General features: G+C 40.4%; 203 protein-coding genes, 2 tRNA genes, 1 pseudogene and 1 riboswitch. Of the genes and pseudogenes, 104 read left to right on the top strand and 102 right to left on the bottom strand.

Translation table 11 applies throughout. From position 1 onward, the window contains the following. Positions 1–60 precede the first annotated feature (60 nt). The 4 genes from FW757_RS07040 to FW757_RS07025 all read right to left on the bottom strand — a co-directional run bounded on the left by FW757_RS07040 (position 61) and on the right by FW757_RS07025 (position 1,754). A complete protein-coding gene (locus FW757_RS07040; RefSeq protein WP_182784910.1) occupies positions 61–291 on the bottom strand; it encodes an ATP-binding protein in 231 nt (76 codons plus the stop codon). Positions 292–306: 15 nt separating this feature from the next. Continuing rightward, on the bottom strand, positions 307–546 hold the full coding sequence (locus FW757_RS07035) for an HTH-like domain-containing protein (protein ID WP_446441042.1): 240 nt from the start codon (positions 544–546) through the stop codon (positions 307–309). 186 nt (positions 547–732) lie between these two features. Beyond that, positions 733–1,302: a PIN domain-containing protein gene (locus FW757_RS07030; protein WP_446441041.1), complete on the bottom strand. Its 570-nt coding sequence runs from the start codon at positions 1,300–1,302 to the stop codon at positions 733–735. After that, positions 1,302–1,754, bottom strand: a complete 453-nt coding sequence (locus FW757_RS07025; protein ID WP_182718833.1) for an excisionase family DNA-binding protein — start codon at positions 1,752–1,754, stop codon at positions 1,302–1,304. The genes FW757_RS07030 and FW757_RS07025 overlap by 1 nt, the downstream gene beginning before the upstream one ends. 186 nt (positions 1,755–1,940) lie before the next feature. On the opposite strand from FW757_RS07025, the gene FW757_RS07020 reads away from it, so the two are divergent. Beyond that, positions 1,941–3,131 (top strand): alpha/beta hydrolase-fold protein, encoded by a 1,191-nt coding sequence (locus FW757_RS07020; protein WP_446441040.1) that lies wholly within the window; start codon positions 1,941–1,943, stop codon positions 3,129–3,131. A 77-nt stretch (positions 3,132–3,208) separates the two neighbouring features. Here the strand turns inward: FW757_RS07020 and FW757_RS07015 are convergent, their stop codons facing one another. Continuing rightward, positions 3,209–4,003 (bottom strand): helix-turn-helix domain-containing protein, encoded by a 795-nt coding sequence (locus tag FW757_RS07015; protein ID WP_446441039.1) that lies wholly within the window; start codon positions 4,001–4,003, stop codon positions 3,209–3,211. Positions 4,004–4,100: 97 nt separating this feature from the next. Between FW757_RS07015 and FW757_RS07010 the strand changes: the two genes are divergently transcribed. From FW757_RS07010 to FW757_RS06935, 16 genes are all read left to right on the top strand, one after another. Next, on the top strand, positions 4,101–4,805 hold the full coding sequence (locus FW757_RS07010) for a type 1 glutamine amidotransferase (RefSeq protein ID WP_064435637.1): 705 nt from the start codon (positions 4,101–4,103) through the stop codon (positions 4,803–4,805). Positions 4,806–5,166: 361 nt separating this feature from the next. Next, positions 5,167–5,769: a hypothetical protein gene (locus FW757_RS07005; protein ID WP_446441038.1), complete on the top strand. Its 603-nt coding sequence runs from the start codon at positions 5,167–5,169 to the stop codon at positions 5,767–5,769. A 432-nt stretch (positions 5,770–6,201) separates the two neighbouring features. Then, the gene (locus FW757_RS07000; RefSeq protein ID WP_259398521.1) at positions 6,202–7,806 is read left to right on the top strand and encodes an ABC-F family ATP-binding cassette domain-containing protein; all 1,605 of its coding nucleotides are present in this window, start codon (positions 6,202–6,204) and stop codon (positions 7,804–7,806) included. A gap of 5 nt (positions 7,807–7,811) precedes the next feature. After that, positions 7,812–8,963 carry an MFS transporter gene (locus FW757_RS06995; protein WP_182718827.1) on the top strand — a complete coding sequence of 384 codons (1,152 nt, stop codon included), beginning with the start codon at positions 7,812–7,814 and terminating at the stop codon, positions 8,961–8,963. Positions 8,964–9,300: 337 nt separating this feature from the next. Further along, positions 9,301–10,608: a DEAD/DEAH box helicase gene (locus tag FW757_RS06990; protein WP_446441037.1), complete on the top strand. Its 1,308-nt coding sequence runs from the start codon at positions 9,301–9,303 to the stop codon at positions 10,606–10,608. Positions 10,609–10,760: 152 nt separating this feature from the next. Next, on the top strand, positions 10,761–11,297 hold the full coding sequence (locus tag FW757_RS06985; protein ID WP_182718829.1) for an RNA polymerase sigma factor: 537 nt from the start codon (positions 10,761–10,763) through the stop codon (positions 11,295–11,297). A 144-nt stretch (positions 11,298–11,441) separates the two neighbouring features. After that, positions 11,442–12,437 (top strand): FecR family protein, encoded by a 996-nt coding sequence (locus tag FW757_RS06980; protein WP_182718830.1) that lies wholly within the window; start codon positions 11,442–11,444, stop codon positions 12,435–12,437. 284 nt (positions 12,438–12,721) lie between these two features. Continuing rightward, complete coding sequence (locus FW757_RS06975; RefSeq protein WP_446441036.1) at positions 12,722–15,112, top strand: TonB-dependent receptor domain-containing protein; 2,391 nt, start codon at positions 12,722–12,724, stop codon at positions 15,110–15,112. A gap of 144 nt (positions 15,113–15,256) precedes the next feature. Next, positions 15,257–16,876, top strand: coding sequence for a PepSY-associated TM helix domain-containing protein (locus tag FW757_RS06970; protein WP_182740150.1), 1,620 nt, complete (start codon positions 15,257–15,259; stop codon positions 16,874–16,876). An 8-nt stretch (positions 16,877–16,884) separates the two neighbouring features. Continuing rightward, complete coding sequence (locus FW757_RS06965) at positions 16,885–17,238, top strand: DUF3325 family protein (protein ID WP_182719659.1); 354 nt, start codon at positions 16,885–16,887, stop codon at positions 17,236–17,238. A 27-nt stretch (positions 17,239–17,265) separates the two neighbouring features. Then, positions 17,266–17,616 (top strand): hypothetical protein, encoded by a 351-nt coding sequence (locus FW757_RS06960; RefSeq protein WP_182719658.1) that lies wholly within the window; start codon positions 17,266–17,268, stop codon positions 17,614–17,616. After that, complete coding sequence (locus tag FW757_RS06955) at positions 17,613–19,289, top strand: PepSY-associated TM helix domain-containing protein (protein WP_182740149.1); 1,677 nt, start codon at positions 17,613–17,615, stop codon at positions 19,287–19,289. Before FW757_RS06960 ends, FW757_RS06955 begins: the two co-directional genes overlap by 4 nt. Before the next feature lie 74 nt (positions 19,290–19,363). Then, positions 19,364–20,311, top strand: a complete 948-nt coding sequence (locus FW757_RS06950) for a MotA/TolQ/ExbB proton channel family protein (RefSeq protein WP_182740148.1) — start codon at positions 19,364–19,366, stop codon at positions 20,309–20,311. Then, positions 20,295–20,765, top strand: coding sequence for an ExbD/TolR family protein (locus tag FW757_RS06945; RefSeq protein ID WP_182719655.1), 471 nt, complete (start codon positions 20,295–20,297; stop codon positions 20,763–20,765). Before FW757_RS06950 ends, FW757_RS06945 begins: the two co-directional genes overlap by 17 nt. Continuing rightward, positions 20,765–21,169, top strand: coding sequence for an ExbD/TolR family protein (locus FW757_RS06940; RefSeq protein WP_182719654.1), 405 nt, complete (start codon positions 20,765–20,767; stop codon positions 21,167–21,169). The genes FW757_RS06945 and FW757_RS06940 overlap by 1 nt, the downstream gene beginning before the upstream one ends. Continuing rightward, positions 21,166–22,017, top strand: coding sequence for an energy transducer TonB (locus tag FW757_RS06935; protein ID WP_446441035.1), 852 nt, complete (start codon positions 21,166–21,168; stop codon positions 22,015–22,017). Before FW757_RS06940 ends, FW757_RS06935 begins: the two co-directional genes overlap by 4 nt. A gap of 146 nt (positions 22,018–22,163) precedes the next feature. Here FW757_RS06935 and FW757_RS06930 read toward each other — a convergent pair whose 3' ends face one another. Continuing rightward, complete coding sequence (locus FW757_RS06930) at positions 22,164–22,409, bottom strand: DUF3297 family protein (RefSeq protein WP_149982278.1); 246 nt, start codon at positions 22,407–22,409, stop codon at positions 22,164–22,166. Between the two features lie 79 nt (positions 22,410–22,488). Beyond that, positions 22,489–22,650: a hypothetical protein gene (locus FW757_RS06925; RefSeq protein WP_182717542.1), complete on the bottom strand. Its 162-nt coding sequence runs from the start codon at positions 22,648–22,650 to the stop codon at positions 22,489–22,491. A gap of 111 nt (positions 22,651–22,761) precedes the next feature. Here FW757_RS06925 and FW757_RS06920 point away from each other — a divergent pair, with 111 nt between their 5' ends. After that, entirely contained in the window at positions 22,762–24,834 is a 2,073-nt protein-coding gene (locus tag FW757_RS06920) for a TonB-dependent siderophore receptor (protein ID WP_182717541.1), read from the top strand. After that, positions 24,824–25,969 carry a DUF1624 domain-containing protein gene (locus tag FW757_RS06915; protein WP_182767425.1) on the top strand — a complete coding sequence of 382 codons (1,146 nt, stop codon included), beginning with the start codon at positions 24,824–24,826 and terminating at the stop codon, positions 25,967–25,969. The genes FW757_RS06920 and FW757_RS06915 overlap by 11 nt, the downstream gene beginning before the upstream one ends. 72 nt (positions 25,970–26,041) lie before the next feature. Here the strand turns inward: FW757_RS06915 and FW757_RS06910 are convergent, their stop codons facing one another. Further along, positions 26,042–27,352 (bottom strand): mechanosensitive ion channel family protein, encoded by a 1,311-nt coding sequence (locus FW757_RS06910; RefSeq protein WP_149982276.1) that lies wholly within the window; start codon positions 27,350–27,352, stop codon positions 26,042–26,044. Positions 27,353–27,903: 551 nt separating this feature from the next. On the opposite strand from FW757_RS06910, the gene FW757_RS06905 reads away from it, so the two are divergent. Genes FW757_RS06905 through FW757_RS06895 form a run of 3 tightly spaced genes read left to right on the top strand, consistent with a single transcriptional unit; the run spans position 27,904 to position 32,007 of the window. Beyond that, on the top strand, positions 27,904–30,177 hold the full coding sequence (locus FW757_RS06905) for a ferritin-like protein (protein ID WP_259398452.1): 2,274 nt from the start codon (positions 27,904–27,906) through the stop codon (positions 30,175–30,177). Between the two features lie 13 nt (positions 30,178–30,190). Next, a complete protein-coding gene (bufB, locus tag FW757_RS06900; protein ID WP_182717538.1) occupies positions 30,191–31,132 on the top strand; it encodes an MNIO family bufferin maturase in 942 nt (313 codons plus the stop codon). Further along, on the top strand, positions 31,129–32,007 hold the full coding sequence (locus tag FW757_RS06895) for an HvfC/BufC N-terminal domain-containing protein (protein WP_149982273.1): 879 nt from the start codon (positions 31,129–31,131) through the stop codon (positions 32,005–32,007). Before bufB ends, FW757_RS06895 begins: the two co-directional genes overlap by 4 nt. Before the next feature lie 45 nt (positions 32,008–32,052). Here the strand turns inward: FW757_RS06895 and nudB are convergent, their stop codons facing one another. The 14 genes from nudB to FW757_RS06825 form a co-directional block, all read right to left on the bottom strand. Continuing rightward, positions 32,053–32,496: a dihydroneopterin triphosphate diphosphatase gene (nudB, locus tag FW757_RS06890; RefSeq protein ID WP_182717536.1), complete on the bottom strand. Its 444-nt coding sequence runs from the start codon at positions 32,494–32,496 to the stop codon at positions 32,053–32,055. A gap of 65 nt (positions 32,497–32,561) precedes the next feature. Next, entirely contained in the window at positions 32,562–33,290 is a 729-nt protein-coding gene (locus FW757_RS06885) for a sulfite exporter TauE/SafE family protein (protein WP_149982271.1), read from the bottom strand. Positions 33,291–33,318: 28 nt separating this feature from the next. Beyond that, positions 33,319–34,008 carry a pirin family protein gene (locus tag FW757_RS06880; protein ID WP_446441034.1) on the bottom strand — a complete coding sequence of 230 codons (690 nt, stop codon included), beginning with the start codon at positions 34,006–34,008 and terminating at the stop codon, positions 33,319–33,321. Positions 34,009–34,124: 116 nt separating this feature from the next. Continuing rightward, entirely contained in the window at positions 34,125–35,021 is an 897-nt protein-coding gene (locus FW757_RS06875; protein ID WP_149982269.1) for a LysR family transcriptional regulator, read from the bottom strand. Further along, complete coding sequence (locus FW757_RS06870; RefSeq protein WP_145240191.1) at positions 35,014–36,867, bottom strand: monovalent cation:proton antiporter-2 (CPA2) family protein; 1,854 nt, start codon at positions 36,865–36,867, stop codon at positions 35,014–35,016. Before FW757_RS06870 ends, FW757_RS06875 begins: the two co-directional genes overlap by 8 nt. A 52-nt stretch (positions 36,868–36,919) precedes the next feature. After that, complete coding sequence (locus FW757_RS06865) at positions 36,920–37,771, bottom strand: pirin family protein (protein WP_446441033.1); 852 nt, start codon at positions 37,769–37,771, stop codon at positions 36,920–36,922. A gap of 446 nt (positions 37,772–38,217) precedes the next feature. Next, entirely contained in the window at positions 38,218–39,108 is an 891-nt protein-coding gene (locus FW757_RS06860; RefSeq protein WP_182717532.1) for a DUF4097 family beta strand repeat-containing protein, read from the bottom strand. A 227-nt stretch (positions 39,109–39,335) separates the two neighbouring features. Further along, entirely contained in the window at positions 39,336–41,732 is a 2,397-nt protein-coding gene (locus FW757_RS06855) for a PKD domain-containing protein (RefSeq protein WP_446441032.1), read from the bottom strand. A gap of 317 nt (positions 41,733–42,049) precedes the next feature. Further along, positions 42,050–42,892 carry a DUF4198 domain-containing protein gene (locus FW757_RS06850; RefSeq protein WP_182717530.1) on the bottom strand — a complete coding sequence of 281 codons (843 nt, stop codon included), beginning with the start codon at positions 42,890–42,892 and terminating at the stop codon, positions 42,050–42,052. Between the two features lie 36 nt (positions 42,893–42,928). Next, a complete protein-coding gene (locus FW757_RS06845; RefSeq protein ID WP_182735003.1) occupies positions 42,929–43,432 on the bottom strand; it encodes a DUF2271 domain-containing protein in 504 nt (167 codons plus the stop codon). Next, positions 43,432–44,064 carry a PepSY-associated TM helix domain-containing protein gene (locus FW757_RS06840; RefSeq protein WP_149982265.1) on the bottom strand — a complete coding sequence of 211 codons (633 nt, stop codon included), beginning with the start codon at positions 44,062–44,064 and terminating at the stop codon, positions 43,432–43,434. Before FW757_RS06840 ends, FW757_RS06845 begins: the two co-directional genes overlap by 1 nt. A 76-nt stretch (positions 44,065–44,140) precedes the next feature. Then, positions 44,141–44,536, bottom strand: coding sequence for a YbaN family protein (locus FW757_RS06835; RefSeq protein ID WP_446441031.1), 396 nt, complete (start codon positions 44,534–44,536; stop codon positions 44,141–44,143). Positions 44,537–44,834: 298 nt separating this feature from the next. Next, positions 44,835–46,133 carry a porin gene (locus tag FW757_RS06830; RefSeq protein ID WP_145240207.1) on the bottom strand — a complete coding sequence of 433 codons (1,299 nt, stop codon included), beginning with the start codon at positions 46,131–46,133 and terminating at the stop codon, positions 44,835–44,837. Between the two features lie 118 nt (positions 46,134–46,251). Beyond that, positions 46,252–46,746 carry a MarR family winged helix-turn-helix transcriptional regulator gene (locus FW757_RS06825; RefSeq protein ID WP_145240209.1) on the bottom strand — a complete coding sequence of 165 codons (495 nt, stop codon included), beginning with the start codon at positions 46,744–46,746 and terminating at the stop codon, positions 46,252–46,254. A 335-nt stretch (positions 46,747–47,081) separates the two neighbouring features. Between FW757_RS06825 and FW757_RS06820 the strand changes: the two genes are divergently transcribed. From FW757_RS06820 to FW757_RS06805, 4 genes are all read left to right on the top strand, one after another. After that, positions 47,082–47,933 carry a D-hexose-6-phosphate mutarotase gene (locus tag FW757_RS06820; protein WP_182739467.1) on the top strand — a complete coding sequence of 284 codons (852 nt, stop codon included), beginning with the start codon at positions 47,082–47,084 and terminating at the stop codon, positions 47,931–47,933. Positions 47,934–48,001: 68 nt separating this feature from the next. Next, entirely contained in the window at positions 48,002–48,574 is a 573-nt protein-coding gene (locus tag FW757_RS06815; protein ID WP_182739466.1) for a PH domain-containing protein, read from the top strand. Beyond that, on the top strand, positions 48,567–50,102 hold the full coding sequence (locus FW757_RS06810) for a PH domain-containing protein (protein WP_446441030.1): 1,536 nt from the start codon (positions 48,567–48,569) through the stop codon (positions 50,100–50,102). Before FW757_RS06815 ends, FW757_RS06810 begins: the two co-directional genes overlap by 8 nt. A gap of 145 nt (positions 50,103–50,247) precedes the next feature. Next, positions 50,248–53,088, top strand: coding sequence for a TolB family protein (locus FW757_RS06805; RefSeq protein WP_446441044.1), 2,841 nt, complete (start codon positions 50,248–50,250; stop codon positions 53,086–53,088). Positions 53,089–53,122: 34 nt separating this feature from the next. On the opposite strand, the gene FW757_RS06800 is transcribed toward FW757_RS06805, so the two are convergent. Both FW757_RS06800 and FW757_RS06795 read right to left on the bottom strand, forming a co-directional pair. Continuing rightward, positions 53,123–54,268: a tetratricopeptide repeat protein gene (locus FW757_RS06800; RefSeq protein ID WP_182730693.1), complete on the bottom strand. Its 1,146-nt coding sequence runs from the start codon at positions 54,266–54,268 to the stop codon at positions 53,123–53,125. Positions 54,269–54,314: 46 nt separating this feature from the next. Further along, a complete protein-coding gene (locus FW757_RS06795; protein WP_182767417.1) occupies positions 54,315–55,454 on the bottom strand; it encodes a PepSY-associated TM helix domain-containing protein in 1,140 nt (379 codons plus the stop codon). A 300-nt stretch (positions 55,455–55,754) separates the two neighbouring features. Between FW757_RS06795 and FW757_RS06790 the strand changes: the two genes are divergently transcribed. The 4 genes from FW757_RS06790 (at position 55,755) to FW757_RS06775 (ending at position 58,567) form a co-directional block, all read left to right on the top strand. Continuing rightward, the gene (locus FW757_RS06790; RefSeq protein ID WP_149982258.1) at positions 55,755–56,369 is read left to right on the top strand and encodes a PQ-loop repeat-containing protein; all 615 of its coding nucleotides are present in this window, start codon (positions 55,755–55,757) and stop codon (positions 56,367–56,369) included. An 81-nt stretch (positions 56,370–56,450) separates the two neighbouring features. Beyond that, the gene (locus FW757_RS06785; RefSeq protein ID WP_149982257.1) at positions 56,451–57,278 is read left to right on the top strand and encodes a hypothetical protein; all 828 of its coding nucleotides are present in this window, start codon (positions 56,451–56,453) and stop codon (positions 57,276–57,278) included. Beyond that, positions 57,275–57,760 (top strand): pilin, encoded by a 486-nt coding sequence (locus tag FW757_RS06780; RefSeq protein ID WP_182717523.1) that lies wholly within the window; start codon positions 57,275–57,277, stop codon positions 57,758–57,760. The genes FW757_RS06785 and FW757_RS06780 overlap by 4 nt, the downstream gene beginning before the upstream one ends. Before the next feature lie 18 nt (positions 57,761–57,778). After that, the gene (locus tag FW757_RS06775; RefSeq protein ID WP_446441029.1) at positions 57,779–58,567 is read left to right on the top strand and encodes a PhzF family phenazine biosynthesis protein; all 789 of its coding nucleotides are present in this window, start codon (positions 57,779–57,781) and stop codon (positions 58,565–58,567) included. 59 nt (positions 58,568–58,626) lie between these two features. On the opposite strand, the gene FW757_RS06770 is transcribed toward FW757_RS06775, so the two are convergent. Continuing rightward, entirely contained in the window at positions 58,627–58,869 is a 243-nt protein-coding gene (locus FW757_RS06770) for a hypothetical protein (protein WP_182717521.1), read from the bottom strand. Between the two features lie 325 nt (positions 58,870–59,194). Here FW757_RS06770 and FW757_RS06765 point away from each other — a divergent pair, with 325 nt between their 5' ends. From FW757_RS06765 to FW757_RS06740, 6 genes are all read left to right on the top strand, one after another. Next, entirely contained in the window at positions 59,195–60,373 is a 1,179-nt protein-coding gene (locus FW757_RS06765) for an efflux RND transporter periplasmic adaptor subunit (RefSeq protein ID WP_149982253.1), read from the top strand. 15 nt (positions 60,374–60,388) lie between these two features. Beyond that, complete coding sequence (locus tag FW757_RS06760) at positions 60,389–63,559, top strand: efflux RND transporter permease subunit (protein ID WP_149982252.1); 3,171 nt, start codon at positions 60,389–60,391, stop codon at positions 63,557–63,559. 135 nt (positions 63,560–63,694) lie between these two features. After that, a riboswitch (cyclic di-GMP riboswitch) is annotated at positions 63,695–63,787 on the top strand. 119 nt (positions 63,788–63,906) lie between these two features. Then, complete coding sequence (locus FW757_RS06755; RefSeq protein ID WP_182761804.1) at positions 63,907–64,473, top strand: chitin-binding protein; 567 nt, start codon at positions 63,907–63,909, stop codon at positions 64,471–64,473. A gap of 102 nt (positions 64,474–64,575) precedes the next feature. Next, positions 64,576–66,651 carry a S9 family peptidase gene (locus FW757_RS06750; protein ID WP_182739461.1) on the top strand — a complete coding sequence of 692 codons (2,076 nt, stop codon included), beginning with the start codon at positions 64,576–64,578 and terminating at the stop codon, positions 66,649–66,651. Positions 66,652–66,699: 48 nt separating this feature from the next. Beyond that, a complete protein-coding gene (locus FW757_RS06745; protein ID WP_182717519.1) occupies positions 66,700–66,873 on the top strand; it encodes a hypothetical protein in 174 nt (57 codons plus the stop codon). A 24-nt stretch (positions 66,874–66,897) separates the two neighbouring features. Further along, positions 66,898–67,098, top strand: a complete 201-nt coding sequence (locus FW757_RS06740) for a hypothetical protein (protein ID WP_182717518.1) — start codon at positions 66,898–66,900, stop codon at positions 67,096–67,098. Here the strand turns inward: FW757_RS06740 and FW757_RS06735 are convergent, their stop codons facing one another. Continuing rightward, positions 67,099–67,572: a Dps family protein gene (locus FW757_RS06735; protein WP_182717517.1), complete on the bottom strand. Its 474-nt coding sequence runs from the start codon at positions 67,570–67,572 to the stop codon at positions 67,099–67,101. A gap of 349 nt (positions 67,573–67,921) precedes the next feature. Between FW757_RS06735 and FW757_RS06730 the strand changes: the two genes are divergently transcribed. Continuing rightward, positions 67,922–68,131: a hypothetical protein gene (locus FW757_RS06730; protein WP_149982248.1), complete on the top strand. Its 210-nt coding sequence runs from the start codon at positions 67,922–67,924 to the stop codon at positions 68,129–68,131. Here FW757_RS06730 and FW757_RS06725 read toward each other — a convergent pair. After that, positions 68,128–68,724: a PGAP1-like alpha/beta domain-containing protein gene (locus FW757_RS06725; protein ID WP_145240252.1), complete on the bottom strand. Its 597-nt coding sequence runs from the start codon at positions 68,722–68,724 to the stop codon at positions 68,128–68,130. The genes FW757_RS06730 and FW757_RS06725 overlap by 4 nt on opposite strands. Before the next feature lie 28 nt (positions 68,725–68,752). Beyond that, entirely contained in the window at positions 68,753–69,289 is a 537-nt protein-coding gene (locus tag FW757_RS06720; protein WP_145240254.1) for a YaeQ family protein, read from the bottom strand. Between the two features lie 303 nt (positions 69,290–69,592). On the opposite strand from FW757_RS06720, the gene FW757_RS06715 reads away from it, so the two are divergent. Next, positions 69,593–70,798 carry a tyrosine-type recombinase/integrase gene (locus FW757_RS06715; protein WP_446441028.1) on the top strand — a complete coding sequence of 402 codons (1,206 nt, stop codon included), beginning with the start codon at positions 69,593–69,595 and terminating at the stop codon, positions 70,796–70,798. A 6-nt stretch (positions 70,799–70,804) separates the two neighbouring features. Here the strand turns inward: FW757_RS06715 and FW757_RS06710 are convergent, their stop codons facing one another. Then, the gene (locus tag FW757_RS06710) at positions 70,805–72,013 is read right to left on the bottom strand and encodes a hypothetical protein (protein WP_446441027.1); all 1,209 of its coding nucleotides are present in this window, start codon (positions 72,011–72,013) and stop codon (positions 70,805–70,807) included. A gap of 460 nt (positions 72,014–72,473) precedes the next feature. Here FW757_RS06710 and FW757_RS06705 point away from each other — a divergent pair, with 460 nt between their 5' ends. From FW757_RS06705 to tnpB, 3 genes are all read left to right on the top strand, one after another. Next, on the top strand, positions 72,474–73,145 hold the full coding sequence (locus FW757_RS06705) for an inovirus Gp2 family protein (RefSeq protein WP_446441026.1): 672 nt from the start codon (positions 72,474–72,476) through the stop codon (positions 73,143–73,145). A gap of 215 nt (positions 73,146–73,360) precedes the next feature. Then, positions 73,361–73,519, top strand: a complete 159-nt coding sequence (locus FW757_RS06700; RefSeq protein ID WP_446441025.1) for a hypothetical protein — start codon at positions 73,361–73,363, stop codon at positions 73,517–73,519. A gap of 80 nt (positions 73,520–73,599) precedes the next feature. Continuing rightward, positions 73,600–73,908 carry an IS66 family insertion sequence element accessory protein TnpB gene (tnpB, locus tag FW757_RS06695; protein ID WP_446441043.1) on the top strand — a complete coding sequence of 103 codons (309 nt, stop codon included), beginning with the start codon at positions 73,600–73,602 and terminating at the stop codon, positions 73,906–73,908. A gap of 323 nt (positions 73,909–74,231) precedes the next feature. On the opposite strand, the gene FW757_RS06690 is transcribed toward tnpB, so the two are convergent. From FW757_RS06690 to FW757_RS06680, 3 genes are read right to left on the bottom strand one after another with little or no spacing between them, the layout of a single operon-like run. Next, positions 74,232–74,804 carry a TetR/AcrR family transcriptional regulator gene (locus FW757_RS06690; protein WP_446441024.1) on the bottom strand — a complete coding sequence of 191 codons (573 nt, stop codon included), beginning with the start codon at positions 74,802–74,804 and terminating at the stop codon, positions 74,232–74,234. Between the two features lie 20 nt (positions 74,805–74,824). Beyond that, positions 74,825–75,364 carry a carboxymuconolactone decarboxylase family protein gene (locus FW757_RS06685; RefSeq protein ID WP_446441023.1) on the bottom strand — a complete coding sequence of 180 codons (540 nt, stop codon included), beginning with the start codon at positions 75,362–75,364 and terminating at the stop codon, positions 74,825–74,827. A gap of 13 nt (positions 75,365–75,377) precedes the next feature. Continuing rightward, positions 75,378–75,797 carry a PACE efflux transporter gene (locus FW757_RS06680; protein WP_446441022.1) on the bottom strand — a complete coding sequence of 140 codons (420 nt, stop codon included), beginning with the start codon at positions 75,795–75,797 and terminating at the stop codon, positions 75,378–75,380. 258 nt (positions 75,798–76,055) lie between these two features. Between FW757_RS06680 and FW757_RS06675 the strand changes: the two genes are divergently transcribed. After that, positions 76,056–76,457 (top strand): disulfide bond formation protein B, encoded by a 402-nt coding sequence (locus tag FW757_RS06675; protein WP_446441021.1) that lies wholly within the window; start codon positions 76,056–76,058, stop codon positions 76,455–76,457. A gap of 286 nt (positions 76,458–76,743) precedes the next feature. Here the strand turns inward: FW757_RS06675 and FW757_RS06670 are convergent, their stop codons facing one another. From FW757_RS06670 to radC, 4 genes are read right to left on the bottom strand one after another with little or no spacing between them, the layout of a single operon-like run. Further along, positions 76,744–76,983 carry a hypothetical protein gene (locus tag FW757_RS06670; RefSeq protein WP_446441020.1) on the bottom strand — a complete coding sequence of 80 codons (240 nt, stop codon included), beginning with the start codon at positions 76,981–76,983 and terminating at the stop codon, positions 76,744–76,746. Positions 76,984–77,032: 49 nt separating this feature from the next. After that, positions 77,033–77,593, bottom strand: a complete 561-nt coding sequence (locus tag FW757_RS06665) for a tyrosine-type recombinase/integrase (RefSeq protein WP_446441019.1) — start codon at positions 77,591–77,593, stop codon at positions 77,033–77,035. 12 nt (positions 77,594–77,605) lie between these two features. Then, positions 77,606–78,025, bottom strand: coding sequence for a DUF2787 domain-containing protein (locus tag FW757_RS06660; RefSeq protein WP_446441018.1), 420 nt, complete (start codon positions 78,023–78,025; stop codon positions 77,606–77,608). A gap of 12 nt (positions 78,026–78,037) precedes the next feature. Next, positions 78,038–78,511, bottom strand: a complete 474-nt coding sequence (gene radC, locus FW757_RS06655; RefSeq protein ID WP_446441017.1) for a RadC family protein — start codon at positions 78,509–78,511, stop codon at positions 78,038–78,040. 125 nt (positions 78,512–78,636) lie between these two features. Here radC and FW757_RS06650 point away from each other — a divergent pair, with 125 nt between their 5' ends. After that, a complete protein-coding gene (locus FW757_RS06650; protein ID WP_446441016.1) occupies positions 78,637–78,828 on the top strand; it encodes an AlpA family transcriptional regulator in 192 nt (63 codons plus the stop codon). A 15-nt stretch (positions 78,829–78,843) separates the two neighbouring features. On the opposite strand, the gene FW757_RS06645 is transcribed toward FW757_RS06650, so the two are convergent. After that, a complete protein-coding gene (locus FW757_RS06645; RefSeq protein ID WP_446441015.1) occupies positions 78,844–78,969 on the bottom strand; it encodes a hypothetical protein in 126 nt (41 codons plus the stop codon). A gap of 357 nt (positions 78,970–79,326) precedes the next feature. Here FW757_RS06645 and FW757_RS06640 point away from each other — a divergent pair, with 357 nt between their 5' ends. The 10 genes from FW757_RS06640 to ylqF all read left to right on the top strand — a co-directional run bounded on the left by FW757_RS06640 (position 79,327) and on the right by ylqF (position 91,633). Beyond that, positions 79,327–82,086 (top strand): type I restriction endonuclease subunit R, encoded by a 2,760-nt coding sequence (locus FW757_RS06640; protein WP_446441014.1) that lies wholly within the window; start codon positions 79,327–79,329, stop codon positions 82,084–82,086. A 24-nt stretch (positions 82,087–82,110) separates the two neighbouring features. Then, positions 82,111–83,883, top strand: coding sequence for a restriction endonuclease subunit S (locus FW757_RS06635; protein ID WP_446441013.1), 1,773 nt, complete (start codon positions 82,111–82,113; stop codon positions 83,881–83,883). Further along, on the top strand, positions 83,870–85,531 hold the full coding sequence (locus FW757_RS06630; protein ID WP_446441012.1) for an AAA family ATPase: 1,662 nt from the start codon (positions 83,870–83,872) through the stop codon (positions 85,529–85,531). The genes FW757_RS06635 and FW757_RS06630 overlap by 14 nt, the downstream gene beginning before the upstream one ends. Continuing rightward, positions 85,531–86,448, top strand: a complete 918-nt coding sequence (locus FW757_RS06625; protein WP_446441011.1) for a hypothetical protein — start codon at positions 85,531–85,533, stop codon at positions 86,446–86,448. Before FW757_RS06630 ends, FW757_RS06625 begins: the two co-directional genes overlap by 1 nt. A 2-nt stretch (positions 86,449–86,450) precedes the next feature. Beyond that, positions 86,451–87,986 carry an N-6 DNA methylase gene (locus tag FW757_RS06620; protein WP_446441010.1) on the top strand — a complete coding sequence of 512 codons (1,536 nt, stop codon included), beginning with the start codon at positions 86,451–86,453 and terminating at the stop codon, positions 87,984–87,986. Between the two features lie 20 nt (positions 87,987–88,006). Beyond that, positions 88,007–88,615: a type II toxin-antitoxin system toxin DNA ADP-ribosyl transferase DarT gene (gene darT, locus FW757_RS06615; protein WP_446441009.1), complete on the top strand. Its 609-nt coding sequence runs from the start codon at positions 88,007–88,009 to the stop codon at positions 88,613–88,615. 7 nt (positions 88,616–88,622) lie between these two features. Next, the gene (locus tag FW757_RS06610) at positions 88,623–88,928 is read left to right on the top strand and encodes a macro domain-containing protein (protein ID WP_446441008.1); all 306 of its coding nucleotides are present in this window, start codon (positions 88,623–88,625) and stop codon (positions 88,926–88,928) included. A gap of 192 nt (positions 88,929–89,120) precedes the next feature. Then, on the top strand, positions 89,121–89,690 hold the full coding sequence (locus FW757_RS06605) for a hypothetical protein (protein ID WP_446441007.1): 570 nt from the start codon (positions 89,121–89,123) through the stop codon (positions 89,688–89,690). 154 nt (positions 89,691–89,844) lie between these two features. Continuing rightward, positions 89,845–90,405, top strand: a complete 561-nt coding sequence (locus tag FW757_RS06600) for a hypothetical protein (RefSeq protein ID WP_446441006.1) — start codon at positions 89,845–89,847, stop codon at positions 90,403–90,405. A 274-nt stretch (positions 90,406–90,679) separates the two neighbouring features. Then, a complete protein-coding gene (gene ylqF, locus FW757_RS06595) occupies positions 90,680–91,633 on the top strand; it encodes a ribosome biogenesis GTPase YlqF (protein ID WP_145240293.1) in 954 nt (317 codons plus the stop codon). Positions 91,634–92,052: 419 nt separating this feature from the next. On the opposite strand, the gene FW757_RS06590 is transcribed toward ylqF, so the two are convergent. Both FW757_RS06590 and FW757_RS06585 read right to left on the bottom strand, forming a co-directional pair. Beyond that, positions 92,053–95,001, bottom strand: a complete 2,949-nt coding sequence (locus FW757_RS06590; protein WP_446441005.1) for a DUF3857 domain-containing transglutaminase family protein — start codon at positions 94,999–95,001, stop codon at positions 92,053–92,055. A gap of 88 nt (positions 95,002–95,089) precedes the next feature. Further along, entirely contained in the window at positions 95,090–95,674 is a 585-nt protein-coding gene (locus tag FW757_RS06585; protein WP_182783464.1) for an ATP-binding protein, read from the bottom strand. A gap of 303 nt (positions 95,675–95,977) precedes the next feature. Here FW757_RS06585 and FW757_RS06580 point away from each other — a divergent pair, with 303 nt between their 5' ends. The 7 genes from FW757_RS06580 (at position 95,978) to FW757_RS06550 (ending at position 104,616) form a co-directional block, all read left to right on the top strand. Continuing rightward, on the top strand, positions 95,978–97,624 hold the full coding sequence (locus FW757_RS06580) for a methyl-accepting chemotaxis protein (RefSeq protein ID WP_182717510.1): 1,647 nt from the start codon (positions 95,978–95,980) through the stop codon (positions 97,622–97,624). Between the two features lie 279 nt (positions 97,625–97,903). After that, a complete protein-coding gene (locus tag FW757_RS06575) occupies positions 97,904–99,145 on the top strand; it encodes an OprO/OprP family phosphate-selective porin (protein ID WP_145240101.1) in 1,242 nt (413 codons plus the stop codon). 12 nt (positions 99,146–99,157) lie between these two features. Next, positions 99,158–100,141, top strand: a complete 984-nt coding sequence (locus FW757_RS06570) for a Bug family tripartite tricarboxylate transporter substrate binding protein (RefSeq protein ID WP_145240099.1) — start codon at positions 99,158–99,160, stop codon at positions 100,139–100,141. Between the two features lie 11 nt (positions 100,142–100,152). Beyond that, positions 100,153–100,620: a tripartite tricarboxylate transporter TctB family protein gene (locus FW757_RS06565; protein ID WP_145240097.1), complete on the top strand. Its 468-nt coding sequence runs from the start codon at positions 100,153–100,155 to the stop codon at positions 100,618–100,620. Between the two features lie 3 nt (positions 100,621–100,623). After that, the gene (locus FW757_RS06560) at positions 100,624–102,165 is read left to right on the top strand and encodes a tripartite tricarboxylate transporter permease (RefSeq protein WP_145240095.1); all 1,542 of its coding nucleotides are present in this window, start codon (positions 100,624–100,626) and stop codon (positions 102,163–102,165) included. Between the two features lie 12 nt (positions 102,166–102,177). Then, positions 102,178–103,800 carry an ATP-binding protein gene (locus FW757_RS06555; RefSeq protein WP_182717509.1) on the top strand — a complete coding sequence of 541 codons (1,623 nt, stop codon included), beginning with the start codon at positions 102,178–102,180 and terminating at the stop codon, positions 103,798–103,800. A 93-nt stretch (positions 103,801–103,893) separates the two neighbouring features. After that, entirely contained in the window at positions 103,894–104,616 is a 723-nt protein-coding gene (locus FW757_RS06550; RefSeq protein ID WP_446441004.1) for a response regulator, read from the top strand. Here the strand turns inward: FW757_RS06550 and FW757_RS06545 are convergent. The 3 genes from FW757_RS06545 to FW757_RS06535 all read right to left on the bottom strand — a co-directional run bounded on the left by FW757_RS06545 (position 104,613) and on the right by FW757_RS06535 (position 110,302). Further along, positions 104,613–105,905 carry a DUF3472 domain-containing protein gene (locus FW757_RS06545; protein WP_182783460.1) on the bottom strand — a complete coding sequence of 431 codons (1,293 nt, stop codon included), beginning with the start codon at positions 105,903–105,905 and terminating at the stop codon, positions 104,613–104,615. The two genes, FW757_RS06550 and FW757_RS06545, sit on opposite strands and share 4 nt — an antisense overlap. 105 nt (positions 105,906–106,010) lie before the next feature. Further along, a complete protein-coding gene (locus FW757_RS06540) occupies positions 106,011–108,833 on the bottom strand; it encodes a TonB-dependent receptor (protein ID WP_182783458.1) in 2,823 nt (940 codons plus the stop codon). A gap of 95 nt (positions 108,834–108,928) precedes the next feature. Continuing rightward, positions 108,929–110,302, bottom strand: a complete 1,374-nt coding sequence (locus FW757_RS06535; RefSeq protein ID WP_149982229.1) for a Gfo/Idh/MocA family protein — start codon at positions 110,300–110,302, stop codon at positions 108,929–108,931. A 262-nt stretch (positions 110,303–110,564) separates the two neighbouring features. Between FW757_RS06535 and agaR the strand changes: the two genes are divergently transcribed. The 7 genes from agaR (at position 110,565) to FW757_RS06500 (ending at position 118,979) form a co-directional block, all read left to right on the top strand. Continuing rightward, the gene (agaR, locus tag FW757_RS06530) at positions 110,565–111,335 is read left to right on the top strand and encodes a transcriptional repressor AgaR (RefSeq protein ID WP_182797503.1); all 771 of its coding nucleotides are present in this window, start codon (positions 110,565–110,567) and stop codon (positions 111,333–111,335) included. A gap of 42 nt (positions 111,336–111,377) precedes the next feature. Beyond that, a complete protein-coding gene (locus FW757_RS06525) occupies positions 111,378–112,661 on the top strand; it encodes a D-tagatose-bisphosphate aldolase, class II, non-catalytic subunit (RefSeq protein WP_182797504.1) in 1,284 nt (427 codons plus the stop codon). Between the two features lie 17 nt (positions 112,662–112,678). Beyond that, on the top strand, positions 112,679–113,815 hold the full coding sequence (locus tag FW757_RS06520) for an SIS domain-containing protein (protein ID WP_145240078.1): 1,137 nt from the start codon (positions 112,679–112,681) through the stop codon (positions 113,813–113,815). Continuing rightward, entirely contained in the window at positions 113,808–114,737 is a 930-nt protein-coding gene (locus tag FW757_RS06515; protein WP_145240076.1) for an ROK family protein, read from the top strand. The genes FW757_RS06520 and FW757_RS06515 overlap by 8 nt, the downstream gene beginning before the upstream one ends. Next, the gene (gene nagA / locus FW757_RS06510) at positions 114,734–115,897 is read left to right on the top strand and encodes an N-acetylglucosamine-6-phosphate deacetylase (RefSeq protein ID WP_182717505.1); all 1,164 of its coding nucleotides are present in this window, start codon (positions 114,734–114,736) and stop codon (positions 115,895–115,897) included. The genes FW757_RS06515 and nagA overlap by 4 nt, the downstream gene beginning before the upstream one ends. A gap of 165 nt (positions 115,898–116,062) precedes the next feature. Continuing rightward, positions 116,063–118,147 carry an elongation factor G gene (gene fusA, locus FW757_RS06505; protein ID WP_182717504.1) on the top strand — a complete coding sequence of 695 codons (2,085 nt, stop codon included), beginning with the start codon at positions 116,063–116,065 and terminating at the stop codon, positions 118,145–118,147. 400 nt (positions 118,148–118,547) lie between these two features. Continuing rightward, a complete protein-coding gene (locus FW757_RS06500; RefSeq protein WP_182794333.1) occupies positions 118,548–118,979 on the top strand; it encodes a hypothetical protein in 432 nt (143 codons plus the stop codon). Positions 118,980–119,057: 78 nt separating this feature from the next. Here the strand turns inward: FW757_RS06500 and FW757_RS06495 are convergent, their stop codons facing one another. From FW757_RS06495 to FW757_RS06440, 12 genes are all read right to left on the bottom strand, one after another. After that, positions 119,058–121,793 (bottom strand): ExeM/NucH family extracellular endonuclease, encoded by a 2,736-nt coding sequence (locus FW757_RS06495; protein WP_446441003.1) that lies wholly within the window; start codon positions 121,791–121,793, stop codon positions 119,058–119,060. Between the two features lie 142 nt (positions 121,794–121,935). Further along, positions 121,936–122,943 (bottom strand): porphobilinogen synthase, encoded by a 1,008-nt coding sequence (gene hemB, locus FW757_RS06490; protein ID WP_182717501.1) that lies wholly within the window; start codon positions 122,941–122,943, stop codon positions 121,936–121,938. Between the two features lie 9 nt (positions 122,944–122,952). After that, complete coding sequence (locus FW757_RS06485; protein ID WP_446441002.1) at positions 122,953–124,803, bottom strand: sensor domain-containing diguanylate cyclase; 1,851 nt, start codon at positions 124,801–124,803, stop codon at positions 122,953–122,955. Between the two features lie 2 nt (positions 124,804–124,805). After that, the gene (locus FW757_RS06480; protein WP_446441001.1) at positions 124,806–125,588 is read right to left on the bottom strand and encodes a TatD family hydrolase; all 783 of its coding nucleotides are present in this window, start codon (positions 125,586–125,588) and stop codon (positions 124,806–124,808) included. Continuing rightward, positions 125,588–126,118: a hypothetical protein gene (locus FW757_RS06475; RefSeq protein WP_182717498.1), complete on the bottom strand. Its 531-nt coding sequence runs from the start codon at positions 126,116–126,118 to the stop codon at positions 125,588–125,590. The genes FW757_RS06480 and FW757_RS06475 overlap by 1 nt, the downstream gene beginning before the upstream one ends. After that, positions 126,119–126,862, bottom strand: coding sequence for a twin-arginine translocase subunit TatC (tatC, locus tag FW757_RS06470; RefSeq protein WP_149982219.1), 744 nt, complete (start codon positions 126,860–126,862; stop codon positions 126,119–126,121). It lies immediately after the preceding gene. Positions 126,863–126,909: 47 nt separating this feature from the next. Next, positions 126,910–127,242 (bottom strand): Sec-independent protein translocase protein TatB, encoded by a 333-nt coding sequence (gene tatB, locus FW757_RS06465; RefSeq protein WP_149982218.1) that lies wholly within the window; start codon positions 127,240–127,242, stop codon positions 126,910–126,912. A gap of 5 nt (positions 127,243–127,247) precedes the next feature. After that, a complete protein-coding gene (gene tatA / locus FW757_RS06460) occupies positions 127,248–127,487 on the bottom strand; it encodes a twin-arginine translocase TatA/TatE family subunit (RefSeq protein WP_446441000.1) in 240 nt (79 codons plus the stop codon). 80 nt (positions 127,488–127,567) lie between these two features. After that, the gene (gene ubiB / locus FW757_RS06455) at positions 127,568–129,172 is read right to left on the bottom strand and encodes a ubiquinone biosynthesis regulatory protein kinase UbiB (RefSeq protein ID WP_446440999.1); all 1,605 of its coding nucleotides are present in this window, start codon (positions 129,170–129,172) and stop codon (positions 127,568–127,570) included. A 17-nt stretch (positions 129,173–129,189) separates the two neighbouring features. Next, complete coding sequence (locus FW757_RS06450) at positions 129,190–129,795, bottom strand: ubiquinone biosynthesis accessory factor UbiJ (RefSeq protein WP_149982215.1); 606 nt, start codon at positions 129,793–129,795, stop codon at positions 129,190–129,192. A 40-nt stretch (positions 129,796–129,835) separates the two neighbouring features. Next, entirely contained in the window at positions 129,836–130,591 is a 756-nt protein-coding gene (gene ubiE / locus FW757_RS06445) for a bifunctional demethylmenaquinone methyltransferase/2-methoxy-6-polyprenyl-1,4-benzoquinol methylase UbiE (RefSeq protein WP_145240051.1), read from the bottom strand. Positions 130,592–130,706: 115 nt separating this feature from the next. Further along, on the bottom strand, positions 130,707–131,693 hold the full coding sequence (locus FW757_RS06440) for a GGDEF domain-containing protein (protein ID WP_149982319.1): 987 nt from the start codon (positions 131,691–131,693) through the stop codon (positions 130,707–130,709). A 355-nt stretch (positions 131,694–132,048) separates the two neighbouring features. Between FW757_RS06440 and FW757_RS06435 the strand changes: the two genes are divergently transcribed. Together FW757_RS06435 and FW757_RS06430 are read left to right on the top strand one after the other, a co-directional pair. Beyond that, on the top strand, positions 132,049–133,827 hold the full coding sequence (locus tag FW757_RS06435; RefSeq protein ID WP_182717496.1) for a DUF885 domain-containing protein: 1,779 nt from the start codon (positions 132,049–132,051) through the stop codon (positions 133,825–133,827). 180 nt (positions 133,828–134,007) lie between these two features. Then, positions 134,008–135,489: an FMN-binding glutamate synthase family protein gene (locus tag FW757_RS06430; RefSeq protein WP_182717495.1), complete on the top strand. Its 1,482-nt coding sequence runs from the start codon at positions 134,008–134,010 to the stop codon at positions 135,487–135,489. A gap of 89 nt (positions 135,490–135,578) precedes the next feature. Here the strand turns inward: FW757_RS06430 and mtnK are convergent, their stop codons facing one another. Continuing rightward, positions 135,579–136,796: an S-methyl-5-thioribose kinase gene (gene mtnK / locus FW757_RS06425; RefSeq protein ID WP_182783448.1), complete on the bottom strand. Its 1,218-nt coding sequence runs from the start codon at positions 136,794–136,796 to the stop codon at positions 135,579–135,581. A gap of 132 nt (positions 136,797–136,928) precedes the next feature. Here mtnK and mtnA point away from each other — a divergent pair, with 132 nt between their 5' ends. Beyond that, positions 136,929–137,954, top strand: a complete 1,026-nt coding sequence (gene mtnA / locus FW757_RS06420) for an S-methyl-5-thioribose-1-phosphate isomerase (protein WP_182783446.1) — start codon at positions 136,929–136,931, stop codon at positions 137,952–137,954. On the opposite strand, the gene FW757_RS06415 is transcribed toward mtnA, so the two are convergent. The 4 genes from FW757_RS06415 to FW757_RS06400 form a co-directional block, all read right to left on the bottom strand. Continuing rightward, a complete protein-coding gene (locus FW757_RS06415) occupies positions 137,951–138,223 on the bottom strand; it encodes a gamma-glutamylcyclotransferase family protein (RefSeq protein WP_446440998.1) in 273 nt (90 codons plus the stop codon). The genes mtnA and FW757_RS06415 overlap by 4 nt on opposite strands. A gap of 71 nt (positions 138,224–138,294) precedes the next feature. Beyond that, on the bottom strand, positions 138,295–138,837 hold the full coding sequence (locus FW757_RS06410) for a 1,2-dihydroxy-3-keto-5-methylthiopentene dioxygenase (protein ID WP_145240039.1): 543 nt from the start codon (positions 138,835–138,837) through the stop codon (positions 138,295–138,297). Beyond that, positions 138,834–139,520, bottom strand: a complete 687-nt coding sequence (mtnC, locus tag FW757_RS06405) for an acireductone synthase (RefSeq protein WP_145240037.1) — start codon at positions 139,518–139,520, stop codon at positions 138,834–138,836. Before mtnC ends, FW757_RS06410 begins: the two co-directional genes overlap by 4 nt. Continuing rightward, entirely contained in the window at positions 139,517–140,134 is a 618-nt protein-coding gene (locus FW757_RS06400; protein ID WP_149982209.1) for a methylthioribulose 1-phosphate dehydratase, read from the bottom strand. Before FW757_RS06400 ends, mtnC begins: the two co-directional genes overlap by 4 nt. A 90-nt stretch (positions 140,135–140,224) precedes the next feature. Here FW757_RS06400 and FW757_RS06395 point away from each other — a divergent pair, with 90 nt between their 5' ends. Beyond that, the gene (locus tag FW757_RS06395) at positions 140,225–141,367 is read left to right on the top strand and encodes a methionine aminotransferase (protein ID WP_145240033.1); all 1,143 of its coding nucleotides are present in this window, start codon (positions 140,225–140,227) and stop codon (positions 141,365–141,367) included. After that, a complete protein-coding gene (locus FW757_RS06390; protein WP_182717490.1) occupies positions 141,355–142,143 on the top strand; it encodes an amidohydrolase in 789 nt (262 codons plus the stop codon). Before FW757_RS06395 ends, FW757_RS06390 begins: the two co-directional genes overlap by 13 nt. A 238-nt stretch (positions 142,144–142,381) precedes the next feature. Here the strand turns inward: FW757_RS06390 and FW757_RS06385 are convergent, their stop codons facing one another. The 4 genes from FW757_RS06385 to FW757_RS06370 form a co-directional block, all read right to left on the bottom strand. Next, positions 142,382–142,858, bottom strand: coding sequence for a hypothetical protein (locus tag FW757_RS06385; RefSeq protein ID WP_182717489.1), 477 nt, complete (start codon positions 142,856–142,858; stop codon positions 142,382–142,384). 453 nt (positions 142,859–143,311) lie between these two features. Then, positions 143,312–143,404, bottom strand: a tRNA-Ser gene (locus tag FW757_RS06380). Positions 143,405–143,455: 51 nt separating this feature from the next. After that, positions 143,456–143,546: transfer RNA gene (locus FW757_RS06375), tRNA-Ser, on the bottom strand. A 211-nt stretch (positions 143,547–143,757) separates the two neighbouring features. After that, a complete protein-coding gene (locus tag FW757_RS06370) occupies positions 143,758–143,898 on the bottom strand; it encodes a hypothetical protein (RefSeq protein WP_169019719.1) in 141 nt (46 codons plus the stop codon). A 323-nt stretch (positions 143,899–144,221) separates the two neighbouring features. On the opposite strand from FW757_RS06370, the gene FW757_RS06365 reads away from it, so the two are divergent. Further along, positions 144,222–145,076, top strand: coding sequence for a diacylglycerol/lipid kinase family protein (locus FW757_RS06365; RefSeq protein ID WP_220493363.1), 855 nt, complete (start codon positions 144,222–144,224; stop codon positions 145,074–145,076). A gap of 77 nt (positions 145,077–145,153) precedes the next feature. On the opposite strand, the gene FW757_RS06360 is transcribed toward FW757_RS06365, so the two are convergent. Further along, positions 145,154–146,089 carry a DMT family transporter gene (locus tag FW757_RS06360; RefSeq protein WP_145240025.1) on the bottom strand — a complete coding sequence of 312 codons (936 nt, stop codon included), beginning with the start codon at positions 146,087–146,089 and terminating at the stop codon, positions 145,154–145,156. A gap of 116 nt (positions 146,090–146,205) precedes the next feature. Between FW757_RS06360 and FW757_RS06355 the strand changes: the two genes are divergently transcribed. After that, complete coding sequence (locus FW757_RS06355; protein ID WP_446440997.1) at positions 146,206–147,648, top strand: aminotransferase-like domain-containing protein; 1,443 nt, start codon at positions 146,206–146,208, stop codon at positions 147,646–147,648. 83 nt (positions 147,649–147,731) lie between these two features. Here the strand turns inward: FW757_RS06355 and FW757_RS06350 are convergent, their stop codons facing one another. Next, positions 147,732–148,529, bottom strand: coding sequence for a YggN family protein (locus tag FW757_RS06350; protein WP_145240021.1), 798 nt, complete (start codon positions 148,527–148,529; stop codon positions 147,732–147,734). A 407-nt stretch (positions 148,530–148,936) separates the two neighbouring features. Between FW757_RS06350 and FW757_RS06345 the strand changes: the two genes are divergently transcribed. Continuing rightward, on the top strand, positions 148,937–149,125 hold the full coding sequence (locus FW757_RS06345; protein ID WP_145240019.1) for a PA3496 family putative envelope integrity protein: 189 nt from the start codon (positions 148,937–148,939) through the stop codon (positions 149,123–149,125). A gap of 49 nt (positions 149,126–149,174) precedes the next feature. On the opposite strand, the gene FW757_RS06340 is transcribed toward FW757_RS06345, so the two are convergent. Next, positions 149,175–149,666 carry a glutathione peroxidase gene (locus FW757_RS06340; RefSeq protein WP_446440996.1) on the bottom strand — a complete coding sequence of 164 codons (492 nt, stop codon included), beginning with the start codon at positions 149,664–149,666 and terminating at the stop codon, positions 149,175–149,177. Between the two features lie 95 nt (positions 149,667–149,761). Next, positions 149,762–150,634, bottom strand: coding sequence for a LysR family transcriptional regulator (locus FW757_RS06335; RefSeq protein WP_149982204.1), 873 nt, complete (start codon positions 150,632–150,634; stop codon positions 149,762–149,764). A 173-nt stretch (positions 150,635–150,807) separates the two neighbouring features. On the opposite strand from FW757_RS06335, the gene FW757_RS06330 reads away from it, so the two are divergent. Further along, positions 150,808–151,962: an iron-containing alcohol dehydrogenase gene (locus FW757_RS06330; protein WP_149982203.1), complete on the top strand. Its 1,155-nt coding sequence runs from the start codon at positions 150,808–150,810 to the stop codon at positions 151,960–151,962. A 27-nt stretch (positions 151,963–151,989) separates the two neighbouring features. On the opposite strand, the gene FW757_RS06325 is transcribed toward FW757_RS06330, so the two are convergent. Next, entirely contained in the window at positions 151,990–152,289 is a 300-nt protein-coding gene (locus FW757_RS06325) for an AzlD domain-containing protein (protein WP_149982202.1), read from the bottom strand. Then, on the bottom strand, positions 152,289–152,993 hold the full coding sequence (locus tag FW757_RS06320; protein ID WP_446440995.1) for an AzlC family ABC transporter permease: 705 nt from the start codon (positions 152,991–152,993) through the stop codon (positions 152,289–152,291). The genes FW757_RS06325 and FW757_RS06320 overlap by 1 nt, the downstream gene beginning before the upstream one ends. A gap of 123 nt (positions 152,994–153,116) precedes the next feature. Here FW757_RS06320 and FW757_RS06315 point away from each other — a divergent pair, with 123 nt between their 5' ends. Then, positions 153,117–153,773 carry a cytochrome b/b6 domain-containing protein gene (locus tag FW757_RS06315; protein WP_182717488.1) on the top strand — a complete coding sequence of 219 codons (657 nt, stop codon included), beginning with the start codon at positions 153,117–153,119 and terminating at the stop codon, positions 153,771–153,773. Between the two features lie 68 nt (positions 153,774–153,841). On the opposite strand, the gene FW757_RS06310 is transcribed toward FW757_RS06315, so the two are convergent. Next, entirely contained in the window at positions 153,842–154,294 is a 453-nt protein-coding gene (locus FW757_RS06310; RefSeq protein WP_149982199.1) for a c-type cytochrome, read from the bottom strand. A 125-nt stretch (positions 154,295–154,419) separates the two neighbouring features. Continuing rightward, positions 154,420–154,890 carry a DUF2721 domain-containing protein gene (locus tag FW757_RS06305; RefSeq protein ID WP_145240002.1) on the bottom strand — a complete coding sequence of 157 codons (471 nt, stop codon included), beginning with the start codon at positions 154,888–154,890 and terminating at the stop codon, positions 154,420–154,422. Positions 154,891–155,138: 248 nt separating this feature from the next. Between FW757_RS06305 and FW757_RS06300 the strand changes: the two genes are divergently transcribed. The 5 genes from FW757_RS06300 (at position 155,139) to FW757_RS06280 (ending at position 167,199) form a co-directional block, all read left to right on the top strand. Beyond that, positions 155,139–159,194, top strand: coding sequence for a S8 family serine peptidase (locus tag FW757_RS06300; protein ID WP_182717487.1), 4,056 nt, complete (start codon positions 155,139–155,141; stop codon positions 159,192–159,194). Between the two features lie 204 nt (positions 159,195–159,398). Continuing rightward, positions 159,399–163,790, top strand: coding sequence for a S8 family serine peptidase (locus FW757_RS06295; RefSeq protein WP_446440994.1), 4,392 nt, complete (start codon positions 159,399–159,401; stop codon positions 163,788–163,790). A 170-nt stretch (positions 163,791–163,960) separates the two neighbouring features. Next, positions 163,961–166,141 carry a S9 family peptidase gene (locus FW757_RS06290; RefSeq protein WP_182717485.1) on the top strand — a complete coding sequence of 727 codons (2,181 nt, stop codon included), beginning with the start codon at positions 163,961–163,963 and terminating at the stop codon, positions 166,139–166,141. A gap of 185 nt (positions 166,142–166,326) precedes the next feature. After that, positions 166,327–166,698: a DUF4870 domain-containing protein gene (locus tag FW757_RS06285; RefSeq protein WP_182717484.1), complete on the top strand. Its 372-nt coding sequence runs from the start codon at positions 166,327–166,329 to the stop codon at positions 166,696–166,698. Between the two features lie 66 nt (positions 166,699–166,764). Next, positions 166,765–167,199, top strand: a complete 435-nt coding sequence (locus tag FW757_RS06280; protein ID WP_182717483.1) for a YqaA family protein — start codon at positions 166,765–166,767, stop codon at positions 167,197–167,199. Here FW757_RS06280 and folX read toward each other — a convergent pair. The 3 genes from folX to folM are packed head-to-tail and all read right to left on the bottom strand — an operon-like array spanning position 167,196 to position 168,853. Beyond that, the gene (gene folX / locus FW757_RS06275) at positions 167,196–167,555 is read right to left on the bottom strand and encodes a dihydroneopterin triphosphate 2'-epimerase (RefSeq protein ID WP_145239990.1); all 360 of its coding nucleotides are present in this window, start codon (positions 167,553–167,555) and stop codon (positions 167,196–167,198) included. The two genes, FW757_RS06280 and folX, sit on opposite strands and share 4 nt — an antisense overlap. A gap of 4 nt (positions 167,556–167,559) precedes the next feature. After that, positions 167,560–168,114: a GTP cyclohydrolase I FolE gene (folE, locus tag FW757_RS06270; protein WP_446440993.1), complete on the bottom strand. Its 555-nt coding sequence runs from the start codon at positions 168,112–168,114 to the stop codon at positions 167,560–167,562. A 19-nt stretch (positions 168,115–168,133) separates the two neighbouring features. Next, positions 168,134–168,853 (bottom strand): dihydromonapterin reductase, encoded by a 720-nt coding sequence (gene folM / locus FW757_RS06265; protein ID WP_182735035.1) that lies wholly within the window; start codon positions 168,851–168,853, stop codon positions 168,134–168,136. Between the two features lie 218 nt (positions 168,854–169,071). Here folM and FW757_RS06260 point away from each other — a divergent pair, with 218 nt between their 5' ends. Further along, positions 169,072–169,968, top strand: a complete 897-nt coding sequence (locus FW757_RS06260; RefSeq protein WP_182783425.1) for a sulfite exporter TauE/SafE family protein — start codon at positions 169,072–169,074, stop codon at positions 169,966–169,968. Here FW757_RS06260 and nadE read toward each other — a convergent pair. The 3 genes from nadE to FW757_RS06245 all read right to left on the bottom strand — a co-directional run bounded on the left by nadE (position 169,965) and on the right by FW757_RS06245 (position 174,939). After that, positions 169,965–170,801 (bottom strand): ammonia-dependent NAD(+) synthetase, encoded by an 837-nt coding sequence (gene nadE, locus FW757_RS06255; RefSeq protein ID WP_149982194.1) that lies wholly within the window; start codon positions 170,799–170,801, stop codon positions 169,965–169,967. The two genes, FW757_RS06260 and nadE, sit on opposite strands and share 4 nt — an antisense overlap. 110 nt (positions 170,802–170,911) lie before the next feature. Further along, a complete protein-coding gene (locus tag FW757_RS06250; protein ID WP_145239982.1) occupies positions 170,912–171,535 on the bottom strand; it encodes a YceH family protein in 624 nt (207 codons plus the stop codon). 38 nt (positions 171,536–171,573) lie between these two features. Continuing rightward, a complete protein-coding gene (locus tag FW757_RS06245) occupies positions 171,574–174,939 on the bottom strand; it encodes an ATP-binding protein (RefSeq protein WP_446440992.1) in 3,366 nt (1,121 codons plus the stop codon). Positions 174,940–175,104: 165 nt separating this feature from the next. On the opposite strand from FW757_RS06245, the gene FW757_RS06240 reads away from it, so the two are divergent. The 3 genes from FW757_RS06240 (at position 175,105) to FW757_RS06230 (ending at position 179,554) form a co-directional block, all read left to right on the top strand. Then, positions 175,105–177,396: a penicillin acylase family protein gene (locus FW757_RS06240; RefSeq protein WP_182767396.1), complete on the top strand. Its 2,292-nt coding sequence runs from the start codon at positions 175,105–175,107 to the stop codon at positions 177,394–177,396. Positions 177,397–177,704: 308 nt separating this feature from the next. After that, the gene (locus FW757_RS06235; protein ID WP_145239976.1) at positions 177,705–179,237 is read left to right on the top strand and encodes a bifunctional GNAT family N-acetyltransferase/carbon-nitrogen hydrolase family protein; all 1,533 of its coding nucleotides are present in this window, start codon (positions 177,705–177,707) and stop codon (positions 179,235–179,237) included. Then, entirely contained in the window at positions 179,237–179,554 is a 318-nt protein-coding gene (locus FW757_RS06230; RefSeq protein WP_087531228.1) for a DMT family transporter, read from the top strand. Before FW757_RS06235 ends, FW757_RS06230 begins: the two co-directional genes overlap by 1 nt. Before the next feature lie 56 nt (positions 179,555–179,610). On the opposite strand, the gene FW757_RS06225 is transcribed toward FW757_RS06230, so the two are convergent. Then, the gene (locus FW757_RS06225) at positions 179,611–180,492 is read right to left on the bottom strand and encodes a DMT family transporter (RefSeq protein ID WP_145239974.1); all 882 of its coding nucleotides are present in this window, start codon (positions 180,490–180,492) and stop codon (positions 179,611–179,613) included. A gap of 273 nt (positions 180,493–180,765) precedes the next feature. On the opposite strand from FW757_RS06225, the gene FW757_RS06220 reads away from it, so the two are divergent. Further along, positions 180,766–181,149 carry an MAPEG family protein gene (locus tag FW757_RS06220; RefSeq protein WP_145239972.1) on the top strand — a complete coding sequence of 128 codons (384 nt, stop codon included), beginning with the start codon at positions 180,766–180,768 and terminating at the stop codon, positions 181,147–181,149. Between the two features lie 147 nt (positions 181,150–181,296). Here the strand turns inward: FW757_RS06220 and FW757_RS06215 are convergent, their stop codons facing one another. The 3 genes from FW757_RS06215 to FW757_RS06205 form a co-directional block, all read right to left on the bottom strand. Next, positions 181,297–182,508, bottom strand: a complete 1,212-nt coding sequence (locus tag FW757_RS06215; RefSeq protein WP_182717479.1) for a M56 family metallopeptidase — start codon at positions 182,506–182,508, stop codon at positions 181,297–181,299. Between the two features lie 9 nt (positions 182,509–182,517). Then, a complete protein-coding gene (locus tag FW757_RS06210; protein WP_145239968.1) occupies positions 182,518–182,892 on the bottom strand; it encodes a BlaI/MecI/CopY family transcriptional regulator in 375 nt (124 codons plus the stop codon). 81 nt (positions 182,893–182,973) lie between these two features. Next, positions 182,974–183,666 carry a pseudouridine synthase gene (locus FW757_RS06205; RefSeq protein WP_145239966.1) on the bottom strand — a complete coding sequence of 231 codons (693 nt, stop codon included), beginning with the start codon at positions 183,664–183,666 and terminating at the stop codon, positions 182,974–182,976. 85 nt (positions 183,667–183,751) lie between these two features. Between FW757_RS06205 and FW757_RS06200 the strand changes: the two genes are divergently transcribed. Together FW757_RS06200 and FW757_RS06195 are read left to right on the top strand one after the other, a co-directional pair. Then, positions 183,752–184,057 carry a DUF6482 family protein gene (locus tag FW757_RS06200; RefSeq protein ID WP_145239964.1) on the top strand — a complete coding sequence of 102 codons (306 nt, stop codon included), beginning with the start codon at positions 183,752–183,754 and terminating at the stop codon, positions 184,055–184,057. 46 nt (positions 184,058–184,103) lie between these two features. Then, positions 184,104–184,514 (top strand): GNAT family N-acetyltransferase, encoded by a 411-nt coding sequence (locus FW757_RS06195; protein ID WP_182739439.1) that lies wholly within the window; start codon positions 184,104–184,106, stop codon positions 184,512–184,514. On the opposite strand, the gene FW757_RS06190 is transcribed toward FW757_RS06195, so the two are convergent. From FW757_RS06190 to lptM, 8 genes are all read right to left on the bottom strand, one after another. Beyond that, entirely contained in the window at positions 184,507–184,863 is a 357-nt protein-coding gene (locus FW757_RS06190; protein WP_145239960.1) for a HopJ type III effector protein, read from the bottom strand. The two genes, FW757_RS06195 and FW757_RS06190, sit on opposite strands and share 8 nt — an antisense overlap. A gap of 8 nt (positions 184,864–184,871) precedes the next feature. Then, positions 184,872–185,984, bottom strand: coding sequence for a retroviral-like aspartic protease family protein (locus FW757_RS06185; protein WP_182760958.1), 1,113 nt, complete (start codon positions 185,982–185,984; stop codon positions 184,872–184,874). Positions 185,985–186,001: 17 nt separating this feature from the next. After that, positions 186,002–186,715 (bottom strand): HAD-IA family hydrolase, encoded by a 714-nt coding sequence (locus tag FW757_RS06180; protein ID WP_182739437.1) that lies wholly within the window; start codon positions 186,713–186,715, stop codon positions 186,002–186,004. Between the two features lie 12 nt (positions 186,716–186,727). Then, positions 186,728–187,693 carry a tyrosine recombinase XerC gene (locus FW757_RS06175; RefSeq protein ID WP_182717476.1) on the bottom strand — a complete coding sequence of 322 codons (966 nt, stop codon included), beginning with the start codon at positions 187,691–187,693 and terminating at the stop codon, positions 186,728–186,730. Further along, on the bottom strand, positions 187,690–188,322 hold the full coding sequence (locus FW757_RS06170) for a DUF484 family protein (RefSeq protein WP_145239952.1): 633 nt from the start codon (positions 188,320–188,322) through the stop codon (positions 187,690–187,692). Before FW757_RS06170 ends, FW757_RS06175 begins: the two co-directional genes overlap by 4 nt. Then, a complete protein-coding gene (gene dapF / locus FW757_RS06165) occupies positions 188,319–189,149 on the bottom strand; it encodes a diaminopimelate epimerase (RefSeq protein ID WP_145239950.1) in 831 nt (276 codons plus the stop codon). The genes FW757_RS06170 and dapF overlap by 4 nt, the downstream gene beginning before the upstream one ends. A 62-nt stretch (positions 189,150–189,211) precedes the next feature. Beyond that, positions 189,212–190,465, bottom strand: coding sequence for a diaminopimelate decarboxylase (gene lysA, locus FW757_RS06160; RefSeq protein WP_446440991.1), 1,254 nt, complete (start codon positions 190,463–190,465; stop codon positions 189,212–189,214). Then, positions 190,465–190,659 carry an LPS translocon maturation chaperone LptM gene (gene lptM / locus FW757_RS06155; RefSeq protein ID WP_145239946.1) on the bottom strand — a complete coding sequence of 65 codons (195 nt, stop codon included), beginning with the start codon at positions 190,657–190,659 and terminating at the stop codon, positions 190,465–190,467. Before lptM ends, lysA begins: the two co-directional genes overlap by 1 nt. Positions 190,660–190,807: 148 nt before the next feature. Here lptM and cyaY point away from each other — a divergent pair, with 148 nt between their 5' ends. From cyaY to add, 8 genes are all read left to right on the top strand, one after another. Beyond that, on the top strand, positions 190,808–191,131 hold the full coding sequence (gene cyaY, locus FW757_RS06150) for an iron donor protein CyaY (protein ID WP_145239944.1): 324 nt from the start codon (positions 190,808–190,810) through the stop codon (positions 191,129–191,131). Next, entirely contained in the window at positions 191,128–191,784 is a 657-nt protein-coding gene (locus FW757_RS06145) for an alpha/beta hydrolase (protein ID WP_149982182.1), read from the top strand. Before cyaY ends, FW757_RS06145 begins: the two co-directional genes overlap by 4 nt. Before the next feature lie 25 nt (positions 191,785–191,809). Further along, a complete protein-coding gene (locus FW757_RS06140; protein ID WP_404699523.1) occupies positions 191,810–192,715 on the top strand; it encodes a DUF2914 domain-containing protein in 906 nt (301 codons plus the stop codon). A 62-nt stretch (positions 192,716–192,777) separates the two neighbouring features. After that, entirely contained in the window at positions 192,778–193,716 is a 939-nt protein-coding gene (gene hemC, locus FW757_RS06135) for a hydroxymethylbilane synthase (protein WP_149982317.1), read from the top strand. Further along, positions 193,717–195,582 carry a uroporphyrinogen-III C-methyltransferase gene (locus tag FW757_RS06130; RefSeq protein ID WP_446440990.1) on the top strand — a complete coding sequence of 622 codons (1,866 nt, stop codon included), beginning with the start codon at positions 193,717–193,719 and terminating at the stop codon, positions 195,580–195,582. Then, positions 195,579–196,688, top strand: a complete 1,110-nt coding sequence (locus tag FW757_RS06125) for a heme biosynthesis HemY N-terminal domain-containing protein (protein ID WP_182717471.1) — start codon at positions 195,579–195,581, stop codon at positions 196,686–196,688. Before FW757_RS06130 ends, FW757_RS06125 begins: the two co-directional genes overlap by 4 nt. A 38-nt stretch (positions 196,689–196,726) precedes the next feature. After that, positions 196,727–199,420, top strand: a complete 2,694-nt coding sequence (locus FW757_RS06120) for a CHASE domain-containing protein (RefSeq protein WP_446440989.1) — start codon at positions 196,727–196,729, stop codon at positions 199,418–199,420. A gap of 125 nt (positions 199,421–199,545) precedes the next feature. Then, entirely contained in the window at positions 199,546–200,547 is a 1,002-nt protein-coding gene (gene add, locus FW757_RS06115; protein ID WP_182767392.1) for an adenosine deaminase, read from the top strand. A gap of 30 nt (positions 200,548–200,577) precedes the next feature. On the opposite strand, the gene FW757_RS06110 is transcribed toward add, so the two are convergent. The 5 genes from FW757_RS06110 to ubiD form a co-directional block, all read right to left on the bottom strand. Then, positions 200,578–200,991 (bottom strand): CBS domain-containing protein, encoded by a 414-nt coding sequence (locus FW757_RS06110; protein WP_149982176.1) that lies wholly within the window; start codon positions 200,989–200,991, stop codon positions 200,578–200,580. A 108-nt stretch (positions 200,992–201,099) separates the two neighbouring features. After that, positions 201,100–201,813 carry a helix-turn-helix transcriptional regulator gene (locus tag FW757_RS06105; RefSeq protein WP_145239926.1) on the bottom strand — a complete coding sequence of 238 codons (714 nt, stop codon included), beginning with the start codon at positions 201,811–201,813 and terminating at the stop codon, positions 201,100–201,102. Positions 201,814–201,842: 29 nt separating this feature from the next. Further along, entirely contained in the window at positions 201,843–202,166 is a 324-nt protein-coding gene (locus FW757_RS06100) for a hypothetical protein (RefSeq protein ID WP_259398450.1), read from the bottom strand. Between the two features lie 102 nt (positions 202,167–202,268). Continuing rightward, positions 202,269–202,982 carry an NAD(P)H-flavin reductase gene (fre, locus tag FW757_RS06095; RefSeq protein WP_182739433.1) on the bottom strand — a complete coding sequence of 238 codons (714 nt, stop codon included), beginning with the start codon at positions 202,980–202,982 and terminating at the stop codon, positions 202,269–202,271. Between the two features lie 86 nt (positions 202,983–203,068). Next, positions 203,069–204,535: a 4-hydroxy-3-polyprenylbenzoate decarboxylase gene (ubiD, locus tag FW757_RS06090; RefSeq protein WP_145239922.1), complete on the bottom strand. Its 1,467-nt coding sequence runs from the start codon at positions 204,533–204,535 to the stop codon at positions 203,069–203,071. 166 nt (positions 204,536–204,701) lie between these two features. On the opposite strand from ubiD, the gene FW757_RS06085 reads away from it, so the two are divergent. Next, a complete protein-coding gene (locus FW757_RS06085) occupies positions 204,702–207,335 on the top strand; it encodes an EAL domain-containing protein (protein ID WP_446440988.1) in 2,634 nt (877 codons plus the stop codon). Between the two features lie 84 nt (positions 207,336–207,419). On the opposite strand, the pseudogene FW757_RS06080 reads toward FW757_RS06085, so the two are convergent. Next, positions 207,420–209,441, bottom strand: a pseudogene (locus tag FW757_RS06080) (methyl-accepting chemotaxis protein). Between the two features lie 76 nt (positions 209,442–209,517). Then, on the bottom strand, positions 209,518–209,802 hold the full coding sequence (locus FW757_RS06075) for an MliC family protein (protein ID WP_182717466.1): 285 nt from the start codon (positions 209,800–209,802) through the stop codon (positions 209,518–209,520). Positions 209,803–209,925: 123 nt separating this feature from the next. Here FW757_RS06075 and FW757_RS06070 point away from each other — a divergent pair, with 123 nt between their 5' ends. Then, positions 209,926–210,846, top strand: coding sequence for a DUF808 domain-containing protein (locus FW757_RS06070; protein WP_149982169.1), 921 nt, complete (start codon positions 209,926–209,928; stop codon positions 210,844–210,846). Positions 210,847–210,902: 56 nt separating this feature from the next. On the opposite strand, the gene FW757_RS06065 is transcribed toward FW757_RS06070, so the two are convergent. After that, on the bottom strand, positions 210,903–212,192 hold the full coding sequence (locus FW757_RS06065) for a hypothetical protein (RefSeq protein WP_404687711.1): 1,290 nt from the start codon (positions 212,190–212,192) through the stop codon (positions 210,903–210,905). Positions 212,193–212,361: 169 nt separating this feature from the next. On the opposite strand from FW757_RS06065, the gene FW757_RS06060 reads away from it, so the two are divergent. Then, positions 212,362–214,323 (top strand): alpha/beta hydrolase family protein, encoded by a 1,962-nt coding sequence (locus tag FW757_RS06060; protein ID WP_446440987.1) that lies wholly within the window; start codon positions 212,362–212,364, stop codon positions 214,321–214,323. A gap of 78 nt (positions 214,324–214,401) precedes the next feature. Here FW757_RS06060 and FW757_RS06055 read toward each other — a convergent pair whose 3' ends face one another. Both FW757_RS06055 and FW757_RS06050 read right to left on the bottom strand, forming a co-directional pair. Then, complete coding sequence (locus FW757_RS06055; RefSeq protein ID WP_182717464.1) at positions 214,402–215,340, bottom strand: tetratricopeptide repeat protein; 939 nt, start codon at positions 215,338–215,340, stop codon at positions 214,402–214,404. Between the two features lie 93 nt (positions 215,341–215,433). Continuing rightward, positions 215,434–216,837, bottom strand: coding sequence for a M20/M25/M40 family metallo-hydrolase (locus FW757_RS06050; protein WP_182717463.1), 1,404 nt, complete (start codon positions 216,835–216,837; stop codon positions 215,434–215,436). A 224-nt stretch (positions 216,838–217,061) separates the two neighbouring features. Between FW757_RS06050 and dbpA the strand changes: the two genes are divergently transcribed. After that, the gene (dbpA, locus tag FW757_RS06045; protein WP_145239907.1) at positions 217,062–218,450 is read left to right on the top strand and encodes an ATP-dependent RNA helicase DbpA; all 1,389 of its coding nucleotides are present in this window, start codon (positions 217,062–217,064) and stop codon (positions 218,448–218,450) included. Positions 218,451–218,457: 7 nt separating this feature from the next. Here dbpA and FW757_RS06040 read toward each other — a convergent pair whose 3' ends face one another. Further along, positions 218,458–219,042: a DNA-J related domain-containing protein gene (locus FW757_RS06040; RefSeq protein WP_182717462.1), complete on the bottom strand. Its 585-nt coding sequence runs from the start codon at positions 219,040–219,042 to the stop codon at positions 218,458–218,460. A 79-nt stretch (positions 219,043–219,121) separates the two neighbouring features. Here FW757_RS06040 and FW757_RS06035 point away from each other — a divergent pair, with 79 nt between their 5' ends. Further along, the gene (locus FW757_RS06035) at positions 219,122–221,944 is read left to right on the top strand and encodes an ATP-binding protein (RefSeq protein ID WP_446440986.1); all 2,823 of its coding nucleotides are present in this window, start codon (positions 219,122–219,124) and stop codon (positions 221,942–221,944) included. A gap of 278 nt (positions 221,945–222,222) precedes the next feature. Here the strand turns inward: FW757_RS06035 and rho are convergent, their stop codons facing one another. Then, a complete protein-coding gene (gene rho, locus FW757_RS06030; protein WP_064666866.1) occupies positions 222,223–223,482 on the bottom strand; it encodes a transcription termination factor Rho in 1,260 nt (419 codons plus the stop codon). 181 nt (positions 223,483–223,663) lie between these two features. Then, positions 223,664–223,990, bottom strand: a complete 327-nt coding sequence (trxA, locus tag FW757_RS06025) for a thioredoxin TrxA (protein ID WP_145239901.1) — start codon at positions 223,988–223,990, stop codon at positions 223,664–223,666. A 90-nt stretch (positions 223,991–224,080) separates the two neighbouring features. Here trxA and rhlB point away from each other — a divergent pair, with 90 nt between their 5' ends. Together rhlB and gppA are read left to right on the top strand one after the other, a co-directional pair. Then, a complete protein-coding gene (gene rhlB, locus FW757_RS06020; RefSeq protein WP_145239899.1) occupies positions 224,081–225,358 on the top strand; it encodes an ATP-dependent RNA helicase RhlB in 1,278 nt (425 codons plus the stop codon). A gap of 47 nt (positions 225,359–225,405) precedes the next feature. Beyond that, positions 225,406–226,899, top strand: a complete 1,494-nt coding sequence (gene gppA / locus FW757_RS06015; protein WP_182739426.1) for a guanosine-5'-triphosphate,3'-diphosphate diphosphatase — start codon at positions 225,406–225,408, stop codon at positions 226,897–226,899. Positions 226,900–227,109: the final 210 nt, after the last annotated feature.

Below are 227,109 nucleotides of genomic sequence, written 5' to 3'. Positions count from 1 at the left end.
TTTGCAAGTTTTCTTCTTTTGGCTGACTAAAGTGCATTTATACAATTAGTCAATTTGAGTCTAGTTGCCCTTAAAATAGGTTGACGCTTTATCATAGTGAATTCCATGACCATCGTCTTTAATATGTATACCAGATAGTCCTATATCATCAGCATCTACTAAGACTTCGACTTTGTTGGCATCTGCATCTACTGCATTCCATACTAATTCAGATATAGCATTTAGAGCGTTGGCCTTGGATACCTTATCTAAATGATCTACCTGGACTTCTACTTGAATTTGCTTGTTCATAAACCTTCCTTGAAATTAAATTAGCTCTGTATTCAAGCCTGTGGCCTTAATTCTTGCGGTCAAATTTCGCATTTTACTGAACTCTGTGCCCTGACTTTGCTTTAACCCCATTTCCTCACAAAATTCTTTCGCCGTGATGTGCTTTAACTCATCAGCAAATTTAATCATTTGTAGGTGAAGCTCAGCCGTGTGCTGGTTACGAGGTGCTTCAGCAAAAGCCTGTTTTATTTGCTTGAAAATCGCTTTATTAGACATTGATAAGGATTAGATTTTAACCATTAAGCTAAATTAGCTAATTTAGCAATGATATGCAAAGACTATCGTCAGAGGGTCTCACTAGCGGCTATTTTATGATCGTGAATAAATGGCGTTTTTCTTTTTGCCTTTAATCAAATAGGAGTTCAATCACTGCAATTTTGCTTATTTTAATGAAAGCCATAACTAAAGCATCAAACTAAAGCGTTTTAGTTTTGATACAAAGCTTGGTAGTTTTTGCCTTTGTAAACAGGCTAAAAACTCTTCTTGCGTCATAGCTGGCTTTTTCAATGAACTTCGCTGTTGTTGGGCGGCTTTTACGCATGCGCTACTGTCTAGTTCGAACATATCACATAAAAATTCATCGGGGTGGATCGCTGTTAAACCGAGCTGCTCAAGTTCTTGTGTTGGGAAATCTTTTAAATTAAAAGTAATAATCGATTCTGCTTGGCCTTTAATGGCTGCTGCAACTACATGTCTATCATCTTGGTCGGATAAGCATAGTCCGTTAATTAAAGGCTCATAGCCTTCAACTAAACAATCAGGAACGTTAGCATTCATGAGCGTTTTGATTCTTTCAAGTGCTTTATGCTCAATACTTGGGTTGTTCTTAAGTAGGTTACGAGTCCATTCATCATGTATTTGCTCTGTCCATCGAGCTCGGAATAAACCTGTATTGGCTAAATACATCAAATAGCTACGAAGTGGAGCGGGGTACATAACACATGCATCTAAGATTACTGTATAGGATGACATTAATAGCCCATATCCATTTCTTGGTCTAAAGCTGATAATTCAGCAAGTGATGCTAAACGCTGCTCTTCTAAGCGCTGTTTATATTGCATAAGATCGGCAAAAGCGACTTTCCTACGATTTCCCGTGCGAGTAAATGGGATTTCTTGTGAATCAAGGAGTTTTATAAATGTTGGGCGTGACATATTTAGCATATCAGCACCTTCCTGTGTTGTTAGTTCTGCATGAATAGGGGTAATGCTAACGGAGTTGCCTTGCCCTAATTGAGTAAGTACTTCGATCATCATATTTAATGCGCTTGCAGGGATCGTTACTTCATGAGATTTACCTAGTTGATCAACCACATTAATTCTTTGCGCCTCACCATTGGCTTGTATAACAGCTGATAGCTCTTGGCTACCAAGCTTAGCGAGTGCTATTTCTTCAGCACTGGGTAATTTTGTAGCTGTGTTCATTTTTCTCTCTTACTATTGACGAGTACAAATTGTGCAATGACGTAAGTATCCGAAATATTCGCAACAATGTCAACATTCGAAATATTCGAAAATAAAACTAAAGACGATAAATAGCGCTTTATGCGCTTTTTTTGTGCCTGAAACTCTGTTAGCTTAAGTAACTCATTATTCTCTAAGGGATTAGTTATGCGCTTAATCACCGCTCTGTGTTTTTTTAGCTTTAGTATTTTTAGTTCTCAAAGTGCCTTGGCACAATCTAACACTAAACAACAAAGTACAGATTACTCTGTGCACACGCATACATTTAAATCGGCTGTTTTAAATGAAGAGCGCACAGTTACAGTGCAATTACCAAAGAGCTATCAAGCTGAGCCAAATAAGGTATACCCTGTTATATATCGCCTAGATGGAGCGGGTAATATACCGCTTGCCAGTGCTGTTATTGAGCGTTTACAAAATGATAATCGTGCGCCTGAGGTTATTATTGTCGCTATTGAAAACACTAATCGACTTAGAGATATGTATCCTACCGTGAACAAGGAGCCACAGGGCCCAGTTGGTGAAGGGGGCGGTGCTGATAAGTTTTTAGCGTTCTTTGAACAAGAGCTCATTCCTTTAGTTAATAAGAATTATCGTACGCATAATTATAAAGTGATTTCTGGCGCATCTGCGGGTGGTGTATTTGCGTTATATGCGTTGCAGGCCAAATCTGAGTTATTCCAAGCGCATATTGCTTATAGCCCTGCAGTTTGGTGGAACTATGGCGCATCGGTAAAAAGCACAAAGTCGTTTATAGCTAAAACGAAAGAGCTTAACAGTTACGTTTACATCAATATTGGCGAAGAAGCCGGCATCATGCGCGAAAGGTACGATGAATTGCAGCAAGCTATACAATCGCATAAAGTGCAGGGGCTACGCTTCTTTAGTGATGCGTTTGATGGTGTGTCGCATAACCTGACTTCCGTTGCTGGGGCATTTAATGCCTATCACAACTTATTTTTACCTAAACAAATGCCAATCAGTGCTTTAACTGACGATGTAGCGTCTATTGATGCTTATTATCAAAACTTATCTCAACAATGGGGTGAGCAGATATCGCCCCCAGATCGCGCTGTTAGATCACTCGGTTATAACTTAACGGGCAGCAAGCAGTTTACCCGTGCTATTGAGGTGTTTAAGTACAATATAAAAAACCACCCCAAATCAGTCGATGCGCTTTCAGCTTTATCTTATGGCTATGAAATACAAGGTGATACTCGCCAAGCTCTTGAAAAGGTGGAATCTGCTTTAGCGATTGCAGACGGCTCATACCCTTATGTAGATTACTTACAAGATACACGCATTCGGCTAGAAGCTCAGCTTAATAAAAACCTGTAATACAAGCAGGTACTTAATTTTTCGATATTTTATCGATAAAAAGTCCTATTATGCATCCAGTAGTTCTAAATGATTTTTTAAATTTTCAACGTTAAGTTATGAGCTAAGCTATCGCGACGATATTTACTCGGGGTCTGATTAAATAATTTTTTAAATGCGTAAATGTAAGCTGAATCAGAGGTATAGCCTAACTCTAATGCAATATCTTGAATCGACCTCTTTGAATCCAAAAGTTGTAAAGATAAAACGAGTCTTATATTTTGCCGCCACAATGAGAAAGATTGACTAAATTCTTTTGTGCAAACTCTCGATAAAGTGCGTTCTGATGCCCCTACTTTTTTAGCCCACTCTTTTAAAGTGAATGACAAATCAGGTTGTTGCTTAAGTTGTTTGAAAATTGCTAGCAGGCGTTTATCGGTTGGCAGTAATAAGGGGATGTCATAACTATTAGCCATGACAATTTGATCTCTGAGCACGAGTAATAAATGAGTAATATTAGATTCTGATTGTTGGCTCATTTCATTTTCAAACAAGAGCAATATGAGCTGTTTAATGAATGGCGTTACAAGGCAAGATTTAGCTTCACTTGCATACTCCACCCATACATCAGGATTAAGATAAACGGCTAAAAATTCAGTATTTGTAACTGCTACAGATTTATGAGACGTGTTTGCGGGTATGTATAGCATTGCATTATGAGGCACTATTATGCTTTTACCACCAATGCTTGATTGTAGTAAACCTTTAAATGGGAACACTATTTGATGCCATGGGTGTGAGTGAAAATCATCAACGTAACCAGCAGGCATATGAATTGTTTTTGTTATTAGCTGTTTATGAGTATAACTTTGGATTAGCTCGTTAGCTTGCATGGTGGCGGTTTATCGATGTTTTGTGTCTGTTAGTATAAAACGCATAGCTCTGATTTGGTATATCATCGTGAGCCTCTGTTATTTAAAAGGCAAAAAAATGCATATTCACTTTATTATCCATGAGTATTTTGAAGCGCCAGGTGCATACGAAACTTGGGCTAGAATGCAGGGTTATACTATTAGTTATTCTAAGGTGTATGAAGGTAGCCCTCTGTTAGATGCGATTAAAGATATTGATATTTTAATTGTAATGGGTGGCCCTCAAAGTCCTAATACAACAATTGAACAATGCCCTTATTTTGATGCAAAAGGTGAGCAAGCCCTAATCTTAAAAGCGATTGCTGCTGGGAAAATTGTACTTGGCGTTTGTTTAGGGGCTCAGTTGATTGGTGAAGCATTAGGTGCTCATTATGAACATAGTCCTGAGCGTGAGATTGGTAAATTTCCAATTACTTTAACACCAGCAGGTTTAGTGCACCCCTTGTTTGAGCACTTCGATAAAGTGTTAGAAGTCGGTCATTGGCACAATGATATGCCGGGGCTGACACCTGATGCAAAGATCATCGCATATAGCGAGGGCTGCCCAAGGCAAATCGTTGCTTATAATGAGCGAGTATTTGGTTTTCAATGTCATATGGAGCTAACTAAAGAGGTTGTAGCCTTGCTAATTGAGCATGATGATCTTAGTGAAACTGCAAAATACCGCTTTGTTGAGGAGCCAGAAGTATTACTTGCTCATGACTATGATGCTATGAACCAAAAGATCTATTTATTTTTAGATAAATTAGTAAATACCTATTAGCTCAAAAGTATGTGCTGCGCTGCCTGTTTCTATCGTTTTTCTCTAACCTGAAGTCAGATAGAGTTACTTTAGCCGTCGTGCTATGGTTTTTATTTAGCTAAATCAATGAACAACGTCGCTTCGTTCTAACTAGTGGGTCGAATATTTTCATCAAAGCCATTTTTAAAACCACTAACCCCTACAGAGTAGCTAATAAACGTGCCAGAAATACAGGCTTTTTTCGTCATGGCTACAATGTATATATGGCGATATCTGTCTAGCAAAATGATTTAGGTGAAGTACCCAAAATAAGTCCTAAACTAATAAGTAAGTCAGCCGATACAGAAATACTTGAATGCAGAACAACTAAAAAGGAACTTTTATGACTATTAACTTTAATATCCATCAAGCGGTAAGTCTTACTACCACAAATCAACCCAAAGCGCCGATAGCTCCTCAGCAGCAAGTGACAGATGCTAAAAAAGAGGTAGAGGCAGAACCAGAAGCGATTGCTGCATTTACTGGCGAAGCACAAAAAAGCTCACCCTATAGTGCGCTGCTTAATCCTGAAGGCTTTGATTTTAGTAATATGTCGATCAATGAATTCAAAGGGATAGTTGATGCGGTGAGAAAACTTGAGTCGGACACACAAAGAGCAAGCGGTAATACAGAAAGCCTCAGAGGAACATTTTGGGATGATGTTATGGGTGTAAAGGGCTCTCTTGAAGGGATCAACTTCCAGAACAGAGGTTTTTCTTCAAGTGATAAAATCGATATAACAGCATTTTTTGAACTTGGTGTTAAGGAAGCACAACAAATGCGAAAAGAGCACCCTCGCTCTTTTAGTAAAGTTGTTGGATATGCGCGGTCTGCTTTATCAACGGTAGAAAAATTAACCTCAGAATCTTTTATTAAAGAATATCAAGCAAAGGCCGTTGAGTTCTTAAAAAGTCAAGATACCCCATTGATAAAAACGCAGGCCTAGCATTGGTGTGAGCTTGTATGTCTTATTTTAAAGTAAATTAGCAAAAATGAACCGGGATCAACCAAAGCCGGCAGTTGTAAAAGAGGCATACTTTGGATACGTCGCAGCTCAACTATTGACCGAAAAAAGATATTTAGCTAGAATCCGCACTATTCAATTTTATAGTTATCTGTAATGTTTTACATCTTATTCAAGAACTTTGTCAGGAGGCTTTGCTCCGCGCACTATCACGATGAAGTGTTGCTCGGAGCTTGATGTTTTCTGAATCTTCATCAGGTATAACGTGATCCCTCTAAAATAAGGGAGGGGTAGTTGTATCTGATCATTACAGAAAAAGGCCGACGATGAACTTCATCGTCGGCCTTTTTTGTTTTTGATGGTTAGAAAAAATCATAAACAAAGTTTCGATGATTCTTGAAACGAGGGGCCGGTATGTCATATACCGCCCCTCGTTTTTTTGGTGTAAAAACAATGAGTTTATTAAATTTAAAAAGTGTTACTTACCACATTGGTGATAAAGCTTTATATCAAAATGCTGAGTTTACTCTTTTAGCTGGTGAGCATGTTGGTGTAACCGGTGCAAATGGTGTAGGTAAAAGCACCCTACTTAAACTGCTTCAAGCAGAGTTATTACCTGATGAGGGCGATATTATTTGGCAACCTGCAATTAAAATTGGCTATCTTGATCAGCATGCTCAAATGAATGATTTGCTCTCGGTATATGATTATTTGCGAACAGCATTTTCTGAGCTGTATTTACTCGAAGCGCAAATGTTAGATATTTATGCTTGCTCAAAAAAAAGTACTCAGCAAAGCCAGCTTAATCGAGCTGCAATGATCCAGACAAAGTTAGAAAGTCAGTCATTTTATGTGATCGATAATAAAATTAATGCTATGGCTGAAGGGCTCGGGATCACGGCATTTGGAATGCAGACTCAACTTGCTAAATTAAGTGGTGGACAGCGTCATAAGGTGATGTTGGCGAGGATATTATTACTTTTACCTGATGTGCTTTTGTTGGATGAGCCTACTAACTATTTAGATGTTATACATATTAAGTGGCTAACAGAGTACTTAAATGAGTTTGAAGGTGCGTTTATGGTGGTTTCACACGATCAAGCCTTCTTGAATAGTATCGCAACTAATATATGCGATATAGATAGACAAACTATCCGAAAATACAAAGGTAATGTGGCAAAGTCTATGGCTCAGAAAGCCAATGATGATGCGGCTTATATTAAGCAATACCAAGCTCAAAAAAAGCATATCGATAAGTTGGAGCTGTTCATTGCAAAAAATGGAGCTGGAGTGAATGCCAGCATTGCTAATGGGCGCAAAAAACAACTAACACGTATCGAACGGCTGGTGCCTCCTAAGCAAAATAAGCCAATAACGTTTATGTTTAGAAGCTCAACCTCTAATGCGCAAGAGATGCTTAAAACATTGGATCTGGTAATTGGTTACTCTAGGCCATTATTGCCAGCGATTTCTCTTACTATTATGCGTGGCGAAAAAGTGGTGATTACAGGTTTTAATGGTATTGGTAAATCAACGTTATTAAAAACCTTAGTCGGAGAATTAGCACCATTATCGGGAGTGATTGCATTATCACCTGTTTTGCAGTTGGGTTATTTTGAGCAAGAGTTGTATTGGTCTTATCCTGAAGCGACACCGGTAAATTTGCTCAAATCGGTGTGCGATGGGTTGGATGATAAGACCGCAAGAGAGCAGCTTGCGCGTTTTGGTGTGGCGGGGAAATTAGCAATACAGCCCATTGAATCGCTAAGTGGTGGTGAGCAAACTAAAGTAAAGCTATGTTGTTTAGCATTAAAACCGACTAATTTATTAGTGCTTGATGAACCGACAACACATTTAGATATGGAAGTAAAAGCTGCACTTAAACAAGCCTTGATGGAATACACTGGAACAGTGATTATCGTTTCACACGAGCAGAGCTTTGTTGCTGATTGGCCAGACCGAATAGTGGACATTCAATCTATTATTAATACCCAATATGCAGAAGTAGTGAAAGGTTAAATGCTATGTTATTAAAAATATTATTATTCTTTATTGCTTTTTTAGTGGGCGCGGATGAACTGATGCTAGGGCCAATCTTGATTCCAATCGGTAACGATTTAGGAGTTGAGCCAGAGCGGGTCACTTTATTTATTACAGCTTACAGTGTGGCTTTGGCAATGGTTGCACCTGTATTGGGAGCATTATCTGATCGCCATGGTCGTTTGTGGGTGCTATTACCTGCGGCATTGCTATTTGGTGCTGCGTCGATTGCGACCGGATTAGTAGATACATTTGAATGGGGATTAACGACCCGAGTACTTACAGGGCTTGCCAGTGCAGGTATGCTACCTATTGCCTTTGCAATTGCCGCTGATTCTTCAGGTGCAGATGCTGTAAAACGGATTGCTTGGGTTCAAGCTGGCCTTACTCTGGGTATGATAGCGAGCCCTGCAGTGGGAGCTATTTTAGCTGAATGGCTTTCTTGGCGCGCTGCATTTATCGTTCTTGGAGTTTGTGCTTGGTGTGTAGCTGCTTTACTTGGAATACTAGCTGCTAACAAATTACCAGTTGAAAAGGTGAGTCCACAAAACATAAGTAAAGAGCAACCTGTTAAAATATGGGCGATTCCAGGTGCGGCAGGCGCCTTGCTTGCTATGTGCTTTGGTCTCGGTGGCGGTATTGGTTTGTTTAATCTTATTGGCCAGCACTTACGTGACAGCTTAAATGTATCAATGTGGTTAGTGGGGAGCTTATATGCCATTTTGGGGGTAATAAGTGTGATTGGCAATATGTTGATGCCCCGTTTGATGCAGCGTTTTGGCAATGGACGTCAAATAATGAGAGTTGCTTTGATTGTATGTTTGCTTGTTAGTGTCGGGTTTTATTCTTATCCCACAGAGCATTGGGCTATTCTGCTTTTGTTGTTAGCGTTTTGGTCGATGGCAGGTGGGATCGGATCGCCGGCCTTACAAAGCTATATCGCTGAATTATCGGTAACTCATCGTGGCGTATTAATGTCTATGGGAATCACCATGATGCATATTGGTGTCGCTATTTGGTCTGGAATCGCAGGGTTTGCTTACAGTTTTGGAGCAATAGGAATGGTAATTCTTGCTACCTTATTATTCGGAATGGCCATTGTCGTGTTGCGCCCTATTAGCAAAGCCCAAAAGTAAGCATGATATTCGCTGGAGTTAACATAAATAAAGATCAATAAACTTAATCCAGCTCCGCTCTAAAGGGGCTGGAATTTCAAATTACTGGCTTACAGATTTTATTTTGCAGCAAAGCTTGGGAACATAGCCAAATACTTTGTTTAAAAAGATTATTCTAAACATAATAATAAAAGCGCGGGATAAATCCGAGTTTACAAAAATCACAAACCTGCTCGTAATTTGTAGCTCGAAGCGCTCAGCTGTTACCTAAACTACATTTAAATCACTAATCTCTACTTAACGGGCAATAAATACGCTAAAATTGCAGGCTATTTTTAGTAATGAGCCCGCACCTTTTATGACCTCAGCCGCAAATCCTAGTAATTTCAACGAACTTGGCCTTATCCCAGAGCTAATTGCTCGATTGTCTGATCTTGAATACACCCAGCCTACGCCGATTCAGGCAAAAGCAATTCCAAGTATTTTGGCGGGCAGTGACTTAATTGCAGGGGCGAATACCGGCTCTGGTAAAACAGCGACCTTTGCTTTGCCTATGCTACAAACCCTATTTTTAGAGCAAGGCGCTAAAAAAGCAGCGAGTAAAGGTAACTTTGTAACGGGGCTGATTTTAGTGCCAACGCGAGAGCTGGCAACGCAGGTGGCTGATAGTGTTAAGTCGTATTCTGCAAATTTTAATGGCGCAATAAAAACCGTTGCGGTGTTTGGTGGGGTGTCGGTTAATACGCAAATGCAGGCATTACGTGGCGGCGCCGATATTATCGTGGCAACCCCTGGGCGGTTACTTGATTTGATTTCAAGTAATGCGATTAAGCTCGATAGAGTCAGCACCTTAGTGCTTGATGAAGCCGATCGCTTATTAAGCTTAGGCTTTACCGAAGAGTTGGCTAATTTATTAGCGCTTATGCCTGCTAAAAAGCAAACCATGTTGTTTTCTGCGACTTTCCCAGAGCAAGTTAAGCAATTAACCCAAGAGCTGTTAACTAATCCGGTTGAAATACAAGTTCAAAATAAAGACGAAAGCACCTTAGTACAGCGCGTATTTACGGTTAATAAAGGCGAGAAAACTACGGTTTTAGCGCATTTAATTAAACAGCAGCAATGGCGCCAAGCACTGATTTTTGTAAACGCTAAAAAAGATTGTGAGCACTTAGCCAGTAAGCTCGAAAAACGTGGCGTTAACGCGCAAGTATTCCATGGCGATAAAGGCCAAAGTGAACGTACTCGGGTAATCGAAAAGTTTAAAGATGGCGAAATAGAAGTACTAATAGCCACGGATATTGCCGCCCGTGGTTTAGATATTGCCAAACTGCCAGTAGTGATTAACTTTAACTTACCGCGTAGCCCTGCTGATTACATGCACCGCATTGGCCGAAGTGGCCGTGCTGGTGAAGTAGGTTTAGCGTTATCACTGATTGATTATGAAGACTTTCATCACTTTAAAATTATCGAAAAGAAAAACAAACTACGCCTAGAGCGTGAAGAAGTAACAGGCTTTGCCGTAAACCAAGCCAACCTTGATGCCGCCGAGGCGCTTAAAAATGACAAGCCAATGGCCAAGCCTGAAGGTACTGGTAAGAAAAAGAACAGAAATAAAGCCGATGATATAGATGATGTATGGAGCGGCTGGCGAGGCAAAGGTAAGTAATGCCAAAATAGTTAAATACATAAGCATAAGTGGGTAAGCTACTGTTGCTTATGTATGGCCTTTAATTGCTGGAGTTCTTTACATTTTCTAATGCAAAAAGTTATTATTAGCGTTTATTGACGAAACATTGCATTTAAGGTGAGTAGTAGACCTTGGCTTCATTTCCTTTTCAAACCTTAGCACAAGCCGTTGAGACTTATTATGGTGAGCTTGTAAAACACATTCGCTTGCGTGCGGGTTCTGTTGACGTTGCAGAGGAAGTCGTTCAGGAAACATGGCTACGTGCTGTTAATACGCATATTGAGTTACCCAGTAACCCAAAAGCTTACTTATATCGCATGGCTAGTAATCTGCTGGTAGATCAATTTCGTCAACAACAAACAGCCCAGCAGTGGCAAGCGCAAATAGTGTCGCCTCAAGAGCAAAGGCAATGTGAGCAAGTCGCTTGCCCTTCCCCTACACATACTGATGTATTAATTTCTAAACAACAACTCGCTGTATTAGAGCAGGCCATAGCCGAATTACCAGACAAATGCCGAGAAGTATTTATACTGTATCGCAGGCAAGGACTAACAATGCGAGAAATATCGCAGATATTGGGTATCAGTATTAAAACGGTTGAAAAGCACATTGCAAAAGCTATGGTTCATTGTCGTCAATGCTTGCGAGAGGCGGGGCGACAGGTTTGAGTTTTTTTATTTATTCACCCATTTTAACGATTTTTAACTACGCATTTATCAAGTTGGTCAACCAAGTAAAAGTTATTTTTATAATAAACTTTCTGATTGGTATTTGCTTTTTGTTAAGTTGTATTTTTGTAAGGCTTAATCAGTATGGTTGAGATGGCAAGTAAGTATACAGCTGAGATACCGGAGGCTATCTTAGAGCAAGCTTCAGTATGGCATGCCCGCATGCACGACAGTGATCTTCAAGAATCACAAGGCTGTCAGTTAAAAGCACAGTTCAATACTTGGCTACTTGCAGACCCTTTACATCGGGTAGCATACGATGATATGAGTTCGTTATGGGATGTACTGACGCACTCGGAACTATCTGAAAACGATTTAATATTAGAGCCAACCGTTCAAAAAACCTTCATTAAGCGTGTATCACGGCCATTTTATGCAGCCGTTGCAAGTGTTGCGCTTTTTGTTGCTATAGCAGGTGTTGGTTGGCAACAAAACTGGCCGCTGCGCTTACAAAGTGACTATTACAGTAACGTTGGTGAGCAAAAAGTTGTGCAACTGGATGATAATAGCGAAATTATCCTTAATACTAATAGCGCAATTAAAGTTAATTATACCAAACAGTTACGGGAAGTGGTATTGCTTCAAGGCGAGGCTAGATTTAATGTTGCTAAAAATAGTGAACGCCCTTTTGTGGTAAATACAACACAAGGGACGGTCACTGTTACTGGCACTCAATTTAATGTTAGTTTGTATAGCGACTCAGCCACTGTCAGTCTGTTTGAAGGAAGCGTTGCACTGACGTCGAATCAAGCTAGAAAACTTAGGAAAAACTTATCTGCAAATCAACAAGCTAAGCTTTTTTCAACGGGCATTGGCGCCGTTAGTGAATTTGATGCAGCAGTGGTTAATGCTTGGCAGCGTGGGCAGCTTGTTTTTTATAGCGCTGCGCTTAGTGAGGTTGTTGCTAAACTGAATCGTTATCGTAAAGGGAAAATAATTATTACTGATGATTCAGTTAATAATTTGCAGATTAGTGGTGTGTTTTCTATTAATGACCCCGATGCTGCGTTGGAAATGATCACTGAAACCTTAGCGTTAAAACAAACTCGCCTAACTGATTATTTAGTCATGTTGCACTAAAGAACCTGAACTTCGAATAATAAATTTATCTCCGGCTTGAGAGTAAAACGAATATTAATACAATAAATTAATGTGTGAGTGAATAACTTGACTAAAGATCAGGTTAAATAAGCGTTAGTTTTTCTCCTCTTTCTTACCTTTCAAATAGCGCACACCCTAGTTAAATTCTTTCTGGCTGTAATAGCTGCATAATTTTTTTTAACCGCACTGGGGGAAAGTGTGAGTGAGATACGTCTTAATTATAGGTGTAAATTATTCGTATTACTTTTACTAAAGGGCGCTTAATGGATTTTCGTGTTAATAAACGTATTGGGTTGTTTTCAATACTAACCTTGGCGTTCATAGCCAGTCATTCACTGCAGGCTAATACTGCAGTTAAACCGCAAGTTGAAAATACTGCTCACCAGCACGCAGCACGCTATCAATTTGATCTTGAAGCTAAAGTATTGTCAAAGGCTATTACTGATTTTTCTGCTATTACTAACGTTCAGGTTTTATACACGGGGATACCGACAGCACAGTATATGTCTGCTGAAGTTAAAGGTGATTTGACCCCAGCTCAAGCGCTTAATGTTTTATTGTCTGGCACTAATATACGTTACCGGTTTGTCACTACAAATGCGGTAACGTTAGAGAAAGTAAAGGCCAAAACTAACAGTCAGCCGTTGTCTTTAGGGCCAATAACGGTAACGACTGCTGCAGGATATTCTCAAGAAATCAAAAATTCACCGGCAAGTATTAGCGTGCTTTCAAATGATACTCTGGAAAAGCGCCCGTTTAGTTCTTTACAAGATATTACTAATGAAGTGCCAGGTGTTAACGTTGTTGGCTCAGGTGCTAATAGTGGTATATCAATTAGGGGCATGCCTAAAGGGTACACATTGGTATTGGTTGACGGAAAACGCGTTCGCTCAGAAACAGCTAACCCAAGAGAATTAAATAATGAAGATCTAGATAGCAGTTTCATACCACCGGTATCAGTTATTGACCGTGTTGAGGTTGTTCGCGGGCCCATGAGCTCGCTATATGGTAGTGATGCTATGGGTGGGGTAATTAATATTATTACCAAAAAAACGCCTGAAAAATGGGGCGGCAGCGTAGGGTATGGCTTTCAAGCGCCTGATAGTGGTGTGATGTCGAATAAACGCCAAGCGGATTTTTACTTATCTGGGCCGATTATTAAAAACACTATGGGTGTTTCTTTATGGGGTAGTGAAATACTGCAAGATGAGGATAAATATTTAGGCGGTTACCAAGAATCTCAAAAGCGTACTTTAGGCGGTAAGTTAAACCTTATAGCCAATCAAGATACCGATTTAACATTTGATTTTTCAACCTCAAAGCAGCGTTATACCAGCAATCCTGGTGGCGTGTTAAAACAAACAAGTCGGTCCGCTGTTGATCGAGAGTGGACACGAGACTCTTGGGGTATAACCTACAATAAGCGTTTTGAGCTGGGTGATTTAGAAGTCAAATATTACCAAGAAAGTTATGAAAGATATCGTTATCCAAAAACTTACGAATTTACCACAAGTTCGGAAAATAAAGTTGCCGATGCGCGCTTTTTAACCGGTTTTGGTCGTCACCTTATAACTACGGGTTTGCAGTGGACTAACGATGAACAAGCCAATAGTGATTTGGGCGGAGGTCATTCAGGTAGTTTTGGCACAAGAAAGGTCACTGATTGGGCTATTTTTACTGAAGATGAGTGGGAGCTTATTAGCCAAAAGTTATATTTAACGTTAGGCGCTCGATTAACTGACAATGAATTTTTTGGCAAACATACTTCCCCACGTGCTTATTTTGTTTTTAATTATAGTGAAAACTTAACTTTTAAAGGCGGTATTGCAACGGGCTATAAAAGTCCAAAAATCACTCAAATTGATGAAACTACGGGCTCATCACGCGGCGGCGGTAATGATCAATTTGTGATCATGGGTAATCCAAACTTAAAACCAGAAAAAAGCACCAACTATGAGGTTAGTGCTATGTATAACAACAATAAAAACCTGAGTTTTGGCACAACTTTTTTCTACAACGATTTCACCAATAAAATACTCAGCACGCAATCTTACTACTTTAGTGATGGCAATGACGGCATTATTGCAGCGTATTGCGACTCTGGGAGTGTCGGTTCGCAGGAATGTCCAGCTTGGGCTACGTGGCTTAATGCTGATGGAGCAACAATTCAAGGTATTGAGTTAGAGGGAAATTGGGATATAGCTGAAAAGTTGGCGCTGAAAATTAACTATACCTATACCGATTCTTCCATAGATGCCAGTAATGTTGTTATTAATACACCTGCAGGCGCGCGCCCTTTTGGCGATACTCTGGCGCAATTAGATGGTAATTCGTTAGTTGGTGTTCCTGATCACACCGGTTCCGTTGTCCTTAATTATTATCCAACCGATAAGTTATCTAGTTACATAAGAGCGAATTATGAAGGGCAAATTACCCGAGTTGATTTTGATCGTAACTCGGTTGATAAAAGTGAAAAAGATTTAGCGACTTTAGATATTGGATTGAGTTATGACGTTAATAAGTGGCTTAGTCTAAATTTCACAATTGATAATTTTACAGATGCAAAGCGTTTTAAAGTACGTGAAGACACTGGCGCTTTTAGGTTTTCAGAGCGTGGACGTAGTTACTTCATGAACATGAAAGTGTTGTTTTGATTACGGCTTATAGCGAATTGGAAAAATGATTATGGCTGTAAGCTTTTTAAACACTCCATCTTTTTTATTGAATATGCCATGTGACGTTACTTGCACATTAACAACGACATGGTTTAGAGACTGGTTGATTAATTGGTCTTGCGCATGAGTAGAAAAGCAGTAAACGCAAAGCTTAACATACGAGTAAGAATGGGTCCTGTTCATACATGGGTGGGGCTGATTTTAAGTGGGCTTATTTTTGCAATATTTTGGACTGGCACTTTGTCTGTATTTGACAAAGAAATAGACCGCTGGATGATGCCAGATACTCGCATTAACTTAATGAAAGTGACATCTTCGTTATCGGTAGATAAAGATATTATTCAGCCATTGAGTGAGCAGCAAAATGGAGCTGCTTACTGGACAATTGTGTTACCGCGTGAGCGTATACCATATGTAATCAAAGCGGCTTCATATAAAAAGCCTCGTCGCCATGTTCGGGAGTATTTTCATCCAGTTACGCTTGCACCATTAACAAAAGCGAATAGACCTAATGCTAGTAGTTTTATTTACCCTTTTCATCATAACTTGACGCTGCGTAAAGATGATTTAGGTGCATGGCTGGTAGGGGTTGCAAGTATTGCAATGCTCTGTCTGTTAGTTTCAGGCATTGTTATTCATCGGCGAATATTTACCGATTTTTTTTCTTTACGTTTATTTCGTAAGTTCAGCAGAGCTAATTTAGATCTGCACAATTTAACTGGTGTTGTGTTACTACCATTTACTCTTGTTATAACTTTGTCAGGGTTGATTATTGTACAACAAGTCTATTTTCCTCAATTAATTAGTCGCGTTTATCAGCAAGCTATTAGTGTTGAGAATAGTAATAAGGTCGCGAATGAAAAAGATGCTCAGCGTTTATTTTCAGCAAAGGTGCTAGGTCATATTCGTGAGTCTGCCAGCGGAGAAAAAGGCCATTTTGCCTCCATTGAACAGATGATTTCAGAGGCTGAATCAGATTGGGGTAAAGGAGGTGTTTATTTAGTACGAGTAAATCATCCTGGTGATACTAATAGCTCTGTTGTGTTTAGAAGACATAGCGATGATTCGGTTACAAAAAGTAATGATCATAAGCGTTTTAATACTATGACAGGAGAGCCAAAAGGGTCATTTACTGGCTCGCAAGCTGTTGGCATTTGGAACTTTATAAGTGGCATGCACTATATCCAATTTGATCATTGGCCACTTCGTTGGTTGTATTTTTTTGCTGGTTTAGGTAGCTGTTTATTAATTGCTACGGGCTTAGTGCATTGGACCACCGCGAGTAATAAAAATAACCTAAACCCTCCTCTCAATGTCGCTCTAATGAATGCACATAATATTGCGGTTATAACCGGCATTATTGCTGCAACAGGTGTGTTTTTACTTACTAACAGAGTAAGGGATATATCCCCATATTTGGATGCTGTTATGGGAGATAAAGCTGAAATATATGCATTTTTCAGCGTTTGGTTACTTAGCTTGTTGCATGCTTTGCTAAGTGTTTTACAAGATAGATCATATGGATACTTAAGGGCTTGGACACAGCAATGTGGATTTATTGCTGTTGTTGCTGTTTTTGCCGTTATTTTAAACTGGGTGGGAACAGGGGATGGCCTTATTAAAACAGTGTTTACAGATACTTACTGGCCTGTAGCGGCTACAGACTTGGTGCTACTAATCTCGGCTGCCAGTGCTTTTTGGACTAGCGTAAAGTTACGAGCTCATTATCAAGAGAGGTTTTGAAGAATTTTATGATGCACATCGGATTAATCGCGTCGTTTGTCTGTGCCTATGTTGGTTTTAGTTGTTGGGCTATTAGTCAAACTCAGCATTGGCGTACTGTTATTGGTGGACCCTTTCCAAATCAAGGTACGGTCAGAGCACAGCGTTTTATTGGAATTTTTATGGTGGCATTGTCATTAATTTTAGCGGTGTTTAATGATGGCTTTAGTTTTGGCGCGTTGGTATGGGTTTTAATATTAAGTTTGGCGGCGACTTTAGTCGCATTTTCTTTGGTGTGGTGCCCACGTTTATTGGGCTATATCAACAAAGTTATATCGTACTTTTATTTTGATAACACAGTGGAAAAAACCAATAAACCGTAATGTTATTTTTATTTTTAGGTGAAAAAAATGGTCGTAAAAGGCTCAGTGTTAACTGATCTAAATAATCGCGTTAATCACACTATGGCTGTTTATAAATGGCTTTATAGTATCAGTATGGTGGTGCATTCAATTGTTATTTGCTTGCTTTGTTATATTAGCAGCTCGCAGCTTGTCAATATTACGGGGGCAGTACTTTTTCATTTAGGTATGGTGTGGACTGATGCTGTTGTTGTTGCAAGTATGACAGGCTTTATCTACTTACCGGTTATTTTAATGTGGGCTTTTTCTCGCGGAAATACGTTATTAACCTGGGTAAATGTGATCGGCTTTACGGGTATAACCTTTGTTGCAGCTTGGTTAGCTGGGGCGTTGGTATGAAAACCGGGTTTAGATTTAACATGAGTGTCTTGCATACTTGGGCTGGGTTGCTGTTAAGTGGTTTACTGTTTGCTATTTTTTGGACCGGCACGCTATCAGTATTCGATAAAGAAATAGATCGCTGGATGATGCCGCAAACGCGAATTAATATGGATACAGCACCTAAATTATCCGTTGATCGCGATATTGTTCCTCTACTCAATACTCTCTCTGAGGGAGCTACGGCATGGAGTATCGTACTACCTTCTGAGCGCAAGCCCTTTTTAGCGTTGGGTTATGATACCAAAGAGTCACATATAGCTAAGCGAAATAGTTTTCACCCTGTGACGTTAGAGCAGCTTCCTGCATCGAATACGCGAGGTGCAAGTCGCTTTATTTATCCATTTCACCATAATCTTACGTTACGCAAAGGCAATATTGGTGCTTGGCTGGTGGGTATTGCAAGCATTGGCATGTTGTGCCTTTTAGTCTCAGGAATAGTGATACATCGTAGATTATTTACTGATTTCTTTTCCTTTAGAGTGTGGCGTAGTTTTAGCCGAGGTAACCTTGATGCGCATAACCTAACCGGCGTTGTACTATTACCTTTCACCTTAGTTATTACTTTGTCAGGATTAATGATTGCGCACTTAATTTATTTTCCTAAAGCGCCCGATGCCGTATATGAGCAAATGCACCCTCAAGCAGTACATACTCAGAAAACTCCAGCTAAGGAAATTACGCGCTCACGCCAAAAAATCGATAGTAAAAGTAAAGCTCCTAAAGCCAAAGAAGGCGCAGGTAATTCGCCTGCAAGGCGGCGTTTTATTGGTGAGTCACAAGGGCGAGTTACCCCTAAAGCGTCCGGCGAATTTGCAACGATAACATCTATAGACCCTTTAATTACTGCCACTGAGGAAGAGCTGGGGCATGGTGCTGTTTATATGGTGCGGGTAAGTAATCCTGCGGATGCAGAAGGTGTGATTGCGCTTCGCTTAAGTGGTGACAAAAGTGTGGCACAAAATATGGATAACCGACGGTTCTCTGTTGCAACAGGTGCAGAGCTAGAGCACTTCGAGTCGTCTTCCGTTACTAATGTGTTTAATTTTGTAGCGGGTATGCATTATGTGCAGTTTGATCATTGGCCATTACGCTGGTTTTACTTTGTTGCAGGGCTTGGGGGATGTGTTTTGATAGCCACTGGACTATTACATTGGACACAGGCACGCAATCAAAAACATGACGGCACACGTTTTAGCATCTTTTTTATGAATGTACATAACCTGAGCGCAGTTATGGGCATTATTATCGCAACGGGGGCTTTTTTAGTAGCTAATCGACTATTTAATAACTCAGTGCAATTTGCAGGTGTTTTAGTCCGTGACCTTGAAGTATATGTGTTTTTTAGTGTGTGGATGTGTTGTTTATTTCATGGCGTGATCAGAGTGCTCATAAATAAGCGCAGTGGTTATATCAAGGCATGGACTGAGCAATGTTGGGCAGTAGCTTTTATTGCCATTGCAGCGGTTTTATTGAACTGGCTCACCACCGGAGACCACATAATTAAAACTTTATTTACAGATGCTTACTGGCCAGTTGCAACAATTGACTTGTTGCTAATTAGTAGTGCTGCACTCGCAATTTTTGCAGCGCGAAAGTTATCAGCCAATCTCGAATTAAATATCGGTAGTTAAGTAGTTGTAATCATTCTTGCTTGCCTAGCGGTAGGTAAATAAAAAATTGATAAAATTAAAAGTTGAGGCAGTTGATGAAATTAAAATTCTTTTTGATCATATTTGTACTATTTATATTTCCATTTACCTGTTCATCTCAGGAGTCAGCCAGTGTAGATAATAGCCAAGTTATTTCCGCAATTAATAATGAAACTAGTGTCAGTGAGGCTGCACCTTTAGAGTTTGATTCAGCTTTAGCTGATATAACAAAAGATGTGGGAGAAAATAAAATAGCTGATGCTGAAGTTATGAGCGCACCCTCTTGGTACAAAACGACTATAGAGCTTTTAAACACAGGGGGAGCAGTCGTATACATACTGTTGTTGATGTCGGTAATCGCATTAACCATTGTTTTAATAAAGCTTATACAGTTTCAAAAAGCACATATTTGGCAACGGCAATTCGCAAAGCGTGTACTTGTTTTATGGCAGCAAGGAAAATGTGAAGATGCACTTAATTTAGCTAATAGACATCCAAACCCAATAACTCTTGCAATGGCGCGTGCGTTTAGGGGGATTACACACAATGTTGCCGAGCCTGCGGTACGTGAAGACGTTCTTAGGTTTGGTAGTGATACGCTGTTTCGCTTAAGACGTGGCTTTCGTCCATTAGAAGTGATTGCTTCTTTGTCGCCATTGCTTGGTCTATTAGGTACTGTGTTGGGTATGATTTCTGCGTTTCAGCAACTAGAAGATGCAGGTAATAAAGTGAACCCTGCTATTTTATCTGGTGGTATTTGGGAGGCGCTACTAACAACGGCTGTGGGGTTATGTGTGGCTATACCTGTGGTGGCATTATTAAATTATTTAGAGCGTCAAGTAGACCACTTAGCCCACGAAATGGACAACTTATTAACACAAGTATTTATTACTGACTTGTCGCAGCAGGGATGTGAAGCTTTATATCAGGGCAACGCACAGCAAAAGAGTGTAGTGTTTTCGCAGGTCAACACGATGCAGGCTGAGCATGCAAAAAGCGTATAATCAATTTCCAACACTATCAGCTAAACAAGCAAAACGAAAAACGTTGGTGAGCCTGACGCCGCTAATTGACGTGGTATTTATTTTGCTCATATTTTTTATGTTAGCTTCGAGCTTTACAAAATGGCATAGCGTTGAAGTAAATAGTAGCAGTAATACAGGGGGGTCTTTAAAAACAGATTTACCCCCGTTTTTAGTGCAAGTTGCCACCGATAAATTGTTACTTAACAACAACGAAATTGCGCTAAGTAGTTTGTTAAAGAAAGCCAAAGTAAAGCCGAGTGAACAAGCAATAATTCTACAACCTTTAGGTGACACTCCGGTGCAGGCATTGATCGACATTTTAGATGTATTAAGTGAGCAAAGAATAGCGCCTCTACAGCTAGTTCAAGACCCAACATGGCAGGTAAATAATCAAACTGAGATAAGCGCCAATATGCCTTTGGAGTTACATTAATGCATTTCCCTGAGCGACGACCTGATCAAACAGAAGAACGTATTTTACCGCTAATTAATTTAGTCTTTTTATTACTTATTTTTTTTATGATCGCAGGCAGTTTAAGCGCAACAGAGCCATTTGATATTACTCCTCCCACTTCGAGTAGTGAAACAGCAAAAGATGCAGAGACAATTGTTGTGTTAATGAATAAGAAAGGTCATTTTGCTCTAGATAATCAGCCGTTATCAGAGCCGGATTTACTTGCCAAGATTACAGATATTATTAAGCGTAGTCCTAACACTGTGATCACTATAAAAGCTGATGCAGATCTTGTTGGAAATCATCTAGTAAGCTTTACACATGGCTTATATAGTATAGGTGTCAAAAAATTACAATTATTGACTGAGCAGGCGCAGCAATGAAAGATACAGCTTTAAAGTTAGGTGTATGGGCTTGGTCTGGTGCAATTTTACTTGCAGCTTTAGTACATTTAATTATATTTTTTTTAATTTTTTATTCGCCATCCATTGCCTTGCAAAATAGTACGCAAGCTAGTGCTAAATTAGGAATAGAGATTTCGTTAGGGCCACAGTATATTGAAAAAAATGACCTGATTAGCTCCTCGGTAAGCACTGAAAATAAAGAAAAGACCGAGCCTAAACCAGAGCCTAAACCGGAGCCTAAACCGGAGCATAAACCGGAGCCTAAACCGGAGCCTAAACCGGAGCCTAAACCGGAGCCTAAACCAGAGCCTAAACCAGAGCCTAAACCAGAGCCTAAACCAGAGCCTAAACCAGAGCTTAAACCGAAGCCTAAACCAGAGCTTAAACCAGAATCTAAGCCCCTAGAGAAACCAGCCCAAGGTGCAGAGGGTGCAAGCTTAGCAATAAATGCAGAGAGCGTTGTCTCTAGTAATAAAAAAGTTGCAACGAATACGCAAAGCTCCCCCCTTAACAAGGGGGCTATTAATGCTAGTTTTGCAAACAAAAAAAACTATGCAACGACCTTATTAACATGGCTAGAAAAGCACAAAGAATACCCAAGAATAGCTAAAAGTAGACGCCAGCAAGGCACTGTAATCGTATACTTTATAGTTGGTCGTGACGGTATGATCGTCACAAGCCGCATAGAGCAAACATCGGGTTACCCAGCACTGGATGATGAAGCCCTCAAAATGTTACAACGCGCACAGCCATTACCCGCCATACCAAATGGTATCGCAGGCAATAATCTTGAGCTTGTTGTACCTGTTGAGTTTTTTATAAGGTAACGGCTTTTAATTGCCAAGGTATCAATGAGTTTAAATAGAGCCGAGTGCAAAAAGGTATTAAAGTAATGTTATAGCGTTATCTAGCGCTAAGTAAAAATCAGTGATGAAAAAGCCGACAAAAGTCGGCTTTTTCAATTATTTAGCGGTTACTTATAAAACGCTTCTACTGTGCCTTTTACTTTCATAAGTAATGGCTGGCCGCGGCGGTCTAGTGCTTTAGGTGCGGCTACTTTGATCCAACCTTCACTGATGCAGTACTCTTCAACGTCAAAACGCTCTTTGCCGTTAAGTGTAATGCCGATTTCATGCTCGAATACTTCTTCTACATAAAATTTGCTACGTGGGTTGATCGAAAGTTGATCTGGTAATTCTGGTTTATTTGTATCAGTCATAATTGTGATCTGCATTGAATATATTGTGTGCCATTGTAGGCAATACAGGCCTTAGGCTCAATATACTGATCAAAATAAATTAACTGCACAGTTGCTTTGATTGCTTAATACAGTGGCTAATTATTTCGTCACGAGTGACATCTTTGTCAAAGTAATAATCAAAGCGCATAGTGAGGTTAGTCGCTTGCTCTTGCTCAGGCCAATGCCATTTACGAACAAGTTGCAGAGTAGCTGACACCATAGCATTTAGGGTTGGTATTATTTTTTATTAAATTGAACGTTATATTGTATCACTGCTTTGCAATTATGTTATATTATATCCAAACAAGACTAGCAATCATTAAAGTGGATCATGAAGTACTCAGCATTAACTCTTGCCTTTGCAGCACTCTCTTTTGGCTCTAATGCCACAGAATCAGATATAGAAACCATCACAATTGCACATAAACAAGCCTTTAGAGGAGATATTCCTGTTAAAGAGCTGCCGCAGTCAATTACCACATTAAGTAAAGAAATGATGGTTGATAATGGCATCACTAAATTCAGGGATGCACTTGATTTTTCTGCCAGTATTTCTCGCAAAAATAATGGTGGGGCATTGTGGGATAGCTACTCTATAAGGGGGCTATCGGGTAATGAAAATATGCCATCAGGCTATTTAATTAATGGCTTTAGTGGTGGGCGAGGTTTTGCGGGCCCACGTGATGTATCTAACATTGAATATATTGAAGTGTTAAAAGGTCCTGGTTCTGCACTCTATGGTCGCTCTGAACCAGGCGGTACAATTAATATCATTACTAAAAAACCACAGTTCTATCAGCAAGGCCAGTTAAAAGCTGAACTTGGCAGTGAAGATCATAAACGTGTGCAAGGTGATTACACTAACGGCCTAACTGAAGATATTGCATTTCGAATTAATGGTGCATGGCAAGATAGTGACAGTTTTCGAGATCACGTACATCATGATAAGTTTGTGATCACGCCTTCGGTGTATTACAGCATCAATGATAAATCGTCATTAACGTATGAGTTTGAGTACGTTGACCAGCAGCAAATGTATGACCGAGGTATTGTTGTACTTAACGATAATTTTGACACCGTACCTAGAAGCCGTTTTTTAGGTAACCCTAATGATGCGCCAACTAAAGTGCACTCTCGCGGACACCAACTTAATTATGACTATGACTTTAATCGCGACTGGTCACTCTTATTGGGCGCTAACCATCGTACCGCTACGTTAACAGGTTTTTCGTCTGATGCTGAACTATCTCCTTCAAGACAGACTTTGTCTTTAGATAATCCTATGCTTACGCGTCAACACCGTTATAGAGATTATTACTCTGATGATTTGTCAGTACGCGCAGAATTAAGTGGTCATTTTGATCTTGCTGATATCACTAACCATGTTTTGATTGGTGTTGATGGGTATGACTATGAGCTTCGCACTGGGCTTTATCGTTATCGTGGTGGTAAAGATACGTACACATTAAATATTTATCAGCCAAACTACAGTGAAGGGCAAGGCCCCGATGTTGCGCAACTGTATGAAAACAATGAAAAGCAAAAGGCATACGGTATTTATGTACAAGATCAGTTAGACCTTACCGAGCGTTTTAAATTAATGCTGGGATTGCGGTTTGATGAAATTGAGCAGAATATTTTCGAGACTAAGTCAGGTGTTGCTTCAGATAGCACGATGAATCGACTTAGCCCACGGCTAGGCATGGTATATGAGCTAAATGATGCGATTAACCTTTATACCAGCTATTCCGAAGGGTTTATACCTTTAAGTGGTACTGACGCTCAGGGTAAATCGTTTGGTTTTGAAGAAAGTGATTCCTTTGAAGTGGGTGTGAAGTTCGGCTTTGACAACGTTAGCGGTACCATCGCTTTATTTGATGCTAGCAAAGGCAACATGTTGGTGGCTGACGATAAGGGTTATTCAAAACCTATTGGTAAAGTAACCAGTAAAGGTATTGAGGTTGATCTGACTGGTAGTTTAGGTGAAAACACTCAGTACACACTTTCGTATGCTTACGTAAAGGCTGAAACAGCCAAAGACATGATTAATGTTGATTGGTTAGAGCCTATTCCTAAAGGTAGCCCGTTAGTTAACGTACCAAAAAATAATTTTTCGCTTTCTTTAAATCACAATACCCGTGTACTTGAGCAAGACATTAAATTTGGTGGTCATTATCAATATATTTCAGAGCGACTAGGCGACCCAGTAAACTTATCTTTTAACTTACCAAGTTATCAGCTGGTGGGTTTATTTGCTCAATGGCAGGCGACTGAACGGACAAATGTTTCACTTAATGTTGATAATGTATTTGATGAAAGCTACATAGCCAGTAGCTACAATGCATTATGGGCCTACCCTGGTGCACCAACACAGTTTAAATTGGGTATAACATATGACTTCTGAACAAGTTAAAAACCGTATTCATAGTATCGATATCATGCGTGGCGTGGTTATCTTATTAATGTTACTTGATCATGTGCGAGAGCGTTTTTTCTCGCAAATGCCGGTATTAGACCCAATGGATGTTGACGTTACCTCTCCAGGGCTGTTTTGGAGCCGTTTTGCAGCGCACTTTTGCGCGCCAACCTTTATCTTTTTAACAGGGCTTTCGGCGTGGCTTTATAGCCACCCAAGCTCAGGTAAAGTGCGCTCTGCTCGTAGTTTTTTAGTTAAGCGGGGGTTGTTTTTAATTGCCCTTGAAGTTACGGTTATTTGCTTTTTGTGGATTTGGTTTATCCCGACTATTTTTCTACAAGTGATATGGGCTATTGGCCTGTGTATGCTGGCTCTGGCATTACTAATTAACTTACCGCAACGACTATTGTTAGCATTGGGTTTATTGATTGTTTTTGGTCATAACTTACTTACACCAATTACCTTCAGTCCTGATGAGTGGGGTTATACCTTATGGACTATTCTGCACGATCGCGGCTTTATCTCTGAAGGTGGTTTAGTTAATGTCAAAATCAGTTACCCAGTATTACCTTGGATTGGGGTTATATTACTTGGTTACTGCGCAGGCCCACTGTATGCACATAACCGAGACAGTGAAGATCGTAAACAGTGGCTGATTGGTTTGGGCTTAGCGTGTCTAGCGTTATTTGCTATTTTACGCGGCTTAAATATCTATGGCGAAACGCTACCTTGGCAGCAGTTTTCAACAGCAGTGCAAACGGCTATGTCGATATTTAACGTTACCAAATATCCACCTTCACTGAGCTTTTTATTAATCACTTTAGCGCTGATGTTTTTTGGCTTATGGTTTTTTGAGCGTCCGTTAAATCGCTTTAGTAATGCTTTAAGAGTGTATGGCTCGGTGCCGATGTTCTTTTATATTTTTCATCTTTACGTTTTATTGATTTTATACACAATTTGCAGTGCTATTTTTGGTGCTAATCATGGTGCATATTTTGCCGTAAATGATATTACATGGATTTGGTTAATTACGGTTGTGTTAGCCGTTACTTTATATTGGCCAACTAAGGCATTTAGTCACTATAAGCGCAAAGCAAATAAACCTTGGTTAAAGTATCTTTAGAGATATAACACTTACTTAGTGGTTAAAAGCGGTGTTATAAGTTTATAACACCGCTTTTTATGCCTTTATTTTTTACATTTTTTTTAGCATGTCTTCATTAAGCACTCTAACTTCGCGTTGCGGGAATGGTATCGCAATATTATGAGCTTTGAGGGTTTCTAGAATAATTAATAGTAAATCACCACCAACCCGGTTTTTACCATCATCAATTCCCTGCATCCAAAATTCCACAAACATATTAATGCCATTATCGCCAAAGCTATCTATTTCACAGTCAGGACGCTCTTCAAATGGTACATCAGGCCCGCTAATTACTTGTGGATGCTCGGCAACAGCTTGTTTAATTATTTCTACCATGGCTCTAACATCGGTGGCGTATGCCACACTAAAATCAACACGGTAGCGCTGTTTGGGGTCTTTATGGGTCCAGTTGGTCAGCAGTGATGAAATAAAGGTTTCGTTAGGAACCAGTATGTCTTTGCCGTCGTAAGTTTCTAAAATTGCATGGCGCATTTTGAACTCTCGAACAAAGCCACTTTTGCCGTTTTCTAACTCAACAAAGTCACCAATGGTGAGTGACTTATCGAGCAAAATAATGATGCCAGAAATAAAGTTGGAGGCGATTGATTGCAACCCTAAACCAAGGCCAACACCTAACGCACCACCAAACACAGCAAGGGCGGTGAGGTTAACACCCATAATGTTAAGCAGTAATAACGCGATGACACAAAACAGGCCAACTTCAAAGAGTTTGGTAAAGACTTCGCGGGTGCTGATATCCAGAGTTTGCTGGTTGCGAATTATAACCTTACCAACATTACTGGAAGCGCGACCTAACCAAAATAAAATAGCCCCAAAAAACAATACCCGAGTTAGGCCATATAAACTGACTTGAATATTGCCTAAATTAATCGAAACCGCTTCAAGGGTTTTAATAAATGCTGGCAAAAAGCCCAGTAGGTGCAACAGCAAAACGGGCAGGCCAACTAACTTAAACAGTGCTGACATAAAAGGGCTGCTAACAAACTCTTTAATAATTGAGTAAGCAAACAGCAATATAGCAATGTTGAGCGCGGTATTCATTAACCACACTTGCAAGTCTACAGTGATGCCGATAGAGGTAAATATTCGCAGTAAAATGATTGCTACTAGCGGGTAAACGATATTGCTAAGTCGAAACAGCATAATGTTTATTGGGTGATCGGACGCCACTTTAGTGTGCTTATCAACGCGCTTTTTAACTGTTTTAGAATAAATCCAATAGGCGGCAGCATAGCTGGTGATGATCACCAATAATTGTAGATACGTTGCTTGTTGGCTAAGCATTGATTGGATCAATAACCAAACAGATTCAAATTGTTTGGAAAAAAACTCACTATCCATACGAAGTACTTTTTTAGATAAAATAAGATCTTTACTATGGCTGATAAGTCTAAAAATTTACAGAATAAATAAACGTATCAATAAATTTGACAAATAGTAGAGCTTTACTGTGTCATTTAGCGTGAGTATTTCACCGCGACTACTGAGTGAGCAAGCTTTTCGGCCGCTTGTCGTTATGCTAGCCAAACAAAGTTAGAGTATCTATTGGAGTAAATTTGATAATGCTTTTGATTGCATGGGAGTGGCAATAAATAAAAGTTGTAGGCTGTGAGCTTTTGGGACAAAAAAATTATTAGCTTTCATATAGTGCGAAATATCTGCAATCGCAATAAGGACTTACTTATCTAAATGCTTTTAAAATAATGGTTTTATTATCAATGTTTTTTAGTCACTTTTTCTTTGGTTTTAAAGTATTAGTTTTACTTCTGTACCAAATATCTACTTTTGTAATGTATTGTAATACTGCATCGCTGATGAAACCTTCTACACTCATTTGACTTACGCGACAAGTTTCTTGGTCGCATATAACTGTCATCATGGAGCAATTGAAAATGCAGAGTGCACAAAAGGCGGTAAGGATTAACCTCGATCTTGATCTTAAAGTCAGCATCAAACAATACAAAAAAATTAAAGAGCGTCCCGTAAGTTACAAAGACGCTGATATTGCGTGTATAAAAGCCATCGCACAAGCTGCGATTAACGTTGAGTTATTTACCATCCCGTTATATATGACAGGTCTGTATTCAATACAAGGCATGCATGCAATAGGTGGGGATGAAGGCTTGTATCCCGAGCGTTTATGGCCTGGGTTAGGGGCAACAGCAGGCTTTATTCCTAATGAACGAATAGCAAAATTAGATATTACTCCAACGCCAAAACCCAGCAAGCCACTGAGCGTAAATGAACAGGCGTTTAATGCTGTTTATAGTGTGTTTATAGAAGAAATGCTGCATTTACAGTTGGCTTCTAATATCGCCAGTAAACTAAATCTAACTCCTTCATTTACCAGTAATGCACTGCAAACAGAAAAGTTTGGTTGGCATTGTTATGACGATACAACGCAAATCCCGCATATCTTAGATTTTAAAGACTGCAGCCGTGATTTATCAAAACTTAGCCCTAAAGTGAAAGAATACTTTACAACTCACTTTCAGGGTCAAACACTACAAGATATGCGAGTCAATGCAGCGGCATTGACAAAAGAGCAGGCTTTACTGTTTTTATTGATTGAAGAAACCGAGGAAAGTGCAAAAAAATTAATAATCAATAAAGATTTAGATGGCGTTCGCCCTAAATACTTTGAAACAGCTCCTTTTGATTGGTTTAAAGCAACAGATACAGAAGTTGATTTACCTATGTTTGGTTCTATCGGGCATATGTATTGCTGTTATTGGGACTATCTTGAAATTGTGTATGAGGATGGTAGTAGCTTAATTGATATTTTGGTGAATCCAGCTAAACCTGATTCCGTGCAACGTGATTACTTTAATACTCGTGACTCAGCCGAATATAAACCGCAATACCCGGGGATTAATGGTTCAATCAATGAAAGTAATGATCTAGATAAGTTAAAAATTGAGATTGTTAATAATATCAATGCAATAACGGATCAAGGTGAAGGTAAAGGTGTTGTTTCTGAAATCTGCAGCCGCTGGGCGGCAGAGAGTTGGGTAATAACGTATTTGCAGCAACAAACGGTAGCATTGAAAAGCACACCGATTGAGGCAGATGATCATCAGGTCGCTGCTAAGTTTCAACCTAATGCTGATAACCTAAAAGAAGATTACCCAGCGGATAGCGCTGGGCAAAAGCCACTTCCTGTATCTGGTATTGCATGCGCACGTATTACAAATACTAAAAAAGATCATTTTATTACCTTTGCTGATGTACTTGATTTGATTATTCAATATGAATACCAAGAGGGTCAATCTTACAGTGATAACAACGCGGCCCAAGTGTATATGACCTGGCAAACGTGGCATAACTTGTGCGGTAAATTTACAGTAGCAATGCTTAACCCGCAAGGTGGCGATAAGGCTAAGCAGAAGCACCCAGATTTACCTGCTGTAGTTGATGTAGAAAAAGCATTGAATAATTTGTTTTCTAGCCCTGAACGTCGTGCACAAACACATCAAATTTTTAGTGAATCAGCGGTTGGCACTTTAAAAGGACTTACCACAGCATTGGATCGCTATTGGGGTGGTAAAACGACTGAGTTTCCAGGTCCTGCAATGGGGGGTTCGGGCGATCGAGTATCTATTTGTTGGGCTACAACAGGGCAGGCTCCAGATCTGGTTGCGGGTATTGCGGATATGTCTAAGGATGTTTTATACCATGCGTGCCAAGGTATGGATTATACAAAAGAAAATTCAAATAATTTACCTCCCGCAACAGTGTTCCACAGCTGTAAAGGTTCGAACAATTGCAAAGCGCAAGGTGGGTGTGGGTTTGTGCATAGCACAACACCGGGAGGAAGCTGTGGTGGTAGCGCCCCTGCTGATGGTCCATTTAGCGCTCCTGCAAATAACAAATGTAATAATTTAGGTGGTTGTGCTGTGCCGATTTCTGCCTCGCAGCTATTCCCAAAAGAGCCATCAGCAAAACCCCAGATGCAATTATTTGAATTTGGTGATGGACCAGACTATGCATCTACGGCTAAACCATATACCGACCCAGAAACAGGTAAAGTTCTAGAGCAAATGCCATTTAAAGAAGGTGATGCGGTTTACAGTATCGCGTGGCAGGCCTATTGTAATGCAAAAGGAGTGCAAACTACGCCGCCACCTGCAGATGATATTCGCTTAGCGCTTCCGCCTTCAACTTAATTGGATTGAATACATGACATCATACATACAGAAGCAGCCTTTTGCTGCTTCTGCTATTGAGCAAATAAACCCGCTAGGCTTTGGTTTGGGGTTGCGCAGTGAGCATTATCCGTACTTAATGCAAAAACCAGTAACAGGGGTTGATTGGTTTGAGATCATTAGTGAAAATTACATCGATAATTATGGCTATGGCCGTCATGTATTAGAACAATTGATGGCTGATTTCCCTATTGTTATGCATGGTGTGTCTATGAATATAGGCAGTAGCTCTGCGCTTGATTTTGACTATTTAGAAAAGTTAAAAGCATTGGCGGATTTTGTAAAACCAGCGTGGATATCAGATCATCTATGTTGGACAGGCTTTGCAGGAATAAATAGCCACGATTTACTACCTATGCCGCTTACTGAGGAAAGCTTAAAGCATGTTATTAACCGGGTTAATCAGGTACAAGACTTTTTACAGCGGCCATTAGTGCTGGAGAACCCCTCTACTTATTTAGAGTTTCAAAACTCGTCGCTCACGGAGCCGGAGTTTTTTACGCAGCTGGTCGAACAAACACAGTGTGCTATGCTGCTAGACGTTAATAATGTTTATGTGTCGGCGTATAATCACGGTTTTTGCCCAAGGACATATATAAAAAACTTACCGCTTAAAAGTATTGTGCAAATGCATTTGGCGGGGCCAACACTCAGCGGGCATTGTTTGATAGATACCCATGATAAACCAGTTCCTGAACCTGTATGGGAATTGTATCAACTCGCGCAATCTTTATGTGGGCCTGTCTCGACTTTACTGGAATGGGATGCAAATATTCCTGCGTTTCCTGAATTAGTCGCTGAGTTAAACAAAGCTAAAACTGTATTAGCGGGTCAAATTCCTCATGCTCCAGTACAAAATAACCACCAACAAGGTTGTATTTCTACACCGCTGGTTTTAGCTAAAGAGAAATTATGAGTGAACATTCATTGAGGCAAGTGCAGCATTGGTTGCAAACAGTATTAATTGTTCGTGGTGATTTGGATGATAAACTCTTACAGGCATATGCGCATGATGGCGTTATGCTTGATACGCTAATTAAAAGTACAGATAAAATTTCAGCCCAGCAGCGAGTAGATATTTACGCTGCAGGTTATGTGCTAAGGCTTGTGGATTGTTTACGTTGTGAGTTTTCATTGTTGGCGCAGTATATGGGAGATACGTTATTTTCCACATTTGCTAAAGCATTTATTGTGACGGTGCCTTCTAAAAGTTGGAGTCTATATTATTTAGGTGAGCAATTCGCCGAATTTTTAGCACAAACTAAACCACAAGGTATAATCGATGTTGCTCAACAAACTATGGTCGATTTACCTGCTCAAATAGCCTTATTTGAACGCACCAAGTCTGAGGTGTTAGTAGCCCAAGGTCTTGAAAAAAATGTAACGGCAACCGAGCTTTCTATCGAACAGCAAATGCTCACGTGTTTAGTAAATAATACTGATATTCAAGCGGCGCCTTGTTTGCGAGTAATAACATTAGATTACCCTATTTTAGAGCTCATTTCACAAATTGAAGCCTGCATAGCAAAATTAGAAGTAATGCCTGATGAGTTGATTTTACCTATTCAGCAACCATGTTACCTTGCTTTAACACGTATACATTATAGATTTAGAGTCTGGTCTTTAGCTCATTGGCAGTATTTGCTACTCGGTTTTTGTATACAAGGAAGTAGCTTTAATATGGCGATTAAGCAAACAGCATTACAGCTAGAGGTTTCTAGCGATGAGTTAACCTCAGACGCAATGATGTGGTTGCCACAAGCAATCAATATGGGCTTGTTGTTTCAATAAGTGCTACAAGTAAGCAGTTAACCTAATTGATAACAATTAAATAAACTATAACGCCAAGATTTCATCGCGATTACTTGGCGACCAGGCTTTGTCAGCCGCTTGTTGTTGCGTTAGCCAAATAAAATCAGTGTGCTCATTCGGATCTAAAGTAATGGCGATATCATCGGGTACGCAAATACTAAAAACATACTCAGTATTAATTAACGCATTGGCTTGATAGCGGTGTCGCCATGACTCTCTAATGGTATATTGATTGGTTTTTTGGTGATCACGTATTGTTAAACCCAGTGCGCGGGCATCTATCCCTGTTTCTTCTAATAGCTCACGGTAAGCTGTCACAATAGGCGTTTCGCCTTCATCAATCCCGCCGGTGACTGATTGCCAAAAGTTAGCATCATCGGTACGTTGGATCAGTAAACAGTCTTTATTTTTTTTATAAATAACAACCAGTACAGAGAAGGGTTTACGAAGTGGTTGGTTATTTAACAAAATAGAGCCTTAAATAGCGTTTGTTGAATCAGTTTACCTAACTACGAAATGTTTAACTAGCCAGATCACATCACTAACAACCAAATACCCAGCAACAAGAGTAGTACATTCATTATTTTCAGAAACTGCGAAGTATTGAGTTTGCCCTGCAACCAGATCCCTAAACGATTACCACAAAAAGCAATCGGCAAGCTGGCAAGTGCAATTAATGCCCACTTTATTTCGATTAAACCCAGACTAATAAAGCCAATAAGCTTGACGGCATTCATCATCGCAAAAATAATCGCCACAGTTGCGACAAATCGTTTCGGTGGTAACTTAATGGTACTGAAATACATTATTAAAGGTGGGCCGCCAGCATGTACTAAGGTACTTGCAATACCGGCTAAACCGCCCATAGAGAAGGCACCTAAACGGCTATTTAAGGCACTCAAAGTAAACTTGCTAAAGGCTAAACTGCGAATAGCAAACACTATACATAAAATAGCAATCGCTGTTTTTATAAACGCCGCGTCTAACCAGCCAATTAACGCATGTGCAATAACTACGCCTACCAATAAACCCGGTAGTAAGCGTTTAAGTTGCTGTATATCCCATTGTTGCCAGTAACTTTTTAAACTAAAGACATCGGCAACAATAAGTACCGGTAGCATCAAACCGATTGCGGCAACAGGGGGCATCACTAGCATTAGTAAAGGGACACTAAACACTCCAAGCGCTCCTGCAAAGCCTGATTTTGACACGCCGGTGAGCAATACGACAAATGCGATGATAGAGAGGGTTGTTACTGTCATTAGTTTTTCTACTTACTGATTATTTACTTTATGCTGGTAGATCAAACCACAGCGCTTCTAAGCTGCTGGTGGCTGTTAATGTTACCCGTTCATTGCGATTTAGTGCAAAGGCATCGCCGTTACTAAAATTTTGCTTGTTTGCGTCTATATGCCCGCAGATAATATGCAAATAACCTTTTCTATCCGCTGTTTGCAATGTATGCGATTGACCCGCATCAAGTTTTAAACGATAGATACTAGCATCTTGGTTGATGCTCACGCTGCCGTGTTCGCCATTTGGTGTAACAAGTGGTGTAAGCTGAGTTGTTTGCGGAATACTTTTTTGCTCATAGCTAGGGGCTATACCACGCAATTTGGGTTGTATCCAAATTTGTAAAAAGTGCGCTGTTGCAGAATTTGAAGCATTATATTCGCTGTGCATAATGCCACTACCGGCACTCATCCGTTGCACGTCACCAGCAGGAACAATGTATTCATTACCAGTGCTGTCTTGGTGTTTTAATGCGCCTGAAATGACATAGGAAATTATTTCCATATCTCGGTGTCCGTGAGTGCCAAAGCCTTGGCCTGCAAGTACTTTATCTTCGTTGATCACTCTAAGTACTGACACCCCCATGTGTTTTAGATCATGGTAATGGCCAAATGAAAAACTATGGTGACTTTGTAACCAACCAAGATCAACTTGGCCGCGCTCGCTGGCTTTGCGTATGTAGTGCATAACTTAACTCCTGATTAAACGCTAATTTGAATAGCAGCAGTATAAGTTTTATAAGGAAGATTAAAATCGCTTTTAAAAGGACTATTTGTTCTAATTAATAGAATGAAAGCCCTTGATTAGCAATCAAGATCAGCCTGCATTACTTGATATCGTAACTCGCCAATGAATGTGCGCGCTGCCGGGCCAAGGCGATCACCGTCTTTAAATAGTAAATGTAGCATGGCACTGCGCTTACTATTGTGGCTAAGATTAAGGGGCTTGAGCCGATTTTGTGCTAACTGATTGGTAATCGCTGTGCTAGGTAGCCAAGCAAAGCCTAAGCCGTTGCTGATCATATCAATGGAAGTCCGCATATGGCTTACTGTCCAGCGCTGGTCGGCACCTAACCAGCCACCGTCTTGTTTATTGTGTAAGGCTGAATCGCGTACCACAATTTGTCGGTGCGATTTTAAATCTTCAAGGGTGATAGGTCGGGTGATGCTATGTAACGCATGATCTGGGTGCGCAACAGCAGTAAACTCGATATTGCACAACTCTTCACTAAACCCGGCTTTGCCAGTGAATCCCGATATTGCAATATCGGCACTGGTGTTCTCTAGTAATTCATTCGCGCCAGTCAGTACTGATTCGTATAATTCAATACGTAATAATGGATACATTGCCGAGGTATTGTTGAGTACTTTATAAAGCAGTGCTTGCGGAAAAACTTCATCAACAGCAATACGTAATTTGCTTTCAATCCCCTCACTGAGGGTCTGCCCAATTGCTTCTATTTTGGCGGCTTCATCGAGTAGGTAATTAGCGCGGCGCATCATCATCTCACCAGCTTCGGTGATCACGGTTTTACGTCCTTCAATAGTAAATAACTTAACACCTAAAGCGGTCTCAATTTTACCAACAGCATTGTGAATACTTGACTGGCTTTTATAAATTTTTAGTGATGCTTGATTAAAACCGCCATGTTCAACCACAGCCCTAAACATACGCCATTGCTCTAAAGTTATTTTAAGCATCTTTATGGTTGTCCTCGCAGTCACCTTGGTCACAGGTATTGAGTGATTCTCTGGCACGTTTATCTTGATTGAGTACTTGTTTTAGATCTTCAGTACGTTGGCGTACAGCTACACCATAACTGTGATCATCGCCCCACAGTTTTGCTAGTTGCAGTACTGAGGCACGATCGTGCTCTCTAAATAAGTGTCCTGCGCGCTGCGAGTCTTCTTTTGAATTTCCTAATAGTTCTAGGGTTTCAACGGCAAGGTTGATGGCAGAGTCAACGGTTTCTCGGTTAAACGCATCAACGTGCAAATTAAGTAATTGGTAAGCATGGCGACGATCTTTAGCGCGCGCCACAATCTTTAAGTGCGGAAAGTGTTTGCGGACAAGTTTAACTATTTCGAGAGTTTTGTCGGCATTATCAATAGCAATAACCAGTAATTGTGCGGTATCAGCTCCAGCGGCTTCGAGTAGTTCTTTACGTGCTGCATCACCATAATGCACCGTATTACCAAAGCGGCGCAGCAGATCAATTTGGCTAGGACTGTGATCAAGGACACTAATATCATACCCTTGGGTGCTCAGTAAGCGCCCCATAATTTGTCCAAAACGGCCGTACCCAGCAATGATTACGTGTTTGGCTGGGCTTATCTGCTCTGGTTTATCAAACTCAGGTTTTGTTGTTGTGTTGCTACGTTTTTGTAATGTGTCGTAAAGCATTAATAGTAAAGGGGCTATTAACATTGAGATGGCCACGACTAAGGTGGTTAAGTTGCTTTGTTCTGGGGTTAAAATTTGCAATGTATTAGTCATCGTCAGGAGCACAAAAGCAAACTCACCACCTTGTGCTAAGGCTAAAGTGAATAACAGTTGCTGGGTATGATGAATTTTAAAAGTTCGTGCTAAGGCATACAAAACAGCGGCCTTTACAACAATTAAAGCGGCAACCAATGTAACCACTAAAGTAAATTGATTAAATAACAATGCAAAGTCGATAGAGGCACCGACAGCGACAAAAAACAATCCTAATAACAGTCCTTTAAAGGGTTCTATATCGGCCTCTAACTCATGACGAAATTCACTTTCTGCCAGTACCACACCAGCTAAAAAAGTCCCTAACGCTGGAGATAAGCCAACATTTTGCATAATCAGCGCAATCGCTACCACTAAAAATAACGCAAATACAGTGAATATTTCCCGCATTCTGGTTTCAGCAATGTACCTAAATAGCGGCGCAGAAATATACTTACCAGCTAAAATAATTGCCGCGATCACTGTTACTGAGGCGGTTACTTGCCCCCAAACTGGCCAATCAGCAGTTAGCGAATTATGCGTGCTGGTGGCATTTAACATTGGCTCAAACGCCAATAATGGTAGTAATGCTAAAATAGGAATAACGGCAATATCTTGAAATAGCAGTACCGAAAACGCATTTTGGCCGGCTTCATTTTTCAGCCAACCTTTTTCTTCCAGGCTTTGTAGCACAATTGCTGTTGAAGAAAGCGCGAGCATTAAACCAATTGCTAGTGCTGTTTGCCAATGCATGGCCATAAACCAATAACAAATTGCAAAAATTACCGCGGCTGTTAGGGTTACTTGCAAACCCCCAAGCCCTAAAATAGAGTGGCGTAACTTCCAAAGCCTTGCTGGTTGTAGTTCAAGGCCGACTAAAAACAGCATCATTACTACACCAAATTCAGCAAAGTGCATAACAGACGTTTGATCGCCCACTAACCCCAGCAAATACGGGCCAATTAAAATACCTGCCAGCAAATAGCCGAGTACGGAGCCTAACCCAAGGCGTTTTGCGATAGGCACCGCAACAATGGCTGCGGCTAAATAAATTAATGCGATCTCTAACATAGTTGTCCTTTGCTAATACTGGCTAACTTATTATGCCTTAAAATACTGTTTACTATAGCGGAATAAATTCTTTATCGTCACCAGGGATTTTTGGGAAACGTTGTGTTTGCCAGTCTTGTTTTGCCTGCTCTAAGCGTTCTTTGCTATAAGCAACAAAGTTCCAATGCAAGTATGGGACTTTTTCAAATTTATCGCCACCGAGCAAAATAAAGCGTGCATCACTGGCAAAGTGAATATCAGTATCGAGGTTATCAAGTAGGATAAAATCACCTGCTTGATAATCCTGTTGACCCACGGTAACGCTTCCATAAATAACATATAACGCGGTTTCTTGCTGTGGGTTAGGCGACTTAATTTGACTATTGGCGCTGCCAACCACATCAATATAAAACATGGGGGAGTAGGTTTTAACTGGGGAGCTTAATCCGTAAGCTTCACCAACAATTAAGCGCATCATGATACCTTCATGAATTATGTGTGGTAGTTGCTGTTTTTTTATATGGGTGAATGAAGGCTCAATCTCAGTCATATTTTCTGGTAGCGCAATCCAGCATTGTAAGCCGTCAATATGATGCGGGTTAGCGCGCACTTCAAAGCTTTCTCGTTCTGAGTGAACAATGCCTTTACCTGTCGTCATCCAGTTCACATCGCCTGGGTGGATTTCTAAATTATTACCTAGCGAGTCGCGATGTAAAATGCTGCCGCGAAATAAATAAGTGAGTGTTGATAAGCCTATGTGCGGGTGAGGGCGAACATTGATCCCTTGGCCAACAGGAAAATCGTTTGGTCCCATGTGATCAAAAAAGATAAATGGTCCCACCATTTTTTTATCAAAATTAGGCAGTACGCGCTTTACGTTTAAGCCACCAATATCATGTTCAGTTGGGTTGAGTATTTTAGCCATGTTTTGCTCCTTAAAGGTGACCAAGCAGAGTCACGTTGATTCGATTAATTGAATACATAAGTTATAGCCCTAACAATAGATGATCACTTAATTTCGAGTATCACTATTGATGCTTGATTAATAATATACTCACGTTAAAAGAACGAAAATTAGTAAAAATAGGCGTTAATATTCTTTTTTAAAGAATTTTAATGGTGTGTTGTATGGCACTAAAAGGAGCTTTATGCGTAGTAAACAGTGCTTACTATTACTTGTTGATGCTTTTAATGCAAAATACCGCAGGTAGGGAAACTAGCGACGACACATTTACGCTCATCAAGCATTGCGATAAGACGCTGAGGGTATTTGCGATTAGCAAAATATAGCAGTTGTTGTGATCACACGACCGACAACACAAAATTAGACAGTAAAAAACGGCCAATTACTTGGCCGTTTTACATCAAGAGTTAGTTAAGTTTTACTGGGCCGTTGATATTATCGATGCTCAAATCACCAGAGCCAGCGTCAATGATGGTGATACCTTTACTGTCGTTAACACGAATACTGCCTGAGCCATCCTCAATGGTGACTAGGCCATTTACATGTTCAACATAAATATCACCCGATTCATCTTCAATGGTGATGTAACTGCCTAGAGTTTTGGCATTGATGCTGCCAGAGTTATCGTCAATATCTACGCTGCCAGTGATATTAGTAAGGGTTATATCACCCGAATCATCTTCAATAGTCATATTGCCAGCAACGTTACGTGCAGTAATACTGCCAGAGTCATCACTGATCTCTACATTACCAGTAATATTTTGCAGATCGATATCCCCTGAATCATCGTCAATTGTGACGTGATGACCTTGATCAATACGAATGCTCCCTGAGTCGTCATCTATAATGATATTACCTAGTACACCAGCAATATCTATATCGCCAGAGTCATCGTCAATCTCAAGGTTAAATGAGCTTGGCACAGTAATAACTAAATCAATACTGGGTGAATTACCTTGATATACCACTATTCCTGATGAACTATAATTTTTTGCTATAAGTACGGCTTTATCGCCTTTTTGTTCCAGAGTAAGTATGTAAGGGTCATCACTTTTTGCTGTATAAATAGTGGCATCTACGCTGATGTTAGTTGCTGTGGTTGAGCCGATCACTTTAAGTGAACCCGCCTCAGCATTAATACTTAGTTGCTGTAATTGTGACGCTGATATTGAGCGTTGCTGCTGTTGTTGTATATTGGCTGACGAGGTTGAAACATGCACAATACAGCCACTGAGAAACAATAGGCTAGTGGCAATAGGAAGGGCTTTGGCTAGCAAAGAAAGAGGTTTGTTGATCATTATTTATTTTCTCATTGTTAATTATATTTTACGATTTGCTAATTTATAGCAAAAACAAAGCCAAAATTTAATGATTTGTTTTTATTGGTTTTTATTTTTATTATCAGATAAGTATAGCGAATAAGTGGTCAAAAATACCAAATTTAGGGTTGTTCTTAATATTCTTTAGATTGGATCTGGAAGGTACGCTAAGCCACTTCAACACGCGTGAAGTGGCTTAGTTTTTTCTAATTATTACAAATGGTGATTATCGCTAAGTTTGGGGGCGACTGAGAGTAGTAAATAGCAGTACTTGAATAAGATGTATTGCGCACATTGTCTTCAACCACGGTTATTTCATATGTTGCAGTTACAGGGAGTGCAATATTTAGTGTGCTATCTAGATATGTGTTATTACTTTTTTGTAATATCAAAGGCTTGGTTTCATCATACTGAGCCTGAAAACTATTCGACGTTAAAATAGTATCGATCATTTTAAAGCGCAGATTTACGGTGTCGGGTCCAGTAAAATCAGGACAGACGAATACAGAGACTTCTACATCTTGAAAAACCGGTAGGCTTGTTTGATTAATATTAATGATAAAATCATTTTGTGTTATCGCTGCTGAACTATACTCGCTAGTTGCCAGTCTTTCATCTGCTGTAGAAATACTAACAGTTGCGCCCTGTTCAACACTAACTATTGCCTCAAAGAAGCCGCTGCTATTTGTAGTATGCTGCTTACCATTTATCATCAGTATAGCGTTATTGATACCAACTTTAGCTACGTTGGTAATTTGTCCTTTAACTATGCCTGTTAGTAAAGCGGGATCGGTAGCAGAGATCGCAAACTCCATTACAGCTGCATTGCCCTCAGCATCAGTAACAGTAACAGTAACATTATAGCTACCTATAATATCAGGGGTAAATTCAGCGACGCCATCTTTTATGTTTACCAGTGCTGCATTTGACTCATTAGGCTTGGTAAGCCCCCAAGTATAATTAAGATTGGTCTCTTCAGGGTCGTAACTTTGGCTAACATCAAATGTTACTATATTACCAACAAAAGCCTGACGTAATTGTTCGCCTTTAGAAATAATGACTGGCTTTGCATTGTCTCTAACTATGATAGTGATTGTTTGCGTATCGGAGTCTTTATTACCATCATTGGTACGTAACGAAATAACAAAACTTCCTGCACCTGATGCTTTAAAGTAAGGTTTAGCAACGTCTGTGTTAGAAAGCGTAGCACGTCCTAATGGCGATAAAATTTCCCACTGGTAGGTAAGCTCTTTGCCTTCAGGATCTGTGCTTTGTGAGCCATCAAGTTGAATTTCTTCATCGACTAAAATAGGTGCTACATCAGCAATAATCGCTGTTGGTTTTGCATTGGCTTGAGCGTGAAGAACGCTTATTACTTGCTCAGAATTAAGCTGTCCGTCTGATACGATTAATGTGATCACATAATCACCTTCAATATCAGCACTGATAGAAGGGGTTGCTGTCGTACCTTGGATTAGCTGCGCTTTACTATTCTCAGGTCTGCTTTTTATCTGCCAAAGGTAGCTTAAGGGTTGCCCTTCAGGATCGTTGCATTGTTCGCATTGCAGAGTAATAGTTTCAGCTAAGTTAATGTTTCTCTCAGCTACAAGTTGTGCAATAGGAGCTTGATTTGCTATCTCTACAGTTAAAGTAACTGTGGCGGTATCAGTTTCACCATATTGATCTTTAACTGTTAGTGAGAGCGTGTACTCACCGAGGTCTAAAGAAGAGAAGCCTGCGGTATTGCTTAAGTTATCAGTGAGTGTCGGGTTGCTATCGGCAGGTTGTGCGGTAATAGTCCACAGATAACTTAGTGTATCACCTTGATCAGGGTCACTGCTTTGCTTGCCATCTAATGTGACTATGCTGCGAGGAGAGACGGTTTTATTTTGTACTTTAATAACCGCTTGAGGAGCTGAATTTTCGTATAAAGACTCACTTTTTATCATTACCTCGTTGCTTGCTGTTTCCCCCTGTGAATTAGTAATGGTTAGCTTTATTGCGTAAGCACCTGTTTTATCTGCAATGAATTTGCTGGTAACGCTATTATTATTTTCTATGATTGCATTGCTGGTAAGAGGCTTTGCCGTAAACTGCCATAAGTATTTATTTATTACACCGTTAGATGTGCTACTTAGCGCACCATTTAATGCAACCACATCACCTTGTTTTACTGTTTGAGTAAGTCCTGCATGAGCAATTAATTGCGTTGGCTCGGCTTTAATTTCAATTAATTTTTCAACTGGGGCGCTCGAAAGTTTGCCATCGCTCACAACTAAAATTAGTTTATAACTCTTTGCTTCAGCAAGTGATACTTCAACTTTATTTTCATTATCAACAGCAAGAGCGATCTCATTTTGTCCGTCTGCAGTGGTTAAGCGCCATTTATAAACTAATGAATCGCCGTCGGGATCGCTGCTTTTTGTACCGCTAAATGTTAGCGCGGTATTTACCCGCATTTCACCGGTTGGTGCACTGATCATGGCAACGGGTTTATTGTTAGTGACTTTATTGGTTGGTTTTTTTTCTGAGTCACCACCTCCTGAGCCACAGGCTGTGAGAGTTAGGATCAAAGCTAGCTGGATTAAAAAACTCCATTTCATATTACTTTCCTTGTTGTTGGTTTTGTTGTGTTTAGTGGTACTGTAAAGCTAAGCCTGTAGTGCTTGCTATTAAATTTAAATGAGGATTATTTCTGGTTTGAATTAGGTTGGTATAAAGTCCATTTTTCATAATATTTATTTCCGTTAAATATTTTATAGTTATGTTAATTTAATTGTTTATAATATGAACCCAAAAGAGGGAAAATAAAAGAATTAAATTCAAATTTTAGAAAAATTTTGGCGCTAAGTTGTTTATGTGTTTATTTAGAGTTGTAGGCCAAGCTAAGTTACTTGGCCTTTATTTTTAATGAGGGGTTTTATTCAGGTGCTACATCTAAGGTAGTAAATAATGAATAACGTACGCTATCGATACCTTTTTCAGTTGAACCTTCGCTCACACTTGCTTCAATAAGGTATAGTCCAGGGTGTTGCCATGTGTTAGTGAAAAAGCCGTTTTTATCTGTGGTTACTTTAACTTCGCCACGTTCGTTACGATAACGTGTATCACCTTTTAAGATGGCAAGTTCTATGTTGGCAGCAGGTTTACCGTCTTTTAATAACTGAAAACGCGCCTCTTCACCAACAAATAAATCATTAGGATGAGTCGGGCCGCTGATCTCTAAGCCTTGACCAAGTAGCGCAGGTTTTGAGGTGCCGTTGCGGCTTACAAATGTATCTACCGTTGCAATCGATTTTGTGGTTTTAATATCGGTTGCATCAGCTGGGATATCTTTACTGTCTTTAGGGCCAAATACACGGCCACGTTCGCCTTTGGCATCTTTATAAAAAGTCATTAGTCGTGGTTCTTGGCTCATCGTTATATGATAAGTACCTTCCCCAGCTAGTTTTACCGCCGCTGAATTTTTACGTTGCAGATAATATGCACGAATTTTATCGCTAACTGGTTTGCCATCAGGGCCGATTGCCATAATCAGATTATCATCATATTCCGCGCCTTTTTGTGCTGGACGATATGCTTTATCTGGTGCGAAAATTTCATTCGAAATACTGGCATCGATCATCACATAATGTGCTTTGTCGCCTGAAAGAGATGTGTGCGAAGGCACTAACCAGCGAGCATGTGCATTGGCATAGCTAGATGCTAGGGCAGTGAAAGTAAGTGCGCCGATAAATGCGCTTTTAAGTAAATTGATTTTCATAGTCTTTCCTTATTTAAATTGTTTTAGCAGCTACATTTACTGACTTTTAATGGTGACGAAGCTTTGTGAAAATTCATTGGTGCCATCGATGGTGATCTTGCCGTCTTTATTTAGATCAAGTTCTACACGGGTGTAATCACGGCCACCTTCTTCGCGAACGACTTCTAAATTAAGTAAATACTTGCCTGCAGTTACGGCTTTGCCATCTAGATCTGTGCCATTCCAGTTAATGGTGTAAGTACCTGGGCGCTTTGTTGCACCTGTTACACCATCAAAGTTAGCGTCACTTTTTCCGGCTTTACGCCACCACTGGCGTAAGTCTTTAAACCATTCTGCTTTTTCAACCCATAAGGCAACCGTGGTTACATGCTTACGCTCTGGGGTTTCTAGCCAAACCGCGACATAAGGTCGATGGTAAGGTTGTACGTCTAGATCAGGTAGGGTTAGTTCTATTTCAAGTTCAGCGGCATTCGCATGAGGTTGAAACAAAGCTGCTGTAAATAAAACAACAGCGCTTATTAAGGTATTAAGTTTTAGCATTAAGACACTCCTTTTAGTTGCGGAACCCAGCATAAATAAATGACTGCTGGTGTTGCGACCCCAAGCACTGTTAGCCATATTCCTACTAAGCGTTTTTTTCTATTTTGAAATAAAATAATCATCCCGGTGATAGCAAAAAAAATCATTAACACGGCTGATATATCAATCACCCAGCTCCATGCTTCGCCGCTATGACGGCCTTTATGTAAATCGCCAATTAAGCTTAAAAAGCCGCCAGTTTGATATTCGAGATTCAGTTCGCCACTGATGAAATTAAGTTCTGCGAAGGCAAAACCTGCAGGCAGTGGGTAGTCGAGCATCACGAGTGCATCTTCTTTTTCCCAGTCGATACTTTTTACTTTAGTTAAGCCATATTGGTTGGCTAAGTAAGCTTCTATTTCAGGGTATAAAATGGGTAAGGTTGCTAGGTTTTCTTGGCCCTGCTCAAGTAATGCACTTGGGAGTGATGTGGTTAGTTGCCCATCACTTTTATCGCCTTCTAGCCAATCAACATGATTAAGTACAATCCCACTGACAGCAAATAAAATAAGCAAAAACAGCAATGCTGTTGATAGATAAATATGCAACGCACGACTGGTACTATATAAAGTTCGTTTATTTATTAACGGCATAAATAATTTAGTAGTTAAGCAATATTATCTACATGGTAATGATTTGCATTAGTTATCACAACATTATTTACGAAATTTACATTGGTAGGTATTTTGAAGGGCGAGAGAGTAAATAAATCATAACCGCTATTTCGATGCAGGCTACCAGCAGTAAAACCCACCACGGCGGTGCACAAAGCAGCAATATAATAAAGCCAAGTGACATACCAATACCCGCAAACCACTTTGCCTTTACGGGTACTACTTTGTACTTTTGCCAATGGCGTAAGGTTACGCCATAACGAGGATGATTGAGTAACCAAGCAGCGAGTTTTGGGGACGAGCGAGTAAAGCACGCTAATGCCAAAATGAAAAAAATAGTGGTGGGCATCACAGGTAAAACAATACCTATAATTCCCAGCCCAACCAAGGCTAGTCCTAATAGTTGATAGCCAATATTTTTATAAGTGGCTAAAATTACTTTTAAATTCATGAATAGACTTGTGCCTGATAAAGTTGAAAACGGCTAAATGCTTGGCAAGCAACGTTAAACGATATGCTGCTCGTTTACTCAGCATTGTCAATTAATTGTACTCGATGACGTTATACTCTGCCACGTTCAGCGCCTCAGCTTGCGATTCAACCTGATGTCGCTGTTCTTTTTATATCCTATTATGAGCTGATGGGAATGTAATTGCTTGCAGTCATTGCTTACAGCGTTATGACGGATGAGTTTATGAGGGGGTAACCTCTTAAGACTAACCCCCCTAATTACAGGCTGATTTTAAAGATTAAAAGTAATAGCCAATATTAATATTAAATCGACGCTCGGTTTCATTACTATCACCGGCAACAGAGCCACCTACAAATGCTTGATTGCGGGCATGAACTAAATCAAAGTAAGTGAACAAGCCGCCAGCCGCGACGGATACCCCGGTAACATTCATCCAAGTATCGGCAGTGTCATCAGACTTGTTATAGATCGCGCTGTAATCATTATAAAATTGCAGGTTGCTTACTGGACCCCATTCAACCGGTACGCTGTAAGCGACATTAAAGCTACTGGTGGTTGCATCGGTCGCAATAGAGTCATAAAACCCATATGCGCCAACCGCGATACGATTAGTGTCATCGATATTGTAGTCATATTCGCCATGCTGTAGCTGAATATTCCAATTATTGATAACGCTGTTTACATGCAGTGCCCATGCGTTGTAACTTCCTGCGCGGTCTTGGCCGTCATGTAAGCCACCGGCCAAGCCTGATATTCCGACTTCTGTGGTCATGCCTTTGCCGTGTTCAAAGTAATAGGCGTAGCGGCCGGCAAAGGTATTATACTCACCAAGCCCTTTGCTCGGTTCGGCATAAATACCCTCGTCGACGGTGCGACTACCAACAATATCGTACGAATAGCGATGGCTGCGATCTTCAACATAACCATCGACACCACCGAGTTCGTCATTTTTGAAAAAACCTAAATCGAGCTGCCAGTTATCAGCTACTTTACGTTTAAACATCACGCCTAAATCATGATCGTCTTCTAAACCAACGTAGTAGTTTGCACTAAAGAAATAGTTATGGGAGTTATAAGGATCATTACCAAACGGCACTTTTGTGATACCTACTTGCACTTGCCAGTCGTCAGTAAATTGATAGCCTGCCCATGCTGATTTTATTGCGGTCATGTAATCAAAAAAGCGGATCTCTCCGCCGATCAGGACTCCACCAATATCGCCAGAAACATTTAAACGGAAAATATCAAAATCAAAATCGCCACCACGGTTTTTATTGCCGTCATCATATGAGGTGTGACTGTAGTTAGTACGAATTGCACCACCAAATTTAACTCCGGATAGGGCTGTTTCGGTATTATCTTGAGTTTGCTTTGCGATAGTCTTGGTCTGTTCTTCAAGCTGTTGATTAACTTTAGCTTGTTTTGCTTTTTCAGCCGCAAGCTGCTGTTGCAGTTGCTGCATCTGTTGTTGGAGTTGAGAAAGTTGAGCTTGCATAGCATCAATGTCTGAAGCATATGAGGCGCTGCTTGTTGCGCCTAGCATAGTCGCGAAAGCTAACTTTGATAGTTTAAGCATGATAAATCGCTATTCTTGATATAGGTCTGTATAGAATAGACTAATTGTACCTTTAACCCAAGTTAACTAACCATGCGTTCTAGGGTAATCATTTGTTTAATATGATTTTATAAACTATTTATTCGGTGGGTTTGCCTTCAGCGGCGCGGGTCAGCACACCAACTTCTAATAAAGGAGCTGCATCTATACTTTGAGCATCCATCATAGTAGCAATACGCTGCATTGATGATAGTAGCTGGCTTTGTTCCCACTCGTCTAAGGCTGAGAACTTTTCAATAAAGTGTTCTTGTAACGGTTGTGGTGCTGCTTGCAGAATCGTTTGACCATTTGCAGTGAGGTAAAGACTCACTCGACGTTTGTCTAATTGGCTGCGAACACGCGTCACTAAATCGCGGTTTTCTAAGCGATCCAAGATATTAGTTACAGTTGCAGGACTCAGGTTTACATTTTGGGCAATGCGACTGGCTGTAATACCATCAGTTTGTGCTACTTCAGTCATAATTAATAGCTGCGGACCGGTAAGGCCGGAGATTTTATTTAACTGCTTAGAATGGAGGTCGATCGCGCGGATCACTTTACGTAAAGAAACCAATAATTCGTCATATTTTTTCATTTTTATCTCATTCGCAGATGGTTTGCGGTCAAGGCGCTCGCGCAATCAATAAATATTACACATCTAATAAATAGAGTTCAAATAGATAAGGTCGATTTATACTGTATTATTGGCTTTACACAGATCTGTGGCTGTTTTTTATTTGTTTTGAGTTGAAATTAAATTTAGTTCATTTGCATATTATTTAATTAAACGTTTTTGGTGCTGAGCTTACCTATAAGTCATGACAGAGTGAAAAATTGTAAATTTGACATAAAAACTCACTAAATAATATTTACTAATTGGTTGGGGATTGGGTAAGGTGAGATAGGTTTTTCATTTTTATGGGACGTATAATGAAGTTATCTCCATCTGTAAGCATCGAACAAACTGACACTGGTTTAGAATATATCAATGTTGCAAGCGAGCTTTGTAGCGCTAAAATTTTTCTACAAGGTGCACAACTCACTGAATTCACGCCAAGTGGCAAAAAGCCATTAATTTGGGTATCAAGCGAAGAAGATTACCAAGAAGGTAAAAGTATACGTGGTGGCATTCCTATTTGTTGGCCATGGTTTGGTGTCAATCCAAATCCTGAGTGGCCAATTCACGGTGTAGCACGTACGAGCTTATGGCGAGCAGATGAAGTTGCAGAGCAAGACGATGAAATTCGAGTTAGCTTAACCTTGCCAATGGCACAAGTTGATGAAACCTACTGGCCACACAAATCAAAGCTAAAGGTTGAATTTATACTAACTAATCAGCTTGAAGTGCGTTTAACAACCACTAATTTAAGTAACCAAACTATTACTTTCACGCAAGCGCTGCACACTTATTTTCCAACCCCTGCTATTGAAGAAACTCAAGTGGATGGGCTGCAAGGTTCCAAATATATTGAGTTTAGCGAAGGCCCGTTTGATCAAGATGGACTGGTTGGTTTTGCTCGTGAAACAGATATGGTTTATACCCAAGCCGCAGTTATCCAGCGTATTATTACCCCGGATGGAATTATTGAAGTCGGCCGTGAAAACTCCAGCTCTTGTGTGCTGTGGAACCCGTGGATTGATAAGTCTAAGCGTTTATCTAATTTTGCTGATGATGAATACCATACAATGTTGTGCCTTGAAGCGGCAAATGTAATGGATGATAGTGCGATTGTAGCGCCAGGCGAAAGTCATACCTTAGCGACGACCATTCGCTGGGTGTAATATAGGGCCGCAACTTTGCTATAAATCAAAGCCAACGTATCAAATCGTTGGCTTGTTAAGGAAAAAAAGTGTTCGAAAACCACCAACTGGACGTCTTACCCCAACATCAACAAATAGTATATAAGCCACTGGCAGATAAAGCGTTGCTGCACGCTCAGCTTAACTGGCTGCTGTTTTATCTACCATTAACTGCAATATTAGGCGCTGTTTGCTTTTTTAATCAGGAGTTTGCAGCACTGGCACAAACGAGCTTACTGATTGGTTTACCAATTATTTTAGCTTTATCGCTAGCTTATAACGTTGTCAGTATGCGACTTAAAGGAATTGCTATGCGTGAGCATGATATAGCTTATCGCAAAGGCGTTATTTGGCAGCAGGTGACGATTTTACCTTTCTCACGAGTGCAGCACACAGAAATACATCGTGGCCCTTTGGAGCGAAAACTGGGCTTGGCTAGCTTGCGTTTGTATAGTGCTGGCGGAATGAGCGCCGATCTCAACATTAGTGGCTTAAGTCATGATGATTGTAAAAATATCCGTCAGTATATTCAAAAGTACACTGAAGCAAAACAAGTATCTAACAATACCAGCAATCAAGCCGGTGATAGTGTATTAGCTACTGATGAGTCGTTAAATGGATAATTTGAAATGGCAGCGTGTTTCGTCTTGGTCACTGGTTTATTTTATCGTGCATTTTGCTTTCCGATTTGTCAAAGACGGTGTATTTAACTTACTACCTATTATGGTTGTGTTTGTTACGCAAGTTGAAAATAAGTGGTTTTGGGGGCAAGTTGCATTAGCGGTAGCGATTATTAGCTTGTTAATTTATTCATTTTTTTACTATATTAATTTTCGCTTTTGCATTACTGATGAGCATGAAATATTACTTAATAAAGGGGTGTTTAAAAAAGAGCGTTTAACCTTGAACTTTTTGCGAGTGCAGAATGTTAATATTGCCGAACCGTTTTATTTTAAGCCTCTGGGTTTGGTTAACTGTATTTTTGATGCCGCTGGCAGCACTAGCCAAGAGGCTGTATTACCCGGGGTTACATCGCTATATGCAGAGCAAATGCGCGAGCGAGTATTGGCTTATAAAGAAACCCAACAACAAACTGCAGCTAAGCAGCAACCTGAAGATACACATACCAACGAACCACAACAATGTTTGGTGCTGAGCAATAAAGAAGTTGCAAAATTTGGCTTGATGTCGAATATGGCTATTTTGGCATTAGCAGCGCTTGCACCTTTTATGAATGTTGTGCTGGAGTTTTTAGAAAAAGCGGTGATCAATCGCCTAGAATCATTCTATCAGCAAGAAGTGGGCGTGTTGGTTGATGCTGCAGCACTCGCTGTGTTTTCAATACTTGTGCTTGTTGTGTTGGTTGCCGTTTTATTATCGGTATTAATGTCATTAATCCGCTTTTATAATTTTCAGCTTTACTTTCAGGCCGGAAAATTTAAACGCATTGCTGGATTATTAGAGCGTCATCAGTTGTCGGTGAGTCTTGATAAAGTACAATCTCTGCTGATTAAGCAAAACCTAATTGCACGACTACTTAAACGTTATACCGTGCAGTGCTTGCAAGCAACCAGCGGCGGCTTTAGCGCGGGCGCAAAGAGCAAACAAAGCTTAGTGATGCCAGTGCTTTCACTTGAGCAAGTAAAACAAGTTTGTCAGTGGGTACATCCTTGGCTTAATTTAACCAGTGATGATTTTAGAGCACTCAACTTTAAAGGTGTCGAAAAAGCGTTACTGATCAAAAATCTATGCTTTTATGCTTTGTTACCGAGCGCTTTAATTGCATTTATGGGCTATGCAGGACAAGGTTACAGCCCGGTATATGGCCTGCTTTGTGCTGTATTACTAAGTTCCTTGGTGTACTTATCATATCGACGATACGGTTATTATTTTTATCAATATCAAGGGCGATATTACGCAGTGTTTCGCAGTGGCATGATAAGTGTGCATTATCGAGTGTTTGAACTATATAAAGCGCAAAGCACGCGCGCAGTAAGCACTTATTTTATGCGAAAAAGTGGTTTGAAGAGCTTGTCTATACAACTCGCTGCGGGCACAGCGACTATGCCTTATATCAAAGCAGAGCAAGCCGATGAAATTATCGACTTTATTCTCTGCCAAGCTGAATCTGATCAACGAAGTTGGATGTAATTCACCGCTTTCAAGTTCTTAGTATGGTATTTTATTAGGCGATAAAGCGTAATAGCGGTAACTCACGTTTTCTTACATTTTTATGCTCTCTTTTTAGGCTAAGTTATGACAATAATGGATTTAAAATAAGAGATCAGGGAACATGATGAAAAAAACCTTACTCGCTACTTCGTTATTATTAGCCACACATACACAGGCCGCCGTGCAATGGCAAACTATTCATACCGAACACTTTAATGTTCATTACAGTCAAGAAAATGCAGATTGGGCACGCTCTGCGGCCAATGAATTAGAAATCGTCCGCAGCAAAGTGCTTGAGCAACAAAATCGTGCTTTAGATGAGGCGGTTGATGTGGTGGTGTTTGATCCACTCAATGCCGCTAATGGTTTTGCATTACCGGTTTCAAATAAGCCATTGATGGCGCTTTTTACTACACCACCGCAGTCAGATACAGTGATCTCAAATAATAGTGGTTGGCAGCAATTACTGGTACTGCACGAATATATTCATCTAGTGCATTTAGCACAACCTACCCGCAGTAAATGGCGTCAAGAGCTCAGGAATATTTGGGATTTATACGATATAACACACAGCGAGATGCCTCGCTGGGTGGCAGAGGGTTACGCAACATTACTTGAATCGAAAATGACGGGGCGTGGTCGGTTATTTGATAACTACAGCGAGGCGATTTTAATCGAATTTGCTCAGCAAGGTGCATTGCCCCGCTATGATCAGTTGAATAGTACAGATGGTGGCTTTATGGCTGGCTCTATGGCGTATTTAATGGGCGCCCGATTTTTAGCTTGGCTAGAGAAAAACTATTCAGAGCAAACCCTTGATGCTGTTTGGACGCGTATGCAAGGGGTTAAGCAACGCGAATTTGATGACGCATTCGAAGGGGTCTTTGGTGACTCTGCGAGTAAGTTGTATCGACGTTTTATTGCTGAGTATACCTATCAAGCAATGAGTAAAGAAAGAAGTGAACAGTCACTTACTAGTGAGCTTTGGTTGGCGTTAGATCACTATGCTAGTGGTCCTGCTTTATCACCAAATAGCGAGCAACTTGCAGTGGTGGAGCGTGATCAAGACGGCAAGACTCAGTTAAAACTCTACAGTACTGAGGATAACCTCAAAGCTGCAGAAGAGTTTAACCAAGAGCAACAAGAGCTACTCGCTGATGATCCTAAAGATGTTGCTGATAAACCACCCAAGGTGTTTCAACGTAAGCAAAAGCAAGTCTTGAATCAAATCAATCGTGCGGGTATTCAAAACCCACAATGGCTAAATGACGACGTGTTGTATTTTTCAGCCTACAGCAACGTAGATAATATTGATAATCAGCGTATATCAGATATATTTAGCTGGGATACGCAAACCGGTGAAGTTACCAAACTAACTGATTTAGCTGGCCTGCGGCGCTTTAGTATTGCAGATAATGGGCAAACACTTTATGGAGAACAGGTTAAAGGGGGTTACTCAGAGTTAGTGCGAGTTGATTTACAAACCGGTCAAGCTCAACCATTATTCGAAAAAAGTCTAGCAACGGTTTACGATTATCCTGTAGTTAGCCCCGATCAACAGCAACTCGCCTTTCTTAAAACTGAGTTTAATCATAATTGGCAATTGTATATACAAGATATTGATGGACAAAAATCAATTGCTGTACCAATGCCTAAGGGATATCAATACTTATCACAACCAAGTTGGAGTGCGGATGGCAAGCAGCTTTATTTTGTTGCAGGATTAGCTCAGGCAACGGATATCTACCGTTATGATTTAACTACACAACGTTTGTTCAAGCTGACTCAAGGCCAACAAGCGGTTGCTAATCCACTCGCATTATCTGACGGGGATTTACTGTATTTTTCAATCAGTAGTGATGGCCCTGACATTATGCAGCTACAGGTAAATAATAACGAAGAAGAAATCACCGATTTTGCAACTAACAGTATTGCGCCTTTGTTGCTTGTGAATGAGCACACCTTGCCAAAAGCTCAAATATATCAACAACCCATTGGTGAGCAAACGCACTACGATATTTGGCAGCAAAAAGCCACTTTTGCGTTAGGTGAACAATATCATTCAGCCTCTGCGGCATTATTTTCAGCGAGTATTAAAGGCAGCGATTTACTCAAGCAATTAGATTGGCAGCTGGGCTACAGTGTTGATTTACATGACACTGCACTGCAAGGCATTTATGCCCAAGCACGTTACAGTGCGCTTGCAATCAAGTTTGACAGCCAGTTATTTTCTTATGATTTGAATGCTAGCAAGCAATATCAGCATGGCCTGTTGGCTGATCAGTCAGTGCAAGGCGGCTATATTGCTGCCAGCCTGCCACTGAGCTTTGGAGAGTTTAAAGTACAGCCAGAACTGGCTTATAACTACTCAGAGATAGATGATGCAAATATCAAGCAAGAGCAGAGTTCACAGTGGCTTAGAGTCGGCTTGAAGCAATCTTGGAGCTATGACAGACAAGATTATGCCATTGGCCAAGCGATTGATGCGCGTTGGTATAGTGGCGATAGCGACACGCAGAATTGGCAGGGCTATGATGTTGCTGCGCAGCTATTTGGTAAAGCGCTGGCAATCCCGATGTATGCTAATTATAGCCAGCAATATAGAGATGATAGTGAGTTGCGATTAGGTGGTTTTAGCTCTTCGTTGTTATCAAAAAATATTCGCAGTGACCTTGTTTTTGCACCTGAACTGCCCTTTTACAGCGCTATTGGCAAACGCTATCAAGGTTATGGTGGAGGTATTAGCTGGGCAGAAGGCATGCCATGGTTGTACTATCAACAGCATCAGATTGACCAACAGGTATACGGGCAAAGCTATGGTGTGAAATGGCAAGGCCCCTTTAGTTTTGGCTTAGGCCCTGCAGGCCTCAATGATGTGAAACTTGATTTTGGCCTAGTCAGAGTCGAAGGCGACAGCTTTGATGATGAGCTTAGAGGCTGGCTCGGGTTTTATTATTCGTTGTAAACGCTTACGCCTTGAGTCTTTTCACTCAAGGCGGTTATTGGTGACTTCTTATAGCGGCAAGCTTTGCCGCATAAATACTACGTTGTTGATGATCTCTTTCGAGATCCATAGCTTGTTTGAGTAATTTATGAGCGTCATTTAAATTACCTTGCTGATAACGGATTTTTGCAAGAGCTACATAGGGATCAGCCAAATAAGGTGCCTTGTTTATTGCTTCATCTATGTGTTTTTTAGCGCTCATTAAGCGCCCACTCAATGCTTCTGTTTCACCAAGAGCAATTAATTCATAAGGATCTTTTTCTTGAGCACCTAACAATGAATTAATTTGTTCAACTAACATTTCATTGCCAATATCTTCTGCGAGTACTTTGTAATTGCTTAGTAAGTTTAAACTTTGTAATTGCTGATCAAGCGCTGTTTGGTAAATTAATTGACTGGTTGTTTTATCGTTAATTCGACGATGTAATATAGCCGCAAGATTGAATAACTCAGCATCATTTGGGGCGTACTGATTAGCCTTAATTAACAAGCTATACACTTGATTATAATCACTTTCTAGTAAAGCATCAGCCGCTAAATTACTATAATATTTGGCAATGAGATCCTCATAACTAGCACTGCCAACATAAAAACTTCCTCGCGAAGGAAAATAGTCAATAAGTACTCCTGGTCGAATAAAAGTAATTTGATCGTCATCTTCAGTGAAAGGGCTATATAACTTAGTACGAAAATGGTTAGCAATAAATACCAGATTGCCTTCTTTGGCGTAAACAGGCTGGCTTGTCATTTCTTGAAAACCAGTTTCCAGATCAATTAAGTTTGCATAGGCTTGGGTTAATATTGCCAGACTTATACAGTTACCATGAGATAACTCGAGGGTTTGCTCTGCTGTGAGGGTATCGCCATGATAGCTAAAATTACTAAAGCTGCGTTCAATGTAGTTATAAAGAATAATATCGTCAGTTAAACCGTCTTGGCGTTGATTCTCGACATAAGATAGAAAGATCTTAGCTTCATCGTTGGGCAGTTGAAAAATAACTTGTTCTGAAGGGACTTGCTGTAACTCAAAGAGAGTGTGATTTAGTAAACTAGTTAGTGTTGGCGCAACCGTACTCTGCTGTTCTGTGCTTTTACAAGCTGTTAATAAACATATTAATAATAAAGAAAAGTAAAGTTTCATAGTTACCTCAGCGTTTAGATAAAGGTACGCTGAGGTAAAAATTTAATCAAGTATTAAATGCTGTCGCTGTTCGCCTTTGCTCGCGATTTCTTTGTGATTGTTTTTTACGGTTACGGCGGCTAAGCCACAAGTAAAAACCAGTGCCTGCAAGCCATACTGGGCTTAGGCCAATCACGCACCATAAGATTTTACTGAGTAAACCGGCAAAATAACCAAAGTGTAATTTTCTAAAGCTATCAATTACTTTCCAACCAATGCCGACTTCGCGAATATCCCAGTTAGCTATATGTTCACCGGTTTTTTTATCATAAGTAATGGTGTTGGCGTATTCGCTTGCCAGTGGATTGTTGCTATCAACTTCACCAAATAGCGTAATGTTTTCGTCAGGCTCCAGTGGCATAACTAAAAAAGTACCATTAAATGTCGGGATTTGTTTTTTGCTATCATCCAGAATGGCTTGAAAGTTAATGGTATCGCTATGTAAGTTTTTGGTGAGTATAAAATGCTGTTCTTCTGCGTGTTCGACTACTTCGTGATACCACACAGCCCAATTAAAGTAGCCGCCAGTGATCGCCAAAATTAAAATAATGGGTGAGCCAAGTACCCCTGTCATTTTATGAATATCGCTTAGTACAATTTGCAGCGTCGCCTTGAAGCGTACTGAAAATAAACGTTGCCAAAATTTACGATAAATTATTAAGCCTGTAACGCCGAGGATAAATAGAAAAATTGCAAAAAAGAACCCAAGGACGGTGCCTGTTTGACCAGGTAGAGTTTTTAAATCGTTTAGCAAAAATGTGTAATGCAGTTCTAAAAACCAATCTGTGAAGTAGTGACTAGTGCTAACTGGCTGCGAGAGTATTTCGCCAGAATATTGATTGATATGAAATTTATACCAAGTGTCGGTACCGCGTTCGATTAAATAAACCCGATCAGCAGTATCATCATTAAATATTTCCCAACTACCTACTACATAGCTAGGAAATTCATGCTCAGCAACCGCTATTAATTTATCAATGGGTTTGCGTTCTGCGTGACTATCAACGACAAAGTGACTATCTGGCATGAGTAAGCCATCAATTTCACTTTTAAACACTAATACGCTGCCAGTTAGACTGATCACAATAAGTGGAATCAAAGCACAAAGCGCAATCCAACTGTGTATTTTAAAAAGTGTTTTTCTCATAAGGCAAAGAGTCGTCAAAATTAATTTGTTGCATGATAACAATTATCAATGTTATTTCAATTCTATGCGATGAGATGTTTGCTTACTAACGGCAAAGTGTCAGTCGAAACATGGAAACTGTAAGGTTAACTTGCCGCAGGAGTAGTGAGTTTATTTTGTACAAATGGTTGCTTGTTTTTATAGGACCTTTACAATGCCGCGCCTTACATAAAGCATATAAAAACAGTGGTTTACACTGACTTATTGTTTTGTTTATAAGTTGCTAACTTATTAATCAATTACTAACGAACGAGGTCTACTTTGGCGCATTACCTGCCTATTTTATCATCATTTATTTTAGTGTTTAGCTTTTTACCATTACTAAATAAAATTCGTAAAAACCGCAGTGTATCGGGGTTGTCATTATTAATGATGACCTTTGGGGTGGCGCAAAGTATTTATTTTATTGCATTTAATCTCTTTTTTGAACGTTACTACATGGTACTACCGTTTGTGGTGACCGGGTGTTTAAGTGGCTTAATCTTGTATTATTTTGCTCGATATAACGCCAAAACTAGAGAGCGAACTCAGTTGGCCGCTATGTTAGGTTTTTCACTATTACCGTTTTTACTGCTAGTAAACCCACAGCTAGAGACTGCTAATGTACTTACTTGGCTTACTTTTGTTGGCTTAATAATGAGTTCGGTGCGAGTCATGCCGCAAACCTATAAAACGCTGCGCAGCGGAGATATAAGCAACTTAAGTGCTCGTTATTTTAGCTTACAGTTTATTGCTGGTGTGTGTGGTTTATTTGCAGAATTAGCGATGGCAGCACCAAGTACTTCGCATCTTTTAACATTTGTGATGATCTTACTGACTAATGCCGCGCAACTTGGTTGTATTCAATATTATAAAATGCGCCCTGCAATAATATAGAATTGTTTGATTTAAAAACAAGCGATTCCAAAGTTACTGTTTTTATGGCAAATTACCTTATCGAGATAAAAGGGATAAGGTATGAATTGGAATCAACTAGGTTACTTATGTCGATTATTTTCGCCATTAAGTAACCTTACACCTGCACAGAAAAAGCAACTAAGCAGTGCCGAGCATTTACGGGTTTATAAAGCTGGGCAGCACAGTAGTCAATTAGCTACAAAATTATCAGCACAGCTTATTGATAACCGTTGTGAACACGAGCAGCAAAGACTTGCGTTATGTTATGAACAATTACCAAATGCAATTAGTACTAACGGCTTTAAATACGGGAGCAGATTAAGCTATCTGGTATTTATTTTTACTGTTTTTATTATCATTAGTCTGATTTATCAGGTTTTTGTTATACCTTCCTTTTCAGCTGTATTGAGTGACTATCATGCTCAATTAAATAACTCGCTTAGTGATGTGGCACAATTTTGGTATATATTTGTATCTCTACAAGGAATGCTTCTTTCATTAATTTTGCTCAGTGTTATACGCCTAAGCCAAATAGGCAATCTACTAAAAGCAGAACCATCATCAAGCTTTATCGATTTTATTATCCCCAAAAAAATTCGCCAGCAACACAGCGAGCTAATTGTAATACTTGAATTTCCTGTAAACGGGGCAAGTGAAAGTATTAGTTTCCCCGAGGTTGAGCATTTACAAAGTTGTCAGTTACATGGCTTAGATATTAGTAAAGAATTTGTGCTTTTAATAAAGCAAAAGCTGGCGGTGTTTAATCAAGATGCTAAAAGGTATTTGAATAAACTCATTACTATTTTCACGATTACTTTAGTTATTGCGATTGCATTATTTTTGAAAGAGGCTTATCGGCCTATCTTCGCATTGGGAGAGATCATATGAAAAATAAAGGATTTACCCTAATTGAGCTAATGGTTGTGATTGCTATCATAGGCATTCTAGCTTCTGTGGCATTGCCACAATACAGTAAATATATACAGCGCAGTGAGCTTGTAGACCCCTTAGCAATGGCTGCCGTTATACGAGAAGATGTAACGACTTTTTATTTAGAGCAAGGACGATTTCCATCAAACAATGAGGAAGCCGGTATACCTGCGAGTAAGTTTTTAATTGGCAATCGAGTAACTGGTATTGTTGTTGATGTTGGGGCTATTCATATTAGCCTTGGTAATAAAGCGTCAGTGCCTTTGCAGGGGACGATATTAACATTTCGGCCAGCTGTGGTCACGGGTAGTCCGGGTAGCCCTATAGCTTGGTTATGTGGCTACGATCAGCCAGTCGCAGGTATGCAAGCAATGGGTGAAAATAAAACCACCGTACCCAAAGATATTTTGCCGTCATCGTGTAAAGAACTTAAATATTAAAATATTATAGGTAAATGAATGCAACTGACTATCCATCAAGTAGACGCTTTTACTAACGAATTATTTAAAGGCAACTATGCAGCGGTTATTGATTTAGATAATTGGCTTGATAATGAGCTGATGCTAAACATTGGCGCAGAAAATAACGTATCCGAAACCGCGTTTACTTGTCGTCAAGCTGATGGCAGCTACGCTATCCGTTGGTTTTCACCATTAATGGAAATAGACTTTTGCGGACATGCTACACTCGCTGCGGCATTTGTGTTGTGCGAACAGCACAATATATCGCAAATTCGTTTTCAAGCTGCTGCAGACGGTGAGTTAGTTATTAATAAAAATAGCGATGGCAGCTTTGCCATGACTTTTCCAAAACAAACTCCTTTTGTTACAACAGAAATACCCTCTGAGCTATTTGCTGGCTTGTCTATACAACCCGTTAAGGTGTTGAAAAACCAACAAGCTTACTTTGCTATTTATGATAGTGAGCAAGATGTGCTAGATCTTAAAACAGACTCTGCGCTGCTTAAAACATTGTTTCCGCTAGATGTAGTTGCAACCGCACCAAGCGCAAAATACGACTTTATTTCACGTTATTTTTGGCCTGCTAATGGCGGTGATGAAGATTACGTTACCGGCTCAATTCATACCGGTCTTGCGCCTTATTGGGCTAAAGAGTTAGGTAAAACCTCGTTAAGTGCTTATCAAGCTTCTAGCCGTGGCGGACATCTGCATTGTGAAGTTGCTGCGCACACAATTACTGTAACTGGCCATGCTGTGCGCTATATGCAGGGCACCATATATTTATAATGACTATTTAATTGCTACCTTGCGGTAGTTTAATGGTGATTTGCGCGCCATGCGCTGTGTTAGCTAACTGCAGGGGCACTAATTAGGCGCTCATAGCGTGATGCATATTGACCATACACAGGCGTCATAATATCAATATCACCTTGTTGGACGGTCACCACATTGAGCGTACTCGCATTTAGCTGCGGCACAGCAGGTTGCACCGCAAAATAGCTGATGCTTGCTAGCAGTATGAGTGCGGCAACAATGAGGGCTATTTTAACTTTGTTTAGTTTTGTGGTTTTCTCAATATTAATATTCATAATCTACAAATCTACAAATCTACGAGGTTGATAGTGTAGTTAATGAAAGTTTGATGCCAGAAATGAATACTGTTTATTTTCAGTTTGTTAAGTATTTATATGGTGATTCTAAAGTGATAGCTGTTCGATATTGAACACGCAGGTGTTCGGTTTTGAAAATAACAGCAGCCGCAGGAGATAGATTTATTATCCGAAGCTCAGGTTATTTAAATAAGGACTTTGAATCTTTTTGATACGGTTTTGTAACAGTTCCTTACAAATGTCACGTTAATGTTTCATTCAGCTCTGTTATTATGGCTTTAGTAAAATATTTAGGGGACTGATTATGCGAACAACGATATTGAAATGGACACTTCCATTTGTCGCGCTTGGCTTAGGAATTGTTGGCTTTGTGGGAATTAATGCGATTGCCCAAGAGCCAGAAAAAAAAGAAATAGTTGACACTCGGCCGGTTGTAAAAGTTGAGCCTGTAGCTGCCAACGATCATCAAGTGATTATTAATAGCTATGGCGAAGTTAAGCCACTTGAAAGCACGCGTTTATCAGCGCAGGTGTCGGGTGAGGTTGTTAGTTGGCATCCTCACTTTGTTGCTGGTGGTATTGTTGCTCGTGGCGAAACCTTATTTACTATTGAGAAAGATAACTATGAAGCGGCGCTATTACAAGCCCAAGCTGAACTTGCTCAAGCAAAATCACAGTTAATCGAAGAGCAAGCACAAGCACAAGTTGCGGCGGATGAAGTAAAGCGCTTTCCTGGTAAAGAGCGTACTGCATTGTTTTTACGTGAGCCACAAGTGCTTAGCGCGCAAGCATCGGTTAAGTCAGCGCAAGCACGATTAAAGCGTGCGCAACGTGATTTAGATAATTGCGAAGTAACAGCTCCTTATGATGCACTGGTTGTAAGTCGCGATATTGGTGTAGGCCAGTATATAAATATGGGCACACAAATCGGTGAGTTAAATAATATTGAAACAGCCGAAGTGATTATTCCGATCGCTGGCTTTGACAGTGTGTTTTTACCTGAGCGAGTTAAAGGAATTACTGCAACGGTAATAAAAACCGGTTTACATGGGTTTACGCGTCAAGCTGTGGTTGATCGTGATTTAGGTATTGTTGATAGTGCAACTCGTATGAGTAGCTTAGTTGTTCGTATAGATGACCCGTATGGGTTGGTTAATAAACAGCAGGCAATTAAATATGGCAGCTATGTACAAGTCAATTTTGCTGGCACTATGCTTAATAATATCTATCGCTTACCGCAAGAACTGGTGAATAACCAAATGGTATGGATTGTTAATGATGAGCAGCAACTTGAGCCACGTAAAGTGAAAGTGATCCGCGAAGAGGGCGAGTTCTTTTATATTAGTGATGGCTTAGAGGCTGATGATCAATTAGTTATTACCTTACCAGAGTATCCGCAAAAAGGCATGGCAGTGAAAATCGCTGGTGTGCAGGATGTTAAAAAAGTTGATGCACTCGATAGTGCAACCACTGAAAAACTATAAAGGGTAGACTGCGTTATGAGTAACACTGAACTACCAAATACACCAGACTCAACGGTTGAAAAGCAGACTGGTATTATTGCCTACTTTGCTAATAACTCTGTAGCGGCTAATTTAATGATGGTTTTCATTATAGTAATGGGGATCATTAGTTTTTTAACTATCCAACGACAAATGTTCCCGAACATTGAAATTAATTACATTACAATTAATGCGAATTACCCTGGCGCGTCACCGCAAGAGATGGAAGAAAGTATTCTCGTTAAGATTGAAGAATCTTTAAAAGATATTACCGAAATTAAAAAAGGTGTATATCGCGCATTTCGTAATGGCGGCAGCGCCCAGTTAGAAATCAATACTGATGCAGAGCTCACCGATGTACTGGATAAAATTAAGTTGCGGGTTGATGGTATCGCTACTTTCCCCGCAGGCATGGAGCCGGTCACCATAAGTCAAATAGAGTTTCGCCAAGATGTAATAGGCATGACATTAGTTGCCGACCTACCACTGAATGAGCTCAAACCGATAGCTAACCGCATTGAAGATGAGCTATTACAGCTATCAAATGTATCACTGGTGGTCAATGATGTACCACTGGATGAAATTGCCATTGAGATTGAACCAGACACATTACGTCGTTACAACTTAACCTTAAGCGAAGTCGCTGATGCTGTTCGTCGTTATTCCGCCAACTTTTCAGCAGGACAATTAAAAACCGATGCTGGGGTTATTTCTGTTCGAGTTGAAAACCAACTGTATTCAGGTGAGGAGTTTCGCCAAATACCAGTAAAAATTGGTGATAACGGCGCTAAAGTTTTACTGCAAGATATTGCAATTATTAAGGACCAATTCACCGAAGGCGAACGTTACTTTAAGTTCAATGGTGAAAATGCCGTTTATTTATCAGTAAAAGCGACGGAAGAGCAAAGTATTATTCCTGTTGCGGATTCAGTTAAAGCGTTTATTGATCAAAAAAATAAAGACTTACCGCCGGGTGTCCGCTTAGAGCCATTAATGGATATGACCTATTACTTAAATGCTCGCTTAGATATGATGGTAAATAACCTGATCCAAGGTGCAATTTTAGTCGCTATTATGCTTTCTTTGTTTTTACGTTTTAAGCTTGCGCTATGGGTAATGATTGGCTTGCCGGTATGCTTTTTAGGCGCCATGATGATGATGCCGCTGTTTGGTGTAACCATTAATATCTTGTCATTATTTGCCTTTATTATGGTGCTAGGGATTGTGGTGGATGACGCCATTGTCATCGGAGAAAGTGCCTACACCGAAATAGAGAAAAAAGGCGGTGGAGTTGTTAATGTCGTTAATGGCGCTAAAAAAGTCGCAACTCCTGCAACCTTTGGGGTGTTAACCACAGTTGCGGTATTTGCGCCATTTACGTTATCGACAGGCCCTGAAAGTGCATTCTTTTTTGGGATCGCAGTCGTGGTTATGTTGTGTTTAATATTCAGCTTAATAGAATCAAAGCTTATTCTACCTGCACATATTGCCCATACTAACTTCCCGCCAATTAAACCAGATAGCTGGCGAGCACGTTTTAATAAGCGCTTTTTTGGTTTTGTAAATGGACCATATCGACGTTTTATAGTGCGTTGTGTAGAGTGGCGTTGGGCGGTACTGTTCTCGTTTATTTCATTACTGATCGTCACTTTTGCCTTGATTGCATCAAACAATGTGCGTACTGGTTTTATGCCGAAGATCCCGCATGACTATCCGCAGATCAACTTAGAGATGAATGATAATGTCTCTGATATACAAACCATTGAAGCAATTCGTGAAATCGAAGCTATGGTGATTGCCGTTGATAAAGAGACTGAGCGGGAATATGGTCAAAAACTAATTAGAGATGTACTTGTGTTTAACCAAGGTCGTACTGAAGCGCAAATACTTGCACCATTAGTTGAAGAGGATTTACGTCCTTATAACGCGTTTGAACTTTCTCGTCGTTGGCGTGAAGCGATGCCAACCATTGCTGGTGTTAAGTCGCTTATTATTTATGACGATGTGAATGCCCAAGGTGGTGGTGATGGTGAGTTTGGTTACTTATTATATGGCTCAGATATCGACACTTTAAATGATGCTGGGCGTCGTTTTATTCAATTATTGCAACAACAAGACGGTTTGTTTGATATTAGCTCGACTATTGACCCTGCCAGCAAAGAAGTGCAAATGAGTTTAAAACCTGTGGCTTATGACCTCGGTTTAGACTTAGCCTCAATAGCAAACCAAGTTGGTGCAAGTTTTTACGGTGGTGAAGCACAGCGTGTTATTCGCCGTGGTGAAGAAGTGCGGGTGATGGTACGTTATCCAAAACTAACCCGCGAAGCGTTTTCATCGCTCAAGCATGCAGTTATCACCACACCGCAAGGTAAAGAAGTGTTACTTGGTGATGTGGTCGAGCTGACTGAAAAACCGGGCATTAGCTATATTCGCCGTGAAGGTGGTTATCGTACTGTGTATGTTTATGGCAATATCGACGAGGAAGTGATCGAGCCAAATGAAGTAATTACACAAGTAAAAGACAAGCTATTACCTCAACTAAAAGAAGAGTTCCCAAGCGTTAAATCAGAGCTTGGCGGTGCTATTGAAGAGCAGCAATCACAAGCAAATCAGCAAAAAATGTTCTTTTTTGGTGGCATGATTTTAGTATATATCTTGTTGGCTGTACCTTTGAAAAGCTATGCGCAACCTTTGATTGTAATGTCGGTGATCCCGTTTAGTTTGACGGGGGCTGTATGGGGGCATTATTGGTTTGGCTTAGATCTAACCTTAATGTCGGGCTTTGGTATCATTGCCGCAGCGGGTGTAGTTATTAATGATTCGCTGGTTATGACCGACTTTGTTAACCAAGCTCGCCGTGAAGGTATCGCTATCAAAGATGCGGTGATAGAGGCCGGTTGTGCTCGTTTTAGACCTATATTGCTGACATCTATTACTACATTTGCGGGCGTATTGCCGATTATGTTTGAAACCAGCTTACAGGCTAAATTTGTAATACCTATGGCTGTAGCGCTTGGATTTGCAGTAATGTTTGCAACCTTAATCACGTTAATATTAGTGCCGTGTTTGTATATCATAATGAGTGATGTAGGTAAGGTGTTTAAAGCTTTATTTAATGAAATTATGCTCTTATTTAAAAGTAAACAAGGGCCGCAGTTAGATCGTTAGTTTCAATTTGTTACTACGAACTTTAAAAGCCAATACGTAATGTATTGGCTTTTTTATTTTTATATACCTAAGTATTGCTTTTTATTGGCGGTTACATTCTTTAGTTTTATCTTTGAGCTATGTCACATTATACTCACGCTGTTTTGGCAAACTAATCGAAAGGTTAGGACGCAAAGTTTCCGGTCTAAGGTTTTAGTGTGCTAAAACTAAGATAGCGGGGCCGTTGCACAGGGTAATATTAGCCTCACTGTGTGTCATCAGCCCTACAATATAGTTAAAAAGTATTTCTTTTATCCAATAAATACTGGATAGTACCTATTAGATGTTCTTAAGGTGTTGCTTTGTTTATGCATACGTCATTGGCCTGTGGAAATTGGATGCCAATAGGTTGTCTAAATCATCATACCCAATTATTTGTGGGTGATATGGTGACAGTGACTTTTTATGACACGCAAGGAGAGCTAGTCGATTTATCATTTCAATATGAAATTATCACCGAAGAACAAGGTGAGCCACATAATTGGCCGCGTTTTGTCGCGGAATATATTAATACCCATATACCACTAGTTGAAGCAGGAAGAATGACTGAGCAAGGTTTAGTGGTAGCTTATCGTTCAAACCAGATTTATGCACTTGAAGGCTGCGGGATTACTCGTGCGGAATTAACTTTTCAATGTATTGCTAAATGTGATGATTACCAAGCCGTTAAGCCTGCATATGACTATATCTACCCTGAAAAATGCAGTGTTTATAATGCGGGTGTAAAAGTGTTACAGCCAAAAACAGGCTTAATTTATAAATGCAAACCTTGGCCTTTCAGCCAGTTTTGCAATGTGAAAGAAGAAAATAATCCACTTTATGAGCCCGGTGTGGGACAAAGTTGGGATTTAGCCTGGCAGCAAGTTTCCCCTTAATGCTATTTAGCATTTTTCGGCCCACTCATTGAGTGGGCTTTTTTATGCACTTTTGAAAATTATGTTAAACTCCAGCCATCGAAATTTTTTATTGGTTTTTCTGTGGCTCTATCAAACTTATCGTTGTCTTCACTTCCTAATGCTCCTGTTGCACGTAAACAGCCGCACACGTTAACAACACACCAAAAAATACGCATTGATGATTATTATTGGATGCGTGATGACGAACGTACAGAGCCAGCGATGCTGGCACATTTAGCCGCTGAAAATGACTATTGTGAACAGCAATTAGCACCTATTCAGTCTTTTCAGAAGCAACTGTTCGAAGAACTAAAAGGGCGTATTGTTAAAGACGATAATACTTTTCCTGTTAAAGATGGTCAGTATTGGTATCACTCTGAAGTACGTGGCGATGATGAATATTCTCGCCATTACCGTAGTCGTCAGATGGATGCGGCAGATAAGCAGCTACTGTTAGATGTAAATATACTTGCAGAAGGTTTTGAATTTTATGAATTAGGCGAGGTGGCAATTAGTCCTAATGAACAATTGTTGGCTTACTCTGAAGATACCGATGGTCGTCGTATCTATACCGTAAAGTTTAAAGTTATTGATAACGATGATTTACTTGAAGATGTATTAGAAAACACCGAAGGGCAAATCGTTTGGGCAAACGACAATAAAACGGTTTTTTACGTAAAGAAAGACCTTAAAACGTTATTAGGTTATCAAGTTTATCGCCATGTATTAGGTACTAAGCAAGCGCACGATGTATTGGTATATGAAGAGCAAGATCGAAGCTTTTTTATGGGGCTTGGTAAAAGCCGTGATGAGGGGCTGATCATTATTGATTTAGCCACTACAGAAACGAACGATACTTGGGTGCTAGATGCTGATCAGCCGCAAGGAGTGTTTACTCAGTTACTGCCACGCGAAGAAGGGCATGAGTTTGATGTTGATAAACTCGGCGATACGTTTTATATCGTGACCAATTGGCAAGCTAAAAACTTTCGTTTAATGACGGCTAATACAAGCACCATTGCAGATAAAACACAGTGGCTTGAGCATACCCCTCATCGTGATAGCGTTTTATTAGAAGGCGTAGAGCTGTTTGACGATTTCTTGGTGCTTACTGAGCGCGAGCAAGGACAAACACGCTTTGTGGTCATTAATAAGCAACAGCAGCGTATGACCTTAGAATTTGATGATCCTTGTTATTATGCTGCCATTGCAATGAATCCTGAGCATGATACGTACGTAGCTCGTATTTATTACTCAAGCCTCACCACGCCAGGTTCATTATTTGAAGTAGACTTAAATAATGGTGATAAAACTTTATTAAAACAACAGCAAGTATTAGGCAGTTTTGATCCGCAAAACTATGCCTCTGAAAGATTAATGGTAACAGCGCGTGATGGTATTAAAGTGCCCGTGTCGCTGGTTTATCGTAAAGATAGTTTTGCTAAAAATGGCACTAATCCACTGTTTCAATATGGTTATGGGGCGTATGGCATAACCATTGATCCGAGCTTTTCGAGTACCTCATTAAGCTTACTCGATCGTGGTTTTGTGTATGCTATAGCACATGTTCGTGGTAGTGAGATGTTGGGCCGTGATTGGTACGAGCAAGGCAAAAAACAGCATAAGCAAAATAGCTTTAACGACTTTATTGATGTAACCAAAGTATTGGTTGAGCAAGGTTATGGTGCGCAAGATAAAGTGTTTGCTTCAGGCGGTAGTGCCGGTGGCTTACTAATGGGAGCGGTTGTTAACCAAGCGCCAGCGCTTTATTTAGGAATTGGCTGCCATGTGCCATTTTTAGATGTGCTAACCACCATGCTGGATGAGTCAATACCTCTAACTACCAATGAATACGATGAATGGGGTAATCCAAATGACCCTGCCTATTATGATGTGATTGCTCAGTATTCACCGTATGACAATATTACCGCACAGGCATACCCACATATTTTAGTGACTACCGGTTTGCATGATTCACAAGTGCAATATTGGGAGCCGATGAAGTGGGTGGCTAAAATGCGTGAATATAAAACTGACGATAATATTTTGGTGTTTAAAACCGATATGGATGCCGGTCACGGCGGAGCATCAGGGCGTTTTAAAAGCTTGGAAGAAAAAGCATTAGAGATGGCTTTCTTTATCAGTTTGGCTGATTAAGTGTGATTTTCTATTCAATTGAGTTTCACTATGTTTGGAGGTACTTATATGTTTAATGTACATGGGCGCTGGGAATACTCAATTGAATCACCAACAATATATATCAAAGTGATTGGATGTTTTAATCGAGAAGGTATACAGGCTTTTACCAAGGATGTATTTGCTGATTTAGCAAAGTTGCCGCCTCAATCCATTGAATATGCGGTGATTAACTTAGCTTAGTTTGAATTAGCGACCGCAGATAGCTTGGCGGTTGCAACTGAATACTTTCATGGTGTTAAAGCGCGCGGTTATAAACGTGTTGTTTATATTCAAGCAAGTGCTGTAGCCAAAAGTTTGCTGGAACATATCTGGCGGGGTAGCGATATGGATATACAATTTTACGATGATATTCCAGGTTACTTAGCTAAGCACCCGGAACATCTATATATTAAAACCTGGTTATGATTAATTTAAATAAGCTTTAAGCATCCACACTAGCTTCTCTTGCTCAGTTATATAATCACTCATCAATGAAGCCGTACCTTCATCTTGTGCATCACTTGCTTGCTCTAAAATATCGCGCTGCATTTTAATTAGCGTGCTGTAACCAGCGAGTAAGTTTTCGACTGCAGCGACACCATCACTGATATTTTTTGCTTCTTTAATTTTGCTGATCTCTAAGTAATCAGAAAATGCATGCAGTGGTGCGCCATCAAGCGTTAAAATACGCTCAGCGACTTCATCTACTTTTAAAAGTAATAGGTTATAAATTTCTTCAAACTTGACGTGTAGTTCAAAAAAGTTGCGACCTTTAATATTCCAATGAAAACCGCGGGCATTCATATATTGAATTTGATAACTACTTAGCAGGGTATTGAGTGACTTGACGATATCTTCACTTTTCGCGCTGTTAAGACCAATTGCGTTTACCTGTGACATAACTTCTCCTTAATAAACTGATAAGATGTTTTCTAAACACTGAAGCAAGTATCAGCCATTTTTAGTAATCTGTAAAATGGTTAAAATCGATAACCTTAATAGATTTTACCTATTAGCCAACCTGCTGTAGTAATTAATTTGTTCGTACAATAGAGATGGGCTCCAATCTTTAAAAAACCACCCTAAAAATCAAAATAACCGCAAATCGCTTAATAAAAGCACAATAAGATGATCTAAAACAAGCTTTTATAGCAAGCTATTACATGGCGAGTGGTTATTTGATTTAGGTCAAAATTAACGTTTTTAGTCGGCGCATAATCAACACAGATAAATTTGATGGAGAGATAACATGCAGGCTAAAACACAAAAAGAAAGTAAAATGGAATTAGTTGTTATTGGTATAGCGTTGATTGCATTTGTAGTTGGCTTAGTCGGCCATTTAGCAGGAGCAAGCTTTGCTAACTTTGATACCTTTGGTTATATCGCAGCGCCAACACCACTGATCTTAGCAATCATCGCATTTGTTGCCTATAAAGTGGCTGCTAGTGCAGAAGATTAAACCAGCAACTCAACAATATAATTCATCACTTGGCGTGAGTAGATCATACTGGTGTGACTTAAATGAAACACTTTATGTTCTGCCATGCCTTTGAGTTTGGTTTCATCAATTAATACCGTACCATCTGATTGACTACCTTTGGCAATTAGCGGCATGAGGCCGATCGGTAAATCGCCAGCAATACTATAAAGCTTGGCATTAAATGGCCAATCACCATTTTCGGTCAGTAAAAACTCCACACTGTTTTTTAAAAATACATCAAAGCCTTTTTGCTGCATTCTGCGGGCTATATGGCTGCCTTTATGCGGTGTGCCTAAAGTAATAACTTTTGTTACGTTTTGGCTTTGCTCTGAATTTGCAGCAAGGTATGCACGCGCCACCAGTCCGCCCATTGAATGACAAACAAGGGCCGTATTTTTATCATTAATAAAATTATCAATCTGTTTAAAAATAGCGGCGCGATCGGGAGACAATGTATTGTAAGAGAGGTTGAGAATATCCAACCCAGACTTTTCGAGCTGCGAGCATAAAGGGCGCATTACAAAGCCAGACATATACAATCCGTGTAATACCACAACGCGTTTAACAGTCATACACCCTCTTAATCTATTGAACCTACAATTACATTAATTGTACTGGTTTTATTTCAATGTTAACTGAATCAGAGCTCACCCATACATCACCATCTTGAATGGTAATAGTCAGCGATATATTGCGATCAACCAGCGCTGCCAGCGCTTGAGTTGTAGCAAAATCTAAACTAAAAATACTTAAATTTTTAAACTCATACAATTTAGGTTGATGCTTTTGCCACCAAATTGCTTGGTTGTTTTCACCATAAGTGTATAGCACCACTTTTTTAGCTTTATTACAGGCTTTTTTAACACGCTTTTCATCAGGTAAACCAAGCTCAACCCACAGCTCGATCTCATCGCTATAGCTTTTATGCCACAGCTCTGGTTCATCATCAGCCGATAAACCCTTAGTAAATTCTAAACCATCACAGGCATTAAGTGCATAGGCAAGCAAGCGGATCATCAAGCGTTGCTCGGTTTCTGAAGGGTGTTGTGCCAAGGTTAAATTAAAGTCTTGGTATACGTTGCGGTCCATATCGCTTAGCGATAACTGCGCTTTAATAATCGTCGATTTAAGAGCCATAACAGTTTATTTAAAAAAATTTGCGTCAGTATAGCGCAATTAAGGGCTGAGCCAGTTAAAATAGCCCGAAATTATCTGTAGGAGTTAAAAATGGCTATCCAGTGGTTCCCTGGTCGCTTGAATTAATTTCCGTAGCAATCCGGTGTTTTATTTTATTTACTTATAGAACAATCATTTAAAGTTATTTCGTTCCGTAACCTTCCAGTATTACCTTCCTACTTCTGAGATTTTTAATACCCACAATAGTACCCATGAGATTGTATTGTATATATACTAGCTCTAAATAGCATTGTGGAGCTTCTTATGGCTAGGCCTGTAGTTCGTCTAACAGACAAGAAAATAAAATCTATTGCCAGCGTTGATACAGAGCAAACGCTTTCTGATGGCGGTGGTCTTCAATTACGTGTTTTACCTAGTGGTACTAAGTCCTGGCAATTTAAGTTTAGGGATCCAATAAATAAAAAGTTTAATAGAGTACCTTTGGGGCTTTATCCTGCTTTATCGCTTTCGAATGCTCGTACTAAGGCAATTGAATATAATGAGTTGTTAGCTCGAGGGATCAACCCAAAGGTACATGAATTAGCTAAGAAGCAATCTGAAAGTCGAAAAGCTGCGAATACTTTCTTAGTAGCCGCAGAGCTTTGGTTTGAACGCAAACAGCCTACTGTGACCGCTCATCACGCAGCTAGGGAATGGCGAACACTTGAGATGTATATTTTCCCCAAGTTGAAAGACACGCCTTTAGAAAGCATTACAGCGATTGATACCATTGAAATTCTCAGGCCACTTGAGGCTGACGCTAAGCACTCCACAATTAAGCGTATTTGCCAAAGCTTAAACCAGATCATGGATTACTCGGTAAATCATGGCTTTATCAATGCCAATCCACTAGCAAAAATTATAAAAGTATTTACTAAAAACACGGTTGAGCACATGGCTACAATAAGGCCTGAAGAGCTACCTGATTTTTTAACGGCTGTGAATAACTCTCAAACCATTCAGGACAAAACCAAGCTTTTAATTTTGTGGCAGTTGCACACAATGACTCGTTCAAAGGAAGCCGCAGGCACTAAGTGGGCAGACATTAATGTTGAAGAGGCTGTTTGGGTGATTCCTGCTGAAGAAATGAAGCGTAGAAGGGCTCACAGAGTGCCTTTAACGCCTGCTACCTTGGCAATACTTGAACAAATGAAACCATTGAGCGGTCACCATGAATATGTATTCCCGAGTGAGCGTAATGAAAAGGGCCATGCAAGCACTTATACGGTCAATGCCGCGATTAAACGCAGTTTGGGTTACAAAGATAAGCTGGTGGCTCATGGCTTGCGCTCAGTTGCATCTACAGCTCTTCATGAGGAAGGTTACGACAGCCTTTTGGTCGAAGCCTGCCTAGCCCACGCAGATGAAAACGAAACAAGAGCGGCATATAACCGCTCTGATTATTTAGAGCAACGCAGGCCGATTATGACATGGTGGAGTGAGTTGATTGGGCAGGCTAGTCCCAAGTAAAAGTACTTAATCAAGCATTGTTTTGACTATTTCATTGAGGGCTTTTTTCTCAGTAGTTTTTTGTTCTTTAGCGTAATTGGTTAGTTTTTTTTGGTTTGCTTTGGTTAAACCTAAAGAGTTGTTACTTTTTTGACGAAATGACCTTTGTTTGTTTGCATTATATAAGTAAGCGGTGAGGTCTTTTTGATCAGGTAAAAGATCTACTTCCAGAGTTTCCTTACCATTAATATCTTGAGTACAATCGTAAGCTGAAGGTTGATTAAGCTTTTCGACAATAGAAGTAAAAGTAACTTGACGGTAAAGACGAACTGTAACATTACCAACAACATTAAATGCAGCCAGAGGTGTCGATGGCGCAGTGATAGTGAGATCGTTAATATCAGTATGTATTAATTCATCGATAGCATTAAATTTGATTTGATAGTTATATTTTAAAGGGGAGCCGGAAAGAAAGAACTTACTTGTTTGTGAATTAACATTAGTATTGTTAGAAGGTTTGATAGCCTCGATATGATGAAAAAGGGGTTTTTCGACATTTTTCACAAAGCGACCTTTTAAAAACCTCCAGTTAGCTATTAGTGAAATACATGACCAATAAATTGTTTCATTATCAATTGGTTTTATGAATTGGAACGTATCTTTTTGCCCTGACGCCTCATCTACTTTTTCCATTAGATAACGCCAAACCCAACTACATGTCTCTTCATCTTTTATGTCCAACCAAGGAAGTAGGCTTTTACCTGTTAGATACTGTGAATAGCTGCGCTTCATAGCCAGTAAGTAGTTTTGTTTGACTCCATCATTGCACATTGCAGCGTCAAAAGTTTTTATTATCAGCGGATATGCCTCCTTAATGTTACTTGCAAAATTTCTATAGTACTTATTTTGTGGAGCGAAATGAATCTGTGAAATAGGGTTAAGGTTTATGTAAAAAAGCACCCAGCATACCTGCTTTGGATTTTTAATCGATAGCCAATCAAAACTCTCAATAGGGAGTATATTTTCAAAGTAACTCTTCATTAAGAGACTCAATTGAAACTGTAAACGAACTCCTACTCCATTAATGGATTCATTTTCCCAGCACTGAATAATCTCGCGAGCTTCTTGAATGTTTGTAGGGAATCGATTTACCGTAAACAACTCAGTGTGATGAATATATTCAACTAACCAATACAGTGATCTTTCATCATTTTTGAATGTGTCTAGCCATGACATTTTTGTAATTCCTTATCAAGTGAAGTTCATTTATAGCATAACTAAAGCGTAATTTATAAGTGATTTATTCATAATAAATAAAACTATTTATAGTAAAAAAAACGTAACTAAGATACTTTATATAAGCGCGTTTTTACTGGGTTAACCTATGTTTTAGTGTTTATTTTCTTAGTTTTGATTTTATGATCTATCGCATGCTAGTTTTGAAAAAGCAAATATTAAGCTTTGTAGGCAGATGAATTGATCCCACATCGGTACTACTTTTCTCTTTTTTCTTTCTGTTAAATTCAACTCAACAGCCTAGGGTTTTTTGATTCATACCACACAAACCTGATGGGTTGTTTTTCTGTATAGGTAATATATACACAGCACTACCTTTTCAAACTTATAAAGCAATAATGGATAAATAATTACTAAGGAGACACCTCTTATGTGACTAACTAAAATCAAGAGGAAAATAATGAATATACGTCATCCAGTTAATAGGAACTTAGTGATAAACAAAGGGGGTTTCTACAAAAATATTCCTGTATGGAATAAGGGAGATTTGATACAAAATTATTTAATATCTATTGAGCAGGTTCTAACTCAAAGTCTGAATGAGCACCCTAGGACTTTAGCTATTAGGTTCGATTTAAGATTTCCAGTTAGCTTTGGGATTATTGATCAAGTTGCAAGCTTACAAACATCAAATATATCAAGCTTTTTTAAGAATTTTGATCTAGAAATAAAGCGTGACATTAAAGATAAAATTAAAAGAAACGGTAATGCTCACCATAGTAGTTTGAGATACATATGGGTCAAAGAGCAAGATAGCTCTTGCATGCCCCATTATCATGTTGCGATTTTTCTGAATAAAGACACTTATTATGGTTTAGGTAATTATCAAGGTAATGGTGATAATATGGCTTCTCGTATAATAAGAGCTTGGGCCAGGTCTATAGGGATTGAAACCTATGATGCGGGTAAGTGTGTAGAATTTCCTGATAATCATACATACAGGCTTAATAGGAACAGTGAAAACTTTGCAGAGGATTTTGAACAGCTATTCTTTAGAGTTAGTTATTTTGCAAAAGTTGATACAAAAGCTTTTGGTAGTAAAGATAATTATTTTGGTTGCAGCAGAAGGTAATCAACTTCCCATTAAGCCACTCAACGAGTTTTTGAGACCTTGAACTACTTAAATAAGCTTAAGCCCTTAGTATATATGGGATGGCAAGTTCCCAAAATACCATTATGAGAACCTAAAAAATAAAACACTGGCAAGGCATTTTTAGTAGCAAAAATCGAGTGATTTAGCCACCATTCGATTTTGTCGTGATAATAACATTAACGCATCGACTTTCTATGCTTGGCCTAAATGACGAAATAGTAAGGGTTAAAAAGCAACAGGTGATCCCGTTTGTTATTCATGAGCAAGCCTTTACACACCCTTCAATCATTAAACTCACCACACCAAACGGCTATCAAATAGACTTCGAGTCGACATTAGCTAACCAAACTTGAGCCAAATTATTGAGCGTACTGTGAGAGCTTGCACGCGCCAAGTTTACTTGGTCACGGGGTTCACCGACATGCGCAAATAAATCAATGGCCTGAGTATTATTGTCAGTGATACCCTATCTCTCGCTCCTTTAAGCCAAGCGTGGTTCGTTTTTTGCAATAAACGACGAGATAAATTAAAGGTTTTATTTTGGGATACCAACGGTTTTTGGCTCTATTATCGTCGTTTAGAACAAGGAAGATTTCAGTTGCCAAAACAGACTGATGAACACACGGCTAGGGGTATCGAGCAACGCCAATTACAGTGGTTGCTATCAGGATTACCGGTCAGTAATCAAACACGGCACTCGACTTTATCGGGGTTGTCGGAGATGATGATTTTACCGGCCTAATGCCGTGGAATGTGCAGCTAGGCTTTGATTATAGCTAAGCGCACTGCTTAAATGCGCGCTTACGTCATTGGCATATGGAGAACAAAAAAATGCAAAGATTGGAGTGAAAAGCAAGCGACTGAAAGCGGGTTGGGACAATGCTTATATTATGAAAGTGCTAACTGTATAAAATTAACCCGTTTACCTTGTATGGGCTATGAACTTATAATAATGAAACCCTAACATGGGTTTAGGTGGTATAACACCAATACAAAAGCTGGAAAAGTTAAGCAACGGAAATTCTAAAGCTAGCCTCCATTAAAAATGGGGGGGTATCGGGCGATTTAGTTACAAATCTTAAAGATAATCTCAATCGCTTCATCAATAAGAACATGTTTATTCTCCGTGGTTTCTTGCAAAAAAGCACCTAAATATTCAGTGATGCTAAATATCGAAATCTGCATCAGCGTGGTCAAATGCTTTCCGTTGGATAACATAAATGGCGATAATGTTTTCTTTATCACTTCGCAGAAATAGTCCCTGATATCGCTTTCTATACCAGAGTACTCTGGGTAGGCTTTTAACGCTGAGACAATATCATCATAAACTTTTCCATTAGTTTCGAGACAGTTGATGTAAGACGATATGTAAACGGCGATGGCACTTCGTAAATTATTTGATTGCGTTTTTATCAGATTATTCATTTGGGATGACAGCTCATTGTCACAGCGTCTAAATAGTGAGTACAACAGCATTTGGCGAGTTGAAAAATGATTATAAGTAATGGGCTTAGTTACGCCTGCTTTTTTTGCCAGACTGATCAGAGTCAGGGCATCCGTTCCCTGCTCTTTGACCATCTCGAAAGCCACATCCAGAAGCTGGGTATAGCGTTCTTCCTTTTTAAAACGAGATTTCAATATGACTTTCCTTGCTTCTTCTACGCAAAATCAACTTTGGGGAAATCAATCTTTGGTTGCGTGATGTTATTGACCCAATTGCTAAACGTGTTTAGAGCAGCCCATGCACATATCTGAATGATCTGGCCTTCAGTCAGCCCATGAGCCAAGGCTGACTCAACATCTTCGTTGCTCAAATGTCCTTGCTTTTCAAGAACCGTTCGAGAAAGGGATAAAATAGCTTGATCATCCAAGTTTGTTGATGTGGCTCTTTGAGCATCAGCACACTCCTGCAATGATACCCCAATTTTCTTGGCAGAAAAAGTGTGGCCAGATACACAGTAATGGCATTTGTTGTAGTTAGCAACACAGAGTGAAATCAGTTCTCGTTGCCGATCGGTAAGACTTCCAAAATCTTCAATACTTTGTTCAAAGTCTAAATAACCCCTCAGGCTTGCACCATCGATACCTAGGGCGGCATAAAAGTTCGGGATCATGCCGTATTTTTCTTTGAAGTCCGTCAGAATCGGAGCTGCTAGCTCGTCAGCCGTCTGAATGGTCCGTAGTTTAAAGTTTTTCATTTCATTTCCCTTCTTATTGTGCTGAAACTGGTAAACCGAAAATCAGATCGAATAACCAGTTATAAAAGAATGTAAAGAACATAAAGAACAGGGTGAGTCCAGCATCTAACAGGAATGCATCCCAGAGGCTAATGCTCAACCACCATGAAAAAATGGGTAAGGTCAGAGCTACAAAACCCACCTCAAAACCAACGGCGTGTAATATCCGTCTTCTAAGGCCTCTTCCACGGGTAATCAATGTTTTTTCCCATCTCTCAAACAGAGTGTTGTAAAGCGTATTCCAAATAATAGCCATTACCACAGTGATTACTCCGAGTAGTACCGGATGCCCTGAATCGTCATCTGCCCATGCATGAAATGCCATACTGATTAGTACTAGAGTAATAGCTTCATAAAAAAATATATAAGTAATTCGTCGTTTTATACCTTGCATTGTTTTCTCCTCAATTTCTCAAATTAATTTTTATTTATTTGAGAAAACAGGGAGGACAATGAGTACATCTGGAAGCTTTCGCTTTGTCGTGACCCCATACAATCCAAATGTATACACGATTTAAACAATAGGAGTTCTGTACCATCTTATTTAGTTACCAATAGTAATTTACATTTTAATATACCAATGGTAACTTAATTAGGCAAGTGAACTGAAATTACTTTTCCTTGCTATGTTTAAATTTAAATAAGGGATTTTATGTTTAATGTATTGAGTGATAGTAAAATCAGACTACTTGGTATTGGCGCAATTGTAGTATTTCTGGTGACTTGGGGAATGGACATTTTTTCAGTTGTCGATCCTTGCCCATATTGTCGTACACAGCGCTCAGTGATTGGTTTATTGGGGGTACTGATGCTATTCCGAAATCTTCATTGGTCAATGCTGCATCTGGGAAATGTTTTTGCGTTTTATGGTGCACATGTTGCTGCTTTACAGCACTTTATGAATTGGGACGCGTTTGATGACGGCAATTTTGACATGTTATATCAACCTATTTACAAGAACGACTTTTATTTGTCTGCGGCCGCATTGCTTATTATCTTGACTCAAGTGGTTCTTATTAATCGACACTGGATAAAAAGATCTGAGTTGGCTTGATTATCTGAACAAGAAGAGTGGTCTTCTTAAGCAGGGTATTAGCGATTAACAAAGTATAGGGAACGCCCTAGCTCCAACTAGGACGTGTTGATCTTTGCGGTATGAAAAAAACAGCATGGAGATAAGGTATAATTGAATTCGCCAGAAAATTTCACACCGAACCTAATGCCGTGGAATCTGCAGCTAGGCTTCGATTATAGCTAAGCGCACTGCTTAAATGCGCGCATACAAATAAACGGTGTTATTGCACTATAAAAGAGTGCTCACTATGAGCACTCGTATTTAACTAATCAAACAAACTAGCAATGCCAGCAACTACTCCACCAGCTACCGCTAAAGGGATTGTAACTGGCGCAGACGCGACACCTGCACAAACTACTATTGCACCAGATGTAAGCGCTCCAGCAGCTGCACCGGAGCCTATAGCCACGGCGGTTCTGCTTACGCTAGCATCATTACTGCCAGTTATCTGTTTGGATAACTCATTACCAACTAAGCCGCACGAAACGGCTTTATTTAAAGACATAATGCCTTCCTTTTAGTTAAGTAAAACAAGCGCCAGAATGACGCTAGGGTTATAGCTCTAGTTCTTCAAAGTCTTTGTCTATTTCCTCCTGTGTTATGCCTATATAACGAAGTGTTGTTGCTTCGGAGCTATGGCGAAGCATTTTCATTACTCGGGCGATGTCGTGGGTTTTCTGATACAAGTGATAGCCACGTGTTTTACGCATTGAGTGAGTACCTAAATGAATATTTAGCTCTTCACCCACTAGCGCAAATGCTTTTGTAACCGCTCTACGAGATAGCGGTTTGGGCTTTGAGTTAATCGCTTGTTGATTTCGGTATGATTGAAATAAGTAGATGTGATGTGGATGTGTAAGCTTAATTTCGTTGATTAAGTTAAGCGCCTTATCATTTAGCTTAATTTCAGCTAATTTTGAGGTCTTTGACTCGTAAATAATCAACCTATCGTTATTTATGTCAGTAAACTTCACTGCAAGTAAGTCAGATATTCTAAGCGCGAGATTTAAGCCAATGTTCCATATTTGGCTCATTTGCCTTGAGCAACGCTTTTCTAGCAAATAACTAACAAGTCTTACTGTATCAAGATCTTTAACCGCTTGTACTTCAGCCATAAAAACCTCCAGTTACTCAGTAGTAATCATTACCTGATAACAACCTGTGTTGTAGTACTCAACAAAGTTTGAAATAAACAAGGCTAACAACTCTTTACCTTCCTTAGCGTTTAACCAACCAGCTAGAAAGTGATAAACCTGCTTAATGCTAAAGCACACATCAATTTCTTTTATCAGTTCAGGGGTATGACGGCCCTGATACGAAAAGTCAGTAATATAAATAAGCTGCCAGCAGGTGGCCTGCTTTTCCAACCTAACCTCTACAGGGTGAAAGCCTCCAGCTTCAGGGCTGTAGTCTGGATCTCTAAAGTTAAGCGTAACCGCCTTAGCTCCGCCTACCGAATCACCTCCCTCAATAACTGCACTTACAATCACACCAATAAAAGACTCAGGCACTTTTAAGCCTGATACTTGCTCTATTTGTAACGCCATATCTAATTCCTTTTAAATTAATCCATGTTCAGCAAATGAATACGTGCTTTCGCCAATGATGATGTGATCAAGCACAGATACATCAATTAGGTTTAAAGCTTGCTGTAATTTGGTAGTAATAAGCTTGTCTGCTTGAGATGGGGTAGTAACGCCTGAAGGGTGGTTATGCGCCAATATAACTGATGCAGCATTAAGCTCCAGAACTTCTTTAACGACTTCTCTAGGGTAAACACTAGCTGCGTTAATAGTGCCTCTAAATAGCTCTTTAAACTCTAGTATGCGGTTCTGGCTATCTAAAAACAGTACGGCAAATACTTCATGTTCATGTATCACGAGTTTATGTTTTAAGTACTCTTCGCAATCATTAGGGCTATTTAAAGCGCCATCTCTAAACTGCTTCTTAGCGATTATGTATGCAGCGGCTTCTAGTATCTGCTCATCATTTACGGGGTGTTTAAATTCATATAACGACTGTTGACCTTGCATTGTAAATTCCTCTTAAGTGGTTCATGCAAGTTAGTGATGTATATGTGTAAGTTTTTTGTTTGAAGAGCATAAAAAAATACTGACCCCGGAAAGGTTATGTACTAATAACCAACCGGAGAAATTCCATGCGTTTAATCAAATTAAAAGAAGTAATCGAAAAAACATCACTAGGCCGTTCAACAATTTATGAGTTTATGACTAAAGGCATATTTCCAAAACAAGTACCGCTTGGTGCCAAATCGGTAGCTTGGCTTGAGTCAGAAGTTGATGACTGGATAATGGAAAGAATCGGGCAAAGAGATAATAGCTGCATGTAGTATGCAGCTATGGATTTATGAACTTTTAGTTATAGCGACAATTGCTATAGCTATAATGCATAAAACAGCTACTTTTTCTATTGAAAGATCTTTTGCATTACTAACCAAGCTATCTAGATTTATAAAATTATCAAAATTCATGGAACCACCTTTTTTCCTCGTTATTAACGTAAGTATTAGTTACAGATTAATATTTAGCGAATAAAAGTATTTTTAATGTGTGCTTTTAACAATCCAAGGTTTATTGTTTAACTTAAAAGTATAATTTTGCTTCAAAATTTAAATTTCTATATTATCGATAGAGAAAATAACAGCTGACTAGTTATTGGGTGTATTACAACCCAGCATTGGGAAATGTCTTACACAATTGTTAGCAGCAAATTTGTTAAAGTTGTATCTCACTTATCAACTTGTCTGATATTGCTTAAGGTGGAAGTATCAACCACTACCGCCTGTGTTAAATATATTGTTATAAGTACTTGCAATGGAAGAGCATAAATGGAAATTAAACCTGAAGATCAAGCCCGATTAGTTATAGATAAAAAGCTAATTGAAGCGGGTTGGACTATCCAAAACAAAAAACGCATGAACCTTTACGATGGTAAAGAAGGTATTCATGGTATCGCTATTCGTGAAATGGATACGTCTACAGGTCCTGTTGATTATATGCTTTTTGTCGATGGCAAGGCTTGTGGTGTTATAGAAGCTAAAAAGGATGGTATTTCATTAGGTGGGGTAGCAGAGCAAAGCGGCCGTTATAGCTTATCTAAGTCAGCGTTTACTCAACGTTGGCTAGATGATTTACCTTTTACATACGAAGCCAGTAGTCTTGAAGTCCGCTTTTGTGATTATCGTGACCCTAAAGCACGTAGCCGCAGCATCTTCCACTTTCACAAACCTGAAACCCTCAAAAACTGGCTTGAAGAAGAAAACACACTTCGAGCGCGTATGCATGACCTGCCAGAGTTAAATACTGAAGGTCTACGCGATTGCCAAATAGCAGCCATTACAGGCATTGAAGACTCACTTAAAAAAAATAAACCTCGTGCTTTACTGCAAATGGCCACAGGATCAGGTAAAACCTTTACCGCCGTTACTCAAATTTATCGCCTAGCAAAATACGCAAAAGCCAAAAGAGTATTGTTTTTGGTAGACCGTGGTAACTTAGGCCGTCAAGCTAAAAAAGAATTTGAACAATACGATACCCCTTTAGATGGACGTAAATTTACCTCTCATTACAATGTAAACATGCTTGGCACAACAGGTGTTGCGGATACCACTAAAGTTACCATTTCAACCATTCAGCGTTTGTACTCTCAATTAGCAGGTACAGAGTTAGATGATGATGCCGATGAACGTTCAGGCTATGAAATAGAAGCGAATACAGAAACCAAAGAACCTCGCAAGATTAGTTATAACCCAGAAATGCCCATTGAAACCTTTGACCTCATCATCATCGATGAATGTCATCGTTCTATTTATAACTTATGGCGACAAGTCATTGAGTATTTTGACGCCTTCTTAATTGGCTTAACAGCTACACCGACTAAGAAAACTATCGGCTTTTTTAAGCAGAACCTCGTATCTGAATATACTCATGAGGATGCGGTAATCGATAAAGTTAACGTAGGTTACGACATCTATCGCATTAAAACTAAAAAGTCAGAAGAAGGTGATTTAATAGAAGCAGGCACCGCTGTACAAGTACGTGACCGTTTAACTAAAAAGAAACGCCAAGAAATTCTCGACAAAGACGAAAGCTATAATAAAAAGCAACTTGATCGAAGTGTTATCGCTCCTAATCAAATACTCACTGTACTCACAGCATTTAAAGATAATTGCTTACCTGATTGCTTTAGTGGGCGAACATGGGTACCTAAAACCTTAATATTCGCTAAAGATGATGACCATGCCGATCGTATTGTTGATAAAGTACGAGAAGTGTTTAATGAAGGGAACAGCTTTTGTAAAAAAGTAACGTACCGAGTTGGTAAAAAAGCAGCGGAAGATACTATAGCTGAATTTCGTACTAGCCCTCGTTTACGCATTGCTGTAACAGTAGATATGATAGCCACAGGTACCGACATTAAACCTTTAGAATGTCTTATTTTCATGCGTGATGTTCGCAGCCAAGCATACTACGAACAAATGAAAGGGCGCGGTACACGGGTAATTGATGATGACTCACTTAATGCAGTAACGCCAGATGCCAAAGCAAAAACCAAGTTTGTTTTAGTAGATGCCGTAGGCGTAACTGAAACTGATAAAACTGAAAGCCAAGCGATGGAACAAAAGCCGTCAGTTTCTACTGAAAAGCTCATGGAACAAATAGCCCGAGGCGATAGGTCGGCTGAAACCATACGTAGTTTAGGCAACCGCTTAATACGATTAGATTTAAAGATTGATGATAAGCAACGAGCTGAACTAAGCGAATTAATGGGTAAGCCGTTAGTATTAGTAGCCGGTGAATTAATCCATGCCACCAATGAAGATTATTTAGAGCAACAAGCAAAAGTTGAATTTGGCACCGATGCGCCAACCCAAGAGCAACGAGATCAGGTTTATCAACCGCTAGCAAACGCAGCAATAAAGCCGTTTCATAACCCAGATGTACGAGAAACTATTGAAAAGGTAAGGCGCAATACCGACCAAATTATTGATGAAAGTGCTGATGAGTTAATTGATGCAGGTTTTGATGAAGAAAAAGCGCAACACATCATTGAAAGCTTTAAACAATTTATTAATGACAATAAAGACGAATTAACGGCAATTGAGTTAATTTTCAGCAAACCATATCAACAACGACACTTAAGTTACGAACAAATAGAGGAATTGGCTGAAAACATTCAGGCACCACCGTATAATCTCGCCCCAATAGAAGTGTGGAAAGCTTACGAGCAACTTGAAACAGCCAAAGTGAAAGGTGTGCCACCGGCAACACTACTTACCAACATTGTAAGCCTAGTCAGTTATGCCACAGGTTTAAAAGATGTACTAGAGCCTTTCCCGCAAGTGGTTGAACGCCGCTTTGATACTTGGTTAACGCAGCAACAGCAAACAGGTGTTGAATTTGATGCTGCCCAACTTGAATGGCTGGCACTAATTAAAGAGCAAATTGCTCAAAATGCAGAAATGATGATAGAAGACTTTGATTATGCCCCGTTTACCCAACAAGGTGGCGTACTGAAAGCCAAGCAGTTATTTGGTGACAAACTAGATAATGTAGTCAATGAATTGAATGGCTATTTGATAGCTTAGACATATAACTAAATTAGAAGTTTAATGAATAAATTTGAAGTAAGTAGCATTCCTCCTAACTGGGCTGTTGCAACAGTTAATGACTTAGGTCAATTCATAAATGGTTTTGCTTTTAAACCCGACCACTGGGGAGATGGAGGTGTACCTATTGTAAGGATACAAAACCTTACCAACTCTTCAAAACCATTTAATTATACTAAGATTGATGTACCTGAAATTTACTCAATTTCAAATGGCGATTTGCTAGTTAGTTGGTCTGCTACACTGGATGCATTTATTTGGAAAGGGGGGAGTGCTTGGCTTAATCAGCATATTTTTAAAGTAATTCCAAGCAAGTACTTTCATCCAGGGCTGAGTTATTATTGGATGAAAATAGCTATTGAGCAAATGGTTAATACTGAGCACCTTCACGGTAGTACCATGAAACATATTAATAGAGGTCCATTTCTAGCTCATGAAACTAGAATTCCTCCTTATGGGGAACAAGTTGAAATTTTTAATAAGATAGAAGAGCTATTTTCACATATAGATGCCGGTGTTGAAGGGCTAAAACAAGCTAAAGCTAAACTACAACAATACCGCCAATCTGTATTAAAAGACGCGGTAACGGGCAAGTTAACTGAAAAGTGGCGTGAACAAAACGCCGATAAATTACAGCCAGCCGATGAATTACTTGAACGCATTTTACAAGAACGCCGGGCAAACTGGGAAGCCGAACAACTTAAAGCTTTTGAAGAAAAAGGCAAAGTGCCTAAAGATGATAAGTGGAAAGATAAGTATAAAGATCCCCTCCCTCCTGAAACTGAAGATGTGCCGGATATCCCAATTGAATGGGGTTACTTAAGACTTGAAGCTATCTCAAATATTCAAGGTGGCATTACCGTAGATGCTAAACGAAAGCCAGATGAAACAACATTGTTACCGTATTTGAGGGTAGCAAATGTCCAAAGAGGTTATTTAGACCTATCCAAAATGAAAGATATTAGAGTTCCTAATGACAAAGTAGATAGCCTGCTACTTCAAGACGGAGACATTTTGTTCAACGAAGGTGGCGACAGAGATAAGCTAGGGCGCGGCTGGGTATGGCGTAATGAGATCGATAAGTGTATCTATCAAAACCATGTGTTTAGAGCTCGTTTATATAGTAATGAGCTTGTGCCTGAGTTTGTATCTATCTTTGGTAACACAATAGGAAAAGAATACTTTATAAAACAAGGTAAACAGACAACTAATCTAGCATCAATAAATAAAACTAAACTAAGCGCTTTTCCAGTGCCTTATTGCTCATTAAATGAAATGACAAAGATTATTGAATTTGTAACTGACAAAGTCGGTAAAACAGATCGTACAATAATCGAAGTGGATAAAAAAATATTACACGCTAGTCAACTTAAGTCTTCAATTTTAGCCAAAGCTTTTTCAGGCGAGTTAATTGAGAATATCGAAACGGATGAAACGGCGGAACAACTACTCGAAAAAATCCAAACTGAAAAACAGCTTTTAGAAGAAAAAGCCAAACTTGCCAAAAAGAAACCTAACACGAGAGCAAAAAAAATGGATAAACAGCCAATTATTAATGTGCTTAAAAAAGCAAAGAAAGCATTAAGCGTAGATGAGTTGTTTGAGCAAGCGGGTTTTCAAAATGATGTTTCACCTGAAGGCATTGAAGCCTTTTACCAAGAGTTAAAAATAGTTACTGAGAATGAAAACGTAACAGTAACGCCTGTTATGTTGAAAGAAAAGAAGCAAGGTGACAAGTTTGAATACAAGGAAGTAAAAGAAAATGAAGCTGGATAAACTATGGATCAGTGAGTTTAAAAACCTTAAAGATATTAAAATTGATTTTGACCAAGACGAGTTGGTAACGGTTGTTATCGGTTGGAATGGTGCGGGTAAGTCAAATGTCATTGAAGCTTTGGTTATAATATTTCGCGACCTCGATTTACACAAAGAACCGTCGTTTTCGTACAAGCTTGAATACATTTGTCGTGGTAATCGTATTTTAGTTGATGCAACAGATACCAAAGTAAAAAAAGAACAATACAAAGTACTCGTTCACGAAGAAAGAAAGCCAGAAAAAGTAGTTACCGATAAATACATAGATTTTTTTAATAACAAAGATCGAGAATATTTACCTTCAAATGTATTTGGTTATTACTCTGGCCCGAGTGATCGTTTAGCTACGCACTTTTACGACCATCAACGTAAGTTTAGAGATCAGCTTTTATACCCTGAAAAGTACGGTTTAGATGAAAAAACACTTCCGTTAAGGCCTTTGTTTTATGCTCAAAAAGTTCATAGTAACTTTGTATTACTTTCATTCTTTTTAGGTGCTGATGAAAAAGTTAAAAAATTCTTAAAAGAAAAGTTATTTATTGAAGATATTGAGTCAGTATTGTTTGTTCTTAATAAGCCTGATTGGACAAGTAAAGAAGGTGATCCGAGATTTTGGAATGCAACAGGCGTTGTAAGGCCGTTTTTAGATAGGCTCTTTTCTGCTTCTTTAGCACCAATGCGTAAGAAGATAAAAGTACCGCACCCAATGAAAAAGAACCCTGAAAATGTAGATGCATTATTTCTTTACCTAAAAGATATAGAAGCTTTACAAGACGTGGGTCAAGAAACATCAGATAAAGATTTTTTTAAATTACTTGAAAGTATCTATTTTTCAAACTTGATTCATGAAGTACGTATCAGGGTTAAGATTAAAAATAAAAACGGTACTGATGAATCGCTAACTTTTAGAGAGTTAAGTGAAGGTGAACAACAGTTAATTACCGTACTTGGTTTATTACGCTTTACACGTGATGATGAATCCTTGTTTTTACTAGATGAGCCTGATACCCATTTAAATCCTGCGTGGAGTATGGAGTATATTAACTTTTTGAAAGAAGTAGCTGGCTTTAATTTAGATGCTAAAGAAGACACAGGTGATAAAGATGATGCAGAATCAGACGCTGTTGATAACAGCCATATCGTTCTAGCAACACATGATCCCATTGTTATTTCTACCCTTAAGCAAGAACAAATTAAAATAATGAAGCGTGATGAAGACAGCTTAAAAGTTTTTGCTGCGTCACCGCTTTATGAGCCTAAAGGCATGGGTTTCTCCGGTATTTTGATGAGTGACATGTTTGGCTTACGTTCTGATTTAGACCCTAAAACACTAGCCAAGCTTGATGAACACGCGATTTTACTAGCAAAAGAAGATCGTTCAGAGCCAGAAGAAAAGCGTTATAAGCAGCTACAAGAGCAATTAGACAAATCAGGCTTTCTTGATGCCTATTCAGACCCATACTTCTCAGCCTTTGTTAAAGCATGGGGTAGAAAACATGGTGATAAATTATTCACTCAAACCTTTTTAAATGATAGAGATAGACAGCAACTAGCCGATATGACGGATGAAATACTCGCTGAACTTGATGCTGAAGAGGCAGAAAAGTAATGCGTTATATTGACATAGATGAAGTCGACTTGGATCTTCCTGATAACTGGTATGATACCGTCGAGCAGGCTTGGGAATATGTGAATGGTAAGGTAGAAGAAGCGGAAGCTGCCACTATTGTTAAATCAGAAAAAGAGGGTTGGACTCCTGAGCAGCAAACAGAGAAAATTGTAGTAGCTAAAGAAAAAGCCCGCAAAAAAGCTATCGGTGCAAAAAGTAATGTATGGGGTCAATTAAGTACCATTATATCAAAACGCTCATATGGTAAATGTTGGTACTGTGAAAGTAATGAGCTCAGGTCCGACAATCCAATCGACCACTTTAGGCCCAAGGGAAAAGTAGCTGAATGCCCAGAGCACCCAGGTTACTGGTGGCTGGCATTTGATTGGAAAAATTATCGTTTCGCGTGTACTTTTTGTAACTCTAGACGAGTTGATGTTGAAACAGCTGGTGGTAAACAAGATCATTTCCCTGTTTTTACTCCACCTGATTGGAATAAGTCTGAAGGTGATAATAATTTAGAAAGGCCTAAACTGTTAGATCCTACTGATGAAGACGATTACAAGCTTCTTACATTTAATAAAAATGGGGAAGCTTGCCCTAACTGTGATGATGAAGACACTGAAGATTTTCAAAAAGCCAAAGAGTCTATTGAAAAATTTCATTTGAACCATGGCCCAACAAAAAAAGCACGAAAGGCAATAAAGCAAAAAATAATGCAAGTGGTCGCTGATACAAATGAGTTGTTAGCGCAAGGCATTGATATTAAATCAGGCCAAATCAAGTCTAATAAGAAAGAACTTATTAAATTAATTAGACCTTCTTGTACCACCACAAAATTTAACACGGCTGCAAAACTGTATCTAAGAGAATTCGAAGATAATGTTTGGGTTAAAGAAATATTAGATAGAGATTAGTAATGAATAATGTAAGCACCACAGAAATAGTTAATCGCGTTTGGAACTACGCCCATGTATTGCGTGATGAAGGCGTAGGTTATGGCGATTATGTAGAGCAACTCACCTATCTTATTTTTCTTAAAATGACTGCTGAGCGTGTTGCAGGCGGTCAAGAAGGTGAAAGCCTTGCTACATTGCAATGGACTAAGTTAGTAAAGCTTGATGGTTCAGATTTAGAAAAAGAATATCGTCATACCCTAGAAACGCTTGGTGAGCAGAAAGGTACTTTAGGTACTATTTTCCGTAAAGCGCAAAATAAGATCCAAGACCCAGCTAAGTTAGAGCGCTTAATCGATATGATTAATAAAGAGTCATGGTCCACATTAAGCATTGATGTAAAAGGGGCTATATATGAAGGCCTTTTACAAAAAGGTGCAGAAAGTGAAAAGAAAGGTGCCGGCCAGTACTTTACGCCGCGCCCAATTATTGAAGCGATTGTAGATGTAATGCAGCCACAACCTATGCAGATTATTGCAGACCCTGCATGTGGAACAGGTGGCTTTTTAACGGTTGCTCACGACTATATTACTAATAATAAAGATCGCCCACTTTCAAAAAAAGAAGCCCGATTCTTAAAGCATGATGCTTTTAGAGGCAATGATATCTCTGACTCAGTTGCTCGCTTATGTGCGATGAATTTATATCTCCATGGTATTGGTACTGATGAGTGCCCTATATCAACATCTGATGCGCTAGCTAAAGAGGTTGGCGCTAATAAAGTTGATATGGTTTTAGCAAATCCACCATTTGGTAAGAAAAGTTCAGTTACTATTATTAGTGAAAAAACAGGTAAAATTGAAAAAGAAAAGCTTACATACGAGCGTGAAGATTTTTGGGCAGACTCATCAAACAAACAACTCAACTTTGTTCAGCACATTGGCAATATGTTAAAAGTTGGTGGTAAAGCTGCTGTGGTATTACCTGATAACGTTTTGTTTGAAGGTGGTGCTGGCGAAACCATACGTAAAGAGCTATTAACGCGTTTTAATCTTCACACCATTTTACGACTGCCAACGGGTATTTTTTACGCTCAAGGTGTTAAAGCGAATGTTTTATTCTTTGATGCAAAGCCAGCGTCTAAAAAAGCATGGACCGAAAATGTGTGGGTTTATGATTTTAGAACCAACGTGCACATGACACTTAAAGCTAAAAAATTAACACGTACAGACTTTGATGAATTTGTAGACTTATTTTCAGCTTCAGACATTAAAAAACGCATTTCAAATTGGCAAGAAGAAGAGCGTGAAGAAGATGGCGGGCCAGGCCCCGATGGCCGCTGGCGTCAGTTCAGCTACGATGAAATTATTGCCCGCGATAAAACTAACCTTGATATCTCATGGTTAAAAGATGATTCGTTAGAAGATACCGAAAACCTTCAACCACCCGCTGTTATAGCTAGTGAAATTGTAGAGCTACTTACTGCTGCTTTAGAAGAGTTTAAAAGCGTGGAAGAAGCGTTAGCTGATGACGATGAAGAGTTTATTGTAGTTGAATAACTTTGGCCTATGAGGGTTTCATGACAGTATCTGTATCACACATAACGCATATTGATAACTTGGCTAGTATTTTAGGTCAAGGTTGCTTATGGTCTGACGCTAAACGTATTGAGCTTGGTTTAGTTAACCAAAATATTGGTTATAGCCATATTAAGCAACGCCGTTTAGTTCGCCCTGTAAAAGTGGCTGCGGGTGGTACGATTGGGCAGTATGTGCCGTTTAATTTTTGCCCGCGTTCAGTCATGTTGTATGTTATTCATTGTGGGCATGACGACTTTGACGGAGGGCAAGATAAGGTATTACACTTAATTAGTGACACAGAAACTGTGCGCCTAGGTAATCAGCATTGCTTTTTTACTGATATTCATGCTGACTTAGAATATGCAGAGCAAGTTGATGATTTTACACGTATTAATGAGTTGGATATTAAACGTATTATTAATGAACGCTATTGGCAGGACTTTAAAGAAGAAAAACAAGCTGAGTTTTTGGCGTTTGAATCTGTACAATGGGCAGCTATTCGCCAAATAGGCGTAAAAACACAAGATGTTGCTAATGAAGTAAATATAATACTTCAAACTGTGCAGCATAAACCTGAGGTCTTAGTTAGGTCGCAGTGGTACTACTGAGGTTAAGATGATTACTTATCAAACTGGCAATATTTTACATGATCAAGCTGATGCTATTATCAATACAGTTAACACTGTAGGGGTAATGGGTAAAGGGCTTGCTTTGCAATTTAAAAAGGCCTTTCCTGATAACTTTAAGGTATACAAAAAAGCCTGTGACGATAAAGAGCTGGTAACAGGTGAAGTGTTAACTGTTGAGCTTAACTCTATTAATGCACCATTTTATATTATTAACTTCCCCACTAAAGCGCATTGGAAAGGTAAGTCTAAGCTTGAATATATAGAGCAAGGGCTTAACAGCTTAAAAGCTTAGGTAAAACGATTAGGTCTTAAATCAGTTGCTTTACCAGCACTGGGAAGTGGCTTAGGTGGCTTAGATTGGAATGCTGTCGATTCACTAATACAGCGTTCTTTAAATGAATTGCCAGACGTTGAGTGGCATGTATATCCACCACAAAATGCACCAACTGCCCAGGCGATGCCTAATAAAACTAAAAGACCCGATATGACACTCGGTAGAGCTGCCGTTTTAGGTTTGATAGAACGTTATACCTCTACAGGGTTTGGCTATCGTTTATCGCTACTAGAAGTGCAAAAGTTGGTTTATTTTTTAACTGCGGCAGGTGAACCACTAAACAAGGTGATATTTCAAAAGCATCATTATGGTCCTTACGCTGATGTGCTACGCCATGTACTAGATAAAATGGAAGGTCACTTTATTACCGGTTATGCAGACGGTATAAATAAGCCTGATACGCCTATAGAGCTTAAAGATGATGCTGCTATCGAAGCACTGAATTATTTGCAAGAATGCTCAGATACAAAACAACGATTTGATAAAGTAGCTAGGCTAATAGAAGGCTTTGAGTCGCAAAACGGTATGGAACTACTTTCAACTGTGCATTGGGTTGCAACTAATGAGTTAGAAGGTAATAACATTACTGATGAAGAGCTTATTAATACAGTACATAGTTGGAATGCTAGAAAATCGCAAATGAAGCCCACCCATATTCTTGCTGCTTGGAACAAGCTAAAACAAGAAGATTGGTTAAATTTAAAAGCACAAACAGCTTAAAACTATTTTAAAGGGAAGCGCGTAGCTTCCCTTTTTATATTTACAATTTCTTCTACAAAACGGCTATCTATCTTCGCCTTATTTAATTTAACTGCCGATTTCTTTATAATTCAAAGATAATACTTGGAAACTTTAAACAATTAGGATGTGATTAATGAAAAAAAATATGCTGACCTTATTAGGGATAGCATGCATTGGGATTGCTGCTTTCTTGTATTTTAAAATGAGCTCACATATCAATGTTTCAAAGTGGTATCAAAATGATGGATATCAATATTTAAACTCTATACCAACTTTTAAAGAACTTGTTCAGGGGAGGGGCGGTACACGAGCCCTTGGGCAACCGTATGTTTTTATTGATAGTGAAGGTAAGGGGCTAACTTTTTTAATGAAAGCCCCGCGTTTAACTAGGGGTCCAAAAGGTAGTTTACTGTATGGTTTAGATTTGGGCTTATTTGAAGAGTATACATATCAAGAATATAAGTTTGAGGTAAACGGAAAATGGGTAAAATACGAGACTGAAAATTTTAATAATACTAGCTTTTTGAGTCCTGCTACAAATGAAGGCTTTCAATACGTCGTAAATGCTTTTGCTGAAGGCAGGGTTGAAATAAAAAATGAATATGATGAAGTGGCCATTTTTAATGGCACTGGCTTGTGGCAAGCTATTGAAAATCAGGTTGATTACAACGGCAAGCTAAAAGGGGCTATTTAAGCAACTTCATTTTTCTTAGCTGATTTATTGAAGAGGATTTTGAATAGCTGGAGCTATATGTTTCAAGGTATCCTAATAAAGGCTGCATCAGGTGTTGGGTGGTAACCATTCAATAAAACTTAGTGACTCAGGCAAATAATTTTACAAAGAACCATACACCGATTATGTAGTAAACTTTATACATAAACGAAAAGTACAAAAGCATAGTTTTACTTTTAGTACCCACATTAGTACCCATAGGCTGCGGCCTTTAATTAAAGGTCATACAAATCAAATGAGTAGAGCAGGAATACAGTGGTTCCCTGGGCATATGAATAAAGCCCGTAATGAAATTAAAGAAATAATGCCACAAATGGATGTGATCATTGAAGTGCTTGATGCGCGCATTCCTTACAGTAGTGAAAACCCGATGGTGGCGACGTTGCGTGAAGGTAAGCCGGTCATCAAAATTTTGAATAAAGCTGATTTAGCCGATCCTAAAATGACGCAAACGTGGAAGGATTACTTTGAGCAAGAAAATGGCGTAAAAGCGATTGCGTTTGGTAATGATAAAGCGGCTGAAGTTCATCGTATTAATGAACTGTGTAAAAAATTAGTACCACACAAAGTCGGTGCTGATAAGCAAATTAAAGCCATGATCATGGGTATTCCTAACGTGGGTAAATCTACGTTAATTAATGTGTTAGCGGGTCGTATTGTTGCGAAAACAGGCAACGAACCGGCGGTTACTAAAGCGCAGCAACGTATTAAGCTAGAAGACGGCATCATGCTTTACGACACACCGGGTATGTTGTGGCCAAAAGTTGAAAATGAAAACTCAGGCTACCGTTTAGGTGCTACAGGTGCGATACGTGATACCGCACTTGAATATGAAGAAGTCGCTAGTTACACCGCTGAATATCTATTGCGGGCGTATCCTGAACTTTTAAAAGCGCGTTATAAAATTGATGAATTACCTGAAAATGATTGGGAATTTGTTGAAATGGCGGGTAAAAAGCGTGGTTGTATTCGTGGTGGTAACCAAATTGATACTTATAAAATGTCAGAAATTCTAATTAATGAATTACGCGATGGCATAATTGGTCGTATCACTATGGAAACTCCAGCTATGCGTGAAGAAGAAGAAGTGATGGTTGCAGGGCTTCGTGCTGCGGCTGAGGCTAAAAAAGCCGCTAAAGAAGAAGAGAAAAAACAACGTCGAGCACGAGCACGTAAAAACCGCCGGTAATTGTTTTTCCACTGGTTAGTTCGCTAAATTACAGACATAAAAAAAGCCCGTAAGGGCTTTTTTAGTTTCATATCTACCGTCACCGATATGAGCAATGTAGCAAGTAAAATAGTAGGGCGGTTACCTGTCACCAACATCAAGGGGCGTTGCGGTTAGTAACAGGTAACCTTAGCTGTTTACGTGCGCCACACGTGTTTCAGGGTCGAGAAACAAATCAGTTTATTCCGTACAAGTCGTTGTGCTTTGCGTCTTGTTGATATTGATTATCAGTTAGATCTTATGTTCTGTCAACACCCATTTGCAAATAATTCTCATTTATTTTATTTGCTGATAAAAACAACAAATAAAGCACTTTGTTGGCATTAATATTACACAGCCCGACTTCTTGCTGATATTAGATTATTTTGCATTGCTAATGCTTATGGCGTCTTATTACTTGCAATGCGGTTATTTATTTGTTCTACCAATTCTTTATCTTTGCTTCCTTCGCTATTAACTATAAGTAAAAAGTGCTCGCCTTGTTTGTCGATAACTTTAATCACTGTATTATCAAGTTGTGTTCTGCCATAAGTGACTTCGACGCTAGTAACATCCTTAAAGTGTTTTAAGTTTGATTCAAGTTGGCCTTGTTCATTTTGCCAATAGCTAAAAATGTAGTTGTCGCTTATACCATTGCCGTCGTTACGAAAATCTACCCACGCATCGCTGTAAAAATATAAAACATCTTCATCAATAGGTACTAATTGATGGCGTTTTAAGAATTGCATTTGAAATGACCACAATTTATCGCCTTTTACGATAGCGGTACTCGGTAATAAATAGACTTCTTCCAGTAAGCTTAAAAATAAAATAGGTACCCAGATTATGGCGATAACTATATTTCTTACTCGCCATTTAGAATTGTATGCAAGTGCGTCAGATGATTGGTTTAGGTGTTGAATGTAATTAACTAATGGCAGCCATAAAAATGGCAGGATACAAATAGCTATAGTAGTTGCTTCGTCAATACGGGTCATGAGACTTGCCAAAATAACCAGTAACCACGCAATAATTGCCAAGACGTTTGGCATGATTTTATTTTTATTGTGCTGCGTTTGGCTGTGTGCAACTAGCTCTAAATATAAAGAGTAATAAAAAAATATCGCGAAAATCCCGCGAGCAATCGGCATGATATGACTATTTTGCTGTATTTTAATTGCTTTCCAGTTGCGATAACTCCAGTAGTTAATAAAAAGTCCTAAAGTAAAAATACTATAAAGAATAAACTTTGCATTAGTAACTGGGTAAAACTGCGCATCACTAAATGTTGGGCGCTTTGCTGACTCGATACGCCATGCCACAATAAAAAATATCAGTGCGAGCAGGTAAGCAAGTAATACTACAATGATCCAATTATCGTTTAAATCAAAACTGCTAGTGGTATCTGCAGTTACATATTTAACAATGCCAAACTGCGCATTGTCGATTAGCTTGCCTCGTTCGCTCAGGTACAGTTTAATCTGATCAGCTGGAATATGATCTTGTTTGGCGCTAAATGAAAAATCGAGTGTTAATATATTGTCCGTAAAGTGGATATTCTTTTTGAAATTAAAGAACGCATTATCAATTTCACTTTGCTTATTATCAAAGTGCCAATTTGGTTCTTCAAATTTTATTTTAATAGTTGTTTCAATATTATTTGGGTACTTAAAATACAGCGGCGTTGTGCGATTAATTTGATCGGGTTCGTAAACGCTATTTTGTATCTCTGAGGCATAAAAGTCAGCTCTGAGTCCTTCGTCGTCAGGTTGCCAAAAATCATTAATAAGGTAAAACTCGTCACTTAACAGCTCGCCGTTATTTGTATTCTCAGTTACCGTCATCGGCTTATCAATGGTTATGCCTTGAAAATAGCCTTGGTAATATTCTAGGTAATCTTTCGCTATTTTATCGAGTCCATTGCGGGCTAATGAACTGCGTCTATTTACAGCATCAAACTGGCTATATATGTAACTAGTTTGAAATGTTGTTGGCTGTTCAGGTTTAAGAGCTATGGTGTAGTTATCATGCGTTTTAATTGTAATACCATCGACAGGAGGACTCATTTTTGTAAGCTGTTGCTCAAAAGGTTTAACAATCAATGCATAACCATAATTTGGTTGTGCTAAATGCGCTAAAGTTCCGGTTTGATAGTTTATTGTTGGATCTAGCCAATAACGTTGACCTGCATGCTCAAGCGTGACAATGACATGATCAAATATTTGTGCTGAGGCTGGTAGTTCAATTAACCGTTTACCTTCGTCAGTGTTCACTAATGCAGGATAGGCTTTGATCCCCATTGCTTTAAGTAATGAAATTAGCAGTACGGTTTTGTCTTTACAATCACCATAACGAAGTGCCAGAGTTTCAGATGCCGACGTTGGTTGGTGGGAGTTAGTACCCATCTCCAAGCCTAAATAACGAACCTCGTCTTGACTGAATTTTAATGCAGCGGCGATACGATCGGAGGCTTGTGGATTATGCATGGCTATTTCATCGGCAATGAGTGTTACAGGATCTGTTACTTCTATTGCGGATTGATATAAAGGGGCTGCCCAGTTAGCAACTTCCTGCCATGATTTTAATTCAGAGAAAAAAACCTGTTTATACGGGTTATACCAATATGGTGTTTGGCTTGAAGATGTGATTGTTGCTTGATTGTGTAAGCTGATTTGATAGTCATGACCAACAGCGAGCGGGGTGTCTTTTATGTCAACCTCGCCGTTAATTGTATTGATATAAAGTGGTGTGGGTTTTTGCCATAACACACGCATAAATTGTTGCGCCACCGGTACCGACCAGTTTAATGTGCGAGACGCGCTAAAATGTTGGTAAATAGGGTTGCGGCCAGTAATCGTAAAGCTGTAATCGAGCTGGTCGTTAATGCGCATATCATCAACAATAATATTTAAACTTAGGCTGCCGTTGTAAATTCCATTGGCTAATTCGGTTTCTCGTTGTAAGACCTTAAATTGTGCGCTAGCGAGTTTATTTATGTATTGCCCATCTCGGATAAGGCCAAGACTATTGAGTGTGAGGGTTTGATAACTGGGATCAAAGTCTAAATTAAGTTGGCTAATGTAATCGATGCCAGTTTGGTTCACCGCCTGCATCACAGTACGCGTGTAGCGCTGCTGAGGATGTTGAGCAGATACTTTTATTTGGGTATCAAGTAATCGGTAATAAGTACCATCGACGATTTGGTTGACTGGGATTTCCGTTTTAATCAGTGGCTGTTGTTTCACCCAATCATCTGCAGCTTGGATTTGGTATTCTTGGCTGGTGCTATAAAAACTTATAACTAAAAAACACACACTGAGTGTGAGGCTCGTTAATTGAGTCCATTTCATTATTGTTCTTCTTTTTGGCTGGTTTTAAGTGTCCCTATTGTTGTTAGATTACCAAGCTATGGCTTATAAGCCAATAAAATACAGGGCATTATCTTGGTAAGGTAACTAATACACGAGTACCTTGACCTTCAGGATTGGCTAATAATTGTAACTGACCACCTTGATTACGAATGAGTTCGCGGCTGATCACTAAACCGATCCCTGCGCCTTGCGCTTTTGTTGAATAAAAAGGCACAAATAGGTTTTCAGGATTTGTAATACCAGTGCCGCTATCGAGCAGCTTAATAACAACTTTATCTTTATGTTGTTGCCAGCTAAGAGTAGGTGCGCTTCTACCTCCGGCTTCAAAGGCATTTTTAATTAGGTTGATCAGTGCTTGTTCTAACTGGCCTAAATCTACATTGAAGTGCTGAGCTTCGACCATGGCGCTATCGGTATTGGTTAAATAACGCTGATACTTTGATTTTAAACGGCCAAAGCCACGTATTTTTATTACAAAATCAGCTTGAGTTACGGTGGCTATTTGCAGTTGATTAGCCGCCAATGCGGTAGGTGCTAGCCATGAGTAAATCAGCCAAATAATAAGCGCTATGCTAATAAGTAAGGTACCAAATATGAGTTTTTTACGCTGACTCGGTTTGGTGCTGCGTTTTAAAGTGCTATCTATATCCATGGCATTGGTAATTTGTTGTTAAGGCAATTGAATAGCCTAAAGCGAATAACATGCCAAACTATAAGTGATTGAAATTACTTGGTTTGCTTTTTTATTGTTAGAAGCAGTTTCCCAGCTTTGGGAAAATAAAATTAAAAGTGGGAGTGTGGCTTATAGGGCTTAATAAATATACTTGGAATGGTCGTGGCTATTAGTTTTTTTAATTCTTTTTGTTCATTTAGTTTATTTGTTTTTTCAGGTACATAGCGCTATTTTTCTTTTAAACACATCCTCCCATTGCCCGCAAACTGATAAGTGATAAAAATGAGCCAATTTATAAATAACCTTAGCTTTCGAGTTAAATTTGCTATTCCTGTCGTCGTCGCCTTAGTTATTTTTTCGGTGTTGTCGGGTTACGTGTTGTATACGTTTAAAGAGCAAGCTCGACTTAACAGTTTTATAAGTTTAGAGGTGCGAACGGTGCTGGACGATCTTGAAGACGGCTATCGTGATCTCTTTCAGGTGAAAACGGCAGGTTTGAGCATGGTGCTAGGACAAGGCGACAAACAAAACTATATAGTACAGCTTGCAGAGTACCGAGATAATATAGTCCGTATCGACGCGCGCCTTTCTAGCCCATTAAAGCTGGTGAAGTCTGGCTACATTGATGCGATCAATGCACAGCGGGTTACGAATATCAAAGCCGATGTCGCTATTTGGTCTCGTTACTACCAAGCACTTTTTAGTGATCACCAGCTTGCGGCTAGTTACTTAGCTGAGCATAAACAAGATATGGAAGCAGTGTTGGCGCGTATTCGCAAAAATGTTACTAGCATGCGTGATGAAATAGATGCCAAACTTACAAATTCTTTAATTGAAGTAACCGCTAATCAAGAGTCTGCTAGCTTTGCTTTGCAGTTTGGTATTGTATTGAGCTTTGTTTTATCAATAGCTGCAACTTGGCTGCTGTCTACCGTTATTTTGGCGCCGTTAAAGAAAATGCAGTTAGCATTAGAAAACATAGCTAGTGGCCAAGGCGATCTCACGCAACGGTTAAACAGTGAGTCAAACGATGAAATGGGTGCGCTTGCGCGTTCGTTTAATACCTTTATCAGTAAAATTCATAACACAGTATTGGCGGTTGTCGGCTCGGCTGAACAGGTGCGCAATGAAACTGAAAGTTTGCGCATTATTACTGCAAGTGTATTAAGTGAAGCCAGTAATCAGCAAATAGAAAGTGAGCAAGTGGCAGCTGCGGTAAATGAAATGAGCACGACCAGTGATAACGTAAGCCAAAACGCTAATGATGCGGCCAGTGCCACAAGTACTGCTAATAATGATGCCAATGTAGCAAAAGCCACAATTGAAGAAACCATTTCGTTAATTAATCAACTGGTGACCGACATTTCGGCATCGAGCGACGTAATAAACACCTTAGAGCAAGATGTAATGAATATCGCCACTGTGCTTGATGTTATCCGTGGTATTGCTGATCAAACAAACTTGTTAGCGTTAAATGCGGCCATTGAAGCCGCGCGCGCGGGTGAGCAGGGGCGAGGCTTTGCGGTCGTTGCTGACGAGGTGCGTTCATTAGCGAGTCGCACGCAAGATAGTACCGGAGAGATCAACGCTATGATTGAAAAGCTCCAACAAGGTACCAATCAAGCGGTTGGTGCAATGCAAGCCAGTACCAAAAGCGGTCAACAAACGATTGAGCACTCTCGCGGTGCCGCGCAATCGGTGCAGCGTATTAATGACGCAGTTACCATTATTAACGATATGAACATGCAAATTGCCACCGCTGCCACGCAGCAAAGCCAAGTGAGTGAAGATGTGAATATCAATGTGCAACGTATTGCGACATCAAGTGGCAATATGCTAGACAAAGTGGATCAGGCTGAGCGTGCATGCCAAGCATTGGCACAGCAGTGTCAACAGTTAGACAACCTAGTAAGCAACTTTAAAGTATAAGTATTATCAAGGGGGTGAATTATTTATCACCCCTTAAGATGCCTCTTTTAGCTAAACCTCAATAAATAATCAATTACTATCAACGAGTTATTAAACTGTAGTTTTGTGCATATTGTGCGTGATTTTTATGCGCTAAATGCATTTTAAACAGATCAATGCAGCTTAAATTCTAAACATTTCGTTAATCTGACGTTAACACTATGCTCGAAGACAGATAGCAGTGTGTAGTCGCTCATCTAACGACAACAAAATCATCAACAGGTGTGGAGAGAACAACCAATGAAAGCAAGTAACACACAATTGGCTTTAGCCATTGCAGCAGCACTAGCAAGTACCTCAGCATTCGCTGCCAATGACACTGAAAAATTACAGCAGCAACTAGACGAACTACAAAAAGAAGTCGCTGCGCTGAAGAAGTCTAGCGGCTTTAATTTGGAATTTGGTGGTCGAGTGCAACTTGATTACAACTATTTTGATGGTGCATATAACGCGAATAATGACGGTGATGCGGGCGGTGATTTTTTTGCGCGTCGTATCCGTACTTATGTTGAAAGTGAGCATGGTAACTGGGATCACAAGTTACTGCTTGAGTTTGCCGAAGGTACAGCAGAAATCGTGATGGCGCGAGTTCGTTATAATTTCGATAATGGTCTAAAAATTAAAGCGGGTAAAATCCGTGAAGACATCACTTTAAATGGCTTAACGAGCTCTAAGCATACCAATACTATAGAGCGCAGTACGCTAGCCAATACTTTCTCGCCGTTCTTCCGTTGGGGAGCGTCAGCGTCTCAATACTTTAAAGACAGTGGTTTTCGTTATGCCGTTGGTGTTTATAAAAATGATGCCTTTGGTGCTACGGGTCATGACGAAGATGATCAACTAACACTCGCTGCAACGGGACGTGTTACTTGGTCAAGCGCAGCCCCAGGCGATGTGATTCATTTAGGTGCGTGGCATTCATACCGTGATATGGGTGGTAACGAGTTAGGTGCGCGCTTTGCCCGTGGCGAAATACGTGAAGCCAATGTACGTCTTGTTGATTATGCGGTGGGTGGTAATGCCGTGGCATTGGATAGTTTGTCGCAAAGTGGTCTTGAGTTTGCGTATCAAGCTGATGCATTAACGCTAGAGGCTGAATACGCAAGCCGCACACTCGATGCTGTTAATGGCGCCGACCCGCTTGATGGCGAGCGTTATGATGGTTTTCATGTATCAGCGAGCTACTTCTTAGGTGGTGAGCAACGCAGGTACAAAGCCGGTTCAGCATTATTTGTACAACCTAAAGGCATTAAAGATGCGTGGGAGCTTGTCGCCCGAGTATCACAAATGGATGCAACAAGTAGCACGCAAGGTACTGAAGTAACTACTTATACCCTAGGCACATCCTATTATATCAGCAGCGATATCAAATTTATGGGCAACTTGATCTACAGCGATGTAGAGGGCCCAGGCGCAACTGCGTTAGTGGGTGATGAAGACTCAGGTATGGGCTTTAGTGCGCGCATGCAGTATTTATTTTAGGAGTAAATTGAGATGAACTTACTTAAAAAATCATTTAAATCATTTAAAACTACGGTACTTGCGGCATCGTTAGTACTAAGCAGTCCGTTTGCTATGGCTGACATTCACTTTTTAGTACCGGGCGGCCCTGGTGGCGGCTGGGATACCACAGCACGCGGTGTGGGTGAAGGTTTAGTGAAAGCGGGTATTGAAGATAATGCGTCTTTTCAAAATATGTCGGGCGGCGGCGGTGGCCGTGCAATCGCTTATCTGATTGAGTCTGGTACTAAAAAAGGCGATATCTTAATGGTTAACTCAACACCTATCGTGTTGCGGGCACTAACCGGTAAAATTCCTTACAGCTACCGTGATTTAACTCCCGTTGCCAGTATGATTGCCGACTACGGTGCATTTGTAGTACGTAACGATTCGCCATTTAAAACCTGGCAGGATGTGATCGCAGCAATGAAAGAAGATTCAGGCTCTGTAAAAGTAGCTGGTGGCTCTGCACGTGGCAGCATGGATCACTTAGTTGCAGCGCAAGCAGTTAAAGCGGCAGGCCTTGACGGACGTCGTTTGCGTTATATCCCTTATGACGCGGGTGGTAAAGCCAAAGCAGGGTTGTTATCTGGCGAGGTTAACTTACTTTCTACCGGACTTAGCGAAGCGTTAGAAGTCGCTAATGGCGGTCAAGCTCGCATTCTAGCTGTGACATCTGGTGAAGCGTTACCAGATTATCCACAAATTCCAACCTTAAAATCACTTGGTTATGATATGGAGTTTGTTAATTGGCGTGGTTTCTTTGCGGCACCCAATTTACCGGCTGATAAACTTGCAGAATACACCGAGAAGTTACGTAAATTACAAACCACTCCAGAGTGGGAAGTAGTCCGTGCACGTAACGGTTGGTTAAACCTATTCCAAGAAAAAGATCAATTTATAAAGTCACTTGAACAGCAAGAAGCACAGCTTAAAGTTGTTATGGAAGAACTCGGCTTTATTCGTACGTCACGTTAATCGAGGCTTTTATGTTGAATCGCGAACTACTAGGGCCAAGTTTATTCTTGGCGCTATTTACCCTCTACGCCATTGTTGCATGGCAAATTCCGTTACTCCCATTTGAAGAGTACGAAACGGTTACTTCTGCCACCTTACCTAAAGTATATGCGGCATTTGGTATTATCGTTTGTCTGCTTTCTATCGGGGCTACTTTACTTAAACCAACTGCAGCCGTTGATGAAGATAATGCGCTCGAAAAGTCACATGTATTGCGAACAATCGGGTTGCTTATATTGATGGTGATATATAGCGCAGCGCTTGAGCCTATTGGCTTTTTAATCTCAACCAGTGCGTTTTTATTAGTTGGCTTTTTTGTTATGGGTGAGCGCCGCAAGGCTATTCTCTTATTGGCCTCTATCCCTGTTGCTGTAGTGTTTTGGTTTTTAATGACCCAAGTGCTCGGTATTTATTTGGTTCCTGGCAACCTGTGGAGTTAAATTATGTTTGATGGAATTATGCTGGGCTTGTCGACCGTACTCGACTGGAACAATTTATTGTATGTCATAGTGGGTTGTTTTGTTGGTACCTTTATCGGCATGCTTCCGGGGCTTGGGCCAATTACTGCTATTGCGTTAATGATCCCAATTACTTATAGCATAGGTGCCGATTCAGGGATGATTCTGATGGCGGGGGTGTATTACGGTGCAATTTTTGGCGGTTCAACATCATCTATTTTAATTAATGCCCCAGGGGTGGCGGGTACAGTTGCGTCCTCCTTTGATGGCTATCCGCTGGCTAAACAAGGTCATGCTGGCAAAGCATTGGCGATAGCCGCTTACTCCTCCTTTATCGGCGGAACCATAGGCGCAATTTTATTGATGGTTGCAGCCCCCTTGTTGGCAAAAGTATCGCTGAGTTTTCAATCTCCAGATTACGTTGTACTGATGTTTTTAGGTTTAACAGCGATCGCGGCGTTTTCTAATAAAGGGCAATTTTTAAAAGCCATGATGATGACAGTATTTGGCTTAATGCTCGCGACTGTGGGGATTGATCCATCATCTGGTACTGAGCGTTTTACGTTAGGCCAAGCTGACTTACTTGATGGCATTAGCTTTTTATTAGTGGCAATGGCTACTTTTGCACTGGCTGAGGCGCTTATTAATGTAGTGCGTCCAGAGAAAAAAGAAACTAAAAGTATTAATGATTCAGACACACCGCAAATCGGTTCAACTAAATTGACCAAAGAAGAGATCAAAGACATTGCGCCAGTTATTGGCCGCTCGTCTATACTTGGTTTTATTGTTGGCGTATTGCCGGGTGCAGGTGCCACTATCGCTAGCTTTATGGCGTATGCGACGGAACGTAACTTAGCGCCTAAAGGCTTAAAAGAAAAGTTTGGTAAAGGTTCATTACGAGGCTTGGCAGCACCGGAGTCAGCGAACAATGCTGCGTGTACCGGTTCATTTGTACCATTACTTACATTAGGTATTCCAGGCTCGGGTACGACTGCTATTATGTTAGGTGCCTTAATTGCTTACGGTATTCAGCCAGGTCCAATGCTGATGCAAGAAAACCCAAGTGTATTTTGGGCGGTTATCGTTAGCATGTATTTTGGTAACATCGTATTGCTGATTTTGAATCTTCCTTTGATACCATATTTTGCAAAAGTATTAGCGATGCCAAAATCAGTATTAACGATAATGATTTTGTTCTTCAGCTTAATTGGCGTGTATTTAGTTTCCTTTAATACCTTTGATTTATTTATGATGGTTGGCTTTGCTGTGGTGGCGTTGGTATTACGATTACTGGCTTTCCCAATGGCACCATTACTATTAGGCTTTATTTTAGGCGACATGATTGAGCGTAACTTCCGTCGTTCAATGATGATCTCGGATGGTTCATTAAGCTTCTTATGGGAACGCCCACTAACATTGAGCATTTTTATTATCTCAATATTAGTGTTGTTATTTCCATTAAAAGACTTTATAACCCAACGCCGGGCAGATAAAGCGGCGCTTAAAGTGAAGCAAGAGCATGCATAATTGAGGTAAAAAATGAGCTACACCAAGACGCAAAATCCGCTGCAAAACATAGTTAAAAAGCCTAAGCGTTTAGAAACGCGGTTAATAATTTGGGTTACAGGGCTGTGTGTATTACAAGCGGTGTTATTTGGCGGTTTGGTGTATCGAATTACCGCACAAAGTTTGCATGATCACATTGGTGACAAAGCACTCGCTGTGGCGACGAGTATTGCATCAAGCGATGATGTCGTTAAAGCTTTAAAGAACCCTAGTAACTTGGTGGCAATCAACCAAGAAATAGAAAATCTGCGCCAGCTAACTGGCGCAGATTTTATTGTTATTGGTGATAAAAATGCGCATCGAATCGTCCATCCAGATAGCAATAAACTCGGTAAAAAAATGGTTGGCGGTGATAGCCAAGACGCGTTACACGGCGAGCGTTATATTTCAGTGGCGCAGGGCAGCTTAGGTGAATCTATTCGCGGTAAAGTGCCGGTATACGATGAGCAACAAAATATTATTGGTTTGGTCTCGGTCGGTTTTTTAGTGCAATCGGTTGAGCCGTTGATCCGTGAGCGGATTGTTGAAATTATGATTTGGGGTTTGTTGTTAGTTGCTTTGAGTATTATTGCCGCTATCTTTATTGGTCAGCGAGTAAGAAATGCCATCTTTGGTTTGCAACCAGATGAAATAGCGAGGTTGTTTTCAGAGCAGGACGCTATTTTAAATACCATGCGTAGCGGTGTTGTTGCACTTGATCCCGACGGACGAGTACGCAAACTGACTCAGCGTGCTTGCGAAATTTTAGATAAACCAGTCGCCTGTATTAATCAGTCATTAACTCTGAAAGATTTACTGCCAGAGCATGCTGAGTTTTTATTACGAAATCAGCGTCGTAAAATGGTTGGCTTTGAGTTGTTTGCTGCGGATAAACGTTTGGTGTTGTCGCGTTTTTCATTGCAAGTGCAAGGGCAGGCGGATGGTATTTTACTCACTCTGCGCCCAGCTGATGAGCTTGAATACTTGAGCCAGCAACTTACTAAAGTACAAGCATTTGCCGAGTTGTTAAGGGTGCAAACCCATGATTATTCGAATAAGCTAAATCTAATTGGGGCGCTTATTCAAATGGGTAAAAATGAGCAAGCAATCGAATTGATCGGCCAAGAAAGCCAAGGTTCACAAGCACAGATCCACCATTTATTAGAACGTATTCAAGATCCTGTGTTAGCCGGTTTGCTGGTGGGTAAATACCATAAAGCCCGCGAGTTAAACGTAGTATTGGAATTAAACCCAGAAAGTTTACTTGGTGCCATCGCACGTACTGAAATGTTAGAGCGAGTAGTATCAATCTTGGGCAACTTAATTGATAACGCCATTGATGCGGCGATCAGAGCCAGTAAAGATCGAGAACCTCATGTACGAGTCACGGTTGATGAAACGAGTAAGACATTATTGTTTGATGTCGAAGACAGTGGTTTTGGCTTGGGTAACGACCATGAAGTGATATTTACCCCACAATACAGTTCAAAAGCAGGGGCAGAGCATGGCATTGGTTTATATTTAGTGAAAACTAATTTAGATTCGTGTGGTGGTAGTTTAGAAATTGGTGAGTCAGATTTAAAAGGCGCGCGATTAAGCGTCTATATTCCTAAATAACCCTAAGGTAATTTAGGCTAATAAGCAGTGGCCAAGCAAACAATAATAAAAGTAAATGGGCTAACATTGCAACGCTAAAATGAGTAATAAAAAATGACATATTCAGTAGTTATCATCGAAGATGAGCTCGAAGTTGCACAACTTCTTGCTCAATACCTGCTTTTACCGAATGGGGTTGCGGGGAACCAAACTGCGCGACAAAGCTTGCGTCAAGGTCAGTATCAGGTAGTTGGTATTGCAGCAAACTTAAGTACTGCTACCGCGCTATTACAGGCGATAGAGCCCGATTTGATCTTACTTGATATCCATCTACCAGATGGCAATGGCCTTGAGTTATTAACAGACTTGCGTCGGCGCTCAATTAAAAGCGAAGTGATGCTACTGACTGCCGCCAAAGAAGTCGAAACTCTTGAAAAGGCAATGCAGTTAGGGGCCTGTGATTTTTTGGTTAAACCTTTGATGCTTAATCGACTTGATCAGGCGTTAGCGCGATTTGAGTCACGCCAGCAGTGTTTGTCTGATGCTAACGAGGTGACCCAATCTATGGTCGACACTTTATTTGGCTCAAGCGAACAAAGTAAAGCACCGGTTAGACTGCCGAAAGGGGTTGATCAGCTTACTTTAAAAAAGATTATTGATGCATTTAAAGAGCACAAAAAAACGCCTTTTACAGCACAGCAAATGGGCGATCTTGTAGGAGTAAGTCGCTCAACTGCACGCCGTTACTTAGAATATTTACTAGATGCAGAGCAAGTCAGTGCCGACCAAAGCTATGGCAGCATAGGTCGGCCAGAGCGCTGTTATAAAATGGCTTAGTTATCTGGCAAAGCGCTTAAGTCTACCTCAGGCGCTTGACCAACTGGGCGTTCAAATTCACTGTGTAATTTAGTAGGGCCTGTAAAAAAGCCAGTATTGCGTAAGTAAAAACCTGCGTTTTCAGTGCCTCCTTGATAATCCATTCTCGATTGCTTGGCAGCCGTTGCATCATAAGTAAATTGTGCTTTATCAAGAGAGTGCCATTGGCCTTGAGTATCTCTGAGCCACTGATTACTGTATAACGCTTTGCGCTCGAATTGCCCTGCATCAGGGATGAAGTTTTCTAAGAAGCTGTGTGGCCTTGCCACATATGTATCTGTACTAGGGCGTCTAAATGAAGCAATGAACAGCCACTTTGCGGCGATAGGGTCATAAAAATATGCGCTGTAGTCGGTATGATTAGCAAGGTTTTCAGTCGGATTTACTTTCAATAAAAAGCGGTAGGTTTGTTCTGCTTGCCAAGGGAATACTAAATAGCTTTGCCCGCCAGAACCTTCATTACCAAACTTACCGGTATACACATCATGCCCTTTAGCTAATTGCTGAATGCGCATTTCCACAGGAATAGCAGCTGGATCATCGGTCTGAAAAGGACTCCATAGTGAAAATAATACACGGCGTTCAGTGTCAGAGTTTACTTGCATACCAAAGTAACCCTCAGCAAAACCATTGGCCATAAAATACGAGCCTTGATGATCATACCCTTTTGGTACGCTCAGCTCTGAATAGAACCATTGATAGTTTTTAGTCTTGTCAGGTATGGGATAGTTTAAATGCACGGAAGGCCCGCGACGACCCCAATAAATATCATCTTTTACATATAAAGGCGCCGCCGACTCTTTATCTAGCGTGACAATAAGACCTTGAATATCAGCAAAGGTGTCAGCTGTTTTAGCGATACCGGTAAGTTGCAATTGTTGGTATCCGATTTGATCTGGCAGAAACTCGCCAAGATCGATATCTTGAAATTGCTGATTAGTGAGCGTAATTAACTGACTCTGTTGATTAAAGTCGACTTTAAGCTGGCTGCGATCGCCTGCAACTTTTACGCGCAACTTTAAATTAAAAGCCGCTTTTGTTGGCAGGTAAAAGTAGTGATTAACTGGTATTGTAGAGTCTTGCCAGTGCGTGATCCCCACATCACTAATCAGTTTTTTATTTGCTGCGATACTATGGCTAGTAGCACTATTGCCATAACTGGGAATAAAGTAATCCGTGGTTTGGTTTGCCACTGCAAATGGCGAAAATGAAGTCCATAATAATGAACCAATAAATAGTAAAACTCTCATAGTGAGCTCCATAAAAAGCGCCGACAAACGGCGCTAATATAAGAGGGTATACCCAAGCCTCCTTAAGATGTGAATTCTGCATCTTGAGGTGGTGTGGGTATAAGCTTAAAATGATGCTGAAAAGCCAAGGCTAATCGAGCGACCATAGCGCGCTAAGCGACGAATTTGTTCTTCTGTTTTTACGTATGACCACTGTCTTTCATTGGTTAAGTTGGTTACGCTTAAATCAACTCGCACTTTCTCAGTGATATTGTAACTGGCACTGAAATCGTATTGGCCGTAGTCTGCCGCCCATTCTGGTCCGCCCCATGCATCAGGATAGACTAAGTAGTCGTCGCGCCAGTTATAAGCAATACGGGTTTGATAATCACCTTTTTCATAATAAATAACCGCGTTATACGAGTGCTCAGACATCCCCACAAATGGCAGATCATTTAGCTCTTCGTCGTCATAGCTGCTGTCTGTGAAAGTATAGTTTATTTGTACACCCAGGCCATCGAATGGTGCTGGAAGTATTTCGTCAAAAGACTGCTGATAAGCTGTTTCAAAGCCTAAAATTGTTGCGCCTTTTTCCGATGTAGGTGAGATTTTTGTAAAAATTGGGCCTTCTACAGCCACTCCATCTTTAAAATAATTACCCACTTGCGCAGTGCCTACTCGGCCGCGGGCAATCACTGATTCGATGTCTTTATAGTAGGCTGCAAAGGTTAGTGCACCATAGTCAGAGAAATACCATTCAATCGTCGTATCTATTTGATTGGCTCTTAGTGGCTTAATACCCGGGTTTGAGGCATGGTATTCGGCATTATTAAAATCTAAGTAGCTATAAGGCGATAGATAATCTAAGTTTGGGCGTGTGATTACTTTAGCCGCACTAAAACGATAGAGTAAGTCATCACGTAGATGCAATTTAAAGTTTAAGCTCGGTAGTACGTCTGTGTAGCTTTCTTCAGTGGTAGAGCGGGTGTAATAATCTTCAATTTCACCCTCAACGCGATAGCTTAATGCGCCATCTTTTTCGGTTATATTGTAACGAACATTATCAACATCAAAGATGTAACCATCTGATGTGACATCGGTTTGTATTACACGGACGCCCATGTTTAGTGCAAAAGGCAGTTTAGCAATATCGCCTTGTAGATTTGCTTCAACAAAAGCCGCTAGGGTCTGCTCAGTAAGGGCGAATGAATCCTTTGGGCTGTTCTTTGCGACAATTTTATCTTGCGCCGCTTGTGGATTAATTGATTCATAAAAAGCATACAGTTTGTCGTAATTAAAGCTTGCCCATGGATCCGGATGTTTACCAGGCTCACCATCTAAGAAGTTATCAAAGTTAGCTGGCACGAGTACATCTGCTGGTAAACGAAATAGGTTTAAGCCGCCTAGCTCTTCAACACTTGAGTCGTCAAAACTGTCGTATTCTGAGTTTTTAAAATAAGCGCCACCATTACTGAACATTGATGCGTTTTTTGATTTATAAACACTGCGTTCTTTGGTTTGTTTGCCGTAATGAACGCCAAATTGAATATCTTTCACTAGTTCAAAAGAGGGAATATAGGTTGCTGCTAAGCGCACCTCTTCTATTTGGTCTTTCACATCGGTGCCTGAATTGTAGCTGTAATGCGCACCAAAAGGTTGTGCTGCACTCAGTGCTGGGGTCATGGTCACATCTGGCAGCATATTACTACCGGTTTGGTCGATAGTGATACCATCAACAAAACCACGTGCAACAATAAAACGATTGTTACCATTGCTGACATTTTTAGCTTGTGACTGTGAAATATCTAAATCAACCGTTAAGCTCTCTGTGGCATACCAAACCGTATTAAAACCCCATTGCCAAGTATCTGTATTACGTGGCACAGACACATTTAACAGCTCAGCCATTGCGCCATCAACTAGTTCTACATAATTAGCATTACCATCTTCATTGAACTTTACTTCACCGATAGCGGGGATCCCCGGTGTCCAAGATTCATCATAGGTTACAAATGAAATTTGATATTGCTCACCATTGGTTTCGTATTGTGAGTACATGCTGTCAAAGTTAACATCTATACTATCTGACGGGCGCCATTGCAGCGCTAAGCTTGCACCCAGTCGCTCACGCGTATCCTGCCAATTTGAATAACGTACATAGCCTGGAATAATCGATGGGTATGATTGCTCATTATCTTCAAGCTTGCCGTTACCGTTACTATCGATTGGGATACGTACATCAACATTCTCGTCTGGATCATAAAAACCTTCACCTTCATAAGAGTCTTCACGCTGTGTACGTTCAGAATATACCGCTGTAAACAGCGCTCCAAAGGTATTATCAAAAAAGGTATCACTAATTAAAAACGAAGCTTGTGGATTGGTGTCGCCAGTACGTTCTTCATAAATGCCTTTGGCACTGCCTGATAAAGTGAAACCATCTAAATCCAAAGGTTTGCGGGTTTTGATATTGATAACTGAGCCAATGCCGCCTTCTTGTGTTTTACTTTGTGGGGATTTGTATACTTCGAGGGATTGGACTATTTCGGGGGCGATTAAATCAAAATTAAAGTTACGGCTAGAATGCTCTGATGCCATGCGTCGGCCATTAACGGTGGTAACGTTGTAGTCACCACCTAAACCTCGCACGGTAACATTTTGGCCCTCGCCGCCGTTACGCGTAATTGCAATCCCCGTCATCCGTTGCAATGCCTCGGCAATGTTTTGGTCGGGAAACTTACCGATATCTTCAGCAACGATAGCATCCATAACCCCCACAGCTTGTTGTTTTAAATACAGGGATTCTTTAATACTCGAGCGAACACCTCTAACTTCAATTACTTCGACTTCTTTTTCTTTTTTTTTGTCTTCATCAGCTGCCAGCGAGGTGCCACTGAAGATGGCGCTCATAGACAAAAACAGTGTGGACAGTTTTAGTTGTGCTTTCATAATAGTTACCTGTATTTTACTTGTTGATGGTTGTTTTTTATTGAGTTATTGCCACGCGTGTTGAGTGTATTTTTCTCCAACACGCGTGAGGTTAATTACGAAATAATGCCAAGTGGTTTTGCTTGCTGCCAAAGACCACGGGTGAAATCTGGGAAGTCTTTGCTGTTACTTCTATCGGCTACAGAATCAACAGATAGCGGGAAAACAGCTGACCATGCGGCTGCGTCATACACATCTTGATCAAGTGGTTCGCCATTGCGTAGGCAAAAAATAATCCGCCAAAACATCAAGAAGTCCATGCCACCATGGCCGCCGTTGCGTTCAGCCTCAGCGCCCATTTTTTGCCAGAGCGGATGATCGTATTTGTTATACCAATCAGCCATGTCGTAATCCCACTCGTGATAGCTTTTACTGCCACCTTGCTCAAGTGCGATCCTATTTGGAAAGCCAGCAAACACACCGTTAGTGCCTTGAATTAAGTTATGACGAGAATAAGGACGTGGGGTGGTGGTATCGTGTTGCACCATAATGCTGCGACCTTTAACCGTTTTAATAATGCTGGTATTCATATCACCCGCAATATAGTTAAGTTTGTTGCGGCTATGATCTGCGGGGAATTCTTTTTTAGCGTAGGCTGCACGGCCTAATGATGGCGAGCTCATCGAGCTTATATAGTCAAAACGATCGCCACGATTGATATTCATGTATTGTGAAACAGGGCCTAAGCCATGAGTTGGGTATAAATTACCATTAACTGCTGCATGCCATGGTGTACGCCAAGAACCTGTTTTATGGTCAATTTCTTTCATTTGCCAGCGTAGCTCATGGATATATGCTGCTTCACCATGCAACAATTCACCAAAAACGCCTTGGCGAACCATATTAAGAACCATTAATTCGTCGCGTCCGTAGCAAACATTTTCCAACATCATGCAGTTTTTCTGAGTTCGCTCAGAGGTGTTTACTAGTTGCCATGCCTCTTCTACAGTCACTGCTGCTGGTACTTCAACAAAAGCATGCTTGCCGCTTTCCATGGTATCGACAGCCATCGGCGTATGCCACTGCCATGGTGTTGAAATAATAACAATATCAATATCTTGTCTCTCTAGCATACGGCGGTAATCGTGATCGTTTTTGCCATAGGTGTCTGGTTTTTTAAAACCTTTATCAACAACAATCTTCACGGCCCTGTCTACAACGGCCTGATGGGTATCACAAATTGCTTTAATTTCAACGCCATCGAGATGACAAAAATGCTTAACAGCACCAACACCACGTTCACCCACGCCAATAAAACCAACCCTTACTACGTCCATTTTTGGCACAGTTAAGCCAAGGGTTGAACGTCCTTGTTGTGCAGTTCTTAATATCGATTTGGAATTGGTGGTAGAAGCACAACCCAAAGCCGCGCTGGTTGCTGCAATTGCGGCCATTGATTGTAAAAATCGTCTACGGTTGAGATCGCCCATAACATTGCCCTTATTGTTTATTATTTGTAAATTTGTTTTCGCAGGCTTTTATTTGTACACACAACAAAATGTCAATGCAAGATAAAAATCTTTCGTTTGCTTTCATTTTAAAGGGTGTTGTTTTTATTTTTTATTTTAAAGTCTTTATTTACAGTGGCTTAATTGCGTTTTTTAATGTTTAAAGATAAATGTAAAAAATTGAATTGAAAGTAAACGAAAGCTGCGTACAATGAATGAAAGTTAACAATGAAAGAGAGCGGACATGCTTAACACTATCGAAAGGCGTCATGAGATTGTGCAATTGGTCTACAAACAAGAGCGGGTGCAGGTTCCTGAGTTGGCTCAGTTGTTTGGTGTTTCAACGGTAACTATCCGTAACGACTTAAATGAGTTGGATGAAAAAGGATTGTTGGTACGGTCCCGTGGTGGTGCAGTTGCCAGTAATCGCTTAACTCAAGAATTATCATTAAAAGAAAAACACGATGCAAATCGCGGTATTAAAGAGCGCTTAGGTAAATTTGCAGCGAGTCTAATTAAGGATGGTGAATCGATTATTTTAGACTCAGGGACAACAACTGAAGAAGTCGCTAAAAATCTAACCAGCCACCACGGCGTAGTTGTCATGACCAATGGCTTAAATGTGGCGCACTCACTACTTAATGCGCCATCGGTTGAAGTGTTAATGACTGGTGGCACGCTACGTAAAAAATCACTGTCATTTTATGGCCGCCAAGCTGAACAGCACTTACAACAATATCACTTTGATAAGTTAATTTTGGGTGTTGATGGCTTTGAAAAAGATATTGGTATTACAACGCACTTTGAGCTTGAAGCTCTGCTAAATCGGGTGATGTGTGAAGTATCGCGAGAGATCATAGTAGTAACAGATTCTAGTAAATTTAATCGTAAAGGCGTGCATAAAATTATTGCCGCCAGTGAAATAAACGTACTGGTTACAGACAGTGGAATTCCAGCAGAGATAAAAACCGCGCTCGAAGATGCAGGTGTGCGGTTACATATTCCCGATCTTTAACTTTCATAACTAAACAAAGATTATCTAACGAAGAGGCTTGCAATGACGATATTACAGCAATTAATCGCAGCGAATAAACGCGGCGAAAAACAGGGTATTTATGCCGTTTGTTCGGCTCATCCATTGGTGCTAGAAGCTGCCATATTGCAAGCCAAACAAGATAATAGTTATTTATTAATCGAAGCAACCGCTAATCAGGTCAATCAGTTTGGTGGTTATACGGGTATGTTACCTGCTGATTTTATGGAATTTATTGAGCAGCTGGCGACAAAGCAAGAGTTTGCAATTGATAAGCTGATCCTTGGCGGTGACCATTTAGGCCCTGTGTGTTGGTGTGATGAAAGCGCTGAATCGGCGATGCAAAAAGCTGAGCAGTTGATCGCCAGTTATGTTGGTGCAGGATTCAAAAAAATTCACTTAGACACCAGTATGCGCTGCGCCGATGATGAATTAATTTTAGCAGATGAAACAGTTGCAACACGTGCGGCGCAGTTGTGTGCAGTGGCTGAACAAACAGCATTAGATACCTTTGGCCGCAGTGACTTAGTTTATGTTATTGGTACTGAGGTGCCGCCGCCCGGTGGTGCCGATGAGCAAATAGATACGCTTGCAGTCACAGAAACTGACCATGTTGCTAGTACATTGGCATTGCATCACGATGCATTTTTACAGCAGGGGTTATCATCGGCATGGCAGCGAGTGGTTGGCTTGGTTGTACAGCCAGGTGTGGAATTCGATAACACGCAAGTATTTGATTATGATAGCGCTAAAGCGCAACAGTTAAAGCAATATATAAAGGCCGTTGATGGCATTGCCTTTGAAGCACATTCAACTGATTATCAAACGCCCATCGCGTATCAACAATTAGTAAATGATCATTTTGCGATTTTAAAAGTGGGCCCAGAGCTTACCTTTGCTTTGCGTGAGGCATTATTTGCATTAAGCCATATTGAAGATGCGCTAATAGACACTGAGCAATGTTCACATATACGCACTGTTATTGATGCTGATATGCAGCAGTTTCCGAAAAATTGGCAGCGTTTTTATCAAGTTGATAAATCAGTGCAGCAACTTTATCGTCGCTTTAGTTTTAGTGACCGAATCCGTTATTACTGGGGACAACAAGGCAATCAAGCTGCCGTTGATAAGCTATTTAGTAATTTACAAAAACAACCGATACCACTGCCGTTACTAAGCCAATATATGCCATTGCAGTATCTTGCAGTGCGAAATAACACCCTGCAAAACAGCCCTAAATCTTTGGTACTTCATCACATAATGCAAGTAACCAGTCGCTACGCAGATGCGTGTTTTAAACAACAATAGACGTAAGTGAGGTAGTAATGTCTAGTTATTTAGCAATTGATGAAACCCTTTTAGAAGCTAAAAATAGTTTATGGACTGCAAAAGAAATTATGCAGCAGCCCGATTGTTGGCGAGCAACGCTCAGTATTGTAAAAGCTGCACGAGCGCAGCTAGATAGTTGGCTTGCGGGCGTATTAGATAAGCCAAATGCGCAAATAATTTTTACCGGTGCCGGTACCTCAGCTTATGTTGGTGAGGCGGTTGTTGGTTACTTGAATCAACAATTGGATATTGCTTGTCGAAGTGTTAGTAGCACAGAGCTTGTTGCCTGCCCAGAGCAGTATTTACAGCCAAATAAGTCAACTTTATTAGTGTCATTTGCACGCTCTGGCAATAGTCCTGAAAGTGTTGCCGCTGTTGATGTAGTGAATAACTATGTAAAACACTGCGCGCATCTATTTATTACTTGTAACCCCGATGGAGCACTGCATAAACAAGTAGCGCAAGATGAAAACTATTTCTCGTTATTGATGCCTACGCAAACACTTGATCACAGCTTCGCTATGACCAGTAGTTTTACCTCAATGTTGGTGGCAAGTGTGGCAATATTTAGTGATGCAGATAACGCTGTTTTAACTATTGCAGAAGCGGTTGAAAAAAATATTGCTGGTAAATTAGCTGAACTAAAAACATTGGCTGAACTGCCTATGCATCGCTTAGTGTATTTAGGCGCAGGATCCTTAAAAGGCTATGCGCAAGAATCAGCATTAAAATTATTAGAATTAAGTGCGGGTCAAGTTATGGGGTATTTTGAATCCCCGCTTGGTTTTCGTCACGGCCCAAAATCATTGGTTGATGATAAAACTTTAATTGTTTTATTTGGCTCAACTAATACCTATACCAAGCAGTACGATATTGATTTGTTGAATGAGTTACGTCGCGATAATAAAGCTATTGATGTTCACGCCTTGACGCTGCCAGATGACGCGGTGATGCAGCAATTAGACGATGTATTTAATGGCTTATATTATATGGTCTGCGCGCAAATAATGTCGTTCTATAAAGCGTGGCAATTAGGCATTACAGTAGATAACCCATGCCCAACTGGTGAAGTAAACAGAGTGGTGCAAGGGGTGACGATTTACCCGCTAAAACAAGGTGATATTAATGACTAAGCAGTATATTTATGGCATTGATATTGGCGGTAGTAAAATTGAACTTGCTGTATTTGACGCTTCATTAAAGCAACTTGAATCATGGCGCATTGCGACTCCGCAAAATAGTTATCAAGACTTTCTAAATGCGTTAGTTGGTATGATTTTAAGTGCTGATCATAAATATCAATGTCACGGTGCGGTCGGTATTGGTATGCCTGGCATTGTTAATGCAAACCAACAAGTACTGTCGGCTAACGTGCCTCATGCGACCGGTAAAAATGCCGCGCAAGATTTAGCTCAGTTAATAAATCGCCCGGTTGCGATCGAAAACGATTGCCGCTGTTTTGCACTCTCAGAAGCGCGCAGCAGCGTTGGTTTGCAACATACCCGAGTGTTCGGTGCAATTCTTGGTACTGGTGCGGGTGGTGGGCTGTGTATTGATGGTCAATTGTATAAAAGCGCCCAGGGAATTGCAGGTGAATACGGTCATTACGCACTTTCTGCAGTGTTACAGCAGAAGTACCAGTTACCTATTTTAAAATGTGGCTGTGGTTTAACAGGGTGCATTGAAAGTTATATTGCAGGCCCTGGCTTGGCGAGAATTTACCAGCACTTTTCTGGCGAAGTATTAACTACTTTTGAAATTGTTGAAGGGTTGAGAAAAGGCGACGTATTTTGCCAACAAAGCTTTGCCTGTTATTTGGATTTAATTGGCAGTACTTTTGCGGCAATTATTATGGCCTATGACCCTGAGGTGATTGTAGTTGGTGGCGGTATGTCTTTAGTTGATGAACTAATGAGCAAGCTTGAAGAGGCAATCGTACCGTATGTATTTGCTGATATTCGGGTGCCAAAAATAGTGCTTGCTGAATTTGGCGATGCCAGTGGCGCTCGCGGTGCCGCTATTTTGGCCAAAGAACAAGTGGGAGCGCTGGCATGATTGGATCCGTGTTTTACGTCAAAGCTGATGTAATTTATTGTCAAGAACGAGTACTTAAAAATCACTTCATGTTAGTTGAAAATGGCATTATTAGTCATTTTACGCAAAACCCTACAGCCGGTGTGCCTATTGATGATTATGGTAATGCTGCAATTATTCCAGGCTTAATTGATTTACACATTCATGGTCGCGAAGGTTGTGATGTGATTGATTGTAAAATGAGTAGTATTGAAACGATTTCATGCTCACTTGCAGAGCATGGAGTAACAGGCTTTTTAGCAACGACTGTGACCACCGATTGGCAACAAACACTTAATGCTATGAGTGTAATTGGTCAGGCATACACGCAGCAACCTAGCGGGGCACAGGTGCTAGGTGGCTATAGTGAGGGCCTGTTTTTCAGTGAAGTTCATAAAGGCGCGCACAATCAAGATTACTTTTTAGAGCTATCGCAGTCGCATCTAGAAGCGATGATTAATGCAGCCATGGGTAGCTTAAAAGTGGTTGCGTTGGCGCCAGAAAAGCCAGGCGCAAATGCATTAATTGAATACCTGACAGCGCAAGGAATTAGGGTAATGCTTGGTCACTGTGATGCCAATTATGAACAAACTCAAAGCGCACTTGAGCATGGCGCATGCGGTGGGGTGCATGTTTTTAATGGGATGCGTGGCATTCATCATCGTGATCCAGGTTGTGCCGGCGCGGTATTGATGAATGATGACGCATTTGTTGAAGTGATTGCAGATGGTGTACATCTTCATCCTACAATTTTAAAGCTGATCTATAAGCTAAAAGGTCCACAAAAAATCGCTTTGATCAGTGATTGTATCAATGCCGGTGGACTAAATGATGGTGAGTATAAATTGGGTAAAATGGATGTTGTTGTGCAACAAGGTGTGGCGAGAACTGCCTCCGGCTCGTTAGCTGGCAGCACTTTAACGCTTGAGCAAGCAGTTAAAAATATGCATCAATTAGGCAGTGTAGAGCTACGTGAGGCGATAAATATGGCCAGCATTGTGCCCGCGCAATTTCTTAATATTGCCAGCCAAGTTGGTTCTTTAGCGGAAGGTAAGCATGCGAATTTTGCTATTTTAAACAGCGATTTTAGTATTCAGGCGACTTATGTGAAGGGTCAGCGGTGCTTTTTTAAAAGTGCATAAAATGGCTAAAGCGCTCGGCTTTAGTGTGGCTATGCGCTTCAAAACCCATAGAAAGTAAAATATTATAAAATTGATTGCATTTTAAGCGACATGTATGGTGATGTTCGCTATAAGTAATGCTATACTCCCGCCGAATAATTTTTCGACTTTATTAAGAGTAAAATAATGGCAGATTTATCGAAGTACAGAAACATTGGTATTTTCGCGCACGTTGATGCGGGTAAAACCACGACTACTGAGCGTATCCTAAAGCTTACTGGTCAAATCCATAAAACTGGTGAGGTTCATGATGGTGAATCAACAACTGACTTCATGGAACAAGAAGCTGAGCGCGGTATTACTATCCAGTCTGCGGCTGTAAGCTGTTTCTGGAAAGATCACCGTTTTAACGTTATCGATACTCCTGGACACGTTGACTTCACAGTTGAAGTATACCGTTCATTAAAAGTACTTGATGGCGGCATCGGTGTATTCTGTGGTTCTGGTGGTGTTGAGCCACAATCAGAAACTAACTGGCGTTATGCTAACGAATCAGAAGTTGCACGTGTTATTTTCGTAAATAAATTAGACCGTATGGGTGCTGATTTTTACCGTGTAACAGAGCAAGTACGTAAAGTACTTGGCGCAAACCCACTAATCATGACGTTACCAATCGGTATCGAAGATGAGTTTTGTGGTGTTGTTGATGTTTTAACTAAAAAAGCATACATCTGGGACGAAACTGGTCTTCCAGAGAACTACACGATCGAAGACGTTCCAGCAGACATGGTAGACAAAGTTGATGAATACCATGAAATGCTAATCGAAACTGCTGTAGAGCAAGACGATGACCTAATGGAAGCATACATGGAAGGTGAAGTACCTTCTTTAGAAGATATCAAGCGTTGTATCCGTAAAGGTACTCGTGACCTTGCTTTCTTCCCTACATACTGTGGTTCTGCTTTCAAGAACAAAGGTATGCAATTAGTACTTGACGCTGTTGTTGACTACTTACCATCTCCTACAGAAGTTGATCCTCAACCGCTTATGGATGAAGAAGGTAACGAAAACGGCGAGTTTGCAGTTGTATCTGTAGATGAACCATTCAAAGCGTTAGCGTTTAAGATCATGGATGACCGTTTTGGTGCATTAACTTTCGTACGTATTTACTCAGGTAAACTTAATAAGGGTGACACTATCCTTAACGCGTTTACTGGTAAAACTGAGCGTGTTGGCCGTATGGTTGAGATGCAAGCAGACGACCGTAACGAATTAACTAGCGCACAAGCTGGTGACATCATTGCAATCGTAGGTATGAAAAACGTGCAAACTGGTCACACTCTTTGTGATCCTAAGCACCCAGTAACACTTGAGCCAATGGTATTCCCAACTCCAGTAATCTCGATTGCTGTACAGCCTAAAGATAAAGGCGGTAATGAGAAAATGGGTGTTGCTATCGGTAAAATGGTTGCAGAAGATCCATCTTTCCAAGTTGAGACTGATGAAGATTCAGGCGAAACTATCCTTAAAGGTATGGGTGAGCTTCACTTAGATATCAAAGTTGATATCCTTAAGCGTACTTACGGCGTAGACCTTATCGTTGGTCAACCACAGGTTGCTTACCGTGAAACTATCACTCGTGAAATCGAAGATAGCTACACGCATAAGAAACAATCAGGTGGTTCTGGTCAGTTCGGTAAAATCGACTACCGTATCAAGCCAGGCGAAGTTGCTTCAGGCTTCACGTTTAAATCATCAGTTGTTGGTGGTAACGTACCTAAAGAATTCTGGCCTGCAGTTGAGAAAGGCTTCAAGTCAATGATGAGCGAAGGTGTGCTAGCTGGCTTCCCAGTGCTTGACGTTGAAGTTGAACTTTTCGACGGTGGCTTCCATGCCGTGGATTCATCTGCAATCGCATTCGAAATCGCTGCTAAAGGCGCTTTCCGTCAATCGATCCCTAAAGCGGGCGCACAACTTCTTGAGCCAATCATGAAAGTTGACGTGTTCACTCCAGAAGATCACGTTGGTGATGTAATCGGTGACCTTAACCGTCGTCGTGGTATGATGAAAGACCAAGAAGCTGGTTTAACAGGCGTTCGTATTAAAGCTGACGTTCCGTTATCAGAAATGTTCGGTTACATCGGTTCATTACGTACAATGACATCAGGTCGTGGTCAGTTCTCTATGGAGTTCTCACACTATGCACCATGTCCACAAAACGTAGCTGAAACTGTAATCGCTGCAGAAAAAGAGAAAAAAGCTGCTAAGTAATTAGCCTTTAAACTCTTAAAAAAACCCGCACCTGTTGCGGGTTTTTTATTGCCAGAAATATTATCCCTCCAACAATCGAATACTTTTTTGTTGTTATGCTAGCAATGAGTCGTTAGCACTCTTAGTCGCTATTGAAGCAAAGAGTTAAATAATAGAAAAAGAATCAACTATTTATTACTGCAGTTTAAACGTCATTCCACTCATAAGTTGTAGTTTAAAAGCTGGCTGTTTTACTAATTAAACTAGTTATTTATAACTAGGTAAAAAGTAGTGCAATTACTTGAATCTTAGTTACTAATATAGGTAGAATACCCGCTTATGCCACCCATATACGCATATTAGAGAAATGGAAGTCTCTCGAATAAAGAGACATATATGTGTACTTTTTTAGGACGTTTATATGAATGCAATTAAATTGAGCCCAAACTGGCTGTTGCAGTTAGTTATGATACTAACCCTTTGTACAGTTGCTTTTTTGCTAACAATCATCTTTGCTGTTAATCAGACTTTTTTAGCCCTAATTATTGTTCCTGTTATTTTTATTATTTCAATTTTAAGTATCGTCAACTTACGTTTTATGCATTGTTATAAAGCGGGTATTTATTATTCTCAAGGGTTAAGTAAAAAATATATTAATGCAGATGAAATTGTTGATATTCAATTTAACTCATTAAAATTACTGACTGTATTATCGGTTTCTTTAGAAAATAACATAGAAATTTGTTTTTATAACTGGCAGTTTGACGAGCAAGCCCAGCAGTCAATTAGGTGTTGGTATAGCAAAAAGAAGAATCGCTGTAATAATTCACAGCATACTGAATGTAATGCATAGAAAAGGCCGCAGTTTAGCGGCCTTTTTACTAATCTGAACTCTGCTGAATAAACCTATTCAAGCAGAGTTTAGTTTATACTACGTTTTTTTACGGCGCAGGAGTGTTAGTGGTAACGCCAGTAACGTTAACCAAAATAATGAACCTGAGTCATCGTCTTCGTCATCAGTCTCATCATTAGCGATATTAATGTACACAAGCTGTGCATTTGATAAATTACCAGCACTGTCTTTTGCTTGTACCATTAATGTGATTTTTCTTTCAAACTCATAGTCTAAATCACCAGCAACGATTAGTTGTCCTTGCTCATTTATAGTCACTGCATTGTGGCCAGAAACAATAAAGCCAATAACGGGTGTGTACTGTGCATCTGCATCGCTAAAGCTCAATTGACCAATGACAGTGCCAATAGGGCTATTTTCACTGATGTTAAAACTCTGCTCAGGCTCTAGCACTGGAGCTTGTGGCTCAGGCGTTGGCTCTACAGCAGGTGTAGATTGAATATCAATAATTACAGGATCATGATCAGAGGCACGATAAGCACTCTCTGAATACAAGCTAGCAACTTGAGAATCAGATTTAAACTCTACGTTATAATCAAGACTGATCGGCTCATCAGCATTGATATGCCAATCTGTCGCTGCGACAACTTTAGCAAGTAAACTTGGACTAGCAACAGCATGATCTAAGCTACCCATGCGGCCAGAAAAACTATATGAATAGCCAAGTGTATTACCATCTAATTCTGCGACGACATTTTTAAATCCTTTATCAGCAAATGCGCGTATTGGATCTTCCATCGCATAGGCATTCATATCGCCTACTAAAATGATGTCTTCATCGTCTACACCAGTTGGCTTGCTATCAAGCCAGTCAGCATAAGCATTGGCACCCGCTACACGGATCTCATTCCAACATGCTTGGCCATCACCTAAATCAGCATTGTTGCCATCAGCACTGCCGCAGCTACCTTTTGATTTTAAATGCGCTACAGCAACAGTAAATACTTCTTCTGATTGAAGAGATTTGAAGCTTTGTGCAATAGGTGGGCGGTTACTGTAGTCAAATGGATATTGGGTTGTGATAGCTGCGGTGCCAACTTGTGCGACTTTATTTGCACGGTAGATCAGTGCGGTGGTAATTTCATCAGTACCAATTTTATCTACGTTAAAATTAACAAAGGCGTATTCATTATTGCTATCTTCATCGTTTAACGCATTAACTAGACTAGCAATAGCGCTATTTGCACTGAAACCATCGTTTTCGATTTCCATTAAGCCGATAACATCAGCTTCTATAGCAATAAGTGCACTGACAATTTTCGCTTGTTGGCGAATAAATTCAGCTTCACTATCGGCGCCACGACTGGTTGGGAAACCAGCACCTTGGCCATCACCATTGAAGTAGTTAAGCACATTAAAGCTTGCAATCCGAAGATCTGCATCAGCGTGCAGTTCTGGTGCATCTGTACGTGGATTAGTTGCAACAAAAGTTGGTTGTACTGTTGGGTGAATGCGATAGCGATCAAAGCTGTAACCCATTACACCAGTGATTGCGTTCACAGAATCACCTAAACGTAATGTGTTATAAGCGTCTAAGCCAGTACCTGGGTAAGAAACTGGGTCAAGATTTTGTTTCGTTGAACCATCATCAAGTAAGATTTGTTTCTTGATGTTTTCGGCTTCAACAGCGTTAGCAGCATCACCGGGAAGGGCTATTTGTGTACCTTGATATAAACGTTCTGTGGCAAGACCTACTTCACCATAACGGCCTAAACCATAGTTGTTGCTAACGACCAGCGGTTGTTCTAGTGAAACCAGCATGCCTTCATAAGCTTCTAAATCGGCTACATTATTAACAGGGAGAGTGATGCTTGTTGCTGTTGGCGTTAAGCCTTTAGCACATACTTCCACTTGACTAACATCACCAATTTGGGTGGCATTAAAGTATTCAGCAACACTGCCTTTGACGCGCACATGGTCACCAACATTGACATCGGTATCAGCAAAATAAACAAAGACACCTTCAGAAGTAAGTGGGTTTGTATCAATATCTGCATCAAGTGATGTAATAAAGAAGCCACTTAATTGCTCACTACCTTGAAAATCAGCAGTTACTACGCCTTCCAGCTCAATTTCTGTGTTTAATAGAGGGCTATCACCGCCTTCACCTTGTACAGCGCTGATCAAGGTTTTAGCTGCGCCGCATTCTAATGGTACTAACGGCTCCGGTTCTGGCTCGGGATCTGGTTGGTTGTTTTCACCGTGGAAGCCTAGGCCAGAAAAGTCATCTTTATCAAATTGTAGCCATTGTTCACTAGGATCAAACGCGCTAGTTGCATCAGTGCGACCAGAGGTGACATCTGCCTTACGACGTAGAGTCTTATCTTTAGTAGTTACCCCTCCCGCTGTCCAAACTTCTTGCACACCTACCTGTCCAAAACTATCAATAACAGTATCACCGAGCGTAAGTGTGAAAGCGTCATCACCATTAAAGTTAACAGCACCGCTACGTAAATCTGCTTTAGTTGTTAAGTCATCTAAAGCACGGGTGTCCGTTGTTACAATAACAAAAGTACTATCAGCAGCAAGAGAGCCTGACAATTCTTCACTTGTTGAAACTGTATCACTGCCATTTGAATATAAATTAAGGGTATAGCCGTCGAGAGATATAGCTGTTGATGAGGTGTTGTAGATTTCAATTGCTTTATTGTAACCGCCACCTTCAACATATTCTGAAATAATTAGATTAGCTGAGGCTGGTGCACTGAGGCTTGCAATAACAAGCGCCAATGGCGTTATTTTTGTTTTGAACATTATTATTTTTTCCCGTGTATTGTGTCCCGAATGGGACAAACAGTTTAAGGAAAATTTATGACAAAGAAAATACAAAATGTTAATAATATGAAAATAAAAAGGGCGGTGAATCGCCCTTTTCTAAATTAAATATCTATGAGGCTTATCTTTTAAGCAGTTGTGCAGCTTGTTTTGCAAAATAGGTAAGAATACCGTCAGCGCCAGCACGCTTGAAAGCAAGCAATGACTCCATAATCGTGGCTTCTTCAGCAAGCCAGCCATTATCTATCGCCGCTTTATGCATAGCGTATTCGCCACTCACTTGGTAAGCAAACGTCGGCACACCAAACTCATCTTTAACCCGGCGTACAATATCTAAATAAGGCATACCAGGTTTGACCATCACCATGTCAGCACCTTCTTGTAAATCCAGCGCTACTTCACGAATGGCTTCATCAGAATTAGCAGGGTCCATTTGGTAGGTTTTTTTGTCCGCACCTTTTAAGTTACCAGCAGAGCCGACGGCATCACGAAATGGTCCATAGTAACTTGAGGCATATTTAGCTGAATAAGCCATAATGCGTGTATGAATGTGACCTTCGGCCTCGAGCGCTTCGCGGATCGCGCCAATGCGGCCATCCATCATATCTGAAGGGGCAACAATATCTGCACCCGCTTGTGCATGAGATATCGCTTGTTTAACTAATATTTCAGTCGTGATGTCGTTAATTACATAGCCATTATCGTCGATAATGCCGTCTTGTCCATGCACAGTAAATGGATCAAGCGCCACATCGGTGATTACCCCTAATTCTGGATAGGCTTCTTTGAGTGCGCGTACAGTGCGTTGTGCCAGTGCATCATCATTGTAAGCTTCTTCAGCAAGCAATGATTTTTTGTCCGCAGGGGTGACCGGAAAAATAGCGATTGCAGGAATACCTAATTCAACCAACTCTTTTGCTTCAATCAGCAGTAAGTCAATCGATAAGCGATCTATGCCTGGCATCGATGCAATGGCTTCACGGCGATTGTTACCTTCAAGTACAAATACTGGATAAATTAAGTCATTTACACTGAGTTGATTTTCGGCCATCAAGCGGCGCGAAAAATCATTGCGGCGCATTCTGCGCATGCGAGTATAAGGGAAAAGGTCGAGACCTGATTGGGCCATTATTTGCTCCTAGTCTAAAATTGGAAAACTAACTACACGATTACGCCCACTTTGCTTGGCATGATAAAGTGCTTTGTCGGCGCAGTCGGTGAATAATCCCGGATTATGAATGTCTTCTGCAATGGCGCTATATACACCAGCACTAATGGTAAACTTTATCTGGGTGTTTGCCACTGTAATTGTGGCATCCATGATTGCTTGGCGGATTTGCTCTGCTATTTCTACTGCACCGCCGAGGATGGTGTTAGGTAGTAAGATCACAAACTCTTCGCCACCATAACGGGCTACTTCGTCAAGTGGGCGTTTTAAATGGCTTTTTATAATGTCAGCCACAGCACGGATAGTTTGGTCGCCAATTAAGTGCCCGTAGGTGTCGTTAATGCTCTTAAAGTGATCAATATCGAGCATGACCACACTTAAAGGCGTTTGCTCTCGACGAGAGCGACGCAAGTCCATTACTAGCTTTTTATCGAAATAGCGGCGATTTTTTATTTGTGTTAATGGATCTTCCATATTGATTTGTTCAAGTGCGCGATTCTTTTCTTCAAGCTCTCGCAGGGTGACCTGAAGTTCAAACGTTCGCTCTTCTATATTTGCTTCTAAATCTAACCTAGCTTGTTCTTGTAGTGCTAAACGCTCTTGCAATAAAGCATCTTGTGCTTCACTTTGGGCTATTTTACTCTGCTGTGCAGCAACTTGAGCATCGCGTTCGATTAAAAAGTGTTTGATGGTAGCAAAGCTTAAACTGAGTGAGCAGATTAAAAAGCTAAAAAATACAAACGGTAAACCACGGGTATTAAAATCATAGATGTCAAATACGACAATTATTAGATAGATCTGCGCAGTTAAGAACATTAACATACTACATAAAAGCGCACTCAGAGGCTGCGTTCGCTGTTGCTTAATATCGATCCCTAACGCAGTTATGTGTAACAACATAATCAACACCGGTGCAATTAGGCTGTAATAAAGCATGATATTTGTAGGGAGCAACCAGATAAAAAATAAGCTGATAAAAAGTAACCAGTTACTCCATTTGTGTAAGGGTTGCAGCGCTGTTTTTGTGGGCAGGCGCAATTGTTCAAATAATAGCTTGAATAAGCAAGTGGTTAATATCAGCATGCTAGGCACGGCTAGCTGCTGCAAACTAGGCAAAGACGGGTGGAAATAGCGATAACCAAAGCCATATAAGTAAATCAGTAATAACCATAACGTGATTAAAATACTGCCACTGAGTGCAAAGTAACGTTTTCGTGAAAAGCCAAACATGACCAAGCAAGTGACTGCCAACGATAAAATAAATCCGACGAGCAGGCCGTACATTAAATTAAACTTACTTTTATCTTTTAAATATTCGTCATGCTGCCAAAGACTTAACGGCACTCTAACACCATCTAGACTTTCAACTCGAAGCAGTAATGTTGACTGACTTGCCGGTGGCAGTGTTAGCTTTACTAATAATGATTCTGTATTAATTTGTCGGTTATTGAGTGGTAATACATCACCAATTTCTTTAAACAATAATCTGTTTTGCTTAAAGTAATGGTATACAGCAACTTTATCTAATAACGGATTATCAATGGACAATAAAATTGGTAGCTCTGAATTCTCAGCGTTAACCAGTTGCAGGCGTAGCCATACGGCTTGATTAGTGAGTCCTAAATTGAGCGATTGCTCTGAAAGCTGTTGCCATTGCTGATTTGAAGTGAGCTTGGCTTGCTCTGCTGTGAAAGGCTGCAGGGAATATTCGAAAGGTATATTCACAAGGTGTTTGAAGTGCTTATCTAAGGTGATCTGCGTTGCGTTGGCCGTAAATGAAATAAATACAAAGCTATAAAGCAGCAACCAAACACGCTTCATTATCAGCCCTTGTGGTTGAATAACTGTTGGAAGTTAAGTGTAGTTTGCTTTGCAACAGTTGCAAACTCTAGGCCTTTTAAGGACGCGATAGTTTGGCATATATGTGGTAAATAGCTTGGCTCATTGCGATGCGATTTAGGTTTTGGTGTTAATGAGCGAGGGATCAAAAACGGTGCATCCGTTTCTATTAATAGGCGCTCTAATGGCAGCATAGGCATCAGTTGTTGCAGTGATTTACCGCGACGTTCGTCACAGACCCAACCGGTAATACCAATGTATAAACCGAGCGATAAATACTGTTCTAAGGCGTGCTGATCACCAGTAAAACAATGTAATACTCCACGCACCGAATATTGTTGCAATATTGCCAGCATATCTTCGCTCGCATCGCGCTCATGTAAATATACCGGAAGGTTTAACTCTACTGCCAAAGTGAGTTGTCGGTGCAACACGGAACGTTGAGTCTCGCGGGGAGAAAAGTCGCGATTGTAATCTAATCCACATTCGCCAATCGCAACAACCTCAGGGTGTGCAGCGAGAGTGCGCAGTTGTGTTTCTAGTTTTCCATCGGCTGATTTTGCGCCATGGGGGTGAACACCGGCGGTAGCAAGTAGCTTGTACTGTTGTGCTAAGTTAATCGCTTGCTGACTGGAGTTTATATCGCAGCCAATTAACAGCATTTGGCTAACATTTTGCGCTTTTGCGCGAGCAATGATAGCCGAATGTTGAGCATCAAATTGATGATTGGTAAGATTTACGCCTGCATCAATGAGTGATGTGGTCATTAATTAGTGCGCTTAACGCGGATCGAACGATTCTGGCCTGCTTTTTTTAATAAAAAGGAGTTGAACATACCACGTTCAATAATCACGGTATCATTTTGGTCGATACGCAAGCTATCTGAGCCAATTTGACGCCATTGTTGACCGTTGTCTAAACTAATAATTAATTCACCGTATGGCGCTTCTTTGACGTTGCTAACGACGGCTGATATTTCATTGTCATTATCTCTTGCTACTTCTTTGTGTTCTAAACCAAAATCGTCATTTTTAGTCTTAGCTATTTGCTCATTGGCTACTGCTGCAGCTGTTGGTGCGCCAACGTTAGGGGCTGCTGAGTTGGTAGGTGGGGTTAAGGTTTTTGTTGTTGCTGGCTTACTTAATGATTTACCCGCCATAGTGTTGTCATAACAAAGCAGACGATTGAAGTCATTTTCTACAAATGTACATGCTTGTAAAGCTTGTAAGTTAACTTCATTGGCATGAACAGTAGGAATGCTTAATAAGGCAAGTATTGGTAGTAGTTGTTTTTTCATTTATTCCTCAGACTCATTTTGCTGGGGTTTAGCGCTATAAAAGGATGCTAAGATTAAACCCAATTCAAATAACAGTAGCATGGGAAATGCTAATAATGTTTGTGATAGTACATCCGGTGGCGTTAAAAACATAGCTACAACAAAAACACCGACCACAATATAAGGACGTTTTTCTTTTAAACTTTGTGTTGTGGTAGCGCCACTAAAACACAGCAGCATTATCGCTACTGGAATCTCAAAAGCGACCCCAAAAGCAAAAAATAGCTTCAACGCAAAACTTAAGTAGCTACTAATATCTGGTGCCAACGTCATCATTTCTGGGCCAACGCTAGTAAAAAAGCCAAGAATTATGGGTAGTACTACAAAGTAACAAAATGCGATACCGCTATAAAAAAGTATAATGCTAGATGCTAAAACAGGCATTAGCATGCGTTTTTCATGTTGGTATAACCCTGGCGCAATAAAGCCCCATATTTGGTGTAATATTAATGGAAACGCTGCAAATAAAGCGACAAATAAGGTTAACTTAAACGGCGCAAAAAATGGTGCTGTTACATCAGTAGCGATCATGGTTGCTGTACTTGGTAAGTGCGCAACTAATGGGGCCGCTACAAAACCGTAAATATCGTTCGCAAAGTAAACCAGCGCAATAAAAAATACCAATATAGCTAATAAGGCTTTCATAAGCCTATTTCGCAATTCAATTAAATGACTTACAAAGCCTGATTTAACTTGTTCAGTCATAATTTAACTCGTTACCGATATATAGACCATAGCCAACAAAAATAATTTCATTTTTGTTCATCAATATTCACTTTATCTGTTTGCTCAGAAGATCTTTTTTTATAACTGTGGGTGACTGAGTCCGCTGCCTTTTGTAATTCGCTGACCGAGTCTTTTATTGCTGGACTTAAGTCTTGCATGCCTTGTTGTTCAGCTTTTTTTAAATTTTGGTGTAACTCATGCACTCTTAATTCTTCGTTGACTTCAGCCTTAACAGAATTAGCCAACGATTTTATAGTTTTTACCCAACGGCTAACAGTACGAATAGCAACCGGCAAACGCTCAGGGCCAAGTACCACTAAGCCGACGATTAACACCACAACAAGTTCCCACATACCCATGCTAATTAAGCCTTATGGTCTTCTTTATTTTTATTAACAGACTCTTTGTTTTGTATTGGGTTATTTGCTTGTTCAATTGGTTCTGCTGGTTTATTTTGCTCATCTTCAGAGACAGCTTTTTTAAAACCTTTTATAGCGTTACCTAAATCACCGCCAATGCCACGCAATTTTTTTGTGCCAAAAAGTAACACTATGATTGCTAAAACAATTAACAATTGCCAAATACTAATGCCGCCAAAACCCATGATGTTCTCCACTTATTTAAATACTGTGAATTAAAATTATTGTACTGATTATACTCACCGAGCACTAAATAGCACTTAGTTTATGCTGCGCTGCGCCAAGCAAATATAAAGCCGCTTAAAGAGCATATCGCAGCAATACCTGCAGCGACAAGGTCATGCTGCAAATAACATAACCCAGAGACTATCATTGCTGAACCAGCAAAAAGACCAAGTAATAATGGCTTGTGTGATGGCTGTGGCAGTGGTGCAGGGCTGTTGCGCTGTTGTTTTAGGTTGTGATAAATCAAATCAGGTAACTCAGGCATTTTTTCTGCCCAAAATGGCAAGTTTGCGTATACCTGTTTCAATACCGACCAAGGACCAACCTGTTGCTTTACCCAGTCTTCTAAAAAGGGTTTAGCTGTTTTCCATAAATCTAATTGTGGATATAGCTGACGCCCAAGGCCTTCAACATACAACAAGGTTTTTTGTAGTAGAACTAATTGGGGTTGAACTTGCATATTAAAGCGACGAGCGGTATTAAATAGATTAACTAAGACGTGGCCAAATGAAATCTCTGCTAATGGCTTATTAAAAATCGGCTCGCAGACAGTGCGAATGGCAAACTCAAATTCTTCCACGCTGGTGTCTTTAGGTACCCAGCCAGAATCGACATGTAATTGTGCGACTTGACGATAATCGCGATTAAAAAAGGCAATAAAGTTTTCGGCTAAGTAACGTTTGTCTTCTTTGTTTAGCGTGCCCACGATGCCACAATCAATACCGATAAATTTAGGGTTTTCAGGGCTCTCATAGGATACAAATACGTTACCAGGGTGCATATCAGCATGAAAAAAACTATCACGGAACACTTGGGTGAAAAACACCTCCACACCGCGTTCGGCCAGTAGTTTCATATTGGTGTTTTGCGCAACTAATGCCTCAGTATCAGACACTGGAATACCGTAGATTCGCTCCATGACTAGTACATTTACGCGACTATAGTCACTGTAAACATAGGGAATATAAAGCGAATCAGAACCCTCAAAATTACGCTTTAATTGAATGGCGTTTGCGCCTTCACGCATCAGATCAAGTTCATCAAGTAAGGTTTTTTTATACTCTTTGACTACTTCAACTGGGCGTAACCTTTTCGCTTCATTGATTAACTTGGCCACTACTTTGGAAAATTGTTCCATTAATGCTAAATCAGCGTCAATTTGTTCTCTGATATCAGGGCGAATAACTTTAATAACCACCTTTTGTGGTTGATTATGTTCATCCACTAAAGTAGCAGTATGTACTTGGGCAATGGATGCTGAAGCTAAAGGGGTTTGCTCAAAATCGCTAAAGTATTCACTGATATCATCGATTTCAAGTGCATTTTCAATTAGTTGTTGTGCTAACACACCATCAAATGGCTGTACTTGATCTTGTAGTAAGGCCAGCTCTAAAGCGATGTCTAGTGGTAATAAATCGCGCCGAGTAGATAGCATCTGGCCAAACTTTATCCACACCGGCCCCAATTGCTGTAATGCTAAACGCAGTCTTAACCCTGCTGGTTTTTCTGGGTGTTTATTGGTTAGCCAAAATAGACATGCACGGCCAACTTTGCCATACCAAGGTATTTTTTGTGATGGGATCAGTTCATCCAAACCATAGCTAAGGAGGGTTTTTGTGATGTTATAAAGCCGAGCAGCTGACACAGATAATCCTTACTGATTCATTTTGCTTGAAGTAGTTGGTTGATACGTAACTCAAGTTGCGCAACATGTGCTTTGAGTTGACGCGTGTGTTGCTTAAATTGCTCAAGCTCTAAAGGATGAATAGTCACTTTGAGCTCGTCTTGGCATAAAGTAGTGAGCGTTGTAGAGAGTTTCTTGTTGGCTTTTTGACCTTGCTGTTGAGTTTGTTTAACTAACTGCCATAGTTGCTGTGCCGCTGCGTCACCAAGATAATCAGATAAGTGTTCAGGCCAATCGATATTAAGCGCAGCGAAAGCATTACTAAACCCTTGTGCAATATTTAGATCACCTTGCAAATCGAGTTTATCTTGGCGGATTAACTGAGTCAGCATCGCAGGGTTTTTAAGTGCCATTAACGTATTAATATCGGCGCTTATCATGCAGTCATATTGCGTTTCGGTAGTGTTGTATAAATGCAGTTGCTGGCCAGTAAACACCACTAAAAACTGCTGTTGCCAATCGCGTATATCAATTAATAAGCGTTGTTGGGCAATTGATGACAGCCTATCGCCAAGAGTGGGGTCGAGCTTAAGTGCCGTATTTAAAATACCTTCGACTAGTGCGACTATGAAATTATTTAACATACAATACCTTAGCAATAAACGTTACTAGCTGGTGTGACGCTTAATATTTGAAGCCACGATGTAATGCTACAATACCACCGGTGAGGTTTTGATAGGTGGTTTGCTCAAATCCAGCCTCGTTCATCATTGCTTTTAGTGTTTCTTGATCTGGGTGCATACGAATTGATTCAGCTAAGTATTTGTATGATTCACCGTCGTTAGCAACTAACTCTCCCATTTTAGGTAGTAAGTTAAATGAGTAAAAATCATAGGCTTTACTTAACACTTGATGCTCTGGTTTGGAGAACTCCAATACCAGTAGACGACCACCAGGCTTTAAGATTCGGTACATCGAGCGAAGTGCTTTATTTTGATCTGTAACATTACGTAAACCAAAGGCAATGGTAATTAAATCAAAACTATTATCAGGAAAAGGCAGTGCTTCAGCATTCATTTGTACGTAGTCAATATTGCCGACTAGACCTAGGTTATGAAGCTTTTCGCGGCCCACTTTAAGCATTGATGAGTTAATATCACCTAATACTACTTGCCCAGTATCACCAACCAGTTGACTAAACTTTGCCGTTAAGTCGCCGGTACCACCTGCTAAATCCAGCACATGATGGCCTTTACGCACACCTGAGCTGGCAATGGTTTGACGTTTCCATAAACGATGAATACCAAACGACATGAGATCATTCATTACGTCATATTTAGTAGCAACTGAATGAAATACATCGGCAACCATAGAAGCTTTTTCGGTTTCGGCAACGGTTTTATAACCAAAATGCGTGGTCTTTTCAGGATTCTCGTTCATGATTAATCTCTATCGTGGTAATAAAGACTAGTGTACTTGATTGTTACGCCATGGTGCAATTTGAATATGGGGGAAATTGCTTGTGGATCAAGGTTTATTATTTATTCGTTGTGGCTCACTGTCCGGCAATAAAGCTGCTTTGGCCAAGCGATCTTGCTTTATGTGCTGCATTAGAGGCTTTACGGGCAAGATTATTAAAATCTTTTTCGTCTAAGTGCTTGGCAATCCCTAATGACAGGTTGATTGCTGGTAGCTTAATACCGTTTTTAGAACTGACGAATCGCAGTTTCTCGACTCCATTACGGACTTTTTCAGCAATTACATTCGCAGTTTCAGGGTCGATATCGGCCAGTAATACAGTAAAAGCATCTTTGCCAGTACGCCCTGGCAGGCCACTTTCAAATACATACTTTTGAATTTGTTTAGCTACTTTACTTAAAATTACTTCACCAATGATATCGCCGTAGTTATCAATAAAGTGATCTAAGTTATCGATTTGGATGGCAATTGCACACACAGATTTTTTTTGGTTTAACCATAATTGTGTTTGCTGGTTTAAATAATGACGTTTAAAAAGGCCTGTTTGCTGGTCGGTGATGTGTTGTTTACGTAATTGTACGAGTTGTTGTTGGGTTTTCTCTTGTAATCGCTTTGCTTTGATCAGCTCTATTTTAAATTGTTTATGTTGAGTGAGCAGGTGGGCAGTTTGCTTATTTAATGTCTCAAGTGCGAGTTTGCTTTGGCTAACATTATTTTCATCTAATAAATGCACGCATTCGCTGACCTGACTTGCAAAGCGAATGATATCTTTTTCGGTTGAGTGCGCGCTACGTGATAATGAATTAATAACATCATCAACATTGCGTACCATTTTGGTTTCAGCTTGATGAGCTTGATCCATATAATCGAAATACAGTTGCTCTATATAAACACAGTCAATTTCTTGGCCTTGGGCAATTGCACGATCGATAGTGGTATTTAAATCAGAATTAACTTGGCTGATATAGGTATAGACAACGTGATAATTGAGAGGGGTCGGTGGTAATATATGGTGTTCTAAAAAGATACATACCTTGGTCATTTTTTCTTGAGCAATAGCCATGGAATCATGGAACATCATTGTATACACCAATTAAATACACGTAACAGCGAAATTAAATAACCTTCTCCATGAGGTCTTGACGCGATCCTAGCGTATGAGATTGCCTTACATTAATCTGTATCGGGGATATTTAAAAGCAAAAATATGTAATTTGGCAGCGAAATCTCCATTTTTCTCGTTCATTAGCTGGTTTTCTCGACAATCTTATTAGGCAATAAAAATGCTGATTAACTACTAGCCAATAGTCGCGGTTAATTTAACCTTATATTTATCGCCCTTGGTCGCATTTTTTTGGTTATTTGATCTGCCTAGGTTAGGTTAAACATCACGTTTTAAGTAGCAGATCCCTATTATTATGAAAAAATCACCTTCATCGGTTATGCGTCATTCCCTGTTAAGTATCGCCTTGGTATGTACATTAAGTGCGTGCCAAATGACCACGATAGATAGTGACCAACAATTTACGCAAGTGGCGCAATCAATTGTTGATTACCGTAAAAGTATTAGCACGTATAGCAACCCCGAGGGGGTTGATGGCTATTTGTTAACTAATTTATCTGCGGAGTTTCTTGAAAAGAAATACCAACATAACACTGAATTATTAGCGCAGTTAGATGCAATAGATAAAGATAAACTCAGTGATGAAAACCGTATTAATCTCACTATAATTCGTGGCCAAGTACAAAATAGTATCGATGAATATGTATTTAACAGCCACTACATGCCGCTTACTTCTGAATATGGCTTTCACTCGAGTTTATCTTTTATGGTGTCGAGTTCAGATTATAAAAAACTAGCTGATTACCAACTTTATCTACAGCGTTTGCAGCAAGTTCCTCGGTTTTTTGCGCAAAATATCGGTTGGATGCGTAAAGGGCTGGAAGTTGGCTTAACTCAACCTAAGGCTGTATTAATTGGTTATCAAGATTCTATCAGTGCCTATATTGTTGATGACGTTACTGAGTCTGAATTTTATAAACCATTTTTAAATAATACCGCTGGTTTGAGTGATAGTGAGTTTTTTGCTTTACAGCAACAAGCTAAAAAAATCATTAAAGAACAAGTGATTACTGCTTATAAAAATTATTTAACGTTTTTTAATGAAGAGTATCAGCCAGGTGCGCGTACTGAAATTGGTATCTCTGCTACACCAAATGGTGCTGCGTTTTATGCTAATCGTGCCAAGTATTACACCACTACAGATATGACACCAAAAGAAATCCATGAACTGGGGTTAAAAGAAGTGGCACGTATTCGTGCTGAAATGGATAAGATTATTGAGCAAGTTGGTTTTAAAGGCACATTTGCTGAATTTGTGCACTTTTTACGTACTGATCCGCAATTTTACGCTAAAACACCGGAAGAGTTATTAAAAGAAGCATCGTACATAGCTAAAAAAATGGATGCACAATTACCTAAGCTATTTCACACCTTACCACGCATGCCTTATGGTGTTGCGCCGGTGCCAGCAAGCATAGCGCCTAAGTACACGACTGGCCGTTACTCTGGGTCGAGTCGTGATGATCAAGCGGGTTATTACTGGGTAAACACTTATGCACTTGATAAGCGCCCTTTATATGTTTTAGAAGCACTTACTTTTCATGAAGCTGTACCAGGGCATCATTTACAGATCTCCCTTAATGCTGAATTAGAAAACCTACCAAGTTATCGTCAAGATGCTTATTTGTCAGCATTTGGCGAAGGGTGGGGATTATATTCTGAATACTTAGGTATTGAAGCGGGCTTTTATCAAGATCCATATAGTAACTTTGGCCGTTTAACTTATGAAATGTGGCGTGCAGCCCGTTTAGTGGTTGATACTGGCATGCACATGTACGGCTGGAGTCGCGATCGTGCGATGAAATTTATGAGCGAAAATACAGCATTGTCTTTACACAATGTGAAAACCGAAACTGATCGTTATATTTCATGGCCAGCACAAGCACTATCATACAAAATTGGTGAGCTGACTATTAAACGCTTACGCAAAGAAACAGAGCAAGCATTAGGGCAAGACTTTGATGTACGCGAGTTCCATCATCAAATACTTCGTCATGGCTCTGTGCCAATGTCAGTATTAGAAGATCAAATCCATCGATACATTGAAACTGAGTTGACTAAACAAAAAAGCTAGCTTCTATCGATATGGATCGCTGCATTCAGTGCAGTGATCCATTAAAATCCTTTGCTTGAAATTTAATCTGCTTATATGCTCTCTACTGTAATAAGATTTTTACTAATATATTCGCTACTTAGCTTAAGTTTTTAGTATAAGTATTAGTGAAATGACAAAACAACCAGCAAGGGGCGCTGCATGAGTAATTTAATAGTTTTTAGCATTGATGTGTTTGCCAGCTTATTTATAGTGGTATTTGGGTGTTTAGTTTTAGTTGTTATTTATTTTTATATCAGTGATGTCACTCAATCTAAACAAGCGATTAGACGTAATTATCCGGTAATAGGTCGGTTTAGATACTTTTTTGAGCGCCAAGGTGAGTTTTTTCGTCAATACTTTTTCGCTATGGATCGCGAAGAAATGCCATTTAATCGCGCCGATCGTAGTTGGGTTTATAAAGCGGCTAAAAATGTTGATCGTACCACCGCCTTTGGCTCAACTCAGAGCCTAGAAGTTACCGGGACCGTGATGTTTATGAACTGCGCGTTTCCTACCTTGGACGAAGAAGCGCTTGAACCTAGTGCAGTTACGTTAGGGCCGCATTGTCCAAATCCTTATATTACTAAATCGCTATTCAATATTTCAGGTATGAGTTTTGGTGCGTTATCAAAACCTGCTGTACGTGCGTTATCGCAAGGTGCCAAACTCGCTGGTTGTTGGATGAACACTGGTGAAGGTGGTTTAAGCCCTTATCACTTAGAAGGAGGTGCCGACATTGTGTTTCAAATTGGCACAGCTAAATATGGTGTGCGCGATGAACAAGGTAAATTAAGTCATGAGAAGCTCAAGCAAATAGCTGCGCATGAACAAGTAAAAATGTTTGAAATTAAAATGAGCCAAGGTGCGAAGCCTGGTAAAGGCGGTATGTTGCCAGGCAAAAAAGTGACTGCTGAAATTGCGGCTATTCGTGGTATCCCAGAAGGTCACGATTCAATTAGCCCAAATGGTCATCCTGAAGTTAAAAACCCTGCAGATTTACTTGATATGATTGCCTCGGTGCGCGAAACGACTGGCAAGCCAACCGGCTTTAAAGCGGTTATTGGCGCTTATGCATGGCTGGAAACCTTGTTTGCTGAGATCAATCATCGTGGTATTGAATCTGCGCCCGATTTTATTACCATCGATAGTGCTGATGGCGGTACCGGTGCTGCACCACAACCGCTGATGGATTCGGTGGGTTTACCACTGAAAGAAAGTTTACCTTTGGTTGTTAATATGCTCGAAAAGCATGGCCTGCGAGAGCGAATTAAAGTTATTGCGTCAGGCAAACTGATTGTGCCGTCTAAGGTTGCATGGGCGCTCGCGCTGGGCGCAGACTTTGTTGTATCGGCACGTGGTCATATGTTTGCTTTGGGTTGTATTCAAGCGCTGCAATGTAATAAAGACACTTGCCCAACAGGGATAACCACACACAACGAGCGGTTGCAACGTGGCTTAGATGTCGCCGATAAAGCGCAGCGCGTAGCAAACTACAATAAGTACATTCATTATGGTGCGGGTTTAATTGCTCACTCATGCGGGGTATTTAGTGCCCGTGAACTTGGCCGCCAGCATGTGCGCGTTGTGCAAGAAAACGGCCTGTCAGAGCCGCTTGATAAAATGTATGAAAATTATCAGTAATTTAAAAGATTAGGTAATAGAAGCTAGGTCCCGCCCAAATAGGTTGATAAAAGGCACTAAATAAAGTGCCTTTTGCTATTTTTATAAATTTAATTTAGTTGGCTTATCAATAAAGAGAAAAACTCTTCTTTGTTATTGCAAGTGTGGGCGTTGAGTACTAACTGCTCACCCAGCGCTAAAGTGTGGCGTTGTACGTCTAAACGCGCCTGCGCATCTTCAATGCCATCAATGTCAGCAACGTGTGCTAAGCCGATAGTGCGGCGTATTAGTTCTGTCCCACAGTAACCAATCGCGTCTTGTAATACTTGTTGCATAAAATACTCGCCATAACCAGCGGCTTTTAAATTGTTATCTGTGGTTTGCTCTGCAATAAATGTCAGCCACTGTTGTTCAAACAAAGAATAACTCTCTTGCAGGCAAGTCAGTAAATGGGTGTGATAGTTACGGCGTGTAACAAATTCACTAATACGAGCATTTTGCGCGCAGTAGTTTAATAATAAATTGCCGATAAATGAGCCGATATCAAAGCCAACTGGGCCAAAAAAGCCAAATTCAGGGTCGATCATCTTAGTGGTGTTTTGATCGACAAAAATACTGCCGCTATGCATATCACCATGTAATAGCGTCTGCGGGCATGATAAAAACTTAGCTTTTAGTTTTGCGATCGCTAAATGTAATGCGGTGTTATTTTGTAGTTTATTGACTGTACTTTGCAACTCGCTTGGATAGTTATTACGTTCATGTTCACGCAAGATATCGTTGAAAAACAAATCTTCAGTAATTTGGCACAATTCTGGATTGGTAAACTGACTGATTTTGGCTTTTTTATCTTGCGCGGTTAGGTAAAAGTCTGAGTTATAAAAACCGGTATGGCTTAAGTAGTGAGCTACATGTTGACCTAATAGCGGAAATTGCTCTGCGTTTATTTGTGCGCTACGCAAAATTTGTAAGTGACCAAGATCTTCTAAAATGGTCAGTGCTTGCTCTGGATTATGATGCAATACTTTTGCTGTGTAGTCAGGGCTTAATGCGCCGTGATTGAGTAAAACCTCAGCTTCAATGCGTGCTCGGTCAAGCGTTAATGGCCATGACTCACCCACACAGCGCGCATAAGGCAAGGCTTGCTTTAAAATAACGCTATTACTTTGCTCGTCGCTTATTCTAAAAACGAGATTTAAATTGCCATCTCCAAACTCATACGCCGATAACGTTTGGTCAGGATCAAACAAATCATATCCATCTTTAGTTACAAGATTTTTAATATAATCAATCGCATGCTGTGCATTAAAGGCAACGTATTCGGCCATCGGCGTACTCTCAGAAAATGATAAACGATAGCATTCTATACCTTCAACCGTTTAGATGTCTACACTTCTGTCTTGTGCGTTTTAAAAACTACTGTAAAATAACCTCAGCCTAACGATTATTCAGGATCAATCATGCAAGACCTCATAGCGAGCAGTTTAAAATATCAAAACAATACACTAAGCGTGTTAGACCAATACCTACTGCCGCATCAGCAGGTATGGCACGAATGTGATGATGTAGCCAGTATGAGGGATTTAATTCTAAGCTTAAAAATACGCGGCGCACCGCTGATTGGTTTAGGAGCAAGTTTGCTAGTTGCCCATTTGGCAGAGCAAGGCACAGCTAAAGTAGCATTAGCGCAGGCGATTGATGATTTAGAAGCCACTCGGCCAACTGCGGTTAATTTAATGCATTGTATGGCAAAGTTACGTATTGCATTACAACAAGATGATTATGTAACGGCAATTGTAAGCGCTGCTGTAACATTGTTTAATGAAGATATCGCCTTGTGTGAAAGCATGGCAAATCATGGTGCTGCATTGGTTAGCAGCGGCGATAATATTCTCACACATTGTAATACTGGTGCCTTAGCAACCGCAGGTATTGGTACTGCTCTTGGTGTTATTTATAAAGCGCAGCAACGTCATGGCGATATTCATGTATGGGTGGATGAAACGCGGCCATTATTGCAAGGCGGGCGTTTAACCGCGTTTGAACTTGAGCGCTGGCAAGTACCTTACACCTTAATTTGCGATAATATGGCAGCGAGTTTAATGGCTGATGGCAAGGTTGATAAAATTTTTGTCGGTGCAGATCGTATTGCTGCAAATGGTGACTTTGCTAATAAAGTAGGCACTTATAACTTAGCAGTACTGGCGCATTTTCATGACATCCCATTTTATGTAGTAGCGCCGCTAACAACCCTCGATGTAAACACAGCATGCGGTGCAGACATTGAAATAGAACAACGTAACAGCGCAGAAGTGCGCGGTGTAAGCGGAAGCTTTGGTGAAGCGCTATGGGCACCTACAAATGCTAACGTATATAATCCCGCATTTGATGTAACCCCCGCTAAGCTTATTACCGGCTGGGTACTCGATACTGGCGTTTATGACCAACAACAAGTTTTAGTTGGTGAATTAAAAAGGCTGGTTTAACAGCCTTTTGCCACATACACCCATGCATTAATGCCGCTGCTAAATGACTCTTCAATACGGATGTAGTCATTAACTTCGTAGCTATCCGCGTTAGCAAGTTCCTCTAAGGTGATAGTAAAAATAGTGCCAGTTACTGTATCTGTTGGCAGGCCTGTTTTAATTAATGCTGGATGAAAACGCTGGCCGCTGCTTTTGTACACGGCGGCGTCGGTGATCTCAATTTCGCCTACTACGTAACCTTGTAGTGTATCGGCTTGGCCTTCGAGCAAGCGGCCAAAGGTATCAAGCTGTACTTGCTCTAATTGCAGTGTGCCGTATAAACTCCATTATTAACAGATATTTAGTCCAATAAAGGAAACTGCTTAGCAATCTCAGATTCGGTGCTTTGTGCCACCCAGCCTTCGGTATTATTGAATAAACGGATCGCAGTAAATTCAGGATCGCTGCCCATATCAAACCAATGGGGAGTAAGCTCTGGTACTGAAATTAAATCACCCTGCTTGCAAAGTACTTGGTAAACCTTGTCGTTAATATGCAGGCAAAATAATCCTTGGCCTTTTACAAAAAAGCGTACTTCGTCTTCACTATGGGTGTGCTCAAATAAAAACTTAGCACGTAATTCTGCAGCGTTCGGATTGCCTTTTGCCAGCGAAATAACATCTACAGTTTGATAACCACCTTGTTGCTTTAAGCTTTCAATATCAGCGTTATAGGCGGAAATAATAGCTTCATGGCTAGTATCAGCAGTAATCATTTTTGTTGCTTGCCACTGCTCAAATCGTACATTTACTTTATTAAGCTCGGTGGCAATTTGTGCTGTATCTTGAGTGTTTAATAAAGCATTATTGCCGTTACAGTCAGCAAAAATAGTCAGTTGGCTCATGCTAAATGCTCCACAGTGAATTGGCTAAAATCGTTAATATAGTTATGCGCAGGCGAGCTTGCTTGACCATCACGGATCAGGTGCAAGGTTTTTAAACCTGCGGCTTTGGCGGCATCAAGCTCGGCTGCCACATCACTTAAAAATAACACTTCATTAGCGGCAAAAGGTAGTTGCTCAATAATATTGTGATATGAACGTTGCTCTTGTTTAGCGCCGACTTGAGTATCAAAATAATCAGTAAATAAGGAGCGAATATCACCAAAGTCAGAGTAGTTAAAAATTAAATGCTGTGCTTTTACTGACCCTGATGAATACACATACAACTGCTGGCCGGCTTGTTGCTGTGCAACTAAAAAGTGGTAGGCATCTGGGTATAAATGGCCGGTAAAATCGCCATTTTCATAGCCAGTTTGCCAAATCAAACCTTGTAACTGTTTTAATGGAGTGATTTTTTTATCGTCACGGATCCATTCAAGTAAAGTGTTAATTACGACATCAATACTGGCATCTGGCTGTTCAATAACCGCTTTTACGGCATAAATTTGTTCAGCTACAGCGCTTTGCTCTTGATGAGTTTTTACAAATTCGGGGAGCTGCTTTGCGGCATATGGAAATAGTACGTCTTTAACAAACGAAATACGGGTAATAGTGCCTTCAATATCGGTCAGCAGTGCTTTGATCATGATTCTAATCCTACTAATTTTAAGCGTTCTATCTCACATGCAAATAAAAACTCAAGGCCTTCTAATTGACGGCGTACTTCACCAATAGTGCGACCCACTACATACAAACCGTGGCCGCGAATAAGCACGCCGTGCTCAATAGGCGTGTGTAAGTGGTGATCGCTCACTAATAAACTCAAGCGATCAATATCTTGGTCGTTATCAAAGATTGGAATACTCAAGGTGTCTAAATGTGAAGTAATGCCGGTTAGTGACTTTTGCATTTCGTAGCCGTGTAAGTCTAGGCTGTGACCTTTAATAACCCGAGATAATACCGTCGCAGCAACCGAATGAGTGTGCAATACATAATTAGCAGCAGGAATAAGTTTATACATGCACAAATGCAATTCGGTTTCAGCTGAGGGTTTGGCGGCGCTAGCGCTACGATTACCGACATGATCCAGTTCAATAAAGGTATGCGACCCTAATTGACCTTTGTCAAAACCGCTGGCAGTAACCACAAAACCGGTGTTAGTTCGCGCTGAAAAATTACCACCCGTAGCTGGCACCCAACCACGTTGACTGATCCACTTTCCTGCTTCTATAAGTTCTGAAATAGCGGTATTGTTATGCATACATTCCTCATACTTCTTTAGACGGCTATACATCTGTTAACAGCAATGATAGCATCGCTTTGGGCGCAAAACCATCATTAAGGGTAACCAGTGTTTGAAAGTAAATTGCCAAATTTAGGCACCAGTATTTTTAGTCAAATGACTGCTTTAGCAAATCAATTCGAAGCGATTAATTTATCGCAGGGGTTTCCTGAGTTTGATGCGCCTGAGCTACTTAAAAAACAGCTTAATCATTATGTGCTTGAAGGAGTTAATCAATATTCACCTTCATCTGGTGTGCCGCGCCTGCAGCAACAAATTGCCCAGTTAGCAAAACGAAAATATGCAGCTGAAATAGATGCCGCGCAGCAAGTAACGGTAACCTCTGGCGCGACCGAGGCCTTGTTTGTTGCCATTCAGGCGCTGGTGCGCGAAGGTGATGAAGTCATTGTGTTTGACCCCGCTTATGATTCATACCAGCCAGCGATTGAATTGGCCGGTGGTAAGTCAGTCAATATTGCTCTGCATGCTCCGAGTTATGCAATTGACTGGCAAACGGTGGCTGCGGCTATCAATAGCAAAACGCGGGCTATTATAATCAACACTCCACATAACCCAAGTGGTAAAACGTTAAAACAGCACGATATTAATGCTCTAAAAGCCTTAGTAATTAAGCATGACTTATACCTGATAAGTGATGAAGTATACGAGCATATTACTTTTGATCAGCAACCGCATTTAAGTGTGCTGCGTGATAACGAATTGTTTGCTCGCAGCTTTGTTATCTCAAGCTTTGGCAAGACTTTTCATAGCACAGGCTGGAAAATGGGTTACTGCATCGCACCCGCTGCACTTGCGGTCGAGTTTCGTAAAATTCACCAATATGTGACTTTTTCAAGCTTTACGCCGGCACAACATGCATTAGCCGATATGTTAGAACAGCAAGGTGAGCATGTGGATGAGCTCAGTGAGTTTTATCAACAAAAGCGTGATGTACTTAGTAAAGCACTAAAAGATAGCCGCTTTACCATTTTACCAAGTGAAGGCACCTACTTTTTACTGCTTGATTACAGCGATGTATCGGATTTAAATGACGTAGAATTTTGCCAGTGGTTAGTAGAACAAGCAGGCGTTGCAGCCATTCCACTAAGCGTGTTTTATCAGCAACCAAGCAACGATAAAGTTATTCGCTTATGCTTTGCCAAAAATGACGCCACGCTATTACAAGCCGCGGAGATTTTATGTCAACTTTAACTATAGCACTGATACAAACATCGCTTAATTGGTTAGATAAAGACGCCAACTTGGCACACTTTGGCAATAAAATAGCTGATATAGATAAATCAGTAGAGCTTATTTTATTGCCAGAAACCTTTGCCACCGGCTTTGCTATTAACCTTGATTGCGCAGAGCCGGATCATCAGTTAAAGCAAGGCAAAGTGCTTGATTGGATGATCGCGTCGGCAAAATCAAGCAATGCGGTAATTGCAGGCTCGGTATTGGTAACGCAAGGAAATAAAAAAGCTAATCGCTTTTATTGGGCATGGCCCAATGGCGAAGTGAAGTATTACGACAAACGGCATTTATTTTGCTTGGGCAAAGAGGGCGATTTTGTAACCGCAGGGCAGCAACGTGAAGTGTTCACCCTTAATGACTTTAGAATTTTACCGCAAGTTTGTTACGACTTACGTTTTCCGGTCTTTCAGCGCAATCGCAATGACTACGATGTGATGGTTAATGTCGCCAACTGGCCTGCTGCAAGGCGCAAAGTATGGGACACCTTACTAATGGCGCGGGCGATGGAAAACCAGTGTTATGTGATTGGCGTTAATCGTATTGGTGATGATGCTAATGGCGTCGCGCACAATGGCGGCACGGCAGTGTATGACTTTAAAGGTGATACGTTAGCAGCCGCTACTGATAACAAAGCTGATGTTGTTATTATCACTTTGGACAAACAGCCGCTTGAGCTCTTTAAGCAAAGTTTCCCGGCGCATTTAGATGCCGATGGGTTTAGTTTGGGTTATTAAGATAAAGAGACTGTTTAGCCTCTTTACCCGTTTTACACAGAAGCACTGTAGGTGAGTTTGATCGCAGCGAAACCCGACAACATACAAAAAAAATAATCTACAGGCTTGTATCAATACAAGGCCGTTTATCTGCGATGAATTTTTACCTGCTCACCCAATCGTTACGAGAGAATACCTAGGCTAGGTTAAAGTATTGATTTAATAGGTAGCAACCTATTGCATTACTATGATGTAACAGTTAGTTATCCGGTTTTTTATCTGCATTGTGATTATATGGTTGGCACAATATCTGAATTTCGTGATGCCCATCATATAATTTAAATAACTCATTGCCCCCAGTTTTGTTAAAAAATTGAGATAGGGTTATTTTGTCCTGCTCATACTCCATTAGTAACCAAAAGCCGTAAAAACCTTTAAACCAAAAATAATAGAATATCGCTGCGAAAAAAAATACTAGATAGGCTGCTTTACCTACTTTCTTTTTATATTTTAAACAACTAAGGAACAACCAAATACAACTCAATATTGCTAAAATTAAGAATGCTGAAAAAGGAGTAATAACTACTTCAATGTTGTCCCAGCGAGAGCTTAGACAAGAAGCATATCGGTCTGAAACTATTGTGTAAATTAAAGTGATTTTGAAAAGGAAGTACAATAATACAGTTGTAAAAACTGCATATAAAATACCACTTTCTTTGTCCTCACTGTTATTCAACTTGTAGCCTTAGAAAATATTTTGGTGTTTTTAAAAAGAAAAGTCAGAACGATTTTTGAATTTGGTTTAAGAGCTGACTTATGTGTTCTATTTGATATTACATTACACAACTTAGCGGAAGGGATCTAGAGTTTAGTTTTCTGGCCGCACTGCGTGCGTTTAACTTTGTTCCAGACAAAGTTTGGTCGAACCCTAGTCGAGGGTTCTCACCCGCCTTCATTGGTGTAAAGGTTACGGACATAAAACAATAGGCTTTTCATTCTGAAATTTGTGTCAAACGTGGGGATGGGCTTGCTTACGTCCATGTAACCAATCGCTTCGCGACGCTTGCAGCGGCCTAAAATGTTCCTGACATTTTATCGAACCCTGGTCGAGGGTTCTCACCCGCCTTCTGCCATTTTTAACAACAAAAAAAGCCCCACAATAAATTGCGGGGCTTTTTTCGTTATTAAATGGCGGAGAAGGAGGGATTCGAACCCTCGATAGAGCTACAAACCCTATACTCCCTTAGCAGGGGAGCGCCTTCGGCCACTCGGCCACCTCTCCGGCGCATAAATTGTCATTTTGATAATCGAGTGAACCACCAAAACGTAATAATGGTGGAGAGATAGGGATTTGAACCCTAGAGGGGCTATAAACCCCTGCCGGTTTTCAAGACCGGTGCATTCGACCACTCTGCCATCTCTCCGTTGGGAAAGAATAATACGCAGGTGATTGGGGTGTGTAAATAGGAAAAAGATCGTTTGCTGTTTTTTTGTTCTAAAAAAGAGGTTTTTTTATAAAAAAGGAGTTTTTAGGGAGTTTAAAGAAGGGGTTGCAGCAAACGAGGGAGCTAAATAAGTAGTTTCATTTAGTGGTTGGGTGTTTGCTGCACCGCTAAAGTAATCATGGTTGGGTGATTACTTGTATTGAACTGCGCCGCCAAGAGCTAGCTTTTTGCCGAAACGGTTAAGTCTGGCAAGCATTTTTGCTTTGCGGTTGGTCGGTTTTACTGCAACATGGGTAGCTGCATTTTCGTTTAATGTATTTACTGGGTTCATTACTTTGCTCCGGGTTATGTCTGTTTTGACAACACGGCTATTCTGAGCTTTTTTTGCACAAAAATAAAACGATAAAAATTAGGGTGGTCGGATAGAAATAACTAATCCGAATTGTTTTTATTAAGGTATGATTCAGATAGTACGTACTGAGTATTATGCATGGTTATGAAATTTAAAGTCGCCTAAATCACTTGTTTAAAAGCAATATTACACTACCACTGATATTTTAATGCATTAGATAATAAATAAAGTGACTAATTATTCAGATTAATTTATTTTTTGAAAATGTCTATTTCCCTACTTTTGAATAGGCTGGTATCCAGATGCTAATAATTATTAAACCAAGTACGCAAAAAAAACATAAAAAAAATTGCACTTGGTTATTAGAGCAGTGTCAAAAACGTCAAATTAGTTACACTATTTTTTACACCACAGGACATTTTACCAATGATTGCCAAAAAATAACGGTTTTGGCTCAGTCACAAAAGCGCGTTGTTGTGCTCGGTGGTGATGGCAGCCTGCATTTGGCTGTAAACGCATTGATGGGATTGAGTTGCTCGTTGGCGTTATTGCCTCAGGGGACGGGTAATGATTTTGCACGCGGCTTTGGCTGTTCAAACTCAGCTTGGCGTAATGCTATTTTTAGTGAGCATCAAGTAAAAATCGATATTGGCCAAATAAATAGCCGTTACTTTATTAATATTGCGGGGGTTGGCTTTGATGCGCATGTAGTACAGGCATTGCAAACCAAGCCTGCATTATCCGCTTTAAGTTATAGTTTAGCTGGCTTTAAGTGTTTATTCGTTTATCAGCCTTCTCGCTTGGCTGGGAGTTTTGCAGGGCAGCAATGCGAATATGGTAATTTGATTACTGTATTTGCAAATCATCATTATTTTGGTGGGGGGTTGATGATAGCGCCAAAAGCACAATTGAATAGTGGCTATTTAGAGTGCTATCGCGTGCCTACGCGTGGTTTGTTAGGTAACCTCTACAGTTTTGTGCGCTTATTGCTACGTAAGCACCACGGTATGAAAGAGCTCAACTACCAGCGCTTAGAAATTGCTTATATAAATACGCCTGATTTACCAATCGAAGCAGATGGTGAGCTGGTAGGCGTTACCCCAGCGGTGGTGATTATTCATCCGCTCGCGTTGCGTTTTTGTATGCCGCAATGTTAAATGACGAGTAATATGTTAGTAATAAAAAAGCGCCTAACAAGTAGGCGCTTTTGGCGTTAGTTGCGTATATACGCATTCTAACTGGGGATGGAGCGTTTATTAGCAAATGATGCTTTATTAGACTCAATAAACGCTTTAATTCTTTTTGTTGGAGTCAGTACAATAGCATTACCAAGCAGTACTAAACTAAAGCCGATAAACGTATTGGCTTGCCAACTAAAACCTTCAAATAATGTACTTAAAGTCACTGCAACTAATGGAAATAACACAATCACATAGCTGGCACGTTCTGGGCCGATATTTTTTAGTAGTGCAAAGTAACATGCAAATGCAATAACCGTCCCAAACACCGATAAATAAACTAATGAATACCAGTAGCTTGCTGGGGCCGACAGGCTAAAATCGGCACCGCTGATGATTACATATACAAATAAACCAATAGCGCTGTATAACATGCCCCATGCATTGCCCTGCATGACGCCAATACGTTGTTGAGAGTTACGCACGCTGATCATATTCCCTAATGAAGCCACAAAGGTGCCAGCTAAGGCAAGTAGCAAACCGACCAACGCCCCATTACTCAAGTCGAACTGCTGTAATTGTGGCCAAAACAGACTGATGATGCCTAATACCCCTATCAATGCACCCGTATAAATACGTTTAGCGATGGGTTTACCAAAAAATAATCGGGTATTTACAATGTTCATTAATAACAACATTGAAAAGGCGATTGATGCCATGGCTGACGTTAAATAATGTTGTGCCCAGTAAAGTACTAAGTAATTAAGGCCAAAGTTACACAGTGCTAGTAATACGAAAAAGCCATGATCGCGACGACTATAATTCATCGGTAATTTTTTAATATTCACCCATACCCACATTAGAATTGCAGCCAAACTAAAGCGATAAAATAGTGAAACTTCAACGGCGATATCGCCAAGTTGAAATTCGATTGCGAGCCAGGTAGAGCCCCAAATTAAAACGGTTAGTGCATAAAGCACGATACTTTTCATGGCCTTGGTCCATTATGTCGATTAAGTGTTTATTTTAAGATACTTCTGTATACTTAACATACACAGAAAACTATAAATGCAACCTATACAGATTGTACGGCTTTAAGGTGTCTACTATGTCGCTGGTGATCAGCAAAACCAACCATGACTTTTTATATCAGCAAGTAATGCAGCTGGTGCGTGAGCTGAGTGAGCAGGGGACACTATTACCAGGCGAAAAACTCCCCTCATTACGTAAAATGGCCACTAAGCTGAATGTCAGTATTCCGACGGTGAAATTGGCTTACCAATCACTTGAGGCACAAGGTTTGGTTGAAGCACGAGAAAAGTCAGGCTATTTTTTAAAAACGGCACATACCCAGTTAGCGCGGCCAAAGCGGGTTAAACTCAATCGTGAGCCAGTTTCGGTCAACATGCAGGTATTAATTGAGCAAGTGTATGATGCAATTCATCAAGCCGATGTCGTACCGTTTGGCATTGCTAATCCTGTTGCTGCCGCTCCAACTGATAAAATGCTACGTCGTACGATGCGCCGGGTTATGTCGATTGCCGGCAGTCGCGCCATAAATTATGGTGCGATGGATGGTTTTGCACCATTGAAAAAGCAGTTAATCCATCGTTATTTAGATTTTGGCATTGGTGTTGACTCGCAAGAACTTGTGATCACCAACGGTGCTCAAGAAGCACTGGCGATCGCGCTAAAATGTGTCACTAAAGTAGGTGATGTGGTGGCGATCGAGTCACCTTGTTATTTTGGTATCATTGAATTGATCGAAAGCCTGGGCCTCAAGGCGCTCGAGATCCCGCTGTGTCCTGATGATGGGATCTGGCTTGATGATCTGAGCCAGGCTTTACATGATCACGATATTAAAGCCTGTGTGTTCTCTACTTCGATCAATAATCCTGTGGGTAGTTTTATGCCTGATCATAAGCGTAAACAATTAGTAGAGTTATTGGAATCTCAAGATGTGGTGCTAATTGAAGATGATGTGTATGGTGATTTACATTTTACCCCGCAGCGTGGTACACCCGCTCAGGCTTACTCAACAAAAGGGTTGGTATTAACCTGTGCATCGTTTTCTAAAACTGCGGCGCCGAGTTATCGTGTTGGCTGGTTGATTGCCGGAAAGTTTGCTGCCAAAGCGCGTCGCTATAAGCGTGCATTGAGTTGTTCTACTTCATTGATCAATCAATGGACGTTATATGAATTTATAGTCAGTGGTGATTATGATCGTAATATAAAACTACTGCGACAGCGTCTACGTTCTAATAAAGAACGAATGATCTGGTGTTTACAACAGGCCTTTCCGAGTACCGCTAGGATCAGCGATCCGCAAGGCGGATGTGTGATCTGGATTGATTTAGGTGCGGCTTACGATAGTGTAAAACTATTTCAACTGGCATTAGAAAGTGGCATTAGCATTACTCCGGGCTATATTTTTTCAGCCACCAATAAATACCGCAGTTGTATTCGACTAAGTTATGGTTTGCCATGGGGTGAAAAAATTGAACAAGCTATTATAAAGCTAGGTGAGTTAGTGCATTTAGCGAAGAAATAGCATGGCATAAAAAAGCAGCACCTTTAAAAAAGAGTGCTGCTAAAGGGATATCAAACTTTTAGCGTTTAGAACCTGAGTTCAAGTTAGTTATTTTGTTTATAACTAAATAATTGGTAGTCTTTCAATTCTGGAACTAGTTTAACTAATTGTTGCTCTTGATCAGCAATGGTTGAAAAATTACCGCACAGTGCATCAGCGCGTTTTTCAAGTTGGTTAGCTTGTTGCTCAACTTTGGCTTCAATTTCAGCCCCCATATTTTCCATGCGTTGTTCAAAGGCTTGCATATCGCCACCAGAGCCCATTAGTTCTGAACCTACAGCCATTAAAATACTACCCATCGATTGCATCATCGCAGCTTGTACAGCGCTTTCTATTTGCTCATCAAATTGGCTTTCAAAGTTTTCGCCAAACTGGCTAAAGCTTTGTTGGCCCATTACAAAAGCGCCTTGTTGGTAAAAGGTGTTTTGTACTTCTACCTGAATATCAGCCATTAATTCATTAATGCTATCTAGGCCATCGATATTAAATGCATTGGCGACTTCTTCAATGGCGACCCCGGCAATTTTAACGCCTTCAAGAGCAATGTTCGCGACTTCTGGTAATTGGCTACGCAGACTGTCTGAATAATTACTGATCGCTTGGTGTTGTTGACTGTTGAGTGTCAAAGTTTGGCCATCAATCATTAACTCGCCACTATTTATAAAAGTCATAGTGTGGTTATCAGCTGTAAAAATTTCTAATTCATTTGGCTTAATACGCACATCATTTTTAAATTCAACGTCACATGTGTCGCCGCTAAAAGAAATATTCGTCTCATTATCATTGTGTGCCATTGCCCCTGTGGCAATGAATAAAGAACTTATTAATAGTAATTTTTTCATTTTTATTTCCTGCTAATTTGTTGATTATGACCAGTACGCATTTAACGTATTTAATACTTATCAAGTTTAATGCCAATAATTATTGGCATTTAAAAACAATGGGTTAATTGTTTTTTGCCCTTTTTTAATTGCAGTTAAATGTTATAAAAAAGCCATTTTTTAGTCATTTTGACTAATTTACATTAATACATAAAAGATACTTATCGTTTCGATAAAAAACTCTCACTTTCCAGAACTCAAATTTAGCGCTATTTATTCACAATATCGACATAACACTATTTTAGAATTGCGTTATGGCTTTATTTTGGTGCTTTTTCATACGGTGAAATAGTGCTGAACATTTTTAATTTACCAATGATAGTGATAAAAAATCCTTAATTGGTCTCAAACACTTTATGGAGTGGGTTGTGGGTAAGACATTTAGTTACGATGCGCTAGATGACGATTTTGTTGAAGACGAGTACGAAATGGTCGGGCGTAATCAACACGACAAGAATAAGCAAAAGGTTAAGAAAAAGTTGGAAGACTACCTTGAGCAAAAACGCTTGCGTAAAAACTTGGGCGATGATGACTTAGATGAGTATTTAAACGACTAAGAGATAATTTAAATAAAGAGGCAATTTGCCTCTTTATTGCTTTTAGAGTTTAGATATTACTGCTTTTAAGGGCTTTGATAATAACACCTTCGATTTGCTGCGGTTTGGTAAATGGTGCAAAGCGTTTAATTGCCTCGCCGTCGCGGCCAACTAAAAACTTAGTGAAATTCCATTTTATTTTGCGAGTTAAAAATCCAGGTAAGGCTGATTTTAAATGCCTGAATACGGGGTGGGCGTTTTCGCCATTAACATCAATTTTGCTCATCATCACAAAATCAACACCGTAGTTAATTAAACAACCTTGCGCTATTTCTTTTGCGCCGCCAGGCTCTTGTTTGCCGAATTGATTGCACGGAAAACCAATAATTACTAACCCTTGATCAGCGTATTTTGCATGTAATTGTTGTAAACCTTCGTACTGTGGAGTGAAGCCACATTTACTGGCAGTGTTGACAATTAACACAACTTTGCCTGCGAAATCTGAAAAATCAATGCTTTGGCCTTGCAGATTGCTGGCTGAAAGTTGATAGAAGTCGTTCATGTTGCTCTCTTGTTATTGTTGTTTGTTAAATTCTATCCTGAGTTGTGACAGACATACAGCTTAAATTATCATCATATTGCATAGACCATTTTATTTTAACTTGCATGATTAAAGCTTGTGAGTAAATGTTCAATCAATAATCGCACTCTGTACGGCATTAAATCTTTACGTGGATACACTAACCAAGAGGCATTGTCTGTTACCTGAAACTCATCAAGTAAGGTAATTAGTTGCCCGTTTTCAATATACTTATCAACAATATCAGTGGCTAAATGGGCAATGCCTAAGCCTGCTAATGTCGCAGATAATAGTGCGCGCGGATGGTTACTGCGCCAGTTGCCGGCAACTTTTACCTCTTTAATATCGCCGGCAAAATTAAATCGCCAACGTTTCCCCATGGCAATTAAGCAATTATGAGCGGTTAATTGTTGAGGCGTAGTTGGGGTTGGGTGATGTGCTAAATATTCTGGACTGGCAACGAGAGTCATGATTCGCGGGCTAAGTGGTCGTGCAATTAAGTTAGAGTCTTGCATGCGGCCAAAACGGATCGCTAAATCAAAACCTTCTTCAACTAAGTCGACATTACGATTGTTGAAGTCCATATCTACTTCAACCTCAGGGTAGCGTTTTACAAACTCAACAATTTTAGGTGCTACATGACATGCAACAAATTCACCAGCACCAGAAATTCTAATGATCCCTTTGGGTTTACGTTGCTCACCTTGCAGTTGATTATTAGCATCAATTAGCTCTTGTTTAATTGCTTTGAGCTTTACGGCATATTCGCGGCCGGCATCGGTGAGGCTTATTTTTCGGGTAGTACGTTGAAATAGCAATGAGCCTAAGCGGTTTTCAAGTTGCTGTACTTGGCGGCTAATATGTGAAGTTGATACTTCCATGACTTTGGCTGCTTTGGTAAAGCTGCCATGTTCAACCACATGTAAAAATTCATCAAGGCCATGCCACATAATTTAGTTCTCAAATATTAAGTAATTATAGTTTATACCATCTATTGTTGCAGCTGTGCAAAAGTGATTCTCTGAGCTTAGTCTTTAAATTAATGCTTAAATCCCTACAATTAGATGGTCACCAAATTTTAGCTCACACTAAATAATGAGCATCTCTAAGCAATGGAGCAAGCATGTTAAATTTCAGTTTTGCAAACCCAACCAAAATTCATTTCGGCGAACAACAAATCGCTTTAATTAAAAATGAGATCCCTGCAGACGCAAAAGTATTAGTTACTTATGGTGGCGGCAGTATTAAAAGTAATGGCGTCTATGATCAAGTCGTCGATGCGTTAAGTGAACATACGTGGTTTGAGTTTGCCGGTATTGAGCCTAACCCAAGTTATCAAACATGTATGAAAGCCGTTGCTTTGGTTAAAGAAAAGCAAGTTGATTACATTCTTGCAGTTGGTGGTGGTTCAGTCGCTGATGGTAGTAAATTTATTGCCGCAGCAGCTAATTATGACGGCGAGCCATGGGATATTTTATCAAAAGGTGGCGAGATTAAATCTGCTATTGCTCTTGGTGTGGTATTAACGTTACCTGCAACGGGCTCTGAGTCAAACGGCAATAGTGTTGTTTCAAATCTTGACACTCACGAAAAACTTGCATTTGCTAGTCCATTTGTATTGCCAAAATTTGCAGTACTCGACCCTGCAGTGACTTTTTCATTGCCTGAGCGCCAAGTGGCGAACGGTATTGTTGATGCATTTGTGCATACTATGGAGCAGTATTTAACCTACGATGTAGGTGCTAAGCTGCAAGACCGTTTCGCTGAAGGTATTTTAATGACCTTAATCGAAGAGGGCCCTAAAGCGTTCAGTGAGCCTGATAACTATCAAGTACGTGCAAATATTATGTGGTCAGCAACGATGGCATTAAACGGCTTAATTGGAGCGGGTGTACCACAAGATTGGTCCACTCATATGTTGGGCCATGAAATGACTGCGATGTATGGCCTTGACCACGCGCAAACGCTTGCGATTGTATTACCTCGTATGATGGCTGAGCAAACAGAAACTAAGCGCGGTAAAATCTTACAGTACGCAGAACGCGTTTTAGGATTAGATATCAGTGATGAAGATGCAGCAATTGAACAAGCAATTAATGCAACTGAAGCGTTTTTTCACAGTGTGAATATGCCAACGCGTTTAAGTGATTATAACTTAGGCGAAGAAGTCGCTGATAAAATTGTTGAGCAACTTGAACGCCACGGTATGACGGCTATTGGCGAACGTGGTCAGGTCACTCTAGATAAAAGCCGTGCTATTTTATTAGCCAGCGTTTAAAGCTACTTTTAGCGCATTACTAATGTGCTAATTTAAGATCAAAAATAAACCCATACCAACCAGTGTTGTGTAGTAAATGTTGTGCGTTTTATACGCGACAATAATGGCTGCTATTGCCGCACTGAGGTATGGGTTTTGCCAATCTAAATTTATTCCCTCATCTGTTACAAACACAATAGGTACCCAAATCGCGGTAAGTACCGCCGGTGCGCTAAAACTTAGAAACTGCTGCATTTTCGGGCCAACTTTAAATGGTAGGTCACGATGTAAAAATAAGTAACGGGTAAAAAAGGTAATACACGCCATAAGTAAAATAGTGCTCATCATCAGTTATGCTCCAATTTATCTTGGATACGGCTAATAAGGTAACCGATAGTCATCGCCGATAGTGCCGCAGCTACTAACCATAGTTCAACCCCCTGGCTTTTTAAAACGGTAGCGACAACACCAGCGCTTACAACCGTTGCCAATGTAGCGAGATTTTTAATACCAGGAATTACTAATGCAATAAAAGTTGCAGCAATAGCAAAGTCTAAGCCTAAATTAGTGAGATCAGGTAGCAGACTGCCCGCTACGATGCCAATTAATGTCCACAAGTTCCAAGTAATATAAAAGCTAAAGCCGGCACTGAGCGCGAAGATCAAGCGAGTTTTAGTTCGATAAGCTTTGCGATGATGGGAAAACGCAAACAGCTCATCAGTGAGTACAAAGCTTACCGGTAAGCGCCAACGTAGCGACTGATCAATTACTTTATGACGCACCGCTAAGCCGTATAAAAAGTGCCGTGAGCTAATTATGAAGGTGGTGAATAAAATAGTTAATAAAGGCGTATTGCCAGCCATTAGCTCTATAGCGACTAGTTGGGCGGAACCGGCAAACACTAATAATGACATGGCTTGGGTTTCAAATGCGCTAAAGCCATTTTGAATTGCCAGTGAACCACATAAAATCCCCCAAGGGATCACTGCTAAACACAGTGGTAGCATATCTAAAAAGCCTTTTAGGAGTGCGCGTTTGGTGCTAAGTGTCATTAATATTATTCATTACGGTAATTAATGCCCTTAGTCTGCCATAGATCAATTAACCCTGAACAGCAAAGATGCTAAATTAACAAAAGTTTGAAATAATAAGCTTTTACGCAAAAGAGGTTAAGCATGCATAAAATTAAAGTATGGGATGGGTTTATTCGCAGTTTCCATTGGTTGTTAGTTATTGCAATTGCGGCGCTGTATTTTAGTGCTGAAGAAGGCATGATGGAATTACACTTTGTGGCTGGCTTTTTCACCTTAGCGCTACTAGTAACACGCCTTATTTGGGGCTTGATTGGTAGCAAAACAGCTAAGTTAAGTGCATTGTTTCATTTACCTAGCGCAGCACTAAAATCATTTAAACAAACAGATAATAAACCTGGCCATGGCGCAGCGGGCAGCTACATGGTGTTGGCATTTTTTATTTTATTACTGGCGCAGTTAGTAAGCGGCTTAATGACCACTGATGACATTTTGACAGATGGCCCATTAGTGCAGTATGTATCAAGTAATGTAGTTGAATGGGCCGGCTGGGTGCATCATAAAAACTTTGATTTATTGTTGTACGCGATTATTCTCCATATTGTGGCAATTGTAATTTATCGCATTAAAGGCAAAAATTTAGTCAAAGCAATGGTTACGGGCTATGCCGCTGAAAAAAATAATGATAGTAATGAAGAGCTAACAAAATCACCGTGGACTGCGATAATTATTTTTGTCGTTGTATTTGCGGCATTACTGATGACATGGGGCGCAGAACCTGTGGCTTACTTGTTTAGTTAAACGGTTCAACAGATCAAAAACGGCGCTAATTAAGCGCCGTTTTAGTTTTAAGATGATCGCATTAAAGATTAGTCTTTAAATGATGTGTGGCAATCTTTACAGCCTTTAGCCCATGGGCCAAATGCTTTAGCAATTACTTTTTTATCACCTGTTTGCGCGGCAACGGCTAGTTCATCAGCATATTGTTGGAATGCTACCGCTTTTTTCATAAAGGTTTCGTTATCGCTCCAAATAGCAGGTAATGCAGATGTTTCGCCTTTATCACTGCCTGCAACGAATGCTTCCCATGGCATTTTTGATAATGCAGCGGCATTATTTGCACGGTGCTTAAAACGCTCAGCATCAAAAGGTACTTTGCCCTTTAGCATGTCACCCATATCACCAATTTGGACACGGATCATTGAAAACGCCGCTTGGCGGTACTCAATGGCGTCACTAGGCTCTTCAAATACAGAGTTTGCTGTTGCACCAAATGTTAGTGCACAAAGTGTTGCACCTAAAAATAATTGCTTTAACTTCATTCCTTTTGCCCCTTATATGTAATTCATTGCTTGTATAGCAGCTGTTGTATATCAGCAAGTCAGATTATTCAAGTGTATTGCGGTTAAACTGAACTGTTATTGAATTATAAAACTAAGATCATGCCTTAATTATTTATATCAATGTCAGCAAAGATCATTCCTCTGCGCATACTACGGGTTGCTAAAAATACTTCACCCAGTAATGACATAAATGCACAAATAAGTAGTGCCATTGCGCCAACAAAACAACTGCCGATGGAAACACCTAAATTAACTGATTGGATATGAGACAAAAATAACAGCATGACCACGGCGCAAACAAGTACCGCACTTAATACACTTAAACTAAAGGCAATATGGATACAGCGAGAGCGTTTCAGCAGTGCTCGTAGCTCGGTTGTTAGCGATGAATTAAACTCTTCATCGGTACTTACCTTTAATTTTCGTTCAAGTTGACGAGCACGGTCGGTAATTCGAGCTAAGCGATTAGATAAAACGCCCAGCGTAGCAGCAATACCAGTAATTAAAAAAACCGGCGCAACGGCTGTTTGGATTACTTTTGCCATTGTTAAAATATTTATAACATCAGAGTTCATTGGTTCCCTTTTAGGTATATTGGTGTGCTTTAGTTCTATTTGTTTACAAACATTTACATTTTCACTTTTCAGTTTTTAAACATTAAAAACAGATGTTTAGTGTTATTTTTTCGGTTTTCTATTTGCCTTTGTAATTTTAATGTAATCGAGTTGTTGTTATTTTGGGTGTTGAAGTTCTATATTAGTCTCGCACTTAATTTATGATCACCAATAAATACAATAATACATAACATATCCTAGGGGAAATCATGTCTAAGAATCTAATAAAAAGAACGGCGGTTGCAACCGCTGTAACAAGTATCTTAGTTACAGGCGCTGTAAATGCAAATACAATAAATAACAGCGTACTTAAGCATACCAGCTACACGCCAGTATCACAGACCGATATTGTAAATAAAAATCAACCATCAGCATACCTTGTTGTTTTAAAAACAAAAACAGCAGCTGATATGATGGAGCAGGGTGTCTACAATGTTTCTGATGCTCGTCAGAGCTATAATCAAGTTGCAACGTTACAAAGCCAAGTTCAAGATAAGCTATTTACCCTTGATAGCAATGTAAAAGTACTTGGTTCAACTAAAATTTTGGCGCCGACGTTAATTGTTCAAGCAAGCCAAGGTGCACTAGATAGAATTGCAAAAGACTCGCGTGTAGAGCGTGTTTTACCTATGTTTGATTACGACCTTCATGTTGCAGCAACTGCTGACTACATCAAAGCGTCACCATTAGTAACAAATGGTACAGTAACAGGTGCAACGCAAACTGTTGCAGTACTAGATACAGGTATTGATTATACTCACAAAATTTTTGGTGGTGAAGGAACTGTTGAAGCTTATGAAGCAGCTCAAGCAGATCCAACTGCAGTGACTTGGCCACAAGGTCAAGTTATGGGTGGTTATGACTTCATGCGTGATGATGCTGATCCAATTGAAAATGATCCAGCTACTCCAACAGAAGAAGATGCAGCAACTAGCCATGGTACATCTGTATCTCACTCTGTCACTGGTATTGCACCAGCGGTGGAGCTATACGTGTATTCAGTGTGTGGCGGTGGTTGTCCAAGTGCAGCACAGGTTTCGGCATTAGAAGCCGCTATGGATCCAAATGGTGATGGTGATTCAGAAGACCGAGTTGATGTAATCAATATGTCTTTAGGTGGAGAGTTTGGTGACACATACATCGGTGGTGGTACGCAGTTTTTAATTCAGCAAGCCGTAGATGCAGGTGTGAACGTTGTTATTTCTGCTGGTAATGATGGTGATAACCCATTCCGCATTGGCGGTCCTTCTACGACGCCAAATGCACTCTCTGTTGGCGCGATGACGCATCCTGCAAATGATGTTGGCGTTGCATCTGGCACAGTTGAAGGTGCAGAGACCACAATTCAGCCGTCAGGTTTTGGTCCACAAACTGCGTTTGTAATGACAGATGCCGATGCTGAAGTTGTTTACCCTGAAGAAAACCAAAATGGCTGCGTGGCATTTTCTGCTGAAACTGACTTTACTGACAAAGCGGTAATTATTGACCGTGGTGCCTGTAATTTCACTCAAAAAGTATTAAGCGCTCAAGATCGTGGTGCTAAGTTTGTATTTGTAGCAAATAATGTTGATGATGGTACGCCTGCGCCAATGGGTGGCTTTGATGCAGCAGTAACAATTCCTAATGTCGGTATTAATTTTGCTGCAGGGGCAGCAATGAAAGCTGCTTTAACAGCCGGTGAAATGCCAACATATAGCATAACGATTGAACGTAAAGTGCTAGCGGGTGCAGTTGCATCGTTCTCATCTCGTGGTCCATCAATGGATGGTTTACTAAAACCTGAAATTACAGCGCCAGGTACTGATATCATGGTAGCGGCAACTGGTACACAAGATCAATTAGCACCCGCAACAGGTACTTCATTTTCAGGTCCGATCACTGCTGGTGCTGTTGCATTAGTTCGTGAAGCGCATCCAGATCGTACTGCACTTGAAATTAAAGCGACAATCATGAATGCGGCTGACTTAAATGTAACCGTAGAGCCGATTAGTACTAACCCAGATTCTCCACTTGCACCAATTAGTTCTATCGGTGCAGGCTTAGTAAATGTTGACAAAGCTGTTAACTTACCTGTTGCGGCATGGGTTGAAGATGAAACATTCAAAACTAAACAAGCGGCGCTATCGTTCGGTTTAGAACGCATGACAGAAACAACCAGCTTTACAAAAACAGTGACGTTGAAAAATTTCTCTGATGCAGACAAAACATATGACCTTCGTATTGAAGAGCGTTATATGAATGATGTGGATACTGGTGCTGTTAGTTTTGATATTCCACGTAGCGTAACTGTTGCGGCAAATACGGTAACAACATTCGATGTAACCATGACAGTTGATCCATCTAAACTGCATAAGTGGACGTTAGAAAACCCATTTAGCCAAGAGGATCTAGCAGCTCGTAGTCCGTCACTGACTATGGCTGAGTTTGATGGTGCGCTGGTATTTGATGATACTTCAACAGCCGACACAGATCATGACTTGCACATTGTTTACCATGCGATACCTAAAGCCGGTGCTGAATTAGCTTTTTCATATGAAGAAGTTAATGGTGTTGGTGAGTTGGTTGTAACCAATGTGGGGGCGACTACGATATTACCAACTGCAGAATCAGTGGTTGCTACAAGTGAAGAGAACCGCGACGCTGACTTTGATATTCTCTCAACTACATTTGCTGCTTATACGTCTGAGACATGTGAGTCAGGTGTGTTCATTACATCTTCAATTCAATTACGAGATGAAATTACCCACATGCGTCAAATCGGTGTTCGTATGAATCTCGATATTGATAATGATGGTGTTTATGATCACTTTATGATGAATATTAATGATGTTGGCCGTGATGCAGCAATACCTGGGCGCAGCCGTACATTAATTGGTGAAATCGATGCCGCAGGTGAGGATGTGTGGCAGTGGGGTACACCGATGTATCATGCTGCTGGTGAAGATACAGTGACCTTCTCTGGATGTAGTAATTTGTTAGGCTTAGATGCAAATATGCTGGGCAGCACAATTAACATTGCAGCTTCAGTTGGTTATCCAAATTATCAAGCCGGTGTGTTCTCTGAAACCGATAGTGTAGTTGGTTCTACTGTGTTTACAGGTAATCCGGTGGTTACTTTGGAATCGACAGAAGACGCTGAAACTAAATTATCTGAACTTGCTCCAGGTCAGAAGGCTGTAATTAGAGCTGATGGTAATTTCGCATTGACCTCAGCTACAGGGACAGATGTATATACTAATTCAGTAACTGGTGTTCCGGCTGTTCCAGCTGTGCCTAATCTCGTTGTAGAAGAGTTTACAATTAATGAAACTGCACTTGATGGTATTACTATTGGTAGACTTAGTTTTGAAGATACTCCAGCACTACGTATAACAAACTTTACTGTTGTGAGTATGTCTGCTCCAGGCTTAATGATTGATGCTGAAACTGGCGATATCATGGTTGAAGATACGAGTATGTTGGATTTTGAGTCTGACATTAAAGAAATCATTTTAACAGTGAAGGCAACTGATTTACTTGGTACTGAATCTGCAGCAGCCGATATTAAAGTAACGATTACCAATGATGCAGATGAGTTACCAGTTGTAGCAAAAGGGCAAAATTTCAGTATTATTGAATCCGCAGCCGAAGGTACAGTGATTGGCATGCTTGATCATAGTTTGTTTGAAAGTGCGGCAACAATGGTTACTGGTGGTACGGTTGCAAACACAAACTTAATTAGTATTAATAATAAGGGTGAGCTAGTTGTCACTGGCAGCCTAAGTTATTATGCAACTCCAACTATGACTCTTGATGTAACAGTAATGGATGACAGCGGCTTAGAGTCTGAGGTTGTGCAAGTTATGTTGAATGTAACCGCCGATCCTAAATCTCATGCCCCAGTCATTGAGGGTGGTCAAAAATTCAGAACTGATGAAAATGTTGCCATTGGTACCGTGTTGGGTCAATTGGTATTCTCAGACCCTGATATGGATATTTCGCCAATTACTCGTTTTATTGTATCTGGAACAACATTAGTTAGTGTTCAGTTAGATGGTTCAATTGTGACTATGGGTGAAATTGACTATGAGTTTGATAAAGAGATTGTTTTCAGTGTTCAAGCTGAAGATAGCAAAGGTTATGTATCGAAAGCGGTAAGTGTTGAGATTGACGTTAACAATCTACGTGCGAACGATGATGACGACAATGATAGCTCTGGTTCGCTAGCGTGGTTAACGCTGCTTGTAGCACCGTTTGCATTTATGCGTCGCCGTAAACAAAAGTAGTAATATAGCCTCTAAAGGCATATAGCTTTAGTTAAAATACCGCCATTGGGCGGTATTTTTTTTGTTTTAAATTTATTGTTATTACCTAAAATGGTTACATTTTTTGTTTCAATGTTGTTTTTTTGTTTCTTGCTGGTGTAGTATTCGGGACTTAATGTTTCTTTTTGGGAGCATTTAATAACAATAATCTCATCAGAGGAATTTATGTCTAACAAGTTAATAACAAAAACAGCCTTATCAATTGCAGTATCATCAGCACTAATGGCGGCATCGGTAAATGCACAAACAGTGCAAGCAGCACACAGTATTACCGCTCTCAATAATTTCTCTACAGCTACATTTAATGAAACCGATGTTAAAGAACAGTTACCATCAGCTCATATGATTGTGCTAAGAGCGACAACCGCTGCCGATCTAATGGCGCAAGGTATTTATCAAATAGGTGACAGCCGTGCAACCATTGCACAAATTGAGCAAGTGCAAAGTGCAGTGACAATTGAACTAAGTAGTCTAGATTTTGGTACAAAAGTAATTGGCCAAACTAAAGTGCTGGCGCCTACTTTGATTGTACAAGCAAGTCCTGAGGCGTTAGAAAAAATTGCCCGTGACTACCGAGTTGAGAAAGTGCTGCCAATGTATGATTATGAATTACATGTCGCCGCATCTGCAGATTATTTAAAAGCTTCACCATTGGTTGCAAATGGGGTTGTAACAGGTAAAGGTCAAACGGTAGCGGTACTGGATACAGGTGTTGACTACACGCACAACGTTTTTGGTGGTGCTGGTACCGTAGAGGCGTATGACGCAGCTCAAGCTGATCCTACTTCTGTAGCTTGGCCGCAAGGCATCGTACATGGTGGCTACGACTTTATTCGTGACGATGCTGATCCAATTGAACATGATCCTGTAGTCGTGATCCCCGATGTTGATGAACCGACCAGTCATGGTACGTCTGTTTCTCACTCTGTTACTGGAATTGCTCCTGAAGTAGAGTTATATGTGTACTCAGTGTGTGGTGGTGGTTGTCCAAGTGCAGCACAAGCATCAGCATTAGAAGCGGCAATGGATCCTAATGGTGATGGCGATATCTCTGACCGCGTAGATGTTATTAATATGTCTTTAGGTGGCGAGTTTGGTGGCACTGAAACTGACGGAGGTACTCAATACTTAATTCAAAAAGCGGTTGATTTAGGTGTAAATGTTGTTATCTCAGCAGGCAATGATGGCGATCATCCTTTTCGTATTGGGGGACCAAGTACCACGCCAAACGCACTTGCAGTTGGTGCGATGACGCATCCAACATTAGATATTGGGATTGCTTCAGGTACCGTGCTTGGAGAAGAGGTTGTTTTTCAAGTTTCAGGTTTTGGTCCGCAAACCGCATTTGCTATGGCAGATACCGATGCTGAACTTGTTTACCCAACCGCAAATCAAAATGGCTGTGAAGCATTTTCAGAAGACACCGATTTTAATAATAAAGCGGTGCTTATAGATCGTGGTGAATGTAATTTCACGAAAAAAGTACTGCATGCACAACAGCGCGGCGCATCGTTTGTATTTATTGCAAATAACGAAGATGACGGTACTCCTGCTTCAATGGGTGGATTTGATGCCACGGTTACTATCCCAAATATTGGCATTACTTATGCTGCCGGGGCAGCGATAAAAGCGGAGCTTAAAGCATCAGGCAAGGCTGCATATAGCTTAGCTGTTGAGCGTAAAGTAACATCAGGTGCTGTGGCAACCTTTTCATCGCGCGGTCCATCAATGGATGGTTTATTAAAACCTGAAATCACAGCGCCAGGTACAAGCATTATGGTTGCAGCAACTGGTACGCAAGATCAACTAGCTCCAGCCTCAGGTACATCCTTTTCAGGACCGATTACTGCCGGTGCGGTTGCGTTAGTACGCGCAGCACACCCACAGCGTAATGCCTTTGAAATTAAAGCAACATTAATGAATACGGCAGATCTAAATGTGACTAATGAGCCGCTTAGCACAAATCCAGATTCTGAATTAGCACCAATTAGTATGATTGGTGCTGGTTTAGTTAACGTTGAAAAAGCGGTTAATCTGCCTGTTGCAGCATGGGTTGATAATACCGAGTTTAAAACTAAACAAGCGGCATTATCGTTTGGCTTAGAAAACTTTACTGGCGTTAGGTCAATCAGCAAAACAGTCACCGTGAAAAATTTCTCGACACAAGAAAAAACCTACAAATTACGGACTGAAGCACGTTACGCAAATGATAAAAACAGCGGTGCAATCAGTTGGGATATTCCAGGCAGCGTAACAATTCCCGCAGGTCAAACTACAGAGTTTGATGTAACGCTAACGGTTGATCCTAGTAAATTGCACGAGTGGAAACTGGAAAACCCATTTGATGCCGAGTCGGTAGCTGCACGAAGCGCCGCATTAACGCTCGCAGAGTTTGACGGCGCCTTAGTGTTTGACGATGTGGATGATACTGATTCAGATTATGCGCTACATGTTGTTTATCATGCGCTACCAAAAGCGGCTAGTGAATTAAGTATTGCTCCGGAAGTGGTTGGTAATGAGATGCAACTTATCGTTGAGAATACCGGGGCAACAACAGTTTCAACAATGACAGAAAATATTGTTGCAACTGGTAAAGTTAAGTCAGCAGCAGAGGCACCGTTCAATATTCTTGCAACGACATTCAATGCAATAGCAGCTGAAGGATGTGAATCTGGTGTATTAGTTACAGCATCGATTCAGTTACGTGATGAGATCACTCATGTATTCCAAGCAGGTTATCGTTTAGATATAGACACCAACAACGATGGTGCCTATGACTTCCTTATGCAGAACTACAATGACCGAGGTCGTAAAACGACTTCGCCAGGGCGTTCACGTACTGTTATTGGTACTATCGATGACGCTGGCGCAGAAACGCTTCGGTTTTTGACACCGTTATATCAATCAGCTGGTGCAGATACCATTACCTTCTCGGTATGTAGCAGCACACTGGGGTTAACACGTGATAATTTAGGTGATCCGTTAAATATTAAGGCATCTGTAGGCTATCCATCTTATGGTGGCGGCGTGTACTTTGAAACAGATAGTCTAGTTGGCGCTACGACCTTTAGTTCTTCAGCGTCAGTGAGTTTAACTGCGGTGGATGGCAGTGATACAGTCGTAAATCAACTTGCGCCAGGTGAAAAAGCGATTGTGAATGCTAGTGCGCCATTTGCTTTTACAGCATCGTCATTACAAGATGTACTGAAATTAGTGACTGCTGAAGACTTAGTGTTACCAAAAACGCAGGCTCCTAAGCTTGCAAATGCATCATTTGATGTTGTTGAAAATGCGGAAAACGGCCATCTCGTTGGCACCTTGAGTGTTGTGGAATCAGATAGAGATTTAGCGATTGCTGAGTTTTATGTGCAATCGCAAACTCATCAAGGCTTTAGTGTTGATAATAAAGGGCAAATTCTTGTATCAAACAGCGAGTTAGTTGATTTTGAAGTTGGTAAGCACATCGCTGAACTAGTCGTTGTTGCCATCGATACTTTGGGAAATACATCAGAGCCTGCTGTTATTACTATTAACATTACCAATGTTGCAGATGAAGCGAGCGAAGTAACCCCAATTATAAATTCTGGCCAAGTATTCTCTGTTGCAGAAAACACCCCAGTAGCTACCGCATTTGCTCAATTAGCTTTCACAGATCCAGATAACAGTTCAATCACTATGTTTACTGTAGCGGGAAGTGATGCAATCACGATTGATAATACGGGGATGCTAACCGTTGCTCAACTACTTAATTTTGAAGAGCAAAGTACTATTACGTTAGAGATAGTCGCAATTGATGAAGATGGTCATCAGTCAGCTGCTGAAATTGTGACGATTAACGTGTTAAATGTCGCTGATGAAGGAGCAGAAGTTGCGCCAATTATCGAAGCCGGGCAAACTTTTAAAGTGCAAGAAAATGCCGTGGTAGGCACTGTGATTGGTCAAATACGTGCTATTGATCCAGATACAGCAGTAACACCAATTGTAAGCTACACAGTGGCAGGTCATAACGGTATTGCAATTGATGAACTTGGCCAAATCACAGTGGTGGGTGACGTTGATTATGATGCAACACCTGAGATAAAGCTGATGGTTAGTGCAACGGATAGTGCTGGTAATCAATCTGCAGCTGTTGAAGTAACAATCACTGTAGCGCAAGACGCATTAGAAAACACGCCAGTTATTGCTGATAAACAACGCTTTAGTGTTGATGAAAATACAGCGCTTGGCACTGTGATTGGTAAACTTAACTTTAGTGATCCAGATGCTGATGTAAGTCCTGTTACTAAGTTTATTGTGTCAGGCACTGACTTAGTCACTGTTAATGCTGCGGGTGAAATTGTTGTTGCAGGTAGTATTGATTATGAATATGAGCGTAACTTTACATTTAGTGTTATCGCTGTTGATAGTGCGGGTAATAACTCTAAAGCTGTTGCTGTTGAAGTACGAGTAAAGAATATTGTGGGCAAAGATGACGATAATAATGACGGTGACAGCGGTTCACTAGCATGGTTAACATTGCTTATTGCACCATTTGCATTTATGCGCCGCCGTAAATAAAAGTAATTGTTTAGTTAGTCATTTTAATTATCAGTGACTAACGAGCAAAGTTAATCAAACAAAGGGAGCTTAGGCTCCCTTTTTACATTGCTTTACAAACTAATATAGGTAATCAACAGCTAGTTAGATATATTGCTAGTAGTGGAATAATAATAACTCTAGGGAATACTATGAAAACACGTCAATCATTTGCGTTAGCGGCTTTGTCGTTAGCTATTTTAGCGGGCTGTAATAAAGCCCCAGAACAAAATAATATAAAATCCGAGGCTGTACAGAGTGAAGCTGCAGTGGTTAATGTAACTGCACCTATAGCCAATAAGATCCCTTTCGAAATGACTATTCATGGTGATACGCGCACCGATAATTACTATTGGATGCGTGACGATGCACGAAAAGATGCAGCTGTCATAGCACACCTTAATGCAGAAAATACCTATACTGATGCGATGCTAAAGCATACTAAAGCTTTACAAACTACTTTGTTTGAAGAGTTAAAAGGGCGCATTCAAAAAGATGATGACTCCGTGCCAACTAAAAGTGGCGATTATTATTATTCATCGCAAACGCGAGGGGATAATGAATACCCGACTTATGTTCGCAGTAGCGATGATAAGGGCACTGATCAACACGTTATATTAGATGTAAATGAGTTGGCAAAAGGCCATGACTATTTCGCGGCAACAGGTTTATCTGTCAGCCCAAATGGTCACTTATTAGCATATGGTGAAGACACGGTAAGTCGACGTATCTACTCTATTTTAGTGAAAGATTTAAAGACCGGTAAATTACTAGAAGATAAGCTCGAAGGGACCGATGGTGATATCGTCTGGGCGAATGATAATAAAACTTTTTATTACATTAAAAAAGACTTACAGACATTGTTAGGTTATCAGGTTTATCGCCATACCTTAGGTACGCCACAAGCACAAGATGAGTTAGTGTACGAAGAGACTAACACAAGTTATTACACTGGCCTTGGTAAGAGTAAAGACAAACAAGAAATTTATATTTGGCATGGCAGTACTAACGCTTCAGGTGTGTCGGTAATTGATGCTAATGACGTCAAGGCGCAGCCAAAGCGCTTAATTGAACGTGAAGAAAACCTAGAATATGATATTGCTAAACTCGGTGATACTTATTACATAGTCACTAACCTTAACGCAGTAAACTTTCAGCTAATGACGGTGGATAAAGATAAAGCGCACGACAAAGCGAATTGGCAAACACTGATCGCCGCGCGTGATGATATTAAGCTTGAAGGCATCGATTTGTTCACTGATCATTTAGTGTATAAAGAGCGTGAAATGGGGCAATCTCGTTTAACGATACGCAACTTAAAGTCGGGTGATGAACAGCAGCTGAGCTTTAATGACAGCAGTTATATGGTCAGAACATATGGTAATAATGAATTAGATAGCGAAAGCTTACGAGTATATTATGCCAGTATGACGACGCCTGGTTCATCGTATGATATCGATTTGAATAGCACAACGAAAACACTGTTAAAACAGCAACAAGTGATCGGTGATTTTAATGCCGATAATTATGCATCGGAGCGACTATTTATTACTGCGCGAGATGGCGTAAAAGTACCGGTGAGTTTAGTTTATCGCAAAGATAAATTCAAAAAAGATGGCACTAATCCATTGTTACAATATGGCTATGGGTCGTATGGGGTAACCATGGATCCAAGTTTTTCTAGTAGTCGTTTGAGTTTACTTGATCGAGGCTTTGTATTTGCTATCGCGCATATTCGTGGCTCGCAGATGCTCGGTCGTCCTTGGTATGAAGATGGCAAGCTACTCAATAAAAAGAATACTTTTAATGACTTTGTTGATGTAACCAAAGGCTTAGTTACCCAGCAGTATGGTGCGCAAGATAAAATATTCGCGATGGGCGGCAGTGCGGGCGGCTTATTAATGGGCGCCGTGGCAAACCAAGCACCAGAGCTTTATCAGGGGATGGTTGCGGCTGTGCCATTTGTTGATGTAGTGACCACTATGTTAGATGCGAGCTTACCATTAACAACCAACGAGTACGGCGAGTGGGGCAACCCAAATGACAAACTATATTATGATTATATGCTGTCTTACTCACCGTACGATCAAGTGAGTAAACAAGCGTATCCAAATATGTTGGTCACCACAGGTTTGCATGATTCTCAAGTGCAATATTTTGAACCAGCAAAATGGGTTGCAAAATTACGTGAGTTTAAAACCGATGATAATAAATTACTGTTTAAAATTGATATGGAAGCAGGCCATGGCGGTGCATCTGGGCGTTTTAAAAGCCTTCAAGATACAGCTCTAAATTATGCATTTATCTTAGATCTAGCTGGTATTAAAAAGTAATAACTGATTTTAGTGTTTTACAATTAAGGCGTGACTTAGGTTACGCCTTAATTTTTTGTCTAAATTAAGTGTTGTGGTTTTGCACACTTGCTCGAGCTTAGCAGTATCGACGACGCTGATTAAAATCTAGACATTAAGACTGAAAAAGGTCAGCATATAGGTATTAACGAAATAAGGAGATGGTAATGGAAGATAATCAACAGGTTGAATCAGTTATAGCGAGTAAAGATGAGCGTATGTGGGCGATGTTATGTCATTTAAGCGCATTAGCCGGATTTATTATACCTATGGGTAGTATCATCGGTCCGCTGATTGTCTGGTTAATAAAAAAAGACGAAATGCCATTAGTGGCTGAACATGGGCGTAAATCGCTTAACTTTCAAATCACTATGTTCATAGCATATATAGTGTGTTTGATTTTGATGTTTGCAGTTATCGGGGTAATTTTATTACCTATAGTCGCTATTTTCTCGTTTATTATGGTGGTGATTGGCGCAATCAAAACTAATGACGGTAAAGAGTTTAACTACCCATTTAGCTTACAATTGATAAAATAAACTACTCTTCATTTTTATCAAACCCAGCAAATGCTGGGTTTTTTATATGCATTAATAAAGGCTTAGATGGCTTATTTAACTCTGTTCTTTACTGCGTTTATTTCGGCAACATTATTGCCAAGCTCATCAGAAGTGGTACTCACAGCAATGGTGACCAAAGGAGAATATTTACTTTGGTTGTTATGGCTCAGTGCCACAGTTGGTAACGTACTAGGTAGTTGCGTTAATTACTGGTTAGGCACGCAAGTCATACGTTTTAAGGATCGGAAATGGTTTCCCGTGTCACAGGCAAGTATCGATAAGGCTGCAGAGCGCTTTGAAAAGTATGGTGTTTATAGCCTGTTGTTGGCATGGCTACCAATTATTGGTGATCCGCTAACAGTTGTAGGAGGCATTTTTAAAGTGCGCTGGTGGACATTTTTATGGCTGGTTACCCTTGGCAAAGGCGCACGTTACTTGCTTGTACTAGCCTTTGCCGTTGGGCTGGATAAGTTGTTTTAAGCTTTACTCCAATCGAGTGTTAGCGATACTGAATCTGCAAAACGCAAAGCGTGAGGTTTATCAACTCGCACTTTTGCATAATTCACGCTGCTATGGCTATGGCAAACACTGAGTATTTCTGCCACTAGTTTTTCAAGCAATAAAAAGTGACCTTGTTCAACAATGCTAATCACTTCTTTGGTGATCACTTTATAATTAAGTGCTTGTTCAACTTGATCCGTTTCACAGGCTTGCTCAGCAGGATAGTGAATTTCTAAATTGATCACTACATCCTGCTTTTTCTCACGTTCATCGGGATTAAAGCCAATAAAAGTGCGCAGCCGTAAGTTAGTTACATGGATAATTGCATTGGCCATAGGATCAGCCTTTTACAAGTTGTAAAAACTCATTGCGGGTTTTTGGATCGGCTCTGAAGTTACCTAGCATTACCGACGTACGCATACTTGAGTTTTGTTTTTCAACCCCACGCATCATCATACACATATGTTTTGCTTCCACTATTACACCAACGCCTTTAGCACCGGTGACTTCTTCAACCGCTTTAGCGATTTGATGAGTCAGTTGTTCTTGAATTTGAAAGCGGCGTGCAAACATATCAACAATACGCGCAAATTTCGATAAACCCAGCACTTTGCCGTTAGGAATATAAGCAATATGACAGCGCCCTACAAATGGTAATAAATGATGTTCACACATCGAATAAAGCTCTATATCTTGAATTAAAACCATGTCATCTGCATCAGAAGTAAATACCGCATTATTGGTAATTTCTTCTAATGTTTGACGATAGCCTTTGGTCAAATATTCCATCGCTTTGGCGGCGCGTTTTGGCGTGTCTAATAGGCCTTCACGTTGTGGATCTTCACCTACAGCAGTAATAATTTCGTGGTAACTATGTTTTAATTGATCGTGCATAAATTTCTCGATTAATCCGTTATTTTAAATGTCTGCCACCATCTACGGGTAAAGAACGTCCCGTGATGTAATGGCTGCTAAGCAATAAATCGACGCTGTTTATAATTTCGCGACAACCGGGCTCGATGCCCATTAATGATTTTTTAAGGGTTTTTTCTCGGTACTCATCGCTATCGTGATCATTAAAAATAATTAATGAAGGGGCGATAGCGTTCACTTTAATATTCGGGGCAAACTTAGCTGCAAATGATTTTGTCATATTTTCTAAGGCGGCTTTACTTGCGGCATATGCGATATGCTTTGGACTTCCTTTTTCAACAACATAATCAGTTAAATGAATGATATCAGCAGGGTGTTGCTGCTGTTGCTGGAAATTTAACAGTAACTCGCTAAGCGCTAAGTTAATTAAGTAAGGTGCTTTAGCATGGATCCGCATCATGTTATCAAATAGCGTACTGCTATCTGGATTATTCGCTTCGCAATCCCAACTCGAGGCATTGTGGATCACCGCCTTTAAGCTATTTGTGTGCAGCTTTAATTGACTGACAAACTCATTAATGCCGTTGTCAGTGCTAAAGTCTGCGTAAACACATACAGCACCATGGTCAGATAATTCATCAATAGCGGGATGGCGAGTTCGGTAAGTAACGATAATAGCTTGCCCTTGGGCTATAAAATGTTTTGCCAGTGCTAAACCAATACGTTGGCCGGCACCTGTTATTAAAATGGGCGATGTCATAACTAAATACAAATCCTTAGGTTTTTTAATGCGATGAGCTGGATTACCATGTGTTTACTAACAACTATAAACTAAATTACAGAACTATTTCATCTTTACTGCAAAGATATTGCACTCATATAACAATCTGTTTGTACGCCGTAACGAACAGTTGCGATCATTTGCTCTGCGATGATTGTCAGGCATAATAATAAAACTTCGATTTATGATCCGTAACTATGCAATCATCACCTAAACCCATCCATAAACTGCGTATGATCCCCTGGTTATTTATTGCTGGCGTGTATTGTTCATTAATTGCTTGGCAAGGCGCAAATGCCGCGCTACAAAGTGTTATCGCAGAGTTTAGCATTGCTGTGACTATGGCTTTTGGGTCTTTTGTTGCTGGTGGCACTGCACTTGGTGGTGGCGCAGTAGCATTTCCTGTGATGACTAAGTTACTGGCAATAGATCCTGTAACGGCAAAAGTATTCTCGTTAGCGATTCAAAGTTTTGGTATGAGTGCGGCCGCATTAACCATTATTTTTACCGGTATTCCATATTATCGCCAAGTGGTATTAATCGCAGCTCCTGCTGCGTTAGTTGGCGTATTACTAAGCCTTACTTTTATTGCCGATCAATTACCAAGACTGGTGGTTAAAGGAGTATTTAGCGTACTTTTAATATGCTTCGCATTAACTCTTTTATGGCGTATTTACTGCAGGGTGCAACATGTATGTAGTCAAACCGATATACACGTTAGTACATTTAAAGTTGCATTAGTTGCTGTTATTGGAGGAGTTGCATCTGGCTTAGTTGGTTCGGGAGCTGACATTGCTATTTTTGCGTTATTGATTATCGCCTGCAACGCTAATATTCAAAAAGCGACTGCAACCTCGGTGATTATCATGGCAATAACGTCTGTGGTGGCAAGCATTGCTAACGTATGGTTCTTCAATAGCTTAAGCAGCGAAATACAGTCGTATTTATTAGCGGCTATTCCAGTGGTCGTAGTTGGAGCACCGTTAGGGGCTTATGTTTGTGCTAAAGTGAAAAGCGGGCAATTAATCACATTTTTCTTATTGTTAATTGCCCTAGAAGTGTCATTTACGGTTTATGAGCTTATGACAGCCTAAAGATCGTCGTAAATGGTTGGAATAGCTTGGCGTTTATGTTGAGTGCGTAGATAAATTGCGATGAGTTTTTCACTTACCTCGTCACTGACTTCTTTGCCTTCTAAAAAGTCATCAATTTGTTCATAGCTTAAACCAAGGGCTTCTTCATCAGTAAGGCCTGGGCGATCACACTCTAGGTCGGCGGTTGGGGCTTTATTAACGAGTAAATCGGGTGCACCTAACTGCTTGGCTAATGCGCGTACTTGGCGTTTTGATAAGCCAAATAATGGCGCTAAGTCGCATGCGCCATCACCAAATTTAGTATAAAAGCCAGTAATGTTCTCGGCGCTATGATCAGTACCAACAACGAGGCCTTGGCACAGTCCGGCAATTTCATATTGCGCGACCATGCGTTGGCGGGCTTTCACATTACCTTTAATAAAATCAATTTGTGCTTGTTCCGGCAGTGCATCACCGCAACCTACTACTGCCGCTAATGCTTGCTCATGCATGCCGTCTGCTGCGGGTTTTATATTCACTGTTAGACGTTTATTTGGTTGAATAAAATCAACAGCCAATTGCGCTTCAGCTTCATCAGCTTGCACACCATACGGTAAGCGAACCGCAATAAATTGATACTTGTCGGTTTGTTGCTGCGCATTTAATTCGTTAACGGCGAGTTGGCATAAGCGACCACAGGTAGATGAATCTACACCGCCACTAATCCCCAGCACTAAAGAGCGTGAATGTGCTGCCACTAAACGGTTTTTTATAAAGTTTACGCGGCGTGTGATCTCGTTGTTGACGTCTATATTTGGCTGGACTTTCATTTCTGCCACTATTTCAGCGCGCATGCTGAGCTCTCCTAATAATATTACTGGTTGTCATGGTTATACCAATTAGCTTAAAAGCATGATCTCTATTTAATGTAATTGGAATTATTATCTAATTCAAAGGGTTTAATTTAAAGCCCTAAATGTAGCTTAATTTTTTGTAATTCAGCTTTTAGCTCATCAATTTCAGCAAGTAACTCATTCAACTCGTCAGCTTTGAGTGCTGGCAATTCAGGTGGTTCTACTGCAACAGCACTTTGTGGATCAGCAAATAAATGGCTGTAACGGCTTTCACGTTTGCCGGGTTCTCGTGGGTGTTTAGTCACATGTTCGGCAGTCATCAAGGCATTTAATGCCGACTCAACTTCAGCAACATTATTAAACTCAGCGAGCCGATTACTGCGGGTTCTTAATTCACCAGGGGTTTGTGGGCCACGTAGCAGCATTAAACAAATAATAGCGCGCTGTTGCTCCGTTAACTGTAAATTACCAAATTCAGTATTGCAAAAGCGATGTGCGAACTTAGTTACGCGTCCAGATAACCCTTCGTCTAATGTAACTAACCGCTGGGAAACTAGCGAGTCTAGCGCCTCTTGTACTTCAGTTTCGCTAAGCGTGAGCACTGGCTCTCGGTTCGATTTTTGATTGCACGCATTGGTCAATGCATTTAGTGACAGCGGGTAATGCTCTGGTGTGGTGCTTTGTTTTTCAAGTAGGCAGCCGATCACACGTTGTTCAATAGCAGTGAGTTGCATAATAAATCCTTCTTTTTGTTATGCCTTAGCTTACACCTTTATTGTTTACCAAGCCATTGTTGCAGTTTCGGATTAAGCGCATCAAAATCGAGTGGTTTGGTTAGGTAATCAGTCATTCCTGCACTGAGGCATTTATCTCTATCGCCTTGCATAGCATTTGCGGTTAACGCAATAATAGTTACGTTTTTGTAGTATTCACCCGCATCCCCATTACGGATAGCCTTAGTTGCTTGGTAACCATCCATTTCTGGCATCTGGCAGTCCATTAACAATAGCTTGTATGGTTCTGTGGTTTTGCTTTTTAGTTTTTCAATAGCTTCCAGACCATTTTCAGCGATATCAAAATTAATGCCTGCTTGTTTTAGTAATGCACAGGCAACGACTTGATTTACTTTATTGTCTTCTACCAGCAGGATTTTGTCTTGATTTACAAAGTGTGTATTGTTGATTGCAATACTTGCTGGTAGTGCATTGTTATTTTGTTGTTGCTCGATAAATTTTTCATTCGCCAAAGAATCAAACAAGTCCGAAGGCGTTAGTGGTTTAAAAATCATGCAATCGGCTTCGATTGGCAAGTTTGCATGTGCTTCTTGTGAGAAACTCATTGGCGCCATAAGGATCAGTTTTACGTGATGCTCGCTTAGGTAAATTTTCAATGCATTAATTGCAGCAGCGTCGGCTTGCTGAAAAAAGCTATAATCAAGCAGCACAGCATCAATCAATTCATCGCTCGAATTGAGATAATAACTCAAGGCTAGGTAGTTTTTGAGGATATGCGCACGCGCTCCCCACACGTTTAGCTGTTTTTGCGCAATTGAGCTATTTAACGGGCAAGTATCGACAATTAAAATATGTTTGTTTTTAATTAAATGACTCGGTAAGTCTTGTTCTTTACCCAGTAGCGGCTGTACTTTAATGGAAAAAGTAAAGGTACTGCCTTGGCCATAAACACTCGTGACATTGATTTCTCCATCCATCAAATTACAAAGCTGCTTAACAATCGCCAGGCCCAAGCCTGTGCCGCCATATTGGCGAGTAGTTGAGGTATCGGCCTGAGTGAAAGAATCAAATAATGAAGCTTGTTTGTCGGCTTTAATACCAATACCGGTATCAATAATTGAGCAATCTAAAAAAGTCCCGTTAGTGGTATTTTTTAAGTTTGCGCTCACGATAATTTCACCATTATGAGTAAATTTAACGGCATTACCGAGTAAATTATTAATAATTTGGCGAAGCCTATTTGGGTCACTAACAATCTTATTTACATTAATTTTAGTGGCATCTAAAATCAGTTTAGTATTATGTTGCTCTACTTTAAGGGCAAATGACTCGACCACTTCACCTAGTAATTTCGGTAAATTAAAGGCAATCTCTTCGATATCTAATTTACCAGCTTCAATTTTTGAGAAATCCAGAATATCGTTAATTATATTAAGCAGCGATTGTGCTGATGATTGTGCTAATTCAATATGGTGCGTTTGCTGAGGATCTAACTTAGTTTGTTGCACAATATTAAGCATCCCGAGCACACCGTTCATCGGGGTGCGAATTTCGTGGCTCATGCTCGCTAAAAACTCACCTTTAGCGGTTACAGCTTGTTCCGCTGCTTCTTTTGCTGTGACTAATTGTTGCTCGGTTTCTATACGTTGCTCGCTAGAATATAAACTGCCAATTAAAGCGGCAACGGCAATTAAAAAGCTTTCTTCGTTACGCGACCATGCCCGCGGATACTGACAATGCTCAGCACAAACAATACCAATCGCCCCGCTTCCAGTAGGAATAGATACACAAAGCATTGATTTTATATCGAAAGGAGCTAAATAGTGCGCTGTAAGCGGGGCTGTAAATTTATTGCTCAGTGCATTTGAGGCGCGGATCACAGCTTGATTATCAATCGCTGTAAAAAAATCATTTAACTCAGTTTGCTGCCATGCTGGTAACGCAGTGTTCTTTGGGGTGTGTTTACCATGATGGGCAAATGATTGCAGTTGATCTCTTGCATCATTGAACAGCCATATACTGGCACGTTCAACATTAAATGCATCGCAAATTGATTGTGTAATAATATCTTTTGCTTGTTTTAAATTACCAGTTAGCACTGCGTTATTAACGGTAAGTGAGGCGAGTACCTCATTGTGCAAAGCAGTTTTACTGCTTTCTAATTCAATGCATTTACGGACGTTTATATCTTGTAAAGAGCCAAAAATCTTAATACAACGGCCATTACGGATTTCGGCCTCACCATGCACTAACACCCATAAAGCATTACCTTTAGAATCGATAACTTCGAGCTCAACTTCGTAACTTTCACCATATTTAATCGCTCGCTCAACGAGCTTTTTTATCGTGTCACGGCTTTCGCCTTCTTTAAAGTAAGTAAAGTTCGTTGGCCAATTCGGTTGTTCGTCTAGCGGATATTTGAAAATGTTTTTGGTCATATCTGACCAATATACTTGTTGTGTTTCAAGGTTAAATGACCAAGCGCCAATTTTTGCAAGACTACTCATTGTCACTAGCATTTTTTCATTTCTTAGCTGGCGATTGAGCATTTTTAAGAATAATAAAAAGGCTAAAATTAATAGCCCGCAAATAGTAAATATTGCTAATCTCAGCGGCCAAATCGCAGAATTTGGAGGTGCCCAACCAACTTTAGGAGTAACAAAAATTTCCCACTCGCCACCTTGAAAGGTTAAAGTAAATTCCAGAGGGGTACGCTCTAAAATATCCGCTTTACCACGGAAAAACTCTCCTTTTAGACCCAAGCCATTGCGTCCTTGGATGGCGACATCATAGTCTTCTTCTAGTTCGAAAATACCCGCTCTTTCATATATTTTGTCTATGTCGAGTACCACCGAGAGCAGTCCCCAAAAATGGTTGTCAGGGGGAAGGTAAACAGGGACTCGGGCAATTAATGCCTCACCACCTTGCACTAATGTAAGTGGGCCTGCCATAACTATTTCATTGTTATCACGCGCACGAATTGCATCTGCACGTTGTGCTTTGTTCTCTAAAAAGTTTAGCCCTATGGCTTTTTCATTGCCTGCCAATGGGTAAGTCATGCGGATCACCATATTAGGTGCACCACCGATATTGCGTAATTCAGATGAGGTGTCGAATAATGGTGCGGCAATTTGGGCAAAACGTTGTTGATCTAAATTAGGCTCTGCAGCAACTGCAACAGCTAAACCACGCACTAATTGAATATTCGATACTAATGTTGATTCAAGTTGAGTTCGGTAGCTACTTACTTCAGATAAAATTAATAGTCGATGAGATTCTTGGGCACGTTTATAACTGATCTGATCAAGCACTAAACTGATTAATAAAATAAAAACGAGCGAGCACCAAAATATCAGTTTAAATTTGTAGACTTGTTTGTGATCATCTGTTTTTAACAATGGCATTAGCGACTTGTGCTTTTATATTTGGCTGTTCAACTATAGTCAATTTATCACGGAAATAAAAATAGTCCGATCAATTGAGCTATTTGTTTTTTTATTTAAATTACCGCACTTTTTTCATAAAACTATGGTTATGATAGAGCTAATCAAGAGTAAAAGGACTGGTTCATGTTTAAAATTATCAAGTGGTTGGTGTTAGCAATCGTAATTTTAGGATTAGCTGCAACAGCAGTTATTTATGGTGTACTGTCAGTTAGCTTACCGGCGCTTGATGGTAATGGGCGTAGTAACCACGTCAGCCAAGCGGTAAAAATCTCCCGAGACCAACTGGGTCAAGCAGTTATTTCAGCTGAGAACCGCCTTGATGCTGCGTATGGTTTAGGTTTCGCACATGGTCAAGACCGATTTTTTCAAATGGATTTGTTGCGCCGTAATGCTGCAGGTGAATTGAGTGAACTGTTTGGCAAAGCAGCATTAGGTTTGGATAAAAAAATGCGCTTCCACCAGTTACGAAAACGCAGCGCTGCGATTGTTGAGCAATTGCCTCAAGCAGATCAAGCATTATTAACAAGTTATGCCGCTGGCGTTAACGAAGGCTTAGCACAGGTAGGTTTTAGCAGTTTTGAATATTTACTAACAGGCGCTGAGCAAAAGCCTTGGCGCAGTGAAGACAGTTTGTTAGTGATTTACAGTATGTACTTAGATTTACAAACGGCGACCTTCGAACGTGACCAAGCGTTAATTCAAATTGCCGATATTTATGGCCCAGAAATGGTCAGTTTTTTAACTCAACCCAGTCAATATCAAGCGGCTTTAGATGGCAGCACACTCGCACCTTATAATTTAACTATTCCTGAATTTCCTAAGCAAACCTTACAAGCTTTACTCAGGATTGATGCAAATCAAGAACGTGGTAGTAATAACTGGGCGGTGACTGGGCAGTTAACTACCACAGGTGCTGGGATGCTGTCGGATGATATGCACTTGTCGATGGCGGTGCCGGTTATTTGGTATCGTGCGCAACTTAACTATGCAATGTCAGGAAAAGTGAGCCAAGTGACAGGGGTTTCCTTGCCTGGCGCACCAGCAATTGTGGTGGGAACTAATAACAATATTGCCTGGGGATTTACTAATGGTTACCTCGATACTGCCGATTGGGTAGCATTAACTGATAACAGTAAAACATGGCAAGAAGTTGAGCAAATAGCACTACCCGATGGGTCAATTGAAGAATATAAGCTGACATTGAGTGAGTATGGTCCAGTGCGAGAAATAAATGGCAAGCCTTATGCGCTTAGCTGGGTTGGCCATCAACCTTATGCAGTCGATATGGATTTATTGAAATTAGAACAAGCAACAACTGTCGATGACGCGCTGCTGATTGCCAGTGAAGTGGGTATTCCAGTACAAAACTTAATGGTGGTAGATAGCCAAGGCAATGCGGGTTGGAAAAATATGGGAGCCATTCCAGGGCGTATTAAGCCCAGTGAACTAGCTGTTCAGGAAAATGACTACTCAACACTTTGGCAGCATAATGAACAGCAAAGGCCGGAAGTTAAAAATCCTGTTGATGGCCGTTTATGGACTGGGAACTCTCGCGTTGTATCGGCTTTGGATGACCAGCGTTTTGGTAATGGTGGTTATGCCTTGGGAGCACGATCTAGTCAAATTCGTGATAGATTGTATGAAAAGCAACATTTTAATGAAGCTAATTTTAACCAGTTGCAGCATGATAATCAGGCGCGCTTTTTACAACCGTGGCATAGCTTATTGCTGCAACAGCTTAATAGAAATAGTTCGGCTAATCAGCAGTACATAAAAGAGTTAGAGAACTGGCAAGGTTGCGCCTGTGCAACGTCAATAGGCTACACGCTGGTTAGGCGTTATCGTGATGAAGTTATCAATAGTGTATTTACGGCTATGCAAGCAAATTTACAGGCTCAGGGCGGTTCATTAAAGTATGTTAAACGTGATTTAGAGCCGGCAATATGGCAGCTTATTGAACAGCAACCAGATAGCTGGTTAAATCCACAATTTGCTGATTGGGATGCACAATTAACTGATTCATTTAGTCAAGTTGTCAGTAATTTAAGTAAAGAGTTTGGCAGTAACTTAAAAGGTTGGCAGTGGGGGACAGTTAATGAATTGGTTATTGAGCATCCATTCGCACAGCAAATACCACAACTAAGTAAATTATTAAATATGCCGACAGCGCCAGGATTTGGCGACAGTTATATGCCAGCAGTGCAGGGGCGTAGTTTTGGTGCGTCACAGCGATTTATTGCTCAACCTGGGCATTTAGAAAATGCCATAATGGCCATTCCCGGTGGCCAGTCAGGTCATCCACTATCGCCATTTTATCGCGCAGGATTTGATGACTACGTAGCTGCAAAACCAACGCCGCTATTACCGCAAACACTAATGCATGAGATCACAATATTACCTGCAAATGAGCTTTAAATGAGTAAAGCCACCTTGTTTTGAGGTAGTGGCCGCTTGATTTCGGCCATTACTTTTACTCTTATAAAGTGCAATTAACCTAAGCTTTAGGTCGAAAACCGCTAAACCAGCGTTAATGTTAGCTGAGCAAAGAGGTGTAAAACTAAAAATTTATACCTACTTATACTTACTTCAACACTGTTGTTGGTGCTATCTTAAAAATAAACCAGCGCTAGGTATGCTGCACTAAGCAAGCGTTCAGAGCTGATCACGTATTATGCGCGTATTGAACTATCAAATTTAATGTCCTACGCCTAAAGGAGTTGTGTATGTCGGCAGAAAAAACCCATCTTGAGATTTGTAATTTAACTAAAGAGCAGTATCCACAAGTAAAAACTTTGATGGATCAGGCTTATCCAGATTTAGGTGGTGCATGGCCAAGCCATACTATATTTAGACTGATTGACCAGTTCCCTGAAGGGCAGTTGGGCATGGTGGATGATGGCGTGCTGGTAGGGATTGCGTTGAGTGTGCAAGTTGATTACACGCGCTTTTCTAATCCGCACACCTATGAAGATATTGTTGACGGCCATGACCGGGTATTTAGTGACCCCGATGGTGATGCGCTGTATGGCTTAGATGTGGTTATTTCGCCTACTCATCGTGGTATGCGTTTAGGGCGCAGGCTTTATGATGCGCGTAAAGAATTATGTCGTCAGTATAATCTGCGGGCTATTTTGGCGGGCGGACGTATTCCGCGTTATTACAATCATAGCAGTGACATGAGTCCAACAGAATATATTGCCAAAGTCGATCATAAAGAGCTGTATGATCCAATTTTAAGTTTTCAATTGTCGAATGATTTCCAGGTTAAACGCTTACTTAAAAAGTATTTACCGGAAGATCAAAATTCGGTGGGTTATGCCACGCTACTTGAGTGGAATAACATTATGTTTGAACCGACCGACACGGTACTTGAATCAACGAAGTCGATAGTGCGAGTAGGCGCAGTGCAATGGCAAATGCGCAGTGTTGAGTCGGTTGAAGAAATGCTCACGCAGGTCGAATATTTTGTAGACACAGTGTCTGATTACAAAAGTGATTTTATTCTTTTTCCGGAGTTTTTTAATGCGCCACTAATGGGGCTTACAGAGCAAAGAAATCAGACTGAGGCTATTCGTTATTTAGCCGAATACACGGAGACTTTTCGTGATGCGATGTCGCGTATGGCGATTGAGTATAATGCGAATATTATCACCGGCTCAATGCCGCTTGCTGAAGGCGATAAAATCTATAATGTCAGTTATTTATGCCATCGCAGTGGTAAAATTGACGAACAACGTAAAATTCATATCACGCCTCATGAACAAAATGACTGGGTGATTCAAGGTGGTGACAAAATTGCGGTATTTGATACTGATGCTGGACGCGTGGGTATTCAAATTTGTTACGATGTTGAATTTCCTGAATTGTCACGTATTTTAGCAAAACAAGGTCTCGATATTCTGTTTGTGCCATTTTGGACCGACACCAAAAATAGTTATTTACGAGTACGCCACTGCGCGCAGGCGCGGGCCATTGAAAACGAATGCTACGTGGTTATTGCCGGATCGGTAGGTAACTTACCAGAAGTTGAAAGTCTTGATGTGCAGTATTCACAATCAGCGGTATTAACACCGTCTGATTTTTCGTTCCCTCATGATGCTACGCTTAATGAAGCAACCCCCAATACTGAAATGCTGTTATTTAGTGATTTAGATATGGATAAATTAAAAGTTCTGCACAGTGAAGGCACGGTGCGTAACTTAAAAGATCGTCGTGAAGATCTGTACGATGTAATATTGAAAAAGAGAGAAAATTAATGGCGTGGATTTATTTAATTATTGCAGGCTTGCTGGAAATTGGCTGGCCTGTAGGATTAAAAATGTCGCAAGAGGGTGAAAATCGCTGGTTAGGTATTGGCATTGCAGTGGCGTTTATGGTCGCCAGTGGTTTTATGTTATGGCTGGCACAGCGTGATATTTCGATGGGGACTTCCTACGCTGTGTGGACAGGTATTGGCGCGGCAGGAACATTTTTAGTAGGGATACTATTTTATAATGATGCAGCAACATTCGGCCGTATTGCCGGTGTATTAATGATTATTAGCGGCGTTATCACATTGAAAATCAGCCATTAATTCAGTGAATTAAAAAATCGAAAGGCGGCCACGTTGCAGTGAGCCGCCTTTGTTGTTTATATCGAAGGTAACATGACTAATACTGCGGCTATAGCAATTAACACCAGCCCTGCGGTATCTTGACGTTTTAAAGGCTGCTTGAGCCATAAAACTGAGATCAAGATTGTAAAAAATACTTCTACTTGCCCTAAGGTTTTGACATAGGCAACATGCTGTAAACTCATCGCACTAAACCAACCAATCGAGCCTATGCAGCTAAAAAAACTCACCGCACTGGTGGTTTTTTTATGGTTCCACATAGCGCGAAATGTTGAGCGTTCCCTTACTGTAATATAACCACATAGCATGATAGTTTGCAGGCTGATAATAAGCAGTAAAACCCATGCTGCGGAATAAGGAAACGACAGACCTGAGTTTAGGCTTGCTTCGCGTATCCATGATGAGGAAAGTGCAAATGCTGTCCCACAGGCCAAGCCTAGTAAGGCTGTTTTTAAGCTAAAGTGCTTAATGTTAGCAATTCCACTTAATAGTAATACTGCAATTGAGCCAATAAACACGCCAAGCCAGCCTAATAAAGATAGCGTCGCGCCAAAAAATAATACTCCTAGTATAGCCGCAACGAGAGCTTCACTTTTTGCAAGACCAGCACCAACAGCAAAGTTATTCATTTTAAATAACGTCACCATTAATCCTGTTGCAATAATTTGCACTATGCTCGCGCCGACAATGTAGCTAATAAAAGCTAGGTTGAAGGTGGGCAAGGGAGCATCTTGATAGAGATATAATGAAATGAGGTATGCCAAAGCAAGTGGGCTTGCAAGTATAAAGCGCGCTAAGGTGACGCCTGCAACACTCACATGCGCACTTAGTTTACTTTGTAAAGCGTTGCGCCACGACTGCATAAAAGCGGCTAAAATAGTTAAAAAGATCCAAGTCATAATGAAAAAACAGCAATTCACAGAGGCGGATAAGTTACCAGTGCCAGGGCTCTAAAGCGAACTAAGATTCCATAAAATGAAAATATCTTTGCTGCGACAATATGCCACAGCTGCAAATCCAACTTTTTGGGCTATAGTTATCGCGATGTTATTGTTAGTCGCAATGCCTTGTATTTATTTCATATAAGTCATTGCGGCTTTTTTATTACTCAAGTCAATTACGCGATCAGTTTAGCTGTGCTAAGTTAATGAAAACTATGATTAGGAGTAACGATGACGATATTACTTATTTGCGCACTACTTGCTGTACTGATGCCTTACTTTGCCAAGGCCCCCGTGGCATTTGCAATGAACAAGCTCGATGGCTACGATAATAAGCAGCCAAGAGAGCAACAGTCTAAGCTCACCGGATTTGGCGCAAGGGCGCTGGCAGCACATCAAAATTGTTTTGAATCATTGGCCGTGTTTGCTGTAGCGTTAGCCACCGTGCTGGGCACCAATAATGTTCACCAAGTTACTGAGCTATTAGCCATTACTCATATTATTGCCCGCGTTCTATATTGTGCTTTTTACTATCTAAATTTAGACGTACTGCGTTCTTTATCATGGCTGGTTGGTTTAGCTGCTGCAGTCGCTATGATTGTTGTGTGCTTGTAATACCAATCGTGTTAAGTTACTGACCATTTATTTAGCTCGCTAGAATGGTTAAATATTTAAGTCGATTGGTATAAGCTTTGTTTTTTAAAACGCTAAAGCAAGCGGCTTCAATAAGGCGCTTGCTTTAGGGTCTTTGGTTGTTAAAATTTACTTAGCCGCAACAGTCACCTTTTCAATCAGTTGTTCTGATTTGTAATTACTGTCAATTGCAAAGTCTAACTGTACCAATACATCTTTAAAGCCTGAATTTGAAGGCTTATATTGCCATTGCATTAGCGCTTTTTTTGCCTCTTTATCGAATACTCTTTCAGGTTTGGCATTCACAACCGACACATTTTGTGTCTTTCCGGCTGGGCTAATATCGTATTTTAATACTACTGAACCGCTGATACCTTGTTCAGCTGCCTGTATCGGGTAAATAGGCTCAATACGCATGATGGGTGAAATAGCTTGCACCTTACTTATTGCTTCAGGTTGTTTTGCGATAGCAAAGCTGCTGATCATACCCGCTGCAAAAATAAGTAAAGCGCCTTTGGCAATCATTGAGCTATTGCCGGTGTGTTTGATTTGATTGAGTCGTTGTAACATCGTGTTTTTATCTCCATAGTGTGAGTAAGCTATTAACCCTGCACGGCTATTTGCTGCACAGTTGATCAGAGCTTTACTGTATAAAATGCGTTGTTGAGTAGTTTTATTGGTCAGTACTTTTTCGTCGCACGACAGCTCTTGCAAGCGTCTAAAGCTCATGTAGCCAAGCCAAGCCAGTGGATTAAACCAAATCAGCAATGTGGCCATTAATGCCAGCGCATTAAATAAATTATCGGCGCGTTTTATATGTACTTTTTCATGTTCAATGATCAGCGTTAACGCAGTGCTATCAATGTGTTGTGTATAGGCGGTTGGTAGGACTAGCTGATTACTGAATAGCCCTATAACCATTGGTGTACTAACGGCGCTACTTTGTAATAGTTGCATGTCGGGATGTGCGTCAATCAGCACTTTATCATCAAGATTGGTTAATCGTAATTGGTTGATAAACCGCAGGTGTACCACGATGGCAGTTAACGCCAGTATGCTAAATATAGCGCTATAAACTAGTACCCAACTAATACTAATCGTTGTTGAAAAACCTTGCTTGGGGCTGATCAGCATAGTGCTAATAACGTTGTTTGGCAGCGGCTTAAAATGCTCTGGCATATTTGCTAGCAGTAATGTGATTGGTAACATTAGCCATAACTTATAGACAAAGTTAGCATTGAGCCATTTTAGTGAATAGCGTTCTAAAACCAGCAAACTGAGTATCAGTAAGCTGATTAATAGTTGCTGCTCAAGAAGCCAGTTAAAGGTGTTTTCTAACATATTAAGCCCTTACTTTTGCTGTTTTTCCCAGTCATCAATCACCTTTTTAAGTTCGTTGATGTCTTGTTGAGAAAGTTGCTCAGATTTAGCAAAACCGCTGACTAACGGCGCGATACGGCCACTAAAAAAACGCTCAATAAAATTTTGACTTTCTTTTAGCGTGTATTCAGCGCGTTCCATGCAAGGAGTGTAAATATACTGGCGGCCATCTTTTTCAAAGCTGAGTGCGCCTTTTTTTACTAATCGACCGAGTAAGGTTTTAATGGTTTTTTCGTGCCATTGTTTATCATCGCTTAAACGCTCGATAATTTGGCTTGCTGTAGCAGGGTAGTTCAGCCAAAGTGCATCGAGCACTTCAAATTCTGCTTTTGATAATTCAATCATATATATATTGCCTACAGGTGTAATCTTTAACTTAAGATTACACCTGTAATCAAACTTTGCAACTATTTTATATAAAAATAATTAGTTTTTTAAAATGTCAGATTTATTTATTTTACGATAGGTATTTTCTGGCAGGCTTAGGGTGGCCAAATTAAGCTCGGCAATTTGTTCTCGGTAAAGGTCAATCACTTTATAGCCACAGTAATGGGCCATTTTTCGGATTTGGCGATTCAGCCCTTGCTTTAAAATAATACTAAATTGGCAGTCGGCTACTTTCTCCACGGTGCATGGCAGTGTGATATGTTTATCAACAGGCACACCATTTGCCATTTTTTGGCTAAAGCCATCATTAAGCGGTTTATCAACAGTGACTAAATAACGTTTTGGCTGGTGGAAGTCAGGATGGATCAGCTGATTACAAAACTCACCATCATTAGTCAGTATTAACAGACCACGAGAATCTTTATCTAGCCTGCCAATGGGGTATACGCGGGTGTCTGTTGGTAGATGGTGAATTAAGCTGCTAGGGTCATGTTGATTGAGTTTACAATCAATTCCTACCGGTTTGTGATAGGCATAATAAACGCGCGTTGCTTTACCTTGTACACGCGTGTTATTGACGCGTATATCGTCGTTATCATCAACGTGATCAATATGATTGGCTGGGCGGTTATTTACGCTCACCACACCTTCATCAATCAGCCGCGAGGCTTGTTTACGAGAACAAACGCCAGCATGGGCAAGGTATTTAGCTAGACGAGTTTTCTCGCTCATAAATTAAGTCGCTTCGGTTTAAATTGATCAAAGTATATCAAAGCAACGTACAGATAACTTAATCCACTGTAAAAAGGGTTTCACCATGGCGATAAAATTATCAGAACTTAAAAACCATCAGCCTTTGCAAAAAGTTATTGTTCACTCATTGGAAATGGCTTTATACCAAGTGTCGGTGATGATCAACAATGTTGAGTATTATGTAACGGATGAGCAAGGGGAGTTTATTCGTGGCTTAAGTCCATTGCATATTCAAAAACGACTCGACCACCTTAGTTATGCGCAAATGGTATTGCGTCATACCAGTGCATACGATGAAATGTGTGGCCAGAGTGAAAAAGTGGGCAGTAATATGCTTGAGGTGCCTTACGGTAAAAATCATTTATATTAACTTGCTAGTCATTTAAACTGACCTTTTAACTTGGTAAAAAGCGACCATGTATCAGTTTGAAAATGATGATTCACAGGTATTAGAACAGTTATTGCGTGAGCAAATAGTTGCTTATAATCAAGCTCACTTTGATGCACAAAGACTGCCATTGGGGTGTAAATTTGTTGATGAAAATCAGCAAGTGGTGGCGGCTGTAGCTGCTCAATTATTTGGTAACTGGTTGCAAATAAATTGGCTTTGGTGTGATGAAAAAGCACGCGGTCAAGGCCTAGCTAGTACGTTACTTAGCGCGATCGAATTAAAGGGTAAGCAGTTAGGTGCGCTGCAAGTTCAGCTTGATACTTTAGATTTTCAAGCTAAACCATTTTATGAACATCGTGGTTATGAAGTTAAATATCAACTCGATAATTATCCTCGCTCTGGCACCCGCTACTTTATGGAAAAATCACTTAGTTAGCTGTTAATGGTTCGCCATCAAAAGTAATGCCCAAGAAGGGGGTTACTTCTGGTGCTAACATAAATGTGCGAATGTTCATGTGATCGTGCTCATTAGGATTGCCAAGTACATCATCACGATAAAACGCGCCAAAGCAATCTAGAGTATTTTGTTTACTTAGTTGGTTTAGTTTAGCAAAAGCAAAAATTTTACATGAGCCATTATTTTCACCAACGGCACTTTTTAAGCCGTGGTTATTGAATGCGCAGGCTGTAAAAGTATAGTTTGCTTCAATCACTGCCATCGTATCGGCAAATGCAATGGTGTGTGGCTCATTAGCCAGACGGCTTAAAAAATCGTTGAGTGTCATAGTCATCCTTATTTAGCTAACTCTAGCTGATTAGTTTGTTGATTAATATTAAATTTAAACAACTGTAAAAAATTCATGCCGAGTAATCCATACCCACTATGGTTATCAATTACTAACACTTCAAAGTTTTCAATATATTGCTGGCCAATTAAAATTGAATCAAGTTGGTAACGTTTTGCGATTACTTGGCCGTTGGCGGTATTGATGCTTAAGCTATCAATATAGTCGGGTATTGGCCGTAATGCTTGAAATACGTTATTTGGTAATACGGTAAAGCTTGCCCCGGTATCTATCATTAGTTGGGTGTTGAGCGCATCGTTGATTTGCATATCTAATAAATAGTGTGCGCCGTATGGACGTAATGGCACCAGATCAATACCGCTTTGCGCTTGTGCTATGCGTGTTTGTAATTCAGCAACTTTCGCTTGTAATGGATGCTCCAAAGGAAAGCGATCTAATGTTGCTTGCGCGCTTAGCAGGTCACCGAGATGGTAATATGCATTAGCGAGTGCGAATAAGTAATTAGGATTTTCGTTATCATAATCAAGCCACACTAAGGTTTGATTAATGGTTTTTTGCCACGCGTGCTGCTCTGTAAGCGTTTTTATTTGTGCCATGGTCAATTGTATTAAACGCATATTAATGGCTGCTTGCTGGCTTTCATTGGCAAGTGATTGCAATGAGAATAACGCAACAATAGCTTGGTGTAGCTGCTGGTTTTTCACTAAACGTTCGGCATCAAGCTGCAACATATGTATATCGTATGGATAGCTATTTAAAAATAATTGCAAAAAAGTCTCAGCAGCTGTGAGCTCATTATTTTTTAACCAGTTATCGAGTTTATCTAACCATAAAAAGTAAAGTTGTTCAGCTTGTAATGGCTGGCTTGTAGTTAATGCTTGGTAGCTGGCTAAGGCAGCCGTAAACTGTCGCTGATTAAATTGCTGTAGAGCTTGCTGATAGAGTGATTGCTGATTGTTTTCAACGATAACTGATGGCGACAATTTAACGGCTGCTTGTGGGGCTGTTGCTTGCTGTTGTGGCCACAATAAATAGCCATTAAGTGCCACTGATAGCAGTAGCAGCAGCGTGATAAATTTAGTAACAGCAGTCCCTTTCATTGCTCGCTCCTAGAATATTATGGCTGGCTTAAAAAGTGTTTAAGCGCTTGAATATCAGTTATTTCAATATCGGCTAAGCCTTTGTAGGCATATTTAGCTGGTTGGTCATTTAACCAAAGTGACTGACAACCCGCATTATGCGCACCTTGTACATCGGTGTCTAAACTATCGCCGATGTGCAAAATATGTCGGGTTGGTACGCCAAGCGCTGCGGCGGCCTGTTCAAACATCGTGGTATGAGGTTTAGCTTTACCGTGAATACCTGCTTGTAAAACCAGTTCAAATACACCATTTAAGTTAAAACGTTCAATTTCTACATTACCATTGGTAATAGCAATTAAGCGATAGCGTTTACTCAGTTGTGAAAGTAAATCGAGCACTTTATCATCCACCACAATTTGGCTGCGGGCATCAGCAAATGCTTGATAAGCATTATTAGCATGGTGTTCGAGCTCTGCGTTTTGATAACCGAGCTTTGCCAGTGCTGTACGCAGAGTGCTTTTGCGCCACTGCGTAACATTGTCGACTAACTCGGGGTTATCAAGTAGCGCCTGCTCACGGCATTGTTGCCAATAGTCTTTACCTTGTGCTTGCCAGTTTGGCAATGCATTTAGATAATTTATCTGTGCTTGAACGGCTGCTGTAATTATCGGATGGTTATTGTATAAGGTGTCGTCTAAGTCAAAACTCAATACGGTAAAAGGTGAAATGGCACGATTAAAGCGGATCATATAAGCTCCTGGCTAGTCGGTATTTGAACGTTTTTTAGCGCGAGGGTGCGTGTTGTCATACACTTTAGCTAAATGCTGAAAATCTAAATGGGTATACACTTGGGTGGCCGATAAACTGCTGTGACCCAATAACTCTTGTACTGCTCGCAAGTCACCCGATGATTCTAAAATATGTGATGCAAATGAATGGCGTAATTTATGTGGGTGTACTTGGCTGCTAATACCTTGTTTTATTCCCCACTCTTGCATGCGAAGCCGAACGTGACGTGCTGAAATACGGCACTTTTTGCTACTGACAAATACTGCAATTTCTTCTGGATGAGCAAATTGAGGGCGTAGTTTAAGCCATTTATTTAATGATTCTAGCGCCTTGCCTCCCACTGGTAACAGGCGTTCTTTGTTGCCCTTACCGCGGACTAATATTTCCCCCGCACTGCGATTTATATCTTGTATATTGGCACCAACTAACTCACTAATGCGTAAGCCAGATGAATACATCAGCTCCATCATCGCCTGATCGCGAACTGCAAGAGGATCATCATCGTGAATATCAAGTAACCGTGCCATTTGGTCTACATCAAGGTTTTTAGGCAGGGGTTTGGCAAACTTGGGGCCTTTGATTGCTTCTGCCGGATTATGATAATGGTTTTGTTGACTGATATCTTTGGTTTTTAAAAACTTATACAAACTGCGAATGCAGCTGAGCTTTAAACTAATCGTACGGCCACTTAGTTGCTTGCTTCTAAGTTGCATGCTGTAACGGCGTATATGCTCACCCTGTACGCTTGACCAATCATTACACAGTTTGCTGAAATACAATGCAGCGAAGTTAAGTTGGCTGGTGTACTGGCTGATAGTGTGTGGTGAGTATTGTCTTTCGAAGCGCAGATAATCACTAAATAATAGGATTGGCGTGCGCCACTTATCGCTTAGTTTGTCACATAATTGCTCAACATTTGGCGGCTGCTGCTCGCTCATGCCTGCTCTAGTTCCAATTCCAACAGTCTAAGTTGCAGTGAGCGAACAAACTCAAGTACAAATAAACTATCTTTTGCCGGTTCGAAGTGGTTTGCATCATCACTGCCAAAGGCCAAAATAGCGATAGGGTGCTGACTGTTACCAATTAAATAGAGCGCAGTTGATTGTGTAGCAGGGCTGAACAGTAAATCTCGCTCTTGCTGATTTACGCGACCCAGATAAACGCCATTATGCTCTAAGCGGTGTTCAATTAGTTGCGCAAACTTTTTATCATACTTAAGCAAGTGGCATTCATTAATCGCCGGATTAGTACAAATAATATTGCGTAAGTTTATTGCTAAAGTTTTAAAGTCGTAGTTAGTCCAAAGCTGGCGATGACACTCGCTGAACAAGCCATAAATTAGCTCATTTTCTTTTGCGTGCTTAATTAAGCTGTCAATTTTGCTTTTCAACATGGTGTTGTGTTCACGCAATTGACGCTGTTGAATGTGCACTAATGAGGTTGCGCCTTGCGCTTGCTGCAGCTCAAGTTGGGCTAATAGTGCTGGATTTTGAGCTAAAAACAATGGGTTTTGTTGTAAAAACTCACTCACTTGCTCACTAGTTACTTTGTCGTTTGAGTTACTCATAAAGCGACCTGCCCATCAAATACATGCTCTGCAGGGCCGGTCATTCGCACTGGATGGCCTTCACCTTGCCAGCGAATTTGCAAACTACCGCCCGGTAAATCGACCTGTACTGTAGTGGATAATTTACTTTGAATTTGGCCAATTACCATTGCTGCACATGCGCCTGTACCGCAGGCGAGCGTTTCGTTAACGCCACGTTCCCAAACTCGCAATTTAATATGCTCAGAATTAATCACTTGCATAAAGCCCACGTTAACGCGCTGTGGAAAACGTTCATGATTTTCAAGTAGCGGGCCTAAAGTGCTGACGTCAGCTGTCTCTATATCATCAACTTCAAGTACACAATGTGGGTTACCCATTGATACTGCACCACTAAATACGGTGTGTTCTTCTGCTCGAATAATATAAGTCAGTTCACGCTTAGTCGCTTTGAGTGGAATTTTGCTCGGTTCGAAATTAGGGTGACCCATGTTGACGGTGACTTGGCCATCTTTTTCTATGTATAAGGTTAAATTACCTGATTTGGTAGATACGGTGACTTTATGTTTATTAGTAAGGCCTTTCATCCGTACAAAACGGGCAAAACACCGAGCACCATTGCCGCATTGTTCTACTTCGTTACCGTCAGCATTAAAAATACGATAATGGAAATCAAGATCGGGAGAATAAGGCGCTTCAACCATTAATAGTTGGTCAAAGCCGATGCCGAAATGGCGATCTGCCAGTTTTTTTATTTGGTCTCGTGACAAGAAAACGTTTTGTGTAATGTTATCAATTACAACAAAATCGTTGCCTAGGCCGTGCATTTTGGAAAAATTAACTAACATAGCGCTCTAATTCGGGTTGCTCTGCGCTAATCATGCCACAGAGCAGCCTCGTTACAAAAAGTTTATGGTAAAATTTTCTCGCCTTGCCATAGACTTTCCAGAGTTTCACGCGCGCGGATCAAATGACTCTGCTCGCCATCGACCATGATCTCTGCCACACGTGGCCGTGAGTTATAATTTGAGCTCATGGTAAAGCCGTAGGCACCAGCGCTGCGCTGGGCAAGTAAATCACCTTGTTGTAAGGCTAACAGGCGATCTTTACCTAAAAAGTCACCGGTTTCACACACCGGACCGACAATATCAAAGTTGTATGTGGGTGTGTCGTCATTACGCGGTGTTACCGGCACAATTTTTTGCCATGCTTGATATAAAGCAGGGCGCAACATATCGTTCATACCGGCATCAACGATTGCAAAAAACTTATCTTGGTTTTGTTTTATAAACTCAACTTTTGTAACCAAAATACCCGCATTGGCAGCAATCGCACGGCCCGGTTCAAAAATAAGCTCTAAGTGTTGATAATCAGTTAAACGATCGGTGATATGTGCCACATATTCACTTGGATGCGGTGGCGCTTCGCCATTGTATGGTACGCCTAAACCGCCGCCAATATCTAAGTGGCTGAGTTCAATACCGTTGGCTTTTAAATCGTCAATTAGAGCCAGTACTTTGTCTAGTGCTTCGAGAAATGGTTTGATTTCAGTCAGCTGTGAGCCAATGTGACAATCAACCCCGGTGATTTTTAGGCCAGGCAATGACGCAGCATACTGATAAACACTTGTTGCAGTAAGAATATCGATACCGAATTTATTTTCTTTTAAACCCGTTGAAATATACGGATGGGTTTTCGCATCGATATCAGGGTTTACACGAATTGAAATTGGCGCGACTAAATTAAGTTCACTGGCAACGTGGGAAATACGATCTAGCTCTGAGACAGACTCAACATTAAAACATTTAATCCCGAGCTTGAGTGCGTAGGCAATCTCGTCTGCTGTTTTGGCAACCCCTGAAAAAACCACTTTACTAGCGTCGCCTCCGGCCGCAATGACGCGGGCAAGCTCACCTTTAGAAACAATATCAAAACCTGAGCCCAAGCGTGTCAGCACATTTAAAACAGCAATGTTTGAATTGGCTTTTACAGCATAGCAAACTAAGTTTTTATGATTGGTCGCGGCCTGTGCAAAGGCAAGGTAATGACGCTCAAAGGTTTTGCGAGAATATATATAACAAGGCGTACCGTATTGTGCGGCGAGCTCCTTGACAGCGATGTCTTCAGCATGCAGCTGATTATTTTTATAGTCAAAAAAGTCCATTATTGGTCCTGTTTCGATTCAATTGTTGATGACTGTGTTTGCGTAACTGGAGTTGTTACTTGTTGTGGTTTATTTGGCTCGGCTTTATCTTCTGGCAAATACAGTGGCCCGCTTTGTCCGCAGCCAGCTAAAGTGATGAGTAGTACACCAAGTGGGGAAAGTCGTTTTAATTGTTTAAGATGCATCTCTTTCATTAGATTAATCGTGTTGCTGGCTTTATAATCGCAGATTAACAGAATATCTAAAAAATGCAGCTATTCGCGGATGAATTTATTCCTGTTACACTAGCTGCATGCAATTCGTACCGAATATCTGGCTAAATGCCCGTAAAAGGAAACAATAATGACTGATCATGAATACCACCAATTAGCCGAAGCTCTTATGTTTACCATTGAAGAACAAGTGGATGACTGTGAAGCTGACTTAGACTATGAATCTGCACAAGGTATTTTGGAGATTATTTTTGCTGATCGCAGTAAAATTGTGATTAATAAGCAAGCTCCTTTGCATCAAGTATGGGTTGCGACTAAGTTTAATGGTCACCATTTTGAATTGCGTGGCGATAAGTGGATTGATAATCGCTCGGGCGCAGAATTTTGGCAGTTTATGAATGAAGCAACAACGCGTCAAGCTGGCCAAACGGTAGAATGGCAATCAGCACTATGAGTTTAGAGTTTGTAGAATACGCGGCAAAAGGCCAGCATCAAGCAACGATTATTTGGTTACATGGTTTAGGCGATTCAGGCGATGGATTTTTACCTGTCGCATCGCAACTTGCATTGCCTGATGAATTAGGTGTGCGGTTTGTGTTCCCGCATGCTCCGGTACAACCGGTCACCATAAATGGTGGTATGGCAATGCGTTCTTGGTATGATATTAAATCTATGGATCTAGACAAGCGTGCTGATGAAACTGGGGTACGCGAATCAGCGGCGAAGGTTGAGCAGTTGATTGAGCAAGAGCTTGGTAAAGGTATTCCTGCAGATAAAATAATATTGGCTGGTTTTTCTCAAGGTGGCGTTATTGCGCTACATTTAGCACCGCGTTTAACTCAGAAACTGGCAGGTGTAATGGCGCTTTCGACTTATATGTGCGTGCCAGATAAGTTAACGGCTGAAGCTAAACATACAGATTTGTCGGTATTTATGGCTCATGGTAGCCAAGATCAAGTAGTACCTTATGATGCAGGTCGTCATGCGTTTGACATACTTACAACGCATAACATGGATGTAAGTTGGCAAGATTACCCAATGGGCCATCAGCTCTGCGGGGAAGAACTAATGGCTATTCGCCACTGGTTGATCGCGCGCTTAAGTTAAATAGTGTTGAGTAGCCGAGGCTAAAATGAAACAAAAAATAGTGATCACTGCAAGTATGAGTCGAGAGGCTGCACCTATCGCGCCTGAGGTAACCTATCAATGGCATTGGCAGCGCATTGTTACCGTTACGCTACTGATGATATTTGCGTTAGTTATTTTTACTTATAGCCTGTTGAGCTCCGTTAATGCTGAGCAAAATGATCAACAACAACCCCTTGATAGCCCCGCCGAGTCTGTTGCACAGACAAGCGAAGAAGACGCGCCTTTAGCATCTTCAACAACGGTAGCAGACAATACAGAGTTTGAGGTAGTCAGCGAAGCGTCGACGCTCACTGATATTAATGCTGATGATGGTAATGATGCTAGTGTAGTGGATGATAAAAGTGAATCGCTAGAAATGGCGATGATAACTGATAGCCCAGAGCAGCAAATTGTTGATAGTAATCAGCCCGAACAAAGCCAAGCACTTGCAGCTAATACTATTGTTGCTACGAATACCAATAATGAGCCAGTAGAGAGTGACGTTAGTGCGGAGCAACCAGATAGTTTTGCTACATCCGCACATATTGCCAGCGTTGCTCTTGGTGCAAAAATTGATACCGACAAAGTAAGCCGCGCAGTATTGACCCGTGAAGTGGTTGATCGTGAACCCGTTAATGTTTTTAAAGCGGATGTGCGTTTAAATGAATTTACTGAAACAATGGCATTTTTTAGTGAGCTTAAAAATATGCAAGGGCAGACGGTCAAGCATGTTTGGCGCTATGAAAATGAAGTGCTAGATAGTATTGAGCTTGGTGTAACGTCTCCTCGGTATCGCACTTACTCTAATAAAACTATTTTACCTGAACAAGTTGGCAACTGGCGTGTTGATGTTGTTGACGAACAGGGCCATTTATTGGCACAAAAAGAATTTCGCATTTTAGCTGAGTAAGTGTTTATTCACCTTTAGGCTCAGCAAAGAAAATTAATTGGACTCCTTTTATGACTGAAAACGTGACAAAAAAACCTCAACTTATTCGTATCGCTACGCGTAAAAGTGCATTAGCACTGTGGCAGGCTGAATTTGTAAAGGCACAGCTAGAGCATTTCCATGCCGGCATTACTGTTGAGCTAGTACCAATGTCGACGCAAGGAGATATTATTCTTGATACACCACTTGCAAAAATCGGTGGCAAAGGACTATTTGTTAAAGAGCTTGAGCAGGCCATGTTAGATGGCCGTGCAGATATCGCTGTGCATTCAATGAAAGATGTACCTGTTGATTTTCCTGAAGGGTTAGCACTGCATACAATTTGTGAACGTGAAGATCCACGCGATGCATTTGTGTCAAATACCTTTGCCAACATTGCACAGCTACCACAAGGTGCTATTGTTGGTACATCGAGTTTGCGTCGTCAGTGTCAAATTCGTGAACTGCGTCCTGATTTAGAAATTCGTGATTTACGCGGTAACGTCAATACTCGCCTAGCTAAGCTTGATGATGGCCAATATGATGCGATTATTTTAGCTGCTGCTGGCTTAATTCGTTTACAGATGCATGACCGTATTAAAGCATTTATTGAACCAGAAGAATCGTTACCAGCGAATGGTCAGGGCGCTGTAGGTATTGAATGTCGTATTGATGACGAGGTTACCCAAGCGTTACTCGCACCACTTGAGCATAACGAGACACGTATTCGTGTTAATGCCGAACGTGCAATGAATCGCCGTTTAGAAGGTGGTTGCCAAGTGCCAATTGGCGCTTATGCTTTAGTTGATGGCGAGCAAGTACATTTACGTGGTTTAGTGGGCGCAATTGATGGCAGCGAAATTTTACGCGCTGAGATCAGTGGTAAAGCAATTGATGCTGAACAGCTTGGTGTGCAACTGGCTGAACAGTTACTTGCTTTAGGCGCAGATAAAATTTTAGCTGAAGTATATAGAGACGCATAAATGTCACAGATCCTGATAACTCGCCCACATGGAAAAGGCGCCGACCTTGCAGAGCAACTGTCGCAAGGGGGTTATCAGGCGACTTTATTTCCGGTTTTGAAAATTGATTACTTAACCCCAGATAATACTCAACTGACCCCTTTACTGAATGCAGATAAAATTATTTTTATCTCCCAAGATGCTGTCAAAGCATTGTTGGCACTTAAACCCGATATCAATACTAAAGCGCAATTTTATGCCGTAGGTGAACAAACGGCAGAAGCCATTTGGCAGGCATTTGGCGTACGAGCAGCCGTGCCTAAACTGCATGATTCTGAAGGATTACTGGCTTTAAAATCATTACAGCAAGTTGATGGTCTAAATATAGTGTTGGTCAAAGGTAAAGATGGCCGAGCAACGATTGCAAAAAACTTAAAGCAACGTGGGGCATTTTTAAATAATTTAGTGGTTTATCAACGAGGCCCTGTAGAAGGTAATGCAACTGACTGGCTAGACCACTGGCAAAGCCTTGATGTTAAAGGTATAGTCATAACAAGTAATGCGGCAGTTGATGCGATTTTTCGTGAACTGGGCGCAAAACAATTAGAGTGGATCAGACAGTGCCAGTTTTATGTTGCCAGTGCTCGCATTAGTGAATACCTTGCGGCGCAACAGATTGACTCGGCAAATATACACATTGCTGCAGGTGCAAGCGATAGCGCTATGTTTACTTGTATTAGCGAAGGTAACATTATGAGTGAAGATACAAAGCCAACATCACAGCTTGCTGACCCTAAAGCAACGCCAAGCAGTTCAACCAAGGCGAATGCTAAGGTTGCAGACTCTGCTTCGGCAACAAAAAAAGACTTTGCTATGAGACAAGAAACGAACCAAAAAAACAAACAAAAAATAAGTAAAACTGGCAGCTTAGCATTACTTATCTCGTTGATTGTGGCCTCTGGTGTTGGTTTTCAGTTTTACCAAAAACTTCATACACAACAGCAAGCAAATCTGTTAGTTAATCAGTTATCAGCTGACAACCAATTACTCGGTAAAGAGCTGCAAGCAGTGAAAGTTGCGCAGCAAACCTTGCAACAAGCGCTGTTTAATAGTGAGCAAAAAGTTGCTGCTAGCTTAGCTGAAAATGCAGATAACACGGCAAAACAATTAGCAGCCGCCTTGCAGCGTGCAGAGCAACAAACATATAGTCTTAATCCACAAGAGGTGACTAGTTTGCAGCGTATGGCTGAGTTTAAACTGTGGGCTGAGCATGATTATAATGGAGCGGCGGCAGTATTAACTCGATTAGATACGTTATTAGCAGAGCATCCAGGAACTGGCGCTATTCGCCAAGCAATATATCAAGATTTGCAAGCGCTTAGCACTGTTGAGCCGGTTGCAATAGAAGCAATTTATTTAAAGCTGCACGGTGTACTTGGGCAAGTAGATAAGCTCGTTTTCAATGCGGTGGCATTACCACAAGAAGTAGATCAAAAAGAGCAACATGTATTGAGCGAAAACGTTAGTGATTGGCAGCAAAATTTAGCTAATTCGTGGCAGCAATTTAAAGATAACTTTATTAAAATTCGCCAACGTGAAGATATCGCTATTGAACCTTTATTGACAGAGTACGAGCGTCATTTGATCCAACAGCGATTAAGTTTATATTTATCGCAAGCTCAAGATGCGCTTTTGACTAAACAAGCCAGTATTTATTTTACTGCTCTGAGTCAAGCCGAAGTATTAGTAAAAGATTATTTCCAACATGATGAAGCACTAACTAAAAGTACGCTTAAAGCGCTGCAGGAGTTGAGCAAAGAGCAGTTAAACTTTAGTCCAGCTATCACTTTGCAAAGTACTGAGCAGATCAAGGAGTGGGCAAAATGATCCGCTTAATATTGGTTATTTTAGCAGTTGCTGTATTACTTGCTTTATCGCCTATGTTAATAGGTGAAGTGGGTTATGTATTAATTTCGTTTAATAAAACTACTATTGAAGGGTCTATCGTTGCTTTTTGCGCGACCATTTTGGTTATCGCGCTGGGTTTGTATTTAACTTATAAGCTTATTCGTTATATTTTGTCTTTATACAGCAATACTCGCCATCGTTTTTTTGCCCGCAGTGAAGAGCGTAAACAAGCGGCGATTGAACAAGCTGTATGGAGTCTGATCAGTGGTGATAGCGAACAGCTAGAACTGGCATTGGGGAACAATAGCGTGGCTGATAATTGGCAAGATGTGCGCTATGCGTTATTAGCTAAAGCGGCTTTACAAAATAATGACACAAGCAAAGCGATTGGATTACTTGACCAAATTTCACCAGAAAACCAACTAAAAGCGGCTAAACTCTGGTTAGCCAGTGGTGATTGCAGCACAGTAAGCAGTGAATTAAAAGCGTTAGCGGAAGCTAAAAAAGCCACCGCGCTGGAGCTGAAATTGTATGCCGAAGTACTTGTGCAACAGCAAAAATGGACTGCGCTTGAGCAGTTTATGCCGCGTTTACTAAGTAAAAAAGCGTTAACAGATAGCCAATGGTCGATATTATTAACCACCTACTTTATGGCACAGCCAGAATCGCAATTAACCGATAAGTATCAGCAACTATCTAAAAACGTAAAAGTAAAAGCGCATAGCTGTTACTTAGCTGCGATGGCAAAAGCTGGGCGTTTAAATGAGATTGAATTAAGTTTACTTAAAATGCTGAAAAAACCAGAGCAGCATATTGAGCTTGCACATATATTAAAAGTGTCCGCCCCTGGAGACGCATTAAAGTTACAGGCGAGTTTACAAGATACTTTAAAAAAAGAGCCGGATAATCAAGCATTGTTACTGGCACTTGCATGCTTAGCTAATGCTCATGGTGAGTATGAGCTTGCTGCTCGGGTGTTCGATAAAGCGTTAAACACAGAGAACAGCAAAGAATATTTAGTACAAGCACAGCTTAGTTATAGTAAAAGCGCACAACCCCAAAAAGCACTCGACCTTTATTTGTAATTACAGTTAGTTGAGGCCTGAATAGGAGCGCCAGAGCATTGCAAAATATATTTACTCTGACGTTTGGTTTAACTTTTGCTTATTTTATTACTGGGTTTTTCAGTAATTCGCTGCTCGCTATTGATGGTTATGCTGTGGCTTCGTGGCCACCATCAGGCATTGCCCTTGCAGGGTTTTTATTGTGCGGGCGACGCGCCTTAGTTGGGGTTTTGCTCGGTGCTTTACTCACCAATATGATTCATCTCGATCGTGTTGCTGATATTCTGCATTGGCAGGTTTTCTTACAAGCTTTAGCTGTATCTTTTGCAGCCGTTTTGCAGGCCTGGGTAGGCTGCTATTGCATCGTTAAAATAATTAAAGCTCCGCTAGACTTATCCTCTTTAAAACACAGTGTACAAAGCTTGATCATTGCAGGGCCTGCTTGCTGTGTGATTGCTGCAGCGATAGGCACTAGCTTATTGGTGTCCAATAATATAATACCGGTACATACCGCTTTTGATAACTTTGTGGCGTGGTGGATTGGCGACAGTATTGGGGTGTTAATTTTTACACCGTTAATATTGGCGGCTTTTAATTACGAGCAGATGCGCCATCGCTTACAAGTAATTTTACCTTCAATCCTTATTTATGTCGTTATAAGTATTAGCTTTTATGCTGCGGCAAGTGTGAAAAAAGACAAAGATATTCAAAAGCAAGAAGCAAAAGTGGCTGAAGTGCGGTTGGAAATAAATCATAAATTAGATGAGGTATCGGCGCATTTAGCTCTGCTTTCTACTTTTTTTGCCAGTAGTGATGAAGTCAGTTACGCTGAATTTAAGCGTTTTACTACAACTCAACTTAATTACAGCAATGAAGTACTTGCCCTAGAATGGGTGCCAAATGTACCTTTATCAACGGTTGCTCAATACCAACAACAAATTCGTCTAGAAGGCTTTAATGAATTTTATATAAAAGAGCAATCACCCCAGCAACAATGGCAGAGTGTGACGAAACGGGACAGTTATTACCCTGTACAGTATGTACATCCGATGTTGGGTAATGAAGGGGTAGTAGGTTTTGATTTAGCCTCAAATGCGCAAATCCGTGATGTGATGATGATGTCAAAAGCATTGAATGAGTTGATTATTAGCGAGCCGATGAAGCTTGTACAAAGCAACAATGATGATACTGGGGTATTATTTTTCTTTCCGGTTTTTGGTGACTTAGATATGCAAGGTGATTTTAGGGGCTTTGTGGTTGGCGTTATTAACTTAGCGCGCTTGGCTGATACTTTGCAGGTTAATCATCGTAGTCAAATAAGTATGCACTTCTACGATGTGACTGATGCGCAGCAGCGACAACTAATCTACCGCGCATCTCGCACCGATAGTGAACTGCTGAGTGAATACCAGTTAGTTATCGGGCAGCGAATTTGGCAAGTTCAGCTATTTGAACCAACAACACAAACGTCATGGATAATGTACTGGTTTGCACAAATATTAGGGATGTTATTTGTTTGGTTACTGATCACTTTTTTAATCTCAGTGACCGGCACCAATATTCAGGTGCGCGAGCAAGTTGCTCAACAAACACGAGTGTTGCGTCAAGAAAAACAAAAAGCAGATGAAGCAAGTCAAATCAAAAGCCAGTTTTTAGCGAATATGAGTCACGAAGTACGTACTCCGATCAATGGCATTAAAGGTCTGCATTATTTAGCGTTGCAGCAGCAAGATTGGCAACAAGCCCGCCATTATATTGAACAAGCTGATGGTGCGCTGAGTGTGTTGCTGCGAGTATTAAATGATGTACTCGATTTCTCTAAAATGGAAGCTGGCAAACTCGATTTAATACAAGAGCCTATCGAGTTAAATCAGCTTATTGATGAATTAGTTAATTTGGTGCAATTCGACGTTGACATTAAGTCGCTGAAATTAATATTAGAACTAGATAACAGCGCAGATCTACAGCTAGATAGCGACCCAATACGTTTAAAGCAGGTCTTGCTAAATTTATTAAATAATGCGATTAAGTTTACCGCTACAGGCACAATCACACTCAAAGTATGGCAGCAGCAAGACGTCACTTACTTTAGTGTCAGTGATACTGGTATTGGTATTAGCCAAGTAGCTCAACAGCAACTTTTTCAACCATTTGCACAAGCCGATAGCTCTACCTCGCGACAGTTCGGCGGTACAGGTTTGGGGTTAAGTATTTGCAAAAAGTTGGTTGAATTGATGGGAGGAAATATTAGTTTAGTAAGTGAGGAAGGACAAGGTTCAACTTTCACTTTTACCTTACCACGTATCTCGCCTCTCACTAAAGCCGAGCAATTAGAGCCTCTCTTTGCTGAGATTGACACGAGTACTTTATCGCTTGCTGAATTTAAGATCCTATTGGTGGAAGATAATCCGCTAAACCAACATGTTGCTACCGCTATATTAAAAACCAAAGGGTGTATTGCTGATGTTGCCAGTGACGGTTTTGAAGCCATTGAGAAGGTCTCTGAAACCCGTTATGATTTAGTGCTTATGGATATTCAAATGCCTAATATGGATGGTTTGCAAGCCACTAAAGTGATTCGTGATGAGCTATTTATACATCAGCTTCCTATTATTGCTCTGTCAGCAAATGCTCATGATGATGATGTTAAAAAAGCTCTCGCAGCTGGTATGGATGGCTATTTAACAAAACCAATCGATGCCGAAAAGCTATTTAAAACCATATGGCATTACCTACAACAGAGTACTGATTAATTTTTAGTACTTTTATCGATCGGGGCTGACAAATGACCTCAATAATACAAACAAAATGATCTAAACTTGAATTACCGATTTAAGTGCGTATGATCCGCGCAAATTAACTGAACTGAGTGCTAATTATGATCAATAAAAAACTCCCTTTGCTAGATATCCATCGCCATTTAGATGGTAATGTCCGCGCGCAAACTATTCTTGATTTAGGTCGTCAGTTCAATATTAAGCTGCCTGCTGATAATGTTGCAGACTTAATACCGCATGTGCAAGTTATCGATCCTGAGCCTAACTTAATGGCCTTTTTACAAAAGCTTGACTGGGGCGTCACGGTATTGGGTGATTACGATGCGTGTCGGCGTATTGCTATCGAAAATATTGAAGATGCGCAAGCACAAGGTCTTGATTATGTAGAGCTGCGTTTTAGCCCTTACTACATGGCACAAAGCCAAGGCTTACATCCACAAGGTGTGGTTGAAGCTGTAGTTGATGGTATTAAAAGTGCGACTCAAAGTAGCACGGTTAAAGCTAACCTGATTGGTATATTATCACGTACTTATGGCACTAAAGTTTGCCAGCAAGAGTTAGATGCCTTACTCGCGTTTAAAAATGATTTAGTTGCAGTGGACTTAGCTGGTGATGAAATTGGCTTTCCGGGCGAGTTATTTGTCGATCACTTTAAGCAAGTACGTGATGCTTACCTTAGCGCAACGATTCACGCCGGTGAAGCTCTGGGAGCTGCCAGTATTTGGCAAGCAATCAATGAGCTAGGTGCTGAGCGTATTGGCCATGGTGTCAAAGCTATTGAAGATGCCAAGCTAATGGACTACCTACGTGATAAACGCATAGGTATTGAATCGTGCCTAACTAGTAACGTGCAAACCAGCACAGTAGCCAGTTTAGATGTGCATCCACTGAAGCGCTTCTTAGATCATGGTATTTTAGCGTGTATTAATACCGATGATCCCGCAGTGGAAGGCATCGAAATTGAACATGAATACATGGTTGCAGGACCTGCTGCAGGCCTTACTCAGGCTGATATGGAAAAAGCCCAAGCCAATGCACTTGATATTGCATACTTGAGTGATGCTGAAAAACAGCAACTAAAGCAAGCAGTCGCTGCTCGATAGTTACGATGCACAAGCCATTAAATTATGCGCCTAATGCTCACGTTGGCAGCTTAGGTAGTTATCAAACATGGCTTTAAGAATATCACTACGGCCTATCATGCCTATGACCGTAGTGCCTTCTACAACAGGGTAGTTTTTCGGCTTACCGGTTTTCATTTGCTCTGCAAGTTCCATTATGTTGGTGTCGCCGTTGACGGTTACAACCTCGGTTTGCATCAGTTGTGAAACCTTAACCACACCGTCACAAAAATAACTATTTTGCATTAACGGTTTTAGCAGTTCTTGCTCAGAAATAAAGCCCACTAAACATTTATTATCATCAAACACTGGCGCTCCCAGTAGTTTGAATTTTTGTAGTTCTGCAATTGCTGTGGTCATCTCGGTTTCAGGGGTTATATGCGGTAACTTGCGCTGCATAAAATCTTTTACTTTGGTGTTTAACATTTGGGTCTCTCCCAATTAATGAGTTATTCAAAGTATGGTTAAGGATTGGCCGTTTGTGAAATTGTTTATGTTGATTGCGCTGATAGGTAACAACAATCACAGCTAAATTTAATTATGAGCCAGACCATCAGAGTGAGTTTGGTATTTGGCTTTCACTAACTCCATATAATGCGCTAAGCTTTTTTGTGAATTAGTATCAAATGCCTTGGCGAGTGGAATAATGCTTTGAATACGATCTAAGCGAAACTCTCGGTAGTCACTGCGCAACTGACAATAAGCGATAAGAGTCCACTTTGCGCCCCAATATACCAGTCCTAAAGGGTCGACAATACGCTGAGTTGGTCGTTGATTAACATCTAGATAATGAAATTCAATGCAGGTTTTATTAGTGATGGCTTTACGAAGTATCAAAGTGGTCGTTTGGTGGCTTTTATCGTGATGAAATGCAGAGACTAAATACGGCAGCTCTGCAACGCGTTGCTTTAACTTGTTAGGCAACACAGCATTAATTTTAGTCATTGCAGCTTGGGCATTCGCCGCTAACTGTGGATCAGTCCAAGCGCTGACCATTTTACTACCTAACAACAGTGCTTGTAGCTCCTCAAGAGTAAACATCATCGGTGGTAGGTCGTAATCGGTAATTAAATAGCCAGTGCCTGCCTCACCTTCAACGGGCACGCCCGAGCTCTGTAAGTGCTGAATATCGCGATAAATTGTTCGCTGAGATACCTGTAATTTATTGGCAAGTTCGTTTGCAGTGATCGCAAAGCGGCGACTCTTAAGTATGTTTACTAATTGAAATAGCCGCTCTGATTTGTGCATTGGTTATCCTTGTTTTCAAAAATACAGTGTTAGCTTTGTTGGCAAGCTGTTTGGCTAAGCACTTCAAAACGCTCCAGCTTTATCGATTCTTTTGTAATGAGAGAAGTGTACTGTTGGCAAATAGCATTATCAAAAAATGTATCACGCAGTTTTTGGGCATCAGCAACCGTAGCAAAATAAATGATACTACTATATTGCTGGGTATCGGCTTGTTTAGCAAGGGAGCGGTAAAGTACGCCTGATTGGTTATCAATATAACGCTGAAAATCATTATTAGCGATATGGAACTGCGCTAAATTTGTATCAGTCTTTAGTTTGAAATTTACAACTTCGATTAAATTTGTGGTCATCATAGTTCTCCTTGTTTAAGAAGAGCTAAGTAAATCATAGCGGGCTGTCAGGGAGTGTCAGTAACCAGCTTACGGATAAAAATTAAGCTGGTTACTCTGGTTATACTATTTTATAAATGCAAATGCATCGGCGTACATGTTTTCGCGAATTGCACCATGTGCTAGGAAATCATCGCGGACAATACCTATCATGTCAAAACGCCCTGCCATGTAAATATCATATGGGGCAAGCGATACGATATCGTTCATCACCGCTTTATGTACGTAGCCTGTGTGGCCTGTCCAGCTAGCTGTTGGGTTTTCAACTACTGGTATAAAGGTAAAGTTTTCACGGCTATCGGCCCATGTTTGCATTTCAGTATGCGCATACAAGGCTGACTCTTCACGCACACCCCAATAGAACAATACCGGACGCTCACAACCGATTTCACTTAAATGATCAGCTATAGATTTTGCGTATGAAAACCCAGTGCCGCCAGCGAGTAAAATAATTGGGCGTTCGCATTGGAGACGCAACTGTGAAATGCCTAAGCCGGCTTCAATCAACACCTGAGTTTTCTCAGCATGGGCTTGGCGAAGATGCTCTAAAGTTTGCATTGCATATGAATCAACTGCAGATGCGCCAATATGGAGTTCTAGCTCATCAGACTGTGAAGGGCGGCTGGCAATTGAAAACGCGCGCTTGTCTTTTTCGCCAAGCACTACTTGCAAATATTGGCCAGCTTCAAAGGTGACGCTTTCAACAGGTTTTAAAATTACTTTGTGAACAAATTCAGTGAGTGGGCTGATAGCGACAACTTCAGCGTGTAATGTTTGCATGTTTTACCTTAAATTAGCGGATACGCACTTTATTTGAACAATAATAACATATCCGCATAGTGAGTTTATAGCCTCTAAAAGAGCTGTTAAAGAATATCTAAGCTTTGCCAGATTTCATCGACGCGATCTTTAGTCGCTTGATCCATCACAATGGGTTCGCCCCACTCACGAGTGGTTTCGCCGGGCCATTTATTAGTGGCATCCATACCCATTTTTGAACCAAGACCTGAAACCGGTGATGCAAAGTCTAAATAATCAATCGGAGTGTTTTCAATTAGAGTAGTGTCGCGGGCGGGATCCATACGTGTAGTAATCGCCCAGATCACGTCATTCCAATCACGTGCGTTAACGTCATCATCACAGACAATGACAAACTTTGTGTACATAAACTGACGCAAGAACGACCATACCCCCATCATCACGCGCTTGGCATGACCTGGATATTGTTTTTTCATTGTCACTATCGCCATACGATATGAACAGCCTTCTGGCGGTAGATAAAAATCGACTATCTCAGGAAATTGCTTTTGTAAAATAGGTACGAAGACTTCATTGAGTGCGACCCCTAAAATTGCCGGCTCATCTGGTGGACGACCAGTAAAAGTGCTGTGATAAATAGGATCTTTACGATGTGTCATGTGGGTCACGGTCATAACAGGGAAGTTATCAACCTCATTGTAATAACCCGTGTGATCGCCATAAGGGCCTTCAGGTGCCATTTCGCCCGGCATTATATAGCCTTCAAGAACTATTTCAGCACTGGCAGGAACTTGTAAATCATTGGAGATCGACTTAACTACTTCTGTTTTGCTACCACGTAGCAAGCCGGCAAAGGCGTATTCACTCAAGGTATCTGGCACTGGCGTGACGGCACCTAGGATTGTCGCAGGATCAGCACCCAATGCTACCGATACCGGATAAGGTTGGCCTGGGTTTTCTTTACACCATTCTTGAAAATCGAGAGCACCGCCACGGTGTGATAACCAGCGCATAATGATTTTATTTTTACCGAGTAATTGTTGGCGGTAAATACCTAAGTTTTGGCGTTTTTTGAAAGGTCCTTTGGTGACGGTTAAACCCCAAGTGATTAATGGAGCCACATCACCAGGCCAGCAGTGTTGAATTGGCAGCTTAGTTAAATCAACATCATCGCCTTCTAGAATAACTTGCTGACAAGGCGCTTTTTTAACTTCTTTGGCAGGCATATTTAATACTTGCTTAAACACTGGAATTTGGCTAAATGCTTCTCTAATGCCTTTTGGTGGCTCTGGCTCTTTTAAAAATGCCAGCAACTTACCGACTTCCCGTAGTTCGCTAACGTGTTCTTTACCCATTCCCATGGCAACACGCTCTGGTGTACCAAATAAGTTAGCTAGTACGGGGATATCATAACCTTTAGGGTTTTCAAACAATAAAGCGGGTCCCTTAGCACGTAGTGTGCGGTCGGCAATTTCGGTCATTTCAAGATAAGGATCAACTTCTTGGTGAATACGCTTCAGTTCACCTTTTTTTTCTAATAAATCGATAAAATCACGTAGATCTTTGTATTTCATTGTGGGCCGCTTTAAAGCTTAAAAGACTGTTGGCATTATACTTAAATAAAGACGTTAAGCGAATTAATGAGGTGTTTTTAGAGCGCATTTAAGCGATCATTTTTGTTACATTATAAGGTGAGTAAGCTATAGTTTAGGACAAATGTTTGAAATGAGTTTTTGATTAATGGGTGGGCTTATCGTAAAAACATTTATCAAGGCTGTTCTTCTTTGCTGTGTAATTACCTTTGTAGATCAAGTAAGTGCTAAGCAATCATTAAATTCCGCGCTCAATGTGCCGCTTTTTAATGAGCACAGTGCCGTGATGTTAGTGGTAGAACCGCAAACGGGTGAAATTAAATTTGCTAATAAAGCAGCGGCAGCATTTTATGGTTACAGTATTGCGCAATTGCAAACAATGCGTATCCAGCAAATTAATATATTTACTGAGCAACAAGTTGCACAGGAACGCCAAGCTGCTCTGAGTAAAGGGCAAAACTATTTTGTTTTCAAACACCGATTAGCGAGCGGTGAAACACGTACCGTTAGCGTTTATTCAGCCCCATTTACAATTGAAAATAAAGATTTTTTATTTTCTGTCATACATGATATTTCATCTCAACGTAACCTTGAAAAAGCGCTTTGGCATTATCAAGAAAATCTTGAACAATTGGTTGCCATTCAAACTAATGAAATAGAACAAAAACGCACCGATCAATTGCTGTTAGCGCTAATATCTATTTCTGTACTACTAATACTGTTAGCGACTTTAACCATGTTAGCTTTGCGATTACGCCGAGCTAAAAAATCGGCGCAAAAAGACAGTGCGACGCTAAAAGCGATTTTCAATAGTATTGATGATCTGCTCGTTTACACGGATGCCGAGCATAGGGTCATTACAGCTAATACTGCGGCTGTGCAAAAGTTAACGGCAGGCGAGCCACTGAAGGATAAAAATATTTACTCATTTACTGAGTGTTCGAAAGGAGTAGTTGGGGTTGATAGTGAGTGTCAATTTCACGGAGCTAAAGAGGTATTTTGGGGAGAGGCACGAGTAACCGCAGTTATCGACGAAAAAAATAGCAAAATTGGTGAAATACATTTAATTCGTGATATCACTTTAAAATTAAAAGCACTTCAACAACAACGACTCGCGAGCACGGTATTTTCAACAACTAATGAAGGTATTTTAGTTTCTAATCGTGATAATGAAATTCAAGCTGTAAATAAAGCTTTCACACAGATCACCGGTTATCAAGAACAAGATGTGCTTGGTAAATCACCTGCAATATTAAATTCGGGCCATCATAAACCATCGTTTTTTAAAGTGTTATATCGACGTTTAAATGAGGCTGGGCACTGGGAAGGTGAAATATGGAACCGCCGCAAAGATGGTAGTATTTACCCGAGCTGGGTCAATATTTCGGTAGTATTTGACGAGGAAAAAGACATTGAAGTTTATGTTGCCTTATTTAACGACATTTCTTTACGCAAAGAAAATGAACAGGAAATGTGGCTACAAACTAATTTTGATACCTTAACGGGTTTGGCAAATCGCTATCATTATAATAGCAAGCTAGATCAAGAAATGATCCGTGCGACAGCTGATAATAAGCGTTTGGCAATTTGTTTTATTGATTTAGATCGGTTTAAAAGCGTTAACGATACCTTAGGGCATAATAGTGGTGATTTACTATTACTTGAGGCTGCCAAAAGGCTTAAAGCATGTATGCGCAGCTCTGACGTAGTTGCCCGTTTAGGTGGCGATGAGTTTGCGCTATTACTGCCAGAGATCAATAAGTTAGCAGATATTGAGCGACTAGCTACAAAAGCTCTGCTGGCGCTTAGTTCTTCATTTAAAATTGGTGAGCAAGATGTATTTGTATCCGGCAGTATGGGGATCACTATTTTCCCCGACGATGGCAGCGATCGAAAAATATTACTACGTAATGCTGATAGCGCTATGTACAAAGCTAAAGCGCAAGGGCGAAACTGCTTTGAGTTCTTTACCAGTGGCTTGCATGAACAAGCGACTGCTCGCAGTAGGCTCGAAAATGCTCTTCATAAAGCGCTTAGTAATAACGAGTTTACCGTTTATTTTCAGCCAATTATTAGCCACGATAAAAAAACGGTCGGCTGTGAAGCATTATTGCGATGGCATAGTGCGGAGCTTGGCGATGTTTCGCCGGCACAATTCATTCCTGTATGTGAAGAGTTAGGATTAATCATTCCAATTGGTGAGTGGGTACTCAGAGAAGCATGCCGCGAAGCTGCTAAGTGGTGTGGTTGTTTCGGTGATCAGTTTTTTGTTACGGTAAATATGTCTAGCGTGCAATTTATTCGCCAAGATATTGAAGCGTTAGTTAAAAGTGTTCTACAGGAAACGCAGTTATCAGCTCAGTGTTTAACCCTTGAAATTACAGAAACGCTACTTGCTGATAATAGCTCAAATATTTTGCAGCAGTTGCAAGCATTACGCGCAACCGGCGTGGGTTTAGCAATTGATGACTTTGGCACCGGTTACTCATCGTTGAGTTATTTAAAGCGTTTTCCGCTGAGTAAGTTAAAAATAGATCGGGAGTTTATAAAAGACTTACCGGATGATCTTGAAGATTGTGCGATGGTTAGTGCAATAATTTCAATGGCTAGTAACCTACAGCTCAAAGTTGTTGCCGAAGGAGTTGAAACCTTTGCACAGCTGGCTTTTTTAAACGCTCTAAATTGTGATTATATTCAAGGTTTTTTATACAGCAAACCACTGCCTGCGGCACTATTTGATAAATACATTAGGGAGTTTATCGCGGAGCAAAATAATAAATAAGTTGCTACACGCCACTGCAACGTTATTTCTGTGGCGTGTATTTATCATTATCACAATAGCTGCAGATGGGTTTTATATTCAGAGTTAGAACTTAAATCTTTCTACTGCGCTGGTTAATGAGTGAGCGAGTTGGTTAACGTCTTCACTTTGATTGGCGAGTGACTTTGCATGTTCGGCATTCGTTTGTGCTTGCACCGTTACTTGCGCCATAATCTGTTTTATCTCATTGCTGTTATCAAGCTGGTGATGTGATGAACTAGCAATTTGCATACTCATTTGGTTAATTGTCACTAAAGTACTTTTTATTTTATCCACCGCTTGGTTTAATTCACTACTATTTGCTACACATTCTTTTGCTTGTTGTTGCCCATCGTTAATTTCATGATGAGCAGTATTGGCCTGATGTTGCAGTGTTTGGATCATTGTATGTATTTCGCTAGTCGAGTTTTGCGTTCGTGCAGCTAAAGAGCGAACTTCATCTGCCACAACAGCAAAGCCTCGGCCATTTTCTCCTGCACGGGCAGCTTCAATAGCAGCGTTTAGCGCAAGTAAATTAGTTTGTTCAGCAATACTGCTAATTGTATCCACGATTGCGCCAATTAATTGTGTGTGTTGGGTTAGCTCATTAGTACTTTGTACAGCTTGATCAAGCCGAGTCAGTAACGCTGCAATACGCTGGCTGTTACGATCAGCAATCTGATTTACATCATTGGCAAACTGCGAAGCGTTAGCAACTTCATTAGAGGTGTTATCAGCTCGTTCACAGACCGCTTGGGAATTACTATGCATGCTATGCGCCACCGAGTCGGCCTCTGCAATACGATCTAATTGCTGCTGTGCTGCTTCGGTCATATGTTGGCCTTGTGCACTGGTTTGAATTGCTGATTGATCTAAGGTGTGGGCGTTATCACTTATCGCACTTAGTAATGTACTTAGATCATCGCTTAATTGATTGATATTGTTTAAAAGTACACCAAATTCATCATCATTATGGGGCTTTGTACGTTTCGATAAATCCACAGAAGCGATACGTGATAGTGCTTTATTTACAGCATTGAGTGGTTTTAACATTGCTTTGGTGGTTAAAAAGCAGATCAAGGCTGCAAACGAAATAAGCACTAAACTTATAATAATCGCGAGTCGCGAACCTGTAGTGATCACCGACTGAGCATCCGCCTGCAAGGTATCAAAGCGTTTATCGGCTAAATGATTTAACTCAATAATGAGCTGCTCGGTAAGTTGAAACTGTTGCTGGAATGCAGCAAAGGCTTGCTCGGTCGCAACTTTGCTGGTCAAAAGAGTACTTTGTTGCTGGTACAGTGTTGCCAACTGTTGATTAATTAAGCTGAGAAGGTCTTTTAGGTTGCTGAAATTTGTTTAATTTTTTAACTCACTCGCTTGCTGTTGTAGGTATGTAAAATTAGATTGGATATTGTCTAATAAAAAAGCGGTATCTTGTTGGTGTTCTGTGAGTGTTTGTAGGGAACTAATGTGGTTGATGCTCTTAACATTATTGCCTAAGGTGAATAGTAAGTCGTCAATGCGGGTCGCGGTACCAACAATAGCGGCTAATAACGATTGTTGCTCCGGTGTTACTTCGATTAGTTCTAAATCAAGTAAGCCACTACTTAAGTCAGCAAGATTATTAGCGTAATCATTTGCTAATGAGGTAACCTGAGTTGCTGCTGTTAGGCCTTGTTGTTTGGTGTTAAACATTGTTGCGCTAGTGGTACTAAATTGCTGATAGCGTTGTGTTATTTTCGATAGTAATTGCAGCATTTGCGGTTGGTCGTGTAGCTGAGAGCTTAATTCTTCTAGCTTGGTTTTAAATAAAGCTTGTTCTTCATGAGTTCTCTGTTGCTGCTGTTGCAAACTGGCTTTACTTGTTTGGCTGTATGCAACGGCATTAAATTTGGTGATTGATAACAGCGATAACCGCAAGGCATGACTTTGCTGTTGTACCGGTACAGCTAAAGTTTCTATATCCGAAGTGGCGTGATTAATTTGTCCTAATGACCAGTAAAAAAAACTACTGCTGGCGAGCATTAAAAAACCAATTGTGGCAAAGGCAAAAATTAGTTTCGTTTTAATAGCAATAGCGTGCATAGTGAACCCGTAAATACTTAATTATTTATGAGTGTAGCAGTATTTTTATAAATTATAAGTTTGGCGAGCGATTGTATTACTCTAAATTACAATGATATTTGTTGCCATCAATTATCAACATTGCTTCATTCCCTTTGGTCCAAAACAGCACATCTTCATTGGTATATTTTACGCCCGAGGCACTGATTTGTTTGGTCAGCGAATGATCTACTTGATTGTAATTTAGCGTGGCACTTTCTTCATCATTACTGGTAATAACGGCGCTTAGCTGGCTATCGCATGAGAAAGACTGACTATTTAATTGTTCTGTGCATGCACTGAGGCTAATAACACCGAGTGCAATTAATAGGGTTTTATACATTAACAAGTACCTTGGCTAAATGTGTTGAGCAACTAGCATAGCAAACGAAAATTAACCTTTGGTGAAAATACTCGTTTAGGCTATGTTGATTATTATAAATTTTTTAACTGCAAAGGAAATGAGATGGCAGGTACTAACCTATTGACATTATTGGACGATATCACCACTTTATTAGATGATATTGCCACTATGAGTAAAGTCGCCACGAAGAAAACGGCGGGTGTATTAGGGGATGATTTAGCTTTAAACGCGCAACAAGTGACAGGAGTCACTGCCGATCGTGAGCTACCGGTCGTGTGGGCGGTAGCGAAAGGCTCATTTTTAAATAAAGCTATTTTAGTTCCTGCAGCGTTATTAATAAGTGTTTGGCTGCCTTGGCTTATTACACCTTTATTGATGGTTGGTGGATTATTTTTGTGTTTTGAAGGTGCAGAAAAGTTAGTTGAAAAGTTATTACCAGCTACGAAAAATGATGATGTAGATGCTGTCGAAAATTTAGATTTAGTTGAGTACGAAAAACAAAAAGTAAAAGGGGCTATTCGAACCGACTTTATTTTATCGGCAGAAATAATAGTTATCACTCTAGGCACCGTGGCGGGTGCAAGTTTACTAAATCAAGCGCTAGTCTTAAGTGTTATTGCGGTGATCATGACCATAGGCGTTTATGGGTTAGTGGCAGGGATTGTAAAACTCGATGATGCTGGTTTGTATTTGCTTAACCAAGCACAGCAAACAGGAAACCGTTTTAAAGCATTATTAGGTAAAGGTTTATTAGCCGCAGCACCACGTTTAATGGCGTTTTTAGCATTTGCAGGTACGGTAGCGATGTTTTTAGTGGGTGGAGGAATTTTAGTGCATGGTATTAGTGTGTTGCATCATTGGCAAACCGCTGTTGCTGAGTTTGCACTGGCAAACTTAGGTACGCTGGGAGAGATTATTGCGCCTTTACTGTTCGATGGTTTATTAGGTGTATTAGCCGGTGCGATTGCTGTGTTAGTTCATCATGGAATTGTCAGCATGAAAGCAAAAAAGCCAGCAAAGTAAATTTGCTGGCAATGAATTAGCAAGGGAATGCTATGAAAGTTATTTGCTTGAATTAATTAGTGTTCATGTTTTGATTCAGCAGCTATACCTAACCAGGTAATTTGATTAGGGATAAAATCAAGGTTAAGAATAGTTTTAGTCGTTTGCTCATGGGTGTCGATACTTAATACTGTTTGGTTGTTTGCATCACTGATATATAAAGTATCGTCGGCCGCTGAGGCCGCGAGTGCATAGTTACCAGCTGGGTTTTCGAGTACTTTAAAGCGTGCGCTGACTTGCCAATCATCTTCAGCATGTAGCACTGACAAGAAACCATCACTTTCAAGTACATAAAACTCGCCGGTAATCCTATCCAGTGCACTTGCTAATACGGTATTTTCAGTATTTTGTTGCCATGCAAGCTGTGTCATTTCAGCTGATGCTGGGTCGATGGTGTAAAAAAGCTTACTTTGTGCAATACCTAAAAATAGTTCGCTGTGTTCACTCGCTTTAATTGTGCCAATACGCGTACCTTCAGCAAAGTTGTTGAGATTAGCTACTTTGGCTGCGTTAAACACATTATCTTTTTCAGTTATAACTAATACACCATCGCTACAGCCAAAAGCGATATGCTGGTGATTTTGCGCACTGCCATGTAGTGCAGGGCAATCCACTGCAAACCGCTGTTCTTGATGAAAGTGATCACCATGAATATGCAGTTGTTCAACATAATTTGGCAGCACGCTAGTTATATCTTCGCTGCGATAAGTTGTGATTACCGATTCACCGCGAATTTGCGCTGTACCATGCATGGCATTGTTAAAGCTATGTGCTGCTAAGGTTTTCCCAGCAGCAAGTGATTCATCACTTAATAACACAAAGCTTGCAGGGATCCCTGCATCAAGATCGCCATCAAAAAACAGTGCAGCTTGCTGTTCACTGACATCAAAGTGGGTTGGTTTACTATCGCTAAAGATTAAATCATGCAGCTCGGGTTGCTGTTCATAACCATGTTGGTGATCACCATGATCTTCTGTAAATAATCCACCGTCAATGAACTCAACATAATTTTCTGCTCGCTGGATCAATACTGCATAACGGAAATTAGGACTGGCATATAGACCACTTATTACGTTGCTGGTATTAAAGGTCTCCAGCAACGAGTTGTTGTCAGCGTTAAAAACAGATACGTTAGCAATATCAGCATGGCTAATCGCTAATCGCCCTTTTGCAGTGATTTCAGTGTGGTCATGGTCATCTTTCTGCTCAGCATTTTTATCTACAAGATCATCAATTTCACTGTTACAGGCACACAGTACAGCAACCATAGAGGCAATTAAGCAAGTTTTAAAGTTAGGTAAAATCATAAACAGTCCGGTGTTTTGTTATAATATATCGGTAATGTTATAATGTAACCTTAACAAAGTAAATAAGTACTCTTCGTTCTTTACTTACGTATTTGGATGGATATCTATTTAAAACCTTATTGGGTACAATTGTAGCAATTATAAAAATATAAATTTAAAAGAATGTTGTATGAGCAAAATGATGCAGTTGATTGTTGTTATTACTTTGTGTGTTGTCAGCTTCATGAGTGATGCAAATCAATCAGCTCCAGCAGTCGATGACTTCAGCCGCAGCAGTGGATATAGCCAAGTTAAAATCTCTCCTAATGGGAGCTACCTTGCAGTAATTATGCAACCTGAAGGTAAAAAAGTGCTGGTTATTTTAGATGCTAAAAAATTTACAATTCACCACGCTATTAATTTTGAGAGCAATGCCCAAGTTGGTGCTTATCATTGGGTAAGTGATGATCGGGTTGTAGTTGCAAAAGAATACTTACACGGCTGGCAAGATCACCCTGAATATTATGGTGAATTATATGGCGTGAATGCTGATGGCTCAAAAGCTAAGTACTTAGTTGGCTATCTTGGCGAAATGCAAACTGGCTCTCATATCAAAAAAGCCACACCACTTTATGGCACCTCTTATTTGCTGGATCCTTTAATCCACGATGAAGATAAAATGCTTATAGTGACTTACCCGTGGACATCAAGTAGTGAACCGCACACTGTTGTTTATGAGGTTGATATTTTTTCAGGGAAGCGTCGTAAAGTTACGCGCTCCCCGTCACGTATGGCCAACTTTTTGACCGACCATGAAGGAAATGTCAGAGTGGCTGTTTCCAGTGATGATTATATTAAGTCTACAATACATACCCGTGAAAAGTCAGGTGGAGATTGGCAAGCACTTGATTTAGGTGATTTGACTTACAGTGATGTGGAGTTGCACGCTTTTGATAGTAGTGGTGATGCTGTCTATATCACAGCATCAATAAGTGGTGAAGCTCAAGGCTTATATAAATTGAATCTAAAAACCAGAGCAGTTGATTTAATTCATAAAGAAGAGAAAGTCTCACCAAAGCAAATATGGGTCGATGAAGCATCAAAAGAGCTATTTGCGATTGAAACCGAACTAGGTTATCCAACTTATGCTTTTGTCGATGGGCAATCAGATAAAAGCATGCGTTTAAAATCATTAATCTCCGCTTTACCTGGTGAACAAGTGCAACTCGTTAGCAGTACTGAAGATGGCGACACTAATATTATTTATGCCTCTAATGATCGTAACCCTGGACAATATTATTTATTCGATGCCAAAAGTAATAACTTACGATTTTTGTTTGCATCCCGTCGTTGGATTGATGCAGAACAAATGGCGCAGACCAAGCCTGTAAGTTATACCAGTCGAGATGGTTTAACTATTTATGGCTACTTAACAGTACCGAATAATACCATAGAAAAAAACTTACCTTTAGTGGTTATGCCACATGGTGGTCCACATGGCCCGCGCGATTGGTGGGGATTCGACCCTGATGCACAGTTGCTTGCAAGCCGTGGTATGGCCGTACTAAAAGTTAATTTTAGAGGTTCAGGTGGTTTTGGCCGTAACTTTGAGCATGCTGGGCATCGAAAATGGGGAGCTGAAATTCAATTTGATATTATAGATGGTGTGAAGTATTTAGTTGAGCAGGGTACAGTTAATAAAAACAATATCTGCATTATGGGCGCGAGCTTTGGTGGATACTCAGCGTTACAAAGTGCGATTTTAGAACCTGATATGTTTAAGTGTGCGATTGGCGTTGTTGGCGTTTATGATTTGCCCTTAATGTTTAAAGAAGGGGATGTTGCGGAGCGCGATAGTGGCCAACGTTATTTACAGAATGTATTGGGTACAGATGAAGCGCAACTAAAGGCTTTTTCACCTAGCTATAATATTGATAAGTTAAAGGCTCCAGTGCTGATAGTGCATGGTGGTGAAGATCAGCGTGCACCGATTGAGCAAGCCGAATCACTGATTGCGGCTCTTAAAAAAGCTAAACATCCTTATATATATGAACTGCTTAAAGATGAAGGGCATGGTTTTTATAAGCAAGAACATCGCACTCGTTATTATCAACAAGTGCTGACCTTTTTAGACCAACACTTAACAATGTAACAGTCGTATTTACGTGTTAAATGGCAAGCTAAAAGCTTGCCATATTTATATCCACTTGTTGTAGGTAGTTTGGCTATATTAACAGGAATACTCAAGGCACAGCTCTTTGAGTTGTAATTTGGCTTTGTGGTTATTTTGCCCTGCAGCTTGTTGATACCAATAAATAGCTTGGCTGATATCTTTTTCTACCCCTTCACCATCACGATACATTTGCGCAGTATTAAGCTGACCCCATTGTGAGCCTTCTTTGCTGGCGAGTAAAAAGCTTTCGAACGCTTCAGGAAATAACCCATCTTTGTAATAGATGATGCCTTGCTGATTATTTTTATTAAGCTTCACCCCTTCATATAGCGGTTTAGGGCGTGGTGGGAACATCACAAAACCACCATATAAGCTATATGCGTAAGGGCGCAGTACATCATAAATAGCACCTTCATCATATAAACGCTGTACTTCGCTGCGCGGTAAAGTAATTGTTTTTGATGAAAAATAATCTTTTTGTACCAATAAGCTGGTACGCATAGCCATAGTAATGCCGCTGTCGCGTTTATAGCGATAATTGCTGATTTGAAAGGTGATATTTTGGTCATCAAACTCGAGTACTTGGGCTACTTTTAGGTTTTCAGGGCGCAATGGTTCGTTAGAAAACTTATCAGCATGTACCAAGTAAGTATCGAATGCTTGTGGCTGGCTGAGTATTGCTTGTTTGGCTTTTAGCTCATCAAGATGTTGTGTATAAAAGTAAATAGATAACCAGATAAGTAATATCGAGCCTATAAAATATTTGATCAAAGAAAGCTTTTCTAACCATGGCAGTTGCATAATTGAAAGCTGTACATTGTGCTGGCAATGGCTACACTGGTATTGATAATGCCATGCTAATGGCAGCATAGGGACAATTGAAAAACGCAAAAAGCGGCTGTGGTTTTGTAGTCGATAGTCATCATGATGACAGTGTGGGCAGGTTTTTATTTGGCTGAAAAACGACAATGAATCGCTGGTATTGAATAGTAGCATATGACCTTTTTTCCCTTCCTTGTTTTACGTTAAATTAAAACAAGGAAGGTTAGATGCAAAGCAGAAAACTGTAAGAAAGTATGTTTGGTTAGCTTATTTGCTTGCTACAGGCTTTGCTTTAATTGTAGTTTTAGCATCAGCTGCCATTAACGCAAATACAGCATATGCTGCGGTATTTTGCTTAAGTTTAGCCGGATCGATCTTATCAAGCGTATCATCAGCAGTGTGATGGTAGTCAAAGTAATCAGTACCGTCTTGGTGCAGCTCAAAAATTGGCGCGCTGGTGGCATTTTTAAATGGAATTAAATCAGGCCCACCATTAGCGCTATTTTTACCTATGTATTCAACATTTAACGGCGCAAGTTGCTTGGCTATTGCACGCACTACTGGCAACGAGGCTGCAGATACATTCGATTCAAAGCCATACACTACATCAGCACCAAAGTCAGATTCAGCGGCGGCAACAATTTTATCAAGTTCATTTGCATGCTTTTTAAAATAAGCTTTAGCGCCCCATAATCCTAGCTCTTCGGCGGCAAATAACACTACACGAATGCTGCGTTTAGGGCGTTTTATTTCACTAATATGTTTGGCAGCAGCCATGGTTAACGCAACGCCTGCACCATCATCAAGTGCGCCAGTGCCTAAATCCCAAGAATCTAAATGACCGCCAATCAGTACGTATTGTTCAGGGTTTTGTGTGCCATTGAACTGACCAATCACGTTATAGCCAGTACCTTGGCCGCGATCTTCAGTTTGCACATTGATATTTACGGTAACATTTTTACCTAGTGCAACTAAGCGAGCTAGCTGATCTGCATCAGGATTAGCAATGGTCACATTAGGGATTTTCGTAACACCTTCTTGATAGTGACTGCCACCGGTATGAGCAAAGCGGTGATGTGCGGTGCTAACAGAACGCATCATATAACCAATCGCGCCTTTTTTTGCAGCCTCAACTGAACCTGTTGAGCGAGCACGAACAGCAGGACCATAACCATTGCCATCAATATGGCGGTTCATATGGTAATTTATATAAGCTATTTTACCTTTTAAGCTGTTTGCTGGTGCTGCGATAAGTTCATCAAGCGTTTCAAATAATACAACTTCAGCGGTAATGCCATCTTTCGGTGTGCTAACGCTGTGGCCTAATGCTGTTAGGTGCAAAGGTTGCTCGCTTGGCGTTAAAATTTTGCCACTTTCACTAAAACGACGCCACTCAGGGAAGGTTGCCTCTTCTAGCCATACTTTATCAAAACCAAGCTCTTTAAATTTAGCTTGGGCCCACGCAACGGCTTTTTTATCATTTTCTGTGCCAGGTAAGCGAGGTCCTATTTCAGTAGTAAGCGATTCAAGCAATTGATAGCTTAACTCGCTGTTACTGGCATTAGTTCTTAGTTCGGTGACTTGCTGAAGTTGCTTTGCGGTAAATTCAGGCTCGGCGGCATTGGCTAAAAAGCTGCCGGCGAGCAGTAATCCGGTGATGATTTTTTTCATTATTGACCTGGTTATATTTTCAAGTGAGAGTTATTAAAGCATTTAATACTGAGCAACAAAAGTAGATGAGATAAATGCCTATCGGTGGCGATGTTATGGTGAATGTTTATTGAGAATATGGTCAGCTTAATGGTAGCAATTTGTATATTCTGCTATTATGCAGCATAACTAAGTCGGGCATCTGCAGCGGCTTTTCATGTTTAATTATTGCACTGGAAATTACTTTGACCGCTACAGCTTTTTCATCACTCGCTTTACCATCAGGTTTGGTCGATAACTTATCGACTTTAGGTTACACCCAAATGACCGCTGTACAGGCGCAAAGCCTGCCGCCAGTGCTTGAAGGTAAAGACATCATTGCACAAGCTAAAACTGGCTCAGGTAAAACTGCCGCATTTAGTTTAGGTGTGTTGGCCAAGCTTAATGTTAAGCGTTTTCGTATACAGTCTTTAGTGCTTTGTCCAACCCGTGAGTTGGCTGAGCAAGTAGCTGTGGAAATGCGTAAATTAGCGCGTGGTATTCACAATATAAAAATATTAACTCTATGTGGTGGCGTGTCGATTGGTCCACAAATTGGTTCACTAGAGCATGGTGCACATATTATTGTTGGCACACCTGGGCGTGTAGATGATCATATTCGCAAAGGTACGCTACGTTTAGATGATGTAGACACGCTAGTACTTGATGAAGCCGATCAAATGCTTGATATGGGCTTTCAAGACACTTTGGATGCAATTATTGAGCGTATTCCAAAACAGCGTCAAACTTTATTATTTAGCGCCACTTTTCCGCGCGCAATAGAAGCGATTGCCAAGCGTGTATTAAGCAACCCTGTTATGGTGAAGGTTGAAGAAGAGCAAGAAAAAAGTACTATTAAACAGTACTTTTATAAAATGGATAATAACAAACAACGTTTTAATACATTAAAATTGTTGCTGCTGAAGTTTCAACCAGAAAGTTGTGTGGTGTTTTGTAATACCAAGGTCGAAACTCAACAGGTGTGTGATGATTTAGCTGATGAAGGCTTCAGTGCCGTGTCATTGCATGGTGATTTAGAGCAGCGAGATCGTGAGCGCACCTTGATCCACTTTGCTAATAAAAGCGCCTCGATTTTAGTGGCCACTGATGTAGCCGCTCGTGGTTTAGACATCGATGATATGGATATGGTGATTAACTACCACCTTGCCCATGACCCACAAACCCATGTACACCGTATTGGTCGTACTGGTCGTGCTGGTAAAAAAGGCATTGCATGCTCTATTTATGGCGATGCGGAACAATTCAAAGTGGCACAAATTGGTGACCATTATGAATGTGATTTTTTACCAGAACAATTACCGCCGTTTAGCCTACTTGAAAAGCCACCATACAAACCACAAATGGTGACACTAATGATCGATTCAGGTAAAAAGCAAAAGGTACGCGCAGGTGATATTTTAGGTGCATTAACCGGTAAAGATGGTGTTGCCGGACGTCAAGTCGGTAAAATTAATGTGCTTGATAATGTGGCTTTTGTGGCTGTCGAACGTAATAGCTCAAAGCCCGCGCTACGAAAATTAACGGAAGGTAATATTAAAGGCCGTAAAATTCGTGCCCGTCGTTTAACTCGTTAATTATTGCTTATGATGCTTTTGAGCAGCTTGCCCTAAGCTGCTCATATTCATTTTTTAACTGTTTAAACTGCTCTGCATTACCATGTTGTTTATCTGGATGATATTGTGTTGCCAACTGCCGCCAGCGCTTTTGCAATGCCTGCATAGAAAAATCGTCAGGTAATTCCCAGTGCTTTAATAATGTCTGGCGTTGTTGTTGATCAAGCGTATTTATTGTTGGTGATGCACGAAAAGTACGCCAAAAGTTATCTAACAGTGATTTAACTTCTGTTATCGAGGCATCGTAATTTTGCCAATCTAGATAGTACGCTTGTAATGAGTCATGCGCTGCAATGGTTATCTTATCTGGATTATCTGTGAGCTCTATATGTAAACTGGCTACCAATAAATATTGATTTGGCAACAGTTGTTGCTGCAGTTGATAAAGTGCATTCATAATTAAAAAGTTACGCTTAAACAGATCACGGTATGGATCTGTATCTAAGTCATTAATTACACCACGCTCAGATAATTCCAATGCTAAAGTGTGAACCTTCCAAATGTGCTTCGTTAAAATTAACTCGAAAATCTCATCAATCAGTGGGTTAAGCATTGTTTACAGTCTAGTTATTGGTGTATCTTGACTAAACTATCATAGCTTCTACTGCTAACAAAATTCCAAGGAAAAAATTATGCTGGGTCAGTTTAAGCGCCTATTATTTATTTGCTCGATTAGTGTGCTTGGCGTTTTTTCTCAATCAGGTAATGCTCAACAACAAGTAGCACTTTTTGAACAATTTAAAGTTACGGATGAATGGCCTGAAAAGCAGCTGTTAGCAACCCAGTTACTGTCTACACAATTATCAAATCAGCAACAAGTTGCTATTTATTCTGGTTTAGCTGAGCGTGCGTTTGAGTTGAGTAATTATCCCCAAGCATTGCATTATTATCAGTTGCTTGAGCAGCATAGTACATTTGAAAACCTGCCTGAGTTACATTTTCGAGCAATAAAAATGCAGGGCGTGGTGCAATATTTTCAAGGTTTATTACAACAAGCCATTATTGATTACAGCCGTGCGTTAAACTTAGCGGTACGTTTAAAGAGTCCATTAAAACAAGCCAACTTGCTAAGTAATATTGGCCTTGCATATTTTAATATGCACAACATGGAGCTTGCTTTAGAGCATTACCAGCAGGCAAAAGCACTTTATGAAATAGATGGTAGCGCGCAAGACAAAGCTGATATTCTTCATAATATTGCGGGCATCTATATTCGTTTATCTAGCTATGATTCGGCACTTGAAATTTATCGTGAAGTGCTCGATGTATTTCAGCAATTGGGTGATGAAGAGGGGATTGCTCGTGCCTATGGCAACATGGGGGTTGCTTATACTGAGTCGGGTCAAAATCAATTAGCGTTGCACTATTACCAGCTCGCTTTACGCTATTATCAAAGTGTTAATGACGCCTATCAATTATCCGTACAGCATACCAACTTAGCTAACATAAATTTAAAAATAGATGAGTTGGATGCAGCTTTGTATCACGCACAAGCAGCTCAAAAATACGCCCTGCAGATAGATAATCAATCCTTACGGTTAGCTTCTTTACATGTTTTAGCTAAAGTGCAATTAGTGATGGGGGATATTGATATTGCGGAGCAAAATTTACAACAATCAATATCACTAGCCAAAGAATATAAAGATGAATTGCGCATTAAAGACGGCTTAGGTATCGAGGCGTTGTTAAGTGCTGGTGCCGGTGACTATAAGCGGGCTATTCATCTGCACCAACAGTTTGTCGATTATCAACGTAGCATAACCAGTGAAGAGGTTATGAAAGCGTTAAATGTATTTCAGTCTCAGTTTCAGTCGAACCAGTTAAACCAAGAAATTAAACAGCTTAAACAAGAGCGTAGCCTACAAGAATTAAAGATTGAAAAACGCTCACAGTTAACTATTTTACTGTCGATTGTGCTGATGTTGGTGTTGATCTGTGCAGTTGTATTATATCGCCGTGCAATTGAAAAAAAGGCTAAAGCCCAATTAGAGCAAAAAGTTGAGCAACGAACTCAAGAATTACAATATGTGGCACAAGAGCTACGTGCCGCGAATCAAGTTAAGAGCCAGTTTTTGGCTAATATCAGCCATGAAATACGCACACCACTTACCGCTATTTTAGGGCAAACAGACGACTTGTTACATGGTTTATATCAGCCCCAACAATTACAAACAGAATTGTTAGTTATTAAAAAACATAGCGATCATTTAAAAGATTTGATTAATGATGTGCTCGATATTAGTAAGATAGAAGCAAACCGTTTAGATTTACATGTTAGCGAGTTTGACCTCGTGGGGCTTGTTAATGATGTTTATGCTATGTCAAGTATGCAGGCTAAAAGCAAAGGTTTAACGCTGCTATTAGAAAATCACTTAGGCTCGAGTTATTGGACTAAGTTAGATATGATCCGCGTTAAGCAAATACTAATAAACCTACTGACTAATGCGATCAAATTTACCGAGCATGGCAGTGTTACTCTGGATATTAATCACACCGAACAAGGCGTATGCTTTAAAGTGATTGATACGGGGATTGGTATGAATACAGAGCAAATAAAAAACATTTTTGAATGTTTTCAACAAGGCGATAATACCATCACTCGCAGGTTCGGTGGTTCAGGACTTGGTTTGAGTCTTTCCCAGCAATTAGCAATTATGATGGGGGGTTATATTAGTGTTGAAAGTGAGCATGGTAAAGGCAGTGAGTTTATTTTTAATGTGCCATGTAAAGAGTATGCGCCAACCCTTCTTGCTACCGACAACTCAAAACCAGCTGCAACTAAAGGTCTAGTTGGGCGAGTATTATTAGCAGAAGATCATCCCGACAATCGTAGACTAATAACGCGCTTTTTAAAGTCGATTGGCCTTGAAGTGATCTCAGTAAGTAATGGTGAGCAAGCAGTTGAACAGTGCCTCAGTGAATTTCCAGATGTTGTTTTATTAGATATACAAATGCCGGTAATGGATGGCCTTAGTGCATTTGAACTGTTAAAGAAGTGTGGTTTTAATAAACCTATTTTTGCGTTAACAGCTAATGCAATGAGCCATGAAATAGATAATTACTTAGCGATGGGATTTACTGGCTATTTAAGTAAGCCAATAGAAAAAGAAGCGTTTTATCAGGCACTCGCAGCGCATTTAAATAGCACCAGCACGCTACCGCTACCTTTAGCTAATCCTGATATTAGCGATTTAGTGACGAGTTTTATTGCCAGTTTTGATGATGAAATAGCATCACTTACACAGCACCTTGCAGCAAAGGACTATATTGCATTACAGCAAGATAGCCATCGTATCCTTGGTGCCGCACAGATATTTTCATTAACTGATGTAGCTAATACAGCGATGTGCTTAGATAAATCACTCTTATCACAAAAACATAACCCCAGCAGTGATGCAGACGTAAAAGAATTAGTAGATGATTTGATTAAGCAGTTATCACAACAGCTGACTTAAAAGAGCGATATATACGCTTAATGGGTCGTTACTTTAAGGCTATAAGTTACTACTAACCAATAAAGCGAGTTGAGCGTTTTATCGAGTGGCATTACTGTGTGCTGGATTTAAATAATCGCAGTTTTAATATTTACTCAATACTGCGCAGTCTGATGATTTTCGTCTATAGGAAACAGAGCAAAGAGATTAATAAAACAAATTTATAATAGGAGTGAGATTTAGGGGTAGGCAAAAAAAATGCCTGTATTAACAGGCATTTTAGAATCTAGTAAAGAGAATTATTGACGCTTCATCGAATCAAAAAATTCATCATTCGTTTTGCTCATAGAGAGTTTATCAATTAAAAACTCCATGGCATCAATTTCAGACATTTCATGAACTATTTTGCGTAAAATCCACATTTTTTGTAGTTCATCAGGTTTAGTCAGTAGCTCTTCGCGACGGGTACCTGAGCGGTTAAAGTCGATTGCAGGGAATACACGCTTTTCAGCAATCTTACGATTTAAGTGTAATTCCATATTACCAGTACCTTTAAACTCTTCGTAGATAACTTCATCCATCTTAGAGCCGGTATCGATAAGCGCAGTTGCGATAATAGTTAAACTACCGCCTTCTTCAACGTTACGCGCAGCACCAAAGAAACGCTTTGGTTTATGCAGGGCGTTAGCATCAACACCACCAGTAAGTACTTTACCTGATGAAGGAATTACCGTGTTATAAGCACGTGCTAAACGTGTGATTGAATCCAGTAAGATGATTACATCTTTTTTGTGCTCAACTAAACGTTTTGCTTTTTCAATTACCATTTCAGCAACTTGTACGTGACGGCTTGCTGGTTCATCAAACGTTGATGCAATAACTTCACCTTTTACTAGGCGTTGCATCTCAGTAACTTCTTCTGGACGCTCATCGATAAGTAGTACCATCAATGTCGCATCTGGGTGGTTATGGGTAATCGATTGCGCAATATTTTGTAGTAGCATTGTTTTACCCGCTTTAGGCGGTGCTACTAATAAACCACGTTGACCACGGCCAATTGGAGAGGCTAAATCAAGTACTCGAGCAGTGATATCTTCGGTGCTACCATTACCGCGTTCCATACGTAAACGTTCGTTTGCATGTAGCGGGGTAAGGTTTTCAAAAAGAATTTTCGTGCGAGAGTTTTCAGGTTTATCAAAATTTACTTCGTTTACTTTTAGTAATGCAAAGTAACGTTCACCGTCTTTAGGTGGACGTATGAGACCCATTATAGAATCACCAGTACGCATACTAAAACGACGAATTTGGCTAGGTGATATATAAATGTCATCAGGACCAGCAAGGTAAGAGGCTTCTGATGATCTTAAGAAACCAAAACCATCCTGTAAGATTTCTAATACACCACCGCCAAAAATGTTCTCTCCACTTTTGGCGTGGGCTTTAAGGATAGCAAAGATAATATCTTGCTTTCTTAAGCGGGCTACGTTTTCGAGCCCCATGGACTCAGCTAAGTCTACAAGTTCTTTGATCGACTTGTCTTTTAATTCGCGTAAATGCATATTGGTGGGTTCTTTATTACAGTTATCATGCTCATATAATCGATATTGATTAGTGAGAGAGGTTTGTTGGTAAACTAAGGATTAGTTGGCTTTATAAACTAGCAGGTCATTCGCTAGGCGTCCAGTCTTTATACAAAAAAAATTAAAAAAAAGGGCAGTTGCCCTTTTTTTAGGCATATTTTTAGATGTTGTTTTCTAAAAACTCAACAAGTTGAGTTTTAGAAAGTGCACCCACTTTAGTTGCCGCAACTTGGCCTTCTTTGAAAAGAAGTAACGTAGGGATACCACGAATACCAAATTTAGGTGGTGTGCCCGCATTTTGGTCGATGTTTAATTTACCGATTACAACACGGCCATCAAACTCTTCTGCCACTTCATTAAGAATTGGCGCGATCATTTTACACGGTCCACACCATTCTGCCCAAAAATCAACTAATACAGGCTTGTCTGATTGTAAAACGTCAGCTTCAAAGCCATCGTCAGTTAATTGAATAATTTTCTCGCTCATTGCGCTCTCCGATAAGTTAGGCGAATTATTTAATGCGTATTTAAACACTCTTGTTTCTTATTGCAAGTTTAAACGTTATGCTTAAACGCTATGACTAAGACACATTTGACCGATAAAAAGTTTTCAGACTTTGCTATTGCACCGGAAGTGGTTGCCGGGTTAACCGAAAGTGGGTTTGAATATTGCACACCCATACAAGCTAAATGCCTACCTTTTATTTGTGATGGCCGCGACATTGCGGGTCAAGCACAAACAGGTACAGGCAAAACGTTGGCGTTTTTAACTGCCACCTGCCATCGGTTATTACAATCTAGCAAAGCACCTAGTAAACATCCAAGAGCCCTGATCATGGCCCCTACTCGGGAGCTTGCGATTCAGATCCACAAAGATGCAAAAATTTTAGCGCCACACTGTAATCTTAACTTAGGTTTAGTATATGGTGGCGAAGATTACGAAAAACAACGTGCACAATTAGAAAAAGGCGTTGATATTTTAATTGGCACCACAGGGCGCTTAATCGATTTATATAAACAAGGGTGTTACACCCTCAATGAAATCGAAGTAGTGGTACTTGATGAAGCCGATCGTATGTTTGATTTGGGTTTCATAAAAGACATTCGCTATATGTTCCGCCGTATGCCGGATACATCACAACGCCTTAATTTATTATTTTCAGCAACGTTATCGTATCGCGTACAAGAACTGGCGTTTGAGCACATGACAAACCCAGAGCATGTACAAATTGAACCTGATGTGAAAACTGGCAAGCGCATTGTTGAAGAGTTATTTCATCCTTCTCAAGAAGATAAAGTTAAGCTGTTATTAACTTTGATTGAAGAAGAATGGCCTGAGAAAGCCATTGTGTTTGCAAATACTAAACATAGCTGTGAAACGGTTTATGCATGGTTAAAGTCTGATGGACACCGGGTGGGAATGCTCACTGGTGACGTAAATCAGAAAAAACGCCAATCAATTTTAGCGCAATTCTCTAAAGGTGATTTAGACTTCCTTGTGGCAACAGATGTTGCTGCTCGTGGCTTACATATCCCTGAAGTGAGTCATGTATTTAACTTCGACTTACCAGATGATTGTGAAGATTATGTTCATCGTATTGGCCGTACAGCACGCGCTGGGGCATCAGGTAAGGCAATTAGTTTTGCATGTGAGCAGTACGCATATAATCTTCATGAAATTGAAGAATACATAGAGCACAGCATTCCTTTATCACATTATGATAAAAGTGCATTGCTTGATGATTTAACTAAGCCTACTATTCAAAGAAAGCGTAATTATTCAACAGGCCCACGTAGTCGTAGTAACAACAGCGGACGTAGACCAAACAATAGTTACCAAAAAGCACGGTCGTAATTGCGACCGTCGTTATAGTCGTAGTAGTAACTAGAGGTTTTTGAACGGTGGGGCAACTTAAACCGCAAAAAAATGTTTATGCAGTAATTGATTTAGGATCTAACAGTTTTCACATGTTGATCGCTAAGTCAATTGCTGGCGGCTTACAAACAATAGGCCGAGTTAAACGCAAAGTCAGATTAGCCGCAGGGCTAAATGATGATAATTTACTGAGCACAGAAGCAATGCAACGAGGCTGGGAATGTCTCGCACTATTTGCAGAGCGTCTTCAAGATATCCCTAAAAACAACATTACTATTGTTGCCACCGCTACTTTGCGCTTAGCAACGAATGCTGATGAATTTAAAATCAAAGCCGAGCAAATCCTTGCGCATAAAATTAATGTCATTAGTGGTGAGCTAGAAGCGCGCACTATTTATAAAGGCGTTGCGCATACATCTTCATGTAGTGGTCGCCAACTAGTAATAGATATTGGCGGTGCCAGTACTGAGGTAGTTATAGGTAAGGGATTCGACGCACTACATTATAAAAGCCTAAACATGGGCTGTGTTACCTACCTAGAACGTTACTTTAAAGACTGTAAACTCAATGACGCTAATTTCAATGCTGCTATTAAAGCCGCACGAGTAGTTATTGATGATATAGCGCCAAGTTATAAAGTGGCGGGTTGGGAGATTGCATCAGGTGCATCGGGTACTGTACAAGCTATCCAAGAAATTATGGTGGCACAATCACTCGATGAAACACTGAGTTTAGATAAACTCAATAAAATTAAAAAGCAATCGATCGCCTATGAGACCATCGCTGAGCTCGATTTACCTGGGCTTAGTGAAGAAAGACGTTTAGTTTTTGTGTCAGGGCTCGCTATTTTAATTGCTTTATTCGAAGCGCTTGAAATTGATAAAATGGGATTAGCAGGAGGCGCACTTCGTGAAGGTGTGCTTTATAGCATGGTCCCTGAGTTTCATAATCATGATATTCGAAAGCGCACTGTTGATGGCCTGATGAGCCGTTATCATGTCGATCAAAAACAAGCGAACCGAGTTGCAGAACTCGCCAGTCACCTCGCAGCTCAAGTCAGCGAGCAGTGGCCACTATTCAACAATAGTGGCCTGCCTTTACTAAAAGCGATTGCGCAATTGCATGAGATTGGTTTGTTAATTGAGTATAAGCAATATCAAAAGCACACCGCTTATATTTTAGAAAACACCGATATGCCAGGCTTTTCACAATCGGAGCATAAAATTATTGCGGCTGTAGCGAATGCACATCGTTCAGATCTGCAAAAGAATGTTTTTGAGTATTTAGGCTGCCATGCTCAGCTTACTCAGTATGTAACACGGTTGCTTAGGATCGCAGTGATCTTATCAATGCGTCGCCAAGATGATGTATTACCAAAATTAGTATTAACTGTTAATAATGACGCTCTAACACTAATATTTGAAAATGATTGGCTAAAAGCGCACCCGCTAATGGCAAGTGAGCTCCAACAAGAGTCTAAACAGCAAGCAAAAGCTGGTTGGAAGTTTATTGTTAAGTAACAAAAGGGCTGTAAAAGCCCTTTTATTGTATTAAAAACCACCTTTATGCACTAAATTTGTTCGAACAGTCAATTAAATCAAAAAAGATCAAAAAAAGTGTTGATCTGTTTTTGGATCTCCCTATAATGCGACCCCACTGAGACGGGAAACGCCAACGCATAGCGAAGCACGAACAACTCAGAGAGTTAAATAAAACTTCGGTTTTAAATA

It is taken from the genome of Pseudoalteromonas sp. 1181_04 (assembly GCF_052850545.1).
This window is presented reverse-complemented; position numbering and strand designations above follow the sequence as displayed.

Coding starts and splice junctions, on each gene's coding strand:
- FW757_RS06430 (WP_182717495.1), top strand. CDS start 134,008: ATGAGTAATTTAATAGTTTTTAGCATTGATGTGTTTGCCAGCTTATTT.
- FW757_RS06075 (WP_182717466.1), bottom strand. CDS start 209,802: ATGTATAAAACCCTATTAATTGCACTCGGTGTTATTAGCCTCAGTGCA.
- FW757_RS06390 (WP_182717490.1), top strand. CDS start 141,355: ATGTCAACTTTAACTATAGCACTGATACAAACATCGCTTAATTGGTTA.
- FW757_RS06225 (WP_145239974.1), bottom strand. CDS start 180,492: ATGACTTGGATCTTTTTAACTATTTTAGCCGCTTTTATGCAGTCGTGG.
- FW757_RS06260 (WP_182783425.1), top strand. CDS start 169,072: ATGCAATCATCACCTAAACCCATCCATAAACTGCGTATGATCCCCTGG.
- FW757_RS06185 (WP_182760958.1), bottom strand. CDS start 185,984: ATGAAAGGGACTGCTGTTACTAAATTTATCACGCTGCTGCTACTGCTA.
- FW757_RS06855 (WP_446441032.1), bottom strand. CDS start 41,732: ATGAAATGGAGTTTTTTAATCCAGCTAGCTTTGATCCTAACTCTCACA.
- FW757_RS06995 (WP_182718827.1), top strand. CDS start 7,812: ATGTTATTAAAAATATTATTATTCTTTATTGCTTTTTTAGTGGGCGCG.
- FW757_RS06830 (WP_145240207.1), bottom strand. CDS start 46,133: ATGCTTAAACTATCAAAGTTAGCTTTCGCGACTATGCTAGGCGCAACA.
- FW757_RS06480 (WP_446441001.1), bottom strand. CDS start 125,588: ATGACCACATCACTCATTGATGCAGGCGTAAATCTTACCAATCATCAA.
- lptM (WP_145239946.1), bottom strand. CDS start 190,659: ATGAAAGAGATGCATCTTAAACAATTAAAACGACTTTCCCCACTTGGT.
- FW757_RS06355 (WP_446440997.1), top strand. CDS start 146,206: ATGTCGCTGGTGATCAGCAAAACCAACCATGACTTTTTATATCAGCAA.
- FW757_RS07020 (WP_446441040.1), top strand. CDS start 1,941: ATGCGCTTAATCACCGCTCTGTGTTTTTTTAGCTTTAGTATTTTTAGT.
- FW757_RS06945 (WP_182719655.1), top strand. CDS start 20,295: ATGCAAAAAGCGTATAATCAATTTCCAACACTATCAGCTAAACAAGCA.
- FW757_RS06960 (WP_182719658.1), top strand. CDS start 17,266: ATGGTCGTAAAAGGCTCAGTGTTAACTGATCTAAATAATCGCGTTAAT.
- FW757_RS06100 (WP_259398450.1), bottom strand. CDS start 202,166: ATGATGACCACAAATTTAATCGAAGTTGTAAATTTCAAACTAAAGACT.
- FW757_RS06915 (WP_182767425.1), top strand. CDS start 24,824: ATGACTTCTGAACAAGTTAAAAACCGTATTCATAGTATCGATATCATG.
- FW757_RS06970 (WP_182740150.1), top strand. CDS start 15,257: ATGAGTAGAAAAGCAGTAAACGCAAAGCTTAACATACGAGTAAGAATG.
- FW757_RS06340 (WP_446440996.1), bottom strand. CDS start 149,666: ATGAACGACTTCTATCAACTTTCAGCCAGCAATCTGCAAGGCCAAAGC.
- FW757_RS07005 (WP_446441038.1), top strand. CDS start 5,167: ATGACTATTAACTTTAATATCCATCAAGCGGTAAGTCTTACTACCACA.
- FW757_RS06905 (WP_259398452.1), top strand. CDS start 27,904: ATGCAGAGTGCACAAAAGGCGGTAAGGATTAACCTCGATCTTGATCTT.
- FW757_RS06535 (WP_149982229.1), bottom strand. CDS start 110,302: ATGGGCGATCTCAACCGTAGACGATTTTTACAATCAATGGCCGCAATT.
- FW757_RS06805 (WP_446441044.1), top strand. CDS start 50,248: ATGAAAAAAACCTTACTCGCTACTTCGTTATTATTAGCCACACATACA.
- darT (WP_446441009.1), top strand. CDS start 88,007: ATGACAGTATCTGTATCACACATAACGCATATTGATAACTTGGCTAGT.
- FW757_RS06170 (WP_145239952.1), bottom strand. CDS start 188,322: ATGAGTAACTCAAACGACAAAGTAACTAGTGAGCAAGTGAGTGAGTTT.
- cyaY (WP_145239944.1), top strand. CDS start 190,808: ATGACTGATCATGAATACCACCAATTAGCCGAAGCTCTTATGTTTACC.
- FW757_RS06190 (WP_145239960.1), bottom strand. CDS start 184,863: ATGACACTCAACGATTTTTTAAGCCGTCTGGCTAATGAGCCACACACC.
- ubiD (WP_145239922.1), bottom strand. CDS start 204,535: ATGAAATACAAAGATCTACGTGATTTTATCGATTTATTAGAAAAAAAA.
- tatA (WP_446441000.1), bottom strand. CDS start 127,487: ATGGGTTTTGGCGGCATTAGTATTTGGCAATTGTTAATTGTTTTAGCA.
- rhlB (WP_145239899.1), top strand. CDS start 224,081: ATGACTAAGACACATTTGACCGATAAAAAGTTTTCAGACTTTGCTATT.
- mtnA (WP_182783446.1), top strand. CDS start 136,929: ATGCAAGACCTCATAGCGAGCAGTTTAAAATATCAAAACAATACACTA.
- FW757_RS06245 (WP_446440992.1), bottom strand. CDS start 174,939: ATGCCATTGTTAAAAACAGATGATCACAAACAAGTCTACAAATTTAAA.
- FW757_RS06875 (WP_149982269.1), bottom strand. CDS start 35,021: ATGCTTAAAATAACTTTAGAGCAATGGCGTATGTTTAGGGCTGTGGTT.
- FW757_RS06130 (WP_446440990.1), top strand. CDS start 193,717: ATGTCACAGATCCTGATAACTCGCCCACATGGAAAAGGCGCCGACCTT.
- FW757_RS06620 (WP_446441010.1), top strand. CDS start 86,451: ATGAATAATGTAAGCACCACAGAAATAGTTAATCGCGTTTGGAACTAC.
- FW757_RS06840 (WP_149982265.1), bottom strand. CDS start 44,064: ATGCCGTTAATAAATAAACGAACTTTATATAGTACCAGTCGTGCGTTG.
- nagA (WP_182717505.1), top strand. CDS start 114,734: ATGATTGGATCCGTGTTTTACGTCAAAGCTGATGTAATTTATTGTCAA.
- FW757_RS06825 (WP_145240209.1), bottom strand. CDS start 46,746: ATGAAAAAATATGACGAATTATTGGTTTCTTTACGTAAAGTGATCCGC.
- FW757_RS06235 (WP_145239976.1), top strand. CDS start 177,705: ATGTCGGCAGAAAAAACCCATCTTGAGATTTGTAATTTAACTAAAGAG.
- dapF (WP_145239950.1), bottom strand. CDS start 189,149: ATGTTAGTTAATTTTTCCAAAATGCACGGCCTAGGCAACGATTTTGTT.
- FW757_RS06125 (WP_182717471.1), top strand. CDS start 195,579: ATGATCCGCTTAATATTGGTTATTTTAGCAGTTGCTGTATTACTTGCT.
- FW757_RS06990 (WP_446441037.1), top strand. CDS start 9,301: ATGACCTCAGCCGCAAATCCTAGTAATTTCAACGAACTTGGCCTTATC.
- FW757_RS06590 (WP_446441005.1), bottom strand. CDS start 95,001: ATGAAATGGACTCAATTAACGAGCCTCACACTCAGTGTGTGTTTTTTA.
- FW757_RS06955 (WP_182740149.1), top strand. CDS start 17,613: ATGAAAACCGGGTTTAGATTTAACATGAGTGTCTTGCATACTTGGGCT.
- FW757_RS06050 (WP_182717463.1), bottom strand. CDS start 216,837: ATGAAAAAAATCATCACCGGATTACTGCTCGCCGGCAGCTTTTTAGCC.
- agaR (WP_182797503.1), top strand. CDS start 110,565: ATGCTTAACACTATCGAAAGGCGTCATGAGATTGTGCAATTGGTCTAC.
- FW757_RS06930 (WP_149982278.1), bottom strand. CDS start 22,409: ATGACTGATACAAATAAACCAGAATTACCAGATCAACTTTCGATCAAC.
- FW757_RS06720 (WP_145240254.1), bottom strand. CDS start 69,289: ATGGCTCTTAAATCGACGATTATTAAAGCGCAGTTATCGCTAAGCGAT.
- ubiE (WP_145240051.1), bottom strand. CDS start 130,591: ATGAACGAGAATCCTGAAAAGACCACGCATTTTGGTTATAAAACCGTT.
- FW757_RS06400 (WP_149982209.1), bottom strand. CDS start 140,134: ATGCATAACAATACCGCTATTTCAGAACTTATAGAAGCAGGAAAGTGG.
- fusA (WP_182717504.1), top strand. CDS start 116,063: ATGGCAGATTTATCGAAGTACAGAAACATTGGTATTTTCGCGCACGTT.
- FW757_RS06570 (WP_145240099.1), top strand. CDS start 99,158: ATGAACTTACTTAAAAAATCATTTAAATCATTTAAAACTACGGTACTT.
- FW757_RS06870 (WP_145240191.1), bottom strand. CDS start 36,867: ATGTTAGAGATCGCATTAATTTATTTAGCCGCAGCCATTGTTGCGGTG.
- FW757_RS06065 (WP_404687711.1), bottom strand. CDS start 212,192: ATGATTTTACCTAACTTTAAAACTTGCTTAATTGCCTCTATGGTTGCT.
- FW757_RS07015 (WP_446441039.1), bottom strand. CDS start 4,003: ATGCAAGCTAACGAGCTAATCCAAAGTTATACTCATAAACAGCTAATA.
- FW757_RS06680 (WP_446441022.1), bottom strand. CDS start 75,797: ATGCAAGGTATAAAACGACGAATTACTTATATATTTTTTTATGAAGCT.
- FW757_RS06545 (WP_182783460.1), bottom strand. CDS start 105,905: ATGAGAGTTTTACTATTTATTGGTTCATTATTATGGACTTCATTTTCG.
- FW757_RS06565 (WP_145240097.1), top strand. CDS start 100,153: ATGTTGAATCGCGAACTACTAGGGCCAAGTTTATTCTTGGCGCTATTT.
- FW757_RS06630 (WP_446441012.1), top strand. CDS start 83,870: ATGAAGCTGGATAAACTATGGATCAGTGAGTTTAAAAACCTTAAAGAT.
- FW757_RS06885 (WP_149982271.1), bottom strand. CDS start 33,290: ATGACAGTAACAACCCTCTCTATCATCGCATTTGTCGTATTGCTCACC.
- FW757_RS06540 (WP_182783458.1), bottom strand. CDS start 108,833: ATGAAAGCACAACTAAAACTGTCCACACTGTTTTTGTCTATGAGCGCC.
- FW757_RS07010 (WP_064435637.1), top strand. CDS start 4,101: ATGCATATTCACTTTATTATCCATGAGTATTTTGAAGCGCCAGGTGCA.
- FW757_RS06730 (WP_149982248.1), top strand. CDS start 67,922: ATGCAGGCTAAAACACAAAAAGAAAGTAAAATGGAATTAGTTGTTATT.
- FW757_RS06295 (WP_446440994.1), top strand. CDS start 159,399: ATGTCTAACAAGTTAATAACAAAAACAGCCTTATCAATTGCAGTATCA.
- trxA (WP_145239901.1), bottom strand. CDS start 223,990: ATGAGCGAGAAAATTATTCAATTAACTGACGATGGCTTTGAAGCTGAC.
- FW757_RS06285 (WP_182717484.1), top strand. CDS start 166,327: ATGGAAGATAATCAACAGGTTGAATCAGTTATAGCGAGTAAAGATGAG.
- FW757_RS06860 (WP_182717532.1), bottom strand. CDS start 39,108: ATGATCAACAAACCTCTTTCTTTGCTAGCCAAAGCCCTTCCTATTGCC.
- folX (WP_145239990.1), bottom strand. CDS start 167,555: ATGGCCAATGCAATTATCCATGTAACTAACTTACGGCTGCGCACTTTT.
- FW757_RS06610 (WP_446441008.1), top strand. CDS start 88,623: ATGATTACTTATCAAACTGGCAATATTTTACATGATCAAGCTGATGCT.
- FW757_RS06645 (WP_446441015.1), bottom strand. CDS start 78,969: ATGAATTTTGATAATTTTATAAATCTAGATAGCTTGGTTAGTAATGCA.
- FW757_RS06440 (WP_149982319.1), bottom strand. CDS start 131,693: ATGGCTATTGCTCAAGAAAAAATGACCAAGGTATGTATCTTTTTAGAA.
- FW757_RS06725 (WP_145240252.1), bottom strand. CDS start 68,724: ATGACTGTTAAACGCGTTGTGGTATTACACGGATTGTATATGTCTGGC.
- FW757_RS06500 (WP_182794333.1), top strand. CDS start 118,548: ATGAATGCAATTAAATTGAGCCCAAACTGGCTGTTGCAGTTAGTTATG.
- ylqF (WP_145240293.1), top strand. CDS start 90,680: ATGAGTAGAGCAGGAATACAGTGGTTCCCTGGGCATATGAATAAAGCC.
- FW757_RS06495 (WP_446441003.1), bottom strand. CDS start 121,793: ATGTTCAAAACAAAAATAACGCCATTGGCGCTTGTTATTGCAAGCCTC.
- FW757_RS06580 (WP_182717510.1), top strand. CDS start 95,978: ATGAGCCAATTTATAAATAACCTTAGCTTTCGAGTTAAATTTGCTATT.
- FW757_RS06755 (WP_182761804.1), top strand. CDS start 63,907: ATGCATACGTCATTGGCCTGTGGAAATTGGATGCCAATAGGTTGTCTA.
- FW757_RS06145 (WP_149982182.1), top strand. CDS start 191,128: ATGAGTTTAGAGTTTGTAGAATACGCGGCAAAAGGCCAGCATCAAGCA.
- FW757_RS06330 (WP_149982203.1), top strand. CDS start 150,808: ATGTTAAATTTCAGTTTTGCAAACCCAACCAAAATTCATTTCGGCGAA.
- FW757_RS06975 (WP_446441036.1), top strand. CDS start 12,722: ATGGATTTTCGTGTTAATAAACGTATTGGGTTGTTTTCAATACTAACC.
- FW757_RS06300 (WP_182717487.1), top strand. CDS start 155,139: ATGTCTAAGAATCTAATAAAAAGAACGGCGGTTGCAACCGCTGTAACA.
- FW757_RS06450 (WP_149982215.1), bottom strand. CDS start 129,795: ATGTTAAATAATTTCATAGTCGCACTAGTCGAAGGTATTTTAAATACG.
- FW757_RS06335 (WP_149982204.1), bottom strand. CDS start 150,634: ATGTGGCATGGCCTTGATGAATTTTTACATGTGGTTGAACATGGCAGC.
- FW757_RS06940 (WP_182719654.1), top strand. CDS start 20,765: ATGCATTTCCCTGAGCGACGACCTGATCAAACAGAAGAACGTATTTTA.
- FW757_RS06585 (WP_182783464.1), bottom strand. CDS start 95,674: ATGGATATAGATAGCACTTTAAAACGCAGCACCAAACCGAGTCAGCGT.
- FW757_RS06820 (WP_182739467.1), top strand. CDS start 47,082: ATGAAGTTATCTCCATCTGTAAGCATCGAACAAACTGACACTGGTTTA.
- FW757_RS06775 (WP_446441029.1), top strand. CDS start 57,779: ATGCAACTGACTATCCATCAAGTAGACGCTTTTACTAACGAATTATTT.
- FW757_RS06200 (WP_145239964.1), top strand. CDS start 183,752: ATGGCGATAAAATTATCAGAACTTAAAAACCATCAGCCTTTGCAAAAA.
- FW757_RS06605 (WP_446441007.1), top strand. CDS start 89,121: ATGACACTCGGTAGAGCTGCCGTTTTAGGTTTGATAGAACGTTATACC.
- FW757_RS06290 (WP_182717485.1), top strand. CDS start 163,961: ATGAAAACACGTCAATCATTTGCGTTAGCGGCTTTGTCGTTAGCTATT.
- FW757_RS06205 (WP_145239966.1), bottom strand. CDS start 183,666: ATGAGCGAGAAAACTCGTCTAGCTAAATACCTTGCCCATGCTGGCGTT.
- FW757_RS07030 (WP_446441041.1), bottom strand. CDS start 1,302: ATGTCATCCTATACAGTAATCTTAGATGCATGTGTTATGTACCCCGCT.
- FW757_RS06835 (WP_446441031.1), bottom strand. CDS start 44,536: ATGAATTTAAAAGTAATTTTAGCCACTTATAAAAATATTGGCTATCAA.
- radC (WP_446441017.1), bottom strand. CDS start 78,511: ATGCAAGGTCAACAGTCGTTATATGAATTTAAACACCCCGTAAATGAT.
- nadE (WP_149982194.1), bottom strand. CDS start 170,801: ATGCGCGCTGAAATAGTGGCAGAAATGAAAGTCCAGCCAAATATAGAC.
- FW757_RS06865 (WP_446441033.1), bottom strand. CDS start 37,771: ATGGCTAAAATACTCAACCCAACTGAACATGATATTGGTGGCTTAAAC.
- folM (WP_182735035.1), bottom strand. CDS start 168,853: ATGACATCGCCCATTTTAATAACAGGTGCCGGCCAACGTATTGGTTTA.
- FW757_RS06360 (WP_145240025.1), bottom strand. CDS start 146,089: ATGAAAAGTATCGTGCTTTATGCACTAACCGTTTTAATTTGGGGCTCT.
- FW757_RS06055 (WP_182717464.1), bottom strand. CDS start 215,340: ATGCTACTATTCAATACCAGCGATTCATTGTCGTTTTTCAGCCAAATA.
- FW757_RS06650 (WP_446441016.1), top strand. CDS start 78,637: ATGCGTTTAATCAAATTAAAAGAAGTAATCGAAAAAACATCACTAGGC.
- FW757_RS06555 (WP_182717509.1), top strand. CDS start 102,178: ATGAGCTACACCAAGACGCAAAATCCGCTGCAAAACATAGTTAAAAAG.
- FW757_RS06180 (WP_182739437.1), bottom strand. CDS start 186,715: ATGATCCGCTTTAATCGTGCCATTTCACCTTTTACCGTATTGAGTTTT.
- FW757_RS06810 (WP_446441030.1), top strand. CDS start 48,567: ATGGATAATTTGAAATGGCAGCGTGTTTCGTCTTGGTCACTGGTTTAT.
- FW757_RS06635 (WP_446441013.1), top strand. CDS start 82,111: ATGAATAAATTTGAAGTAAGTAGCATTCCTCCTAACTGGGCTGTTGCA.
- FW757_RS06240 (WP_182767396.1), top strand. CDS start 175,105: ATGTTTAAAATTATCAAGTGGTTGGTGTTAGCAATCGTAATTTTAGGA.
- FW757_RS06880 (WP_446441034.1), bottom strand. CDS start 34,008: ATGCACTACATACGCAAAGCCAGCGAGCGCGGCCAAGTTGATCTTGGT.
- lysA (WP_446440991.1), bottom strand. CDS start 190,465: ATGGACTTTTTTGACTATAAAAATAATCAGCTGCATGCTGAAGACATC.
- FW757_RS06800 (WP_182730693.1), bottom strand. CDS start 54,268: ATGAAACTTTACTTTTCTTTATTATTAATATGTTTATTAACAGCTTGT.
- FW757_RS06525 (WP_182797504.1), top strand. CDS start 111,378: ATGACGATATTACAGCAATTAATCGCAGCGAATAAACGCGGCGAAAAA.
- FW757_RS06485 (WP_446441002.1), bottom strand. CDS start 124,803: ATGAAGCGTGTTTGGTTGCTGCTTTATAGCTTTGTATTTATTTCATTT.
- FW757_RS06435 (WP_182717496.1), top strand. CDS start 132,049: ATGAAAAAATCACCTTCATCGGTTATGCGTCATTCCCTGTTAAGTATC.
- FW757_RS06215 (WP_182717479.1), bottom strand. CDS start 182,508: ATGTTAGAAAACACCTTTAACTGGCTTCTTGAGCAGCAACTATTAATC.
- FW757_RS06925 (WP_182717542.1), bottom strand. CDS start 22,650: ATGGTGTCAGCTACTCTGCAACTTGTTCGTAAATGGCATTGGCCTGAG.
- FW757_RS06230 (WP_087531228.1), top strand. CDS start 179,237: ATGGCGTGGATTTATTTAATTATTGCAGGCTTGCTGGAAATTGGCTGG.
- FW757_RS06310 (WP_149982199.1), bottom strand. CDS start 154,294: ATGAAGTTAAAGCAATTATTTTTAGGTGCAACACTTTGTGCACTAACA.
- FW757_RS06600 (WP_446441006.1), top strand. CDS start 89,845: ATGAAAAAAAATATGCTGACCTTATTAGGGATAGCATGCATTGGGATT.
- FW757_RS06560 (WP_145240095.1), top strand. CDS start 100,624: ATGTTTGATGGAATTATGCTGGGCTTGTCGACCGTACTCGACTGGAAC.
- FW757_RS06760 (WP_149982252.1), top strand. CDS start 60,389: ATGAGTAACACTGAACTACCAAATACACCAGACTCAACGGTTGAAAAG.
- hemB (WP_182717501.1), bottom strand. CDS start 122,943: ATGGCCCAATCAGGTCTCGACCTTTTCCCTTATACTCGCATGCGCAGA.
- FW757_RS06365 (WP_220493363.1), top strand. CDS start 144,222: ATGCTAATAATTATTAAACCAAGTACGCAAAAAAAACATAAAAAAAAT.
- FW757_RS06550 (WP_446441004.1), top strand. CDS start 103,894: ATGACATATTCAGTAGTTATCATCGAAGATGAGCTCGAAGTTGCACAA.
- FW757_RS06475 (WP_182717498.1), bottom strand. CDS start 126,118: ATGAAAAAACAACTACTACCAATACTTGCCTTATTAAGCATTCCTACT.
- tatC (WP_149982219.1), bottom strand. CDS start 126,862: ATGACTGAACAAGTTAAATCAGGCTTTGTAAGTCATTTAATTGAATTG.
- FW757_RS06665 (WP_446441019.1), bottom strand. CDS start 77,593: ATGGCTGAAGTACAAGCGGTTAAAGATCTTGATACAGTAAGACTTGTT.
- FW757_RS07040 (WP_182784910.1), bottom strand. CDS start 291: ATGAACAAGCAAATTCAAGTAGAAGTCCAGGTAGATCATTTAGATAAG.
- FW757_RS06515 (WP_145240076.1), top strand. CDS start 113,808: ATGACTAAGCAGTATATTTATGGCATTGATATTGGCGGTAGTAAAATT.
- FW757_RS06710 (WP_446441027.1), bottom strand. CDS start 72,013: ATGTCATGGCTAGACACATTCAAAAATGATGAAAGATCACTGTATTGG.
- FW757_RS06770 (WP_182717521.1), bottom strand. CDS start 58,869: ATGAATATTAATATTGAGAAAACCACAAAACTAAACAAAGTTAAAATA.
- FW757_RS06950 (WP_182740148.1), top strand. CDS start 19,364: ATGAAATTAAAATTCTTTTTGATCATATTTGTACTATTTATATTTCCA.
- add (WP_182767392.1), top strand. CDS start 199,546: ATGATCAATAAAAAACTCCCTTTGCTAGATATCCATCGCCATTTAGAT.
- FW757_RS06110 (WP_149982176.1), bottom strand. CDS start 200,991: ATGTTAAACACCAAAGTAAAAGATTTTATGCAGCGCAAGTTACCGCAT.
- tatB (WP_149982218.1), bottom strand. CDS start 127,242: ATGGGTATGTGGGAACTTGTTGTGGTGTTAATCGTCGGCTTAGTGGTA.
- FW757_RS06705 (WP_446441026.1), top strand. CDS start 72,474: ATGAATATACGTCATCCAGTTAATAGGAACTTAGTGATAAACAAAGGG.
- FW757_RS06060 (WP_446440987.1), top strand. CDS start 212,362: ATGAGCAAAATGATGCAGTTGATTGTTGTTATTACTTTGTGTGTTGTC.
- fre (WP_182739433.1), bottom strand. CDS start 202,982: ATGCAAACATTACACGCTGAAGTTGTCGCTATCAGCCCACTCACTGAA.
- FW757_RS06895 (WP_149982273.1), top strand. CDS start 31,129: ATGAGTGAACATTCATTGAGGCAAGTGCAGCATTGGTTGCAAACAGTA.
- FW757_RS06700 (WP_446441025.1), top strand. CDS start 73,361: ATGCTTGGCCTAAATGACGAAATAGTAAGGGTTAAAAAGCAACAGGTG.
- FW757_RS06625 (WP_446441011.1), top strand. CDS start 85,531: ATGCGTTATATTGACATAGATGAAGTCGACTTGGATCTTCCTGATAAC.
- FW757_RS06765 (WP_149982253.1), top strand. CDS start 59,195: ATGCGAACAACGATATTGAAATGGACACTTCCATTTGTCGCGCTTGGC.
- FW757_RS06085 (WP_446440988.1), top strand. CDS start 204,702: ATGGGTGGGCTTATCGTAAAAACATTTATCAAGGCTGTTCTTCTTTGC.
- FW757_RS06640 (WP_446441014.1), top strand. CDS start 79,327: ATGGAAATTAAACCTGAAGATCAAGCCCGATTAGTTATAGATAAAAAG.
- FW757_RS06195 (WP_182739439.1), top strand. CDS start 184,104: ATGTATCAGTTTGAAAATGATGATTCACAGGTATTAGAACAGTTATTG.
- FW757_RS06350 (WP_145240021.1), bottom strand. CDS start 148,529: ATGAAAAAATTACTATTAATAAGTTCTTTATTCATTGCCACAGGGGCA.
- rho (WP_064666866.1), bottom strand. CDS start 223,482: ATGCATTTACGCGAATTAAAAGACAAGTCGATCAAAGAACTTGTAGAC.
- FW757_RS07035 (WP_446441042.1), bottom strand. CDS start 546: ATGTCTAATAAAGCGATTTTCAAGCAAATAAAACAGGCTTTTGCTGAA.
- FW757_RS06105 (WP_145239926.1), bottom strand. CDS start 201,813: ATGCACAAATCAGAGCGGCTATTTCAATTAGTAAACATACTTAAGAGT.
- FW757_RS06910 (WP_149982276.1), bottom strand. CDS start 27,352: ATGGATAGTGAGTTTTTTTCCAAACAATTTGAATCTGTTTGGTTATTG.
- FW757_RS07025 (WP_182718833.1), bottom strand. CDS start 1,754: ATGAACACAGCTACAAAATTACCCAGTGCTGAAGAAATAGCACTCGCT.
- FW757_RS06745 (WP_182717519.1), top strand. CDS start 66,700: ATGTTTAATGTACATGGGCGCTGGGAATACTCAATTGAATCACCAACA.
- FW757_RS06040 (WP_182717462.1), bottom strand. CDS start 219,042: ATGCTTAACCCACTGATTGATGAGATTTTCGAGTTAATTTTAACGAAG.
- FW757_RS06935 (WP_446441035.1), top strand. CDS start 21,166: ATGAAAGATACAGCTTTAAAGTTAGGTGTATGGGCTTGGTCTGGTGCA.
- FW757_RS06850 (WP_182717530.1), bottom strand. CDS start 42,892: ATGAAAATCAATTTACTTAAAAGCGCATTTATCGGCGCACTTACTTTC.
- FW757_RS06250 (WP_145239982.1), bottom strand. CDS start 171,535: ATGCAACTCACTGCTATTGAACAACGTGTGATCGGCTGCCTACTTGAA.
- FW757_RS06315 (WP_182717488.1), top strand. CDS start 153,117: ATGCATAAAATTAAAGTATGGGATGGGTTTATTCGCAGTTTCCATTGG.
- FW757_RS06670 (WP_446441020.1), bottom strand. CDS start 76,983: ATGTCTTTAAATAAAGCCGTTTCGTGCGGCTTAGTTGGTAATGAGTTA.
- FW757_RS06210 (WP_145239968.1), bottom strand. CDS start 182,892: ATGATTGAATTATCAAAAGCAGAATTTGAAGTGCTCGATGCACTTTGG.
- FW757_RS06685 (WP_446441023.1), bottom strand. CDS start 75,364: ATGAAAAACTTTAAACTACGGACCATTCAGACGGCTGACGAGCTAGCA.
- FW757_RS06305 (WP_145240002.1), bottom strand. CDS start 154,890: ATGAACTCTGATGTTATAAATATTTTAACAATGGCAAAAGTAATCCAA.
- FW757_RS06410 (WP_145240039.1), bottom strand. CDS start 138,837: ATGAGCCAACTGACTATTTTTGCTGACTGTAACGGCAATAATGCTTTA.
- FW757_RS06320 (WP_446440995.1), bottom strand. CDS start 152,993: ATGACACTTAGCACCAAACGCGCACTCCTAAAAGGCTTTTTAGATATG.
- FW757_RS06520 (WP_145240078.1), top strand. CDS start 112,679: ATGTCTAGTTATTTAGCAATTGATGAAACCCTTTTAGAAGCTAAAAAT.
- FW757_RS06575 (WP_145240101.1), top strand. CDS start 97,904: ATGAAAGCAAGTAACACACAATTGGCTTTAGCCATTGCAGCAGCACTA.
- FW757_RS06140 (WP_404699523.1), top strand. CDS start 191,810: ATGAAACAAAAAATAGTGATCACTGCAAGTATGAGTCGAGAGGCTGCA.
- mtnC (WP_145240037.1), bottom strand. CDS start 139,520: ATGATCAAAGCACTGCTGACCGATATTGAAGGCACTATTACCCGTATT.
- FW757_RS06325 (WP_149982202.1), bottom strand. CDS start 152,289: ATGATGAGCACTATTTTACTTATGGCGTGTATTACCTTTTTTACCCGT.
- FW757_RS06370 (WP_169019719.1), bottom strand. CDS start 143,898: ATGAACCCAGTAAATACATTAAACGAAAATGCAGCTACCCATGTTGCA.
- FW757_RS06660 (WP_446441018.1), bottom strand. CDS start 78,025: ATGGCGTTACAAATAGAGCAAGTATCAGGCTTAAAAGTGCCTGAGTCT.
- FW757_RS06795 (WP_182767417.1), bottom strand. CDS start 55,454: ATGAGAAAAACACTTTTTAAAATACACAGTTGGATTGCGCTTTGTGCT.
- FW757_RS06845 (WP_182735003.1), bottom strand. CDS start 43,432: ATGCTAAAACTTAATACCTTAATAAGCGCTGTTGTTTTATTTACAGCA.
- FW757_RS06070 (WP_149982169.1), top strand. CDS start 209,926: ATGGCAGGTACTAACCTATTGACATTATTGGACGATATCACCACTTTA.
- mtnK (WP_182783448.1), bottom strand. CDS start 136,796: ATGGCCGAATACGTTGCCTTTAATGCACAGCATGCGATTGATTATATT.
- FW757_RS06785 (WP_149982257.1), top strand. CDS start 56,451: ATGAATTGGAATCAACTAGGTTACTTATGTCGATTATTTTCGCCATTA.
- FW757_RS07000 (WP_259398521.1), top strand. CDS start 6,202: ATGTCATATACCGCCCCTCGTTTTTTTGGTGTAAAAACAATGAGTTTA.
- FW757_RS06280 (WP_182717483.1), top strand. CDS start 166,765: ATGGCTTATTTAACTCTGTTCTTTACTGCGTTTATTTCGGCAACATTA.
- FW757_RS06780 (WP_182717523.1), top strand. CDS start 57,275: ATGAAAAATAAAGGATTTACCCTAATTGAGCTAATGGTTGTGATTGCT.
- folE (WP_446440993.1), bottom strand. CDS start 168,114: ATGCACGATCAATTAAAACATAGTTACCACGAAATTATTACTGCTGTA.
- FW757_RS06675 (WP_446441021.1), top strand. CDS start 76,056: ATGTTTAATGTATTGAGTGATAGTAAAATCAGACTACTTGGTATTGGC.
- FW757_RS06715 (WP_446441028.1), top strand. CDS start 69,593: ATGGCTAGGCCTGTAGTTCGTCTAACAGACAAGAAAATAAAATCTATT.
- FW757_RS06920 (WP_182717541.1), top strand. CDS start 22,762: ATGAAGTACTCAGCATTAACTCTTGCCTTTGCAGCACTCTCTTTTGGC.
- FW757_RS06220 (WP_145239972.1), top strand. CDS start 180,766: ATGACGATATTACTTATTTGCGCACTACTTGCTGTACTGATGCCTTAC.
- FW757_RS06965 (WP_182719659.1), top strand. CDS start 16,885: ATGATGCACATCGGATTAATCGCGTCGTTTGTCTGTGCCTATGTTGGT.
- FW757_RS06735 (WP_182717517.1), bottom strand. CDS start 67,572: ATGTCACAGGTAAACGCAATTGGTCTTAACAGCGCGAAAAGTGAAGAT.
- FW757_RS06980 (WP_182718830.1), top strand. CDS start 11,442: ATGGTTGAGATGGCAAGTAAGTATACAGCTGAGATACCGGAGGCTATC.
- FW757_RS06035 (WP_446440986.1), top strand. CDS start 219,122: ATGCTGGGTCAGTTTAAGCGCCTATTATTTATTTGCTCGATTAGTGTG.
- bufB (WP_182717538.1), top strand. CDS start 30,191: ATGACATCATACATACAGAAGCAGCCTTTTGCTGCTTCTGCTATTGAG.
- FW757_RS06175 (WP_182717476.1), bottom strand. CDS start 187,693: ATGAGCGAGCAGCAGCCGCCAAATGTTGAGCAATTATGTGACAAACTA.